At 61.0% G+C, this 223177-nt stretch carries 232 protein-coding genes, 8 pseudogenes and 1 riboswitch (2 of these 241 only partly in view); of the genes and pseudogenes, 99 read left to right on the forward strand and 141 right to left on the reverse strand.

What is annotated here, in order from left to right:
- The 3 genes from J2J99_RS12680 to J2J99_RS12690 form a co-directional block, all read right to left on the reverse strand.
- Positions 1–229, reverse strand: the 5' portion of a protein-coding gene (locus J2J99_RS12680; RefSeq protein WP_168294147.1) for an SRPBCC family protein. The gene continues 182 nt to the left of window position 1, outside the view; the window shows 229 of its 411 coding nt (coding positions 1–229); its start codon is at positions 227–229; the stop codon falls past the left edge of the window.
- Positions 226–549 (reverse strand): ArsR/SmtB family transcription factor, encoded by a 324-nt coding sequence (locus J2J99_RS12685; RefSeq protein WP_168294148.1) that lies wholly within the window; start codon positions 547–549, stop codon positions 226–228. The genes J2J99_RS12680 and J2J99_RS12685 overlap by 4 nt, the downstream gene beginning before the upstream one ends.
- Positions 550–767: 218 nt before the next feature.
- The gene (locus J2J99_RS12690; protein ID WP_168294149.1) at positions 768–1142 is read right to left on the reverse strand and encodes a hypothetical protein; all 375 of its coding nucleotides are present in this window, start codon (positions 1140–1142) and stop codon (positions 768–770) included.
- A gap of 162 nt (positions 1143–1304) precedes the next feature.
- Between J2J99_RS12690 and J2J99_RS12695 the strand changes: the two genes are divergently transcribed.
- Entirely contained in the window at positions 1305–2174 is an 870-nt protein-coding gene (locus tag J2J99_RS12695) for an NAD(P)-dependent oxidoreductase (RefSeq protein WP_168294150.1), read from the forward strand.
- Positions 2171–2854: a DNA alkylation repair protein gene (locus J2J99_RS12700; RefSeq protein ID WP_168294151.1), complete on the forward strand. Its 684-nt coding sequence runs from the start codon at positions 2171–2173 to the stop codon at positions 2852–2854. Before J2J99_RS12695 ends, J2J99_RS12700 begins: the two co-directional genes overlap by 4 nt.
- A 77-nt stretch (positions 2855–2931) precedes the next feature.
- On the opposite strand, the pseudogene J2J99_RS12705 reads toward J2J99_RS12700, so the two are convergent.
- From J2J99_RS12705 to J2J99_RS12725, 5 genes and pseudogenes are all read right to left on the reverse strand, one after another.
- Positions 2932–3233 (reverse strand): annotated as a pseudogene (locus J2J99_RS12705) (LysR substrate-binding domain-containing protein); the annotation flags it as partial.
- Positions 3234–3448: 215 nt separating this feature from the next.
- Entirely contained in the window at positions 3449–4477 is a 1029-nt protein-coding gene (locus J2J99_RS12710; protein WP_207600923.1) for a porin, read from the reverse strand.
- Positions 4478–5204: 727 nt separating this feature from the next.
- On the reverse strand, positions 5205–5693 hold the full coding sequence (locus J2J99_RS12715; RefSeq protein ID WP_004678404.1) for an Lrp/AsnC family transcriptional regulator: 489 nt from the start codon (positions 5691–5693) through the stop codon (positions 5205–5207).
- Between the two features lie 69 nt (positions 5694–5762).
- Positions 5763–6395 (reverse strand): uracil-DNA glycosylase family protein, encoded by a 633-nt coding sequence (locus tag J2J99_RS12720; RefSeq protein ID WP_168294483.1) that lies wholly within the window; start codon positions 6393–6395, stop codon positions 5763–5765.
- 4 nt (positions 6396–6399) lie between these two features.
- On the reverse strand, positions 6400–6957 hold the full coding sequence (locus J2J99_RS12725; protein WP_168294482.1) for a thermonuclease family protein: 558 nt from the start codon (positions 6955–6957) through the stop codon (positions 6400–6402).
- A 106-nt stretch (positions 6958–7063) separates the two neighbouring features.
- On the opposite strand from J2J99_RS12725, the gene J2J99_RS12730 reads away from it, so the two are divergent.
- The gene (locus tag J2J99_RS12730) at positions 7064–8599 is read left to right on the forward strand and encodes a sensor histidine kinase (RefSeq protein ID WP_168294698.1); all 1536 of its coding nucleotides are present in this window, start codon (positions 7064–7066) and stop codon (positions 8597–8599) included.
- Position 8600: 1 nt separating this feature from the next.
- Here J2J99_RS12730 and J2J99_RS12735 read toward each other — a convergent pair whose 3' ends face one another.
- Positions 8601–8984 carry a diacylglycerol kinase gene (locus tag J2J99_RS12735; RefSeq protein ID WP_168294481.1) on the reverse strand — a complete coding sequence of 128 codons (384 nt, stop codon included), beginning with the start codon at positions 8982–8984 and terminating at the stop codon, positions 8601–8603.
- A 142-nt stretch (positions 8985–9126) separates the two neighbouring features.
- Positions 9127–10143, reverse strand: a complete 1017-nt coding sequence (gene cobT, locus J2J99_RS12740) for a nicotinate-nucleotide--dimethylbenzimidazole phosphoribosyltransferase (protein ID WP_004678415.1) — start codon at positions 10141–10143, stop codon at positions 9127–9129.
- 153 nt (positions 10144–10296) lie between these two features.
- Between cobT and J2J99_RS12745 the strand changes: the two genes are divergently transcribed.
- Genes J2J99_RS12745 through J2J99_RS12755 form a run of 3 tightly spaced genes read left to right on the forward strand, consistent with a single transcriptional unit; the run spans position 10297 to position 12011 of the window.
- Positions 10297–11079 carry an adenosylcobinamide-GDP ribazoletransferase gene (locus J2J99_RS12745; protein WP_168294480.1) on the forward strand — a complete coding sequence of 261 codons (783 nt, stop codon included), beginning with the start codon at positions 10297–10299 and terminating at the stop codon, positions 11077–11079.
- A gap of 18 nt (positions 11080–11097) precedes the next feature.
- Positions 11098–11310, forward strand: coding sequence for a DUF1289 domain-containing protein (locus J2J99_RS12750; protein ID WP_168294479.1), 213 nt, complete (start codon positions 11098–11100; stop codon positions 11308–11310).
- Complete coding sequence (locus J2J99_RS12755; protein ID WP_168294478.1) at positions 11310–12011, forward strand: TIGR02281 family clan AA aspartic protease; 702 nt, start codon at positions 11310–11312, stop codon at positions 12009–12011. Before J2J99_RS12750 ends, J2J99_RS12755 begins: the two co-directional genes overlap by 1 nt.
- A gap of 49 nt (positions 12012–12060) precedes the next feature.
- Here J2J99_RS12755 and J2J99_RS12760 read toward each other — a convergent pair.
- Positions 12061–13058 (reverse strand): annotated as a pseudogene (locus tag J2J99_RS12760) (MFS transporter); the annotation flags it as partial.
- A 97-nt stretch (positions 13059–13155) separates the two neighbouring features.
- Here J2J99_RS12760 and J2J99_RS12765 point away from each other — a divergent pair.
- A complete protein-coding gene (locus J2J99_RS12765) occupies positions 13156–13590 on the forward strand; it encodes an EamA family transporter (RefSeq protein ID WP_168294477.1) in 435 nt (144 codons plus the stop codon).
- 476 nt (positions 13591–14066) lie between these two features.
- Entirely contained in the window at positions 14067–15002 is a 936-nt protein-coding gene (locus tag J2J99_RS12770; RefSeq protein WP_168294476.1) for a LysR family transcriptional regulator, read from the forward strand.
- On the opposite strand, the gene J2J99_RS12775 is transcribed toward J2J99_RS12770, so the two are convergent.
- The 12 genes from J2J99_RS12775 to J2J99_RS12830 form a co-directional block, all read right to left on the reverse strand.
- Entirely contained in the window at positions 14953–15690 is a 738-nt protein-coding gene (locus tag J2J99_RS12775) for an SDR family oxidoreductase (protein WP_168294475.1), read from the reverse strand. The two genes, J2J99_RS12770 and J2J99_RS12775, sit on opposite strands and share 50 nt — an antisense overlap.
- 106 nt (positions 15691–15796) lie before the next feature.
- On the reverse strand, positions 15797–16558 hold the full coding sequence (locus J2J99_RS12780; RefSeq protein WP_168294474.1) for an ABC transporter permease: 762 nt from the start codon (positions 16556–16558) through the stop codon (positions 15797–15799).
- On the reverse strand, positions 16555–17481 hold the full coding sequence (locus J2J99_RS12785; RefSeq protein WP_168294473.1) for an ABC transporter ATP-binding protein: 927 nt from the start codon (positions 17479–17481) through the stop codon (positions 16555–16557). Before J2J99_RS12785 ends, J2J99_RS12780 begins: the two co-directional genes overlap by 4 nt.
- 628 nt (positions 17482–18109) lie before the next feature.
- Positions 18110–19723, reverse strand: coding sequence for a glycoside hydrolase family 43 protein (locus J2J99_RS12790; RefSeq protein WP_168294472.1), 1614 nt, complete (start codon positions 19721–19723; stop codon positions 18110–18112).
- 233 nt (positions 19724–19956) lie between these two features.
- Positions 19957–20988 (reverse strand): L-glyceraldehyde 3-phosphate reductase, encoded by a 1032-nt coding sequence (gene mgrA, locus J2J99_RS12795; protein ID WP_168294471.1) that lies wholly within the window; start codon positions 20986–20988, stop codon positions 19957–19959.
- A gap of 266 nt (positions 20989–21254) precedes the next feature.
- Complete coding sequence (locus J2J99_RS12800; RefSeq protein WP_168294470.1) at positions 21255–22388, reverse strand: Gfo/Idh/MocA family protein; 1134 nt, start codon at positions 22386–22388, stop codon at positions 21255–21257.
- 8 nt (positions 22389–22396) lie between these two features.
- Entirely contained in the window at positions 22397–23161 is a 765-nt protein-coding gene (locus J2J99_RS12805) for a sugar phosphate isomerase/epimerase family protein (RefSeq protein WP_168294697.1), read from the reverse strand.
- A gap of 39 nt (positions 23162–23200) precedes the next feature.
- Positions 23201–25660 carry a beta-mannosidase gene (locus tag J2J99_RS12810; RefSeq protein WP_168294469.1) on the reverse strand — a complete coding sequence of 820 codons (2460 nt, stop codon included), beginning with the start codon at positions 25658–25660 and terminating at the stop codon, positions 23201–23203.
- A 385-nt stretch (positions 25661–26045) separates the two neighbouring features.
- A complete protein-coding gene (locus tag J2J99_RS12815) occupies positions 26046–27152 on the reverse strand; it encodes an ABC transporter ATP-binding protein (RefSeq protein ID WP_168294468.1) in 1107 nt (368 codons plus the stop codon).
- A gap of 4 nt (positions 27153–27156) precedes the next feature.
- Positions 27157–28101, reverse strand: a complete 945-nt coding sequence (locus tag J2J99_RS12820; RefSeq protein ID WP_168294467.1) for a carbohydrate ABC transporter permease — start codon at positions 28099–28101, stop codon at positions 27157–27159.
- Complete coding sequence (locus J2J99_RS12825; protein ID WP_011425716.1) at positions 28094–28999, reverse strand: carbohydrate ABC transporter permease; 906 nt, start codon at positions 28997–28999, stop codon at positions 28094–28096. The genes J2J99_RS12820 and J2J99_RS12825 overlap by 8 nt, the downstream gene beginning before the upstream one ends.
- A 146-nt stretch (positions 29000–29145) precedes the next feature.
- Positions 29146–30378 (reverse strand): ABC transporter substrate-binding protein, encoded by a 1233-nt coding sequence (locus J2J99_RS12830; protein WP_168294466.1) that lies wholly within the window; start codon positions 30376–30378, stop codon positions 29146–29148.
- Between the two features lie 453 nt (positions 30379–30831).
- Here J2J99_RS12830 and J2J99_RS12835 point away from each other — a divergent pair, with 453 nt between their 5' ends.
- From J2J99_RS12835 to J2J99_RS12845, 3 genes are all read left to right on the forward strand, one after another.
- Positions 30832–31875, forward strand: a complete 1044-nt coding sequence (locus J2J99_RS12835; protein ID WP_168294465.1) for a LacI family transcriptional regulator — start codon at positions 30832–30834, stop codon at positions 31873–31875.
- A 306-nt stretch (positions 31876–32181) separates the two neighbouring features.
- Entirely contained in the window at positions 32182–32796 is a 615-nt protein-coding gene (locus tag J2J99_RS12840) for a hypothetical protein (protein ID WP_168294696.1), read from the forward strand.
- A gap of 34 nt (positions 32797–32830) precedes the next feature.
- A complete protein-coding gene (locus tag J2J99_RS12845) occupies positions 32831–33907 on the forward strand; it encodes a D-alanine--D-alanine ligase family protein (RefSeq protein ID WP_168294464.1) in 1077 nt (358 codons plus the stop codon).
- A gap of 11 nt (positions 33908–33918) precedes the next feature.
- Here the strand turns inward: J2J99_RS12845 and J2J99_RS12850 are convergent, their stop codons facing one another.
- Positions 33919–34536 carry a class I SAM-dependent methyltransferase gene (locus J2J99_RS12850; RefSeq protein ID WP_168294463.1) on the reverse strand — a complete coding sequence of 206 codons (618 nt, stop codon included), beginning with the start codon at positions 34534–34536 and terminating at the stop codon, positions 33919–33921.
- A 417-nt stretch (positions 34537–34953) separates the two neighbouring features.
- Complete coding sequence (gndA, locus tag J2J99_RS12855) at positions 34954–36405, reverse strand: NADP-dependent phosphogluconate dehydrogenase (RefSeq protein WP_205918579.1); 1452 nt, start codon at positions 36403–36405, stop codon at positions 34954–34956.
- 322 nt (positions 36406–36727) lie between these two features.
- Here gndA and J2J99_RS12860 point away from each other — a divergent pair, with 322 nt between their 5' ends.
- Genes J2J99_RS12860 through J2J99_RS12870 form a run of 3 tightly spaced genes read left to right on the forward strand, consistent with a single transcriptional unit; the run spans position 36728 to position 38346 of the window.
- A complete protein-coding gene (locus J2J99_RS12860; RefSeq protein WP_168294461.1) occupies positions 36728–37585 on the forward strand; it encodes a helix-turn-helix domain-containing protein in 858 nt (285 codons plus the stop codon).
- A gap of 2 nt (positions 37586–37587) precedes the next feature.
- The gene (locus J2J99_RS12865) at positions 37588–37986 is read left to right on the forward strand and encodes an SRPBCC family protein (RefSeq protein WP_168294460.1); all 399 of its coding nucleotides are present in this window, start codon (positions 37588–37590) and stop codon (positions 37984–37986) included.
- A complete protein-coding gene (locus tag J2J99_RS12870) occupies positions 37987–38346 on the forward strand; it encodes a VOC family protein (protein WP_168294459.1) in 360 nt (119 codons plus the stop codon).
- 10 nt (positions 38347–38356) lie between these two features.
- Here J2J99_RS12870 and J2J99_RS12875 read toward each other — a convergent pair whose 3' ends face one another.
- The 7 genes from J2J99_RS12875 to J2J99_RS12905 form a co-directional block, all read right to left on the reverse strand.
- Entirely contained in the window at positions 38357–39049 is a 693-nt protein-coding gene (locus J2J99_RS12875) for a PAS domain-containing protein (RefSeq protein WP_205918577.1), read from the reverse strand.
- Between the two features lie 182 nt (positions 39050–39231).
- Positions 39232–40164 carry a lipid A biosynthesis lauroyl acyltransferase gene (locus J2J99_RS12880; protein WP_168294457.1) on the reverse strand — a complete coding sequence of 311 codons (933 nt, stop codon included), beginning with the start codon at positions 40162–40164 and terminating at the stop codon, positions 39232–39234.
- Between the two features lie 6 nt (positions 40165–40170).
- Positions 40171–41199, reverse strand: coding sequence for a zinc-binding dehydrogenase (locus J2J99_RS12885; protein WP_168294456.1), 1029 nt, complete (start codon positions 41197–41199; stop codon positions 40171–40173).
- A gap of 151 nt (positions 41200–41350) precedes the next feature.
- Positions 41351–42637 (reverse strand): beta-ketoacyl-ACP synthase, encoded by a 1287-nt coding sequence (locus J2J99_RS12890; RefSeq protein ID WP_168294455.1) that lies wholly within the window; start codon positions 42635–42637, stop codon positions 41351–41353.
- Positions 42638–42647: 10 nt separating this feature from the next.
- Positions 42648–43853, reverse strand: a complete 1206-nt coding sequence (locus J2J99_RS12895) for a beta-ketoacyl-ACP synthase (protein WP_168294454.1) — start codon at positions 43851–43853, stop codon at positions 42648–42650.
- Positions 43850–44332 carry a 3-hydroxyacyl-ACP dehydratase FabZ family protein gene (locus tag J2J99_RS12900; protein ID WP_168294453.1) on the reverse strand — a complete coding sequence of 161 codons (483 nt, stop codon included), beginning with the start codon at positions 44330–44332 and terminating at the stop codon, positions 43850–43852. Before J2J99_RS12900 ends, J2J99_RS12895 begins: the two co-directional genes overlap by 4 nt.
- A gap of 116 nt (positions 44333–44448) precedes the next feature.
- Entirely contained in the window at positions 44449–44727 is a 279-nt protein-coding gene (locus J2J99_RS12905) for an acyl carrier protein (RefSeq protein WP_003540486.1), read from the reverse strand.
- Between the two features lie 375 nt (positions 44728–45102).
- Between J2J99_RS12905 and J2J99_RS12910 the strand changes: the two genes are divergently transcribed.
- Positions 45103–45822, forward strand: coding sequence for a Crp/Fnr family transcriptional regulator (locus J2J99_RS12910; RefSeq protein ID WP_168294452.1), 720 nt, complete (start codon positions 45103–45105; stop codon positions 45820–45822).
- 44 nt (positions 45823–45866) lie between these two features.
- Here J2J99_RS12910 and J2J99_RS12915 read toward each other — a convergent pair whose 3' ends face one another.
- The 8 genes from J2J99_RS12915 to J2J99_RS12950 all read right to left on the reverse strand — a co-directional run bounded on the left by J2J99_RS12915 (position 45867) and on the right by J2J99_RS12950 (position 52624).
- The gene (locus J2J99_RS12915; RefSeq protein WP_168294451.1) at positions 45867–46295 is read right to left on the reverse strand and encodes a L,D-transpeptidase; all 429 of its coding nucleotides are present in this window, start codon (positions 46293–46295) and stop codon (positions 45867–45869) included.
- A 149-nt stretch (positions 46296–46444) separates the two neighbouring features.
- Positions 46445–46645 (reverse strand): ECs_2282 family putative zinc-binding protein, encoded by a 201-nt coding sequence (locus J2J99_RS12920; protein ID WP_168294450.1) that lies wholly within the window; start codon positions 46643–46645, stop codon positions 46445–46447.
- 91 nt (positions 46646–46736) lie between these two features.
- Positions 46737–47717, reverse strand: coding sequence for an adenosylcobinamide-phosphate synthase CbiB (gene cbiB, locus J2J99_RS12925; protein WP_168294449.1), 981 nt, complete (start codon positions 47715–47717; stop codon positions 46737–46739).
- On the reverse strand, positions 47714–48757 hold the full coding sequence (gene cobD / locus J2J99_RS12930) for a threonine-phosphate decarboxylase CobD (RefSeq protein ID WP_168294448.1): 1044 nt from the start codon (positions 48755–48757) through the stop codon (positions 47714–47716). Before cobD ends, cbiB begins: the two co-directional genes overlap by 4 nt.
- On the reverse strand, positions 48754–50061 hold the full coding sequence (locus J2J99_RS12935; protein ID WP_168294447.1) for a cobyrinic acid a,c-diamide synthase CobB: 1308 nt from the start codon (positions 50059–50061) through the stop codon (positions 48754–48756). The genes cobD and J2J99_RS12935 overlap by 4 nt, the downstream gene beginning before the upstream one ends.
- Positions 50058–50897 carry a uroporphyrinogen-III C-methyltransferase gene (gene cobA, locus J2J99_RS12940; protein ID WP_168294446.1) on the reverse strand — a complete coding sequence of 280 codons (840 nt, stop codon included), beginning with the start codon at positions 50895–50897 and terminating at the stop codon, positions 50058–50060. Before cobA ends, J2J99_RS12935 begins: the two co-directional genes overlap by 4 nt.
- Positions 50898–51184: 287 nt before the next feature.
- Complete coding sequence (locus J2J99_RS12945; RefSeq protein WP_168294445.1) at positions 51185–52135, reverse strand: nucleoside hydrolase; 951 nt, start codon at positions 52133–52135, stop codon at positions 51185–51187.
- Positions 52136–52204: 69 nt separating this feature from the next.
- A complete protein-coding gene (locus J2J99_RS12950) occupies positions 52205–52624 on the reverse strand; it encodes a cobalamin biosynthesis protein (protein ID WP_168294444.1) in 420 nt (139 codons plus the stop codon).
- 99 nt (positions 52625–52723) lie between these two features.
- Between J2J99_RS12950 and J2J99_RS12955 the strand changes: the two genes are divergently transcribed.
- The 3 genes from J2J99_RS12955 to J2J99_RS12965 all read left to right on the forward strand — a co-directional run bounded on the left by J2J99_RS12955 (position 52724) and on the right by J2J99_RS12965 (position 54768).
- Positions 52724–53509, forward strand: coding sequence for a TSUP family transporter (locus tag J2J99_RS12955; protein ID WP_168294443.1), 786 nt, complete (start codon positions 52724–52726; stop codon positions 53507–53509).
- A 99-nt stretch (positions 53510–53608) separates the two neighbouring features.
- Positions 53609–53974 (forward strand): nuclear transport factor 2 family protein, encoded by a 366-nt coding sequence (locus tag J2J99_RS12960; RefSeq protein WP_168294442.1) that lies wholly within the window; start codon positions 53609–53611, stop codon positions 53972–53974.
- A complete protein-coding gene (locus tag J2J99_RS12965; protein ID WP_168294441.1) occupies positions 53974–54768 on the forward strand; it encodes a helix-turn-helix domain-containing protein in 795 nt (264 codons plus the stop codon). The genes J2J99_RS12960 and J2J99_RS12965 overlap by 1 nt, the downstream gene beginning before the upstream one ends.
- Before the next feature lie 31 nt (positions 54769–54799).
- Here the strand turns inward: J2J99_RS12965 and cobO are convergent, their stop codons facing one another.
- The 4 genes from cobO to cobU are packed head-to-tail and all read right to left on the reverse strand — an operon-like array spanning position 54800 to position 60832.
- Complete coding sequence (gene cobO, locus J2J99_RS12970) at positions 54800–55432, reverse strand: cob(I)yrinic acid a,c-diamide adenosyltransferase (protein ID WP_168294440.1); 633 nt, start codon at positions 55430–55432, stop codon at positions 54800–54802.
- Positions 55429–59247, reverse strand: a complete 3819-nt coding sequence (gene cobN, locus J2J99_RS12975; RefSeq protein ID WP_207600924.1) for a cobaltochelatase subunit CobN — start codon at positions 59245–59247, stop codon at positions 55429–55431. The genes cobO and cobN overlap by 4 nt, the downstream gene beginning before the upstream one ends.
- Positions 59248–59251: 4 nt before the next feature.
- Positions 59252–60301 carry a cobalamin biosynthesis protein CobW gene (cobW, locus tag J2J99_RS12980; protein WP_168299727.1) on the reverse strand — a complete coding sequence of 350 codons (1050 nt, stop codon included), beginning with the start codon at positions 60299–60301 and terminating at the stop codon, positions 59252–59254.
- Between the two features lie 6 nt (positions 60302–60307).
- Complete coding sequence (gene cobU, locus J2J99_RS12985) at positions 60308–60832, reverse strand: bifunctional adenosylcobinamide kinase/adenosylcobinamide-phosphate guanylyltransferase (RefSeq protein WP_168299713.1); 525 nt, start codon at positions 60830–60832, stop codon at positions 60308–60310.
- A 198-nt stretch (positions 60833–61030) separates the two neighbouring features.
- Positions 61031–61427: riboswitch (cobalamin riboswitch) on the reverse strand.
- 255 nt (positions 61428–61682) lie between these two features.
- Here cobU and J2J99_RS12990 point away from each other — a divergent pair.
- Positions 61683–63473, forward strand: coding sequence for a chloride channel protein (locus tag J2J99_RS12990; protein ID WP_168299711.1), 1791 nt, complete (start codon positions 61683–61685; stop codon positions 63471–63473).
- 5 nt (positions 63474–63478) lie between these two features.
- Here the strand turns inward: J2J99_RS12990 and J2J99_RS12995 are convergent, their stop codons facing one another.
- Together J2J99_RS12995 and J2J99_RS13005 are read right to left on the reverse strand one after the other, a co-directional pair.
- Positions 63479–64567, reverse strand: coding sequence for an adenylate/guanylate cyclase domain-containing protein (locus tag J2J99_RS12995; protein ID WP_168299740.1), 1089 nt, complete (start codon positions 64565–64567; stop codon positions 63479–63481).
- 447 nt (positions 64568–65014) lie between these two features.
- Positions 65015–66514, reverse strand: a complete 1500-nt coding sequence (locus J2J99_RS13005) for a cobyric acid synthase (protein ID WP_168299703.1) — start codon at positions 66512–66514, stop codon at positions 65015–65017.
- A 639-nt stretch (positions 66515–67153) separates the two neighbouring features.
- Between J2J99_RS13005 and J2J99_RS13010 the strand changes: the two genes are divergently transcribed.
- Both J2J99_RS13010 and J2J99_RS13015 read left to right on the forward strand, forming a co-directional pair.
- The gene (locus J2J99_RS13010; RefSeq protein WP_205919062.1) at positions 67154–68158 is read left to right on the forward strand and encodes a glycine betaine ABC transporter substrate-binding protein; all 1005 of its coding nucleotides are present in this window, start codon (positions 67154–67156) and stop codon (positions 68156–68158) included.
- A gap of 32 nt (positions 68159–68190) precedes the next feature.
- Complete coding sequence (locus tag J2J99_RS13015) at positions 68191–68538, forward strand: hypothetical protein (RefSeq protein ID WP_168299685.1); 348 nt, start codon at positions 68191–68193, stop codon at positions 68536–68538.
- A gap of 117 nt (positions 68539–68655) precedes the next feature.
- On the opposite strand, the gene J2J99_RS13020 is transcribed toward J2J99_RS13015, so the two are convergent.
- The gene (locus tag J2J99_RS13020) at positions 68656–68811 is read right to left on the reverse strand and encodes an entericidin domain-containing protein (protein WP_010034675.1); all 156 of its coding nucleotides are present in this window, start codon (positions 68809–68811) and stop codon (positions 68656–68658) included.
- A gap of 99 nt (positions 68812–68910) precedes the next feature.
- A complete protein-coding gene (locus J2J99_RS13025; protein ID WP_205919060.1) occupies positions 68911–69852 on the reverse strand; it encodes a LysR family transcriptional regulator in 942 nt (313 codons plus the stop codon).
- Between the two features lie 71 nt (positions 69853–69923).
- Here J2J99_RS13025 and J2J99_RS13030 point away from each other — a divergent pair, with 71 nt between their 5' ends.
- Both J2J99_RS13030 and J2J99_RS13035 read left to right on the forward strand, forming a co-directional pair.
- The gene (locus J2J99_RS13030; RefSeq protein ID WP_168299675.1) at positions 69924–70142 is read left to right on the forward strand and encodes a hypothetical protein; all 219 of its coding nucleotides are present in this window, start codon (positions 69924–69926) and stop codon (positions 70140–70142) included.
- A gap of 115 nt (positions 70143–70257) precedes the next feature.
- Positions 70258–71197: pseudogene (locus tag J2J99_RS13035) on the forward strand (LysR family transcriptional regulator); the annotation flags it as partial.
- 19 nt (positions 71198–71216) lie between these two features.
- On the opposite strand, the gene J2J99_RS13040 reads toward J2J99_RS13035, so the two are convergent.
- On the reverse strand, positions 71217–71825 hold the full coding sequence (locus J2J99_RS13040) for a LysE/ArgO family amino acid transporter (RefSeq protein ID WP_168299670.1): 609 nt from the start codon (positions 71823–71825) through the stop codon (positions 71217–71219).
- A 100-nt stretch (positions 71826–71925) separates the two neighbouring features.
- Between J2J99_RS13040 and J2J99_RS13045 the strand changes: the two genes are divergently transcribed.
- Complete coding sequence (locus J2J99_RS13045; protein WP_168299667.1) at positions 71926–72855, forward strand: LysR family transcriptional regulator ArgP; 930 nt, start codon at positions 71926–71928, stop codon at positions 72853–72855.
- Positions 72856–72863: 8 nt separating this feature from the next.
- Here the strand turns inward: J2J99_RS13045 and J2J99_RS13050 are convergent, their stop codons facing one another.
- The gene (locus tag J2J99_RS13050; RefSeq protein WP_168299661.1) at positions 72864–73211 is read right to left on the reverse strand and encodes a hypothetical protein; all 348 of its coding nucleotides are present in this window, start codon (positions 73209–73211) and stop codon (positions 72864–72866) included.
- 95 nt (positions 73212–73306) lie between these two features.
- Positions 73307–73789, reverse strand: a complete 483-nt coding sequence (gene greA, locus J2J99_RS13055; protein WP_168299656.1) for a transcription elongation factor GreA — start codon at positions 73787–73789, stop codon at positions 73307–73309.
- 245 nt (positions 73790–74034) lie between these two features.
- Between greA and J2J99_RS13060 the strand changes: the two genes are divergently transcribed.
- Positions 74035–74751, forward strand: coding sequence for an MgtC/SapB family protein (locus J2J99_RS13060; RefSeq protein ID WP_168299648.1), 717 nt, complete (start codon positions 74035–74037; stop codon positions 74749–74751).
- Between the two features lie 17 nt (positions 74752–74768).
- Here J2J99_RS13060 and J2J99_RS13065 read toward each other — a convergent pair whose 3' ends face one another.
- The 4 genes from J2J99_RS13065 to J2J99_RS13080 all read right to left on the reverse strand — a co-directional run bounded on the left by J2J99_RS13065 (position 74769) and on the right by J2J99_RS13080 (position 76666).
- Positions 74769–74954, reverse strand: a complete 186-nt coding sequence (locus tag J2J99_RS13065; RefSeq protein WP_168299646.1) for a DUF3008 family protein — start codon at positions 74952–74954, stop codon at positions 74769–74771.
- 28 nt (positions 74955–74982) lie between these two features.
- Entirely contained in the window at positions 74983–75192 is a 210-nt protein-coding gene (locus J2J99_RS13070) for a hypervirulence associated TUDOR domain-containing protein (protein ID WP_168299643.1), read from the reverse strand.
- A 51-nt stretch (positions 75193–75243) separates the two neighbouring features.
- The gene (locus tag J2J99_RS13075) at positions 75244–75477 is read right to left on the reverse strand and encodes a DUF2171 domain-containing protein (RefSeq protein WP_039620287.1); all 234 of its coding nucleotides are present in this window, start codon (positions 75475–75477) and stop codon (positions 75244–75246) included.
- Between the two features lie 508 nt (positions 75478–75985).
- Positions 75986–76666 carry a peroxiredoxin-like family protein gene (locus J2J99_RS13080; RefSeq protein ID WP_168299632.1) on the reverse strand — a complete coding sequence of 227 codons (681 nt, stop codon included), beginning with the start codon at positions 76664–76666 and terminating at the stop codon, positions 75986–75988.
- Between the two features lie 368 nt (positions 76667–77034).
- Between J2J99_RS13080 and J2J99_RS33990 the strand changes: the two genes are divergently transcribed.
- The 3 genes from J2J99_RS33990 (at position 77035) to J2J99_RS13095 (ending at position 79541) form a co-directional block, all read left to right on the forward strand.
- Positions 77035–77325, forward strand: coding sequence for a nitrilase-related carbon-nitrogen hydrolase (locus J2J99_RS33990; protein ID WP_246735405.1), 291 nt, complete (start codon positions 77035–77037; stop codon positions 77323–77325).
- 699 nt (positions 77326–78024) lie between these two features.
- Positions 78025–78225, forward strand: coding sequence for a hypothetical protein (locus tag J2J99_RS13090; protein WP_168299629.1), 201 nt, complete (start codon positions 78025–78027; stop codon positions 78223–78225).
- A 296-nt stretch (positions 78226–78521) separates the two neighbouring features.
- Positions 78522–79541, forward strand: coding sequence for a GlxA family transcriptional regulator (locus J2J99_RS13095; protein WP_003579912.1), 1020 nt, complete (start codon positions 78522–78524; stop codon positions 79539–79541).
- 141 nt (positions 79542–79682) lie between these two features.
- Here J2J99_RS13095 and J2J99_RS13100 read toward each other — a convergent pair whose 3' ends face one another.
- Both J2J99_RS13100 and J2J99_RS13105 read right to left on the reverse strand, forming a co-directional pair.
- Positions 79683–81014 carry a diguanylate cyclase gene (locus J2J99_RS13100; RefSeq protein WP_168299627.1) on the reverse strand — a complete coding sequence of 444 codons (1332 nt, stop codon included), beginning with the start codon at positions 81012–81014 and terminating at the stop codon, positions 79683–79685.
- A gap of 186 nt (positions 81015–81200) precedes the next feature.
- On the reverse strand, positions 81201–82031 hold the full coding sequence (locus J2J99_RS13105; RefSeq protein ID WP_168299600.1) for a response regulator: 831 nt from the start codon (positions 82029–82031) through the stop codon (positions 81201–81203).
- A 448-nt stretch (positions 82032–82479) separates the two neighbouring features.
- On the opposite strand from J2J99_RS13105, the gene J2J99_RS13110 reads away from it, so the two are divergent.
- Positions 82480–83463, forward strand: coding sequence for a squalene cyclase (locus tag J2J99_RS13110; protein ID WP_168299597.1), 984 nt, complete (start codon positions 82480–82482; stop codon positions 83461–83463).
- A gap of 28 nt (positions 83464–83491) precedes the next feature.
- On the opposite strand, the gene J2J99_RS13115 is transcribed toward J2J99_RS13110, so the two are convergent.
- Positions 83492–84016 (reverse strand): DUF6428 family protein, encoded by a 525-nt coding sequence (locus J2J99_RS13115; protein ID WP_168299581.1) that lies wholly within the window; start codon positions 84014–84016, stop codon positions 83492–83494.
- A 42-nt stretch (positions 84017–84058) separates the two neighbouring features.
- On the opposite strand from J2J99_RS13115, the gene J2J99_RS13120 reads away from it, so the two are divergent.
- From J2J99_RS13120 to arsC, 4 genes are read left to right on the forward strand one after another with little or no spacing between them, the layout of a single operon-like run.
- Positions 84059–84415 carry an ArsR/SmtB family transcription factor gene (locus J2J99_RS13120; protein ID WP_168299579.1) on the forward strand — a complete coding sequence of 119 codons (357 nt, stop codon included), beginning with the start codon at positions 84059–84061 and terminating at the stop codon, positions 84413–84415.
- The gene (locus J2J99_RS13125) at positions 84412–84942 is read left to right on the forward strand and encodes an arsenate reductase ArsC (RefSeq protein WP_168299577.1); all 531 of its coding nucleotides are present in this window, start codon (positions 84412–84414) and stop codon (positions 84940–84942) included. Before J2J99_RS13120 ends, J2J99_RS13125 begins: the two co-directional genes overlap by 4 nt.
- A complete protein-coding gene (locus tag J2J99_RS13130; protein WP_168299557.1) occupies positions 84942–85640 on the forward strand; it encodes an MIP/aquaporin family protein in 699 nt (232 codons plus the stop codon). The genes J2J99_RS13125 and J2J99_RS13130 overlap by 1 nt, the downstream gene beginning before the upstream one ends.
- Positions 85637–86059 carry an arsenate reductase (glutaredoxin) gene (gene arsC / locus J2J99_RS13135; RefSeq protein ID WP_168299541.1) on the forward strand — a complete coding sequence of 141 codons (423 nt, stop codon included), beginning with the start codon at positions 85637–85639 and terminating at the stop codon, positions 86057–86059. Before J2J99_RS13130 ends, arsC begins: the two co-directional genes overlap by 4 nt.
- Before the next feature lie 6 nt (positions 86060–86065).
- Here the strand turns inward: arsC and J2J99_RS13140 are convergent, their stop codons facing one another.
- From J2J99_RS13140 to J2J99_RS13160, 5 genes are all read right to left on the reverse strand, one after another.
- Positions 86066–86332 (reverse strand): hypothetical protein, encoded by a 267-nt coding sequence (locus J2J99_RS13140; protein WP_085742704.1) that lies wholly within the window; start codon positions 86330–86332, stop codon positions 86066–86068.
- A 112-nt stretch (positions 86333–86444) separates the two neighbouring features.
- Complete coding sequence (locus tag J2J99_RS13145) at positions 86445–88970, reverse strand: mechanosensitive ion channel family protein (protein WP_168299533.1); 2526 nt, start codon at positions 88968–88970, stop codon at positions 86445–86447.
- Positions 88971–89093: 123 nt separating this feature from the next.
- Complete coding sequence (locus J2J99_RS13150; protein ID WP_168299530.1) at positions 89094–89645, reverse strand: DUF924 family protein; 552 nt, start codon at positions 89643–89645, stop codon at positions 89094–89096.
- Between the two features lie 84 nt (positions 89646–89729).
- On the reverse strand, positions 89730–90794 hold the full coding sequence (locus tag J2J99_RS13155) for a sensor histidine kinase (protein WP_168299527.1): 1065 nt from the start codon (positions 90792–90794) through the stop codon (positions 89730–89732).
- A gap of 152 nt (positions 90795–90946) precedes the next feature.
- Positions 90947–92392, reverse strand: coding sequence for an MFS transporter (locus tag J2J99_RS13160; protein ID WP_168299525.1), 1446 nt, complete (start codon positions 92390–92392; stop codon positions 90947–90949).
- A 537-nt stretch (positions 92393–92929) separates the two neighbouring features.
- Between J2J99_RS13160 and J2J99_RS13165 the strand changes: the two genes are divergently transcribed.
- The 13 genes from J2J99_RS13165 (at position 92930) to J2J99_RS13225 (ending at position 104753) form a co-directional block, all read left to right on the forward strand.
- Entirely contained in the window at positions 92930–94255 is a 1326-nt protein-coding gene (locus tag J2J99_RS13165) for an ABC transporter substrate-binding protein (RefSeq protein WP_168299520.1), read from the forward strand.
- Positions 94256–94374: 119 nt separating this feature from the next.
- A complete protein-coding gene (locus tag J2J99_RS13170) occupies positions 94375–95343 on the forward strand; it encodes a carbohydrate ABC transporter permease (RefSeq protein ID WP_168299518.1) in 969 nt (322 codons plus the stop codon).
- Positions 95340–96293 (forward strand): carbohydrate ABC transporter permease, encoded by a 954-nt coding sequence (locus J2J99_RS13175; RefSeq protein WP_168299499.1) that lies wholly within the window; start codon positions 95340–95342, stop codon positions 96291–96293. Before J2J99_RS13170 ends, J2J99_RS13175 begins: the two co-directional genes overlap by 4 nt.
- Positions 96290–96502 (forward strand): hypothetical protein, encoded by a 213-nt coding sequence (locus J2J99_RS13180; RefSeq protein WP_168299497.1) that lies wholly within the window; start codon positions 96290–96292, stop codon positions 96500–96502. Before J2J99_RS13175 ends, J2J99_RS13180 begins: the two co-directional genes overlap by 4 nt.
- Positions 96503–96505: 3 nt before the next feature.
- Positions 96506–97603: an ABC transporter ATP-binding protein gene (locus J2J99_RS13185; protein ID WP_168299495.1), complete on the forward strand. Its 1098-nt coding sequence runs from the start codon at positions 96506–96508 to the stop codon at positions 97601–97603.
- The gene (locus tag J2J99_RS13190) at positions 97596–98603 is read left to right on the forward strand and encodes an ABC transporter ATP-binding protein (protein WP_168299484.1); all 1008 of its coding nucleotides are present in this window, start codon (positions 97596–97598) and stop codon (positions 98601–98603) included. Before J2J99_RS13185 ends, J2J99_RS13190 begins: the two co-directional genes overlap by 8 nt.
- Before the next feature lie 53 nt (positions 98604–98656).
- On the forward strand, positions 98657–100297 hold the full coding sequence (locus J2J99_RS13195) for a dihydroxyacetone kinase subunit DhaK (protein ID WP_168299482.1): 1641 nt from the start codon (positions 98657–98659) through the stop codon (positions 100295–100297).
- 47 nt (positions 100298–100344) lie between these two features.
- Positions 100345–100965, forward strand: a complete 621-nt coding sequence (gene dhaL / locus J2J99_RS13200; RefSeq protein WP_168299480.1) for a dihydroxyacetone kinase subunit DhaL — start codon at positions 100345–100347, stop codon at positions 100963–100965.
- Positions 100966–100979: 14 nt separating this feature from the next.
- Positions 100980–101378 carry a dihydroxyacetone kinase phosphoryl donor subunit DhaM gene (dhaM, locus tag J2J99_RS13205; RefSeq protein ID WP_168299476.1) on the forward strand — a complete coding sequence of 133 codons (399 nt, stop codon included), beginning with the start codon at positions 100980–100982 and terminating at the stop codon, positions 101376–101378.
- Positions 101378–101722 carry an HPr family phosphocarrier protein gene (locus tag J2J99_RS13210; RefSeq protein ID WP_168299460.1) on the forward strand — a complete coding sequence of 115 codons (345 nt, stop codon included), beginning with the start codon at positions 101378–101380 and terminating at the stop codon, positions 101720–101722. The genes dhaM and J2J99_RS13210 overlap by 1 nt, the downstream gene beginning before the upstream one ends.
- Positions 101706–103310 carry a putative PEP-binding protein gene (locus tag J2J99_RS13215; RefSeq protein WP_168299450.1) on the forward strand — a complete coding sequence of 535 codons (1605 nt, stop codon included), beginning with the start codon at positions 101706–101708 and terminating at the stop codon, positions 103308–103310. Before J2J99_RS13210 ends, J2J99_RS13215 begins: the two co-directional genes overlap by 17 nt.
- A gap of 1 nt (position 103311) precedes the next feature.
- Positions 103312–103725 carry a hypothetical protein gene (locus tag J2J99_RS13220; RefSeq protein ID WP_168299445.1) on the forward strand — a complete coding sequence of 138 codons (414 nt, stop codon included), beginning with the start codon at positions 103312–103314 and terminating at the stop codon, positions 103723–103725.
- A 38-nt stretch (positions 103726–103763) separates the two neighbouring features.
- A complete protein-coding gene (locus J2J99_RS13225) occupies positions 103764–104753 on the forward strand; it encodes a dihydroxyacetone kinase subunit DhaK (RefSeq protein ID WP_168299443.1) in 990 nt (329 codons plus the stop codon).
- An 18-nt stretch (positions 104754–104771) separates the two neighbouring features.
- Here J2J99_RS13225 and J2J99_RS13230 read toward each other — a convergent pair whose 3' ends face one another.
- The 4 genes from J2J99_RS13230 to J2J99_RS13245 all read right to left on the reverse strand — a co-directional run bounded on the left by J2J99_RS13230 (position 104772) and on the right by J2J99_RS13245 (position 108146).
- Positions 104772–105500 carry an esterase family protein gene (locus tag J2J99_RS13230; RefSeq protein WP_168299438.1) on the reverse strand — a complete coding sequence of 243 codons (729 nt, stop codon included), beginning with the start codon at positions 105498–105500 and terminating at the stop codon, positions 104772–104774.
- Positions 105497–106456 (reverse strand): acetylxylan esterase, encoded by a 960-nt coding sequence (locus tag J2J99_RS13235; RefSeq protein WP_168299431.1) that lies wholly within the window; start codon positions 106454–106456, stop codon positions 105497–105499. Before J2J99_RS13235 ends, J2J99_RS13230 begins: the two co-directional genes overlap by 4 nt.
- Positions 106457–106811: 355 nt before the next feature.
- Positions 106812–107582, reverse strand: a complete 771-nt coding sequence (locus J2J99_RS13240; protein WP_168299425.1) for an alpha/beta fold hydrolase — start codon at positions 107580–107582, stop codon at positions 106812–106814.
- Between the two features lie 51 nt (positions 107583–107633).
- Complete coding sequence (locus J2J99_RS13245) at positions 107634–108146, reverse strand: DUF4405 domain-containing protein (RefSeq protein WP_168299420.1); 513 nt, start codon at positions 108144–108146, stop codon at positions 107634–107636.
- 258 nt (positions 108147–108404) lie between these two features.
- Between J2J99_RS13245 and J2J99_RS13250 the strand changes: the two genes are divergently transcribed.
- The 3 genes from J2J99_RS13250 (at position 108405) to J2J99_RS13260 (ending at position 110258) form a co-directional block, all read left to right on the forward strand.
- On the forward strand, positions 108405–109175 hold the full coding sequence (locus J2J99_RS13250; RefSeq protein WP_168299417.1) for a siderophore-interacting protein: 771 nt from the start codon (positions 108405–108407) through the stop codon (positions 109173–109175).
- A 141-nt stretch (positions 109176–109316) separates the two neighbouring features.
- Entirely contained in the window at positions 109317–109814 is a 498-nt protein-coding gene (locus J2J99_RS13255; protein ID WP_168299411.1) for a MarR family winged helix-turn-helix transcriptional regulator, read from the forward strand.
- A gap of 27 nt (positions 109815–109841) precedes the next feature.
- Positions 109842–110258 (forward strand): NUDIX hydrolase, encoded by a 417-nt coding sequence (locus J2J99_RS13260; protein ID WP_168299408.1) that lies wholly within the window; start codon positions 109842–109844, stop codon positions 110256–110258.
- Positions 110259–110282: 24 nt separating this feature from the next.
- Here J2J99_RS13260 and J2J99_RS13265 read toward each other — a convergent pair whose 3' ends face one another.
- Together J2J99_RS13265 and J2J99_RS13270 are read right to left on the reverse strand one after the other, a co-directional pair.
- Entirely contained in the window at positions 110283–111320 is a 1038-nt protein-coding gene (locus J2J99_RS13265) for a DUF3095 family protein (RefSeq protein WP_168299403.1), read from the reverse strand.
- Between the two features lie 106 nt (positions 111321–111426).
- The gene (locus tag J2J99_RS13270; RefSeq protein WP_168299400.1) at positions 111427–111822 is read right to left on the reverse strand and encodes an Ohr family peroxiredoxin; all 396 of its coding nucleotides are present in this window, start codon (positions 111820–111822) and stop codon (positions 111427–111429) included.
- Between the two features lie 250 nt (positions 111823–112072).
- Here J2J99_RS13270 and J2J99_RS13275 point away from each other — a divergent pair, with 250 nt between their 5' ends.
- Positions 112073–112870, forward strand: a complete 798-nt coding sequence (locus tag J2J99_RS13275; RefSeq protein ID WP_168299394.1) for a class I SAM-dependent methyltransferase — start codon at positions 112073–112075, stop codon at positions 112868–112870.
- Positions 112871–112919: 49 nt separating this feature from the next.
- On the opposite strand, the gene J2J99_RS13280 is transcribed toward J2J99_RS13275, so the two are convergent.
- From J2J99_RS13280 to J2J99_RS13290, 3 genes are all read right to left on the reverse strand, one after another.
- Entirely contained in the window at positions 112920–113267 is a 348-nt protein-coding gene (locus J2J99_RS13280) for a CAP-Gly domain protein (RefSeq protein WP_168299382.1), read from the reverse strand.
- Positions 113268–113404: 137 nt separating this feature from the next.
- Complete coding sequence (locus tag J2J99_RS13285; protein WP_168299378.1) at positions 113405–114715, reverse strand: extensin-like domain-containing protein; 1311 nt, start codon at positions 114713–114715, stop codon at positions 113405–113407.
- A gap of 151 nt (positions 114716–114866) precedes the next feature.
- Positions 114867–116684, reverse strand: a complete 1818-nt coding sequence (locus tag J2J99_RS13290) for a methyl-accepting chemotaxis protein (protein WP_168299367.1) — start codon at positions 116682–116684, stop codon at positions 114867–114869.
- A 270-nt stretch (positions 116685–116954) separates the two neighbouring features.
- On the opposite strand from J2J99_RS13290, the gene J2J99_RS13295 reads away from it, so the two are divergent.
- The gene (locus tag J2J99_RS13295; protein WP_168299354.1) at positions 116955–117341 is read left to right on the forward strand and encodes an acyl-CoA thioesterase; all 387 of its coding nucleotides are present in this window, start codon (positions 116955–116957) and stop codon (positions 117339–117341) included.
- A gap of 25 nt (positions 117342–117366) precedes the next feature.
- A pseudogene (locus J2J99_RS13300) lies at positions 117367–117933 on the forward strand (hypothetical protein).
- A gap of 232 nt (positions 117934–118165) precedes the next feature.
- On the opposite strand, the gene J2J99_RS13305 reads toward J2J99_RS13300, so the two are convergent.
- From J2J99_RS13305 to J2J99_RS13320, 4 genes are all read right to left on the reverse strand, one after another.
- Positions 118166–119350, reverse strand: coding sequence for a DUF1501 domain-containing protein (locus J2J99_RS13305; RefSeq protein WP_168299352.1), 1185 nt, complete (start codon positions 119348–119350; stop codon positions 118166–118168).
- 111 nt (positions 119351–119461) lie between these two features.
- Complete coding sequence (locus tag J2J99_RS13310; protein WP_168299340.1) at positions 119462–120973, reverse strand: DUF1800 domain-containing protein; 1512 nt, start codon at positions 120971–120973, stop codon at positions 119462–119464.
- Between the two features lie 121 nt (positions 120974–121094).
- Positions 121095–121442: a DMT family protein gene (locus tag J2J99_RS13315; protein ID WP_168299330.1), complete on the reverse strand. Its 348-nt coding sequence runs from the start codon at positions 121440–121442 to the stop codon at positions 121095–121097.
- 371 nt (positions 121443–121813) lie between these two features.
- Entirely contained in the window at positions 121814–122620 is an 807-nt protein-coding gene (locus tag J2J99_RS13320) for a class I SAM-dependent methyltransferase (protein WP_168299323.1), read from the reverse strand.
- 170 nt (positions 122621–122790) lie between these two features.
- Between J2J99_RS13320 and J2J99_RS13325 the strand changes: the two are divergent.
- Positions 122791–123093, forward strand: a pseudogene (locus J2J99_RS13325) (LysR substrate-binding domain-containing protein); the annotation flags it as partial.
- Positions 123094–123240: 147 nt separating this feature from the next.
- Here J2J99_RS13325 and J2J99_RS13330 read toward each other — a convergent pair.
- From J2J99_RS13330 to J2J99_RS13340, 3 genes are all read right to left on the reverse strand, one after another.
- Complete coding sequence (locus J2J99_RS13330; protein ID WP_168299320.1) at positions 123241–123495, reverse strand: hypothetical protein; 255 nt, start codon at positions 123493–123495, stop codon at positions 123241–123243.
- Between the two features lie 54 nt (positions 123496–123549).
- Positions 123550–123927, reverse strand: a complete 378-nt coding sequence (locus J2J99_RS13335) for a response regulator (protein ID WP_168299317.1) — start codon at positions 123925–123927, stop codon at positions 123550–123552.
- Positions 123928–124296: 369 nt separating this feature from the next.
- Positions 124297–125085, reverse strand: a complete 789-nt coding sequence (locus J2J99_RS13340) for a DUF899 domain-containing protein (RefSeq protein WP_168299309.1) — start codon at positions 125083–125085, stop codon at positions 124297–124299.
- Between the two features lie 278 nt (positions 125086–125363).
- Here J2J99_RS13340 and J2J99_RS13345 point away from each other — a divergent pair, with 278 nt between their 5' ends.
- Both J2J99_RS13345 and J2J99_RS13350 read left to right on the forward strand, forming a co-directional pair.
- Positions 125364–126131, forward strand: a complete 768-nt coding sequence (locus tag J2J99_RS13345; protein ID WP_168299736.1) for an adenylate/guanylate cyclase domain-containing protein — start codon at positions 125364–125366, stop codon at positions 126129–126131.
- 161 nt (positions 126132–126292) lie between these two features.
- A complete protein-coding gene (locus tag J2J99_RS13350) occupies positions 126293–126748 on the forward strand; it encodes a DUF805 domain-containing protein (RefSeq protein WP_168299282.1) in 456 nt (151 codons plus the stop codon).
- 161 nt (positions 126749–126909) lie between these two features.
- On the opposite strand, the gene J2J99_RS13355 is transcribed toward J2J99_RS13350, so the two are convergent.
- On the reverse strand, positions 126910–127251 hold the full coding sequence (locus J2J99_RS13355; protein WP_168299237.1) for a hypothetical protein: 342 nt from the start codon (positions 127249–127251) through the stop codon (positions 126910–126912).
- 312 nt (positions 127252–127563) lie between these two features.
- On the reverse strand, positions 127564–127881 hold the full coding sequence (locus tag J2J99_RS13365) for a DUF982 domain-containing protein (RefSeq protein ID WP_311043893.1): 318 nt from the start codon (positions 127879–127881) through the stop codon (positions 127564–127566).
- Positions 127882–128123: 242 nt separating this feature from the next.
- Between J2J99_RS13365 and uvrB the strand changes: the two genes are divergently transcribed.
- Complete coding sequence (uvrB, locus tag J2J99_RS13370; RefSeq protein ID WP_168299232.1) at positions 128124–131150, forward strand: excinuclease ABC subunit UvrB; 3027 nt, start codon at positions 128124–128126, stop codon at positions 131148–131150.
- 3 nt (positions 131151–131153) lie between these two features.
- Here uvrB and J2J99_RS13375 read toward each other — a convergent pair whose 3' ends face one another.
- The gene (locus J2J99_RS13375; protein WP_168299219.1) at positions 131154–131309 is read right to left on the reverse strand and encodes a hypothetical protein; all 156 of its coding nucleotides are present in this window, start codon (positions 131307–131309) and stop codon (positions 131154–131156) included.
- A gap of 249 nt (positions 131310–131558) precedes the next feature.
- On the opposite strand from J2J99_RS13375, the gene J2J99_RS13380 reads away from it, so the two are divergent.
- Entirely contained in the window at positions 131559–131945 is a 387-nt protein-coding gene (locus J2J99_RS13380) for a GNAT family N-acetyltransferase (protein ID WP_168299215.1), read from the forward strand.
- Here J2J99_RS13380 and J2J99_RS13385 read toward each other — a convergent pair.
- Both J2J99_RS13385 and J2J99_RS13390 read right to left on the reverse strand, forming a co-directional pair.
- A complete protein-coding gene (locus J2J99_RS13385; protein ID WP_168299199.1) occupies positions 131932–132651 on the reverse strand; it encodes a hypothetical protein in 720 nt (239 codons plus the stop codon). The two genes, J2J99_RS13380 and J2J99_RS13385, sit on opposite strands and share 14 nt — an antisense overlap.
- Positions 132652–132771: 120 nt before the next feature.
- Positions 132772–133494 (reverse strand): SOS response-associated peptidase, encoded by a 723-nt coding sequence (locus J2J99_RS13390; RefSeq protein WP_168299195.1) that lies wholly within the window; start codon positions 133492–133494, stop codon positions 132772–132774.
- A gap of 442 nt (positions 133495–133936) precedes the next feature.
- Here J2J99_RS13390 and J2J99_RS13395 point away from each other — a divergent pair, with 442 nt between their 5' ends.
- The 5 genes from J2J99_RS13395 (at position 133937) to J2J99_RS13415 (ending at position 142682) form a co-directional block, all read left to right on the forward strand.
- Positions 133937–136723, forward strand: coding sequence for a metal-binding protein (locus J2J99_RS13395; protein ID WP_168299192.1), 2787 nt, complete (start codon positions 133937–133939; stop codon positions 136721–136723).
- Positions 136724–136954: 231 nt separating this feature from the next.
- On the forward strand, positions 136955–139792 hold the full coding sequence (locus J2J99_RS13400; RefSeq protein ID WP_168299184.1) for a metal-binding protein: 2838 nt from the start codon (positions 136955–136957) through the stop codon (positions 139790–139792).
- A gap of 220 nt (positions 139793–140012) precedes the next feature.
- Positions 140013–140480, forward strand: coding sequence for a DUF3828 domain-containing protein (locus J2J99_RS13405; protein WP_168299168.1), 468 nt, complete (start codon positions 140013–140015; stop codon positions 140478–140480).
- Between the two features lie 501 nt (positions 140481–140981).
- The gene (locus J2J99_RS13410) at positions 140982–141194 is read left to right on the forward strand and encodes a cold-shock protein (RefSeq protein ID WP_003540801.1); all 213 of its coding nucleotides are present in this window, start codon (positions 140982–140984) and stop codon (positions 141192–141194) included.
- A gap of 636 nt (positions 141195–141830) precedes the next feature.
- A complete protein-coding gene (locus J2J99_RS13415) occupies positions 141831–142682 on the forward strand; it encodes a hypothetical protein (RefSeq protein WP_168299162.1) in 852 nt (283 codons plus the stop codon).
- A 416-nt stretch (positions 142683–143098) separates the two neighbouring features.
- On the opposite strand, the gene J2J99_RS13420 is transcribed toward J2J99_RS13415, so the two are convergent.
- The 3 genes from J2J99_RS13420 to J2J99_RS13430 form a co-directional block, all read right to left on the reverse strand.
- A complete protein-coding gene (locus J2J99_RS13420; protein WP_168299158.1) occupies positions 143099–143440 on the reverse strand; it encodes a hypothetical protein in 342 nt (113 codons plus the stop codon).
- Between the two features lie 166 nt (positions 143441–143606).
- Positions 143607–143912: an HNH endonuclease gene (locus J2J99_RS13425; protein ID WP_168299156.1), complete on the reverse strand. Its 306-nt coding sequence runs from the start codon at positions 143910–143912 to the stop codon at positions 143607–143609.
- A gap of 3 nt (positions 143913–143915) precedes the next feature.
- The gene (locus J2J99_RS13430) at positions 143916–144182 is read right to left on the reverse strand and encodes a hypothetical protein (protein ID WP_168299150.1); all 267 of its coding nucleotides are present in this window, start codon (positions 144180–144182) and stop codon (positions 143916–143918) included.
- Between the two features lie 178 nt (positions 144183–144360).
- Here J2J99_RS13430 and J2J99_RS13435 point away from each other — a divergent pair, with 178 nt between their 5' ends.
- The 6 genes from J2J99_RS13435 (at position 144361) to J2J99_RS13460 (ending at position 147662) form a co-directional block, all read left to right on the forward strand.
- A complete protein-coding gene (locus J2J99_RS13435; protein WP_168299148.1) occupies positions 144361–144621 on the forward strand; it encodes a helix-turn-helix domain-containing protein in 261 nt (86 codons plus the stop codon).
- Entirely contained in the window at positions 144618–145298 is a 681-nt protein-coding gene (locus tag J2J99_RS13440; RefSeq protein ID WP_168299146.1) for a hypothetical protein, read from the forward strand. Before J2J99_RS13435 ends, J2J99_RS13440 begins: the two co-directional genes overlap by 4 nt.
- A 146-nt stretch (positions 145299–145444) precedes the next feature.
- Positions 145445–145993, forward strand: coding sequence for a helix-turn-helix domain-containing protein (locus J2J99_RS13445; RefSeq protein WP_168299141.1), 549 nt, complete (start codon positions 145445–145447; stop codon positions 145991–145993).
- The gene (locus J2J99_RS13450) at positions 145990–146535 is read left to right on the forward strand and encodes a hypothetical protein (protein WP_205919056.1); all 546 of its coding nucleotides are present in this window, start codon (positions 145990–145992) and stop codon (positions 146533–146535) included. The genes J2J99_RS13445 and J2J99_RS13450 overlap by 4 nt, the downstream gene beginning before the upstream one ends.
- The gene (locus J2J99_RS13455) at positions 146532–147005 is read left to right on the forward strand and encodes a helix-turn-helix transcriptional regulator (protein WP_168299137.1); all 474 of its coding nucleotides are present in this window, start codon (positions 146532–146534) and stop codon (positions 147003–147005) included. Before J2J99_RS13450 ends, J2J99_RS13455 begins: the two co-directional genes overlap by 4 nt.
- A gap of 171 nt (positions 147006–147176) precedes the next feature.
- On the forward strand, positions 147177–147662 hold the full coding sequence (locus J2J99_RS13460) for a hypothetical protein (protein WP_168299134.1): 486 nt from the start codon (positions 147177–147179) through the stop codon (positions 147660–147662).
- Positions 147663–147667: 5 nt separating this feature from the next.
- Here J2J99_RS13460 and ligD read toward each other — a convergent pair whose 3' ends face one another.
- Positions 147668–148720: a non-homologous end-joining DNA ligase gene (gene ligD / locus J2J99_RS13465; protein WP_168299131.1), complete on the reverse strand. Its 1053-nt coding sequence runs from the start codon at positions 148718–148720 to the stop codon at positions 147668–147670.
- Positions 148721–149082: 362 nt separating this feature from the next.
- Between ligD and J2J99_RS13470 the strand changes: the two genes are divergently transcribed.
- The 4 genes from J2J99_RS13470 (at position 149083) to J2J99_RS13480 (ending at position 150391) form a co-directional block, all read left to right on the forward strand.
- Positions 149083–149283 (forward strand): hypothetical protein, encoded by a 201-nt coding sequence (locus J2J99_RS13470; protein WP_168299732.1) that lies wholly within the window; start codon positions 149083–149085, stop codon positions 149281–149283.
- Position 149284: 1 nt separating this feature from the next.
- On the forward strand, positions 149285–149599 hold the full coding sequence (locus tag J2J99_RS13475) for a hypothetical protein (RefSeq protein ID WP_168299123.1): 315 nt from the start codon (positions 149285–149287) through the stop codon (positions 149597–149599).
- Positions 149596–149826, forward strand: coding sequence for a hypothetical protein (locus J2J99_RS33995; RefSeq protein WP_168299093.1), 231 nt, complete (start codon positions 149596–149598; stop codon positions 149824–149826). Before J2J99_RS13475 ends, J2J99_RS33995 begins: the two co-directional genes overlap by 4 nt.
- 109 nt (positions 149827–149935) lie before the next feature.
- Positions 149936–150391 carry a hypothetical protein gene (locus J2J99_RS13480; protein WP_168299089.1) on the forward strand — a complete coding sequence of 152 codons (456 nt, stop codon included), beginning with the start codon at positions 149936–149938 and terminating at the stop codon, positions 150389–150391.
- Positions 150392–150494: 103 nt separating this feature from the next.
- Here the strand turns inward: J2J99_RS13480 and J2J99_RS13485 are convergent, their stop codons facing one another.
- From J2J99_RS13485 to J2J99_RS13520, 8 genes are all read right to left on the reverse strand, one after another.
- Positions 150495–151340 carry a phosphoribosyltransferase gene (locus J2J99_RS13485; RefSeq protein ID WP_168299080.1) on the reverse strand — a complete coding sequence of 282 codons (846 nt, stop codon included), beginning with the start codon at positions 151338–151340 and terminating at the stop codon, positions 150495–150497.
- Between the two features lie 78 nt (positions 151341–151418).
- Positions 151419–153719, reverse strand: a complete 2301-nt coding sequence (locus J2J99_RS13490) for an FAD-dependent oxidoreductase (RefSeq protein WP_207600925.1) — start codon at positions 153717–153719, stop codon at positions 151419–151421.
- A gap of 281 nt (positions 153720–154000) precedes the next feature.
- Positions 154001–154264, reverse strand: a complete 264-nt coding sequence (locus J2J99_RS13495) for a hypothetical protein (protein WP_168302361.1) — start codon at positions 154262–154264, stop codon at positions 154001–154003.
- Positions 154265–154293: 29 nt separating this feature from the next.
- Entirely contained in the window at positions 154294–154602 is a 309-nt protein-coding gene (locus J2J99_RS13500) for a hypothetical protein (protein WP_168302362.1), read from the reverse strand.
- Positions 154599–154841: an anaerobic dehydrogenase gene (locus J2J99_RS13505; protein ID WP_246763141.1), complete on the reverse strand. Its 243-nt coding sequence runs from the start codon at positions 154839–154841 to the stop codon at positions 154599–154601. The genes J2J99_RS13500 and J2J99_RS13505 overlap by 4 nt, the downstream gene beginning before the upstream one ends.
- On the reverse strand, positions 154822–155220 hold the full coding sequence (locus J2J99_RS13510; RefSeq protein WP_168302364.1) for a hypothetical protein: 399 nt from the start codon (positions 155218–155220) through the stop codon (positions 154822–154824). The genes J2J99_RS13505 and J2J99_RS13510 overlap by 20 nt, the downstream gene beginning before the upstream one ends.
- A complete protein-coding gene (locus J2J99_RS13515; protein WP_168302365.1) occupies positions 155217–155702 on the reverse strand; it encodes a lysozyme in 486 nt (161 codons plus the stop codon). The genes J2J99_RS13510 and J2J99_RS13515 overlap by 4 nt, the downstream gene beginning before the upstream one ends.
- On the reverse strand, positions 155686–155943 hold the full coding sequence (locus tag J2J99_RS13520) for a hypothetical protein (protein ID WP_168302366.1): 258 nt from the start codon (positions 155941–155943) through the stop codon (positions 155686–155688). Before J2J99_RS13520 ends, J2J99_RS13515 begins: the two co-directional genes overlap by 17 nt.
- A gap of 243 nt (positions 155944–156186) precedes the next feature.
- Between J2J99_RS13520 and J2J99_RS13525 the strand changes: the two genes are divergently transcribed.
- Positions 156187–156552 carry a hypothetical protein gene (locus J2J99_RS13525; protein WP_168302367.1) on the forward strand — a complete coding sequence of 122 codons (366 nt, stop codon included), beginning with the start codon at positions 156187–156189 and terminating at the stop codon, positions 156550–156552.
- A gap of 43 nt (positions 156553–156595) precedes the next feature.
- The gene (locus tag J2J99_RS13530; RefSeq protein ID WP_168302368.1) at positions 156596–156781 is read left to right on the forward strand and encodes a hypothetical protein; all 186 of its coding nucleotides are present in this window, start codon (positions 156596–156598) and stop codon (positions 156779–156781) included.
- A 216-nt stretch (positions 156782–156997) separates the two neighbouring features.
- Here J2J99_RS13530 and J2J99_RS13535 read toward each other — a convergent pair whose 3' ends face one another.
- The 23 genes from J2J99_RS13535 to J2J99_RS34585 all read right to left on the reverse strand — a co-directional run bounded on the left by J2J99_RS13535 (position 156998) and on the right by J2J99_RS34585 (position 177835).
- The gene (locus J2J99_RS13535) at positions 156998–158083 is read right to left on the reverse strand and encodes a class I SAM-dependent methyltransferase (protein ID WP_207600926.1); all 1086 of its coding nucleotides are present in this window, start codon (positions 158081–158083) and stop codon (positions 156998–157000) included.
- Positions 158084–158141: 58 nt separating this feature from the next.
- Complete coding sequence (locus J2J99_RS13540; protein ID WP_168302370.1) at positions 158142–160628, reverse strand: hypothetical protein; 2487 nt, start codon at positions 160626–160628, stop codon at positions 158142–158144.
- Positions 160629–160642: 14 nt separating this feature from the next.
- On the reverse strand, positions 160643–162688 hold the full coding sequence (locus tag J2J99_RS13545) for a phage tail protein (RefSeq protein WP_168302048.1): 2046 nt from the start codon (positions 162686–162688) through the stop codon (positions 160643–160645).
- Positions 162689–162697: 9 nt separating this feature from the next.
- Complete coding sequence (locus tag J2J99_RS13550; RefSeq protein ID WP_168302047.1) at positions 162698–163096, reverse strand: hypothetical protein; 399 nt, start codon at positions 163094–163096, stop codon at positions 162698–162700.
- On the reverse strand, positions 163090–163656 hold the full coding sequence (locus J2J99_RS13555; RefSeq protein WP_205919270.1) for a hypothetical protein: 567 nt from the start codon (positions 163654–163656) through the stop codon (positions 163090–163092). The genes J2J99_RS13550 and J2J99_RS13555 overlap by 7 nt, the downstream gene beginning before the upstream one ends.
- 26 nt (positions 163657–163682) lie before the next feature.
- Entirely contained in the window at positions 163683–164393 is a 711-nt protein-coding gene (locus tag J2J99_RS13560) for a hypothetical protein (protein ID WP_168302046.1), read from the reverse strand.
- Positions 164386–166971 carry a phage tail length tape measure family protein gene (locus J2J99_RS13565; protein WP_168302045.1) on the reverse strand — a complete coding sequence of 862 codons (2586 nt, stop codon included), beginning with the start codon at positions 166969–166971 and terminating at the stop codon, positions 164386–164388. The genes J2J99_RS13560 and J2J99_RS13565 overlap by 8 nt, the downstream gene beginning before the upstream one ends.
- Positions 166972–167216: 245 nt before the next feature.
- The gene (locus tag J2J99_RS13570) at positions 167217–167552 is read right to left on the reverse strand and encodes a gene transfer agent family protein (RefSeq protein ID WP_168302044.1); all 336 of its coding nucleotides are present in this window, start codon (positions 167550–167552) and stop codon (positions 167217–167219) included.
- Entirely contained in the window at positions 167549–168241 is a 693-nt protein-coding gene (locus J2J99_RS13575) for an NUMOD3 domain-containing DNA-binding protein (RefSeq protein WP_168302043.1), read from the reverse strand. The genes J2J99_RS13570 and J2J99_RS13575 overlap by 4 nt, the downstream gene beginning before the upstream one ends.
- 119 nt (positions 168242–168360) lie before the next feature.
- Positions 168361–168807, reverse strand: a complete 447-nt coding sequence (locus J2J99_RS13580) for a phage tail tube protein (protein WP_168302042.1) — start codon at positions 168805–168807, stop codon at positions 168361–168363.
- 234 nt (positions 168808–169041) lie between these two features.
- On the reverse strand, positions 169042–169458 hold the full coding sequence (locus J2J99_RS13585; protein WP_168302040.1) for a DUF3168 domain-containing protein: 417 nt from the start codon (positions 169456–169458) through the stop codon (positions 169042–169044).
- Positions 169458–169949, reverse strand: a complete 492-nt coding sequence (locus J2J99_RS13590; RefSeq protein WP_168302039.1) for an HK97-gp10 family putative phage morphogenesis protein — start codon at positions 169947–169949, stop codon at positions 169458–169460. The genes J2J99_RS13585 and J2J99_RS13590 overlap by 1 nt, the downstream gene beginning before the upstream one ends.
- Positions 169950–169967: 18 nt before the next feature.
- Positions 169968–170303 carry a head-tail adaptor protein gene (locus tag J2J99_RS13595; protein ID WP_168302038.1) on the reverse strand — a complete coding sequence of 112 codons (336 nt, stop codon included), beginning with the start codon at positions 170301–170303 and terminating at the stop codon, positions 169968–169970.
- Complete coding sequence (locus tag J2J99_RS13600) at positions 170303–170728, reverse strand: hypothetical protein (protein ID WP_168302037.1); 426 nt, start codon at positions 170726–170728, stop codon at positions 170303–170305. The genes J2J99_RS13595 and J2J99_RS13600 overlap by 1 nt, the downstream gene beginning before the upstream one ends.
- 20 nt (positions 170729–170748) lie before the next feature.
- Positions 170749–171312 carry a head-tail connector protein gene (locus J2J99_RS13605; RefSeq protein ID WP_168302036.1) on the reverse strand — a complete coding sequence of 188 codons (564 nt, stop codon included), beginning with the start codon at positions 171310–171312 and terminating at the stop codon, positions 170749–170751.
- A gap of 1 nt (position 171313) precedes the next feature.
- The gene (locus J2J99_RS13610; RefSeq protein WP_168302035.1) at positions 171314–171529 is read right to left on the reverse strand and encodes a hypothetical protein; all 216 of its coding nucleotides are present in this window, start codon (positions 171527–171529) and stop codon (positions 171314–171316) included.
- Entirely contained in the window at positions 171529–171939 is a 411-nt protein-coding gene (locus J2J99_RS13615; RefSeq protein ID WP_168302034.1) for a hypothetical protein, read from the reverse strand. The genes J2J99_RS13610 and J2J99_RS13615 overlap by 1 nt, the downstream gene beginning before the upstream one ends.
- A gap of 56 nt (positions 171940–171995) precedes the next feature.
- Positions 171996–173285: a phage major capsid protein gene (locus J2J99_RS13620; protein WP_168302033.1), complete on the reverse strand. Its 1290-nt coding sequence runs from the start codon at positions 173283–173285 to the stop codon at positions 171996–171998.
- 48 nt (positions 173286–173333) lie between these two features.
- On the reverse strand, positions 173334–174074 hold the full coding sequence (locus J2J99_RS13625) for an HK97 family phage prohead protease (protein ID WP_168302032.1): 741 nt from the start codon (positions 174072–174074) through the stop codon (positions 173334–173336).
- The gene (locus J2J99_RS13630; RefSeq protein ID WP_168302031.1) at positions 174071–175312 is read right to left on the reverse strand and encodes a phage portal protein; all 1242 of its coding nucleotides are present in this window, start codon (positions 175310–175312) and stop codon (positions 174071–174073) included. Before J2J99_RS13630 ends, J2J99_RS13625 begins: the two co-directional genes overlap by 4 nt.
- A gap of 35 nt (positions 175313–175347) precedes the next feature.
- Entirely contained in the window at positions 175348–177045 is a 1698-nt protein-coding gene (locus J2J99_RS13635) for a terminase large subunit (protein WP_168302030.1), read from the reverse strand.
- Positions 177045–177365, reverse strand: a complete 321-nt coding sequence (locus J2J99_RS13640) for a hypothetical protein (RefSeq protein ID WP_168302029.1) — start codon at positions 177363–177365, stop codon at positions 177045–177047. The genes J2J99_RS13635 and J2J99_RS13640 overlap by 1 nt, the downstream gene beginning before the upstream one ends.
- 110 nt (positions 177366–177475) lie before the next feature.
- Complete coding sequence (locus J2J99_RS34585) at positions 177476–177835, reverse strand: HNH endonuclease (protein WP_168302028.1); 360 nt, start codon at positions 177833–177835, stop codon at positions 177476–177478.
- 113 nt (positions 177836–177948) lie between these two features.
- On the opposite strand from J2J99_RS34585, the gene J2J99_RS13650 reads away from it, so the two are divergent.
- The 3 genes from J2J99_RS13650 (at position 177949) to J2J99_RS34005 (ending at position 178763) form a co-directional block, all read left to right on the forward strand.
- Positions 177949–178134, forward strand: coding sequence for a DUF3606 domain-containing protein (locus tag J2J99_RS13650; RefSeq protein WP_168302027.1), 186 nt, complete (start codon positions 177949–177951; stop codon positions 178132–178134).
- 66 nt (positions 178135–178200) lie between these two features.
- Positions 178201–178362, forward strand: coding sequence for a hypothetical protein (locus tag J2J99_RS13655; RefSeq protein ID WP_168302026.1), 162 nt, complete (start codon positions 178201–178203; stop codon positions 178360–178362).
- Between the two features lie 221 nt (positions 178363–178583).
- Positions 178584–178763 (forward strand): hypothetical protein, encoded by a 180-nt coding sequence (locus J2J99_RS34005; RefSeq protein WP_168302025.1) that lies wholly within the window; start codon positions 178584–178586, stop codon positions 178761–178763.
- A 131-nt stretch (positions 178764–178894) separates the two neighbouring features.
- On the opposite strand, the gene J2J99_RS13660 is transcribed toward J2J99_RS34005, so the two are convergent.
- From J2J99_RS13660 to J2J99_RS13680, 5 genes are all read right to left on the reverse strand, one after another.
- Entirely contained in the window at positions 178895–180064 is a 1170-nt protein-coding gene (locus J2J99_RS13660) for a hypothetical protein (protein WP_205919268.1), read from the reverse strand.
- 585 nt (positions 180065–180649) lie between these two features.
- Complete coding sequence (locus J2J99_RS13665; RefSeq protein WP_168302024.1) at positions 180650–182764, reverse strand: bifunctional DNA primase/polymerase; 2115 nt, start codon at positions 182762–182764, stop codon at positions 180650–180652.
- Entirely contained in the window at positions 182736–183002 is a 267-nt protein-coding gene (locus J2J99_RS13670) for a hypothetical protein (protein WP_246735458.1), read from the reverse strand. Before J2J99_RS13670 ends, J2J99_RS13665 begins: the two co-directional genes overlap by 29 nt.
- A 17-nt stretch (positions 183003–183019) precedes the next feature.
- Positions 183020–183442, reverse strand: a complete 423-nt coding sequence (locus J2J99_RS13675) for a hypothetical protein (RefSeq protein WP_168302022.1) — start codon at positions 183440–183442, stop codon at positions 183020–183022.
- A 415-nt stretch (positions 183443–183857) separates the two neighbouring features.
- Positions 183858–184931: a site-specific integrase gene (locus J2J99_RS13680; RefSeq protein WP_168302021.1), complete on the reverse strand. Its 1074-nt coding sequence runs from the start codon at positions 184929–184931 to the stop codon at positions 183858–183860.
- A 171-nt stretch (positions 184932–185102) separates the two neighbouring features.
- Between J2J99_RS13680 and dusA the strand changes: the two genes are divergently transcribed.
- The gene (dusA, locus tag J2J99_RS13685) at positions 185103–186068 is read left to right on the forward strand and encodes a tRNA dihydrouridine(20/20a) synthase DusA (RefSeq protein ID WP_246735457.1); all 966 of its coding nucleotides are present in this window, start codon (positions 185103–185105) and stop codon (positions 186066–186068) included.
- Positions 186069–186134: 66 nt separating this feature from the next.
- Here dusA and J2J99_RS13690 read toward each other — a convergent pair whose 3' ends face one another.
- Entirely contained in the window at positions 186135–187091 is a 957-nt protein-coding gene (locus tag J2J99_RS13690) for a S1C family serine protease (protein WP_168302019.1), read from the reverse strand.
- Between the two features lie 562 nt (positions 187092–187653).
- Here J2J99_RS13690 and J2J99_RS13695 point away from each other — a divergent pair.
- The 3 genes from J2J99_RS13695 to J2J99_RS13705 all read left to right on the forward strand — a co-directional run bounded on the left by J2J99_RS13695 (position 187654) and on the right by J2J99_RS13705 (position 189199).
- Positions 187654–188490, forward strand: coding sequence for an alpha/beta fold hydrolase (locus tag J2J99_RS13695; protein ID WP_168302018.1), 837 nt, complete (start codon positions 187654–187656; stop codon positions 188488–188490).
- 14 nt (positions 188491–188504) lie between these two features.
- Positions 188505–188771, forward strand: a complete 267-nt coding sequence (locus J2J99_RS13700; RefSeq protein WP_168302015.1) for a hypothetical protein — start codon at positions 188505–188507, stop codon at positions 188769–188771.
- Positions 188772–188983: 212 nt separating this feature from the next.
- The gene (locus tag J2J99_RS13705) at positions 188984–189199 is read left to right on the forward strand and encodes a hypothetical protein (RefSeq protein WP_168302017.1); all 216 of its coding nucleotides are present in this window, start codon (positions 188984–188986) and stop codon (positions 189197–189199) included.
- A 105-nt stretch (positions 189200–189304) separates the two neighbouring features.
- On the opposite strand, the gene J2J99_RS13710 is transcribed toward J2J99_RS13705, so the two are convergent.
- Positions 189305–190243, reverse strand: coding sequence for a hypothetical protein (locus J2J99_RS13710; RefSeq protein ID WP_207600927.1), 939 nt, complete (start codon positions 190241–190243; stop codon positions 189305–189307).
- Positions 190244–190442: 199 nt separating this feature from the next.
- On the opposite strand from J2J99_RS13710, the gene J2J99_RS13715 reads away from it, so the two are divergent.
- Complete coding sequence (locus J2J99_RS13715) at positions 190443–190940, forward strand: BA14K family protein (protein ID WP_168302426.1); 498 nt, start codon at positions 190443–190445, stop codon at positions 190938–190940.
- Positions 190941–191339: 399 nt separating this feature from the next.
- On the opposite strand, the gene J2J99_RS13720 is transcribed toward J2J99_RS13715, so the two are convergent.
- Positions 191340–191864: a winged helix-turn-helix transcriptional regulator gene (locus J2J99_RS13720; RefSeq protein WP_168302425.1), complete on the reverse strand. Its 525-nt coding sequence runs from the start codon at positions 191862–191864 to the stop codon at positions 191340–191342.
- A gap of 89 nt (positions 191865–191953) precedes the next feature.
- Between J2J99_RS13720 and J2J99_RS13725 the strand changes: the two genes are divergently transcribed.
- Complete coding sequence (locus J2J99_RS13725; protein WP_168302424.1) at positions 191954–192595, forward strand: dihydrofolate reductase family protein; 642 nt, start codon at positions 191954–191956, stop codon at positions 192593–192595.
- A gap of 62 nt (positions 192596–192657) precedes the next feature.
- On the opposite strand, the gene J2J99_RS13730 is transcribed toward J2J99_RS13725, so the two are convergent.
- On the reverse strand, positions 192658–194109 hold the full coding sequence (locus tag J2J99_RS13730; RefSeq protein ID WP_168302423.1) for an adenylate/guanylate cyclase domain-containing protein: 1452 nt from the start codon (positions 194107–194109) through the stop codon (positions 192658–192660).
- A 220-nt stretch (positions 194110–194329) separates the two neighbouring features.
- Between J2J99_RS13730 and J2J99_RS13735 the strand changes: the two genes are divergently transcribed.
- Together J2J99_RS13735 and J2J99_RS34705 are read left to right on the forward strand one after the other, a co-directional pair.
- Complete coding sequence (locus J2J99_RS13735) at positions 194330–194563, forward strand: hypothetical protein (protein ID WP_205919370.1); 234 nt, start codon at positions 194330–194332, stop codon at positions 194561–194563.
- A 61-nt stretch (positions 194564–194624) separates the two neighbouring features.
- A pseudogene (locus J2J99_RS34705) lies at positions 194625–194779 on the forward strand (lipase); the annotation flags it as partial.
- Between the two features lie 16 nt (positions 194780–194795).
- Here J2J99_RS34705 and J2J99_RS13740 read toward each other — a convergent pair.
- The gene (locus J2J99_RS13740; protein ID WP_168302421.1) at positions 194796–195422 is read right to left on the reverse strand and encodes a TetR/AcrR family transcriptional regulator; all 627 of its coding nucleotides are present in this window, start codon (positions 195420–195422) and stop codon (positions 194796–194798) included.
- Positions 195423–195517: 95 nt separating this feature from the next.
- Between J2J99_RS13740 and J2J99_RS13745 the strand changes: the two genes are divergently transcribed.
- From J2J99_RS13745 to J2J99_RS13755, 3 genes and pseudogenes are all read left to right on the forward strand, one after another.
- Complete coding sequence (locus J2J99_RS13745; protein WP_168302420.1) at positions 195518–196171, forward strand: O-methyltransferase; 654 nt, start codon at positions 195518–195520, stop codon at positions 196169–196171.
- 347 nt (positions 196172–196518) lie between these two features.
- A pseudogene (locus tag J2J99_RS13750) lies at positions 196519–197318 on the forward strand (hypothetical protein).
- Between the two features lie 114 nt (positions 197319–197432).
- Positions 197433–198431, forward strand: coding sequence for a DUF808 domain-containing protein (locus tag J2J99_RS13755; RefSeq protein WP_168300810.1), 999 nt, complete (start codon positions 197433–197435; stop codon positions 198429–198431).
- Positions 198432–198537: 106 nt separating this feature from the next.
- Here J2J99_RS13755 and J2J99_RS13760 read toward each other — a convergent pair whose 3' ends face one another.
- Positions 198538–198822, reverse strand: coding sequence for a hypothetical protein (locus tag J2J99_RS13760; RefSeq protein WP_168300809.1), 285 nt, complete (start codon positions 198820–198822; stop codon positions 198538–198540).
- A 48-nt stretch (positions 198823–198870) separates the two neighbouring features.
- Positions 198871–199338, reverse strand: coding sequence for an Lrp/AsnC family transcriptional regulator (locus J2J99_RS13765; RefSeq protein WP_168300808.1), 468 nt, complete (start codon positions 199336–199338; stop codon positions 198871–198873).
- Between the two features lie 124 nt (positions 199339–199462).
- Between J2J99_RS13765 and J2J99_RS13770 the strand changes: the two genes are divergently transcribed.
- The 3 genes from J2J99_RS13770 to J2J99_RS13780 all read left to right on the forward strand — a co-directional run bounded on the left by J2J99_RS13770 (position 199463) and on the right by J2J99_RS13780 (position 202070).
- Positions 199463–200677: an argininosuccinate synthase gene (locus J2J99_RS13770; RefSeq protein WP_168300807.1), complete on the forward strand. Its 1215-nt coding sequence runs from the start codon at positions 199463–199465 to the stop codon at positions 200675–200677.
- Between the two features lie 209 nt (positions 200678–200886).
- Positions 200887–201060: a hypothetical protein gene (locus tag J2J99_RS13775; RefSeq protein WP_016733396.1), complete on the forward strand. Its 174-nt coding sequence runs from the start codon at positions 200887–200889 to the stop codon at positions 201058–201060.
- A 236-nt stretch (positions 201061–201296) separates the two neighbouring features.
- Entirely contained in the window at positions 201297–202070 is a 774-nt protein-coding gene (locus tag J2J99_RS13780) for a phosphodiester glycosidase family protein (protein WP_205919124.1), read from the forward strand.
- A 133-nt stretch (positions 202071–202203) separates the two neighbouring features.
- Here J2J99_RS13780 and J2J99_RS13785 read toward each other — a convergent pair whose 3' ends face one another.
- The gene (locus J2J99_RS13785) at positions 202204–204084 is read right to left on the reverse strand and encodes an ABC transporter ATP-binding protein (RefSeq protein WP_168300806.1); all 1881 of its coding nucleotides are present in this window, start codon (positions 204082–204084) and stop codon (positions 202204–202206) included.
- Between the two features lie 216 nt (positions 204085–204300).
- On the opposite strand from J2J99_RS13785, the gene J2J99_RS13790 reads away from it, so the two are divergent.
- Positions 204301–204702 carry a GFA family protein gene (locus tag J2J99_RS13790; RefSeq protein WP_168300815.1) on the forward strand — a complete coding sequence of 134 codons (402 nt, stop codon included), beginning with the start codon at positions 204301–204303 and terminating at the stop codon, positions 204700–204702.
- Positions 204703–204758: 56 nt separating this feature from the next.
- On the opposite strand, the gene J2J99_RS13795 is transcribed toward J2J99_RS13790, so the two are convergent.
- Positions 204759–205232 (reverse strand): VOC family protein, encoded by a 474-nt coding sequence (locus J2J99_RS13795; protein WP_168300805.1) that lies wholly within the window; start codon positions 205230–205232, stop codon positions 204759–204761.
- Between the two features lie 186 nt (positions 205233–205418).
- On the opposite strand from J2J99_RS13795, the gene J2J99_RS13800 reads away from it, so the two are divergent.
- The 3 genes from J2J99_RS13800 to dapB all read left to right on the forward strand — a co-directional run bounded on the left by J2J99_RS13800 (position 205419) and on the right by dapB (position 207312).
- Positions 205419–205718, forward strand: coding sequence for a nucleotidyltransferase family protein (locus J2J99_RS13800; RefSeq protein ID WP_246638836.1), 300 nt, complete (start codon positions 205419–205421; stop codon positions 205716–205718).
- Between the two features lie 218 nt (positions 205719–205936).
- Entirely contained in the window at positions 205937–206152 is a 216-nt protein-coding gene (locus J2J99_RS13805) for a hypothetical protein (RefSeq protein ID WP_168300804.1), read from the forward strand.
- Between the two features lie 389 nt (positions 206153–206541).
- Entirely contained in the window at positions 206542–207312 is a 771-nt protein-coding gene (dapB, locus tag J2J99_RS13810; RefSeq protein WP_168300803.1) for a 4-hydroxy-tetrahydrodipicolinate reductase, read from the forward strand.
- 31 nt (positions 207313–207343) lie between these two features.
- On the opposite strand, the gene J2J99_RS13815 is transcribed toward dapB, so the two are convergent.
- From J2J99_RS13815 to J2J99_RS13825, 3 genes and pseudogenes are all read right to left on the reverse strand, one after another.
- Positions 207344–208342: an ornithine cyclodeaminase family protein gene (locus J2J99_RS13815; RefSeq protein ID WP_246735424.1), complete on the reverse strand. Its 999-nt coding sequence runs from the start codon at positions 208340–208342 to the stop codon at positions 207344–207346.
- A gap of 98 nt (positions 208343–208440) precedes the next feature.
- Complete coding sequence (locus tag J2J99_RS13820; protein ID WP_168300802.1) at positions 208441–208947, reverse strand: GNAT family N-acetyltransferase; 507 nt, start codon at positions 208945–208947, stop codon at positions 208441–208443.
- Between the two features lie 690 nt (positions 208948–209637).
- Positions 209638–210458: pseudogene (locus J2J99_RS13825) on the reverse strand (helix-turn-helix transcriptional regulator).
- A gap of 94 nt (positions 210459–210552) precedes the next feature.
- Between J2J99_RS13825 and J2J99_RS13830 the strand changes: the two are divergent.
- Complete coding sequence (locus J2J99_RS13830) at positions 210553–211476, forward strand: phytanoyl-CoA dioxygenase family protein (protein WP_168300801.1); 924 nt, start codon at positions 210553–210555, stop codon at positions 211474–211476.
- 238 nt (positions 211477–211714) lie between these two features.
- The gene (locus tag J2J99_RS13835; RefSeq protein WP_168300800.1) at positions 211715–213130 is read left to right on the forward strand and encodes a pyridoxal phosphate-dependent decarboxylase family protein; all 1416 of its coding nucleotides are present in this window, start codon (positions 211715–211717) and stop codon (positions 213128–213130) included.
- A gap of 36 nt (positions 213131–213166) precedes the next feature.
- Here J2J99_RS13835 and J2J99_RS13840 read toward each other — a convergent pair whose 3' ends face one another.
- Both J2J99_RS13840 and J2J99_RS13845 read right to left on the reverse strand, forming a co-directional pair.
- Complete coding sequence (locus J2J99_RS13840) at positions 213167–213589, reverse strand: TIGR02594 family protein (protein WP_168300799.1); 423 nt, start codon at positions 213587–213589, stop codon at positions 213167–213169.
- A gap of 362 nt (positions 213590–213951) precedes the next feature.
- A complete protein-coding gene (locus J2J99_RS13845) occupies positions 213952–215535 on the reverse strand; it encodes a Na+/H+ antiporter (protein ID WP_168300798.1) in 1584 nt (527 codons plus the stop codon).
- A 215-nt stretch (positions 215536–215750) separates the two neighbouring features.
- Between J2J99_RS13845 and J2J99_RS13850 the strand changes: the two genes are divergently transcribed.
- Both J2J99_RS13850 and J2J99_RS13855 read left to right on the forward strand, forming a co-directional pair.
- A complete protein-coding gene (locus J2J99_RS13850) occupies positions 215751–217652 on the forward strand; it encodes a potassium transporter Kup (protein ID WP_168300797.1) in 1902 nt (633 codons plus the stop codon).
- A 102-nt stretch (positions 217653–217754) separates the two neighbouring features.
- On the forward strand, positions 217755–218531 hold the full coding sequence (locus tag J2J99_RS13855) for a dioxygenase family protein (RefSeq protein ID WP_168300796.1): 777 nt from the start codon (positions 217755–217757) through the stop codon (positions 218529–218531).
- 155 nt (positions 218532–218686) lie between these two features.
- On the opposite strand, the gene J2J99_RS13860 is transcribed toward J2J99_RS13855, so the two are convergent.
- The 3 genes from J2J99_RS13860 to J2J99_RS13870 all read right to left on the reverse strand — a co-directional run.
- On the reverse strand, positions 218687–220123 hold the full coding sequence (locus J2J99_RS13860) for a right-handed parallel beta-helix repeat-containing protein (RefSeq protein WP_205919115.1): 1437 nt from the start codon (positions 220121–220123) through the stop codon (positions 218687–218689).
- A 376-nt stretch (positions 220124–220499) separates the two neighbouring features.
- The gene (locus J2J99_RS13865; RefSeq protein ID WP_168300794.1) at positions 220500–221990 is read right to left on the reverse strand and encodes a right-handed parallel beta-helix repeat-containing protein; all 1491 of its coding nucleotides are present in this window, start codon (positions 221988–221990) and stop codon (positions 220500–220502) included.
- 555 nt (positions 221991–222545) lie between these two features.
- On the reverse strand, positions 222546–223177 hold the 3' portion of the coding sequence (locus J2J99_RS13870; RefSeq protein ID WP_168300793.1) for a hemerythrin domain-containing protein. Its footprint extends 76 nt past the window's final position; the window shows 632 of its 708 coding nt (coding positions 77–708); the start codon falls outside the window, past its right edge — the gene reads right to left on this strand; its stop codon occupies positions 222546–222548.

Consider the following 223177-nt stretch of genomic DNA (forward strand, 5'->3'; position numbering starts at 1 on the left):
AGCTATAAGACAGGGTCTTATTCGGCTCGACTTCCAGGACCTTGCAGTCGACAGAGCCCCAATCCGCGCTGAATCTGAAACGATGATCGATGGCGGGCTTGAAATCGCTCTTCATCAGCCACTCCTGGAGCAGGTGCGGCTGGGTGAGCGCCCGCCAGATCTTTTCCGAGGGAAAGGGCATCTCCCGCTCGATGACGACGGAGCGCGTTTCTGTCGATGTGTCGGTCATTGATCCATCCTTTTCAGCAAATCTTCGAGATCGTTAAAGCGGCTTTGCCAGAAGCCGGCCATCTCGCTCGTCCAGTCGACCAGCGGGGCCAGCGCGCCAAGCTGCGCACTGTAATGCGTCTGCCGTCCTTCATGCCGGTCGCGCACCAATCCGGCCCGCTTCAGGATCCCGAGATGTTTCGAAACAACCGGCTGCGACACGCTGGCGCGGGCCGTCAGAGCTCCGACCGTCTTCTCCCCTTCGCGGCACAGCCGCTCGAACAGAGCCCGCCGCGTCGGATCGGCCAGCGTCCTAAAAAGTACATCGCGAGCATCGGGCATCGGTGATTCATACCTCTGGAGCTATGAATTGACGTATAGCTGCCGAGGCATACGTGAGTCAACCCGAAAGCATGGTGCGCGGTTACGACAAAGCGGAGTGGAAGAGAGTCAGAGGCTTGCCGCGTATAGCGGAAGGAGATCTCATATACCTTCACGGCTATACATAGAGACTTTTCGCATAGATCGCGCACCCGTCGTTGCGAAAGGCATATTTGCTGTCACGACCTCTCCGGACGCTCGGCATCCAGCCGCTCGCGAATGAAGACAGGGCCACCGGCAAGACGCGCCGCCAGCGGGCTCGCGGGATCGACCAGACGCCAATAGGGCGTCACCGTCGAAACCGGTTCACCCTTCGCCAACGCGCCGAAGGACAGTTCTGCGATGGCCCGCAAATGCCGCTGCACGGTCACCGGGCAGCGTGCATCCTCCCCGTATTGAGCGGAGAGGCGGCGGCGGAGAGCACCGAGATCGGTGCGAACACCTTGTGGTACTGATCGGATCAGCTGCGCGACCATCTGCTGCGACGGAATGAGCATCGCTTGCATGCCGCTACGGCCCTTGCGCCGCGGCTTGATCGTCGGAGACTCGTTCATATCATGGTCCGAAGCATTTTGCCTTCCACGCAATCTAGGGTTGGAGCGAACGATGGCCAGCCTCGTCAGGTCAATCGACGGGAAGTCGCCTCTGACGGCTTTTCTGCTCCCGCCGTTTCGGTTAATCCTCGGAGCCTCGCACTTGGAACAAGGATAGGACATATGGCTAAAGTCGCATTCATCGGTCTCGGCGTCATGGGTTTTCCCATGGCCGGTCATCTGGAGACGAAGGGCGGCCACGATGTCACCGTCTACAATCGGACGGCCGAAAAAGCCGCCGACTGGACCGCGAAATTTTCCGGCAAGTCCGCCCCTACCCCGGCCGAAGCCGCCGCCGGGGCCGATTTCGTCTTCGTCTGCGTCGGCAATGACGAAGATCTCCGCTCGGTGACATCGGGAGAAAACGGGGCCCTGCACGGCATGAGGCCGGGTTCGGTGCTGATCGACAACACCACCGCCAGCGCCGAGGTCGCCCGCGAACTTTATGCCGCGGCCAAGGCGAAAGGCGTCGACTTCATCGACGCTCCGGTCTCCGGTGGCCAAGCCGGCGCCGAAAACGGTGTCCTGACCGTCATGTGTGGCGGCGACGAAGCCGTCTATGAGCGCGCCAGGACCGTCATCGAAGCTTATGCCAGGATGGTCGGGCTGATGGGGCCGGCAGGTTCCGGCCAGTTGACCAAGATGGTCAACCAGATCTGCATCGCCGGCCTCGTCCAGGGACTCGCCGAAGGGCTGCATTTCGGCAAGCGCGCCGGCCTCGATATCGAAAAGGTGGTCGAGGTGATCTCGAAGGGTGCGGCAGGCTCCTGGCAGATGGAAAACCGACACAAGACCATGAATGCCGGCAAGTATGATTTCGGTTTCGCAGTCGACTGGATGCGCAAGGATCTGGACATCGTGCTCGCCGAAGCCCGCCGCAACGGCGCCAAATTGCCGGTCACGGCCGTCGTCGATCAGTTCTATGGTGACGTGCAGGCGATGGGCGGCAATCGCTGGGACACATCCTCGCTGCTTGCCCGCCTCGAGAAATGATCAGCCCCTCCTCCGATCCCGCTGAACTGATCGCACATCTCGAAACGCTGCGCTCGGAGGAAAATGTTGCCGGGATGGCGCGCTTCGGTATCGTCACCGGACGCGCTCTCGGCATTTCCAATCCGGATATCAGGGCGGTCGCCAGAGCGGCGAAGAGGGATCACCTTAGGGCAATGCAGCTCTGGCAAAGCGATATCCGCGAAGCCCGCCTGCTAGCCCTCTTCACGGCTGATCCGAAACGGCTGACAGCGCAAGAGGCCAGACGCTGGGCCAATGATTTCAACTCCTGGGAGATCGTCGACTGCGCCGCCGATCTCTTCGTCGAGGCCCGGCTGGACGAGCTCATACCGGAATTCGCCAACGACGAGCGTCAGTTCGTTCGCCGCGCCGCCTTCGCCATGATCGCCGGCGCCGCCGTCCATCGGAAGAAGGAGCCCGACACCACCATCCTCGCCTGGCTGCCGCTGATCGAGGCGCATTCCTGCGACTCACGCAACTTCGTTCGGAAGGCCGTCAATTGGGCACTGCGCAACATCGGCAAACGCAATCGCGACTGCCATGGCCCGGCGCTGCGGCTGGCGAAGCTTCTGGCCGAAAGTTCGGATAAAACCGCCCGCTGGATCGGCAAGGATGCGGTCAGAGAGTTGAGTGGCGAAAAGCTGTTGGCACGGCTGAAATAACGCGAGCCTCATCGAAAGCGTCGCAAGCCAATCTGAAAGATTGCGGTACGCTTTAGGGCGAGGCTTTCGCCCCACCGTCAATGATGCCTGGATTCTTCGACTAGAAAGTCGATCAGCACTCTTACCACCGGGGTCGCACCCCTCGCCGTCGCGAAGACGATATAAAACCGGCTCTCCTCCGATTGCCGGTCCGGCAGCACCCGACCAGCCTGCCGGCTTGCAGATCCGCCTCGCAGGCGCTTTCGAACAGCAGCCCGAAGCCGAGTCCGGCTCGGGCCGCATCGAGAATGCCGGTCATGCTGCGGCAAGTCAGCCGCGGCTGATGCCGGATTACCCGCTTGTCGTTATTCGAATCGATGAGTTTCCAGGTATGGAATGTGCGTCGGTATGCCGACATGTTATACGCAACATGCCAGTTCGCCTCACCTAAATGGCGTTGGCCGAGACCGTCAGAAAAAGACAGGGAGCAAAAACGCTGCAAGGACGGTCCGGCAGGGAAGACCGGATCCGTCCCCGTAGCTGATCGGAGGTCACTCGGATCAGAAACCGATTTAAACGCCCCCGGTCCGAAGACCGGGAGCATCATTAGGCAGATTAGAACGAACGCTGCAGACGGAAGTAGCCCGTCGTGGAGTCGTCGCCATCATCCGGATCGAGGTACTGAACCGAAGCCTTGGCGTAGAAGTTGTCGACGATCTGGTAATCGACCGTCAGACCGACCTTCCAGGCATCGCCGAGACCGTCGAAGTCATCCGGAACAGCCTTGCTGCCACCGAAGTAGTTGCCATAGTACTGAACAGCCGGGGTGATCTTCAGCTTGTCAGTTGCCTTGATGGCGTATTCGGCAGCGACAGCCCATTCAGCCGACGAGTAGTAGGAGTTCGGGCCGGAGGAGTATACGCCAGCGAGGCCGAGCGTGCCGGGGCCGATTTCAACAGTACCCATTGCGCGGATCGCGCCGTCTTCGTTGTCGAAGTCCCAGCCGCCGGTGACCTGGTAGCTGAAGGCACCAGCCGTGCCGCCGACGCCGAAGGCAACGCCAACGTTGTTCGGCTCTTCATCGGCCTTGAAAACGCCGTCTTCCAGTTCGTCGACGCTGAGGCCAGCGTAGAAGGTGCCGCTTTCATACTGATAACGGATGGAGTTGTGCAGCGTTACAACCGAACCGATGTCGTCGGTTTCGCCGGAGAGGCCATCGTCCCACCAGCTGTAGAAGAGACCGGCGCGGAAGCCCGCGACGTCGAGATAAGCGGAGTCGAGAATAGCTTCCTGATCGGTGGCATTGTCAGCATTGAACTGCATGACGATGACGCCGGTCAGCGGACCATACTCGGTGTCGCTCTTGGCCGTGAACTGAACCTGACCGCGAGTTACTGCATCCCAATCAGAATCGTTGTCACCACCTGGCTGGTCGCCAACGTTGACCTGGAAACGGATGTAGCCTTCGATCTTGAGGCAGGTTTCGGTACCCGGGATGTAGAAGTAGCCGGTGCCGTAAGCGTCGCAGACGCGAACATATTCAACCGGTTCCGGCTCAGCAGCAACGATAGCGTCAGCTGCAAGAACCGGCGTCGATGCAGCAAACGCTGCTGCTGATGCGAGCAAAACCATTCTGATGTTCATTTACCAATCCATTCCTTTGTCGATCGGGGCTAGCTTCCAATCGGGTAGTCGATTTGAAGCCGGCCCAGTTTGAACAGCCATCTCGGCGTGCGGATCGATCGAACCGCCAAATCGTCATCCCATACCGGGCGCTATCAAGCAATTCTCGATATAGGCGGGAGGAGTCCGATCGGGCCACTTTCCCCGAAAGCGTGATTTTTATACAACAATTTCAAGCGGTTGCAGCAGAAAAACGCACAAAATGGCCCGGCGACGGAAGCCTCCATCGCAAGCCGCAAACGCTATATTCTTTCATCGAAATCCTCACCGTCGCCCGATCTTCGTCGGACATAATGGTGAAGCTCATAATACTCTACCGCCGGCCAATGAACACAAACAAGGTGGCGGCTTAGAACATAGTGTCCTGAATTCGATAGCAATGTGTCAAAACGATGACATGTTGCCCACTGGTTGCACGCACCATAGCCGCTTAATCGTTACCAGGCTATATATTTTTTCAGGATTTCGCCGCGATTCAAGCGCTTTTCCGCTATTTTTGAGACTTTTCCGCAGTCAGAACCCTCTCCCAGCCCTGCTGGCGGCCTCATTGCGGACATTCTCAGGAATAATGAGAATGCCGCTCGAAGCCCACTTCTTGAGGATGATACCCCTTGCGGTAGCAGACCATGCCTCGATATTTCGACTATTAACCGCAGTTTGCAGGGGGTCGCAGAGCGCACCCTCGGACTCAGTCTTCGTTGGACTTGGCGTTCTCGAGAATCATGTAGTCCAGCGGCAGCTGCGTCGAATACTTGATCTGCTCCATCGCAAAGGCGGAGGAGACGTCGCGAATCTCGATCTTTGCGATCATTCGCTTATAAAATGCGTCATAGGCGGCGATATCGGGGACGACGACTCGTAGGAGATAATCGACATCACCGCTCATCCGGTAGAATTCGACCACTTCGGGGAATTCGGCGACCACCTCGGAAAAGCGGCGCAACCACTCGATCGAATGGGTAGCCGTGCGAATCGACACGAAAACGGTGACTTTGGTGTTGACCTTCTCGGGATCAAGGATGGCAACCCGGCGCTTGATGACGCCGTCTTCTTCCATTTTCTGGATGCGGCGCCAGCATGGCGTCGTCGACAGCCCCACTTTCTTGGCGAGGTCGGCAACGGCAAGGGTCGAATCTTCTTGCAGCAGACGCAGTATTTTTCGGTCGAGGCGGTCCATGCGCACGTCAGTCCTTTCGAATTATTTTCTTTGTATAACTTGATTCCGCGCGACGAAAAGAATTTTGTTTCAAGAAAGCAGCATTTTCGTCCGCGCCCGCAAGACCGGAAGCAATTCTTCCTCGAACCAGGAATTGCGTTTCAGCCAGCCGCTGTTGCGCCAACTTGGGTGCGGCAGCGGCAGCACCGCCGGCGATCGCCCGGACATGAGGCTGTCGCGCCAGCCCCGCACCGTCTCGGTCATACCACCCCGCCCTCCGCCGGCCATATGCCAGGCCTGTGCATATTGACCGATGACCAGCACCAGTTCGATCTGCGGCATCGCCGAGAGTACTCTTTGCCGCCAGAACAGCGCACATTCTCGACGCGGCGGCAGATCCGCGCCTTCGTCGTCGTAGCCAGGAAAGCAGAACCCCATCGGCACGATGGCGAATCGGTCGCGGTCGTAAAAGCTTGCCCTGTCGACGCCGAGCCAGGATCGCAGCCGATCACCCGAGGCATCGTCGAATGGCAGGCCGCTCTCATGCACGCGAAGTCCGGGCGCTTGACCAGCGATGAGGATACGTGCGTTCGAAGAGATCACGGCCACCGGCCGCGGCTCGTGCGGCAACCGGTGCGCGGGCCCCTTTGCCGGCGCGTCGCGACAGATGCGGCAGGCGGCGATTTCACGCCGCAAGGTTTCCAGCTTGGTTTCGTCGGTCATCGCTTTACTCCCACCCGATGATCCGCCCGATGAAGCGCAGCGCCTGGTCGAAACCGGAATTCTGGCGAGCATGGTCGCGCACATCGCGCGGCCGCTCGAAACGACCAGCCCACATCCCCGCTTTCGCATCCCTCGCTTCGGCCTCCTCCTTGCCGTAGCCGCCATAGGAGATGGCCATACCCCGCCGCACCATGGCGGCGTTTATGTCTCCGCCTGCCCCATTGCGGCAGACGACGAGCAACCTGTCATAGCGGTCGCGCTGGCTGCCCTGGCAAAGCGTTCCCGATGCCAGCACCATCTCCTGCAGCGCCTGGCGCGCGGCGCGCCCGCAAGCCCAGACCGTTCCCGCCCGCTCGCAGCTCTGATTGAGCTCCGGTGCATCGATGCCTTCGAGGCGGAAGCGCTCCCGCCCCAAAGACAAACTGTCGCCATCGGCGGCAAGAAAGGCGCCCGCATGCTTGATGGCTGCAGTATCGTTGACCTTGGCGGCGATCAGCGCCAGGAGCGCCAGCAGGGCAAAAGCGGTGACGCCGTCACGAATCAGGCGCAGGCCCCGTGTCACGCTTTCGCCTCCTTAAAAAACAAATCCTTGGCAAAGATGGCAAACATCTTCTTAAGAATTGCCGGTTAAGCTCTTATCCACCCTGGGATGAAGTTTCAACGTGCACATGAGTACCGGCGCAAGCACATCGACCGACAAGATTATCGTCGACAGGTCGCGCAGCCACCGCAACAAGGCCGTCTCCAAGGCCGTGCGGCAGACGCGCGAACGTCTTCAGTCCGGCCACGCGTCCAATTCCTCCTTCGACCGTGACATACTCAAGATGTACATAGCATCGATGCTGCAGGGCGCGACGATCATGCCGCTCTTTGTCGTCATCATCACCGCCCTCGGCGTCTACTTCACCCAAGATACGCGCTTGCTCTTCTGGGCGCTGCTGACGCTCACCTGCCAAACCGGCAATATTCTGCTCGTGCGGCGCGCGCGCCACCAGGAAATCACCTCCGAGAGCGCCCGCAAATGGCGCCGTCTGCTGCTGCTCGGCCAATTCCTGGTTGGCTGCTGCTGGGCCGTCTTCGCACTGCAGGGCTGCGACACCTGCGAGCCGTCGAGCTTCATTCTATATAAGGGCGCAACATTGCTGATCGCGCTCTCCGTCACGGCGATGTCGAATTTCATGCTGACGCCTGCCGTGCTGGTCGCCTTCGCACCGGCGGTCCTGGCGCTTGGCGCCAAGAGCGGCCTGTCGCGCGATCTCCTCGAAATCAGCCTGACCGGGCTGTTCACGACCACCTTGGTCTTCTTCAACTATATCAGCGACCGGCTGTTCAAATCGAACCTCAGGATCCTCTCCTATCAGTCGGAAAAAGACGACCTGATCGCCGAGCTGGAAGTGGCGAAATCGATGTCTGACGAGGCGCGTCGCCGCGCCGAAGAGGCGAACCTCGCCAAGTCCCGTTTCCTTGCCTCCATGTCGCATGAGCTCAGGACGCCGCTCAACGCCATCCTCGGCTTCTCCGAAGTGATGTCGGCCGAAGTCATGGGACCGCTCGCCAATCCGACCTACAAGGAATATGCCGGCGATATACATCGCTCGGGTCAGCATCTGCTCGATCTCATCAACGAAATCCTCGACCTGTCGCGCATCGAGGCCGGCAAATACGAGCTGAGCGAAGAGGCGATCTCTCTTCTTGATATCACCGAGGATTGCATCGGCATGGTCCAGCTGCGCGCCAGGGCCAAGAATATTGCCATTTCGGATCAGTTCGAGCGGCAGTTGCCGGCCATCTGGGCTGACGAGAAGTCGATGCGCCAGGTGGTGCTCAATCTCCTCTCCAATGCCGTCAAATTCACACCGCAGGGCGGCGAGATCCACGTCAAGGTCGGCTGGACGGCCGGCGGCGGCCAATACATCTCGATCAAGGACAATGGTCCTGGCATTCCCGAAGAAGAGATTCCCGTCGTCCTTTCGGCTTTCGGCCAAGGCTCGATCGCCATCAAAAGCGCCGAACAGGGCACCGGCCTCGGCCTGCCGATCGTCCAAGCGATCCTTGCCAAGCACGACGGACAGTTCCTCTTGAAATCGAAGCTGCGCGAGGGCACCGAGGTCATCGCCATCCTGCCCGCCAAGCGCGTGCTCCAGAGCCTGCCGGCTGTCGAAGAGGCTCAGGCCGTCGCCCGCAAGCGCAAGAGCTTTGCCTGATTCAACCAAAAAACAGGTGTTTGCCGAGAACGAAGCCGAGATAGAGACAGCAAGCGGCGATCATGCAGGTCACCGCAAAGGAACCGAGATCCTTGGCATGTTTGCCGACGATCGAAATCTCCGGCGAGATTCGGTCGATCACCTCTTCGACGGCGGTATTCATCGCCTCCATCGAAAAGAGCCCGAGAAACAGCAGAACGGCGACGACGATCTCGCCGGCCGTCGCGCCCACCAGCGCCAGCGCCGCGATCGAAAGGACGAAGAAACCAAGTTCCTGGCGGAAGGCCGCCTCTTTCAGCACACGCATAAAGCCCGCCCAGGAATAGCTGGCGGCGGCGATGAAATGCCGAAATCCGGTCTCTTTCGTCACCGCAGGCTTCGTCACGACGCCCTCTCCTCTTCCCGTTGCGCCACGGACCCGGGAAAGGTTTCGCCATCTCCCCTTTGGTGAGCCAATAGGCAAATAGCGAATCCGCCTGAGCGGCGCAAGCGAACCGGAGCCCGCATCGCCGATGCCGGCCGCGGCCTCAATGTTTGCCGCTTACACCCGCCTGCGCAAAGGTTGCCATGCCGGAATGGCAGGCGGCAGCCGCCTTGACGATGCCGGCGGCCAGCGCCGCCCCGGTGCCTTCGCCGAGCCGCATGCCGAGCGCCAGAAGCGGCGTCTTGCCAAGCATCTCGATCGACCGCAGATGCCCCGGTTCGGCAGAGACATGGCCGATCAGGCAATGATCGAGGGCGGTAGGATTTGCGGCTTTCAGGATCGCAGCCGCGGCGGTCGCGACATAACCGTCGATCAGCACCGGAATGCGCTCCATGCGGGCGGCAAGAATGGCGCCGGCCATCGCCGCAATCTCGCGCCCGCCGAGCCGCCGCATGATCTCGAGCGGATCGTCGAGATGGTCGCTATGCAGCGCCACTGCCTTTTCTACCGCCGCGATCTTGCGCTCCAGCATATCGCCTTCGGAGCCGGTGCCGGGCCCCACCCAGTCGCGCGCCGAACCGCCATAGAGGGCATAGTTGATCGCAGCCGCAATCGTCGTATTGCCGATGCCCATCTCGCCGATGCAGAGCAGATCGGTGCCGCCGGCGATCGCCTCCATGCCGAAAGCCATGGTCGCGGCGCAGTCGCGCTCGGAAAGCGCCGCTTCCTCGGTGATATCGCCTGTGGGATAATCGAGCGCCAGATCGAAGACTTTCAGCCCGAGATCGTGGGCGACGCAAATCTGGTTGATCGCCGCACCGCCGGCTGCGAAATTCTCGACCATCTGCTGCGTTACGGCTGGCGGAAAAGGTGTGATCCCGTGTCTGGTGACGCCGTGATTGCCGGCGAAGATCGCCACCAGCGGCCGGTTGACGGCGGGTGGGCGGCCCGTCCAGGCCGCGAGCCAGAAGGCGATTTCTTCGAGCCGTCCGAGCGCACCCGGCGGCTTGGTCAGCTGCGCGTCGCGTTCGCGTGCGGCCACCAGCGCGCGGGCATCCGGCCCCGGCAGGTCGCGGAGCAGGGTACGGAAATCGTCGAACGGCAGGCCTGAAACGCTCATCTGTGCGGTGTTCCTATGAATCGGCTATTCTTGTATTTTCCACGCAAATCAGCTTCTTTGCGGTGGCTCTCTCTTAAAGCCGGCGAACGAAGCGAACAACACCAAAAGCGCCGCCGCGACCATAAGTCGGGACCTCCGGCAGAACGAAACAGAATGAAGATCAAGGACTATGCGGTCGATACCGCCCGCGCCGTCGCCTTCCTCAGCCGCCTTCCCATGCCGCCAGCGCTGTTCAACGGCTATGACGGCAGGCTCGGCCGCCTGGTGCGCGCCTTTCCCTTTGCCGGCCTTCTCATCGGCTTTGTCCCAGCCCTCGCCCTCCTCCTTGTTCTCGGCCTACGCGCCGATCCATTGGTCGCCGCACTGATCGCACTTGCCGTCCAGGCTCTTGTCACCGGCGCGCTGCACGAAGATGGTTTGGCCGATACGGCCGACGGCATCGGCGGCGGCAAGAGCCGCGAGCAGAGCCTCATCATCATGAAGGACAGCCGGATCGGCACCTATGGCGCCATCGCACTCATTTTCTCCTTCGCGATCCGCGCAGCAGCGCTTGCCGCCATTGTCCGCCATTCCCCGCCCCTCGCAGCAGTCCTTGCCATTCCCGCCGTCGCGGCGCTGAGCCGCGGCGCGATCGCCTGGCATTGGCAGCGGCTGCCGCCGGCAAAGGCCGATGGCGTGGCCGCCTCGACCGGTCAGCCGGATGAGGCGACGATGCATTTTGCGCTCGTCGCAGCCGGTCTCCTCGCAGCACTTCTGCTCTGGCCGGCCTTCGGCCTGTGGCCGCTCGTCGCCAGCCTCCTCGCCGCTGGCGGCGCAGGATTTGCCTGCACCGCCTTCATCCGCCGCCGGCTTGCCGGCCACACCGGCGACACGCTGGGGGCGACACAGCAGATTTGCGAAATCGCCACTTTATGCGCCCTTGCCACTGCTCTTTGAAATTCCGATATATCCTCCATGCAAACACCCTGCATTCACGTCTGCTCCATGGTTTCAGCCACCGGTTTCTGCGCCGGATGCGGCCGCACTCTTGAGGAAATCGGTGGCTGGATGAACTATACCGAGGCCGAGCGCGGCGGGATCATGGCGCTGCTGCCGGCGAGGCTCGCAGCCGCTGCCACGGGGAGCCACATGGAAACAAGCCTCGCCGCGCAGCCGGAGCGGCCCTGATGCTCCGTTTGACTGTCTTCCTTGTCATAATCGGCATCGGCCTTGCCGTGCTGATCCTCAACAATGACAGCAGCCGCATCTTCGGTCTGCAAAGCGACGATTTCGTCCGCGTCGTCTACCTGCTGCCGATCGCACTGATGCTGTCGGCCGGCATCTGGGGAAGCCGGCGCGGCGTCGGTGAAGCCATGCGCCAGATGATGATCTGGCTGGTGATCATCCTGGCGCTCGTCACCGTCTATCTCTATCGCCAGGAAGCGCTCGGCGTCGGAAACCGCGTGCTCGCCGGCCTCGTTCCCGGCCGCGCCGTCGTCGTCACGACGAGCGAGGGTGGCGAGGAAATCATCCTGCACAAGCTGTTGAACGGCCATTTCGAAGCCGACGTCAATGTCAATGGCCGACCGGTCGAGATGCTCGTGGACACCGGCTCCAGTATGGTCGCGCTCTCGCACGAGGATGCCGAACGCATCGGCATCGATCTCACAGGCCTCACCTACTCGATGACGGTCATGACCGCCAACGGCCGCAGCCGCGCAGCCCCAATCACGCTCGATCAGGTGGCTATCGGTCCGATCGTCCGCGACAACGTCGCAGCCAGCGTCGCCGAAGACGGCCGGCTCGACCAGAGCCTGCTCGGCATGAGCTTCCTGGAAACGCTGGGCTCCATGCAGATGCAGACCGACGAACTGCGCCTGCGGGATTGAACCCTGGCGTCGCAGCGCCCATCATTCTGCCGCCCTCCGATAGCGAACTTCACCCGCCCCGTCGGGTTTCGGCAGGCTCTCCATGCGGAGCACCCCGAGTAGTTCGCCCGTCGACGAACGCCGCCGAAAGCGCGGCCAAGAGGGCGAGCGATGCCGAGGTCAGCAACATCGCGAACAGTGTCGGAATCGCGCCGGCCTCCCGGAGAAATAGTCCGGCGATCGAAGCGATCAGCGCTCCGCCGGCGATCGACATGGCAGCGGCAAGGCCGGCGGCGGTGCCGGCGAGATTGGCGCGAACAGACATGACCCCCAGATTGGCGGCAGGAAACGTCAAGCCGTTGCCAATGCCGATGAACATGCAGGGTCCGAAAAACGCCAGGATATGCGTGACACCTGACATCGACAGGGTCAGCCCAAGCAGCAGACCCATGCAGGTTGACACGCGCGCAATGACGAGCGTGATGCTGAGCGATCTCCGAGTCGATCGGGCAGCCAGATAACTGCCCAGAATGAACCCTGTGGGAACCATCGCCATGAACAAACCCAGTTTCACGCTCGATCCGCCAAGCAGTGAACCGGCGGCCAAAGATGCGCCTCCGAGAAAGATATAAAGAGTGCCGGTGGAGCAGGCCATGCACAGCGTATACGCCCAGAACCCCGACGAACTCAGGAGCTGACGATAGGAGGAAAGGTAATTGCCTCTCGGTCTCGACGCATGCCCGGCCGTTTCCTTCAGCTCGCGCATGGAAATCGCAAGGATGGCTAGGCCAAGCAGAGCGAGAGCAACGAAGATCGCCCGCCATCCAAACGCTTCGTCCAGGATGCCGCCGAAACTCGGACCGAGCATCGGAGCGATTGCCCAACCCCTGGCGGCGTACCCGATCCTGTTGGCAGCCTGGCCTTGCCCGCGGTCTCCTTGATGACGACAAGAGCGACGCAGAAACAGGCGGCGATCGACGCCTGCATCACGCGAAACAACAGGAAAATGCCGATGTTGGGAGCGAGAGCGTAGCCGATCGACGCCACGATGAAAATCGAAACGGCGAGAGCAAGAAGAAACTCCTAGTCCGGTGGCACCCCGCATGTTCGATCGGCCATCGCTTCGGGCGATGGCTTTGACCTATGGGTGCGACAGAGTTTCGCGATGAATTCACTCTGGCCGATCATCGTCGGCGGCGTCCTGCCCGCCATTTTCTGGGGCATCACCGCTATCTTCCAGAAACAGAGCGCCACCGCCACCGGCTCCGCCGTCTATCTGATCGCCTTCGGCACCGCCTGTGCTTTCACCGGCCTGATCGCGGCGCTGGTCTGGCGTCCCGCTCCCTGGAGCATCGAGGGCCTTGGTTTTGCCGCGACCGCAGGTGCCTGCTTCGCCCTCGGTACCGGCCTGATCAGCTTTGCGCTCTTCGCTTACGGCGTTCCCGTCTCGAGACTCGCGCCGATCTGGAGCTGTAACGTGCTGGTGACGCTGGCAATCGGCGCCCTTTGCCTCGGCGAAGCCTCGGAGATCAACACAGTCAAGCTCGCCGCGGGTACCCTCCTCATTCTCTTAGGCGCTCTCCTCGTCAGCAGCGCCTGAGGGGAATGCGCAAGACAAGACAATCAATAGGAGACAAGGACTTCGCCGATTATAGGTCGCTGCCTTACAACCAGCGGAACCGCAATACCGAATCGAGGCCTCGCCTAAAAAGGATATCGGCCGCAGCTCGCCGGCTGGAAAATCGATATGCGATCGCGAACCCTTGAAGGAACAGGAATCAGACTAGCAATAAATGTGCATTTCACCCCTTTAAGCCCGATTACACCGTAATCGCGAGACGGACGGCGGCATCGGCATGGTCGACAAGGTCGCAAGCAAAATCCGGGACGCATGATACCTCAGCAGAGATCGGCTCTTTTTGCCCCATGACCACGGCATAAGTAAATTTGACGGGCGCTGCGGGCTCGTGCGACCGGCTCGTGTTAATGTTGCGGCGCTTCCTAGCCAAACGCGGCCTTATTGCCGCCCGGTCCTCCTTGTTGATATTCTGCGCCTGCCCAATGCCGGAACCTGCCATGACCCCACGACATCTGAAGACGTTCCTTGCGGTCATCCGCCACGGAAACCTCACGCGCGCTGCTGCCGAAGTCAACCTCGCCCAATCGAGCCTCAGCGACCAGATCCAGGCGCTGGAAGAGGAATTGGGAGCCGAGCTCTTTGTCCGATCCCGGCAAGGCGTCGTCCCCACGCCGGCAGGAGCAGCTTTGAAGGCTTATGCGGAAGAGATCTTGGCGCTGAACGGCGAGGCAAAGGACGCCGTCCGCTCGGCTGCCGGCAATGCCGAACAATCTGTCATATTGGGCACTCTCGAAACCATCGCCGCTGAAAGGCTGGCGCCCTGGCTCTGCCTCTTCCGTCGGCAGAACCCCGGCCTCGCTCTCAAACTCAAGGTCGGCGGCAGTGGCGAATTGCATGCGCAATTGCAGCAGGGCTCGATCGACGTCGCCTTCACCTTCGATCGCGGCTATGAGGACGTGCGCTTCGCGACGCGCCGTCTCTGCAGCGAACCACTGGTGTTGATCGCAGGCCGCAACGCGCAGCCATCCTCATTCGATAGCCTGGTGGCGCTGAGCGCTGCCCACTTCATTGCGACCGAAGCCGGCTGCGTCTATCGCCATCTGTTCGATACTGCCTTTGCGGAGGCGGGCGTGACGCTGCCGCCCATCGCGACGGAAACGGACAGTATTGCGACGATCATTCGCCTCGTTGCCTCCGGCACCGGCTATGGGCTTGTCCCGCGCCTCGCCATCGGCCTGTCTCCGGCGCGTAACGATATCGTCGAATTGTCGTGGCCGGGCAAACCGCCAGTCGCTTCGCTGGTGATGACGTGGCGGCGCCGGCGCGTTCAGCCGCCGGCGCTCGCCCTCATCCTGCAGTCAGCAAGCGAAAATCTCTCGCCGGTCAAACCAGCCGATGTCCACCCTCGACATGCAGGATCGTGCCTGTGGTGAAGCCGTTGCCGATGAGAAAACGGATTGCGTCCGCAATATCCTCCGGCTGCCCGACCCGACCTGCCGGCAGACGCTCCGCCATCGCGTCCAGTGTCGCTTGTTTGGCATCGCCGGCGACAAAGCTCCAGATCGGCGTATCGACCCATCCGGGCGATACGGCATTGATGCGGATCGGAGCCAATTCGACGGCAAGTGCTCTCACCAGGCCTTCGAGCGCCGCGTTGACGGCTGCGACCACCGATCCGCGCGCCCCCGGTCGATAGGCGGCGACCCCTGATGTATAGGTGATGGATCCCGCCGGCGGCAGATGGCCGGCGCCATATTTGGCCAGCAGCAGCGGCCCGTAGAACTTGCTTTCGACCACCCGCTGCGCCGCCGCAAGCTCCATAGACGGCAGGAGCTGATAGGCGCCTTCGATATCGGCCGCCGTGCTGACGATATGATCCAGCGGTTCGCCGTCCTGAAATAGCGCTGCGACCTCCGCCTCCCGGGCTATGTCGACGGCACGTGTCGCGAGTTTCGGATGGTTGCCGAGGCGGCGGTGGGCCGCCGCGAGCCTCTCCCGGCTGCGCCCCGCGATCGTCACCGACGCTCCCTCGGCAAGCAGGCGCATGGCGAGCGCCAGTCCCATGCCGGAGCTGCCGCCGACGATCAACACCTTCGCACCTTCAATCCTGATAGCAGTCATCTCGCATCTCCATTGGAATGAGAGAGCAAATGCCCCGGACCATAGCGGAAGAAAAACGGAAGAAATCGATAGCGTCATCGGAATTTCCGATGACGCGCGGTCAGCGTCAGTTGCGCAGCCGGTAACCGGTCTTGAAGATCCAGCCGAGCGTGCCGAGACAGATCGCCAAGAACACCGTGATCATCGCCAGGCTAGTCGCCGGATTGACATCGGCGATCCCGTAGAAGCTCCAGCGGAATCCGCTGACGAGATAGAGAACCGGATTGAAGTGGCTGACTGCCTGCCAGAAGGGCGGCAGCATGTTGATCGAGTAGAAGCTGCCGCCGAGGAAGGTCAGGGGCGGCACCACCAGCATGGGAATAAGATTAAGCTGCTCGAAATTGCCGGCCCAGATGCCGATCATGAAGCCGAACAGGCTGAAGGTAACGGCCGTCAGCAGGAAGAATAGGATCATCATCAAGGGATGCTCGATCCTGACGTCGACAAAAAGATTGGCGGTCAGCAGGATAATGAAACCGATGATCATCCCCTTGGTCGCCGCCGCCCCGACATAACCGAGCAGGATTTCCGTCATCGCCACCGGCGCCGACAGCACCTCGTAGATGGTGCCGGTGAATTTCGGAAAATAGATGCCGAAGGATCCGTTGCTGATGCACTGGCCGAGCAGCGTCAGCATGATCAGGCCGGGTGTGATGAAGGCGCCGTAGGATACACCCTCCACTTCCTGGATGCGCGAGCCGATCGCCGCGCCGAAGACGATGAAATAGAGCGAGGTCGAAATCACCGGCGAGATGACGCTCTGCAGCAGGGTCCGGCGCGTGCGCGCCATCTCGAAGAAATAGATCGATTTGATTGCCTCGACGTTCATTTTGCCGCTCCCACCAGGGCCACGAAGATGTCTTCGAGCGAACTTTGCCGCGTCGAGAGATCCTTGAAATGGATATTGTTCTCGCCCAGCCGGGTGAGCAGGGTCGCGATGCTCTCCTGCTCATTGTCGGCGTCGAAATCATAGGTCAGCCGGCAGCCATCGGCTTCCAGCGTCAATCCGTTGCCGGCAAAACAGTCCGGCAGCCGCTCGAGCGGTTCGATGAGATCGAGGATGAGTTGCTTGCGGCCAAGCTTGGCCATCAGCGCCACCTTGTCCTCGACGAGCAGCAATTGCCCGCCATTGATGACCCCGACCCGGTCGGCGATCTCCTCCGCCTCTTCGATGTAATGTGTTGTCAGGATGATGGTAACACCAGAAGCCCGCAGCTGCTCGACGACATTCCACATGTCCTTGCGCAGCGTCACGTCGACGCCGGCGGTCGGCTCGTCGAGGAAAAGGATCTCCGGCTCATGGGAGAGCGCCTTGGCAATCAGCACGCGACGTTTCATGCCGCCGGAGAGCTGGCGCAGCATATTGTCCTTCTTGTCCCAGAGCGAGAGCGCCCGCAGCACCTTCTCGATATGGGCAGGGTTGGCCTTCTTGCCGTGCAGCCCACGGGAAAAGCTTACCGTATTGAACACTGTCTCGAACTGATCGGTGGTCAGTTCCTGCGGCACAAGCCCGATCATCGAACGCGTGGCTCGGAAATCCTTGACGACGTCGTGACCGGCGACCAGCACCTGGCCGCCGCTCGGGTTGGCAATGCCGCAGATGATCGAAATCAGCGTCGTCTTGCCGGCGCCGTTCGGTCCGAGCAGCGCCAGAATCTCGCCTTTCTCCACGTCGAGGTTGATGCCCTTCAGGGCCTCGAACCCATTGGCATAGGTCTTGGTCAGGTTCTGAACGGAAATAATGGGGGCCATGCGGTACTCTTGAGGATTCCTGAAGTATTTCGGCCCGCTATATAGTCCCTCTGTGACGGTTTGACATCCTTCGGGAACGTGAACACTGCATTCACGCAGCACCAACACCCTCGCTGCCGACGACGGCGTCACCCACTGGCGACATGACCGAGATGCCGGCTTTTAGGCTATCATGGCAACGCCAAGCTGGTGAAAAGAACTGGAACGGTGGGATTGGAATGTCATCATCCGGTGATCTTCCTACCCGATAAGCGAGCCGAGGCAAGCACCGGCATCCGCCCCGCCGCCCATCCCTTTGCGGAGCCGTCCTTCGGCGTTCTCGTTGCGCCATTTTCGCTGCCTCGGCATGTAGTGAAAGTTATTATTCAATCACAAAGTGCTTGGAACCGGCCAGTATCCCCTGTCCAGCCGCGTTCGTCTCAGCCGGCCTCGCGCCGGCTTTCTTTTTTCGGGGACTAACGCAGTGACCGCCTTCGTCCTTCGAGGCTCCTGCGGGCGCCTATGGATGAGGTCGGAGAGAGGCGGCGTACCGATCAATTCGCCAAACGCAAGGCACGCCGATCAGCCCTCATCCTGAGGCGCGCAGGCCAAAGGCCGGAGCCTCGAAGGACGAGAGCGGGAAGCTCGCTCACAACTCGTCGTAATTGAACCAATCAAAATCGGCGATCTTCCCACGTCCCGACGTATCGAAGGCGAACACGCCCGTGAAGGCGCCGGTGAAGGAGCCGTGTTCGCCCCGCCCGCCTTCGTCCGAAATCACCCCCGCGTCGAGAACTGGGCCGATCGGCTGCCAGGCGCCGTTGCCTTCCGTTTGCCAGAAGAATTGCAGATCATTCTCGCGGATTTCCATGGCGAGCTGGACGCGGCCTTCGGAGGGAATGGCGACACCGCTTTCGGCAGGAAAGCTGAGGCGTCCGTTCGGATAATCCCCGTTGCAGGACAGGATGGTGACGCAACGGCCGAGCGTCTCGTGAAGCGTCACCGCGAGCGCGTGGAACTTGTGGCGGTTGTAATAATGCGTCAGTCCGGCCACCTGCTGATAGGTATCAGGTGAGAATTCAAGCACCGTCTCGGCGCGGAAGCTGTGGTGCTCCTGCCGGCGGGCTACCAGCGATTGCTCGAACCAGGAACCGATGCTTTCACGTCCGATCAAGCGGAGATGGCCGGGACGGTCCGTCAGGTTGAAGATACGCGTTGGCTCGGGCGTGCGAAGCCACTGGAAATCTGCAGGAAGCTTACCTCCGTCGAAACTGTATTCGGTGCGCATCGGCATTTCTACCGGCACCGCGCCGAACAGGCCCGGCACATCGACGTCGGGTACCGTGGTGCCGTTTTCCAGATAGAGCCAATCGTCGTCGCGCCAGACGCATTTCTGCAGGCTCGTCTCGCGCCCCAGCGTGCAGCGCCGTTTCGGCGGCAGCGGCCGGCCGCAGAGATGCGTGTGATAGGCCTCACCGTCAGGCGTCTCGACATATTGTCCATGCCCCGCCCGCTGCAGCACCGCGCCTGGATGATCCTTGGAGGTGATGAGATGCATGTTCGGGTGCATCTCATAGGCTCCGTCGATGCGGCGCGAGCGCGCCATGGTGACGGCGTGGTCGTAACCGGTGCCGCCTTCGGCAGTCGTCAGATAGTACCAGCCGTTCTTCTTGAAGAGATGCGGACCCTCGACCAGCCCCAGCGGGCTGCCGGCGAAGATATTGCGGATCGGGCCTTTCAGCGCCTTCGTCACCGGGTCCCACTCCTGCAGCAGGATGCCGTCGAAGGCCGGCGATTTCGGCGAGCCGCCGAAACTCTCAGTACGGTGGTTCCACTGCATGTTGACGAACCACTTGCGGCCGTCATCGTCGTGAAAGAGCGATGGATCGAAGCCGGAGGAGTTGACATAGACGGGGTCGGACCATTCGGCCTCGATGGATGGCGAGGTGACGATGTAATTATGCGCATCCTTGAAATTGCCGTCGAAGCGTTTGACGTCGGTATAAACGAGCCAGAATTGCCCGTCGGCATAGGAAAGGCACGGCGCCCAGATGCCGCAACTGTCAGGGTTCCCCCGCATGTCGAGCTGCGAGGCGCGCTCCAGCGGCCGGCGCACCAGCGTCCAGTTCACCAAGTCCCGCGAATGGTGGATCTGCACGCCGGGATACCATTCGAAGGTGGAGGTCGCGATGTAAAAATCGTCGCCGACGCGGCAGATCGACGGATCGGGATTGAACCCCGGCAGGATGGGATTGCGGATCATGATGAGGCCTCCTCCTAGACTATTGTTGGGGTACGTACGTCAGATACGAGCGGATACGTCACCAGTTCCTCCACTCTCATGTGCTCGTCACAGAGATCCAGCCAGCCCAAGTCCTTGGGCTGAAGGAGCCTTTTTCGCCGCGCAGACGCGCGGCGGCTGGTTTCCTGTGACATCCCTTGGGCGAAGCCCTGAGGGCACAGGAATGAGGGAGCAACAAAATGTGCTCCCTGCCTTCATTCCCGCTCCGCCGACTTCGCCCAGAGATTGATATCCGCCTCACGGGCATACACATCGATCTCCGAAAGCTCTTCCAGGCTGAATTCGAGATTATCCAGCGCCTTGACGCAATCGACGATCTGCGACGAGCGGCTGGCACCGATCAGCGCCGAGGTCACGCGTCCGCCGCGCAGCACCCAGGCGATCGCCATCTGCGCCAGCGTCTGACCGCGCCTCTCGGCGATCTCGTTGAGCTTCCTGATATTGTCGATGATCGAGGGACGGATGAACTCGCGCTTCAGGAAATGGTTCTGGGAGGCGCGGCTATCAGCCGGAATGCCGCCGAGATATTTCGTGGTCAGCATGCCCTGTGCGAGTGGCGAGAACACGATAGAACCCATGCCGACCTCATCGAGCGTATCGAGCAGCCTGTCGTCCTCGACCCAGCGATTGAGCATCGAATAGCTCGGCTGGTGGATCAGGCACGGCGTGCCGAGGTCCTTGAGGATTGCGGCCGCCTCGCGGGTGCGCTGCGAATTGTACGAGGAGATGCCGACATAGAGCGCCCGGCCGGAGCGGACGATATGGTCGAGCGCGCCGCAGGTCTCTTCCAGCGGCGTGTCCGGATCGAAGCGGTGCGAATAGAAGATGTCGACATAGTCGAGGCCCATGCGCTTCAGGCTCTGGTCGCAGGAGGCGATCAAGTATTTGCGACTGCCCCATTCGCCGTAGGGGCCTGGCCACATGTCGTAGCCGGCTTTCGACGAGATGATCAACTCGTCGCGAAGCCCGGAAAATTCCGTCCGCAGGATCTCGCCGAAGGCCGACTCGGCGCTGCCGGGAGGCGGGCCATAATTGTTGGCGAGATCGAAATGGGTGATGCCGAGATCGAAGGCCGTGCGGCACATGTCGATCTTACGGTCATGCGACGTGTCGCCGCCGAAATTGTGCCAGAGGCCAAGGGAAACGGCCGGAAGCTTCAGGCCGGACCGGCCCGTGCGGTTATATTTCATCTTCGAATAGCGGTCTGCGGCTGGTTGCCAGCTCATGAGACTCTCCTTGCTAAAATATCTCTACAGTTGCCCAGCAGGGCCTGACCCAGGAGTCTGCCCCTAATCCGGCTGCCGCCACCGACCGGGGTCGAGCCACGGATCTCGACCCGTCCTTCGCCCCCCGTAAATGGGGCGAAGGACAGGCCGCACTCACGCGCTTAAATCTCAACCCTGCGTTTGGCACGTCCCCTCTCCCCGTTCTTTGCGGGGAGAGGGTTAGGGTGAGGGGCAATCTTCAGCACAACGATTCTAACGCTACCCTATCACTTCAACAGCGCCTGCGCCTCTTCGATGCCGAGCGCCGCCGGCTGTGTGCAGGTCGTGGTGAGGTCGATGAAACGGCCCTCCTCGCCCGACTTCAGGATCGAGGTCATGACGTCAACACCGTGCAGCGTGCGATCGAGCGAGCAGCGTGCGTCGCGGCCTTCGATCAGCGACATCGCCATGTCGGCAAGGCCAGCCGTGCGGTAGTTGGCCCGCGAGCCGCTGGGGCTTTCCTGGTTGATCTTGCCGAACGGATGCTCCCAGGCTTCGAGCGGCTTGATGTCCTTGTCGCGGCCGCTTGCCTCGACGGTGCCGCCGAAAAAATTCGGATCCGGGACGTAGAGCGAGCCGTCGGTACCGTAGAGTTCCATATTGGCATGGCGGTGCGACCACACATCCCAGCTCGCCGTCAGCGTCACAGTGGCGCCGTTGACGAATTCGAGCAGCGCCTGGATCGTCGTCGGCGTCTTGACCGGGATGATCTCGCCGTGGCGCGGCTGGCTGGTGATGGTGCGGGTTTCAGATGCCATCGACGTCATGGCGCCGACGCGCTTCACCGGGCCGATCAGATTGATCAGATTGGCGATGTAGTAGGGGCCGAGATCGAGGATCGGGCCGCCGCCCGGCAGGAAGAAGAAATCCGGGTTCGGATGCCACATCTCCATGCCGGGGCTCATCACGTAGCAGGCGCCCGAGGTCACCCGGCCGATGCCGCCGTCGTCGATGAACTTGCGGGCGAGCTGGTGCGCGCCGCCGAGGAAGGTGTCCGGTGCGCAGCCGACGGCAAGGTTTTTCGCTTTGGCGATACGGCGAAGCTCCTCGCCCTGCTCCAGCGTAAGCACCAGCGGCTTTTCCGAATAGACGTGCTTTCCGGCTTCGAGAATCGCCTTCGACACAGGAAAATGCGCATCCGGTATGGTCAGATTGACGACGACGTCGATCTCGTCATTGGCGAGCAACGCGTCGATCGTCTGTGCTTTCACGCCATATTCCTTGGCGCGGGCCTCTGCGGCCTGCACGTTGATATCGGCGCAGGCCAGCACCTTCAGCCCCTTGAAGAGCGGTGCGAGCGAGAAATAAGTGGTGGAGATGTTGCCGCATCCGATGATGCCGACGCCAAGTTCCTTGGTCATGGTCTGCCTCAGTAGGTCTTGATGGAAGCGATCGAGCGCGTGATGTTGCGGTCGATATCGTTCGGATTGTCGTGCTCGACGACAAAATGCTTGGCTTTGGTCTTCGCCTTGACGACCGGAAGCAGCTTGGCCCAGCCGATCGTGCCATGGCCGACGTCGGCCCAGCCGCCTTCATCCGTGGCTTCGCCTGCCGGCGCAATGTCCTTAACGTGCACCGCGGTGATGCGGTCCCCGAGATTCTCGACCCAGGCATAGGGGTCGGCGCCGCCGCGAACGACCCAGGCAATATCGGCTTCCCAGGTGATGGCGGGCGCGCCTTCGAAGATGCGCTCGATCGGCAGCGAACCGTCGGCGAGCTTCACGAATTCGAAATCGTGATTGTGCCAGCCAAATTCGAGGCCTGCATCCTTGTAAGGCTTGCTCATTTCCTGCAGGCGCTTGCCGAAGGCGAGCCAGCCCGCGGCATCCGTCGGGCGCTGGTCGGGCATCAGGTGCGGCGCATAGATGGAATCCATGCCGAGGATTTTGGCGATCTGCAGCGACTTCTCGACATTGCCGTCGAGGAAGTCGGGGCTGAAATGGCCGGTCGCCATGACAAGGCCGTTCTTGTCGAGATCGGCGCGCAGGCTCTTCAGGCCGGCTTCATCAAGTTCGGCATAGATGCCGCCAAAACCTTCGACTTCGCCGTAGCCAGCCTTGCCGAGCTTCTCAAAGATCGCCGACAAGGGCGGGAAATTGCGCGCGCTATAGAGCTGGTAGCTGAGTTTCGTCATCATGTTCTCCTTGGGCCTCGTGCCCATTTCTTGGAAGGATCAATCCGCCGATTGGCAGGAATGCAGGTCGTAGAAACGGAATTCCGGCAGCTTGCCGCGTTCTAGCTGTTGTGCCGGAGTGAAGGTGATGCGGCGGCTCTCGCCTGCCGCAAGATCGAAGGCGTTGTCGGAATATTTGCCATCCGTCTCGCTTTCGATCATCACGAAGAGCGCAAGTCCCCTGGCGGTGACGTTGATGTCGACCGCGCCGCTCGCCTCGACATACTCGTGAGTGACGGTCAGGCCGGACGGCTCCAACTCCAGCGCCTTATAGGTGCCGTTGACATAGTGCCCCTCGCCGCCCATGCCGTTCGACGCGGTGAAATGCCAGGCAAGCAGCGTTCCCTCGGCAATGTCCGACACATCGATCGTTGCGGCCGTCACCGCAGCATCCGGCGAGCAGACCGCCTGCACGTCTTTCAGGTGCTTCCGCTCGCCCTTCATCGTCAGGAGCGAGATCGAAAGATCGACGCGGACATCTGAAAGCGTGTCATTGACAAGCGAGAAGCGGATGGTCTTGCCGTCTTCGGCGGGAATGGCGGCGATCGCCACCGGCTGGAAGAAGCGCTTGACGAGATAATGCATCGCCTTCCAGCGGCCGCCATAGTCGAGGCTCGACCAGGAAGCGACCGGCCAGGTGTCGTTGAGCTGCCAGTAGATCGTGCCCATGCAATGGGGTTTCAGCGACCGCCAGTATTCCACAGCGGTCTTGATCGCCAGCCCCTGTTGGATCTGGCTGAGATAGACGAAGTTCGGGAAATCCTTGGGGAAGCGGAAATAGCGGAACATCGTACCGGCAATGCGCTCGTTGCCGCCGGCATTCTTCTGGTGCAGCTCCATGACAGGGGAAGCAACGTTCATGTCCTTCGCCTCGGCATAGGTCTTGATCACGGGCAGCGACGTATAGGACTGGAAGCCGAATTCCGAACAGAAGCGCGGACGCACCGAACGGTAATTGTCGAACGACTTGTTCTCATGCCAGACCGACCAGTAATGCATGTCGCCGGAGCCGTCGGCATGCCAGGCATCGCCGAAATCGAGATAGCCGGAAGCCGGGCTCGAAGGCCACCAGAGCGCGCCGGGCAGCGCCTTCTTCACCGCCTGCTCAATCGTCCGGTTGAGACGGTCGTAGGAAACGAGGTAGCGGTCGCGGTTCTTCCTCGATTCCTCGAACCAGGTCAGGGCGCCCACAAGTTCGTTGTCGCCGCACCAGAGCGCGATCGAGGGATGCGAGGAGAGCCGGCGCACCTGGTAATCCACCTCAATCGCCACATTGTCGAGGAAGTCCTCGGTCGAGGGATAGAGGTTGCAGGCGAACATGAAATCCTGCCAGACCAGGAGGCCCAGCCGGTCGCAGAGATCGTAGAAATGATCCTGCTCGTAGAAACCACCGCCCCAGACACGGATCATGTTCATGTTTGCGGCTTTCGCCGATTGCAGCAGGTCTTCAGTCTTCTCAGGCGAGGAGAGCGAGAACAACGCATCGGCAGGAATCCAGTTGGCGCCGCGGCAGAAGACCTCACGGCCGTTGACCTTGAAGGCGAAGCGGCTGCCGGATGCATCCGGCGTGGTGATCAGCTCGATGGTGCGAAGGCCGATCTGCTTGATCACTTCATCCGTCGGGGTTTCGACTGAAAGCCTGTAGAGCGCCTGCTCGCCGCTGCCGGAAGGCCACCAGAGACGCGGATTGTCGATATGGAAGAGGTGGTGGACATCCGTCTCGCCCTTGACGCCGACATCGAGACGCACGCGCTCGCCGTCGAGATCGAAATAGACCTGGACGATGCCGGCATGTTTGGCAAACAGGCTTGCCGTCACCAGGAGATCGACCGAGCCGTCGCTATTATGGGTCTGGCGGACGACGACATGTTCGATGCGCGCCGTCTCAAGCTGCTTCAGCGCGATCGTGCCGTAAAGGCCGAACGGCGCGATGGCGATGTTCCAGTCCCAGCCAAAATGGCACTGCGGCTTGCGCAGCATGTTGCCGTCCGGGATCGGCGAGTTGCCGGTGCTGTAGGGGATATAGAATGGCTGCTGCTTCTGCCGCTCGGCGCCGACGGCCGGGTTGGAGGCGAAGACGATGCAGATCGAGTTGTCGCCTGCTTTCAGCATGCTCGACACGTCGGGCCGGTAGCGGCGGAAGCTGTTGTCGGCCTCAAGCGCCAGGAAACCGTTGACATGAACGGTGGCGACCGTGTCGAGATAATCGATATCGAGATACCACTCGCCTTCGACTTCCTGCAGCGTGAAGCTGCGCTCGACCGCCCATTCGCGCTCAGCGACCCACTGCACCTTCTCCTCGTTGCGGCCGAAATAGGGATCGGGGATCAACCCTGCCCGGTGCAATGCGGTGTGCACGTCGCCGGGCAGATTGATCGCGGTGCGGATTTCGCCGCCGACGGAGGTGAGCTGCCACGAACCGGAAAGGTCGATATTGGAGGGTGTCGATTGTTGCGTCACGATGTCATTTCCGAATTTGCAGTTTTTGAAGAGGACGGCTCATGATCGCCGTCCGGTAGCTGTCGTTCGTCAGGGGCCGGCTTGGCTCCCTCTTCTCCCCAGCGGGGAGAAGGCGGCCCGAAGGGTCGGATGAGGGGCCGCACGGGATGCCCTTATTACCCTTCGCTTCCGCTCAGTTCCTTGGCTCCTTCCGTCCGCCCGCCCTCCGTCATGCTCGGGCTTGACCCGAGCATCCACACAGCATCCACCAGCAGCAGCGGGCATGGATCCTCGGGTCAAGCCCGAGGATGACGGAGAGTGGGGTTGGGCTTCTCGCCAAACCCGCGCTGGCCTTCGGCCTCACGTCAGCGGGCACCATCTCCGGCCCCGCCTGCGAAAAAATTCCCTAAAGACGTAGCTCACTCTCGGCATCGAACACCGAAGCCAGCGTCATATCGAAGGCGAGCTTTACCTTGGCTCCGACGTTGAAGCGGCGTGCGCCGTTGACGCGGACCGACATGGTGTGACCGGCATGTTTCAGCCACAGAAGATTGTCGGCACCCATTGGCTCCTCGATGTCGACGGTGGCGTCATGTTCTTCGCCGCCGGCATTCTCGTTGACCTTGATGTGTTCGGGACGGACGCCGAGCACCACCTTGCGGCCGGGCTGCAGCGTCTCGTTGGCGTCGTAGGCAGCGAGCGAAAAGTTGACGCCGTTGGCGGTAAAGGCGATGCCGTCGCCTGATTTGACCAGTTCACCGCGCAGGAAATTCATGGACGGCGAGCCGATGAAGCCGGCGACGAAAAGGTTGCGCGGTCGGTTGTAGATCGTCGTCGGATCGTCGAGCTGCTGGATGATGCCACTCTTCATGATGGCGATCCGGTCGGCGAGCGTCAGCGCCTCGATCTGGTCGTGCGTGACGTAGATCATCGTATTCTGCAGCGACTGGTGCAGGCGCTTGATCTCGACGCGCAACTCCGAGCGCAGCTTGGCATCGAGGTTGGACAGCGGCTCGTCGAACAGGAAGACGTCGACATCACGCACCAGCGCCCGGCCGATCGCCACGCGCTGGCGCTGGCCGCCCGAAAGTTCGGCCGGCTTGCGCTTCAACAACGGCTGGATCTGCAGGATCTCGGCGGCGCGCGCCACACGCTTGTCGATCTCAGCCTGCGGCACCTTGGCGACGCGAAGGCCGAAGGAGAGGTTCTTCTCGACGGTCATCTGCGGATAGAGCGCGTAGGACTGGAAGACCATGCCGATGCCGCGGTCCTTCGGCTCCTCCCAAGTGACGTTCTTGCCCTTGATGAAGATCTGGCCTTCGGAAGCGTCGAGCAGGCCGGCAATGCAGTTCAGCAAGGTCGATTTGCCGCAGCCGGACGAGCCGAGCAGCACCAGGAACTCGCCGTCGTTGATGTCGAGGTTCAGATCCTTCAGCACGCTGACCGCGCCGAAGTTCAGCGACAGATCCTTGATGGAAACACTTGAATTGGAGACACTCGAATTCATGTTCATGAGATCAACCCTTCACTGCGCCGGCGGCGATGCCACGGACGAAAAGCCGTCCCGACACGAAATAGACGATCAGCGGCACGAGACCCGTCAGGATCGTTGCCGCCATGTTGACGTTGTATTCCTTCACGCCCTGGACGGAATTGACGATGTTGTTGAGCTGCACGGTCATCGGATAGGTATCTGGCCGGGTAAAGACCACGCCGAACAGGAAGTCGTTCCAGATGCCGGTCACCTGCAGGATCATCGCGACGACGAAGATCGGCAGCGACATCGGCAGCATGATCTTCAGGAAAATCTGCCAGAAACCCGCACCATCGACGCGCGCCGCCTTGAATAGTTCTTCCGGCAGCGAGACGAAGTAGTTGCGGAAAAGCAGTGTCAGGATCGGCATGCCGAAGATCGAATGCACGACGACGAGACCGGTCAGTGTGCCGTAGATGCCGATTTCGCGCAGGATGATGACGATCGGATAGATCATCACCTGATAGGGAATGAACGCCCCGATGATGAGGATCGAGAAGAAAAGCTCGGATCCCTTGAAGCGCCAGTTTGCCAGCGCGTAGCCGTTCACCGAAGCGATGGCGATCGAGATGATGACCGACGGCACCGTGATGCGCACCGAATTCCAGAAACCGCGCGACAGGCCATCGCAGTTCAGGCCCGTGCAGGCCTCTGCCCACGCCTTCACCCAGGGCTCGAAGGTGATTTCCATCGGCGGCGAGAAGATATTGCCGAGGCGGATTTCCGGCATGCCCTTCAGCGACGTCACGACCATCACATAGAGCGGCAGCAGATAATAGAGCGCCGCGACGGTCAGGGTGCCATAGAGCATGATGTTGCGTGCCGATAATGCCGGGCGCGGCTTCGGGCCGCTCGGGCCATCGCCGAGCTTCTGCGAGACGGCATCGATACCAGCCGCGGTGGTGTTGAGAGTTCCGATATTAGCCACGCTTGCGCCCTCCTCCGAATTCCAGATAGGCCCACGGAACGATGATGATCGCGACCGTGACCAGCATCATCGTCGAGGCGGCAAAGCCCTGACCCAGGTTCTGCGCCTGGAACATGTAGTCGTAGACGTATTTCGCCGGTACTTCCGACGAGATGCCAGGCCCCCCCGACGTTTGCGCCACGACCAGGTCGTAGACCTTGACGATGCCGGAGGCGATGATGACGATCGTGGTGATGAATACGGGCCGCATCATCGGAATGACGACGAGCAGGTAGGTCTTCCACATCGGGATGCCGTCGACGCGGGCCGCTTTCCAGATATCCTCGTCTATGCCGCGCAGACCGGCAAGCATCAGGCACATGACGAGGCCCGTTCCCTGCCAAAGCGCCGCGATCAGAATCCCGTAGATGACGATTTCGGGCGTATAGAGCGGATTGAAGGTGAAGCTTGTCCAGCCGAGCGAACGCACTACCGACTGGACGCCGAAATCCGGGTTTAGAACCCACTGCCAGACGAGACCGGTCACGATGAAGGACAGCGCGAAGGGGTAGAGAAAGATGGTGCGAAAAGTGTTTTCGAAGCGGATCTTCTGATCCATGAGTGCGGCGAGCACAAATCCGATGACCAGGCTGAAGATTAGCGAGAGGACGCCGTAGAGCGCCAGATTTTCGATTGCAGTAACCCAGCGGGGTGCCGCCCAGAGACGGTGATACTGGTCAAAGCCGACGAAGCTCAACCGCGGGAGGAGCTTGGAATTGGTGAAGGAATAAAAGACCGTCCAGAACGTGCCGCCGACAAAGATCACCAGCGCTGTCAGGATCATCGGGATGGAAGCAATCTTGGCATTCAGATTGCGCAGTAGCTTGATTGGCCGGCCTGCTTGCGCTTGACCCGTCATGAAACTTCTCCTCATCGCAGCTGCGGCCGGTAACGGCCGCTCTATCCCCGCCCGCGGGATCCGCCGGAAGGGCCGGCAAGACCATCCAAACTTGCGGGAGGATCCGGCTCCGGGGAGCCGGATCGCAAGGGCAGTGAACCTGTCGATCAGTCAGCCGAAGCGATGATCTCGGCGAAACGCTTCTGAGCGTCTTCCGGCGTCATCGACGGGTTGGCGAAGAATTCGGAGAAGAGATCTTCCTTCTGCTTCTGGCTGTCGGCCGAAAGCAGCTGGTCGGTGCCCTGAATCACATTGCCCTTCGCCAGGATGTCGAGACCCTTCTTCATGCAGTCGTTGGCGGCGGCAAGATCGACGTCGCCGCGAACCGGCAGCGAGCCCTTCTTCAGGTTGAAGGCAACCTGGGTCTTGGGATCGAGCAGGGTTTTTGCGAGCACGGCCTGTGCCTTGGACTTTTCCTCATCCTTCAGCAGCGGGAAATAGAAGGCGTCACCGCCCGTCGAGATGATCTCGTTGACGCCGAGACCTGGCAGGCAGGTATAGTCGGTGCCGGCCTTCTGACCGGCGAGCGCGAATTCGCCCTGCGCCCAGTCTCCCATGATCTGACCGCCGGCCTTGCCCGTGATGACGAGGTTGGTCGCCTGGTTCCAATCCTGGACGTTGCTGCCCTTGGACATGCGGCGGGCGTCATCGGCAGCCTTGAAGACCTTGGCGATCTCGGGTCCAGCGGCGACCTCCGCATCCTTGTCCTTGAAGACCTTGTTGAACACGTCTTTGCCAGCGACCGCGACCATCAGCACGTCGAAGGCGCCTGTCGCCTGCCATGGCTGACCGCCGACGGCGAGCGGAATGATGCCGGCCTTTTCGAGAGCCGGAGCGGCAGCGACGAATTCGTCCCAATTCTTCGGAACTTCGACGCCGGCCTTCTTGAAGGCGGCGTTCGAAAGCCACAACCACTGCCAGGAGTGGATGTTGACCGGAGCGCAGTAGATCTTGCCATCGATCGTGCAGGAATCGAGCAGGCTTGACGGACGAATAATGTCCTTCCAATGCTCCGCGGTCGCGACATCGGTCAGGTCGCGCATCAGGCCAGCCTGAACCAGTTCCTCGGCCTGGCGGCCATGGTTGAACTGGGTGGCGCCCATCGGGTCGCCGCCGGTGATACGGCTGATCATGATCGGGCGCGCCGTGCCGCCAGAACCAGCAATGGCACCGTCGACCCAGTGGTTGCCGGTGGCGTCAAACGCTTTTGCCAGCTCGGCGACAGCAGCGGACTCACCGCCGGACGTCCACCAATGGGTGACTTCGAGATCTGTGGCGCCGGCGCTGATCGGAAGCGCAGCGGAAGCGGCAAGCATGGCCGCCATCATACGAATTTTCATGAGTTCTCCTCCCTCACTGAAACGTTGCCGGAAAAACTTAGATCAATCGATTTGCCCACGCAACTGCCCGCCCGTAAATTTTTCTTTAAAGATCCAGATTGCTACTTCTGACTGTTTCAGAAGACCTCCACACACTCGCTGAATCGGCAGCCAGGCCGACTTCTTCGCGTGCGCGGCTTCCGATTACCATATTAAAACATCACGATAATTTTCAAATTCGAGTTTCGAGCCGCGCACTAGCTTTTTCGCAGCTGCAGAAAAATTCTGGAAGAATGACCGATTCAACCTATGCGAATAATGTTGCGACGCACACAAGAAAAATCACTCGACATTTCTACTGTATCGTTACAGATTGAACTCCTCAAGGAGGCGCGATTTTGGCAGGCGGCGGGCTTACGGCGCCTGAAAAAGCCTCTATAAGCGAGACCAATTCGCGCAAGGCGGCCTATAGGGATGGAAAACAAGGGAAATTTCGGACAGGCGACATCGACGGCGGTGACGCGGGAGCGCCCGACATTGAAGACGATCGCTTTCATGACCGGTCTCGGCGTGACGACGGTATCGCGTGCGCTGAAGGATGCGCCCGATATCGGTGCCGAAACCAAGGAGCGGGTGCGCATGGTCGCCCGCCAGCTCGGTTACCAGCCGAACCGGGCGGGCGTGCGCCTGCGCACCGGCAAGACCAACGTCATCGCTCTCGTTCTCAGCATTGATGAAGAGATCATGGGCTTCTCGAGCCAGATGGTCTTCGGCATATCGGAAGTGCTGTCCGGCACGCCCTATCATATCGTCGTGACACCGCATTCCCATAGCAAGGACCCGATGCTGCCGGTGCGCTATATCCTCGAGACCGGCTCGGCCGACGGCGTCATCATCTCCCGCATCGAACCGGACGATCCGCGCGTGCGGCTCTTGTCCGAGCGCGGCATGCCCTTTGCGACACACGGGCGCACCGATGCAGGTCTCATCCACCCCTTCCACGATTTCGACAACGAGGCCTTTGCCCATCAGGCGGTGGAACGGCTTGTCAAACGAGGCCGGCGCCGCATCGCCCTGCTGCAGCCGCCGAGCAAGCTCACCTATTACGCCCATATCCGCATCGGCTTTCAGACCGGCCTGCACGACTACGGCGCCGAGGAGGTGCCGTTGCGCGTCAATACCGACGCACCGCTTGCCGATATCCGCGACATCGTCGAGGTGATGATGCGCTCGGCCAATGCACCTGACGGCATCGTCTGCTCGGCCGGCAGCGCCGCGATCGCCGTCAATGCCGGCATCGAGGCCGCCGGCAAGGCACTCGGCCGCGATCTCGACATGGTTTCCAAGCAGTCGGTGCCGATCCTCAACTGGATCCGCCCCGAAATCATCACCGCCCAGGAGGACGTGCGCCAGGCCGGCCGCGAAATGGCCAAGGCCGTCATCGCCCGCATCGACGGCGTCGAACCGGAACTGCTGCAGAGCATCAGCCAGCCGATCTGGCCGGAAAGCGGCAGATAGACGGGTCAGTCGGGGAAGATACGCAGCGCTCCCCCTTACATGGATCGAGCACTGGCGGCCCGCCGTCTCCTCCTTTGGTTTCGTCGGGAGCACTAGCCTCTCTCCATCATTGGCAAAACTCACGCCATCGCCTCGGGCCGAGAGTGCGAAATCGGAAGGAATTCAGGGTCCGTATCAGGAAGATCGATCAGCCACCGATCTCCTGATGGAAAAATGAACCCTAATCCGGGGATTGGCTGCGGGCATCGGCTCGAAAAAGCCAATATCTCCCGTCATTTCACGGCAAGTGACGGGGATTTCGACAGGATGCAGCAGAGCGGCGTGCCCTATTTCAGCCAATGGGAAACACCCGGCATGACGCTGCCGGTGCTTGCCGAGGGCTCGCAAGCCCTGCTCAGCGATCCGCTCTGGCACCATTCGGGAGCCTCGACCATTGAGGAATATGCGCGCTGGGCGGTGAATGTCTGCGGCATGGCCTGCCTGAAGATGATCCTCGCTGCGCGCGGTGAGATCCACCCCACCCTCGAACTCGCCCGCGCCTGCACGGTTTACGGCGGCTATGTCGTCAACGAGATCGACGCTCCGATCAAGGGGCTGATCTACGCGCCCTTCGTCCGCTTTGTGAGCGAATGTTTCGGGCTCGGCGCCGAAACGATGACCAACGTCGAGACGTCAGCCATTCCGGAACTTCTGTCGAAACGCCGCTTCTTCATCGCCTCGGTGCATTCCGCCATCCGCTGGCCGGAGCGCGAGCCGCCGGCAAAGGGCGGCCATCTCGTGCTGGTGACATCAGCCTCGCATGAGACGATCCGCTTCCACAATCCGTCCGGCCATGACGCGGCAAGCCAGGCCGATGTCAGGCTGCCGCTTGCCGTCTTCGACCGCTTTTTCGCCAATCGCGGCATATCGGTCGAGGCTTGACCCTTTTCAACACCAGATCACTCCGGAGGCTTTCATGACCCCTTTCTCAAACAGGCTGCGCATCGCCGTGCTCTTCGGCGGCCGCTCGGCCGAACATGAGGTTTCCATCCTTTCGGCGACCAATGTCATGGGCGCGCTGGCGCCCGACAAATACGACGCCATTCCCATTTTCATCACCCGCGAGGGACAGTGGCTGCTCAGCAGCTTCGTGGACGGCGCCTTGGCGACACCATCATCCGGCACGGAAATCTGCCTCATGCCGGGCGGACGGGGACGGCTGATGGCGATCCCTGCCCATGGGACGCCGTATGATTTTCCAGGAATCGACATCCTGTTCCCCGTGCTGCACGGCCCGCACGGCGAGGACGGATCGGTGCAGGGTCTGGCGGAGGTCGCCCGCGTGCCGCTCGCCGGCTGCGGCATCCTCGGCTCGGCCGCCGCACTCGACAAGGATATCGCCAAGCGCCTGCTGCGGGCAGCAGGCCTGCCGGTGGCGCGCGCCGTGACCATCCATGAGTGGGCTTCCCCTTCGCTTTCCGAGCTCGAAGGCGAACTCGGCCTGCCGCTCTTCATCAAGCCGGCGCGACAGGGATCGTCGGTCGGCGTCGCCAAGGTCCATGCCAGCCAGGAATTCGCCGCAGCGCTCGAGCAGGCCTTCCGCCATGACCGCACCCTGCTTGCCGAGGAATTCGTTGCCGGCCGCGAGATCGAATTCAGCGTGCTGGAGGATGCGGCAGGAGAACTCTTCGTCTCCAGGCCGGGCGAGATCGTGCCGGCGGAAAGCCATGGCTTCTACAATTACAACGCCAAATATATCGACGAGAACGGCGCCGCGCTGAAAGTCCCGGCCGACCTGCCGGCGGAGATCGAGGCCGCCATGCGCGAAATGGCCGCAAGGGCCTTCCGGGCCGTCGGCTGCGACGGCATGGCACGTGTCGATTTCTTCCTGACATCGGACATGCGCTTCGTCATCAACGAGCTCAACACCATTCCCGGCTTCACTGATATCAGCATGTACTCCAAGGCAATGGCGGCAAGCGGCGTCAGCTATGCCGAGATCATCGACCGCCTGGTGGCACACGGCATGGCGCGCGCCCGCCGCACGGCCTGAGGGCGGAGCGTTCAGCGCTTCCTGAAGATACACCACTGGAAAGACTGCCGGCTGCCGCCAGGCGTCCTATGCTCCTCACGCCAGTCGCGCTCCAACGTGAAGGCGGGCGAGAAATCCGCGGCAAGCGCGGCCGCGTCGTAACGCTGGACCGGCAGGCCGCTGCACCGTTCCGGCCCGTCCGGCGCGAAAGTCGCGATGATCACGACGCTGCCCGCCGCCGTGCCGGCTTCGAGCGCGTGGCAATAGGCGAGCCGCTGCTCCGGCTCGGTGAGGAAGTGAAAGACGGCGCGGTCATGCCACACATCGTACCGGCGCTCAGGTCGCCACACGGTGACATCGTCGATCACCCAGGCGATGTGGGCGGCCTCATCCCCGAGCCGTGCCTTGGCGATATCAAGCGCTGGCGCGGCGATGTCGAGAACGGTGAGATCGGACCACCCGCGTTCGACAAGACGGTCGACAAGGCTCGATGCGCCACCGCCGACATCGATCAGCGAGGTCGTGACTGCCAACTGCAGCGCGTGGAGCGCTCGCAGGGAAGGCTCAGGCGTCGGCTGATACCAGCTGACGCTGTCGGCAGCTTTGGTGCGATAGACTGCTTCCCAATGTTCGCGCTTCGCGTCCGTCATCCGATATCCCCGCCTCTTGCAGCGCCCGATCCTCATCGATCAATATAAGGATAGCGACGTCTGCCACCAACCGGCACTTTCTCATTACCTGGCAGCAAGAGATTCGGTGCATCCGCCTCTCATTGTCTTGGAAGTTGCGAGACAGTTAACCTCATCGACCTGTCTAATGAAGACGACAATCGGCGCGTTGCGACGGTGGAAGCAGGTCTGACGCTCGAGGAATTCGACAGCGCCTCGCAAACCCAATGAACGTGTTTTGCTTGAACCAGAACATCAGACCGACAGCGGTCGACGAATTCGAATGAGTTCACACACCGCCCGGACTGGCAAAAGCTGAAGTCGTTCGAAAGCGGACATTGTCCTCACGAAAAAGCCCGGCGCGACGGCCGGGCTTCCTCCATGTCTTGTTCGCAAACCTCAGAAGGTCGCCGCACCGCTACCCCAGGGGCCGTGGTGGAAATCCTTGCCGTCCAGGCGGTCGAAGCCGTGGGCGCCGAAGAAGTCGCGCTGGGCCTGAATGAGGTTGGCGGTGCCCCGGCCCTGGCGGTAGGCGTCGAAATAGGTAAGCGCCGAGGTCAGCGCCGGCACCGGCAAGCCGGCGGAAATGGCTGCAGCGACGACACGGCGCAGCGCCGGAATCGATTCCTTGACCATATCCGAGAAGGCGGGCGTGACGATCAGGTTCGCAGCATCGGGAGCCTTGGTGAAAGCCGAGGTGATCTCATCGAGGAACTGCGAGCGGATGATGCAGCCGGCACGCCAGATCCTGGCAATGGTCGGCATCGGCAGCGACCAGTTGAACTCGCGCGAGGCTTCTGCCATCACGGCGAAGCCCTGCGCATAGGCGCCGATCTTGGCGGCAAATAGCGCCAGCTCCAGATCCTTGTTGAGCTCGGGACCGTAAGCGATCGGCAAGGAAACCGCCTGCGTGCCGAAAATCTTTTCCGCGGCTTCGCGCTGCGACTTCATCGAGGAAAGGCTGCGCGCGGCAACCGCGGCTTCGATTGCCGTTGCCGGAATGCCCATGTTCTGCGCCTCGATGGCCGACCATTTGCCGGTACCCTTCTGGCCGGCCTTGTCGAGGATCATATCGACCATCGGGCCGCCGGAAACCGGATCGGTCGCGGCAAGCACCTTCTCGGAAATCTCGATCAGATAGGAGTTCAGCCGGCCCTTGTTCCACTCGCCGAAGATGCTGGAGATGTCGGAGGCACTCTTGCCGAGACCGTCGCGCAGGATTCCGTAGATTTCGGCGATCATCTGCATGTCGGCATATTCGATGCCGTTGTGGATGGTCTTGACGAAATGGCCGGCGCCGTCATTGCCGAGCCAGGCGACGCAGGGCTCGTCATTGTAGCGGGCGGCAATCGAGGTCAGCACCTTCTCGACGCGCTTCCAGGACTCTTCGGTGCCGCCGACCATGATCGACGGGCCGTGACGCGCCCCTTCCTCGCCGCCGGAAACACCCATGCCGATGAAGGTGAGATCGGTATCCTTGAGGCGGTCGAAGCGGGCGACGGTGTCGCGGAAATTGGCGTTGCCGGCATCGATCATGATATCGCCCTTCGACAGATGCGGGCGTAGCGCCTCCATCTGCTGATCGACGGCATCGCCCGCCTTGATCATGATGATGATCGGCCGCGGCGGCCGGATCGCATCGACGAACTCTTCGATGGTCTTGCAGGGAATGATCTGCTTTTTCAGGTCGCCGGCGCTTTCGTAGAATTCGTCGGTTTTCTCAGGCGTGCGGTTGAACACCGCAATTTTATTGCCTTTCTCCGCGATGTTGAGCGCCAGGTTGGAGCCCATGACCGCAAGGCCGATCAGTCCGATTTCTGCCTTTTCCACGACAAACCTCCGATGTGTCATTTGGACCGGTGTTGTGGCACTGTCTTAGTCAAACGGCAAGTCTGCCAAGGGTCTAATCGGTTCGCAAAAGCCAATGAAATGAAGCTCCCGATGCCGGCTTGTCCGACAAGCTGCCATCTGATCGGCAAGCAGCGATGTGGTGTGACCGGCCCTTGGAACAGGATGATTTTAGGCCGGCTCGGCCTAAAATCTGAATCCTGTTCTAAATTAAAGAGTTAGAGCATGATGTCGCCCGAAAACCGCTCACACTTTTCGGCATCATGCTCTCGCTCATCTGTAATACCCCATCTCATGTTATCATGCGTCGTTCGGGAGATATCGCGTGGCATCGGAAAAACGAAAAGGTGGAATTCTCCTGGCGGCTCGCGCCGGCCGCTATCGCGAATATGCACCGCAGCCGGCGTTGCGGCGCCATTTCGGCCTGCTCTGGTCGCACTCGGTTGACGACGGACCGCCGGCAACTGTGGCGATCGTTCCGGACGGCTATTGCGATTTGCTCTGGATCGGCGGCCGGCTGGTCGTTGCCGGGCCCGACAGGACGGCGGCCTTTCCCCTTATCCAACCTGGTACGACCGTCATTGGTGCGCGGTTTGCACCGGGCGCGGCCGCACCCTGGTTGAGAACGTCGCTCTCGTCGCTGATTGGCCGCTCGGTTCGGATCAGCGACATCGGGCGGAAGGATACGGCCGATTTTGAGGCGCGGCTGCAGGATTGTCCCGACGTTGCGGATGCGATGGCATTGTTCGCCCGACTGCTCGAAGAGGCCGCGCGCGAGGAGGAGGAGCCCTCCGCCGACGCCGCGGTGATCTTTGCCGCCGCCGACGGCGGCTGCCCCGCATCCTGCCTGCGCCACCGTTTCGATATCAGCGAAAGACAGCTGCGCCGCCGCTGCCACCAGCATTTCGGCTACGGCGCCAAGACGCTGGAACGCATCCGCCGGTTCCAGCGTTTCCTCGATCTCTGCCGCAGATCGCACGTGATGCCGCTAGTCCACATTGCGCTTGAAGCGGGCTTTGCCGATCAGGCCCACATGACGCGCGAGGTCGGCGAACTCTCATGCCTGACGCCCGCCGCCATTCTTGGTCAGCTCAACGCGCGGGAAATGCCGGACGACCGTTTTGTTCAAGACGCCTCGGGTCGGTCTGTTACCCTTGCTCGACCAATATTAAGGACCTGCTAGCCATGTCGACCATGCCCGCCAAAATCATCCATCGATCGATCGAGCGTGACTGGCGCGATGTCTACGACTTCGCCCGCAAGCCGGAGAACATGCCGCTCTGGGCCACCGGCCTTGCGACCGGTCTCGAGCCCAATGGCGCCGACTGGATCGCCCATGGCCCTCTCGGCACCATCAAGGTCAGCTTCGTGCCCACCAATGAATTCGGCGTGATCGACCATACGGTGACGATCGAATCCGGTCTTAGGGTCTATAATGCGTTGCGCATCGTGCCGAACGGCGATGGTTGCGAGGTCATGTTTACGCTGCTGCGCCTGCCCGGCATGACGGACGCGCAGTTTTCCGCCGATGCCGCCCATGTCGAGAAGGACCTCGCCATGCTGAAAGCCCTGATGGAGAGATAGATGGCCGATAAGTCAGAAAACCACGATCGCCGCATCGATTATGTCGAGTTCAATGTCGCCGACATCGCTGCCGCAAAGGCCTTTTATGGCTCGGCCTTCGGCTGGCGTTTCACCGATTACGGGCCGAACTACTGCGAATTCGACGATGGCCGTTTGAAGGGCGGCTTTACCGATTTCGGACCCGTGCGGCCGGGAGGGCCGCTTGTTGTCGTCTACGCCAATGATCTGGAGGAGGTGTTGACGTCCGTCGAAAGGGCCGGTGGCACGATCTGCCGGCCGATCACCGATTTTCCCGGCGGCCGCCGCTTCCATTTCCTCGATCGCGACGGTTATGAGCTCGCCGTCTGGGCGAGTGCATAAGTTGGACAAGCTAACGATCCATCACGATCAGAGCACCGATCACCGTGCCGCCGGCATCGCGCAACGGCGACATGCGACAGCGCACCTGCCGCGATGCGCCGCCGCCGGTCGCCCGCTCATAGGTGTAGTCGATCTGCTCGCCGGCAAAGCAGGCATCCAGTTTATGCCTGGCGCATCCGGCAAAGCGTTCTTCGCCAATGAATTCAGCAATATGGCGGCCGATGAGATCCATCGGCTTTCTGTCGAGATGAGCGCTGTTGGCCGCATTGGAATAGAGATAGCGATAGTCCCTGGTCAGCACCGCTACCCGATCCGGCAAGCTTTCGAGGATCGCCGCATTGAGAAAGTGGCCGTTGTCGGTGTCGGGCACGTAGGCTGCCGGCGGCTCGATGCGCACATCCTGCGGCGACGGCATCCGCCAATCCGGCCCATGAGTGCCGAAATAGCGGTCGAGCAGGTAGGAAAGCACCGTCGTATGTTCTCGGACGCTGGCGCTGTCGTCGGCATCCCGGGCGACGAGATGGCTCACGAACTGCAGCTGCATATACACTTCCAGCAGATTGGCCGCCCGGCATGCCAGGATCGCCTCGACCAGCGGCTCGACATGCCGGTCGAGCGACATGACGCGCTGATCGTCGCCGAGGCGTATGGCTTCCTCGATCTGCGCGCAACGCAAGGAAAAGGCTCGAAAAAGCTGCAGCAAGACGCCTCCCACTCCCATTGTAAGCGCCTGTCCCGATAACCGGTATGGCTGCATTTGCGATAATGCGCCTTACGGTAGATTTTACTCGCGCTTTGGTGGTGACGGGTAACATGAAGTGTACTCGGTTTCAATCCGAGAGCACCTGCCTCTTTTTACCGCTGATAAATGGGGGGTGGACCGTCCTACGCGAGCGTCTTCTTGATCTGCCAGCGGTCGTGATACCAGAGCCACTGTTCCGGATATTCCCGCACCCAGCTCTCCACCTTGTCGTTGAGGAGCTGTGCCGCCGCCGGCAGGTCGAGATTGCCTCTTTCGTCGCGCGGCATATCGAGTCGCGGTTCGATTTCCAGGCGGTAGCGGTTTCCGGGTAACCGAATGCAGCGCGCCGGATAGACCTCGCAGTCGAACTGGCGCACCAGCTTCGGCAGCAGCGGATTGGTCTTCACCTCGCGCCCGAAGAAGGTGCCCTTCAGCCCCTTGCCGAATTTCTGGTCGACGAGCACGCCCACCCCCTGGCCGGCTTCCAGCTGACGGGCGAGCGCGAAGGAAGAACCGGCATGCGAGGGCACCAGCTTGCCCATGCGGGCGCTGCGGAAGTCGAATACCTTCTTGGCCACGTAAGGGTTGTTCGGCGGCCGGAAGAGTACGGTCACCGTCAGCCCGAAGGCAGCACCCGCCACCGGCAACAGTTCGAAATTGGCGGTATGGCCGGTGAACACGATGAAGGGGCGCGGATTATCGCGCAGGTCGAGGAAGATCGGAATGCCCGAGACCTCCACCCTGCCCGGCTCCGATTTTTCAGGATCATAGTCGAACAGCTGATCGAGAAAGACATATTCGGCCGCGAGCCTTCCCATATTGCCCCAGCTGGCGAGCGCGATCTTCTCGATCTCGGCCTCGCTCTTCTCGGGAAAGGCGTTGCGCAGATTGGTCAGCATCAGCCTGTGGCGGCGGGTGCGCCGGCCCAGGCGGCGCATCACCCTGTCGGCAAAGCGGATCGCGCCATCGGCCGGAAACAGCTTCAGCAGGTTCAGGAAGCCGAACATCGCCTGCGCCACCAGCCACTGCTGGAAATTCCTGAGCGCCAGGACAATCCGGGTGACGATCAGCTTCACGTGCGCTCAATCCATCTTCAGGATGATCTTACCGAAGATCTGGCGCGATTCCATCCGCTCCAGAGCCCGGTCGATATCGTCGAAGCCGACTTCAGTGTCGATGACGGGATGAACGAGGCCGCGGCCCATCTTCTGCATGGCATCGGCCATGTTCACCATGCGGCAGCCGAAGGAGCCGAGAAGCTTCAATTGCTGCTGGAACAGCATCATCAGGTTCATCTCGGTCGAAACGCCGGAGGTCGAGCCGCAGGTGACGAGGCGCCCGCCGCGCTTCATGCAGAGCATCGAACCCGCCCAGGTATCCTTGCCGACATGTTCGAAAACGACGTCGACGCCCTTCTTCTTGGTGAGCTTGCGCACCACGCCTTCGAAGCGATCGGTGCGGTAGTTGATGACGTGATCGGCGCCCAGTGCCTTGGCCTTCTCGATCTTGTCGTCGGAGCCGACCGTGGTGATGACGGTGCAGCCGATTTTTTTGGCAAGCTGGATCGCCGCCGTACCGATGCCGGAGCCGCCGGCATGGACCAGGATCGTTTCGCCGGGCTCGAGCTTGGCATTGTCGAACAGCATGTGCTCGACCGTGCCGAAGGTGACGGGCGCCAGTGCCGCACCGATCGCATCGACGCCGGGAGGGGCCGGAACCAGCAGGCGCGCCGGCAGATTAACCTTCTCCTGTGCGAAACCATCGAGATGGAAGCCGTGCACGCCGGAAACATGTTCGCAGAGATTATCGCGGCCTTCGCGGCAGGGGCGGCAGAGACCGCAGGTGCGCGCGCCATAGATCGACACCAACTGACCCGGCAGCACGTTGGCGACGCCCGGCCCGATCGCCTCGACGACGCCGGAGGCTTCAGCGCCGATGACCAGCGGCATCTTGCGCTTGGCAAATGCCATGCCGCGCCAGCCCCAGACGTCGATATGGTTGAGCGCCACCGCCTTGACACGCAGCGTCACCTCGCCGGCCGCGGGCGCCTCCGGTTCCGGCAGAACGGTGATCCCAAGCTTGCGGTCGTCGATCAGTTGCAGCGCGCGCATGATGTATAGCTCTTTCTTCTACGTGAATCGTCGCCATGCTCGGGCTTGTCCCGAGCATCTGCCAGCGGTCATTGAGTGACGCAAGTAGATCCTCGGGAGAAGCCCGAGGATGACGTCAAAAACCACTTCGTCCCAAAATCAAGGAGGGTCTCTAAGCCGGTTCGAGCGCCATGACAAGGCTGGCATTCTGCCCGCCGAAGCCGAAGGAGTTGGAAAGCACGGCCGAAACCTGCGCTTCCCGCTTCTTGTTCGGCACGACATCGAGCACGATCGACGGATCGGGATTGTTGTAGTTGATCGTCGGCGGCAGCGTGCCCGTCAGCATCGTCTGCAGCGAGAACACCGCCTCGACGGCGCCCGCCGCCGTTAGCGTATGGCCGATCATCGACTTGTTTGATGACACCGGAATGCCAACCAGCTTCTCACCGAAGACGGCGGACATCGAGCCATATTCCATCTTGTCGTTTTCAGGCGTCGAGGTGCCGTGCGCGTTGATGTAGCCGATGCCGCTCTCGTCGATACCGGCATCGGCAAGGGCCGCGCGGATCGTCGCGATCGCCGGGCCGCCGTCGGGCGAAGACCGGGTCCGGTGGAAGCTGTCGGCCTTGTCGCCGGCGCCCTTCATGATGCCAAGCACCTTGGCGCCGCGAGCGACCGCCGATTCCAGCGATTCCAGCACCAGCGTCGCAGCACCCTCAGCGATGACGAAGCCGTCGCGATCCTTGCTGAATGGCTTGGAGGCCTTGGTCGGCGGATCGTTCTGGGTCGAAAGGGCCGACAGCAGCGAGAAGCGGATCAGCGCTTCGGCGCTCAGCGATCCATCTGTGGCGACGGTCAGGGCACGGTCGGCGCGGCCCTGGCGGATCGCCTCGATACCGAGCTGGATCGCGGTGACGCCAGAGGCGCAGGCCGTCGACAAGGTCACGGGCAGCCCGCGCGTGCCGAACCGGTCGGCAAGACGCTCGGAAATCGCACCGAACAGGGCCGCCTCGTGAAAGGCCGGGTCCGGCCGCTGACGCAGCGCCGTCAAAAAGCGCTCATAGGCGTCACCAGGATGGTCGGCAGCCGGCGAACGGTCGGCGAGTTCGAAACGGGCGCTCCATTCGGGCTCGATCGGCGGCGCGGCGAGGAACAGCGGGCCATTGAAATCGCCTGAAATGCCGGCATCGGCCAGTGCCTCGATGGTCGTCTCGCGCGCGAAAGCATAGGAACGCTCGACGGCGTTCGGCACGGGAATCTCGATGAAATCGACGGTGCCTGCGATGCGGGTCGACAGGCCTTCGGTCGGAAAGCGATTGATCGCGTGGATACCCGAGGTGCCGGAAGAAAGGGCCTCCCAGTTGTCCTGCAAGCCTTGGCCGAGCGAGGTGATGATGCCCATGCCGGTCACTGCGACGATCGGCCGGCCGAGGTGATCCTTGTAAGCGGAATCTGTCATATCTCTCTCCTCAGGCCTCAGCCGAAAGAATGGCGACGCCCTCGCCGCGCTGGTGACCGACTGTCGTTACGACAGCGGCCTTGGTGCCCGCCTTCATCGGCGCTTCGTGGGCGGCGTCGAACGGCGGGACCTTGGCATTGGCATCGACGGCAAGGGCTGCGAGCGCCAGCCCCAGCGGGAACTGCGCCTCGATCGTGTGACCGGACACGCCGCCGAAGCCGCGGATTGCAGCGCCGGGAAGCTGATGCTCCAGCACCGCCCTTTCGCGGGCGGCGATTTCATGCATGCCGGTCGAGCCGGAAAAGATCGCCGTGCTCTCCGGCGCCAGGTCGGCGGCAGGCTTCAGCAGCCGCTCCATGCGCACCTCGAAGTTGCCGGCGCCGCGGTTGCCGCGATCGCCTTCGACGGCACTGATCGTCGCATAGATATGCGCGCCGCGCTCTTCCGCATGCTTGCGCGATTCCAGCACCAGGAAGGCACCGGCCGAACCGGTGATCATCCCGCCGCCCTCGAGGCCGGAGCGCGACCAGAGCGGCGCCCATTCGCCACGCGTATGCGCGCCGATCGCCTCAGTGAGCAGGATCATGTCGGGGCGCTCGGCAGCAAAGGCACCGCCGACAAGCGCATGGGTGGATTCGCCGGAGCGGATGCGCCAGAAGGCGGTCTCGACCGCGGAAACGCCGGAGGCTTCCTCGCCCATGAAGGTGCGCGACGAGCCGGTGACCTTGTGAACGATGGAGATGTTGCCGGCGAGCAGGTTGGAAAGCTGCGCCAGGAACAGCGTCGGCCTCAGCTCCGTCGTCAGCTTCTCGTTCAGCAGCAGCTCACGGTCGTTGCGTTTCAGGCCCTCGTCGACGATCAGCGTATCGACGTTGATGTCGCGCTCGCCACCGCCGGCCGCCACGATCATGTCCATCGTGCCGCAAGCCTCGATATTGTCCTTCAAGCCGGCATCGTCGAGCGCGAGCCCTGCGGCGAAGACGCCGATGCGCTGCCAGTTCTCCATCTGGCGCTGGTCGCCACGCTTGGCGATCTGCTGCGACCAGTCGATCTCGGGCAGCGGATGCACCGGATAGGGTTTGAATTTCTCGGTCTCGACGATCGCCTTCGGCGTGCTTTCGGCCGAAAGCAGCGCGATATGCGCCTCCTTGCCGACGCCTTGACAGGTGACGATGCCGACGCCCGAAATGACGACGTCGTTTGCGGCCTTACTCATCCAATCACTCCCTGCGCTGCGATCGCTTCGAGAAGCCCGACCTCGCCGGCGCGTTTTTTCACGATATCGCCGAGCGGAACCTCGCTGAAGGGCATGGTGCGCAGTTTCAGCTGCGCGTCGCAGACCTTCTTGCCGCCGCTGGTGATCTTGGCCTTGGTGACTGCGAAACCCGAACCGTCGTGCTCCAGCACCGCCTCGATATCGAGCACGGCTTCCGGCTCGACGAAGGTGCGCATCTTGGCGCCGTCGACCGACATCAGGAAGGGCATGGCGGCAAAATCGGTAGCGGCAAGCACCAGCATACCGGAGGCCTGCGCCATGGTCTCGATCAGGAGCACACCGGGAACGAGCGGCATGCCGGGAAAATGGCCCTCGAAAACGGGGCTCTGGGCCGGCACGACGGATCGCGCCGCAAGCGTGCCCTTCTTCAGGTCCACCGCTTCGACGCGGTCAATCATCTGGAAATATTCCAGGAGCATTCGGATCCTCCGGCCCGACGGGCAAGATCCGCCCGCCGGTGACGCCTAGTTAGGAACGAAACCGCCCGGCCGCCATAGTCAGGCGGCAGGGCGTTCAAAAAAGACGGTTAGATCTCTCAGGCCTTGGCTGCTTTGAGCTCGTCGATCTTGGCACACAGGTTCTTCAGCACGAAATACTCTTCGGTGGAAACCTTGCCCTCATTGACTTCCTGTGTCCACTTTTCGAGCGGAATCTTGATGCCGAATTCCTTGTCGATCGCAAAGACAATGTCGAGGAAATCAAGGCTGTCGATACCGAGGTCGTCGATCGTATGGCTCTCCGGCGTGATCGTGGCACGATCGATCTCGCTGGTTTCTGCAATAATGTCGGCAACTTTATCGAATGTAGCGGTCACGCGCTGTACCTCATGAAATGACGATTTAAATCCCCTCATAGGCAAATCCATCTCAAAAGCCAATGCTTTCGTCCGGGCGTTAAGGCAATTTGGCGATCAGGTGTTGCCTAAACAGCAATGGAGTGCCGGGCGTTGCGGAGTGTTGCGCGCGCGCCCTAAACGCGACGCAAGGCCCGTCTCGGCGCGAGATGGACGGCTGCCCGAATCAAATAGGGACCAGCTGGATGCGAGCGTGCCCAACATCCGCATCTGAGTTTGATCTGAATCAAATTGCGACACCGGTCATTTGATAATCATCAAACCGCGCTGGAAGAAATCGGGGATCGTGGTCCGGGCATGTCTTGGGATAGGCCGGACTTTCGAAGGGATCAGGACATGGACATCGCACGCAGTGAGGTTTTCGAGGCCGGCACGCCCACCGCATGCCGCTCCTGCCAGGCGCGGCATGGCGTCGTTTGCGGCGCCTTGTCGAACGCCCAGTTGAAGGAGCTCAACCGCCACTCCCTGCGCCGCAAGGTCGAAGCCGGCTCGGAGATCATTGCTCAAGGGTCGGAGAGCTCATTCTATTCGAACATCATGCGCGGCGTGGTCAAGCTCTGCAAGATGATGCCGGACGGTCGCCAGCAGATCGTCGGCCTGCAGTTCGCTCCCGATTTCGTCGGCAGACCCTTCGTGCGCGAAAGCACGCTGTCGGCCGAGGCCGCCACGGATGCCGAAATTTGTGTTTTCCCCCGCAACCTCCTCGACCGCATGATAGCTGAGACGCCGGAGCTGCAGCGCAGCCTGCACGATCAGGCGCTCAACGAGCTGGATGCGGCGCGCGAGTGGATGCTGACGCTCGGCCGCCGCACGGCGGAGGAAAAGGTCGCAAGCCTGCTCCACCTCATCGCCACCCATGCCGAGCCGCAGACCGCCATCAGCACCGCTTTCGACCTGCCGCTGTCGCGCGCCGAAATCGCCGATTTTCTCGGACTGACGATCGAAACCGTGAGCCGGCAGATGACCAGACTGCGCAAGCGGGGAGTCATCCTGATCGAGAACTCCAGACATATCGTCGTCCCCGATATGGACGAGTTGGAGAAGGTCAGCGCGTAACCAAAAATCAGACGCCAAATTCAAGTTTACGCGCTGATCCTGGATCAGCGCGTGATGACCACCCGGGTATTGGCGAGACCTGCCTGCCGCGCCAGCGAAAAGAACTCCGCCGCGTTGTCGGGATGCAGGCGAACGCAGCCATGCGACGCCGGCCTGCCGAGACGTTTCAGATCAAAGGTGGCGTGAACGGCGTAACCGCCGTTGAAAAATACCGCGTAAGGCATCGGCGCGTTGTCGTACTTGCGGGAGCGGTGATCGCGCGACAGCCACTTGGCGCTCCAGGAACCGGTCGGAGTGACATAACCATTGCGCGCGGTGGAAACCTTCCAGCGATACTTGACGAAGCCGTTCTCGGTGACGGTCATCGTCTGCCTGCCGATGCTGATATTGGCAACCAGCGTTGCCGCCTCAGCCGCAACGGGAGAAAACTGCAGCAATAAACTTGCGGCCGCGGCCGCAAAAATCGTCTTCATGATAACCCCTCTTCGCACCCGCGCAGTTTGATTGCGCCTCACGACAGAGAGACTACGACGATACCTATTATATAGCTTTAACCCGAATGGTAATCACAATTCTAACGAGCGAAAGCGTAATCGTGACGCCACAAGACGGCAGCGCTTGTTCACTGAAGCTTACGCGCCACCGATTGCCGCTTGAGCTGCTGGTAGGCCTTGTTCATCTTTTCACGAATCGAGGCCATCGTCCCGAGATTATGGCCGCAAGCCGCGCAGGTGATGATGTCGGTCTCGCGGATCTCGGCCCGCTCGAACTTCATCTTGGTGCTCTTGCACTTGGGGCACGGGAGTTCAACCTGAACTGTCATCGCTATCTTCCGGTCTGATCGATATGAGGCGCTTCGCATAAACCTTTGCGGCAAAACTGTCCACCGGCGTGTGCAAGCGGTGCGAGGCATCCTAAAGAAAACACAGAAACAGCCCGAAGATCAGACCAGTGAGCACCATGCAGCTGGCATAAAACACCGACACACCGTCCTCGATATCGCCGGCGGTGGCAACGTCCCGGCCGGCGTTGTTGATCATCGGCTCAGTCACGATGACACCGCCGTAGATGCGTGGGCCGGCGAGCTGGACGTTGAGTGCACCGGCCATTGCCGCCTCCGGTCGGCCGGAATTCGGCGAGCGGTGCAGGCCGCCGTCGCGCATCGCCACCCGGATCGCCTCGCGACAGGGGCTCATGCCGCGCCGGATCCAGGCGCCGGCTGCAATCAAAAGAATGGAGAGCCGGGCGGCCGGCCAGTTGGCGATATCGTCCAACCGAGCCGCGGCCCAACCGAAATCGATGTATTTTTCCGATCTGTGGCCAATCATCGAATCCGCCGTGTTCAGCATCTTGTAGGCCAGCAGGCCCGGCAGGCCGAAGACGGCATACCAGAGGGCCGGCGCCACGACGCCGTCGGAGAAATTTTCCGCAAGGCTTTCGATCGCCGCGCGACAGACGGCCGGCTCATCGAGAGTCTCGGGATCGCGCCCGACGATACGGGAGACGGCGTTCCGTCCGCCGGCAAGCCCCTCGCCGCGCAAGGCCGTAGCGACGGCCGCGACATGATCGGCGAGGCTCTTTTGCGCCAAGAAGATCGCCACCAAACCGGCCTCCAGCACGAGTCCGACAAGGCCGAAGAGCGCGAAAAACCGGTCGAACACGAAGCCTGCAGCAATCGACAGCACCAGCAGCGCCAGGATTGCCGCGACGCCGTTCATTCGGCGCTGCGAGCCCGTAAGGCTCGAGGGATTGAGCTGCTGGTCGGCGTAGGAAATCGCCGCACCGAACATGACGACGGGATGCGGTACCCGCGACCACAGCCATTGCGGATCGCCAGCGATCCGGTCGAGCAGCAGCGCCAGGAGCAGCACGAGGAGGTTTTCGTCGATCGTCATCGCTCAAATCCTTGAAGGGCTGCGCTAAGCCGGTTGTCCGCTGCCGGATCGGGCGTCAACCCGAAACGCAGCCAATCCGGCGCATAATCGAACTTGCGGACGAGAATATGATGCCGACAAAGATGCGTGTAAATGTCGCTCGCCCTGATATCGGCGACAAGAGTGAACAACGCCGTTCCGCCCTTGATTCGCAACCCGGCAGCGCTCAGCGCCGCCTGCAGGGCGGCGCTGCGGTCATCGAGACAGCGGCGGATCGCAGCCACGTCCGAACGAAGCAGCGAGGCGGCAAGTGACAGCGCCGGGCCGGAGACCGCCCAAGGACCGAGCCAGTCCTCGAAACGCGCGAGGATATCCTCGGGCGCGATTGCAAAACCGAGCCGCAGGCCGGCAAGCCCAAAGAACTTGCCGAAGGAACGGAAGATTATCAGATTGGGAAGCTCTTGCGCGCGGGCTGCGAGGCTGAGCGCCGGATCCGTATCCCCGAAAGCCTCATCGACAACAAGCAGGCCGTTTGCCGATTTCATCCTGTCGTGCAGCGCTGCCAACGCTTCGGCCGGCCATACCCGCCCGTCGGGATTGTTCGGATTGACGACGACGGCAAGCCTATGCTGGCCGCCGATCGCAGCGATATCGTCCACCGCATCGACGGCAAAACCGGCCGAGGCGAAGGCGCGCGCATATTCGCCATAAGTCGGCGACACCACGGCGACTTTGTCGTCCGTCACGGCGACTTTGTCGTCCGTCATGGCAAACTGGCTTCTTTGTCGAAGCAGCCGCGGCAGAAGCTGAATAACTGATTGCGTGCCTGCCACCGGCAGCGGCAGTATCTCGCCGCTGTCATAATAATCCCGCGCCGCCCGCCTTGCCGCATCGACCAGATAGCTGTCCGGCAGGCGGTGCCAGGCTCTTGTCGGGATCTCCGGCAGGGCGACTGGGCATGGATTGATGCCGGTGGAAAGGTCGAGCCAGTTCTTCGGCCTGCCGCCAAAAGCGGCGGCTGCGGCGGTGACGCCGCCGCCATGGTCGATCGGAGCGCTCATCCGGCGGCTCTCGCAAGGTCGATCAGATGCATGTAGGAACCGGCAACCTGGCCGCGCCGGAGCCCGACGGCACCGAGGTCAGTGCCGAGCGCATCTTGCGCTGTAAACAGCCGCTTTCCCTCCCCTTCGGAGACGACTGTTGAATAGTGGAATTCATGCGCCGTCATCGTCCGCGCAAAGAAAGCGCCGTCAAGCGGCGTTAAGCGGCGATAGCCGAGATGGCGCCTGCGCTCGGCATAACTGGTGACAACAGGCAGCAGGCCGAGCATTTCGTGGCGCCTGCCCTCAGCATCGATCAGCCCATCGCCCAGTACCATGTAGCCGCCGCACTCACCGTATATCCGGATGCCGCGCGCCGCCGCATCGAGCATGCCGGCGCGGAAATTCTGCGCTTGGGAAAGCCGCCCGGCATGCAGCTCGGGATAACCGCCCGGCAGATAGACCGCATCGGCATCACCGGCCGGCGCCTCGTCGGCAAGCGGCGAGAAGAAGGAGATATCAGCCCCGCGCCGCCGCCAGCCGAGCAGCATGTGCTCGTAGCAAAAGGCAAAGGCGACATCGCGCGCCACGGCGATGCGGGCGCCGATCGGCATCAGCCGGTCGATATTGGCGGCCGACGGCCGGTTGAGGCCCTGCCTTGCGATGCGCAACAGGAATTCGAAATTGCACGTCTCGGAAACGGCGTCCGCCGCCTGGTCGATGAAATTCTCGAGGGTGGCATGTTCGACGGCCTGAACGAGGCCGAGATGGCGTTCCGGCAAGGCAAGCGCCTTGTCGCTGCCAATCACGGCGATAACCGGCATGCGGATCGCTTCGAGCGCCTGACGCAGCATCGCCTCGTGCCGCTCGCTGCCGACCTTGTTGAGGATGACGCCGGCAACGCGGACATTGGCGCGGAAGCCGGCAAAACCGGATACCAGCGGCGCAACAGACTGCGACATGCGCGAGGCATCGACCACGAGCACCACGGAGAGGCCGAGCTGGGTGGAAAGATCGGCCGCCGTCCCCTTCCCGTCAGCCGCTCCGTCGAACAGTCCCATCATCGCCTCGATGACCAGGATGCGGTCGCCGGAGCGGTGAAGAGCGGCATTGGCCGAGATCAGTTCCGGGCGCATCGCCCATGGATCGAAGTTCAGGCAGGGCGTGCCACTCGCCGCCGCATGGAAGGCGGGATCGATATAATCGGGACCGGCCTTGCCGGGCGCAATCGCCACGCCGCGCCGGCGAAGCGCTCTCAGCAGCCCGAGTGTCACCGTCGTCTTGCCGGCGCCGGAGGAAGGGGCTGCGATCAGGAGGCCGCTCATATCAGCACCTTGCCGGACCGGCGAAAAGGATTGGGTTGCAGCCGCCTGCCTGCCAGCGCGCCGAGCCAGTCGAGCGATGCCCGCAACCGCACCACCTCGCCGACCACGACGATCGCCGGCGGCTCGAGCCCGGAGGCGGCAGCCGCATCGGTCGCTTCGCCGAGTGTCGTCTCCAGCACCTGCTGCGCGCCGGTCGCCGCATTGCAGACGAAAGCAACCGGTTCGGATGCCGGGCGGCCCGACGCCATCAGGTTGGCGCTGATCTGGGCGATATGCTTCATCGCCATATACATCACGATGACGGGAGAACCCGTGCCGATCGCTTCCCAATTGATCGCATCGGGCACGATCCCGGAGGAATCATGGCCGGTGAGAAAGGTCACGGCGTGGTTGATCTCGCGATGCGTGATCGGAATGCCGGCATAGGCGAGACCGCCGATGCCGGCCGTAATGCCCGGCACGATGCGGAAGGGAATGTTGTGCTCGACCAGCGTCAGCGCCTCTTCCCCGCCCCGCCCGAAGACGAAGGGATCGCCGCCTTTCAGCCGCAGCACCCGCTTGCCGGTGCGCGCCAGCTCCACCAGCCGAAGCGAAATATCCCGCTGCTTGGCGGAGGGCTTGCCACCGCGTTTTCCGGCATATTCCAGTTCCGCGCCGGGCTGTGCGAGCTTCAGACAGTCCTCGTCGACCAGCGCGTCGTGCACGACCACATCCGCCTCCGCCAATCCCTTGGCGGCAAGCAGCGTCAACAGCCCGGGATCCCCGGGACCGGCGCCAACGAGCCAGACGCTGCCCGGCTCCAGTGCCGGCAAATGTGAGAATGGGCTGTTCATCATTGTGTTGATCTAGGCCCAGCGAGAAGCAAGGTCAACGCCGCCTGCGCCACCTCACCTGAAGTTGCCGAGACAACGATGACTCACTTTGCGAGGAGGCAGATTCGAATTCTCGGAAAAGCCGGGCAAGCCTATGAATGTTATAATGAATACCGTTCACCTCCCGCGCGTCGGCGTCCTCGGCCTTTTGCCGAGGATCTGCTGCCCTATCGAACGCAAGTAGATGCTGGGGGCACAAGCCCGAGCATGACGAAAGAGGCGTTGCAGCCTGTGGCCAACCTTCAGGCCGGTCAGGCCCGAAGCATCGTATCGCGGATGAGGTCGATCACCCTTTGCGACTCGATTCCCGTGGCGACGATCTGGCTCGGCAGACCGTCCCAGTCGCCCGGTGGGAAGCGGCGGCCGTCCGGCTTGATGACCGTCTGGCCATCGGCAATGCCGCCGCAGACGACGCGCACCGCGCCGGTGATTGTGGTGAAAAGCGCAGGCGCCACGACGTAAACGGCGGCGCAGCTGTCATGCACCATCATGCCGTCTTCGACGGCATGGCTGTAAAAATCGATGTAATGCTGCGACAGCCCGTCGAGCAGCTTCACCGCCGCGTCGCCCCTGGCCGCCATTGCGCCGAGATAGCTGCGGCTCATCGTGGTGATCGAGGTGACGTCGAGGCCGATGACGACCACTTTCCACGGCGCCGTCATGACGATGTCTGCCGCTTCCGGATCACCGTGGATATTGGCTTCGGCGACCGGAGAGACATTGCCCGGCACATAGAAATTGCCGCCCATGACGACGACATCCTTGACGAGGCCGGCAATCTGGGGATCTTCCTTCAGCGCCATCGCCAGATTGGTCATCCGGCCAACGGCCACCAGCCTGACTTCGCCGGGGTTGGCCCGTACGGTATCGATGATGAAGCGGTGCGCCGGCCTTGGATCGAGCGGCAGGTCGATTGTGTGTGGTACCTCGATATTGCCGAGGCCATTGTCTCCATGCACCATGGCCGGCCATTCCCGCTCGGCGCGCGCCGCATCGATGGTGACACTCGCGCCCTTGGCGACGGGGGCCGGAATTTCCCATTCCCGCTTGAGGAAGAGCGCATTGCGCGTCGTCGTCTCGACCGAGGCATTGCCGAAAACGGTGGTGATGCCGATCAGATCGATCTCGGGATGGCGGTGCAGGAAAAGAAGCGCCATGGCGTCATCGACGCCGGGATCCGTGTCATAAATGACCTTGTGCATGATTGTCCTCTAGATATGAATCGCTGAATTGCCGGTCGGCGCCGCGAATTGCCGCCAACATAACGACCGTCAGGCTTTCTGCAACCCGATGCGGGCAATCGCCGCTGTCGCATGCGCGGATTTGATCTTGCCGAGCACCAGTTCGCCATCCGCCCCGATCGCCGCAAGCGCTGCCGATTCCGCCACACCATGGCAGCCGACGCGGGCAAATACGATGGCGGAGGGATTTTTGAGCCGCGGCGTTTCCTGCTCCAGCCGCGGCGCATCGAAAAAAACGGCAGGCACGGTAAAATGCGCCGCAATGCCAAGGATCGCCGTTTCTTGTGCGCGGCTGTCGATGGAAGCGAGGGCAGCGAGCTCCTCTCCGCCGATTCCGGCCGCCTTCAACGCCGCGACGGCAAGCCCCAGCACTTCCGCGGGCGGCGTCCCGCGCTCGCAGCCGAGCCCGAGCACATAACGCCTCGTCCGATCGAAAGAAATATCACTCATGGAAGCCGTCGAATGCGCCCTCGCTGTGTCCTCGCAGCCATTGCAGCTTGGAGGGGGAAATGCAACAAGACCGGCTGAAAACCCTTCTGGAATAGCATCTTGTCTGACATCGCCCTCCATCTGCTCCTGCTGCTATGCGCCGCTGCCTTCTTTGCTGGTTTCGTCGATGCCATTGCCGGCGGCGGCGGCCTGATTACCGTTCCCGCCATGCTGATCGCCGGCATTCCGCCACTCCAGACGCTCGGCACCAACAAAGTGCAGTCGATCTTCGGCGCCGCTTCGGCAACGCTCGCTTACGCCCGCAAGGGCCATGTGCAGCTGCACGAACAGCTGCCGATGGCGCTGATGGCCGTGATGGGCGGGGCGATCGGCGCTGCCCTTGCAACGATCGTACCCGGACAAGTGCTACAGGCCATCATGCCGGTGCTGCTCCTGGCGATTGCGATCTTCTTTGCGGTCAAGCCGAACCTCAACGACCTCGACAAACACCGGATCATCACGCATTTCGTCTTCGGCCTGACCTTGGTGCCGGCCATCGGCTTTTATGACGGCGTCTTCGGTCCCGGCACCGGTTCCTTCTTCATGCTCGCCTTCGTCACGCTGGCCGGCTTCGGCGTGCTAAAGGCCACCGCCCATACCAAACTTCTCAATTTCGGCTCGAATTTCGGCGCGCTGATCGTCTTCGCAAGCTTCGGCGCGATCCTCTGGAAGATCGGCCTGCTGATGGGCATCTGCCAGTTCCTCGGCGCCCAGCTCGGCTCACGGCTCGCCATGCGCATCGGCGCAAAGCTGATCAAGCCGCTGCTCGTCATCGTCTGCGTCGCTCTCGCGGTAAAGCTGCTTGCCGATCCCACCAACCCGCTGCGCGTCTGGCTTGGGATCTAGAGCACCTTCCATTACCTCCAGCGTAATTGATAGGGTGCACCACCTTCGCCCATGATCGCGCTGCCTGGGATGGCCGGGCGATCAAAAGGAGATAACCCGATGAACGACGCAAAGACCAACGCCGAACGCTATCTCGCGATCTGGAACGAGACGGATGCAACGCGCCGCCGCGTGCTCATCGCCGACAGCTGGACGGAAGCGGCAACCTACGTCGATCCGCTGATGCGTGGGCAAGGCCATGAACAGATCAATTCGTTGGTCGAAGCTGTACAGAGCCGCTTTCCAGGCTTCCGCTTCGCCCTGATCGGCACCGCCGACGGCTTCGGCGATCACCTGCGCTTTTCCTGGGGCCTCGGGCCGGAAAATGGCGAAGCGCTGATCAAGGGCACGGATTTTGCCGAACTCGAGGACGGCAAGCTCAAAGCGGTGCGCGGCTTCATCGATCAATTGCCGGAAGCCGCCTGATGGCTCCGACCACCCGTTGTCTCGGAGATCACCTGCGCGAATGGCGCCAGCGCCGCCGCATGAGCCAGCTGGACCTCGCGCTGGAAGCCGAAATCTCGCAACGGCACCTGAGTTTCATCGAGAGCGGGCGCTCGACGCCGAGCCGCGAAATGCTGCTGCATCTGGCCGAACGTCTTGGCGTGCCGCTACGCGACCGAAACCCGCTGCTGCTCGCAGCGGGTTTCGCCCCCGTCTTTGCCGAACGCAGGCTCGATGACCCCGCCCTGGAGCCGGCGCGGCGCACCGTCGACATGGTGCTGAAGGGCCACGAGCCCTTCCCCGCCATCGCCATAGACCGCCACTGGACACTGGTTGCCGCCAACGCCGCCATAGCACCGCTGCTCGAGGCGGTGGCCGATCGAACTTTGCTGGAGCCGCCTGTCAACGTGCTTCGCCTCAGCCTGCATCCGCAGGGGCTTGCGGCCGATATCACCAACCTCTCCGAATGGCGCACCCATCTCCTGGATCGACTGCGCCAGCAGATTTCGGTCTCGGGCGATCCCATGCTGGAAAAGCTGTTGGGCGAGCTGCTTGCCTATCCCTCCGGCGAAGCTTCCGGCGAGCGCCATGCCGACCTTGCCGGCATCGCCGTTCCACTGAAGCTTTCGACGAAAGCCGGCCTGCTCTCATTCATTTCGACAACGACCGTCTTCGGCACGCCCGTCGATATCACTCTGTCGGAACTGGCAATCGAAACACTCTTTCCGGCCGATGAGGAAACCGCCGCCATCCTGCGCGGCCATCCGGCGAATTAATCGCTTTTCCGCGCAATTCCGCCGCACGCTTTTAAAATTCCACGCCCGGCTGCCCCTTGATGCCCGAGCGGAATGGATGTTTGACGAGCTCCATCTCGGTCACGAGATCGGCGATCTCGATCAGCTCCTCCTTGGCGTTTCGCCCGGTCAGCACGACATGCGTCATGAGGGGCTTCTCGTTTTTGAGGAATGTCACGACGTCGTTGATGTCGAGATAGTCATAGCGCAACGCAATATTGATCTCGTCGAGCAACACCATGGAATTGCGCTCGTCGCGGATGAGCTCCTTCGCCTTTTCCCAGGCCGCACCGGCCGCTGCCACGTCGCGAGCCCGGTCCTGCGTCTCCCAGGTAAAACCCTCGCCCATCGTGTGGAACTGGCAGATGTCGGAGAAATGCTTCTCGATCAGATCGCGCTCGCCTGTCCACATTGCGCCCTTGATGAACTGCACGACGGCGGAAGGCTTGCCATGGGCGATATGGCGGAAGATCATGCCGAAAGCAGCGGATGATTTGCCCTTGCCCTTGCCGGTATGGACGATGATCAGCCCCTTCTCATCCGTCTTTGTCGCCATGATCTTATCGCGCGCGGCCTTCTTCTTCGCCATCTTTTCTGAATGGCGGGCATCGTCCTTTTCGGCGGGTACGACTGGCTCTTCGTTCATGGCTGGCTGCCTGCTCTTTTCCTGGTTTCATTGATGTCTGCGAGGTTGAATTGCGCCGAGTTGCTTCGCGGCGTCCAGAGCTGCCGCTCGATCGCCTCCAGCAGCCGCTCCTTCATCTCGGCTAGGGCGGCCGGGTTCTTCTCGGCCATGAAGTCGCGCACTTTGGGGTCGGCCACGAAGGCCTGATAGACCGCCTCGAAATGATGGCTACCGACAGCGCCCGTCGTCGCCGCAAAGGCAAAGAGATAATCGACCGTCGCTGATATCTCGAATGCGCCCTTGTAGCCGTGGCGCATGACGCCCTCGATCCATTTAGGATTGACGACGCGGCCGCGCACCACCCGCCCGATCTCTTCTTCCAGTGAGCGGATGACAGGCTTTTCCGGCCGCGAATGATCGTTGTGGTAGATCGCCGGCCGCTCGCCGGAAAGCGCTTCCGCCGCCGCCGCCATGCCGCCTTCGAATTGGTAGTAGTCATCACTGTCGAGCAGATCGTGCTCGCGATTGTCCTGGTTTTGCACGACCGCCTGGATGGAACGCAGCCGCTCCTCGAACAGCCCGCGCTCGGCACGGCCATCCGCGCCCGCGCCATAGGCATAGCCGCCCCAGACAAGATAGGCCTCGGCAAGATCGGCCCGCCGCTCCCAGCCCTTCTCGTCGATCAGCGCCTGCAGACCCGCGCCATAAGCGCCGGGCTTGGACCCGAAGATGCGATACCCCGCCCGCTTCGCCGCCGCGTTCTCATCAAGCCCGGCAGCCGTGAGCCGCGCCGTCTCGCCGCGCATGCGCCCGGCGATCGGATTGTCGGCCGCATCCTCATCCAGCGCGCCGATGGCGCGGATTGCCTTGTCGAATAGGGCAATCTGTTCCGGAAAAGCATCTCGGAAGAAGCCGGATATGCGTAGTGTCACATCCACGCGCGGCCGCCGCAGCATGGCCGGCGGGATGATCTCGTAGCCGGTGACCCGCCGCGAGGCCATGTCCCACATCGGCTTGACACCGATCAGCGCCAAGGCCTGCGCGATATCATCGCCGCCGGTACGCATGTTGGACGTGCCCCAGGCCGTCAGCCCGAAGGAAATAGGCCATTCGCCATGATCCTGCACATAGCGCCGGATCAGCAGTTCAGCAGACCTTTTCCCAAGCTCATAAGCGGCCGGTGTGGGCACCGCGCGGCTGTCGACCGAATAGAAATTCCGCCCCGTCGGCAAAACATCCGGCCGCCCCCGCGTCGGCGCACCGGAGGGGCCGGGCGGCACAAAACGACCGTCGAGGCCACGCAGCAGACTGGCGATCTCGGCCGGACCGCAGGCGAGGGTCGAGGGCTTGAGGCAGGATTCTATTTGGTCGAGCACAGCTCTGGTCTGGGACCAGAGGGGTGGGCAAGTGAACTCACCGGCAACGAGCTTGGCCGCGAGCAGCTCGATACGCTCGACCGTGTCGCCATTGGTGCGCCAAGGGGCGTCGAGGAGGTCGGCCAGGATTGGTGAACGGGGGCCCGTCCAGGGGGCGGCCATGTCGCAGTCGAGGGGATCGAATGTGGATGCGACGGACACAACACCTAAAGCCAAATCTCCCGCAATCGCCCGCTGCAAACTCGCATCCCCACCCTCGCCGAGCCCGCGCGGCACCCGCGCCAGCGCCACGGTGAGATCCGTCAGCAACCGCCCTTCCGGCGAAAGCCCGAACACATGCAATCCATCCCGGATCTGCATTTCCTTGAGGTCGCAGAGATAGGCATCAAGTTTCTTCAGCGCCTCGCCTTCGCTCTCCCCCTTCGCAATCCCCGCATCCCGATCCAGCCCGATATCGGCAACAAGGTCCAAGATCTGCCGGGAAAGCAGCCGGATGCGCCTGGGATCCCCACCCGACGCCTCGTAATATTCATCGACCAGCGCCTCCAGATCCTTGAGAGGCCCATAGCTTTCCGCTCGCGTCAGCGGCGGCGTCAGGTGGTCGATGATGACGGCACCGGTGCGGCGCTTCGCCTGCGTGCCCTCGCCGGGATCATTGACGATGAAGGGATAGAGATGCGGCAACGGCCCGAGGATGGCCTCCGGGTAGCAGCTTTCCGATAGCGCCAGCGCCTTGCCCGGCAGCCATTCCAGATTGCCGTGCTTGCCCATGTGAATGACGACATCGGCGCCGAACTCCTGGCGCAGGAAGGCATAGAAGGCGAAATAGCCATGCGGCGGCACCAGATCCGGCGAGTGGTAGCTCTCCTTGGGATCGATATTGTAACCACGCGCCGGCTGGATGCCGACGAGCAAGCCACCAAACCGGGCGAACGGCAGGGCGAAAGCGCCCTCGCGCAGATAGGGATCGGCTTCGGGATTGCCCCAGCGCGCCGTCACCTCATGCTGAATCTGTTTGGGAAGAGAGGTGAAGAAGCTCTTGTATCGACTCACGGAAAGCGTCTCGCGCACCATCTTACCGTCGAAGCCTGAATTGGTCGGCCCTTGAATCAGATGCCGCATAAGCGCATCGCCATCGGCTGGGATGCCGGCAACGGGATAACCGGCCTTATCCATCGCCCGCATAACCTCGATCGTGCCGGCGGGGGTATCGAGACCGACGCCATTGCCGAGCCGCCCGTCACGATTGGGATAATTCGCCATGACCAGCACAACGCGCCGCTCCGCAGTCCCCTTCCGCCGCAGCCGCGCCCAGTTGCCGGCAAGTGTGGCGACATAGGCCATGCGCCCGGCATCCGGTTCGCTGGAAACGATGTTGGCCTCGACGGCGGCGTCATAGCGGGCAGCCGCCTTGAAGGCGACGGCGCGCGACAGCACACGTCCATCCACCTCCGGCAAGGTGACGTTCATGCCGAGATCGCGGGCCGATAGCCCTTGCGAAGAGGCCACCCAGGCCTCCCACGACGAAGCCGAGAAAATCGCCTGCAGCACGATCGCGTCATTCGCCTCCAGCACCGTCGGCTCGCGATCGCCGCCGGGGGCAGAGACTGCGAAGCCCGTGGTGTTGATGACGACATCGGGTTTCACGTCGGCAAAGATGGTTTGAAGGATACCCTTGGAGACGGGGTCCTTAAGGCTATAGGCAAAGACCGGTAGCGGGGCCAGTCCTTGCGCCCCCAGCGCTTCGATCAGGGCCTCGACGGGCCGGATTTCGCCGCTTTGGACGAGAGCGCGGTAGAAGGCGATGGCGACGACAGCGCGATCCGCAGGTTTAAAACCCACCTCTTCAACCGATTGTGCTGCACCCCCCTCACCTGAGACGAGCCCCCGCCACTCCTCAACGCCAACCAGCCCCCGCCCCGGCCACCATATCCCCGCTTTCATCAGCGGCGCGGCCGGCGCCGGCTTCTCCTCTCCCGAGAGCATCGCCGAGGCATAGGCGAGAAAGCCCCGCGCATTGGCATCACCACCCTCGATCAGATACCCCCACAATGCATTGAGATCCTCCGGCGCCACATTGGAAAACGGCGTCAGCCCCGCATCCGGCTTCGCATCGCCCGGCAGCACCGCAATCAGCGCTCCGCTGCGGGCCGCCCCGGCATGCAGCGCCTCCAGCGCATAGTGGAAATAGCTCGCCCCTCCCAGGGCTCGCACGATAATCAGCTTCGCATGCCGCGCCGTGCGCTCGACATAGGTATCGACCGACATCGGGTGCTTTAGGCTCATCAGGCTCGCAAGCCGCAGCGAATGCCCAGTCGCCCCGCCGGCATGGACCGCGGCGATCGCCGCAAGCTCGGTGTCGGCGGCCGACAGGAACAGGATATCGCCCGGCGACTGGCCGAGGTCGATGGCTTCGTCGCCGTCGCTGATCGTTCCCTGCTGGGCCAGAAGCAGATGCATGGATTTACGTCAGCGCCTCGATCGCCGCCCTGACCGCATCTTGATCCATGTCGTAAAGGCCGATGACGACGAGGCGCGTGGCCCGCGCTTCGCCCGGCGTCCAGGCGCGGTCGAAATACTGGTCGATGCGGGCGCCGACGGCCTGCAACTGCAGGCGCATTGGCTTGCCCGCAACGTCGATGAAGCCCTTCAGGCGCAGCACGTCATGCTCCGCGATGATCTCCTTCAGCTTCTCGATAAAGCCGGTGATGTCCGAGATAGCGCCAAGCTCGGCGACGAAACTGTCGAATTCGTCGTGGTCATGCGGCTCGCCAGCCTCGTGTTCCAGCTCGTGATGAGACTTGCGGTTGACGATATCGCCCTCCGTGCCGATGCCGAGGCCGAGCAGCACGCTGGCCGGCACCTCGCCGTTCCTGGCTTCGATCATCACGGGCTTGCGGGCGATGCGTGAGGCGACTTCGCTCTTCACGCGGCCGAGGCCGTCAGTGTCGATCAGGTCGGTCTTGTTGAGCACGATCAGGTCGGCACAGGTCAGTTGATCCTCGAAAAGCTCCTCGATGGGGCTCTCGTGATCGAGCGATTCATCCTCGACGCGGCGGGCATCGACGGCATCGTGATCGTCGGCGAACCGCCCGGCGGCAACGGCTGCGCTATCGACCACGGTGATGACGCCGTCGACAGTGACTTCACTGCGAATATCCGGCCAGTTGAAGGCGGCGACCAGCGGTTGCGGCAGCGCAAGACCCGAAGTTTCGATGACGATATGGTCTGGACGCTGGTCTCGCTCCAGGAGTTTGGTCATGGTCGGAATGAAATCGTCGGCCACCGTGCAGCAGATGCAGCCGTTGGTGAGCTCGATGATATCGTCCTCGGTGCAATTCTCCGCGCCGCAGCCCTTCAGCACGTCGCCGTCGACGCCGAGATCGCCAAACTCATTGATGATCAGCGCGATCTTCCTGCCGCCCGCATTGGTAAGCAGGTTGCGGATCATCGTCGTCTTGCCCGCACCCAGGAAGCCGGTGATGACGGTTGCGGGAATCTTCTGGTGGTTCATGGAACTTCAACCCTTCATTTTCAGCGGCAGCCCTGCCGCGATGAAATAAACTTCGCCGGCTTTCGCCGCGATCATCTGGTGCAGCCGGCCGGCATGGTCGCGGAACTCCCGCGCCATGCGGTTCTCGGGCACGATGCCGAGGCCGACTTCATTGGAAACGATGACAAGGCGCGCCTTTGCCTGCGGCAGCCACGCCGCAAGCGCGGCAGCCTGTAGCGCGGTATCGCGACCTTCCATCATCAGATTGGTCAGCCACAACGTCAGGCAATCGATGAGGATCGCCCTGCCCGCGCCATCGATGGCCGCAAGCCGCTCGGCAAGCGCCAATGGCTCCTCGTGCGTAGTCCAGGAGGAGCCGCGATCGGCCTTGTGCTGATCGATCCGCGCCTGCATCTCCTCGTCCCATGCCCGGCCAGTCGCGATATAATGGCGCTCGAGGCCGCTCGCTGTGACGAGGTTTTCGGCGAAGCGGGATTTACCGGAGCGCGCGCCGCCGAGAACGAGGGTGGAATTGGGAAGGCAATCGGTCATGCCGAGGCGCTCCTGCTGGGGAGGTCGGTGCCTCGATTTGCTCCGCAGATACCACAGCTGGCGGTCGAGCGGGGCGCCACGTTCTCGACGCAGGAGACTGAAAGCCTCTCATCTGCCACACAAGGCAGAGCCGAATTCATTCGTTCAGCCAAAACAACCTCCGTGCTGGCAGCGGGCTCTTTGCCCTGGATTGGGCTTTTCGCCCGGCACGGGATGGCAGGTCTCCTGGCTCGCGGGTATCGGCCACGATCGGGGCGGACCGGAAACCGGTCGCCCCTGATCGTGCCGGCGGACCCGCCTCACCTTCCCGGCTGCTTCGGTGAAGAGGTGGACGATTCGTAGAAATAGAGGCGTCCGACCCCGGTTGTTCACCATGCATTTCCAGTGGCTTTTCCGGCATCTCGTCCTTTCCGCCCGCCCGCACCATTGCTGGCTGCCGGCGAAAAGCGCTGAATGCCGGATGGAAGACCCTAACCGCTCTACAGTCGCGGGGTCGGCTGTGATGAAGGCGCCCGGCTTGGGTCCGCCCCGTCACATTCCCTTTTCATCCGGAAGAGCGCAACGCCGATCCGGAACCATCCGTTATGTCGGGATGGTCAGGCGACCATCCTTATAGCAAAGATGGTTAGGCAAGCCGGCGATTGAAGTCAACGACCTTCGCGGCCGCCTCGCACCGGATTAGCCACGGAGCTATAGGCCAATACGACTGAGTCTACCGGAAAAATCGTCTTTTATCAGAGTCTTACGTCGTGAATATTTGATCGGCGCGCCGGCTTTTCGCCGCAATTGCGTTGCAAGCGGACTGCGCCGTCGCCCTTGAACGGGTCTCTCCCCGCCTAGTTGTTTAGCCATGCTCATGAAATTGGATCGGCGCCGCTTGCGGGCGCTGCGTGTTTTCTTCGATCCGGGACGGTTGCGTGCACTGACCCGCCGCAGCGAGGTCGGCCTGTCGCTGGCAGGCGCCGTCGTCGGCATCGCCTCCGGGCTGGCCGTCACCGGCATGAGTCTCGTTTCCAAGGAACTGCATCAACTTGTCTTCGGCATCGCCGACGAGCAAAGGCTGAGTTCGTCGCTGATCGAAGACAAGCTGCTGCTGCTCACCGCCCCCGTCATGGGTGGCGTCCTGCTCGGCCTATTGCTTTACATTCTGGCCAAGCGGCGCAAAAAGCCGATGGTCGACCCGATCGAGGCCAATGCGCTGCATGGCGGCCGCCTGTCGCTTACCGACAGCATCATCGTCGCCGCGCAGAACCTCATCTCCAACGGTTTCGGCGCCTCCGTCGGCCTGGAGGCCGGTTACACCCAGCTCGCCGCTGGCCTCGCCTCGAAATTCGGTCTGAAGCTGCAGCTTCGCCGATCCGACCTGCGCACCCTCGTCGGCTGCGGCGCGGCAGGCGCCATCGCCGCCGCCTTCAATGCGCCGCTGACCGGCGCCTTCTACGCCTTCGAGCTGATCATCGGCACCTATACCATCGTGTCGCTGACGCCCGTCGTCGTCTCCGCCCTCGTGTCAACCCTTGTGGCGCGGCTGCTCGCCGAGGGCGATTTCACCATCGATATCGGCAGTTTCGGCTCCGTCGTGCCGGCCGACTATGTTCCGGCGCTGCTGCTCGGCGTCTTCTGCGCCGGCGTCGGCATCCTCCTCATGCAGGGCGTCGCCTTCATCGAGGAACTGGCCCGCAAGAGCTCGATCGCTCCGCCCTTCCGCCCCGCACTCGGCGGCATCATCGTCGGGCTGCTGGCGATGATCTCGCCGCAGGTGCTATCGGCCGGCCACGGCGCCCTGCATCTCAATCTCGCGCGCGAGGTGGCGATCCCGGCGCTGATCGGCCTCTTCCTCTTGAAATCCCTTGCCTCGGCGATCTCGATCGGCTCCGGCTTCAGGGGCGGCCTGTTTTTCGCCTCGCTGTTCATGGGTGCCCTGCTCGGCAAGCTCTTCGCCTATTGCGGCCCTTATTTCGCCGACACGACGCTGACGCCGGTCATCTATGCCGTGGTCGGCATGAGTTCGCTCGCCGTCGCCGTGATTGGCGGGCCGCTGACGATGACGTTCCTGGCGCTCGAAATTACCGGCGACTTTCCGATCACCGCCCTGGTGCTTGCCGCCGTCATTACCTCCTCGCTCGTCGTTCGCTCGACCTTCGGTTACTCCTTCGCCACCTGGCGTTTCCACCTGCGCGGCGAAAGCATCCGTAGCGCCCATGATGTCGGCTGGATCCGCAATCTAACAGTCGACAAGCTGATGCGCGCCGACGTCAAGACGGCAAAAGCCGGCATTGCGCTGGAAGAATTCAAGCGGGCCTTCCCGATCGGCTCGACCCAGCGCGTCATCCTCGTCGAGGAGAACGACAAATATGCGGGTCTCGTGCTGGTGCCGGAGATCTACGCCAACCCGACCGATGTCCAGGACGAAAGCCAGACGCTTGCCGATTTCGTCCGCTACCGCAACGATTTCCTGCAGCCGCAGATGAACGCCCGCCAGGCAGCGGCGATCTTCGACAAGACCGAAAGCGAAGCGCTTGCCGTTGTCAACAACCTGATCGAGCGCAAGGTGGTCGGCCAGCTCAGCGAGAGCCACACGCTGCGCCGCTACAGCGAAGAGCTCGACCGCCGACGCCGCGAGGTTTCCGGCGAGATCTGATCCTCTTACGACGCGGTGTCGGCGAGCCGGAAAACGTCGGCTCTCTTCGAAACGCCGCGCAAGTCGAAGGACCCCAGATATTCGCTGGCGGCCGTGCAGGTCTTGGCGAAACTCTCCGACATTAAAAGGTTCTCTCCGAGCGTGCCGCAGAGCTTCTCAAGCCGCGAAGCCTCGTTGACGGCCCTGCCGATCACCGTGAAGTCGAGCCTGCCCCGGGCGCCGACATTACCGTAGAATACCTCGCCGACATGAAGCACGACATCGACGCCGATATCCGGACCGCCATCCAGCGTCCGCTCGCTGTTGAGCACTTCGTTTGCTTTCAGCAGGTTCTTGGCGGAAGCCAGCGCAGCCAGACAAGCCCGTTTCGAATCCTCGGCGTCCGTTGGGAAGATCGCAAGCACACTGTCGCCCATGAACTTAAGAATCTCGCCGGAATTTTCCTCGACATGCCGGTCGATCAGATCGAAATGCTCGTTGAGAAAGCCGACGATCTCGGCGGGCTCATATGCCTCGGTCAACGCTGTGAAATCGCGAAGGTCGGCAAGCAGGATCGCGGCATTGATAGAACCGCCCATCCCCCTCCGCGTCTCTCCGGAGAGGATGCGCGCGCTCGTCTTGGCGCCGGTATAGACCGCAAGGATCTCGGTGGCGGTCTTCGACACCGCCACCCGGTAGGCGGCGAGCCCCAGCGCCGGCAAAAGCTGTTCGATGACTTCCAGTTGCCCGTCGGAAAATCCGCCCGGCGCATCACTGGTAAGAGAAAAGCCGAGCCCGCGCAGCGTCACCTCTTTGGGGAATTCGAAAATGCTGGTCACGTGGTCGGTGCCGCCGGCCTGCGCAAACTCGTTCAGCTCGCTGTACTGGAGCCCCTCGCCTTTGGCCAGGTTCCATCGCCCCCGTCTCTCGTCGCGGCTCAAAAGGTAAAAGATCGGCGTCTTCTCGAAGTTGCGCTCGGTCTCGCTGCCGTGCTCCGCATTTTCGAGAATGGTCGCGCCGCCGCGCACGAAGCTGGCGGAAACGCCGCGATACATCGGATGCAGGGACGGCATCCTGATGCTCGCCCGCCAGATCGGAAATCCATCCTGGATCAACCGCTCGCACAGACCGGAAACGAGTTCGCCGATATGCTCGCAGGTGATTCCCTGTTCGATAAGCCACTGAATATGATCGTTAATTTCTTGAATCTCCACATGAGCCGGCGCGATCTTATGACGGCAAATCGGGCAAATAGGCGGCGATGTCGAACCGGCTGCCGTCATATCGATTGATAGTCGCGCCAAGCCGATATTTCCAGCCGCAAACAACGGGAAGTTTTGATCCGACGGCGGTACGACGTAAGCGGGTATCCAATCACATCCTGACCGTCATACCGCTGTCGACGGTCAACACATGGCCGCTGACGAAGGAGGCTGCACGGCTTGCCATTCATTGCCCTTCGCTTGCGCTCAGCACTCGCGGCTTCGCCGCTCACCCCGCATCTGCTTGGAGGTATCTTCTCCCCGCTGGGGATGAGGGACAAGTGGCAGCGCTTTACCCATTCACATCCTATGCAGGTCAGAAAGACGACTCACGATCCCTCCATCCGACCCCAGCAGCCCCGCAAGCCAGCGCGGATCGAGATGTTTCTCCAGTTCTCCGGCGATCTCGTCGAGCGCCAGCTCGACGCTCTCGCGATAATTCCTCCGCTCGCCTGACAGGCCGAAGCTCTGTAGCAGTTGCGCGCGGTAGGCATCGCTACCGAACAACCCGTGTAAATAGGTGCCCATGATCCGCCCGTCCGCCGAAACCGCACCGTCGGTCATGCCGTCTACGATCGCCGAGGGGCGTTCACAATCGGGACCGCTCGTGACGCCGAGATGGATCTGGTAGCCGGCAAGCGGCGCATCATATTCTGTCGAGCGCGCCTGGCTGTTGCGCACGGTCTTCTCCGGCGCCATCTCCGTTTCGATATCGAGAAGGCCAAGCCCCGGCGTCTCGGTTGCTCCCCCCTCGATGCCGAGCGGATCGCGCACGCGCCGCCCGAGCATCTGGTAGCCGCCGCAAATGCCGATCACTCGGCCGCCGCGCCGAACATGCGCGGCAAGATCGCGGTCCCACCCCGCAGCCCTGAAGTCGGCGAGATCCGCAATCGTCGATTTCGAGCCGGGAAGGATGACCAGGCTCGCATCGGCAGGCAGCCGCTCGCCTGACCGCACGAAGACCAGCTCGACATCCGGCTCCGCTTTCAACGGGTCGAGATCGTCGAAATTGGCGATGCGCGGCAATACCGGCACGGCGACCTTCAGCGCGCCCGCCCCGCCCTTCACCAACCGCTCGAGCACGACCGAATCTTCGGCCGGCAGGCGCCCGGCAGCCGACAGCCATGGCACGACGCCGAAGCAGGGCCAGCCCGTGTGCCCTTCGATGGCGCGAATGCCGTTGTCGAACAGCGAAACGTCGCCGCGAAACTTGTTGATGATGTAACCCGAGATCATCGCCCGGTCGGCGTCTGCGAGAATTGCATGCGTGCCGACCAGCGAGGCGATGACACCGCCGCGATCGATATCGCCGACGAGCACCACCGGCACGCCTACCTGCGTTGCAAAGCCCATATTGGCGATGTCGCCGGCCCTCAGATTGATTTCGGCCGGCGACCCCGCACCCTCGACAATGACGAGATCGGCGCCCACAGCCACCTTTTCGAAGCTTTCCAGCACAGCACCAAGCAGCTCGGGCTTCAGCCGCTGATAGTCCCGCCCCTTCGCCTGGCCGAACAGCCTGCCCTGCACGATGATCTGGCTGCCATTTTCCGATTGCGGCTTGAGCAGCACCGGGTTCATGTGCACCGAGGACGGCGTACGGGCCGCGAGCGACTGCAGCCATTGCGCTCGGCCGATCTCGCCGCCGTCGTCGGCGACGGCCGCATTGTTCGACATGTTCTGCGGCTTGAACGGCCGCACCGTCAGCCCGTGATTGGCCGCCAGCCGGCAAAGCCCCGCGACCAGCACCGTCTTGCCGACATCCGAGCCGGTTCCCTGCAGCATGATCGCTCTTGCCATGGTGGCCGCCTTTCGTTCAGGCGAGGCCTACAATGGCGGCCGATCCCGGGTCAAGGCGCGATCTGCCCGGTTAAAACGCGAAAACCGCGCATGGCCGTGGCTCTGCGCGGTTTGCCGAAAACTCAGGCGTCTTCGCCCCTACACGGCGAAGCTCGCTTTCTCCGGTACGCACTACCTGAACCGGAAAAGCAGCGGTCGTTGCCGCTACGACCCCACTGATAGCGGCACATTCTTACCGGAGAGTTATTGAAGGCTTGCGCAAATGTTAATTTTGACTTTTTTTGATATTCTCGCCAAGATTTCTGCAAAGGAGCCGCCGGCGCTCGCGGACAGCGCGTATTCTCGCTGAAAGCCGCCATTTTCGGGATTGTGACGTAAATTCTTAGAATTCAATGATTTAGACATGCAACCATGAGCAGAAGAGGTTGATTTCTACGAGCGAACGCGTAGGAGTCACCAGAATGCGCCACTGTTGAATATGGCCTGCGACGAGCTGTTGGAGCCGCAAGGACGACGGCGCCCGTGAACCGGAAAGCCTGTTGCGGCATCGCCCGGCAGGCATTTTCCCTTCAGGCGCCGGAAAGACTTGCCGGCGGATTTTCAAATCCGAGAGCGCGTCCACCTGAGAAGAATTTGGGGATGACGATGAAGAGGCTTTTGGTTCCGGCCGTCTTTGCCGCGGCTCTTTTGGCCACCGCTGCGTCCGCCGAGGGTGCCGAATGCGGCAGGGTTTCGATCGCCGAGATGAAATGGGCCTCGGCAGGCATTGCGGCGAATTTCGACAAGATCATTCTGGAAAAGGGCTATGGCTGTTCCGTCACCATCGTCGACGGCGACACTCTTCCGACCTTCGCCTCGATGAACGAGAAAGGCATTCCCGACATCGCCTCGGAATACTGGATCAATTCCGTCAGGGCGCTGCTCGATCAGGCCGTCAACAGCGGTCGCCTGGTGCAGGGCGCCGAAATCCTTGCCGATGGCGCCGTCGAGGGTTGGTGGATCCCGAAGTTCATTGCCGACGCCAATCCCGATATCCGCTCGGTCGAAGACGCATTGAGACATCCCGAACTCTTCCCTGCCGAGGATGATGCATCGAAGGGCGCGGTTTACAACTGTCCCGCCGACTGGAGCTGCCAGATATCGACCACCAACCTCTTCAAGGCCCTTGCCGCCGACAAGAAGGGCTTCGAACTCGTCGAGACCGGCAGCCCCGAACGGCTCGACGCCTCGATCGCCCGAGCTTTCGACAACAAGATTGGCTGGCTCGGCTATTACTGGGCTCCGACCGCCATCCTCGGCAAATACGATATGACGCGACTGAGCTTCGGCGTCGGACACAGCAAGATCGAATGGGAGCGCTGCACGGCGGTTGCCGGCTGCGTCAGGCCCCAGCTGAACTCCTATCCGGTCTCGCGTGCCTTCACACTGATGACCAGGTCTTTCGCCCGCCGTGCCGGGCCCGTCACCGTCTATCTCAAGAGCCGCAAATGGGACAATGAGACGATCAACCAGGTGCTCGCCTGGCAGGATGAAAACCGCGAAAGCAACGAGGATGCCGCGATCTATTTCCTGCGCAATTACGAGAGCCTGTGGATGAAATGGGTGCCGGTCGATGTAGCCGAGAAAGTCAAAGCGAGCCTATAACGGCCGGTAGCACCAACGACTGGACGATTCGAATGACAGCCAACGTTCCCTTCCCCGGCCGCGATACAGTCGCGGAAAAGCTCGCCGCGCTGTCAGAGGCCGATAAGTCCTATCTGGCCCTGCTCATGGAAAACGCCGCGCAGGACGATAACCTGCTCGACGGCCTGCGACGCCATCTCGACCTTGCCACGGGATCCCGTTTCCTGAACTCGCTGAAGCTTGAAAATCTTGGATTGTGGCTCGGGACGCAGGCGCCAAATCGGCTGCAGATACGGCTGATGCAAACGGCCCGCTCGAGCCAGCATCCCGCCTACCAAGCCTTCCGGACCGGTCTCAGCCGATCCGGCGGCCTCGAAAAGGCATATCCCCCGGTCACCTGAAAGGTGATCTCCCGGCCGTCCATTAGGACGGTCTGGACCCCGGCCCGGTCCCGGCCACTCGCAAGAGTGGTTCGTTCTAAGCCTCAGGGTTATCACCCTGGCAAACCTACCGACTGATCACTTCTTCGCAGCGCGATCGACCGAGCGGCCGGCATCCTGTGTGGCGTTGACGGCGCTCGCCGTATCTTTTCCAATGCCGCGGATCGTGTTGCCGCAGGAGGAAAGCGCGAGAAGAACCATGAAAGCTGCGGCAATTTTGGCCGTTGTCGTCATTTCGAATATCCTTGTTTGAAATCAACCCCGAACGGCACCTATGCCGTTCGCGCCGATAACGCACAAGGGAACAAAAGGTTCAACGGCCGAAAGACTTCGTCAGGCGGCGACGGCCTTCGCTCTTTCGGCAAAAGCGCCGCGGATGCTGTCGGCCACCGTCTCGATCGGGCCCGACACCTGCGCGGCGGTCAGCAGCCGGATATCGAAGGAGCCGAGCTCCGGCAGTCCTTCCTGCAGGCCGAGGATCGCCATGTCCTCGCTGACATAGGAAAGCGGCAGCGGCGCGATGGCAAGATCAGAGAGCACGGCGGCGCGCTGCGCCATCGTGTGGCCGCTGAGATAGGCGACGCGATAAGGCCGTTTGTTGCGTTCGAGTTGGGCGAGCGCCTCCTGGCGCCAGATGCAGCCGTCCTCCCAGATCGAGATCGGCAGGGGATCGCGGCGATGGGCCGAACCGCAGCGGGCGCCGGCCCAGACCAGCCGCTCGCGGAACACCACTTCGCCGCCGGTCGGAAACGGCCGCGTGGCGCAGTTGATCAGCGCCAGATCGAGCCGCTGCTCCTCCATGCGCTTCTTGAGCCCGACGCTCATGTCGATCGTCACGTCGACCATGATGCCGGGATAGCTTTCGGCAAAGCTCTTTAGAATTCTCGGCAGCAGCCGCTCGCCGATATCTTCGGGCGCGCCAAGCCTGACGACGCCGGTCAGCTCCGGCATGATGAAGCGGGATACCGCCTCGTTCGACAGCGCCAGGATGTTGCGGGCGTAGGAGAGCAGCATCTCGCCATGACGCGTCAGCGTCACCGACCGGGCGTCTCGCAAAAACAGCGTCGCGCCGAGCTGTTCCTCGAGCTTCTTGATCTGCATGGAGACTGCCGACGGCGTGCGGAAAACCGCTTCGGCGGCGGTGGAAAAATTGCCCGTTTCGGCGATGGCGACGAACGTCCGCAGCACATCGTTGTCAAGCAAAGGAATGGGACGGCGAAAGGGTAGGCTCATCGTCGCATCTTTCAATTTTTCTGATCTATAACCCCATATCATTTTGTTTGATTGAATGTCAATCGCACCGCATATTCCGACCGTTGGAAACTTAGCAGCAAAGGAGTCCCGACATGGCGCAAACAAGCACCTGGAATATCGTACAGGCCCTTTCCGTATTCAAGTCACGCAGGCGCCGCGATGCCAATCATGAGCAGGCGCTGAGGGAGCTGAAGCGTTTTCCCTCGCACCTGCTGGCCGATTGTCAGCGTGAAATCGAGCTGCCCCGCCTGAGTACGGCCGTTCGACCGAAGCGGGTCCTCAGGGTGGTGGAATCACCGAGCCGCGCGTGATGCGCGGCTCGAGGCATTTCTTCGCACCGTCTGCTTAGCTCAAAAAACCGGCAGATTGGGAAACACCAATCCATCAAAAAGCTTCCGTGCCGTTCTGATCGTCCGGCACCCTTCACTCAGCCCGCGTCTGCGCATGGTCGCGACGACCTCGCAGCTGCAGGCCGTCATCGCTGTGCGCGAAGCCAAAAACTTCACGCTTGCGGCACGCAGGCTCGGTCTTGCGCAACCGACCGTTCACCGGGCGGTGACGCAAATCGAGGAGGAAGCGGCCCGCCCCTGTTTGAGCGGACTTCCTATGGTATCGTCGCCACCCGCGCCGCCGGCACGCTGGCTCAGGCAGCGCCTCGCCTTCGCCGAATTGGCGCAGGCCGAAGGCGACCTCGCAGAGACGCTTTCGGAGGAAGCAGGCAGCATCGTCGTCGGCGCCACGCCGCTCTCGCGCTCCTTCGTCTTTCCGCGAGCCATCGCCGAATTCCGCAAATTGCGCCCGAACACGCCGATCCATATCGTCGAAGGGACCTATACCGACCTGCTGGCGGGCCTGAGGCGCGGCGAGATCGATTTCCTGATCGGCGCGCTGCGCGATCCTGCACCGATCGGAGATCGTCGACCAGCGTTTCCTGTTCACCGATAGGCTTGTCATCGTTGCCGGCAGCAATTATCCGCTGACCGGGCAAATCGCGCTGTCGATCGAGGAGCTTGCAGCCTATCCCTGGATCGTCGGGCAGCGCGGCACGCCGACCCGATGGCATTTCGACGCCCTCTTCGCCGGCCTGGACAACCCGCCGAAGAGCATCGTCGAATCGAGTTCGCTGATATTCATGCGCGAGCTTTTGAACGGGACGGACCACCTCGGCTGCATTTCCTGTCTCCAGGCGCAGGCCGAACTCTCCCGCGGCCTCCTCAAGGCCTTGCCGCTCGACCTCAGCCACACCGCCCGGCCGATCGGCCTCACGCTGCGTCTCAACTGGATGCCGACCCGCGCGCAGGAACAAGTCCTGCGATTTGTGTCATCGGACGAAGACCCTGCCGCCGAGATGTCGCGATCCGGCTGATCGTTCCCTCAAATAGCGATCACATTCCGCCGATGAGCTTGAAGGCTATGATCCACATCGTCGCAGCGACCAGCGTTTCCAACATTCGCCAGGACGAGGGCTTCGAGAAGATCGGCCGCAGCCGTGTCGCGCCATATCCGAGGGAGAAGAAGAACAGGAAGGAACCGGTCACGGCGCCTGCGGCAAAGGAAGCCTGGTGCCCCGGATAACGCGTCGAGATCGTGCCGAGCAGCACGACCGTGTCGAGATACACATGCGGGTTGAGCCAGGTGAGCGCAAGGCAGGTCGCTAGCGTCTGCCTGAAGCCTGCCGTTCTGGCTTCGGCCTCCGCGAGAGCGGCGTTCGACCGCAAGGCGGAAAAGAGGCTTTTTGCTCCATACCAGGCGAGAAACGCGGCTCCTCCGTAGCGCATGACCGGGTCGAGCCAGGGCAGGAGCCTGGCGATCTGCTGCAGGCTGGTGACCCCGAGCACGATCAGCACGGCGTCGGACAGTGCGCATGCGAAGCAGACGACAAAGATATGCTCGTTGCGCAAGCCCTGGCGCAGGATGAAGGCATTCTGGGCGCCGATCGCGACAATCAGGCTGAGGCCCATCATCAGGCCGGTAAAATAGATTGAAAAATTCATCGTTTCTGCAAGCGCCTTTCGCTTTGATCAGACGTCGCTATCGCGGCGATGATAATTAGGCTAGTTAATCTACCTAACCTCAATTAACCAGCGCTAATCCATGCTCGACTACCCCGCCCTCCGTGCCGTCGCGACCGTCGTCCAGACAGGCAGCTTCGAACGCGCCGCCACCGCGCTGAACGTCACCCCCTCGGCCGTTTCGCAGCGCGTCAAGCAGCTCGAGGAGCGTCTCGGCGTTGTGCTCGTCGTTCGAGGCACTCCGTGCACGGCAACCGAAAAGGGAGAATGGTTGTGCCGCCATATGGAAAATGTCGGTATGCTCGAAGCCGAGCTCTTCGGCCATCTGCCCGCGCTCGTTGACCCCGACGAGCCACGCCAAAGGGTGACGCTCCAGATCGCCACCAATGCCGACAGTCTCGGCACCTGGTTCGTGGAAGCCATCTCGAACTTCGCCAGAAGCTCTTCCTATTTGTTGAATATCGCGGTCGACGATCAGGATCACACCGCCGAATGGCTGCAGCGCGGGCGCGTCATCGCGGCCGTCACCAGCCTGGAAAAGCCGATAAGGGGATGCCGGCGTTTCGCGCTTGGCGTTTTGCGCTATCATGCAACGGCAACACCCGATTTCGTCGCCGGTCACTTTCCGCAGGGTGTGACCGCCGAGGCGATCCGCAACGCCCCGGCTCTGACTTTCAGCCAGAAGGACAGGCTGCAGAGTACGTGGGTCCACAAAATCTTCGGACGCGATCTCGACTATCCCACCCATTGGCTCCCCTCGCCGCAAAGCTTCGTCGAGGCGAGCTTGTCAGGCATGGGATGGGGAATGAATCCGACTCAGCTGACCCGCGAGCATCTTGCATCGGGGCGACTGGTGGAGCTGGTGCCGGACACGCCGCTGGATGTGCCCCTATACTGGCAGATAAACCGCTTTGCCGCCGACCGGCTGGCGGAGTTGACACGCGAAGTTATCAACGTCGCAGGGCGCAATCTCGGAAAAGACGGGTCGAAAACCGATTCCCCAGGCATTTGATCGCACGATCAGACGTAAGCCGTACGGCTGCCGAATGCGCTGGTTTCACCGAAATTCTTCGTGCCGATGCGCTCGCTCTCGCCGGAGAATTCCCCAGGGGCTGCGGCAGCGGGGTTCGACGAGGCTGATGCCTGACCCTTGCTGCTCTCGGTCGCTTCTATCTTCGCGATCTTCGCTTTCAGGGTCTCGATCGTCGCCTTCTCCTGCTCGTCCTGCGTCTGCGACAGCGCCGCCTGCTTTTCGGCAAGCTGCGCCTTGAGAGAGGCAAGGTCATCCGACAACCTGGAAGACGAGGCTGAAGCGGCTGAGCTCAAAAGTGTGGTCCACGAACATGACTTTCGATGATGGAAGGTCATCTTCTAAGCCACGGGCGGTAAAGGCTCCATGAACCTATAGTACCAGTTTCATGATGGTCGGTTCAGCTTTCCCATGCCAGTTTCCAGCATCGTCTCTATGCGATAGCGACGATCTCCAACTCGTGGCCGTCCGCCTCCACCGCGTCCCCGGCAGCCTTGCCCATCAAAAGCCGCGCCACCGGCGAGACGTAGGAAATCGATCCGGCCTTGGGATCGGCCTCGTCCTCTCCGACTAGCCGATACGTTTGCACGCGCCCGTCGTCACGGCGGAAGGTCACGGTGCTGCCGAAGGCAACTACGTCGGCTGACGTGGGGTAAGGCATCAACTGGGCAGTGCGAAGTCTTGCCGCCAAGTAGCGGAGATCACGCAACGGATTGGCAGCATGCCGCCGCCGTTCATTCACGTCTTCAATGGTGTTCGCCGCATCATAGGCCTCGCGCGCCTGCTGGAATTGCAGTTCGAGAGCCTTCAATCCCGCTTCCGTAACGAGATTTGGGTACGGGGAAACGGGGCGGTCCGGCAATAGGGTTTCCGACGCGGTTTCGAAACTCTCTTCCTTGGTGAAGGCAACGGCCATCAAAACTCCATGTCAGGCCGCAGTGCGTGCCAATTCAATTACTGACAGGCAATTGCGCCCTATATTCGTCGAGACCATACATATACCGACTGCGCACGAACGCCAATCTCGCCCATTGGCAGCGGCCTTCCCGGTCACGACCTCGGGAACGTCCTGCCGCGCACAGCGTTTATCGCCGCGTAGCGTTGAGGAGGATCGAATGCCAGGCGAACGGCGAATGTTTGCGACAACGACTGGAGCGAAACATGCCTTCGTTCCTGACCGATAGCATGCCGCTGACGCCGAGCTGGTGGGAAATCGCCGCGCGGATCGCACTGACGGTGATCGCAGGCGGCCTTATCGGGCTCGATCGCGAGCGCGGTGGCCATGCAGCCGGCTTCAGGACGACAATCCTCGTAGCGCTCGCCGCCTGCTTGGCAATGGTCCAGGCAAATCTTCTTCTGTCGACTTACGGAAAAACCTTCAGCTACTTCACGCAGATGGACGTACTGCGCTTCCCTCTCGGTGTCCTGACGGGCGTTGGCTTCCTCGGCGGCGGGGCGATCCTCAGGCGCGGCGACATGATGACCGGCGTCACCACCGCGGCGACCCTGTGGTTCATGACGGTGGTCGGCCTCTGCTTCGGAGGCGGCCAGATTGTCACCGGAACGGTGGCGACGGCTGTCGCCTTCATCGTCCTGTCGCCGATGAAGCGGCTGGACACGTGGCTGACCTGCGAACGCAAGGCAACGCTCGTCATCCACAGCTCCGAAGCCGATGTACCCGACCTGTCGGAGGTGCTGAACCCCTTGGGATGCCGTGCCCTGTTTGTTTCATACGGGCCAACGAGCGACGGCCGGACAGGCCTGACATTCGAGCTAAGATGGATGGCAAAGGACCGCGAGGCGTCGTCCCGGGCACTTCTGGACGCGCTTTCCGTCTATGACGTTGCGGGTTTCTCGATGCAATCGACGACGACCTGAGATCCCGGACGGCCTTGCTATTTGGCGGCGTGTTCGGGCTTGCCCTTTCTCTTGGTCGAGGCGAATTCCTCCAACTGCCTTTCGCTCATGGACTCGACCATCTGCCTCGAAGCGCCCTTCAGTTCTTTTTTGGGCGTCTCGCCACGCTTGGCCGAGAGTGCTGCGCCTGCTGCCTTCTGCTGGGCCTTGGACTTGGCTGGCATATCGAAACCTCCTTATCTGGTGAGGCCCTCAAAGCTTGCTGAGTTCGTCGGGCCTGTGCGCCGCTCGTTTTCCCGATTTATCGCTTTCGACGATATATTGCGGCTCCGCCGCCGACGCCTTCACCTTGTGACCCTTGATTTTGGTCGGGCTAGTCTGCTTCCTGACCACCTTGCCGTCGGTCTTTCCCTGGCTGGTATCCCAGCTCACTTCATCGCCTTTTTTCAATTGCTTGGACATGGTCGCCCCTGCGGCGAGCAGGCTGCGGCCGAAGCCGCAGCCGATTGCCCGTCAGTTGATGGTGGCCCACTGGCTGCGGACATCCCTGGCGTTCTTCGATAGATGAACGTGAGCGTCGACATGGTCGACCCAGTCGAGCGGAATCAGATGATGCTTGCCATCTTCCGAGTCGCTCTTGGTCAGCTTGATGCGGGTGGGACCGTCGAGATGATCCACCGTCCCGACATGCGTGCCATCGGCCGTCAGCACTTCCATATGTTCGCGAATCTGATCTGCAGAAATCATCGCTTCCTCCTTTGCGCCATTGTCAGATACCTGACGGCAACGGCGTGGAGAGCACATGGTTCCAATGCGTCTTGCCGCATCCCAAAACTGAGCTTGATCGGCGCACCTGCGGGTGTCGCCAGTGTCAGCGCAGACACTTGAAATTGTTTATAAACTTCGATCCCGCCTCCCATAATCCCCAAGAGACGCCACGCTGCACCTAAATACGAAAAGCAGCAGGGCTTTGCATAGCGTTATCGAGATGCCAACTTGCTTATCCGCTTCGACAGACTACCGAGGTGCGGCTGATGAAGCCGTTATGGATCATCGGGGTCGAACTGTCGATGAGTTCGAGAATTGGCATCAAGAACATGCGGGCTAAGCAAGTGGATCGATGTCCAGCGCCCGGCAAACGCGATCAGCCCGCGCAGACGATACAGCCCCGCCCCTGCATGCCGTGACAACTACTCGCCGCACTATTGCGGCATTAATCCCCAGATTGACGCATCGATATATTCGTCGCTGCAGGTTAGCGTCCGAGGCTGCTGGCGGCGGCGATGATCTCCGCCGCGGTCGGGAAGATGCACAGGCTGTTCGGCCCGTCGAGCGCTTCGATTTGTGCCCAACTGATGGTGCCGTTCGCGTCGACCAGGAAGTGCCCGACGAGTTGGGTAGCGTGTTTTTCGAATATTGCGTTATCGGATTCATCAAGCTCGAAGCGGTCCTTGGCGTTGAGGATCGCGTTGGCTTCCATCGGGTGTAGCGGTTCCGGCAGCTCGCCCGTCGGATTGATGCGTGCCGCTTGGAATTGCGCCATCGTCGCGCCGTATGGCCATTCGGACGGTTCGCTGCTGCCATCGGGCAAGAACTCGCCATACGGCACGCCGTAGGCGCGATGTGTTCGGCAGTCTGGGTCGCACAGAAGCGTTACCGGCGTCGGCCGGTGACGGAAATACAGGCGGGCGCGTTCCACCGGCGTGTTGATAACGGCCACCGTCTCCACCCCGGCGGCGCGCAGGGTCGGCTGCACGCTGGCGAGCTGTTCTACCTGACGCCGGCAGAACGGGCAGTGCAGCCCGCGAAAGAAGCCGATCAAGAACGGGCGACCGCTCAAGTCGGCGAGCGAGACCGTTCCGTCGAGGTTGGCCGTCGCCAGCGCGAACGCGGGCGCCGAATCTCCAGGCTGCAGCGGGCGCTTCTGGTCTCCCATGGAATAATTCCTTTTTCGTATTGTCCAGGTGAACGACCGAAATTCAACTCTATCACTTGTCGCAAGAAGGCCAAGCGCTCGATGCTTGAGATGACTGGGTGCTGTTCGGCATTCGCGCTCTGACCGGTGTCAAGGCTCACCCGTTGCAGCCGCTACATAATCCCGTAAAAGTTTCATGGAACTTCAATTCGGTGAACAATGTGAGTCTGGAACTGGGGAAGAGGACTCCATGCTGAAGGTGGCTGCGGCACAGACGTTCGTTTCGGCTGATATTGCCGAGAACGGGAGGAGGATACGGAGGCTGATTTCGAGCGCGGCGGCTCAAGGCGTGCGACTTATCAATTTCTGCGAAGGCGCGCTTTCCGGATATGGAAAATTTCAGATCCTTGAGCAGGACGATTGGCAGACCTTTGATTTGGGCGGCTCAAGAGGCCGAGCTTCGCGCCATCGCCGAGCTTTGCGGGAAACTTCGCATTTTTGCGGTTGTCGGCGGAGCACATCGGCTCTCCAATGGTCATCCTCCCCACAACAGTCTCTATGTCCTCTCTGAGAGTGGCGCCCTAATCACCAGATACGACAAAAGGTTTCTGTCGAATTCGCAACTGGGCGGCTGGTATACACCTGGAACACAACCGATCATCTTCGAAGTGGACAGCTAACGATTTGGCTGTGCGATCTGCATCAAATCTCAGTTCGAGGAGGTTTTCCGCGAATACGAGCGATTGAGCGTCGATGGGGTTCTGTTCTCGTCATACGGGATTGCGCCCTACTTCCAAATCGCCTTGCGAGCCCACGCAGGCGTGAACTGCATCTGGATCATCGCAGCTACTCCCGTACAGAAAGCCCATAAGGGACCTGCCGGGGTGATTGGACCGGACGGAGTCTGGGGCGCGCGATGTGCAGCGCTGCCCGAACCAGAGTTCGCCATGGCGACGTTGGACCGAAACGATTCCGCCGACGACATCCCACTACAAAAGGCGCGGCCGTGGCGAGCCAGAGCACGGCAAGGAGACATCTATCGGGAGAAGATGGTGGACGACCCGAGGAGTCGTGACAGAAACGGGTACTGATGCGGCGATCGCTTGCCACAGAGCCCCGCCCATCGCCCCGTGGCCACCATGTCCTTCTGAGCGGCCCTGCCGCTATCCGCTGCAGTCGCGCCCATGAATACTCCGTCCATGGACCATGCATTTGGCCACGAAGCCACGCCGGGAGTGCGATACGATCATTCAATATCGTTGATGTTATCCATAAACTCTATTCGTTTGAATGATGGGTTCGCAAAGGCCATATTAGCAGCATGGACATGGACGAACCTCCCATCGCGACCATGTCTCGGCTCAAGAAAGGAACTGAAAATGACCACGCTCACCTATCGGGGTGGTGGCAAGCCCCTCACCTCCAGCGAAGGCCGCTTCGATCTGGGATATTATGCCCACAAGCTTGTTCTCGCCTGGACCCGCTGGCAGACCGCCCGCGAAATCGAAGCCATGCCGTTTGACGTTCGCAAGGATATCGGCTGGCCGAGCACCGACGACAGCAAACACCGGACCATATAATGAATGCGACATTCCTCCTGAGATGAGGGCGGCGTCTGCATCACGCAACGCCGCCTTTTTCGTATCCGCCATCCCGTTCCCGATCGTTCATCAGCCCCTCAATATCCACTGCCTGTGAGCCTCTCTTCCGGCCCGCCCGCGCCCACGACTGCGACTTGCCCGGTCAAATCACGGTCAATGTCGCATATTTGCTCTTCACGGCCGCATTTTTCCATGCCAGTGTCGCTTTCAGGACATCGGCGCGACGCATTCCGCGCAACGAATATGTCATCGCCCCTCGAGCATGGATTTTTGCAATGAACAGGATGCAGATCAAGAAGCGTTCGCTGGTCTTCTTTATGGTACCGCAATTCACCATGCTGCCTTTCTCGGCCGCCGTGGACACGTTGCGCATCGCCAACCGCATGCTCGGCTACCAGGCCTATACCTGGCGGCTTGCCTCCCTCGACGGGGAAAAAGTCTATTCTTCTTGCGGTATCGGCGTCGAGGCAAATTCCTCACTCGCAGAGGAGCGCCGCCATCTCGGTGGCGAAAATCGGCCGGGCATGGTGCTCGTCTGTTCCGGCATCGATGTCGAGCAGTTCAACAACAAATCGGTCAATGCCTGGCTGCGCGAATGCTACAATCGCGGCGTTGCCGTCGGCAGCCTCTGTACGGGCGCGCATGTGCTGGCCCAGGCCGGCCTGCTCAACGGCAAACGCTGCGCCATCCATTGGGAAAACCTGCCGGGCTTCTCCGAAGCCTTCCCGCAGGCGGAGGTCTATGCCGATCTCTACGAAATCGACGGCAACCTCTATACCTGCGCTGGCGGCACCGCCTCGCTCGACATGATGCTGAACCTCGTCGGCGAGGATTTCGGCGAAAGCCTGGTCAACCGCATCTGCGAACAGCACCTCACCGACCGCGTGCGCAACCCGCACGACCGTCAGCGCCTGCCGCTGCGGGCCCGCCTCGGCGTGCAGAATGCCAAGGTCCTGTCGATCATCGAACTGATGGAAGGCAATCTGGCCGAGCCGTTGTCGCTGATCGAGATCGCCGATGGCGCCGGCCTTTCACGGCGCCAGATCGAGCGGCTGTTCCGCCAGGAGATGGGTCGCTCGCCGGCCCGCTACTATCTGGAGATCCGCCTCGACCGCGCCCGCCACCTGCTGGTGCAGTCTTCGATGCCTGTCGTCGAGGTCGCCGTCGCCTGCGGCTTCGTTTCGGCCTCGCATTTCTCCAAGTGTTATCGCGAACTCTACCATCGCTCGCCGCAGCAGGAGCGCGCCGAGCGCAAGATGACCATGGCTACCGCGCGTCAGGCCGTTGCGGCTTGAGGTGACCGCAACACAAGAGTCTGAGCATCCCTTCGTCATGCTCGGCCTTGTACTGCCTTGTGCCGAGCATCCAACCAGGGGTTGATAGCACAGCAGCCTCGGCACAAGGCCGAGGCTGACGACCAGTGGCGACAGCCTACCCTACTGCGCCGCCTCCTCCGTCATCCTGGCGTCGGAATAGACCTGGTTGCGGCCCCGGTGTTTGGCCATGTAGAGGAACTGGTCGGCGGCGTTGAGATAGTTCTCGAAGGTTTCGTAGCCCTCGATTTCGGCGATGCCGATCGAGATGGTGACGCCGAGCTCCTCGTCGTCGGCGGTGACCTTCAACCGCGAAATATCGGAGCGGATCTCGTCGCAAAGCTTGGTCGCGGCAGCCGAATCCATCTGCGGGAAAAGGATGGCGAATTCTTCGCCGCCAAGCCGCGAGAGAAGATTGTCGCTCCCCTCGAAGATCGTAAACAGCCGGTTGGCGACCGCCTTCAGCACCTTGTCGCCGATCTCGTGACCGTAGGTATCGTTCAGACGCTTGAAATGGTCGATATCGAGGATGGCGACGGAACTCGGCACTTTCAGCCGCAGGCACTCGTTCACCAGCTTTGGGCCGTTGTCGTAAAAATAGCGGCGGTTATAGAGGCCGGTCAGATAATCGCACGCCGCCGCCGCCCTCAGCTGCCGCATCTGCGCGAGCGTCTCGGCATTGTTGGCAATGCGGCATTGCAGCTCCTCGGCGACGAAGGGCCGGTAGAGGAAATCGCTGGCGCCGGCTTTGAGAAAACTGGCGGAAAGCATGCGGTCGTTGGACGAAGACACGCCGATGACACGCAGCCTGTCGGAACCGAAGCGATGGCGGATGCGCCGCGTCAGCTCGTAGCCGCTCATATCGGGCATATGGTGATCGGTGACGACCAGTTCGATATCGCCATAGGCTTCGAGCGCGGCCAGCGCCTCAAGTCCCGAGCTTGCCTCGACGACGAGATATTGCTGTGCCTTCAGGAGGTCGACCAGAACCTGGCGCGCCGAGACGACATCGTCGACGACGAGCACCCGCGTCTTGCGGTTGGAGATCGCCCGGCGGACGGCAGCGACCAGATTGTCGAGCGCGAACTCATTGTCCTTCAGCACGTAATCGATGACATTGCGCTCCATGATCCTGTTGCGCGTGTTGAGATCGAACGTGGCGGTAAAGACGATCGCCGGAATATCGTGCTCGATCGTGCAGTCGAGCGCCTCGCCATAAGGCGAATCCGGCAGGTTGAGATCGACGACGGCCATGGTGTAGCCGTGACCGTCTTCGGCAAGTTCCCTGCGCAGCGCCTTCAGCGACGAGCAGCATTTGACGGCAAGCCCAAGCTCCGTCTGGAACCGATGACAGAGCACGGCGGAAAACATTCGGGAATCTTCAACCAGAAGTATTTTGAGCCCGCCGGAGCGCAGCCCGGTGCCATCCCGGTGAAAATCCGCTTGAAAAGCCACAGCCGCTATTCTCCCCTGCGCCCTGCGGGCTCGACTCGACCCTCCCCCCGGCGGGGCAGACGATAACCGAGAGGCCTTTGCGCGTGAAGGGGACAAATGATGCTAGTACTTGTAATTGCAAAAATTCGATGCCGGTCCCCGACCGGCATCTCCGCCTCACTGGCAATACGCATATTGGAAGGGCCGTCAGGCAACCGCCCGCTCCTTGCGCATCGACTGAATTTGCAAGAGCGTATCGAGATTCTGGTTGACGCGGCAGTAGAACTCCTCGTCGATGAAGGGGCGCAGCATGAAATCATTGCCGCCGGCTTTGAGGAACCGTGCCGAAAGCAACCGGTTCGAGGAGGAGGAAACGCCGATGATGCGCAACTCATGCGAGCCGATATTGGCGCGGATGCGCCGTGTCAGCTCGAAGCCGTCAATGTCGGGCATGTTGTAATCGGTGATCATCAGACCGATATCCCGGTTGGCTTTCAGGATCTCCAATGCCTTGCCGCCGCTGTCGGCGACGCTGACGCGGAAATTATAGCGTTTCAACCGGCTCGACAGCAGGGCGCGCGCCGTCGCGCTGTCGTCGACGATCAGCACATGGTGGCGATGATTGGTCAGGAACCGGCAGATCGATTCCGCCAGCAGATCGACAGCGAAGATATTGTCCTTGAGGATATAGTCGACAATGTCCTTGGCCATCAGCTTGTCACGCATGCTTTCGTGGAAGGTGCCGGTAAAGACGATGGTGGGAATGGAGAGATCGACCAGATATTCCAGCGCCTCACCGTTTTCGGCGCCGGGCAGGTTGATATTCGAGATCGCCAGCGTGATCGGATCGGAAGATTTGTCGTAACAAAATTGCAGGTCATCGAAGTTGCGGCAGATTTCGACATTGATGTCGAACAACTCCTTGAGGCGTTTGCTGATCATCGAGGTGAATACGTTTGAATCTTCCGCGACAATAATACGCGCGCCGGCAAACATCTCTCCGGAATATTGCATCCCCGAAATACCTAAAAACGCCATGGCAAACCTTTGATGTAAATTCTGACCCCGACTCGAACTGATACATCAATTGATTTGACTAATTATTAAACAGCGAGAAACGAGGAAGCATCCGGATGGACCCGCTCGCGATTTCTTGCAGATATGATTAAGAAATCAGGCGCGAAGCGCCGCGTTCTCAGCATCGGACGGCCTTTCGCCGACAATTGTCGCATTGCAGGTCGTGGACCTTGATCTCCAGCTTCCTGCTCTCCTTGGCGCAGTCGGGCCACGGTATGGCAAGCTCCCGCGTACGCATTGATCATGGGGCGTATCTGCATGCATGGCCGAAACGAGGTCGTCCGGCGCGGCGATAGAGCGTCGCAGCGCCGCGAGACAAGAGCGAGTTGCCTTGAGCCCGTCCGGCTGGCGGAGCCCCGCCGAAGCCGTTATAAACGCGTGATCGACCCCACTATCGGCGGATGTGCTCATGACCCAACCCGATCCGGTGATCGAATGGCTGCTCGATTCCGACCCGGCAATCCGGTGGCAGGTGATGCGCGATCTCACCGATGCCCCCGAGGCGGAGTGGATGGCGGAGCGGACCAAGGTGGAGACGGAAGGCTGGGGCGCAAGGCTGCTTGCCTGCCAGGATGAGGACGGCCAGTGGGCGGGCGGCGCCTTTCTTCCCGCCAGTTTCGACCCTCGCGAGTGGCGCGAGCGCGGTCAGCCGTGGACGGCGACAAATTTTTCGCTATCGCAGCTGCGGGAATTCGGGCTCGACCCCTCATGCCGGCCGGCGCGGCGCAGCGTCGAACTGATTGGCGCCAACTCCCGCTGGGAGGAAGCCGGGCAGCCCTATTGGGAAGGCGAAGTAGAGGAATGCATCAACGGCCGCACCGTCGCCGACGGCGCCTATTTCGGTGTCGATGTCTCCGCCATCGTCGAGAGGTTGAGCGGCGAACGCCTTGATGACGGCGGCTGGAATTGCGAACGGTGCAACGGCTCCATCCGGTCGTCCTTTGCCAGCACCCTCAACGTGCTGGAAGGGCTGCTGGAATTCGAGCGAGCGACGGGCGGCACGCCACGGTCCAGGCAGGCGCGCGGAACAGGCGAGGCATTTCTTCTCGAACGCAACCTCTTCCGCCGCCTCGGCACCGGCGAGCCGGCCGACGAGCGTTTCCTGCTCTTCTTGCATCCGAACCGCTGGCGCTACGACATTCTGCGGGCGCTCGATTATTTCCGCGCCGGCGCCATGCTGACCGGCGCCGATCCCGACCTGCGCCTTGCCGAGGCGATTCAGCATCTGCGTTCCCGACGCCTCGAGGACGGCCGCTGGCCGCTCGACTGGACCCTGCCGGGCCGCGTGTGGTTCGAGGTCGACGGCGGACCAGGCAAGCCCTCGCGATGGATCACGCTCCGCGCCATGCGGGTGCTCCGATGGTGGGATGAGCGGCCGTCAATCCGAGCCTGACGGCAAGCCCAGCGAACGTGTCACCTCTCTATGCGCAACAGGCGCTTCCCGCCACTGACGGACCGCAGCAAGCCGCAGCCTTTCTGCTCTCCTCGGCGAGCCAGCGGTCGCGCGGCTTGCAGCTTGCCGGCCGCGGCGAAAGGGCGACATGCACCGCCCCGCCGCGCAGAACCGGCATTGCCGCGGAATAGAGCTGCATCGGCCGCACGCCATCGCTCACTTCGAATGTGAGTTTTGCGGAAGCATCGAGCTGCGCATGCTCAGACACCTTCAAGACGATCGCATGGAATTTGCCGGCCGGCATGTGCGTGCGCCCGCCCTCCTCGATGTCCCAGAGCTGGCTGAAGATCTCATTCCAGGCCTCGGGATTGGCGCCGCAATCAAGCGCCGAGAATTGGCCCGCCTTCACCTCGGTGATGTGATAGCCGGGCTTCACCGGCCGGCCTTCATAATGGAAAACCAGCGGCGCGTCCTTGTTGCCGGAGAGCGCATCCAGTAGCAGGCCGAGACTCATCTCCTCCGCCTGCATATTGTTGTTGTCGACGGCATTCATCTGCGCTAATCCTCGTTTCAACGATTCAAGGATTATTGAAATATGGATCAACGTCAAGCCCTCGCCGCATTCGGTGCGCTGTCGCAAGAAACGCGCCTTCACATCATCCGCATGCTCGTCGTCGCGGGTCCTGACGGAATGGCGGCTGGCTCCATTGCCGAAAAAGCAGAGGTTTCCCCGTCCAACGTCTCCTTCCATCTGAAGGAGCTGGAAAGAGCCGGGCTGATCACTCAGCAACGTGAATCTCGCTCGATCATCTACACGGCCAATTACGAGGCGCTCGGCGGCCTGATCCGCTTCTTGATGGAGGATTGCTGCGGCGGGAATGCCGAGATCTGCGCGCCTGCCGCCGCCGTTGCCGCATGCTGTACACCTGCAAACCAGAAGGAACTGCAATGACCACAGATCGCGTGTACAATGTGCTCTTTCTCTGCACCGCCAATTCATCCCGCTCCATCATTGCGGAATCCATCCTCGAGACCGAGGGGAAGGGCCGGTTCAAAGCCTATTCCGCAGGCAGCCAGCCGAAAGGGCAGGTCAATCCCCTGGCGCTGAACGAGTTGCAGGCATTGGGTTATCCGGCCACCGGCTTCCGCTCGAAGAGCTGGGACGAGTTCGCCAAACCCGATGCACCCGAAATGGATTTCATCTTCACCGTCTGCGACACCGCCCATGGCGAAGCCTGCCCGGTCTGGCTCGGCCATCCGATGACCGCCCACTGGGGCGTCGAGGATCCGGCCGCCGTCGAGGGCAGCGAAGTCGAGAAGGGCTGCGCCTTCGCGCAGGCCGCCCGTTTCCTGAAAAACCGGATCATGGCCTTCCTCAGCCTGCCTCTGGCCTCGATCGACAAGCTGGCGCTGGAACAGCACCTGCGCCAGATCGGCGCCATGGAAGGCACGACTGCAAAACCGGTGAAGGCGGACTAATGGCTTCCTTCGATCTGCCGCGCCGCCTGGTCGCCGAAGTCCTCGGCACCGCCATATTGGTCGCAACTGTCGTCGGGTCCGGAATCATGGCGACATCGCTCACGGGGGATACCGGACTTGCCCTGCTCGGCAACACACTTGCGACCGGCGCTATCCTGGTGGTGCTGATCACCATCCTCGGCCCGATCTCCGGCGCCCACTTCAATCCGGCGGTCTCGCTAATCTTCGCAATGTCCCGCTCTCTGCCGAAATGCGAACTTGGCAGCTACGTACTCGCGCAGTTTGCCGGCGGCGCGGTGGGAACCGTTACAGCCCATCTGATGTTCAATCTTCCGCTCGTTGAGCTGTCGAGCAAGGTCCGCACCGGCGGCGCGCAATGGTTTTCCGAGGGCGTCGCCACTTTCGGCCTCGTCGCGGTCATCCTCGCCGGCATCCGCTTCGAGCGGAAAGCGATTCCATGGCTGGCGGGGCTCTACATCACCGCCGGCTATTGGTTCACCGCCTCGACCTCCTTTGCCAATCCGGCCGTCGCGTTCGCCCGCGCCCTGACCGACACCTTTTCCGGCATCCGTCCGGTCGATCTTCCCGGTTTCTGGCTCGCCGAAATCGCCGGCGCGGTCGCAGCTCTCCTCCTCTTCACCTGGCTGCTACAGCCGGCCAAGACATCGTCAACACTTTCCTCCGAGGCGAAGCTATGAACGTCACCATCTATCATAATCCCGCCTGCGGCACGTCGCGTAACACATTGGCGATGATCCGCAATGCCGGCATCGAGCCGACTGTTATCGAATATGTCAACAAGCCGCCATCACGGGCGGAGCTGGTCAAAATGATCGCAGATGCCGGCCTCACCGTGCGCCAGGCCCTGCGCGAGAAGGATACGCCTTACGCCGAACTCGGCCTCGGCAATCCCGATCTGAGCGACGACCAGTTGCTCGACGCCATGCTCGCCCAGCCGATCCTGATCAACCGACCCTTCGTCATCACGCCACTCGGCACGCGTCTGTCGCGACCCTCCGAGCTGGTTCTAGAAATCCTGCCAGAGACGCATAAAGGTGCCTTCGCCAAGGAAGACGGCGAGAAAGTGCTTGATGCGGAGGGCAAGCGGATCGTCTGATCCCTCTTATTTGACGACGGCCGAGCCCTTGATGATGTCGATCGTCTCGCCGCCGTCAAGGCCGATGCGGTCGCCGTCGGGCGTCGTCATGAAACAGCCGGAGGGGCAGAGATTTTCCGAAGCCCCGGCATCGACCACGACCTCGACACGCTGTCCCCCTTCCGTGATGACGAGCACCACGGCGGCAGGATCGGTGTTGGTGACGGATGCCGCATGGACCGCCGGCGCGGCAAGCAGCGGGACAAGCAGAACGGCGGCAAATCTTGCCATCATGTGCGGCGGCGCGGGCGCGCCCTCCCCTCGAACGATCGGTGCTGCCCTCGGCAGCGATCCCGATTGCGGAGATCATGCACATAGACCTGTGAACGATGGCTGAATGAGCCGTTCAGCTCTTCCGACTGACCTCGGCGGTGCGGCCGCGCAGCTGTCGCACCCGATGTTCCTCCTCGCCGGCAGCCCCGTCCGCGGAACTGGGCCTGACGTCGCGAGCTTCGTTCGCGATGGCGGCGGGCGCTTCGCGATGGATGGTAAGATCGCTCTGCGGCAGCGGAATCTCGATCCCCTCGTCCTTGAACCGCCGGAGGATCTCGATCCTGAGATTGTTGCGCACCGTCATGCCGTCACCCATGTCGGCGAGAAAGAAGCGCAACTCGAAATCCAGCGAATACGCGCCGAAGCGCAGGAATTCGACATGCGGCTCGGGATTGCGCATGACAAGCGGAATCTTCGCCGTCAGCTCCAGCAGGATATCCATCACCTTCTGCGGATCTGCATCGTAGCTGACCGAAACCGCGATTTCCGAGCGGCCGATCCTGTTGCGGTGCGTCCAGTTACCGACGAGTCCGTTGATCAGATCCGAATTCGGCACGATGATCGACTGTTTGCGGAAGGTCTCGATCTCGGTGGCGCGCACCGAGATGCGCTTGACGATGCCTTCGGCGGTGCCTGACACCACATGGTCGCCGACCTTAAACGGCCGCTCCACCAGCAGGATCAGACCGGAGACGAAGTTGGAGACGATGTTCTGCAGGCCGAAACCGATACCGACCGAAAGCGCGGAAGCGACGAGCGCCAGACTCGACAGATCGATGCCGGCCGACGAAACGCCAATGATCGCCGCCATGCCGACGCCGAGATAGCCGATGCCCGTCTTGACCGAATTGCGCACGCCGAGATCGACATGGCTGCGCGCCATCACATTGCTGTCGAGCCAGCGCTGCAGCCAACGCGACAGCAGATAGACGCCGGCAAACAGCAGGATGCCGGTGCAGATGCCGAGCAGCGAGATGCTGATGCCGCCGAGCTTGACCTCGGTGAACAGCCGGTAGGCGATCAGTTGCAGGTCCTGCACATGGAAGCCCCAGAGCAGCAGGATCAGCGGCACGCCGACGACGAGCGCCACCGCATAGATGGCAAGGCCGACGAGCAGGCCGACCTGGTCGATCGCCACCGGCCCGAGATTGAAGCGGCGCGTCAGGAAACGCGCGAAGAAGGTATCGCCGAAGCTCTCCTGCCGCGAGATCGCCTTGCCGGAGAGCAGGCCGACATACATCGTGGCAACCACTGCGCCGGTGATGATGAGTTGCGTCGCGACGAAGCGCGCCAGTCCGACATAGCCTGCGAGCGCAGTGACGATGAGACCGGCGCCGACGACTCGCAAAATGATTGCCATGCCGCGCGGCCAATGCCGGCCCGGCGCGTCCGGATCGCCGCTTCTTGCCAGCATCGGCTTGCCGAAGGAGGCAGCGATCAGGATCACGCCGATGATGAGCGCGGCGATCAGGCTTCTGACCACGGTCAGCACCAGCGGCGAGCCCATCGCCTCGCTGACAGAGCCGAACAGATAGTCGAGCCCGTTGACGATCGCCATCGCCAGCAGGCAATAACCGATTGAGCGGGCGCCGAGATTGGAAAGCTTCACCAGCCGCCAATGCGGTTCATGCGGTGCGAAGATGGCGTTGACGAACCGGCCGACGAAATAGACGAGCCCGATCGTGCCGAACAGCGCGCCGACGACGGGTGCGATATCGGGCCTGAGCACGTTGAAACTGTTGAGGAAGAAGAACGACGTGACCAGCAGCACCGCAAGCGCCAGGGTGCGGATCAACGTCGACCAGAAGGCGATCGACAGCCGGCCGATATAGGACGGGTTCTCGACCGCCTCATCGCGGCGCAGATACGCGCCGAACAGCCGGTAGCTGCCGGAGAGCAGAATGAGCGCCGAGGCGAGCGACAGGAAGATTGCAGCAAACAACGGGAAGCGCTTGAACTTCCAGACGAAGGCGGCCCAGCTTGACAGGGCCTGCGAGAATTCGCTGACCTCGTGCACAAAAGCGCCGGCGGCATCGTCGAGCACCGAGACGGAGATTTCGGTGCGTCTGAAAAGCGTGTCGGCAAAAAGCCGCCGTCGCATCTCGATGATCTCGTTGACAAGCTTCGTTACCGCGATCGACAGGTTTTCAGCGTCGCCTGTCACCGCATTGATCTGCGCACGCTCGGCGGCAAGCGCATTGCGTTCCTGAGTGACGATCTCAGCCTCGGGCGGCTGTCCATCCTTCGGCGGATCGCCGATCTCGCCAAGGCGGTTCTTGATCTGATCGAAACGCGGCCTGAGATTGACCGAGATAGCGATGACGGCGCGGCTGAGTTCGTCGGCCTTGGTCGCAATCCCGACCAGCGCATCGTCATTGTCGGCGTTCTGCTTGACGCTGTCCTGGAGTGAACCAAGCTGGACCTTCGCCTTTTCGATTTCCTTCGCCGCCTGATTGGATGGCGTATCGGCAAGCGGCGTCTCTGCTGCCACCTGTGTCTGCGGCTCCTGCGCCAAGGCTGCTGCACTCTCGAAATGCGCCCCGGCAAACGCCAACGTCATCAGAATAATTGTGCGAAGCAGGATCGTTCTCAGCCGCAATAGCGCCTCCGGGAAGGTTGTCGTCGGGATAGAATGTCAGCTTTTCATTGAAAACAAAGGCGACAGAAAGGCGGCAGATGCCTAAAGCGCCTGGCAGCGAAATCGTACCAATGCATGAAATACTCAGAAACCGGCGTCGGGCCGGGAGAGATAACCAAGCTCCACCGCCGTCGACTCCCGGCCGATTATGGCATTGCGATGCGGAAAACGGCCGTAGGCGGCGATCACATCGTGGTGGCGGACCGCATAATCGAGGTATTCCTCGTCGCCGAGGGCCGTGAACAAGGCCACTGAACGTTCCTGCTCTTCGAGACTTTCGGCATGTTCGAACGGCAGGTAGAAGAAGGTCCGGCACGCGGGCTCCACCGCCTGATCGGCGCCGGCTGCAAGAGCGAGCTTCGCTTCCCGAAGCGCGAGCAGGTCAGTGGCGAAGGCGAGTGGCGTGCCGCGATAGATGTTGCGGGGGAACTGATCGAGCACGATGACGGCAGCGAGCCGGCATATCGCATCGGCGCGCCATTCGTCACCGACACCTGCGGCAATCGCCAGATGGGTATCGCGGAAGGCCTCGCGGATCTCCACGTCGAGTTCCGGCGGCGGCTGGAACCACAGTTCCCGGCCGCATCGGACGAACCAGAAATCATAGACTTCACGCGGCGTGCGGATCGTCGTCATCTCTGTCCTCCCCTTGCGTTAGGTATAATGATACGATGTCAGTAAGATATTGCGGAAAAACGATAATAACGTGCCGCGAGGTCCCTACTTCCCTTCGCCCAACGAAAACACCAGCGTCGCCCTCGTCCCATTATGAGCGGGATCATAGGCGAAATCGCATTTCAGGCTCGCGGCCATCCCCGCCAAAATACGCGTACCGAGCCCCGTTCCCCTTGCCGCGCTCTCAGGATCAAACCCCGCGCCGTCATCCTCGACGAGGACCTTCAACATCTCTTCGCTCTGTTCGACGCTGACGCGGATCTCGCCCGTCACACCGTCCGGATAGGCATATTTGAAGGCATTGGTGACGAGCTCGCTGACGATCAGCCCGAGCGTGATGACCTTGTCGGTTGCCAGGTTGACCGGTGCGGCAGTCAGCATGATACGGTGCGGCCGCCTGTCGTCACGCATCGACGCTTCGAGTTCGGTCAGCAGGCTGTTCAGATATTCATCGAGTTGCACCGATCCGACCTGCCGGTTCGTGTAGAGCCGGCGGTGCACGCTGGCGATGGCATTGATGCGCATCTGCGTTTCGTGCAGCGCGTCGATCGCCACCTGGTCCTTGGTCATCGAGGATTGCATGCGGATCAACGCGCCGACCAGCCCAAGGCTGTTGGCAATGCGGTGATTGACCTCGGCAAGCAGCATCTCGGCAAGATCGCGCTGCTGGCGGATCACCTCCTGCGCATGCGCCGTCTCGCGCCGAAAACGCGCCCGTTCCAACGCCTGTTCGAGGGCAGCGGCGAGCAGATCGAAATAATCGGCAGAAATCCCTTTCAGCATATAGTCGTCGGCGCCCGCCTTCAGCGCCGCGACCGCGATGCTGGTGTCGTCGGAACCCGTCGCATAGACGACCGGCGGGTGATCCGCCATCGCCGTGATACAGGGCAGAATGTCGAGGCCGGTCTCGTCGCCCAGAACGTGATCGAGGACGACGGCATCGATTCCGCCTTCGCCGAGCCTTGCAAGACCGGCAGCGCCATTTTTAGCCCACTCGACCGAAAAGCCACGCCGGCCGAGGTTTTTCTGCATCAGCAGGGCCAGCCCCTCGTCGTCGTCGACATAGAGGATGTGGATCAGGCCGTCCGCATCGACGTTAGTATCGCTCATTCCGTCTCCCGGCGTTCTCTCTGAGCGACGACCGCTCGCAGGCGTCCGAGTCGTCCGCATGGCAATGTGGTATTGCATTGACTGCCCGAGGTAAACTGCGCTTCTTCCGCGCGCTCACTGCCGGCGCCGCCCGATTGGTTTGGCGGGCGAGGCTAATTTTGGCGGAATTTCCGGTGGCCGGAAACTTCGGCGCCCGCCGCCGCCGGCAGTTGCAGGAAGCGCAGCGACGAGGCGACGCCGATTGCGCCGACCACGACGAAAGCCCAGCGGAAATCGGCAAGAACGGGATTGCCAGCACCCCTCAGGGCCGAGGAAATATTGAGAACGGCCGCCGCCACCGCGACGCCGAGCAGCATCGACACTTGCTGAAGCATGCTCGACAGCGTCGAGGCCGAGCTTCGCTGCGCCGGGCCGATATCGGCAAAAGCGAGCGTATTGAGCGCCGTGAACTCCATCGACCGCGACAAGCCAGCGGCAAAAAGCAGCGCATGGATGAAAAACCGCGGCGTGTCAGGTGAAAGGAAGCCGCAGGCGAGGATCGAAAACGCCGCGATCAATCCGTTCAGCACGAGCACCGTGCGGAAGCCGAAAAGGCGCAGGAGCGGCGTCGTTACCGTCTTCATGCCGAGATTGCCGAGGAAATAGACGAGCAGATAGGTGCCGGCGGCGATCGAACTCAGCCCGAAGCCGAGCTGGAACAGGAGGGGCAGCAGGAACGGCGTCGCATTGATTGCCGTCCGGCAGGCCGTGCCCGCCGATAGCGTCGACATCGAGAAACTCTGGACGCGGAAGGCCGAGAGATCGAGCAGCGGATTGTCGACTGCAAGGAAATGCCGCGTCGCCAGGAACGACAGCACGATCCCCGCCGCCAGCATCGCCATAACCGGCAAGAGCCCGCCGTCCCATTTGACCGAGAATTCCAGGGCGGCAAGCAGGAAGGTCAGCCCTGCCGCACTCAGGATGAAACCGAGGATATCCAGCCGGCCGGGATCGGACTCGCGCTGCTCGGGCACAAAGCGCAGCACCAGCCCCATACCAATGACGCCGATGGGGATGTTGATCAGGAAGTTCCAGTGCCAGCTGGCATAGGTGGTGATGAAGCTGCCGAGCACTGGGCCGATGACGGGCGCCGTCAACGCCGGCCATGTGATCAGCGCGATCGCCTGGACGAGTTCGGACTTGCGGGCGCTCTTCAGCACGATGATGCGCCCGACAGGTGTCATTAGCGCGCTGCCCGCCCCCTGGACGGCGCGCCAGAGCACGAATTCCGTGAGGCTGCCGGAGAACGCGCAAAACAACGACGCAGCCGTGAAGACGCCGATCGACGTCAGGAAGACCCGCCGCGCGCCGAACCGGTCGCCGAGCCAGCCCGACAGCGGAATGAAGGCGGCCATCGTTAGCATGTAGACGGTGATGCCAATGCTCATCGACACCGGCTGAACGCCGAAACTCGCCGCCATCTGCGGGAGCGAAGTGGCGACGATCGTGCCGTCGAGGATCTGCATGAAGAAGGAAACGGCGACGACCAGCGCCACGATCTTCGCCTGGCGGCCGCCTGCCGCCTCCTGCCGGTTCTCGCTCGTCTCTGCCGTGGTCATCGATCTGCCAATGAAAGTCTGGATGCCGCGGCAGGAAAACGGGGAGGAAGCCGATTGGAGATCTGCCGCGCGGGAGAACGCGGAAACAGGCCGCGCACCGGGTCCATACGCCGGTTGCGCACCGCCGGAAAGGCTAAATCTCGCACTGCGCCGGAATATTCCCGACGCCGCCGGCCGCGCGATTCAAGAAAAAGGCCCCGCCGGAGCGAGGCCAAGTTTGAACCGCTCCCGGGAAAACAGAAGCGGCGTCGAGGTGCTTATCCTGGGAACCGTTCCACAGCGAGGCCAGACTTCGCCGTATCGGTACGCTTGCGGACGAATTTTCCGAGAAGCGATGAGATTGATCCGCGAAGTCCTCGCCCGCTTGGCGAGTTACCTGTGCAGTGCAACACCGATTGGCGCTTGCAATGTTTATATAAACTGCTATCACTAAACATATTGCTAAACATGATCGGTGAGGAGTTCATGTGAGCATTCTCTAAAATGGGTGAACATGCGACGCCGGCGGGGAGCCGGCACTGGTTCTGGGAGGAACTTATGCAGAAAACATCGAAAGCCCTTTTGGGGCTGGCCGCGGCATTCGTCATGTCGTCGGCACTGCCCAATCTCGCCAAAGCCGATGAACTGACGCTGTGCTGGGCCGCCTGGGACCCCGCCAATGCGCTGGTCGAGCTGTCAAAGGACTTCACCGCCAAGACCGGCACGCAGATGAAGTTCGAATTCGTTCCCTGGACGAGTTATGCCGACCGCTTCCTCAACGAGCTGAATTCCCATGGCAAGCTCTGCGACCTCATTATTGGCGACAGCCAGTGGATCGGCGGCTCGGCCGAGAACGGCCACTACGTCAAGCTCAACGACTTCTTCGACAAGGAAGGCATCAAGATGGATGACTTCGTGCCGGCGACGGTCGTCGGCTACTCGGAATGGCCGAAGAACACGCCGAACTACTGGGCGCTGCCGGCCATGGGCGATGTCGTCGGCTGGACCTATCGCAAGGACTGGTTCGAGAAGCCGGAACTGCAGAAGGAATTCAAATCCAAATACGGCCACGATCTGGCAGCCCCGAAGACCTATGACGAGCTGAAGCAGATCGCCGAGTTCTTCCAGAAGCGCCAGATCGACGGCAAGACCGTCTATGGCGCCTCGATCTACACCGAGCGCGGCTCCGAAGGCATCACCATGGGCGTGACCAACGTCCTCTACGACTGGGGCTTCCAGTACGACAATCCGAAGAAGCCTTACGACATGGAAGGCTTCGTCAACTCGGCCGACGCGGTCAAGGGCCTCGAATTCTACAAGTCGCTCTATGATTGCTGCACCCCGCCCGGCAGCTCCAACGTCTACATGGTCGAATCCGCCGACGCCTTCAAATCCGGCCAGGTCGCCATGCAGATGAACTTCGCCTTCACCTGGCCCGGTCTCTACAAGGACGAGAAGGTCGGCGGCGACAGGATCGGCTTCTTCCCCAATCCGGCTGAAAAGGCGCATTTCGCCCAGCTCGGCGGCCAGGGCATCTCGGTGGTCTCCTATTCCGACAAGCGCGATGCCGCCCTGCAATATATCAAATGGTTCGCACAGCCCGAGGTGCAGGCCAAGTGGTGGGAACTTGGCGGGTTCTCCTGCCTGAATTCGGTCGTCAACGCGCCTGATTTCGCCAAGAGCCAGCCCTATGCCCAGGCCTTCCTGGACTCGATGGCGATCGTCAAGGACTTCTGGGCCGAGCCGAGCTATGCTTCGCTGCTGCAGGCCATGCAGAAGCGCGTCCATAACTACGTGGTCGCCGGCAACGGCACCGCCAAGGAAGCGCTCGACGGCCTGGTGAAGGACTGGAGTGACGTCTTCAAGGACGACGGCAAAATCTAGTGCCGGACGACGGGACAGGCGGCATCCCTCTGCGCGCCATCCTCGCCAGGATGGCGGCCCGGATCGGCAAACGAGCCGGGCCGCCGGATCTCTCATATCCTAAAAGACCGGGTGAAGACTTGACCATTTCCCATTCTTCCATCATGGAGAAGGCAGCCGACGCGACAGCAAAGGCAACGCCGCTCTCGGTCGCCCGGCGTGTCCGCGGCCTCTCGGACAGGGCGATCGCCTGGCTGTTCATTGCGCCAGCCATCAGCCTGCTCTTGGCGATCAACATCTTCCCGCTGCTATGGGCGATCTATCTCTCCTTCACCAATTATCGCGCCAATCGGCCGAATGCGCCGGTACAGGGCGTCGGCCTTGGGAATTACGAGCGCGTCCTCAACGATCCCGATATCTGGCAGGCGATGCAGACCACCGCACATTTCGTCTTCTGGACGATCCTGCTGCAGACGGTGATCGGCTTCACGCTCGCCTACCTGATCGACCGCAAGTTTCGCGGCCATGCCTTCTGGACGACGATCATCCTGATCCCGATGATGCTGTCGCCCGCCGTGGTCGGCAATTTCTGGCGCTTTCTCTACGAGCCGCAGATCGGGCTCTTCGCCTATGCCGTGTCGCTGGTGTCAGGCATTCCGACTTCCGATATCCAGATGCTCGGCAACGTCTCTCTGGCGCCCTGGGCGATCGTCATCGTCGATACCTGGATGTGGACACCCTATGTGATGCTGATCTGCCTCGCCGGCCTGCGCTCGATCCCCGACTATATCTACGAGGCGGCCGAGGTCGACCGTGCCTCGCCATGGCGCCAATTCTGGTCGATCACCGTGCCGATGGCCCTGCCCTTCATCATGCTCGCCGTGCTCTTCCGCGGCATCGAGAATTTCAAGATGTTCGACATGGTGACGCTACTCACCGGCGGCGGGCCGGGTTCGGTCACCGAAGTCGCCTCGATCACCCTTAAACGCGCCGCCTTCGAAAGCTGGGCGACCGGCCGGGCCTCGGCCTTCGCCATCATCCTCTTCGTCGCGGTGTTCGGCCTCGCCAACATCTACGTCAAGGCATTGAACAAGGTGAAGCAACGATGAGTGCCGCCAACTCCGCCCATTCGGTCGTCGAACCGAGCGCATCCAACAAGCGCGTCGCCGGCACCATCGTCGTGCTTTACGCGCTGATCACCCTCATCCCGCTCGTCTGGATCTTCCTGACCAGCATCAAGTCGCCGCCGGATTCGATCAGCTATCCACCCAAGATCGTCTTTACCCCGTCGCTCGAGGGCTATTGCAACCTGTTCACGACGCGCACCCGGCAGACGCCGGATTATATCGCCTCGCTGCCGGCGCCGGTCGGCACCTGCGATGAGGTGACGCGCAAGCGGAACATGGTGATAGCAGGCCCGTCGAATTTCGTGCCGCGCTTCGTCAATTCGCTTGTCATCGCCTTCGGCTCCACCTTCCTCGCGGTCTTCCTCGGCACGCTCGCCGCCTATGGCTTTTCCCGCTTCAAGGTGCCGCTCGCCGACGACCTGCTGTTCTTCATCCTGTCGACGCGCATGATGCCCCCGATCGCCGTCGCCATCCCGATCTACCTGATGTATCGCGAGCTCGGCCTGTCGGACACGGCACTCGGCATGATCCTGCTCTACACCGCGGTCAATGTCTCGCTCGCCGTCTGGCTGCTCAAGGGCTTCATCGACGAGATCCCGCGCGAATACGAGGAAGCGGCGATGATCGACGGCTATACGCGGCTGCAGGCCTTCCGCAAGGTCGTGCTGCCGCAGGCAACGACCGGCATCGCCGCCACCGCGATCTTTTGCCTGATCTTCGCCTGGAACGAATATGCGTTTGCCGCCCTGCTGACCTCAGGCGAGGCCCAGACCGCGCCGCCCTTCATCCCGACGATCATCGGCGAAGGAGGACAGGACTGGCCGGCCGTCGCCGCCGGCACGACGATCTTCCTGATCCCGATCCTCGTCTTCACCATCCTTCTGCGCAAGCAGCTGCTGCGCGGCATCACCTTCGGAGCCGTCCGCAAATGAACCATCTGATCGAAACACGCACCCCTGCCCGTCCGAAACGGCCGTTCTTCTTGCGGCGCGGCCCGATGGAGGCCATCGCCACCGTGCTGATCGGGCTCGGCTTCCTGATGCTGTTCCAGCCCTTCCTGTTGGTGCTCTACACCTATTCGCTGGTCACCCTGCTTGCAGGCACCGTCATGTTCATCATCGTTTCGAAATTCGCGGAGTGAACCATGGCGGACATCCGGATTGAGAATCTCCGCAAGGAATTCGGCAGCTTCGTTGCCGTTCAGGATTCGAGCTTCACCGTCCATGACGGCGAGTTCCTGGCGCTGCTCGGTCCATCAGGCTGCGGCAAGACGACGACGCTTCGGATGATCGCCGGCCTCGAGCTGCCCTCGAGCGGCAAGATCTATCTCGACGGCGAGGACGTCACCTTCAACCGCGCCAGCGCCCGCGACATAGCCTTCGTCTTCCAGCTCTTCGCGCTCTACCCGCATATGAATGTACGCAAGAATATCGGCTTCCCCTTGCTGTCGCAGGGCATGCCCAAGGCCGAAATCCGTCAGCGCGTCGAAGAGACCGCGCGGCTGCTGCAGATCGATCATATTCTCAACCGCTCGGTCTCCGGACTTGCCGGCGGCGACCGGCAGCGTGTGGCGCTCGGCCGCGCCATCGTCCGGCGCCCAAAATGCTTCCTGATGGACGAGCCGCTCGGCACGCTCGACGCCGAGTTCCGCGAGGTCATGGTCCACGAGCTGCGCGAACTGCACAACCGCATCCATGCCACCACCGTGTACGTCACCCATGACCAGCACGAGGCAATGGCGATGGCCGACAAGATCGCCGTCATGAACCATGGCGTCATCGAGCAGTTCGGCACGCCGCAGGAGATCTATGCCAAGCCCGCGACCATGTATGTCGCCGATTTCATCGGCTCGCCGCCGATGAACTTCATCCGCTTCACCTCGGGCCTGAAAAGCGGCGACACGTCCATCCTGCTCGATGGCGTCGATGTCGCTGTTCCCGAAATCCATCAGGACATGGCCGAGAGCGAGCTGGCGCTCGGCGTGCGGCCGGAGCATATCCGCTTCAGCGATGCGTCGCCCCTTCGCGGCGCCGTCTACGGCAGCGAATATCTCGGCACCAATCAGGTCGTGGCCGTTGAAACTCGGGGCAGCCTGATAAAGGCCCGCGTCCCCGCCAATCGCACCTTCCGGATCGGCGAGACCGTCGGCCTGGAATTCAACCCGGCGAAACTCACGCTCTTCGACCGCACGTCGGGCCGCGCGGTGGCATCCCAGCTCTATCAGGAGGCCCGGAATGGCTGATGTCGTCCTTAGGAACCTCGCCAAGCGCTTCGGCGATACTCAGGCTTTGGCCGATCTCGATCTGTCGATCCGCGACGGCGAATTCGTCGTGCTGCTCGGTCCCACAGGCGCCGGCAAGACCACGACGCTGCGGCTGATCGCCGGCTTGGAAAAGCCGGACAGCGGTCACATCGAAATCGGCGGCCGCAATGTCGCCACTGAGGCGCCAGCCGAACGCGACGTCGCCTTCGTCTTCCAGCAATATTCTCTCTATCCGCACATGACGGTTTACGAGAACCTCGCCTTCCCGCTGAAGGCGCCTGTGCGCAAGCTGAGCGTCGAGATGATCGACCGCCGCGTGCGCGAGGTCGCGCGCATGGTCCGGATCGAACATAAACTCGCGAACCGCTCGACCAGGCTTTCCGGCGGCGAGATGCAGCGTGTCGCGATCGGCCGGGCACTGGTGCGCCGGCCGGCCATCTATCTGATGGACGAGCCCCTGTCCTCGCTCGACGCCAAGCTGCGCGCCGAACTCCGCCTGGAACTGAAGCGGATCCAGAAGGAGTTGGGCTCGACGCTGCTCTATGTCACCCACGACCAGGTGGAAGCCATGACCATGGCCGACCGTATCGGCATCGTTGCCGAGGGCCGGCTGATGCAGGTGGGAACGCCGCGCGAAATCTACGGCAATCCCGCCAACCTGCATGTCGCCGCCCGCCTCGGCCAGCCGCATATCAACCTTCTGCCGGCGGACCTGCTTCCCGGGGGCCGGCCGCCGGCTGGCACAAAAACAGTCGGCGCCCGCACCGAACATCTCGATATCATTGTCGGCAAGGACGCCAATGCCGAGATCGACTGGATCGAGCATCTCGGCGACCAGAACCATCTCCATATTAGAGCTGGCAATCACAAGCTCGTCACACTTGCAGATCCATATCTCGCGATCGCGCCGGGCGACCGGATCAGCCTGACGCTGCGCGATCCGCTTTATTTCGATGCGGCTGGACAGCGCCTATCCTGACCGGCAAACACACATGACGACGGCATGAAAAACAAACAGACGGGTCTCAATCGATGAAACACTTTTTCAACCGCAGGGAAACCATCGTTACCGAAGCTCTGGACGGTCTGCTTCTGACGAGCGGCAACGGTCGTCTCGCCCGCCTCGACAGTTTTCCCGACATCAAGGTGATCCTGCGCGCGGACTGGGACAAGTCGAAGGTGGCAATTATCTCCGGCGGCGGCGCCGGCCATGAGCCTTCGCATGCTGGCTTCGTCGGCAAGGGCATGCTGACGGCAGCCGTCTCCGGTGAAATCTTCGCGTCCCCGAGCGTCGATGCCGTGCTGACGGCGATTCGCGCCGTGACGGGTCCGAAGGGCGCCCTGCTGATCGTCAAGAACTACACCGGCGACCGCTTGAATTTCGGCCTCGCCGCCGAAAAGGCGCGCGCCGAAGGCTTTGACGTCGAGATGGTGATCGTCGCCGACGACATCGCCATCCCCGGCATCAACCAGCCGCGCGGCGTCGCCGGCACGCTTTTCGTGCATAAGATCGTTGGCTATCACGCCGAAAGGGGCGAGGACCTGAAGACTGTCGCAGCCCACGCCGCGGCAGCCGCCGGCGACATCGTCTCGCTCGGCATGTCTCTCTCAACCTGCAGCGTGCCCGGCCAGGCGCATGAAGACCGTCTCGGCGCTGATGAAGGCGAACTCGGGCTCGGCATTCATGGCGAGCCCGGCCTTGAGCGCATCGCGTTGCAGCCAATTGCCGATATCGTCGCCACCATGGTGGCGCGCCTGTCGCCTGCGCTGCGTGAGGGGGCAAATCACGCCCTCCTCATCAACAATCTCGGCGCCGTGCCGCCGCTCGAAATGAACGTTATCGCCAATGCCGTGCTGTCCTCATCGCTTGGCCGCCGCATCCGGCTGATCATCGGCCCGGCGCCGATGATGACTGCGCTCAACATGAATGGTTTCTCGCTGTCGCTGATCCGGCTGGATGCCGCGCGTGAAGCGGCGCTGACGGCTACGGTCGAGCCGCATGCCTGGATGCCGGCCGTCGAGCTCCACGAGATCCAGATCATCGCCGCGCCGAAAACATCAGCCGGATTGAACGGCGCGGCACTGGCCGGGGAGGACAGCCGCAACCGTCGCCTGATCACGGCGCTCTGTGAGCATCTGATTTCGCAGGAAAGCGAACTCAACAGGCTGGACGGCCGCGTCGGCGACGGCGATACCGGCTCGACGGTAGCGACGGGCGCCCGCAGCGTGCTTGCGCGCCTGGACATGCTGCCGCTCGACCGGCCGGCGGCAACGCTCGCCTCGCTCGGCGATATCCTCGGCACCAGCATGGGCGGATCGAGCGGCGTGCTGCTGTCGATCTTCTTCACTGCGGCGGCAAAGGCGATGGCCGACAAGGCCGATATATCTTCCGCCCTTCTTGCCGGGCTCGACAGGATGACGTTCTATGGCGGAGCCTCAGTCGGCGACCGGACAATGGTTGATGCGCTCTCACCTGCCCTGCAGGCGCTCGCATCCGGCGATGTCGCCGCAGCCGCAAGGGCGGCCGCAGCGGGTGCGGAGTCGACCAAGACGATGACGAAGGCTAGAGCCGGACGCGCCTCCTATGTCGGCGAAAGGGATCTGGCGGGCGTTGCCGATCCCGGTGCGGTCGCCATTGCCGGCGCGTTCGGCGTGGTGGCAAGCCTCGCCTGAGCGGCGTAAAGTTAGAGAGCCGCGCGGGAGATGTGGCGACAGGGAGGATGGCAGTGCAGGCGGAACCGATGCTGGTGGCAGGATTGATTGAGGTGTGCCGCGCGACGATCGCGGAGAATACCGATCACCTCTGCGCGCTCGATCGCGCCATCGGCGATGGCGATCATGGAACCAATATGCGGCGCGGCTGCGAGGCGGTGAGCGCCGAGGGCGAGAGCCTGTCCAGCCTGCCCTTCCCCGACGCGGTGGAAAAGATCGGCCTGGCGCTGGTGATGAATGTCGGCGGTGCGGCGGGCCCGCTTTACGGCACGTTGCTGATGGAGATCGGCCGCGAGCTTCGCAAAAGTGAGGAAGTGGCTGATTTTCCGCAGGTGCTGAAACAGGCGATCGACGCGGTGGCAAGGCGCGGACGCGCCCATACGGGCGACAAGACCTTACTCGACGTGCTCTATCCCGTGCATGCGGCACTGGCGAAGCGTTCACCACTCGGCGACATCGCCCGCAAGGCAGAACGCTCCGCCAATAGGACCGCCGCGATGAAGGCGTTGCGCGGGCGTGCGGCTTATCTCGGCGACCGTTCGATCGGCCACGTCGATCCCGGCGCGTGGAGCTGCGCGCTGCTGACCACTGCGATCTGCCGCTATCTCGGGGAGCATCGGCCCCAATGAATGCAAGGACCGACATGACTGCCAGGACCACAAACGTGGGTATCGTGATCGTCTCCCACTCGCCGCTGGTGGCGCGGGGTATAGCCGACATGGTGCGCCAGATGGTCGGCGACTGCGTGCCGCTCGCCTGGTCGGGCGGCAACGTCCACGGCGAACTCGGCACCGATGCCGGCGGCATCCTGAGGGCGATCGAAGCCGCCTGGTCCGATGCCGGCGTCGCGGTCTTCGTCGATCTCGGCGGCGCCGAAACCAACAGCGAGATGGCGATCGAAATGCTGGGGCTTCCCCGTTCGGCGCTCGTCTCCATCTGCAACGCGCCTTTGGTCGAAGGCGCAGTCATCGCTGCTGCCGAAGCATCGGGGGGCGCATCGCTGGCCAAGGTCGTCGCTACAGCCGAGGAGCTGTCCCCCTGATGGCGAACGGATTGCGTATTGAAAAACAGGAGCCTGGTCCATTGCACGTGAACTGCCAGACGGAGGTGGAAGTCAAGCACGGTGTCGGGCTGCATGCCCGCCCCTCCGTCACCTTCACGCGGCTTGCCAAGTCCTTCCCTTGTTCGATCGAGGTCGCAGTCAACGGCAGCGACGTTTGGCTGAACGGCAAGAGCATCATCAAGATCATGAACGCGAGAATCCGCAAAGGGTCTATCCTCCGGATCCGCGCCGACGGCATTCTCGCCGATGAGGCGATCCGCGCGCTGAAGGAACTCATCGAGCGCAACTTCGATGAGGAAAAGAAACATGGCCGAACCGCTTAGGCTGAAGGCAAAGAGCGCATCCCCGGGCATCGCATCCGGCCCGGCCTTTCTCGCGGAGGAGCCGAAAGCTCCTTCCGCTGCCGAGCGGCCGGACGCCGGTCTCGCGCCTCAAACCGCCGGCGGATTCGGCGCGCTGGAAAAGGCGATCGATATCTCGATCGGCGAACTCGAGCGCCTTGCCGAGGGCGCCGATGCCGAAAGCCGCGATATCATCGATTTTCAGATCGAGGTGCTGCGAGATCCAACAATCGCGGAAGCGACCGGCGCGCGCATGGAAAAGGACCAGAACGTCGTCTTCGCCTGGGTCGCCACGCTCGACGCCTATGTCAGCGAACTCGAAGCGGCCGACGAGGAACAGATGCGGGCGCGTGCCGTCGATATTCTCGACATCAAGAACCGCGTGCTCGGGGCGCTCGCCGGCACCCCGATGACCGATTTCCCATCCGGTTCGATCTTTATCGGCAAGGACATGGAGCCCAGCCGCTTTCTCGCCCACGACTGGTCGAAAGGCGGCGGCATCGCGCTGTTTGCAGGCAGCACCGCCGGCCATGTCGCCATGCTCGCCCGGGCGAAATCGGTGCCGATGGTTGTCGCCACCGGGCGCTTTTCAGTCGCAGACGGTGATCCAGTCAGTGTGGATGGCGACGCCGGTGCGGTCATCCTGCAGGCGGGCGGCATGCTGACCCCGCCGCCGGCGCCCACTCAAGTGCCTGCCGGCGACACGCAAAGCGTAAGCGGCGAGCTCCGCACGGCGGACAGCGTGCCGATCCTCATCTCCATCAACATCAACGATCCCGCCGAGATCGACGCGCTCGATCCGGCAACGGCGGGCGTCGGCCTTATGCGCTCGGAGTTTTCGGTCACCTCGCTCGCCGATGCCGCCAACGAGGAACGGCAACTGGCGATCTATCGCCGCGTGCTGCAACAGGCAGGCGAAAAGCCGGTGATCATAAGAATGCTCGATATCGGCGGCGACAAGCCACTCACCGGCCTCGAAGACATGCCGGCTCTCGACCCGGGCCTGCGCGGCATCCGGCTGCTGCTTGCCCGGCCGGAAATCGCCCGTGTGCAGGCCCGCGCCCTGCTGCGCGCCGCCGTCTACGGCAGGCTCTCGGTGATGCTGCCGATGGTGACTTTTCCCGACGAAATCGACAGGATGCGCGAGATATTCCGGGAAGAAGCCGAAAGGCTCGGCCGCCGTTCCCTGCCACACCGGATGCCGCCGATCGGCATGATGGTGGAGGTACCATCGGCCGCATTGATGCTCGACACCTTCGGGTCGGCGGCGTTCTTCTCGTTCGGAACCAACGATCTCACACAATATCTTGCCGCATCCACCCGTGACGACATCAATGCCGATGCCGGCAAGGCCGCACCCGCCGTGCTCCGGCTTATTGCCCAGGCGGTGAAGCTTGCCGCCGGCAAGCCCGTCAGCATCTGCGGCGACATGGCCGGCGATCCCCGCTATCTCTCGGGGCTACTCGCCGCTGGCCTCCGGCATTTTTCCGTGGCGCCGGCCCGGCGTCCCGCGATAAGCTCGGCAATCATCGGTCTCAATGCCGATGGTACAAAGGCAGCCGGAGAATAGAATGGCGCGCGAAGACCCCGAAGACGCCATTATCGCCTACAAGTCCATTCTGGCGCAGATCATCGACAACAGGCCCTCCGGCACGCGCCAGCGCCTGGCGACGGCGCTTGGCAAACATCGCAGCTTCGTGACCCAGATCACCAGTCCGACCTATGCGACCCCGCTGCCGGCGCGCCATCTGGCAACCATCGTCCGTGTCTGCCATTTCAGCGCCGCTGAAGAGGAGCGCTTTCTCGAAGCCTATCAGGCCGCCCATCCCGGCAAGCTGCCGGATCTCGGCCATTCTGAGAAATTGCGGCACCTGTCGCTGATGGTGCCTGATTTCGGTGATGACCGGAAAAACCGCCTGCTCGAAGAGGCGATCTCCGATCTTGTGCAGAAGATCGTCGCGATTTCAGGGGCGAGTGAGCAGTGAACTGACGTAAGGTAATGCTTGGCTTTGGGAGGGGCTTGATGAAGAAGTTCATGAACACTGCGGAAACCATGGTCGCCGAAAGCGTCGAAGGCTTCGTGCGCGCCCATGAGGCGTTCGTGGTGTTCGGGGCCGAGCGCAAATGCATCCGCCGCCGCCACCTCACGTCGGGCAAGGTGGCGCTCATCTCAGGCGGCGGCGCCGGCCATGAACCGATGCACATCGGCTTCATCGGCCAGGGCATGCTGGATGCCGCATGTGTCGGCCATATCTTCACCTCGCCGACACCGAGCCAGATCATTGCCGCCATTGAGGAGGCAGACACCGGCGCCGGCTGCCTGCTCGTGGTCAAGAATTACGACGGCGACCTGATGAATTTCGAAATGGCGATCGAGATGGCCTGCGGCCGCCACAGCCTCGACATGGTCGTCGTCAGTGATGATATCGAAACGTCGAGAACAGGCGAGAGTCGCGGCCGGCGCGGCGTCGCCGGAACGCTGATCGTCGAAAAGATCCTGGGAGCTGCGGCCGAACGTGGCATGCCGCTCGACGAGCTGAAGCAGCTCGGCGAAGGGTTGAACACGCGCATCCGCTCGATGGGGGTGGCGCTGAACGGCGTGACGGTGCCGCAGACCGAGCGCACGACGTTTGTGCTCGGACCGGGGGAGATGGAAATGGGCGTCGGCATCCATGGCGAACCCGGCCATGCCAGGCAGCCCTTCGCTGCCTCCGACGCCATTATCGGCCATCTCTGCGAGGCCATCTTTGGCGACATCTCTGTGACACGGGGCAGCAGAGCACTGCTGTTCGTTAATGGCCTCGGCGGCACGCCGCCTGCCGAACTCTACCTCGCCTATAATGGCGCCCGCCGTTTTATCGAGGAGAAAGCCATGCCGATCGAGCGCTCACTGGTCGGAACCTACGTCACCTCGCTAGACATGCAGGGACTATCGATCACCCTGGCTTTGCTCACCGACGAGGAGATCGCGCTCTGGGACGCGCCGGTGGCGACTGCAGCGCTGCATTGGTAAAAGGGTGTACCACGGACGTCAGACGTAAAGCGGCGCCATTTTCTGCCAGGCGCCGGCGCGATGGGCGCGGCCATCCCAGACATGCAGTTGATGGCGAATGTTCTTTTCGCCGAGCAGCCGGCTGAGATAGCGGTTGTTGTCGAGGAAGGGATCGGCATCGCCGATGGTCAGCACGATGTCGATCTCGCGCAGCCGGTCGAGCCGCCAGTCGCCGCTGAGACCAGGCAGGAAATGCGTCGGCGTGTGGAAGTAGACGCTGTCATCATAATAGCCGTCGAACAGATCGCCGAAGGACTCGACCTTCATCGTCAGGTCGTAGCGGCCTGAAAAGGCGACCAGCTTGCGGAAGAGATGCGGGTGACGGAAGACGAGGCTCGCCGCTTGAAAGGCGCCGAGGCTGCATCCATGCACGATGGTGCAGTCATGCCCATTCTTCGCAGCCATCAGCGGCAGCACCTCGTGGAGGATGTAATCCTCCAGCGCTGCATGCCGGCGGATGCGTTCGGCCGGATGGTGGTGGAAGCCGTAGAGGCTGTCCGCGGCCAGCCCCTCGATGCAATAGAGCTGGAGGTGGCCGGCCTGCAGCTTGTCGGCAAGGCTGGCGACCAGGCCGAGCTGCTCATATTCGAAGAAACGACCTTCCCGCGTCGGAAAGACCAGCACCTTGGCGCCGGCATGGCCGAACACCAGCATCTCCATGTCCCGATGCAGACGCTGACTGTACCAGCGCAGATATTCGCGGTTCATGACACCCTGAAGAACTGTCCGATCTTGTCGCGGAGACCCGCCTCTTGCTCAGCGCTTCCAGGGTAATCGAAATGACCGGCGTCCAGGATGAAGATTTCATTAAATTTCGGTATCGCATTTGCGACAGCGAACTGGCAGGGCGGCGCGACGGCGGGATCGAAAAGCGCCACCGCCGTCAGCATCGGCACCTTGATCCGCCGCGCCGCTGTCGCCGCATCGTAGAAACTGAGCGTCGAGAGCACGTCTTCGTGTTTCGCCAGATACTCCTGCACCCCCTCGGCACTGCCGACGCTCGGCAGCTTGAGCCGCAGCGGCTGATGCCCGAAGCTCGGCAGCGCCAGATGGCCGCGATCGATGCGCGGGTCGTAGGGGATCGCCATTGCGCCCACGCCGCCGCCGAAGCTGATGCCGCTGTAGCCGATATGGCCCGAAAGCCAGGGATAGAGTGCCACGAGCGTCGAGACGGCAAGCCAGATATCCTCGACGCAGCCGCCGATGATGTAAGAGTCCCGCTTGTCGATATCGTGCAGCACATGCCAGGATGGATTCTGCGAAATCGCGGGATCGGCGCTAAGCGACAGCCCGCGGCAGCAGGGAAAGATGAGCGCCGTCTCCTCGACCGGCAGATCGAAATCCGGCCGGTCCCGCCCGCCGTAACCATGCCCGACAACGAGGCCGCGCCGCACCTGCCCCTTCTGCGGCAGCAGCAGCCAGCCGCCGATCCTGAACGCACCGGTCGAGAGATAGACGAGGTCGAGAACATGCCAGTCCGGATGGCTGAACTCGCTGCGGGAAAACTCCGGCCGCGGATCCACCGCCAGCGCCTTCCGATACCGCGCCTCCCAGAACGCGTCGAAACCCTCCGGCTCCTCCGGCGGCTCGACGGCCAGGAGCTCCTCAAGCGTCGTGCCGTAGGTGGGATCGAAAGCGAAGGGATGTGTCGTGGGGATGCTCATCCGGGCTTTGTCCCGCGAAACAGCCGGCCGCGCAAGGCTACCTGGCGGGGACTTAGGGCGAGCGGCTATACACTGCCGCAGTATGACATTGTGGAAAGAGAGATCAGTGGCCACCCTCACCCTTCGAGGCCCCTGCGGGGCACCTCAGGATGAGGGTGGAGAGACACATCGCGCCTTCTCGACGCATCCATAGTCCACTTTGCCTGGCAGGACACGGTTCGGTCCACCTGCCACACGGCACAGTGATCACCCCTCATCCTGAGGTGCGCAGGCCAAAGGCCGGAGCCTCGAAGGACGGGGGCGGGTTATGAGCAGTAGGATGAGCCACTGCACGGTTAACCGTTCCGCAAATGCCCTACCCCGCAGCCTCGAGGATCAGCCGGCTGATTTCGTCGGGATGGGAGATCAGCGACAGATGGCTGGCCTTTACCTCGATGGTCCTTGCCCCCATGCGCTCGGCCATGAAGCGTTCGAGATCGGGATTGATCGTCCGGTCTTCGGTGGAGACGGCGTACCAGCTCGGCTTGGAGCGCCAGGCGGCCTCGGTCGTCTTGCCGGTGAGCAACGCCTTCTGGAACGGCTGCTGCACGGCATAGAGCACCTTGGCCCTGGCTTCCGGCAGGTCGCCGGCGAAATCCCTGAGGAAAGCGGCTTCGCTCAAGCGGCCCTCGTCACCGTCGAAGACGATGCCGGCCGAAGCCGGCGGCGTCGGATAGGTCTTGGCAAGGGCAGCATAATCCTCGCCGGCATCGGGCGCCCGGGCCGCTACATAGACCAGCGCCGAGACGTTCTCATGCACACCGGTCTCGCAGACGAGCATGCCGGCGAAGGAATGGCCGACCAGCACAGTCGGGCCGTCCTGCCGGTCGAGCACTCGTTTTACGGCAGCGGCGGCTTCGGGAAGTGTCGTCAGCGGGTTCTGCACTGCCGTCGCATTCAGCCCGGCCACCTGCAGCCGTGCGATCACCTCGGTCCAGCGGGAGCCGTCGGCAAACAGCCCGTGTGCCAGCACGACATTGCGCGCTTTGACGGGAGCAGCCATCGCGGCCATGCCGCGGCTGGAAAGAAGAGTGGCAGCGGCGCCGGCAACGAGGGCGGCCGAAAAAGCTCGTCTGTTCATCATCATGATCTGGTTTCCTCAGATGTTGGGACTGTTGCGCTCATCCTGAAAAAAGCCTCATTGCTGCGGCCGCGTCGCGCCCGCCAGCACCGCCATCAGAGCCTGTTCGTCCTTGGCAGACCGGCTGGCGATCTCGGCCAATGACAGGTCGACGCTCGCTGCCGTAAATCCAGAATCGACGAGCCGTGCGACCAGTTGCTCGGCTTGCATGCCGAGAGCCGGTGCCACCTGAGCTGGAGAGCTTTTGGCAAGCGCCCTTGCAACGACGATTTGCGGCGGGCCTCCGCCGCGACCGCCCTGGTCTTGTCCTGTAGCGAAAGGCAGCGCAAGCGCGACGGATGCGACCAGCGCAATCGCCATCGGCGCCCCGCTCAAATAGGCAAACAACGGCTTCCAGTTTTTCCAGAGGTGGAGCACGAAAGGCAGGATGAGCACCATGCTCAACCATTCATGCATGCCGTGAAAGGTGGCGTTGCCGACGTGGAAAAACAGCGCGACACCCGAAACCAGCGAAACAAGAAAGAGACCGGCAATGAAGGGAGTCGCATATTTGAGCAGGAGCGCTTTCATCGGTACCTCATCTTTTGCTAATCCAACACTACGCGACTCAGGCGGTTCCTAAAGTTAAACTTCGGCAATGATCGGCCTTGGTGGCTCGCAAGCCGTTGCGCATCTCGCCGTCGTCGGCTACATCAAGCCCGTCAATGGCTGGGCAATCCCGGCCACGTAAGCGTTAACGTCACTCAACGCGTATGATCGAACGGCTTTGCGGCTTCGATCTGCGCGACTGTGTCCTGCGGATCGAGCCTTGAAAGCTCCTGAGGACACATGGACACCAAACCCTTCAACGAACAGTCTTCATCGGCTCCCGGCATCGAGCGGGTCCGCCACGAAACGCGCCGTCGCTCGCTGACCGTCGAAAGCATCACCGACATCACCCCCGGCATGCGCCGCATCATCTTTACCGGCGAAGAGCTCGGCGATTTCATCAGCCTGGCGCCCGATGATCACGTCAAGATCTTCATTCCCACAGCCGAGGGCGAAGAGCGCCGAGATTACACGCCGCGCCGCTATGACAATACCGAACGTAGGCTCACCATCGATTTTGCCCTGCACGAGGCAGGTCCCGTGACGCAATGGGCGCTCGGCGCCCGCCCCGGCGACAGGCTCGAGATCGGCGGACCGCGCGGCTCGGTCGTCGTTTCCGCGAGCGTCAAACGCTGGCTGCTGATCGGCGACGAAACGGCGCTGCCGGCGATCGGCCGCCGGATCGAGGAAAGTGACGCCGGAACCATCATCACGACGATCGCCGCCGTCGCCGGCCAGTTGGAAGAGCAGGCTTTCGAGACCCGCGCCGACCTGCATGTGCACTGGGCGCACCGGCCGCTCTCGCAGGCGACCGATGCCGCGGCACTGCTGCGGCTCCTGGCCACGGTCGATATCACGCCGGAAACCTTCGTCTGGATCGCGGCGGAAGCCACAGTGACACGAGATATCCGCGCCTATCTGCTCACGGAACGAGCCTATCCCCTGAGTTGGATGAAGGCCTCCGGCTACTGGGTGTTCGGCAAAGCCGATGCGATGGAGAAATTCGCTTAAACCCTGAGGCCGGACGGCACCGGCCGCCGCTTCCGAAGACGGAGCGACGGCCGGCCGGTGGTTCGAAATGCCATCGAAACTATTGCGATTTAATCGGATGCGATATATACAGATCCTATTCAAAATCCGGACAGGATAGCCATGACCACGTCTAAAACCGCAGAAAAGCCCGATACGGCTGCGCCCGCCTCCAAGGAGGCCGGCAGCAGGAAGCTTTCGACCTTCCTGTGCTTCGCGGTCTATTCGGCCAATCTCGCCTTCGGCCGCGCCTACAAGCCGATTCTCGACGCACTCGGCCTGACCTATACCCAGTATATCGCCATGGTGGCCCTCTCCGAGGAGGACGACCAGACGGTCAGCATGTTGGGAGAAAAGCTGTTCCTCGAATCCAACACGCTGACGCCCATTCTGAAGAAGCTGGAGTCGGCCGGCTTTATCACCCGCCATCGCGATCCCGCCGACGAACGACAGGTGCGTGTCAGCCTGACGCCAGCGGGGCGCGATCTTCTCGAAACCGATCCCGGCTCTGCCCTGATCGACGCCGTCGGCCTCGGCGACGATTTCCCCGTCGTGCAGAAATCGGTGACACGGCTGCGAGACAACCTGCTACGGGCGCAGGCGGAACCGCAAAAATTTTGATCGCGGCACATGTCGGCACCCGGTGACATGTCCGAGATCGCAATCGGCGCATTGATTGGGAATGCGAGAGTTCTTCTCGCCAGGCGAAGTTCGGAGCGCAGGACGCACCCGGATCGGTGGAGCCTGCCGGGCGGTCACGTCGAAGACGGCGAAGACGCCGAGACGGCAATGCGCCGGGAATTGCTGGAAGAAATCGGCGTGACGCCGCAGCACTGGCTGTTGGCCGGAGAGTTCGTTTCGGAAAGTCCGCCCGGGGCATCCGCCACCTTCCACGTCTATCACGTCGACCGATGGCAGGATTCTCCGCGACTTATCGGCGATGAACACACGGCGCTCAGATGGTTTACCGCCGCGGAGATAGAATGCGAAGCCGAACTGGCGCCGCCTCAGCTTTGCGAAATGCTCTTAAACCTGCTCAGACCGGAAACGAACAACCAGGCATGATGACGCGGAGAAGCAGCGCCACGCCTACAGCGCACGCTGCAGAACCTCCGCAAGCGCGCCCTGCTCCATCATCTCGGCCGCTTTCGCGTAACCGCCGCCCATTCCATCGAGGAAATGCAGATGCGAATCCGGCCGCCCCGATGGCACGAGGCAGGTCATCAGCGCGTGAGACTGGCGGTGCAGCCCGAAATCGATCTCACCGCGCGTTCGCGCTGCAATGAGCATGGCTTCGACGCTGTCGATCTGCTCCGGCGCGCAGTCCAGCGTCAGGCGCAGGCCGTCGTCGAACTTGCGGAAATCCGAATTGGAGGCGACCTCCGACCAGCGTTTCGCACTGACCTGCTTCTCCCGTGCCACAGCCGTCCTATCGGAAAGCGGATGGGACCGGCGCGGCGCGGCATCGAAAGCCGCGAGCACGCGTTTCGCCAGCGCCGCAAAGACCTCCGGGCGCGTGTGGTCGCGCGGCTCGACCAACAATGACAGGATCTCGCCGCGCTGGCTCGGGAACGGCGCCCAGTCGCAGCTCAAGCCCGTCAGGTCAGGCTTAATTGCATAACGGCCCGGCTTGACCAGAAAGCGGCCGTTCTTGATCTGCTGCTCCGCCCATTTGAGCCCCCCTCCGGCAAACATCGCATAGGTCGCGCTCTCGGAAGCGGCGTAGCGCGCGATCCTGACGTCGCGCCGGTTGGCACGGATTTCGCCGACGGTGACGAGCCCGACACGCAGGTCGAGATGAAGATCCGTTTCGGCGAAACCCGCCACATCACGCAAGGCCGATGTCGCCGCCATAATGCCGTTCGCCGGCAAGGCGAAGGCTGCTCCGTCTCCACGAAACACAAAGGGAAAATCGAACGAACCCCAGGCATTGCCGAGGGCGGCGATGATCGATACGCCGGCATAATTGACGTCTTCATAGCGTCCCGATCGGATTGCCGCGGTCGAGCTGACGACATCGGTGATACCGATCAGCCAATCGTCAGGCAACGGCTCGTAGACATCGGGATCGAGCACCAGCGAAAACTCGTCATAGGCTTGGTGCGGCTCCGCGTTGGTGTTGATCATGGCGTGTTCTCCGGATCGGCAGGTTTGGCTTTGGCTCGGAAACGGGTCTGCCGCCGATCGGCAGACCCCCGCTTGAAAGTGACGGCGCGAGGCCGGCCCTTGCCGTTCAGACGAGCCTGGTTTCGATGTCGATATTGCCGTGGACCGCCTTGGAATAGGGGCAGATGCCGTGGGCCGCCTCGATCAGTTCCTGTGCGATTTCGCGGTCGATGTCTGCCAGGCTGACATTGAGCCGTGCGCGCAGGAAGTACGAGCCGTTATCGCCGTTGAGCGTAATCTCGGCATCGACCTCGGGACCGGCTGGCAAGATGATCTTCCGCTGCGCGGCGGCGAGTTCGATGGCACCGATATAGCAGGCTGACCAGGCGGCCCCGAACAGGTTTTCGGCCGCCGGATGCGGCTGCGGCAGCTTGATGTCGAGCGTGCCGTCGCTGCTGCGTGCATAGCCGTTGCGGCCGCCGGCGATATGGGTCTTGCCGGCGAAAAGAAGCTTCCCAGTCATTGTCGTATCCTTCCGGTTCGATATTTTTAGCGCGTCCGATTTAATCGGATGCGTTCTAATATGCCGAACCGATTTCGCTGTCAACACTCTTCCGATTTAATCGGATGCGATTTAGTTTCACCAGCACAGGGCTTGGGCCGGCCGCGCAGGCAGGCTCAAGTGGCACATAACCGCGTCTTGTCCGGGAACGAAGCCCTCTATAGGCTCTGCCTCGAGGCCCGGGGCTTCACGAGGAAGGCGGAGAACTGAGATGTCCTCCATAGCCGAAGGCAATGCGGTGCAGTATGGCGACAGCCGCAAGCTAGCCGCCCGCGCTAGGCTTCATACCGAATATACCATCGCCAAAACCGGTTGGTTTCCTTGGGTTGCCGCGCAACTGCCCCTGAAACCGGCAGATCGCGTCCTCGACGTCGGCTGCGGGCCGGCATGGTTCTGGGCGGCAACGGCAAGTCTGCTGCCGGAGGATCTGCATCTGACGCTGACCGACCTTTCGTCAGGCATGGTCGATGAGGCAGTGGCGCGATGCAGAGCGCTTCCCCTAGGTTCCGTTCGAGGCTGCCGGGCCGATGCCGCCGCACTTCCCTTCGAAGACGGCGCTTTCGATCTCGTGATCGCCATGCACATGCTCTACCACCTGCCCGACCCCGCCGCCGGCATCGCGGAGATGCGGAGGGTGCTGAAACCGGGTGGCGTTCTCGCCGCCACCACCAACGGCATCGGCAATATGCGCGAGATTTATCGCCTGACGACCGTCTTCGGCAGCGCGCCGACCGATCCGGCCGCCGTAGCCTTTGGATATGACATCGCCGAGCAAATGATGCGGACGCAATTCGGAAACGTCGCCATGTCAAAGTATCCGGCAAGCATGCGTATCACCGAGGCGGAGGATGTCTTCCTGACCCTGACCTCCTATCCGCCCGGCGAAGGCGCCGACGAGCCTCAACTCACCCGCTTCCGCCAAGCGATCGCCGATGCCTTCAGGCAAGGCAGCGGGGCGCTCGATGTCAGCAGGGAGACCGGGCTGTTCCTGAGCAGGAAGCCAGTCTGAGCGGGTCACCGCCGTTCAAGATGGCGACAGGCCGGAACAGGAGCGGCCCTCAGACCTTCTCCTTTCTCCTGACCTTTTCCTTTGGCTCCACCGGTGAATCCGGCGTCGGGGCCAAAAGCTTGCGCAGCGATGCGATCTTGTCCTTCACCAGCGGCCGGAAGCGCGTCGCACGATAGGGCATGTCGGCGGCGCCGTAGCCTTCCGGCCCATCGTCATTGCCGCGATGGATTTCCGCGAGCTTCACCCCGATGAACGTGCCGTCGACATAATGGGTATATTCGCCCATCCAGCGGATCGTATAGATCTCGCCCTTGCGGATCAGCTGGTCGATGCTGACATGCTTGAAGGTGTCGTTGATGCAGACCACCTTCTGGCCGACATGAAATTCATAGCTCATGGATCAAACTCTCAAACGGCAATCCGCCCCGCCAACCTATAGCGCGCCCGGCGACTGGGATGAACCATTTTCTGCCAACAGGCCTATTTGCCGCGACCACAGCCGCACGCGCGCCGCACGATTCAAGGGGACAGATATTAGTCGCAATAGACCTTGCCGCTCTTGCGGGAGCGCAGATCGAAGTGGAAGTGGTTCCAGTGTTCCGGGTTGCTGCCGGGGCCGAGCACCGTGTTGAAATAGCGGCAGCTGTCAGTGCGCACCGCCTTCAAGAGCCGGCCCTCGCGCAGCGAGAACAGGCCCTTTTTGCGCACGTCGATCTCATGGCCGTTCTTCAGCACGAACTTGCCGACGTCGATGGCATTGCCGCGGGCGTGTTCCGACATCGGATTGTATCGCTGTCGGCTGTTGTTCATGCGCCGGCAGGAATAGCCGCCGAGCGGCTGGATCGTTCTGATGCCGCTCCAGTAGCGGTAGCGGGCCGATGGCGCCAGCTCGTTCTTCACCCATTTGGCGAAGGCGAGTGTCACCTGGCAGTTCAGCGTGACGGCGGGCTGCACGCCGATATTGCCGGAAAGTCCCTTCAGCGATACCGGATAAGGCACCTGGCAGGCAGGCCCTTGCGAGATCGGCGGCCTATCGTCGAAGAGCACGCCCATGCGCTTCAGTTCGCGCCGGCAGGCAAGCTCGGAAGCCGGCATGACGCTCGGGTCGACCGGCGCGGCGGGCTCGCTCATCATCGGGTTGTTCGGCCGCAGCATCGCCACTTCTTCGCTCTCGTCCTCTTCGGGAACGCGGGACGGCGCTGTGACCGGACTGCCGTCGCTCCAAGTGGGCGCACGGCTCATCTGCGACTGCGCTGCCGGCTGCGGCATTGCCTGTGGCGCGGGCTGGCGTATCGGTTGGTTGACCTGCAGCGGATTGTCGGTGCCGATGCCGTCGACGACCGGCTCGGTGGCGTTGCCCTCTGCGATTTGTTGTTGCTGCTCCTGCGCCAGCCCGACGACGGGCTCTGCTCCGAGTTCATCATCCATGTTGACGCCGCCGGAAGGGATCGCAAGGTTTTGCGTGCCACCCCAGTTGCCGTTCGGTTGACCGGCCGCCATCGCCTCGTCACTGTCGATCATCGGCAGTTTTCGCCCCTGCGCCCCCGGCGCATGAGCCGCATGGCCGGCACCGGCAAGGTTCGGCGTATTGAGATAGTCGACCGAATCTTGCGTATTGCCGATCGGGGCGCTGGAAACCGGATAGGACGCCTGGCTTTCCACGGGCGCCATGCGCACGGCCGGCGCCATGCGCGCAGCACCCCGAGACGGCGAAATCGAACTGACCCTGGTGCCGTTGTCGACATTAGCCGGCGGCACCAGCCCTTCGCTGATCGAGCACGTCGTCAGCGCCGCCGAGAGCAGCACGGGCAGGAAGGCTCGCCGAGGAAAGGAAACAAACGCCATACTCTTATCGCTTCCGTAGGCCGGCCGCAGAGTGACCGAAAAAACTCGGTCCAATTTTAATTAAAAACGGTGAATGAAAACTTACCGGCACAATCTGGACGCGACGGAAATGAAAAAGGCGGCTTTCGCCGCCTTTCAACTGCTGCCGAACTCACGCTGCCCGTGTGTAACGGGCGTCCCGCTGCTCCGCTCCGCGCAGGCGGAAATTCGCAAGCAGCGTCTTCAACTGAGTGCTTTCGTCGGCGAGCGTGCGGCTTGCCGCCGTCGTCTCCTCGACCATCGCCGCGTTCTGCTGCGTCATCTGGTCCATGTGGTTGACGGAGCTGTTGATCTCGTTGAGCCCCGTCGACTGCTCGCGCGCCGCCGTCGCGATCGAGGCGACGTGATCGTTGACCTGATTGACCAAGGCTTCGATTTCCAGGAGCGCATCGCCCGTCGAGCGCACCAGCGCCACCCCGCCCTCGACTTCCGTCGCCGACCGGCTGATCAGTTCCTTGATCTCCTTGGCGGCATTGGCTGACCGCTGCGCAAGCTCGCGCACTTCCTGGGCAACGACGGCAAAGCCGCGGCCCGCCTCGCCGGCCCGCGCAGCCTCGACGCCGGCATTGAGCGCCAGAAGGTTCGTCTGGAAGGCGATCTCGTCGATGACCGAGATGATCTGGTTGATGCGGCTGGAGGATTCCTCGATCCGGCCCATCGCCGTCACCGCATTGCGGACGATCTCGCCGGAGCGCCCGGCGCTCGCCTTGGTCTCGGCCACCATCTCGCGCGCCTCGTTCGCCCGCTCCGAGGCCGTCTTGACCGTGGCGGTGATCTCGTCGAGGGCTGCCGCCGTCTCTTCAAGGGCCGCCGCCTGCTGCTCCGTCCGCTTCGACAGATTGCCGGTCGCTTCGCTGATGTCGGAGGCGCTGTCGTTGACGACGCGGCCCGATTCGGCGATCGCGTGGATGACGCCGTTCAGCGCATCGACAGCCGCGTTGAAATCATTCCTGAGCTTGGCATAATCCTCGCCGATATCGCCGATCGCCACCGTGAGGTCGCCGCCCGCAAGCTTCTCCAGGCCGGCGCCGAGCGCCTGCATGGCGCGGGTCTGCCGCTCCGAAGCCGAACGCAGGCTCGCCTCGTTGCCGCGACGTTCGTCCTCGATCTGCCGCTGCCTTTCGTCTTCACGCCCGCGCAGCGCGCTGCGCTCGTCGACGGAGTCGCGCAACACCAGCAGCGCCTTGGCCATCTGGCCGATCTCGTCGCGGCGATCGCTGCCGGCGATCTCGACCGATGCTTCTTCGGATGCGATCGCATTCATGGCCATCTTCAGCCGGGCGATCGGCGCTGTCACGCTGCGCACGATCGCATAGGCGATGGCAACCGTGGCGGCCGCGCCGACCAGGCAGAGTACTGCCGCCCAGATCGCATTCTGGCGATAGAGCGCAGCAAGGTCGTCGGCGTAAACGCCGGTACCGACGATCCAGCCCCAGGGCTCGAAACCGGCGACATAGGAATATTTCAGCACCGGCTCGTCGGCGCCCGGCTTCGGCCAGTAATAATCGACGAAGCCCTTGCCGTCCTTCTTCACCTTGTTGACGAACTCGACGAACAGGAACTTGCCGGTCGGATCCTTCATCTGGGAGATATCGGTGCCGTTCAGCGCCGGCTTGATCGGGTGCATCACCATCTTCGGATGCATGTCGTTGATCCAGAAATAGCCGTCGGCGCCGTAGCGCATCGCGCCGATCACGTCCTTGGCGGCTGCCTGCGCCTGCTCGCGGGTCATCGTGCCCGCCTGCTCCATCTTGTAATATTTGTCGAAGATGCCGAGCGCCGTCGTCTCCATCTTCTCCAGCCCCGCCTTCCGCTCCGCCTGCAGCTCGGAGTAGGAATAGTTCAGAAAGAAGACCATCGTTGCCGCAAGCACAGCAAGGGTGAAGCCGACGAGGCAGTAAAGGCGGGTGGAAATCTTGACGTTGCGCATGAGGTTCCCGGCGATTCTAAAACATTTGCAATTCGTCACATACTGGAACAGCTGAATTACCGGACGGTAAAGTTGGATTAGTGAGTTCTCACATAACGTGAGGTAAGGCCACAGTTGTAAAATTCAACCGGCTGAAATCCCACGGAATTTAAATCGTCGCGACCTGCCATATTTGGTCCGCAGCCGACCCTCTCACCGAAAAGCATTGGTGCGGGCACCCGAGTTCGCCTAACCTTGGCTGCAGAATCGCGAATATTGAGGGAACTTTCCATGACCGATGCCGCCAAGCCGAGAGGCGAACTGACGCTGCGTACGCTCGCCATGCCTGGCGACGCCAATCCGGCCGGCGATATTTTCGGTGGCTGGGTCATGGCACAGATGGACCTTGCATCCGGTATTCGCGCCGCCGAGCGCGCAAAAGGCCGCGTCGTCACCGCCGCCGTCAAGGAGATGGCCTTCGAGCTGCCGGTCAAGATCGGCGATACGCTGTCGGTCTATACCGATGTCGAGCGGGTCGGCCGCACCTCGATCACATTGATCGTCGAAGCCTGGGCGCATCGCTCGCGCTACGCCAAGATGGAAAAAGTCACCGCCGCCACCTTCATCATGGTGGCGCTCGATGAAGAGGGCAAGCCGAAAGCTGTCCCCGCGGAGTGACACAATCGAAACCCGAGGGATAGGGATGGAAACGGTCAGCTCGCCGGAAGTTTTCCTTCATATCAAGGTGGTGATGGGCATGGTCATCAGCCTCTCGCTTGCGAGGCTGCTCACCGGCGTTGCCGGCATCGTCCAGCATCCCGCCAGGGCGAAGGTCTATCCCATCCATCTCGGCTGGGCGCTGTCGCTATTCCTCTTCATCATCCACATCTGGTGGTGGGAATACCGCCTGCAAGCCGTATCCGCCATCGGCTTCGGCATCTATCTCTTCCTCGTCTGTTTCTGCGGCCTGTTCTTTCCTGCTCTGCGCCCTTCTCGTCCCGGCAAGTCTCGACAAATATGGCGGCTACGAGGAATATTTCATATCGCGGCGCAAATGGTTCTTCGGCATCCTCGGCCTGATCTATGCCGTTGACATCCTCGACACGGCGATCACGGGACCGGAACGCATCCTCGCCCTCGGCTGGAATACCCCGCCCGCAACATCGCCTACATCCTCCTCTGCGGCCGCCGTTTCCACGCCGTCTTCGCCCTTGCCAACCTGCTCTACCAATTGAGCTTCATCTTCAGGCTCAATGATGTATTGGAGTGAGGCCAGGTCCCGCGGCTTGCTCCCTCTTCTCCCCAGCGGGGGTCCGAAGGACGGGGCGACACCGTTGGTTCGACCCCGGTCGATGTCCGTCAGGGCAAATGAGGGGGTGAGCGGCAAAGCCGCGAATGCACGGAGCGGAACCGAAGGGCGATGAATGGCCTGCCGTGTGGCCTGCCTCATCCGACCCTTCGGGCCACCTTCTCCCCGCCGGGGAGAAGGGGAAGCGGCCCGCTCACACCTTCAAAAACTGCGACCCCTTGTCAAACGCCAACCCCGGAAAGATCTGCGCTGTCAGATCATCCACCCCGACATCGAACTGCCGGTAGAGCATCGCCGCCGCCACCTCGCGCACGTCGGCCGTCGGCATCAGATCGCGGTCGTCGAGCAGTTGGCCGTCATTTAGCCCAGGCCACTTGCCGAGGATGCCGCCGCCGTTGATGGCGCCGCCTGATAGCAGGGCGCAGCCGCCGGTGCCGTGGTCGGTGCCGGCCGATCCGTTCTGGCGGACGGTGCGGCCGAATTCGGTCATCGCCAGCACCACCGTCTTTGCCCAGATTTCCGGCCCGAGGGTCGCCTTCAGCGTATTGATCGCCTGCGCCAGATCCTGGGCCGGCCGCTTGAACTGGCCGGCCTGGCCGATATGCGTGTCCCAACCAGTGATCGAGAAGCTGGCAATGCGGTAATCGGCCTTCAGCATGTTGGCGGCGAGTGCCGCCACTTCGGCGGTCTTTTCGCCGCGCTGGCCGTCCGGCCCGGTCATCATCGAGGCGGTATCGGCCCGCGTCGCCTCGGCAAGTGCTGCGGCAAAAGGCGGATCGCCGGCATAAAGCCGCGTCAGGAACTGCATCTCGTCACGCGCCGGCGCCAGGTTGGAATCCGACGCCCAGACATCGACCTCGTTCGGCCCGGAGAGGATCAGTTCCGTCGAGGTGTTGACGTCGATCGCCTTGCGCGCATCGGAACGCGGAATGACGGCAAGAGCGCGGTTCAGCCAGCCGGTCCTTTCCTCGGCGACATGTTCGCCGCCGCATTCCAGCATGTCCTGCCCGTCGAAATGGCTGCGCTGGTCACGATAGGGCGTGGAGACGGCGTGCACGAAGGCAAGCTCCCGGCTCTTCCACAGCGGCATCAGATCCGCGGCGGCCGGGTGAAGCCCGAAATGCCCGTCGAGGTCGAGAAGCCCGGTCTCGGGCGTCAGCGCCAGCGTCGGCCGGAGCGCGGCAAAACCGGCATCGCCATAAGGCTGCACCAGATCCAGCCCATCCATCGCGCCGCGCAGCACGATGGTGACGAAGCGGTTGTCACCAGGCATCGCCGCGAAGGTAACGGGTGTGAAGACGGGCGCGGCGGCAAGACAGCAGGCGGACGTCAGAAAGCCGCGGCGGGAAAGCGAGATCCTGTTCATCGATAGCGTCATGGGCGGGGTCTCCTGAGCAAATTCCGGAAAATGTCCAGCGGTTTTCCGGTCAGAACCTGCTACAAACAAATGAGCCAAGCAGACGAAGCGTTGGCTTGCCAACGAGTCTGCTTAGCGGCGATTGAATTCGGGCGATGCCAGCACGAGCGTCAGCCCGCTGATCTTGTTCGGCGCCTGCGACACCACGCGGATCGTCTCGTCCCGCGCCGCATCGGCAAGCGTCGATTTCAGGAATTCGCGCGGGTCTTCGTCGCGGCCGAACTGCGCCGCGGCCCGCCTTGCCCAGGCCAGCCGCTCGGCGAGCTGGCTGCCGGTGATCCAGGCGGAAAAACCTTCCTCGAAGCCGGCCGGGCTCGGCGGCAGCCAAGTCGGCTGGCCCATGCGCTTCAGCGCCCCCTGCCCCAGCGCCCGCGCCGTCCGGAAGGCCTTGAGCCGCTTGTCCCTCGCCTCGCCGGCGGGACCCGACGGCACTGGCGATCCCGCCATTCCAGGCGTATTCGCCGCCATGTCGCCGTCATCCGTGCCTTGCTGATTGGCGGCTAGGAAGCTGCCGACGACACCGTTGACCGGGCCTGCATTCAGCGCCCGGAGACCGGCGACGACATAATCGAAGGGCTGACGCGCCTTGGCGCCTTCATTCTGCCAGGCGGCGGGATGGTCGAGCATGGCTGTATAGACGGCGCTGAGATCGCCATCCGTCTTCTTCCAGGCCGCAGCCATGTCGGAGACCATGCCCTCGTCGGGCTGATCGGAAACGAAGTGAACCGCGAGCTTGCGGCTGATATGCGCGGCCGTCTTCGGATGAACGGCGAGGTCATCGAGCATGTCGAGATAATCGTCACGCGAGCGTTTGCGCCCGCCATAGCTGACGCCGAGCACCTCATGCGCGCCGGGCTCGGAAATATTCGGCCGGAAGGCGATGTCCATCTCCTTGCGGTCGATGGTGAGCCCCGTCAGCACCTTGGCCGCAGCGGCGACGTCCGCCTGGGTATAGCCGCTGCCGGCGCCGAGCGTGTGCAGTTCCAGAAGTTCGCGGCCGAGATTTTCGTTCAGTCCCTTGTTGCGCTTCATGCCGCCGGGCGAATCCGGCCCGAGCGAATCCGCCTGGTCGAGATAGATCAGCATGGCCGGATGCGCCGTGGCGCTGCGCAGCAGGTCGCCGAAACTGCCGGATATGAACGGCCGGATCGCCTCGGCCTCATAGAGCGGCACGATAAGGCGCATCGGCAGGCTTTTGTTGGCACTGGTGGAGAAATGATCGGTCCAGAAGGTCGAAAGCCGCTCGTGGAAGCCGTAGGGCGACAGCACCGCCTGCATCAGCCGCAGGTTCGCGTCGTGCTGGAATTGCTGCTGCGCCTGGCGCTGCACGCCCTGGCGCATAGCGCGCTGCGCCGGATCGTCTCCCGTCGTCTTCGCCTCCTGGCGGATCTGTTTCAACTGCTCCTGCAGGCTGAGGATTGCGCGGTGACGCATGTCGGGGCCGCCAAGCGGAAAATCGGGCGTGGCCGCCGCCCCGATGGAGAGCTGTCCGATCAGCTCATCCTTGCTTTGCGGCGGCGCCTCGCCCGGCCGGAATCCATAGCCGAACCGGATCGCCGCCATCGTCGGAAAAGAGAGGCTCATGGCCGATCACCTCCAGATCAATGAATTGTGACAGGCTGCCAGCCGATTGCGACGGCAATCTGTAGGAAATGCGGCGATATCGAGACATGGACAATTTGTAATCTGTTGAAAAAACTAGAATTTAGCCACGGAAGATGAAGGATGCTCCGATTGCAATGAGCGCGAAGCCGATGGCGTGGTTCCAGGTCAGGCTCTCGCCGAGCCAGAAGATCGAGAAGCCGGAAAACACGATCAGCGTGATCACCTCCTGCATGGTCTTCAGCTGCGCCGTCGTATAGACCGCCGAGCCGATGCGGTTCGCCGGCACCGCCAGACAATATTCGAAGAAGGCGATTGCCCAGCTGACCACAATAGCGAGGAAGATGGCGCTGCTCTTGTGCTTGAGATGCCCGTACCAGGCAAATGTCATGAAGATGTTCGAGGCAAACAGCATGACGACGGGCCAGACGGCGGCAGGAGAAAATAACATGGAATAACTCGGGAGCTGTGGAGGGAATATCGATCCGACGGGAGACGCCGACGGCGCCTAACTACCATGCCGCCGCTTGATGGCAAGCCCCGCAAGCTCGAGCCGATTGTCTCAGGTCACACCGCCCGGGCGCAAAATCGTAGCCGAAGCCGGCGAACAGGGCTCTCTATCTGGAGTGCGACATCCACCAACTTCCCTCATGCTGAGGTGCGCAGCCCGGGAGGGCGGAGCCCCGAAGCACGCCATAAGGCTGCTTCTTGCATCCCTTCGCCGCCATTGCACCCGTCCCCATCTCTCGCTGCTGAGCACCTGAGAATAACGCCTTACGCGCGCTAGCGCGCTCGCTAACTCGGGTCGTTAAACCGCTACACCTAGCCAGTCGCCACCCTGCCCCGGCATGCCCACGCCACCGATGCGAACGACCGTGGCCCATCCGGCTCCCCAGCTTCATAGGCCGCCCTCAATGCAGCATCGACCGCCTCCCGCTTGCCTGCCTCCAGCCCGGCCACATACTTCCCGAGAGGTCCCTCGCCGGCGGCGATCGGCTGCCAATAGTCGTCGAAAGAAAGATAATCCATCCGGATCAAGAGCGAGGTCTCCTCGACGTTGACGAGGCCCCGCGCGACGAAGCTTTCTCTCATTTCGCCAGGGCGCATCATCGGCTGGAAGCAGTATTTGCGGCGCAGAGGCAACGCGTTCTCGTCGAGCATGACTACCGTTTCCCACATCATCCGCATGCCCGACATGCCGCCATAATGATCCCAGACGGCGGCCGCGACCACGCCGCCGGGGCGCACCACGCGGGCCATCTCGGATACCGCCTTGCCCGCCTCGGGCACGAAATGCAGCACCAGCAGGGATATCGCCCTGTCGAAGTGGTTATCCTCGAACGGCAGCGCGCAGGCATCGGCTTGCCGAATGGTAATGCGCGGATCGGTATTTCGCCGTATTGCCGCCTCGACGAAAACTGGCGAATAATCAATGGCGGCGATTTCTTGCAGGCCTGGCTTTTCCGCCAGCGTAAATGTCAGGCTGCCGGTGCCGCAGCCGACGTCGAGCACGCGCTCGCCATCCGCAACCTCGGCAAAATCGATCAGCATCGGCGCCAGCCTCTTGCTCCAGCGCCCCATCAGCCTTTCATAACCATCCGCACTTTCGACATTGAAATTCGACGGCATCGAAGCCTCCCTCTTCAAGGACGATGATCTGTCGCCGCAGAGCCGAGCGATCCGTCGCCTTGCGCGAGGCGGGTCTGACTCTCCGTCGTCCCCGGTTCAGGCCGGGATGACGGAGAGTGTATCAAGCGGATGCCCTGCCGAGAACTCTCCAGTCGAAGCCGCGCGCCTGCCCGCACGGACAGGAAACGATCCCGGTCTTGGGGGCGCTTCGCCGCCAATGAAATGCAGGCCGTCATGGCCGCGGCGATCGCCAGTTACGGCTTCGCCCGACTGCCCCATGGGGGCGCCAATGCCCGCATCAGGGATGGGCGCCTGTGCCACGTTCTCGACGGCTACACGACCCCGGTCGGCGGCCTGCAAGCCGTCTATCCGAGCAGCCGGCACCTGCCGCCTCTGGTCAAGACCCTTATCGAACTCGCCGCCAGACGGTTGAACGCGGGAGCCGACGGCAGCGCGACTTCGCCATCATATAGCGGTAGCCCCCGTTACAGTCCCTTCAGCACCACCTTGCCGTCGAGGCTTTCGATCAAGGTGGCGCTGGCTTCATTGAGGCCCTCGACTTCCACGGCGATGCCGCGTGCCCGCGCGACATTCAGAATATGCGTAGGAGACGCCGTGAATTACTGCCAAAGAAAATCCGGCCCCGTGCTCTGCGATGTCAGCTTGAGCGTGCCATTCGGCTGGACGACATAGGTCTCGAACACGCGGTAGCCGAACTTGCCGAGAAAAGTGTTCTTGACCACCGTTCCCGGCCGATAGGGGGAATGGACGACCTTGCCGCCATAGGTAAGGCTGCCGGGAAGAGGCTCGGGACCGCCAGCCGCGCTGGCGCAAGCCGTCAGCGCGAAGAAAATGGCAATGACCGCATGTTTCATCCGGCATTCTCCCGCATGCATTGGCAGCCGGACACCTCGCTCGACGCCCGCGCGTCACATTATAGCATTGCTGCCATCGAAGTCCCTGCGCAGAGCTTGCGCCCGCGAGAGCGCGCCGGCAATCCTGTCATCGGTGAAAGGCTTGGAAATGACGTCGAGTGCGCCTTCAATGCCGTTTCCGACGCTCTCCGGGCTGCCGGTCACAAAGATGACGTCGACGCCATAGCGGTCGATCAGCCGGCGGGCGAGCTGGGCGCCGCTACGGCCGTCGGAGAGGCTGAGGTCGACGAGGGCGATGTCGCTTTTCGGCGCATAGGCCAGCGCCTGCTCAACCGTCGAAACCGGCCCGACCGTTTGATGCCCGGCATCCTGTGCGATGCGTTCGAGTTCCAGGGCGATTAAACCCTCATCTTCAACGATCATCACTTTCATGGAACATTTCCTCCCGTGGCAAAGCGCGCCGGCGGACACAGCCCCGGCCATCTGCCTAACGCAACGCCCGCTCGAAAGTTTCCGTCTCACGAGACATGCCCGTCGAAAATGGTAACCAAATCCGCAACACCATCGCCGGCTGCCGCTCGATGCTGTGCAGCATGTCATCCAGCAATGCTTCGCCCGCAGGGGACGCTTGGGAATGCGGATATCGCTGGTAGCGACCGCGTCGTCACGGATCCTTGTCGAGGAACCAGCCGAGGGGGCGCAATCACCGCGTCGCCTCCACCATACTTGGCCTGCCGGCTGGGCGACCGCCTTGCCGGCTCGTTCTCGGGTGAAATCCGTAGCTGTCGCAGCGGATCTCGCTCAGGGCTTCTCGTTGGCGCTCTCGGTCCGGAACGCCGCTTCGCCGGCGTCGGAGACCTCGACCCATTTCTTGTCGGGCGTCGCATCCGGAACATAGCTGTCGTGCCAGTTCCACCATTTGTAGGTCGGCGTCTGCGGATACCCGTCAGGCGAATCCTCCCACACCTCCTGCCGTCCGAGCGGCGTGATGTCGAGATAGTTCCAGGTGCCGCCCATCTGCTCGTCGCCGCGGTTATTGACGAAATAGGTGCGGAAGATGCGATCGCCGTCGCGGTAGAACACATTGGTGCCGTGCCATTCGTCGACGCCGAAATCCTTGTCGAAGCTGTCGGTGATCGTCACCCATGGCATGCTCCAGCCCATCTTCGCCTTCAGCCGCGCGATCTCGGCCTGCGGCGCGCGCGAGGCGAAGACCAGGCTCGTGTCGCGGGCGTTGAGGTGGGCGACATGCGCAACCTGGTCGGCCACCATCGAACAGCCGCGGCAGGCGTGGTCAGGCCAGCCGAACACGCCGGGCTCGTAAAAGGCGCGGTAGACGATCAACTGATGCCTGCCCTCGAACAGGTCGAGCAGGCTGACCTTGCCGTCAGGTCCTTCAAAAACATATTTCTTCTCGACGGCCATCCACGGCATGCGCCGACGTTCGGCGGCCAGCGCATCACGGGCACGAGTTTGCGCCTTTTCTTTCACCAGCAGTTGCTTGCGGGCCGCCTCCCACGCTTCCGGCGATACCACCGCGGGTTTCTGCATGGATTGTCCGCCCGTTCCATTCTCGGCTGTTGCAGTCATCGCTTCGATCTCCTCATTGGGGCGAATTTCCGCGCCTCTTCATCGAACCGCGTATCTTCGCGCATTGGTCGGACATAGTTTCGCAGCCGAATTCGAACGGTGGGAGTAACAAGTGTGACCGCATTTCCACCGCCACCCGCTGTAGCAACACCCCGGCGGGAGTTCGGGCAAAGACTCGGGCGCGACGAATCTGACCCCGCGCTAAATGGATGAGTTGCCAAAAGCCGCGGACTGACGGAAGCTTGATGCCGAACATTGTGGACGGATTGCGTGAGATGATGACAGAATCCACTTCCTCGGAACCGGCCAGCCACGGTAGCGCCAGGATCTGCCGCGGCTGTTGGGACCAGATGCACATGCCGATCCCGATCGGCGGCCCCCTCGCGCTTCCCTTCCGCGCCTTCGGCATCACCCGCAGCAAGATGAATCCCGATATCTGTACGATCTGCGAACGCTCCTTTCAGTACGTCAAGAAGCAGCGCCAGATCACCGTCGACGCCACCATCCTGTTTGCCGATATCAGGGGATTCACGGACCTGTCGGAGCGCATCGAGGCGGTGCTGCTGAGCGAGATCGTCAGCCGGTTCCAGGATCGCTGCGCCCAGGCGATCTGGGCACATAACGGCATCGTCAACAAGCAGATGGGCGACGGCCTGATGGCGATCTTCAACTTCCCGATCGTCAGCAAAGATCACGCCGCCGCCGCAATCCTGGCCGCCCAGGAAATCCAGCGAAACTGCGCCGCGGCGCTGAGCGGGCTGGCGCTCGACGCCCTGTCCGGCCGCACCTTGGGCGTCGGCGTCGGCATCCATTCCGGCGAGGTCCAGATCGGCGAATTCTCGAGCTTCCGCAGCGATTTCACTGCGATCGGCGGCGTCGTCAACCAGGCCGCAAGGCTCGAATCCCAGGCCGCCGCCGGCGAGATCCTGATCTCGGCCGAAACGGCCGCGAAGGCTCCCGAACTCGTGACAGGCGCCGAAACGCGCATGCTGGCGCTGAAGGGCATCGAGCAGCCGGTGCAGGCACGCGTGCTGGTCAAGCGCTGAACGACGGCGATTGCGGCCTTCTCAAAGCATCAAACCGCCGCTAACATGGCAGCTGCAGTTTCTCACGCTGTGATTGCGAAACACATCGGATCACAAGCAAGTTAATCCTCCGGAAACAAACATCTCTTATCTCTGAGCTGTTTTAACAGCTGGGGTATCTCATGGGCAGTTTTTCTCTGTTTCACTGGTTGATCGTCTTGATCCTGATCGGCGTACCATTGATCTTCGTCTTCAAAAAACCGCTGGTCGGGCCAAACCGCTTCGGCGGCCGGCCGCCGGCCATGGATTTCGGCCAAGCGATTGCAAGCTTTTTCAAGAACTATGTGAACTTTAGCGGCAGAGCGAGCCGATCGGAATTCTGGTACTCGTTTCTCTTCGCCTTTCTCGTCTCCATCGTTTTGTACTTCGTGGATCGGAGCGAAACCTTGAGGCTGATCTGGTCGCTGGCTACGTTTCTTCCCTGGATCGCCATGGCCGCCCGACGCCTTCACGACATCAACCGAAGCGGATGGTGGCAGCTTCTCGGACTGTTATTTCCCATTGGATCGGTCATTCTGCTCGTATGGTACTGCAGGGCGTCGACAATGGATGATTCCAGGGAAGCCGTCTTTGCTTGAGCAAGGTGTGAGGATGGTCCTCGCGGGTTAGGTGTTGCCTTCGCTGGCACGGCCTATCCGCTGCGCGGACTGCGGGATGCGCAGTCCGCTTCCATCGCAGGTATCACCTGACCGTAAACCGGTGCCCTGCCTCGATCTAAGTGGTTCTGGCGAATCCACGATCAGCCGGGCAGCTTGCAGCCCTTGCTCATGCCGGCGGACTGCATAGCCGAGACCTTGCCTTTGGACGCTGCAATTTCGCCTTCCTTGTCTCCGCCAGCGACACTGCCGATCGGAACGCCGACGAGGAAGACACCGAAAGCATCGCCGTTCGCCGCGCTGATCTGCTGCTTGGACAGGTCATCGAGCTTCGCTTTCTCTTTCTTGAGTTCAGTGGCGAGCGCCTCACAACTGAGGTTCGTATAGGCCGCCATCGGAATATCGACCTGAACGATGGCGTCAGGACGTTTGGCGCAGCTGGCCAGTGCCGCGGCCGTCGCGAATGCAATGATGATCTTTTTCATGAATAGTCCCCAATTCCCGCAGGAGCTGTAGCATCGCCACGCGCACTGCGGGAGGCGGCGAGCCCTTCAACCACAGACTTTTATTTGTCAGGCATGCATTCAGTTGCCGCAGGAGATGGAGCTGCCGCGCGCCCTGCGCCTTAAAGAAGGACGGGCCGCCGCCGCGCCGCCGGAACTCGTCGCCGACCCACCGATCGACCGTTCGATGGCCTGGACACGTTCGACGACTTCCCTTCCGATGGCCGCTGCTGGAGGGATCTCAGGTGCCACGTTCCGTCGTGCGCGTGCAACAGGCGTGAACGCTTACTCCATCTACGCCGGACGATCTGAAGAGGAATTTGTATCCCCTTCCCCATCATCATCGATCGCCACCCCTGCCTCCAGCGCCGCCAGAATAAACGCCTGCCGCACCGTTTCCGCCGGCATGCGCCCGGCAAGCCAGGCACGGCAGAAATCGATCGCCCTCTGCTGATGGACGCCGCCATTGATCGGCCAGTCGGAGACGAGTGCGTAAAGCGCATCCTGCGGTGAGCGGAGAACCAGCCGTTCGCCGGTATCAAGATCGATCGAGATCGGTTTTTTCCAGAAGGCGGAATGGTCGCTAATGGCAGTCGCACCCGAAGCTGAAATGACAGGAGACTAACTGCCGAGGGCCGATCCCGGTTCCAGTGCGGGCGAGAGGATGGCAACGGTGCCCCGCCCAACAGAGCCTCATCCTGGTGCGCCCCGCCGGGGCGTCGAAAGACGAGGCGGATGCCACGCCGATGAGCCGTAAGCTGGACAATTGTTAAGCCAATCCGAACGATTCATTCGTTTCCCTTTTGTACTCTTTGCCTCTTCCCTTTCGCGCTGACTCTCTCCATATTCGCGCCATGGCCAAAGCTCCGAAAAAATCTCCGACCTCGAATGGTTTCGAGGAAGCCCCGCAATCGTCCTTTGAAGGCGCCCCCCTCTCCGGCTCCGTCGCCGATTGGGTGAAGCAGCTGGAGGCCGATGCCGAAGCCTCCGGCGTCGAAAGCCAGCGCGAGATTGCTTCGAAAGCGGGCAAGCATCGCAAGGCGGTGGAAAACCAGGCGCGCAAGCATTCGGAAGCCGTCAACGTCAACAAGAAGGCGACGGCGAGCAAGACCGCGCGCGGTGTCTCGATCGGCGGTTCCACTGACCCGAAGACCCGCGCCGCCGCCGGCCTCAACCCCGTCGCCGGTCTCGACATTTCGCTCGAGGATGCCGGCAGCATCTCGCCCGGCGGCGTCACGGCCACTGTCGAGGCGCTGTCGAAGCTGATCGAGAGCGGCAACCCGCTGCACAAGAACGGCAAGATCTGGACCCCGCATCGCCCTGCCCGGCCGGACAAGTCCGAAGGTGGCATCACCATCCGCATGGACTCCGAATATAAGCCCGCCGGCGACCAGCCGACTGCGATCCGCGATCTCGTCGAGGGCCTGCAGAGCGGCGAGCGCAGCCAGGTGCTGCTCGGCGTCACCGGCTCGGGCAAGACCTTCACCATGGCGAAGGTGATCGAGGAAACGCAGCGCCCGGCCGTCATCCTGGCGCCGAACAAGACGCTGGCCGCCCAGCTCTATTCCGAATTCAAGAATTTCTTCCCCGACAATGCGGTGGAATATTTCGTTTCCTACTACGATTATTACCAGCCGGAAGCCTATGTGCCGCGCTCCGACACCTATATCGAGAAGGAATCCTCCATCAACGAACAGATCGACCGGATGCGCCACTCGGCGACGCGCTCGCTGCTCGAACGCGACGATTGCATCATCGTCGCCTCGGTCTCCTGCATCTATGGTATCGGCTCGGTCGAGACCTATACGGCCATGACCTTCCAGATGAATGTCGGCGACCGGCTGGACCAGCGCCAGCTGCTGGCCGACCTCGTCGCCCAGCAATACAAGCGCCGCGACATGGACTTCACCCGCGGCAGTTTTCGCGTGCGCGGTGACACGATTGAGATCTTCCCTGCCCACTTGGAAGACGCGGCCTGGCGCATAAGCATGTTCGGCGATGAGATCGACGCCATCACCGAATTCGATCCGCTGACCGGCCAGAAGGTCGGCGACCTGAAATCGGTCAAGATTTACGCCAATTCGCACTATGTCACGCCGCGCCCGACGCTGAACGGCGCCATCAAATCGATCAAAGAAGAGCTCCGCCTTCGTCTCGCCGAACTGGAAAAGGCCGGCCGCCTGCTCGAGGCCCAGCGCCTGGAGCAGCGCACCCGCTACGACATCGAGATGCTGGAAGCGACTGGTTCCTGCCAGGGCATCGAGAACTATTCGCGCTATCTCACCGGCCGCGATCCCGGCGATCCGCCGCCAACGCTGTTCGAATATATCCCCGACAACGCCATCGTCTTCATCGACGAAAGCCATGTCACCGTGCCGCAGATCGGCGGCATGTATCGCGGCGACTTCCGACGCAAGGCGACGCTGGCCGAATATGGCTTCCGCCTGCCCTCCTGCATGGACAACCGGCCGCTGCGCTTCGAGGAATGGGACGCCATGCGCCCCGACACCATCGCGGTTTCGGCCACACCAGGCAGCTGGGAGATGGAACAGTCCGGCGGCGTCTTCGCCGAACAGGTGATCCGCCCGACCGGCCTCATCGATCCGCCGGTCGAGGTCCGTTCCGCCCGCACCCAGGTCGACGACGTGCTCGGCGAAATCCGCGAGACCGCGGCCAAGGGCTACCGCACGCTCTGCACCGTGCTGACCAAGCGCATGGCCGAGGATCTGACCGAATATCTGCACGAACAGGGCGTGCGTGTGCGCTACATGCACTCCGACATCGACACACTGGAGCGCATCGAGATCATCCGCGACCTGCGCCTCGGCGCCTTCGACGTGCTCGTCGGCATCAACCTGCTGCGTGAGGGCCTCGACATTCCCGAATGCGGCTTCGTCGCCATTCTCGACGCCGACAAGGAAGGTTTTTTGCGTTCGGAAACCTCGCTGATCCAGACGATTGGGCGCGCCGCCCGTAACGTCGACGGCAAGGTCATCCTCTATGCCGATCAGGTCACCGGCTCGATGCAGCGCGCCATGGACGAAACCGCCCGCCGCCGCGAAAAGCAGATGGCCTATAACCTCGAAAACGGTATCACGCCGGAATCGGTCAAGGCCAAGATCTCCGACATCCTCGACTCTGTTTACGAACGCGACCACGTCCGCGCCGACATCTCAGGCGTCTCGGGCAAAGGCTTCGCCGATGGCGGCAACCTGGTCGGCAACAACCTGCAGGCCCATCTCAACGCGCTCGAAAAAAGCATGCGCGACGCCGCCGCCGACCTCGACTTCGAAAAAGCCGCCCGCCTCCGCGACGAGATCAAACGCCTCAAAGCCGCCGAACTGGCGGTCATGGACGATCCGATGGCGCGCGAAGAGTCGAAGGCGATGGAAGGCAAAGGCGGCCGTCCCAATGGTAAGAATAGAACCCCGAGCTCCAGTGGTAGCCCTCATGGTGATGAGGCCCAGAGGGCCGTTTTGAACGACGAGGGCGGGCGCGGAATCTCCTACTTCTCCAAGCCCTCCCTCGACGACATGGGCCCGGGCACCGACACGACCACGCCCCTCTTCCGCAAGCCCCATCTCGATGAAATGGGCCGCGACCCCACCACCCCCGCCGGCAAGAGCCTCTTCCGCAAGAACGACCTCGACGAGATGACGGTCGGCCGCACGGAGAAGCCTGTGACCGGCCGCGTGCCGGAAAAGCCGGATGCATTAAAGAGCACGAGGCGCTTTTCGCCGCTGCTGGAGGGACAGCCGGAACACGATGACGGCGTACGGCCGGTGGTGCGCGGCCGCGTGGGCGCCGGGAGCTACGAGGAGCCAGCTGAGCAGAAGCGCAAGGGGCGGACGAAGGGGAAGACCGGACGGCCCGGGCGATGAACTTCAACGTTGAAAGCGCACCGCGAGGCCAGTTCCGGGCTTTACCGCTTCCCTTACGCTTCTGGCCCCTTCGACCGCCGTCAGCGATCCGTCATAGGGTTTCGGGTCGAACAGGCTTGCAGAAAGACCGGCCACGCCTTCCTCGGTCTCCGGGCCCACTCTCCTCCGTCAGTGCGCCCAAGTTCTTGCCGCGGGAAACCTCTTTTCAATAAGAGAGTCATTCACGGCGCAGACGCGCCGTGGCTGGATTCCCGTGACAGGCACAGGAATGACGGAGAAGGAGCTGGCGGCCCCGGTGCGAGGCTGAGACCGGTTTAGCCGCTTCAGCAAGCAATTCCATTGTGAAGCGACCGCAATCGGCGGTAAACAGCCCCGCTAGCGCCGCGGCTAACAAACCGGTCCCCACCCATGCCCGAACTCCGCATCGACCCCTTCCCCTCGCCCGCCGACCTCAACACCCTCTGGTGCGCCGCCTGGAACACACCCCAGGCACCCGACTTCTCCTGCATCCTCCCGCGCAGCCTCACCCACCTCGGCGCCTATCACGACGGCAGGCTCGTCGGCTTCGTCAACGTAGCCTGGGACGGCGGCATTCATGCCTTCCTTCTCGACACCTGCGTTCACCCCGACATGCGCCGGCGAGGAATCGCCACGCAGCTGGTCAGGGAAGCCACACGGGTTGCCCGCGAGCGCGGCGCCGAGTGGCTGCATGTCGATTTCGAGCCGCACCTGACCTCCTTCTATCGTGCCTGCGGTTTCCGGACGAGCGAAGCCGGCCTCATCAAGCTGGCCTAGCTTCCCCCTCACCCAAAACCATCCGCTCCTCACCCTTCGCCAGCGCAAAATAAATCCGCTCCACTCGACAGGCTGCACTCCTTGCGCTCGCTTCATATCCCGCTGCCGGCCAGCCGCGCCGGGGGCTTCCATCGGCCGCGATCAGCCAATACCAGCGCTCACTTGAATCCATCAGGTCGATCTTGAAGATCCGTCCCATGCACACATCGCCGTAGAAGCCGATGAAATCGTCGCCGGGCTTTTCCTTCCAGGCGTGGCGCCATTTGCCCTTCGGCTTCTCGCCGCTGATGATCAGCTCCCAGCTCTTCCAGCCATTATAGTCCGATTGCGCCGTCAGGGAGCCGTCATAGTGCCTGTGGTCGATCTGCAGGCAGCCTTCCAGAAACTCCGCCACAGAATGGCAGAGGGTCGTCCACGCCTCGTCGCTGTGCCGGGTCAGCTTGAAGGCAAGCTCGTCGGAGACATTCCTCAAGGCCGCGGCGACGGCGGATGCGACGCCTTCTTTGCTCGCCGGTTCGCCGCGCAGGCTGATGCAGAGATAGGTGCAGAGAAATTCCGCCGTATCCCGCGCGATCGGCTCGATGACATGCAGGTTGCGGCGCTTGCCGACCTGATAGCCGCCGAAATCCCGAATGCGGCGCTGAGACTGTTTGCGAAGGGCATTGTTGAGGAACGACCGCAGGAGCGTTCCGATATCGTCTCGCATGCGTGGTCCTCTCTTCGTGAGGATGTGTTTGCCGCATGGTTTCGTAAAAGGCTCCCGCCCGAGCCGGTAAGTCAGAGCAATTCCGGGCGCAAGGCCGCCACGGTTCTTGCCGGAACCGCGCTAGATCAGCGTCGGTTCAGAATCGTCCTCGACCTCTTCGATGATCTCCGGCCTGTCGTTCTTCGGCGAGCCGACATCCCGGCCGATCTTCCACATCGTCATCACTTCCGCCGGGAAAGGTTTCATCAGATCGTTCGGGTCCGGTTCGGGAGACAGCCACCGCTCATAATCCTCGCGATCCAGGATAACAGGCATGCGATCGTGGATCTCCGCCATCATCTCGTTCGGCGCGCAGGTGACGATGGCGAAATTGCGGATAGGCACGCCCTTCTCGTCCTTCCAGGTCTCCCAGATGCCGGCGAGCGCGAAGGCGGAGCCGTCCTTCATGGCGATGGCATAGGGCTGCTTGTTCTTGCCGGTGCCGTGAATGTCCTTCCATTCGAAGAAGCCGTTGATCGGCACCAGGCAGCGGCGCGAGCGGTATGCGGCACGGGACATACCGTTGGAGCTGATCCCCTCGCAGCGGATATTGACCGGGGGCGGCCGGCCGCCAGGCTTGGCCCAGGCCGGCATCAATCCCCAGCGCGCGGTCACGAACATAGGGCCTGACGTATCGGGTTCGCGCACAATGTCCCGGATGATAACAGGATAATCCTGCGACGGCGCGCCGTTCCAGCGGGGGAAGCGATTTCCAAGCCCATCAATATCTCCGCCCTTCACGGCAAAGGGAAAATTGCTGATCAGTTCTTCAAGCGATGTCTTGACAAAAATGCGTCCGCACATGGGCCCTCGCTGCCGACAAAAGATTTTATGTTCTTATTATGTTCCGGAACAAGGCCCCGTCAACAAAGCGTCAGTTGTGTCTTCGCCGGAATGCCTTCCCGCCAAAATGCCGGAGCGGCAGGCCGATCACCAATCTTACCAAACCAAAGCACGCCGGAAAATAGCTCCGCACCTACAGCGAGAATTATATGCGTCAGGAAGGTGTATAAATTAAAAGACTAAAATACGAATTTTGGTTTGCAAATTCAAAGTTATCCTCCAGTAATTCAGCCTTAGTTTTTCGTTAAAAAGCCAAGATAAAATCACAATTTTTCATTGAAAACATCACTGATGATTGGCATAGATCCCCGTGGGGTTGTCTTCCGCCGAACCACTATGCCAGCTCTTTCGCGGATTTCTGATTTTTCAAAGTACAACGCATCTATTGGGGGTAATTTTAAATATGGCCTTGAATATACTGGATACCAACGGCGCCACAGTCACCAAGACCGGCGCCGAGTTCGAAGCCTACGACGTCATCCGCGACTCCGCTGCCAACCCTTCCACACCTGTCACCCTCGTCGTCTCCGATTCCGCCGTGGCAGATCTCGCCGACGAATTGGGCTCGGTTTCCGCGAACGTGACCGGCTCGAGCGCCGACAACACGATCGCGACCGGTGCCGGCAACGACACCATCTCAGGCGGCGACGGCGCGGACACGCTGAGCGGCGGCGCCGGCGACGACACAATCATTGGCAATGCCGGCAACGACAAATTGCTCGGCGGCGACGGCAACGACAGGATCACCGACGGCGGTTTTAACTTTGGACCGGACGGCTTGCTGCCGGAAATCCTCGACATTGACGCCGGCAACGGCGACGACGTCATAACCATAGACAGCATCGCCGCATTTACATCGGGAACGATTGATGGCGGTGCGGGCATCGATGCGTTGCGCACCTGGTCGCTCCGTGGCCTGACGCTCAACAATGTGGAAAATCTTGAAACGGCAGAATTTCAGATCAGCGGTTCGAGCGCAGAGTTCGAGAGCTTTGATAGGATCGTCAGGTCGACCGACCCCTTCTTCAGTTTTGACCCCTCGCTCGTCGTGACCGACAGCGCCCATCTCGATCTTTCCGACGAATTAGAAGATCTCGGGACCCTTGTCCGCGGCTTCTCCGGCATTGACGTTAAAACCGGCGATGGCAACGATGAGTTTGCGGGCAGCGACGTCAACGACATTTTCGACGGCAGCGGCGGCAGCGACCTCATCAACGGCAACGGCGGCGATGACAAATTGACCGGCGGTGCCGGCAACGACACCATCAATGGCGGCGCCGGCATCGACACGGCGGCATTCGCTGGCAATTTTGCGGATTATTCCTTCGCGGTCGACAATGGCAGCCGCGTTGTGACGAGCGTGCTGGAAGGCATGGATAGACTGACAGACGTCGAATTCGCGCGCTTTGCCGATGGTGTGTACAATTTCGTGACTGAAACCTTCACGGTCAACAGCACCGGGCCGGGGACGCCGCTGAATATCCTGGACACCAACGGTGCCACAATTACCAAGACCGGCGCGGAGTTCGAAGCCTTCGACGTCATCCGCGACTCCGAAATCAATCCTCTCGTGCCGGTCAACCTGATCATCTCGGATTCCGGCGCAGTAGATCTCGCCGACGAACTTGGCTCAGGTTCCGCGAACGTGACCGGCTCAAGCGGCAACGATGTGATCACGACGGGCGCAGGCAACGACACCATCACCGGCGGCGACGGCGCAGACATGCTGAACGGTGGCGCAGGAAACGACAGCCTCAATGGCGGAGTTGGCAATGACACGCTGAATGGCGGTGACGGCAATGACCATATCTCCGGCGACGTCGGGAACGACGTGATTAGGGGCGGTGCAGGCAACGATACGATCGACGATGGCGAGCTTTTCGGCCTAAGCCCGGAAGTCGTTGACATCAATGCGGGCGACGGCGACGACTCCATAAGCGTAGCAACATCGGCTCCGCTGAATTCCGGAACGATTGATGGCGGCGATGGGGTCGATACGCTGCAAGCCGCGTCGCTCCGGGGACTGACGATCGAGAACATCGAAGTCCTTCAGACTGCAGGATGGTCGGTCGCCGGATCGAGCGCGCAGTTCGAAAGCTTCGATAAAATCGTCTGGTCGACCGATCCGTTTGGCGATTTTCGCGCCTCGGTGACAATCACGGACAGCGCCCACCTCGATCTAGCCGACGAATTGGGGGATCTGGGAGCGTTCGTCGCCGGCGATGCCTCAGGCATCGACGTCAAGACCGGCGGCGGTGACGACGAATTTAACGGCACCGACGGCGACGACATTTTCGACGGCAGTGGCGGCAACGACATCCTCCACGGCAATGCCGGCGATGACAAATTGACCGGCGGCGCCGGTGACGACGCCATCAATGGCGGCGCCGGCATCGACACGGCGCTGTTCGCCGGCAATTTCGCCGATTATTCCTTTGCGTTGAACAATGGCGATCACATCCTGACAAGTGTTGCGGAAGGGACGGATACGCTGACAGACGTCGAATTCGCCCGCTTTACCGATGGCGTCTATGACTTCGCCACGGAAATCTTCACGAGCACCAACAACGCGCCGACCAATATCCAGCTCTCGAAAACCTCCCTCTCCGAGGATACGCCGCTCTGGACGACGGTCGGCCTGCTCAGCGCCAGGGACGCCGATGGTGACGCCCTCACCTACACGCTGATCGACGGCGCCGGCGATCACTTCCGCCTGAAGGGCAATCGTATCGTCACCTCGAAGGCGCTCGACTACGAGACGGCCAAGTCCCACACGATCAAGGTGGCCGTCTCCGACGGCAAGGTCACGGTCGAGAAGGACATCACGATCAACGTCCTCGACGTCAACGAGGCCCCGGCCAACCAGGCGCCGATCAAGCTCGCCTTTTCGCGCAGCTCGATCTCCGAGAACGTCGCGATCGGCACCTCGGTCGGCCTGCTCTCCGCCGTCGATCCGGAAGGCGGCGCGGTCAAGTGGCGCCTGACCGATGATGCCGACGGCATCTTCAAGCTCGTCGGCAACAAGATCCAGACGAAGGCGGCGATCGACTACGAAAGCACCCACAGCCTGACCTTCACCGCCGAAGCCTATGACGCGGCCGGCAACGCCGCCAGCCATGACTTCACGCTGGCCGTGAAGGACGTCTTCGAGCTGCCGTCTTCGAGCCTGCTGCACGACGCTTTGGTTTAGCCCGCGATACCGCCATTGCGGGCACGCAGACCTGTGTCCTCTCGGACGCGCAAACACGCGTGAATGGCTCGATGAAATCAGCGGCGCCGGCAAAATGCGCCGGCGGGCGCGCAAAAACCAGCACCGCTCCGTGCTGGGAGTTTCCAACCCACGGCTGCCGAATCTACGAATGAGGCCACCGTCACGTCATCCGTTCTTGCAGAGTGCAACGCATCTATTGGAAAGTTAAATATGGCCTTGAATATTCTGAATACGAACGGCGCACCAATTACCAAAACCGGCGCCGAGTTCGAAACATATGACGTCATCCGCTATTCCGAAGCTAATCCTCTTGCCGCGGTCACCCTTCAAGTTTCGGGTTCTGGCGCGGCAGACCTCGCCGATGAACTGGGATCGGTTTCCACAGCGGTGACGGGCTCAAGCAGCGCCAATGTCATCACAACGGGCGCAGGTAACGACACCATTTTGGGTGGCGGCGGCGCAGATACGCTGAATGGCGGAATCGGCAACGATTTGATCAATGGCGGAACCGGCAATGACACACTCTATGGGGGCGAGGGAAATGACAGTCTCTATGGTGACGTTGGAAACGATATTATTCGCGGTGGCGCAGGCGACGATACGATTGGCGATGGCGACTTTTTCTCGGCCGTTGCCGAGGTCTACAACATCGATGCAGGCACCGGCAACGACACGGTGAGTCTGTCGAACGATGTCAGCACCAAGGTATCTGGGACAGTCGACGGCGGCGCTGGCACCGACACACTGCAGGCTAGCGATATAACGGGCCTGACGATCAAGAACTTCGAAATCCTCGAGGCCGGGCCACTTGGTGTAGTCGCATCGACCGCCCAGCTCGAAGGCTTTGATAGGATCAAAGCCCAGTATTACAATATGGACGTCACCTTGAGCTTGACAGACGGCTCCCACGTTGACCTCTCCGACGAGCTGACAACCGGCCAAGTCTATATCTATGGCAGAGTCTCCGGTATCGACGTCACGACCGGAGGTAGCGAGGACCGATTCAGGGGCACCGACGGCAATGATATTTTCAACGCGGGCGCGGGAAATGACACCGTAGACGGCAAAGATGGGAATGACCTCCTGATCGGTGGCGACGGCAACGATTATATCTACGGCGGCGCCGGAGATGACGTCATCAGGGGCGGAACCGGCGACGACATTATCGTCGACGGCGATGTCTTCACTATCCCGGACTCTGGAGTCTTCGATATTGATGCGGGAGACGGCAATGATAGCATTGACTTGGAGTCTTACGCTGCCACGTATTCTGGAGTGATCGATGGCGGCGCCGGTACTGACAAGCTGCAAACCCTCAGGCTTACCGGCCTGACGATCAAGAACGTCGAAATTCTCGAAACGGGCATGTATAGAGTCGATGGTTCGGCTGCGCAGTTCGAAAGCTTCGACAAGATCGTCTACTCGAACAGCCCGGGTGATCAGGATGCGATCGCCTTGGCATTGACGGACAGCGTCCATCTTGATCTCTCCGACGAACTGGCAGGCCGTAAGGCCCAGATTTTCGGCAGTGCCTCCGGCATTGACGTCAAGACCGGCGGCGGAAATGACTATCTAGAAGGAACTGCCGGCAACGACATTTTTGACGGCAGCGGCGGCAACGACACGATGAATGGCAATGCCGGCGATGACAAACTGACCGGCGGCGATGGCAACGACCAGATCTCCGGCGGCGTCGGAAATGATATCATCACGGGTGGAGCAGGCGACGACAAGATCACCGACGGCGATAATTTCTCCACCGTTCCTGAAACCTTCGATATCAACGCCGGCGATGGCAATGATGCCATCAACCTGCAGTCACACTCTTCCGCGCTTTCCGGAACGATCGATGGCGGAGCCGGCACGGACACGTTGCGCGTCATCGAGCCGACCCTGGATCCGGGCATGGAATTCATCGGTCTTGCCGGCCTGACGATCAAGAATGTTGAAATTCTCGAAACGGCGGGAGCCGAGGTTCTCGCTTCGGCCGCCCAGTTCGAAAGCTTCGACAAGATCGTGAAATACGAGAAGCCGGGTTACGAGAACGATGTGCTTGCACTGACGCTGACGGACAGCGCCCATGCCGATCTCTCCGACGAGCTGGCAAACCGCCACGTCGACATCTTCGGCACCGCCTTCGGCATCGATGTCAAGACTGGCGGGGGCGACGACTATTTTTTCGGAACCAATGGCAACGACAGGTTCGAAGGCGGCGCCGGCAACGACGCACTGTTTGGCGGCGCGGGCACCGACACCGCAGTCTTCTCCGGTAATTTCGTCAATTATACTTTCGCGATGAACAATGGCGATCACATCGTGAGCAGCGCCAAGGAGGGTACCGACACGCTGCGTGACATCGAAATCGCGCGGTTTGCCGATGGTGTTTACGACTTCAGCAAGAGCACTTTCACGCCCGACGCAAACAGCGCACCGACCAATATCCAGCTGTCGAAAACAGCGCTTTTCGAGAGCACCCCGCTCTGGACGACGGTCGGCCTGCTCAGCGCCAGGGACGCCGATGGTGACGCCCTCACCTACACGCTGATCGACGGCGCCGGCGATCACTTCCGCCTGAAGGGCAATCGTATCGTCACCTCGAAGGCGCTGGACTACGAGACGGCCAAGTCCCACACGATCAAGGTGGCCGTCTCCGACGGCAAGGTCACGGTCGAGAAGGACATCACGATCAACGTCCTCGACGTCAACGAGGCCCCGGCCAACCAGGCGCCGATCAAGCTCGCCTTTTCGCGCAGCTCGATCTCCGAGAACGTCGCGATCGGCACCTCGGTCGGCCTGCTCTCCGCCGTCGATCCGGAAGGCGGCGCGGTCAAGTGGCGCCTGACCGATGATGCCGACGGCATCTTCAAGCTCGTCGGCAACAAGATCCAGACGAAGGCGGCGATCGACTACGAAAGCACCCACAGCCTGACCTTCACCGCCGAAGCCTATGACGTGGCCGGCAACGCCACCAGCCATGACTTCACGCTGGCCGTGAAGGACGTCTTCGAGCTGTCGTCTTCGAGCCTCGCACATGAGGCGCTGATCTAACACAGCAGTTTGCCGCCGACACAGAGATCCGTCGCAGGCGGCTTTCAACATCGGTGGGGCTTGCAGTCTTGCAAGCCCCACCGATGAGACTCTCCGGCGGTCGTTGCGGGCGCCACCCGTAAACGGTGAGGCCGGCGGCCATCCGGGCACCCTCCGAAAATGCCGCTCCACGCCGGCGCCCGTTTCGGCTATGATTCTCCACCCACCCGAGGAGAGCCGCATGCGTCTGCCCACATTCATCCTCGCCCTCGCCGCCTTGGCCTTTGCGGCCCTGCCCGCCTTGGCGGAGACCTACAAGACGCCGAAAGCGCTGCTCAAGGCGCTCTACAGCTATGACAGCGACAGAAGCGACGCGGAGGCGCCCTCGCCATATTCGATCTTCTTTTCCGATCATCTGAACAGGCTTCTCCAGGCCGATCTCGACAACACGCCGGAGGGCGATGTCGGCGCGGTCGATTTCGATCCTGTCATTGCAGGCCAGGACGGCGAAGCGAGCAACGTCCGGATCGGCCAGCCAATCCTGCTGGGCGACAAGGCTGAGGTGGAAGTGCAGTTCAAAAACGGCGAAGAGGTGACGCTGTTCTACACCCTGGTGCGCGAACACGGCGGCTGGAAGGTTGACGACATCGCCAATCAGAAAGGCGATGCTCCCTGGAGCCTGGCAGCACTGTTGGGGGATGCACAGTAGGCGGCAGCAGACCTACGCGCGCTGCCCCTCTTCTGCTCGTCAGAGAAGCGTGCCGGCATGTCAGCAATGAGAGAGCGCGTGCACTGATCGCGAGCAACGAGCAATGCAGGGTTGTTGCGCACCGCCTCGTGCCGCTTCGGCACGCCGATCCCGCTATGGCACAGCCATTCAAGCATCTGCTAACTTTTCGTCAAGTATCTGAATCTTCGGCATTTCCTGTCGTGATAAGCGGTATGCCACAATAATGGCGCTTGCCTTTTGACCGAAATGATGGCACCAATCCACCTACTCGGGCATTAGCATGCCGGTGACTGGACTGATGTGGTAATTCCTTCCGTTAGGAAGGAGGCGCGGGAATACCCGCCTGCGTAGACGTTCTTTCCCCGTACGTGACTTCTCCGACTGACCCTTCGTCCCATCGATTCGGGGCGAAAGCTAAAGCCGTCCGCTTCCTCTCGGGGGCGCGGATACTACACAGACTAAGGGAAAAGGACGATCCCAATGGCCACCAAAGGCACCGTAAAATTCTTCAACCAGGACAAGGGTTTTGGTTTCATCACGCCGGACGGCGGCGCAAAGGACGTTTTCGTCCACATCTCCGCGCTGCAGGCTTCGGGCATCCAGTCGCTGCGCGAAGGCCAGCAGGTTACCTTCGACACCGAGCCGGACCGCATGGGCAAGGGCCCGAAGGCTGTCAACATCTCGGCTTCGTAAGTCGGATTTCCGCTTTCTGCGGCATGGACGGCGCTCCGCAAGGGGCGCCGTTTTCGTTTGCGCTTGCGAATTTGTGGATCGCAACGGCAAGTGTTATATGCGCCTTTCATCCGATGACCGCCCCGTGCGGCAGCAGTGCGCTGAAGGGCAGCCTGCGAACACAGGAACAATGAAACGCCGATGATGCAGAAGAGGCCGATTTTTGCGGTCGCCCCGATGATTGACTGGACGGATCGACCCATAATTCAAGGCGGCTAAAGTGTCTGTCGTACTTCTCGTCGTACTCTGTTCCGGAACCCGACCCTCGTCCAGGGTAGGCATTTGGTTGCACTGTCCATTCGCTCTCCACAACTAAAGCACCCCCAAAGCAATTGGCTAATTCAACGATCGCTATTAGCTTGGGCTTGCCCACGTCGAATCATCTGGAGTCGTTGATGGATGGCCAGGAAAATAATGCAGCTATTGAAGTCGGGCACTGTTCTCAGTGTGGCAGGCCGCCGGAAGGGCGAAGACCGGGAATGATTTCAGCAGCTCTTTCTGCCTTGGATTCCACCGCAAAAGCAACAGCATCGTTGTCGGCCATCTGGAATAGCATCCGCCCAATCCTCCGGCACTTCTTCGGAATGAGCTAAGCAAATGACCGATCAGCCAGAAGGACAAAGATTTTCGCAGGTTTATATGCGGCGCGCCGACTTGCTGCCGGACAGCGCGCGAATGCGAAACCGCATCGCGAAGATCATTGGCGCACTTGGCGATCACGACGATCTCCGAAGCTTCGGACAATTTATTGAACGCGAGCAAGGCATACTCGTCGGCCAGACAGTCTACAGCTACCAATGGCCACCGATTTTACAAAAAATGGAGCTTCGCGACGTTCTCGATACAATTACGACCATCTACAGCGCAATATCGAGCTACGACCAAGGAAGGGAAGCGCAGAAACGCAAGACATTCCTCGACAACTGCCGCCGGGTTTTTGCGGAAGAGCAAGTTCGTTATAGAATCGATGATCGAGGCGGCGTTCACTTGGCGGTTGACGAAGAGTTCGAAGCTGCGCGCATCTCCACCATTTCAGGCTTAGGTGCTCCACGCTACAACGGCGTCCGTTCGCTCTACGATGACGCCTTCATTGCACTTGATAGAACCCCACCCGATGGGAAGGCTGCGCTCAGGTCCGCATTCTTCGCCACGGAAAGCCTTTTCAGGCTCATATTCCCATCTGCTCATCAATTGAGTTCGAGTGAAATACAGAAACATTTGGAGCCACTCGTCAGCAGACTCTATGCTAATCAAAAGCCAGCCATCAATCTGGCGCAAAAGCTCGTGGCCTCGCTGAAAGATTGGATTGACGGTGCACACTTCTACAGACACGAGCCTGGCGCCGAGGAACCGGCTCAGCCGCCGCTGGAGCTGGCAATCTATATGGTGAGCGAGGCGGGAGGTCATTTGCGCTGGCTTGCAAAGCTCGACGCTATGGCTTCGAACTAGAGCAGCAGCCCTCCGGCGGATCCAGGACAAACAGACCCGCCCGAAGGAGAGGCAATATTAGCTATTGCCTGTACGGCCGATCCCTGTCCGAAACCTTAACCTCCGCGCAGCGAAGCTCGTCAGATCCAGACAGGTAGCGGCGCAGATTGCCCCACTGCATGTTTTTATGACGCGGGCAGTTGCCGTTCGTTTTATGGGGCTTACAGAGGCCGCACGAAGCTTTGCGCGGGCGCTTTCTTTTGTGGTGCATGTCGATCTCCGAACGAAGTCGGTGCGCCCCGATGGCGCACGCGTATCTTTCGGAGAAGGATGGAGGTGCTGTTCATCTGTCCTCTTTACTACAGCAACGAGAAACGGAAAAGCCGCCGGTGGCGGTGGGCCGGCGGCGCGCTTGTTGGGCACCCTGGTATTGGCGACTAAAAATCGAAATACACGCTCACGCCTGACCGGCGATGATACGGGTAATGGCGATAGCCGTAGTCGCGATATGGGTAATAATCGCGATAACCGTAGTCGCGATACGGATAATAGTCCCGATAGCCGTAGTAGTCGCGGTGGCCGTAATACCGCGGACGGTAGCATGAGCCGTAATACCGGCAGTCGCGATAAGCGTACCAGTGGCGACGGTAATGGACCAGATCGACGTCGGCGGCGGACAATGCTATCGATTTCGGCACGACGATCGGCGTGGCGCTTAGCGGCAGGGCGAAAGATGCAGACAAGACCATTGCTGCAAGTAAGGAAGAAAGCATCTTCATCGGCGCATCCTTTCAGGCTGCGATTCTAGGTTAACAAGCATTAACCTCTGATGAATGGCTTGGAGGAAGACCGGCCGGCGCGCCGCTGGTGTGGTCGCGGGTGGTGATCGCGCCGGCCTATGGTGTTCATCCTGCCCGACGACGGGCAGCAGCCGGCCGCCACCGGCTATCTACGCGGCGCGCTCGGCACCGCAGCTTCAATTAATTCCCAAAGTTCCCCGCGGCGGTACGTCGTGTATAAGAGCCAATCCATGGCGCCGCGCTCCTCATTGCAGCGCTTGCATGCCAAGGCGATGTTGTCCCGATTGTTGCGCCCGCCGTCGGCCCGCCGGCGCAAGTGCTCCAGCGTCTCGGCATTCGGCGGCTGCTTCCACGGTGGCCGATCACTCAGAACCATCGGCTGGAGGCAGTAACAGCAGCAGCCGCCCTGCTTCTCGCGCATCTTGATGCGGTTCTGGATGTGGCGGGTCATGGCTCAGCCCGTGACAGGCTCAAGGGCTTGGCCGAAGACTGTCCGTCGCGGCCTGCCGTATGCGGCGCTTAACATCTCAATGTCGTAAAGTTCGCGGCCCATGAGGCTTGCGGTGCGGTCCGCAACGATCGCCGGCCTGCCATCAAATGAAACACGGTCGCCAACGGCGAAGCGGAAGTCGACCGGCACCTGTGGCGGAAGTGTTGCTGGCGATTGCCAAGCACCGCTTGCGACGTTCGCGGGCGTGGCGGGGATGGAGACGTTCATCATCTCGACCTCCCCTATCTTCTGGCGAAGTTTGCGTTGGCGGATCTCTTGATCAATGCGCGTGGCAGCAAGGTTCTGTCGGTGGATGAGATGTTGGGCATCGGCTTCCTCATTGATTAATTTCGCTCACGGTGATAACTAATACCATCAACAGAGGGCGCGTCAAGCGAAAATAATCACAATGAGCGATTTTAATCACATCACCGGCCGGCAGCTAGCCGCCGCTCGTGCGCTCCTTGGGATCGGTCAGGTGGAACTCGCGCAGCGGGCCAACGTCTCAGCCCCTACCCTTCGGCGAATGGAGGACAGCGAAGGCGCAGCCAAAGGAATGAAAAACAACGTCGCATCTGTCGTGGCGGCGCTCGAAACAGCTGGCATTATTTTCATCGACTCGAACGGTAACGGCCCAGGCGTCCGGCTGCGAGATCCAAGCCAGCTATGAAGAAAGAGGCCCCTAATACTGACGAGCTGCCCGTCACGATCGAGGAGGTGCAGCGGATGGAGCCGCAGTTGCATGCGTGGTCAGAGATGGCCGCCCGGGCATATGGATTCTATTCTGGCATCAACGAAGCGATTAAAAAGTCCGCAGACAAGTGGCCTACCGCTGCTCACCACGCATCGGACTATCGGCAGGAGATGGCGATGATGGCGATCATTCGCCTGTTCGCGACTATGGATAGAGGATCAAGAATATCGTTTCAGTCCGTCTATAAATACCTGCAAACTAATGCAGCTACAGATGAGGTAAGCAAGCTGTTCGCGACCGCTGAGCCGCCGAGCTCGATAGAAGCTGCGCGCGGAGCGGTGACGGCGTCAATGGCGCGTTTTTTCGAGGCGTATCGGACGATCGACTTTAAAGCGTTCGGGAGGATCCAGTCGTTTCGGAACGGCCAAGTAGCCCACATCTCTTGGCCGGAAATCAAAGCCGCAAAAGTAACGTACTCTGACTTGGAAACCCTTCTCCGAAGCGTTTGTGTCCTGGCAGGTGAGCTCAAGCTTATGTTGACCGGCTGCAACGATTGGCCCTCCGATGAGTTTGATGGAAGCCATCGGCAAGCATATCAGTTTTGGCTCAAAGCGATCGAGGCCGAGGCTGCTGGACGCACGGCGACCCCTTGACCGACTCGTCGACCTTCAATAGCGCTTAACCGCGGCCCACCAATCCGCGAAGGCCATCCCGCCTATCCACCACATGAAGAGGATCAAGATGCTTTCGGCGTCCGCGCCGGCGGCTACCTGTTTGTTCTTTTCATGGAGGTGTGCTCTTGGAGCCAACCATTCCACTCGATACCATCTACACGGCTGACGAAGCCGCTGAACGGCTCAGGCTGACCAATCGTGGTGTGATCAAGCTCGGCAAAGCATACGGTTTGTGCTCACGGCGAGGCCGCGACTACCTCTTTTCAGAGGCAGACATCCTCGCCTTGTGGGAGGTGATGCGCGAGCCTGCCAAGCAGCCCAAGCCCCCAACTGTGAAGGTTGCGCCGGCTCGCGACTTTTGGAAGGAAAACTTCTGGCTTTTCGACCCTTCCGTCGCGGTCGATCGGCGCGAGATGGCAGTCCTGCGATTCCTCAGCAGTCAGAGGGCGCCGCGCTCGCGCAATCAGATCAAGCGGGCTGGCCCCCGCACGGTTGAATCATTCCTCAAACAGGGCTTCGTCGTCGAGCGCGCTCGCGACTCGAAAGGCGATCCTATGATCGTCATCACAGACGAAGGACGCGAGCAAATCGCCAAAGTAGATCGCTGGATAAAGGAGAGGGCCAAGCACGGAAAGGGCGCAGGTGGCTGGGATAGGAAAGTGGGTGGCGCATGACGTTTCCACCGAGCCCGTTCGATCGTCTCCCGCTCTTCGCAACGGACGATGAGATTGCCGTCGCTGTTGTCGGCAAAGCCAGGGCGTCTGCCTGGAAGCGCAACGGCCTGCGTATTCTCGAATCCAAAGGCTTTCCCAAGGTCGACGTACTACACGGGGGCAGACCTGTGCCGCTAATTCGGAAATGGTATGAAATGCATATGGGCCTCGACAAGAATTATATTCTGGCGACGCTGGAGGACGGAAAGGAAAATCCTCAAGCATGGAGACCAAAGCGAGAGCAGCGCGCCGACAGAAAGCCGCGATTGAATCTCGATACTCGATGCCAGACAGTGCTGCGCCAGATGATCGAGAACCCCGATTGCCGCACTCAACGAGATATGCGGGGTGTAGGAGAATTGACCTTAGAGAAGCTTCAGGCACACGGCGTGATAATGTCGTCAGGCAATGCCGATACCAACCGCATCTGGTCGGTGACCGACTTAGGCCGCGAAGAGATAAAGCGCATCGACTATTGGTATTTCGGAAAGACAGCGCCATGACAGAGCCCCGCCTCATCGGTCGCAAAGAAGCGGCTGAGTATTGCGGAATTTCGCCGTCATGCTTTTCGATGTGGGTTGCACGCGGCATCATGCCCCCGACCTTACCTGGCACCAGAAGATGGGATCGCCGCGCTATCGATGCGATGATGAGCGCTCTTGGCGGAATCGATGAACCCAACGCGATCGATGACCGTAGCGCGATTAGGAAATGGAGAGATCGGAAAGAAAGTTATGACCGCCCGCGCTTCGGCCTGGATGCCAAGAGCGAAAACATCTTGGTGGCGATGTCCTACAACACCGAACTCAACACATTGGACGTCTTGCCGGGCGCCGGGCCGGTTTTGATGAGTCGACTGGTCGGAAAAGGGCTTGTGAAATGCCAGACATCAGAAGGACAAGTGCGCTACATCATCACCGATGAGGGGCATGCCGAGGCATGCAGAATTTTTGAGAAGTGGAAACGACGCTGACCTAAACAGAGGTCAGAGATGGCGTCTTCAAAAAGCGCATTACAGTGCATAGTCGCGTCAGTTGATTCGTGGTGAAGCGACGGCGAGGCTAACTGCCCTCGGCCCCCAATTCGCCCACTATGCGACGAAGAGGTCATCGTAAAAGTGGAATTCAAGTAAGGATAAATATAGATGGGTGAGCTGCTAGATCGCACCTTTCAACACCGCATTTTGACCGCTCTGGCCGAGACCTATCCACGGCAGGCGAGGCTTCAAGAAATATTCCCCGACGAACCGGACAACAGGCTTGTCGTAAATGTGCATTACCTGCACGAGCACGAGCTTCTGAGCGCTCAGTTCGCAAAATCCATGTCAGGGCACGTTGCGCTCGGTTACGCCACGATCACAGCCAAGGGGCTTGATTTCCTCCAAGATGACGGAGGATTATCGGCCATTCTAGGGATCGTGACGATCAAAATTCATGAAGACACGGTAAAACAACTGGTCATTGACCAGGTAGAGAAATCGCCAGCCGATTCGGGCGTTAAGAAAAAGCTTATCGATCAAATAAGAGGATTGCCAGCTGAGGGGGTTAAGGTGATGACCGTCGAAGCAATCAAATTGGGCTTGGGAAAAGCCCCTGACCTAATCGCATGGCTATCAAAGACCATAACGTAGGCGTGCTACCTTACACGACAAACGCTTGCCTCATCAGCCGCATCCCGCAATCCCTTATATGACGGGTGACGCAGCTTCCCGTCATGCGTCCAATTTCGATATTCGATCTCGGCGACGAGCTTCGGCTTGATCCAGATCACATTCTTGCGCCGGCCGGTATACCTCACCACGGGCGCGGCCGCCTTAAGCTTATCCATCGAAGCGCGAAGCTCCATTGCCTGGCTTGCCTTGAAGCCAGTCCCGACCGATCCGACATAGACCAACTGGCCCTCCTTTCGCGCCGCAAGCAGCAGGGCGTGGATATTCCCGAACGCCGAGCTGGACCTCTGGTAGCCGACGATGGCGAAGCCGCCGCTCTGGATGCATTTGATCTTCTGCCATTCGCCGCCGCGGCCGCTGCGATAGGTGCTGTTCCGATCTTTCGCAATGATGCCCTCGAGCCCATGCTCGCACGCGATGCGAAAGAGCTTGTCACCATCCGCTTCGATCTCTTCCGATAACCGGATAGCCTCCTCCCCGCCGGCCGGGACTATCCCCTCGAGGAGATGGCGCCGGGCGGTGAACTCGGTCTCGGTGAGGTCATGACCATCGAGATAGAGGAGGTCGAAGACCATCAATACCGATTCCCATGATATCCGCTTGCCGCCCTTGCCGCCGAGCGACTGCTGAAGCTTGCCGAAGTCAGACCGGCCGTGCTCGTCGAAAACGACAGCCTCGCCGTCCAATATTGCTGTCGAAACGGGGAGGCGTTTCGCCTGGGCCACTATCGCAGGGAAACGGTCGGTCCAGTCATGGCCGCCACGGGTCAGGATCTTGACGCCCTTGGGCTCGATATGAACCGCCAGGCGGTACCCATCCCATTTCACCTCGAACGCCCACTGACGCCCCTTCGGCGGCCGCGGCTTCAGCAGCGCCAGACACGGATCGATACGCTCCGGCATTGGGTCGAGGGTGAGCTGATGCTGAGCCGGGTCACGCTTCTTTCGCGCGCGGCTGCGGATCGGCGCTTCATTCTCACGGAGGAGCGGCTTGGAAGCCTTGCGGGGCGACTTTGTCATGCCCGCAGTTCAGCAGCAACGTCATAAAAAGCAATTGACCAGGAATAGGTATTAATTCGTCGTCGCGCAATAAACTCTATTGACAACGTAGTGGAACATAGCTCAACGCTACTTCGTTAATCGTAGGAAAGCACGGGTGTTCCTCTGTGCGATCCGTGTTGTGTAACTTGCCCCGCTTCGGCGGGGCATTTTTTATGATCGAATGTAGTATTAATTGATTTTGGCATTTGCCGGGCACGCATCCAGGACACATAAGCCCCTAAAAAGCGACAGAGCATTATTGACTCCGTCGCTGACGTGAACATAATGGGAACATCGGCGTGGCGGCCGCCAATCTGAAAACTGAAAGTATGGAGACGGATATGCGCGAGCAGCCGATTGGCGAAGCCATGGTTGATGATGAGATTGGAGAGGTGCTTGCTTATCACAAAGGCGATGTGCAAGCGGCGATAGGAACCCTCCTCGCCGACATCCGTCACCTTCGCTGGCAGCTGGTATTGACCGAAGGCGCGATGGGCCGAGGCATGACTCGCGGGTGGCGCCCGAGCTACGAGCGAGACTGATATGCTTGACCGTCCCCAACCAAAAAACGTTACCTTCGATGTGGCATTTAACGACTGGTGGCGGTCGCAGCCGGGCTCTTTCCGAGATAGCGTGAGCCCGTCGACTGCGCGCGCCTGCTTTCGCGCAGGATATACCGCCGGCAAGCACGCCTCCGAGCGCCGTTTCGTCTTCAGAGTTGGCCGCATGCGGATTACGGTCTGGGCGACCGGCGCCATGGAAGCCAAGAGAAAAGCGGAAACTGAAGCTGATTTTCGCGCGGCTAAGAACGGATGGCCGAAGCCGAAAGCGGGCTGGCAAGTCCAGGAGGTCAAATGAGCGACATCGACAGGTCTCCGAGGGCCCCAGACCTCTACGTCCATTATTGCGAGCACCAAGGCTGCGATAATTGGGGAAGCTGGGGAAACAGCCCCTCGCCTGCGGTCCCGACTCGATGGTGGTGCTGGGAGCACTTTCCCCATAAGACTTATGAACAGGAACAGGCGCTGAGACGAAAGCTTGAGGCTGCCGTGCCTGGGGAGGCCCTCACAGTCGCATTGGACTAATCGCACCCGCACCGACTTAGTCGCACAGTTAGTCGATTGCTCACCCTACCACTTGAAGGACTTGTAGCGGCCACTTACCTCTTGCCGCGCACCCACGGGAGGTATTTTTATGAGTGGAAGTGATCTTGACCGGGCTCTCGAACGAGCTGCCCAAGCAAATGAGAAAATGAAGGCGGAAAAAGAAGCAGCTAAGGCCGATCTACAGGCGTATCAAAATAAGCAGGCTACCGAAGCCGCGAATTTTGAAACATTCGTTCATAAGTTGGCGAAATATCTTGCAGAAGTTGCCGGGAAACTCACTCACGCAGGTGTGCCGCGTATCGAATTAGATCGCCCGCGCCGCGTGGGTCCTCCACAAGCGAACCTTATAATGAAGAATGCTATCGGCTCCACATCAATCGTGGGAAAGCTGACGATTTCTGGCGATCAACTCAAGCTTAAGATTGATCTCGACCGCCATCCGCGGAAACTGGACTTACCTGAGATCAAATACCCGGTCGCAACATTGGATTCTGAGCAGTTGGTGACAGCAATGCTCGATGCATACGCGAAAGCTGCCAGCTAAAAGGTTCACCCCTGGCAGCCGCCATATGGAACTAAAACAAAAAGCCGCCTCCCCAGCTAGGGAGAGGCGGCTTTTATATCCTATTGATCAAACGTTGAACTTCTTAGGCCGATCGCGCAACTTGTTTCTTGCTTCGCGATGCATTGCCCTCGTCACGGCCTCGCACGATTTTCTTTCTGAGATCGACATAACCCGAACAACCGAGTACTCGGGTTGCTTCGGGACCTGTGAACCCCCGGTAATGAAAGCTGAGAAGCTCGTCGCAAAATTTTGCAAGATCGCTGCCATATTGTTTCTCCAGCTTTGCTTCCTGATCGGCATTAAGTCGGATTTGAACATCAGTTCCCTCCTTAGAGGCAATTGTGCTCATACCAATAACACGCCCACCTTTACCGAGGATGAACGACCTGAGGTCGGCCAATGTTCCACCCAGAGTAATCACGTCGTCCACTATGACATAAGGGGTCTTCTTGTCAATTTCCCCGTAGAACGTACTTCGGTGCGCTATTCTGACCCACGCATCGAGTCTGTCTCTTGAGAAGTCTTTCATCTGATAAACGGATTCGTCAACTTCCCAATCCAATTGATGTCCAAGCCAATTGGCGTATCCGACTGCCAAAGCATTATTGGTTTCATCGATTTGGGCTGCGGGAGCAATCAGCTTGGGTTTCACGCCCGCCTTCAGCTCCAGTTCCCTGAGCTTCCTAAGAGTGCCCTCAACCACCAAATCATCCAAGAGATCGAGCGCCGCGTCCATGTCCCGCTGACCTTTTGCAGCGCTATACAAGGCGTGCTCTTTCAAGCAGACGCCTTTAGGGTCTGGTGACTTCCACTTGCAGTTTACAAATACATCAGGGAAGTCACCTTCCCACGCCACTCTTTCCATTGCACGAATCGCCGCAACCCAACTGAATCGATATATCACCCGCAGATTGAAATACTCAAGCATCGGTGAACATCTACTAATAGAAATCAGAGGATTGCGAAGCGGCCAGCGCCTCACCGGTTAAGGCGAGGCGGCTGGAGTTTAGGTAGTCTGTGCGAGTACCGGCACAGTCTCATTGCTGAGTGCGAAGGCATTCGCCAGCAGCGCCGTGCGTGCGGCCGGATAGTTCGCCGCATCCTGGAATGTGCGATTGTTCTTGATCGCTTCCGCAGCCACTTGGCCAAGGCTTTGGCCGGCCTGCCATGCGGTCGGTTCCATTCGGCAGGCTGCGAACGCGATATGGGTGGTCGAGAAGCCGAAGCCCACGAAGCCGTTGGTGCACTCCGAGGCAACAGGCGTCGCGATTTCCAACGGAAGCGGGAACATGCCGTCTGCGCCGCCCAATGAACCTTCCGGCTCGCCGAACCCGCCTTCGCCGGCCACGATCCAGTTTCCGGCCGTCTTTTCGTAGGCGATGTACTGGATAGCGTGACTGTCCATGAAATACGAGATCATGGAAATCGTGTTGGTCGAGATCGATGGCACACCACCGTCGCCGCGCTTCAGCTCGTCGCCCGTCATAGTGGCGACACCGATTAGACGGCGCGCCTCGCGAACGTACATCTGCGGGTTCATACCGACCGTGTCGTTCTCGTGCGGCGAGTGGTAATGATCGGCGCAGAGACCCCAATTCAGGCAATTGGTCTTGAGGGTGGCAGGGATGCGCGGATCGGTGCCATACTGTATCAGATACAGCATGCCCATGATCCAGTACCAATGCGCTTTCCACATGACTTCACGGGTCGCATAGGGAGCGAGCGAATAGCCCCAGTTCTTGCCGATGAAGTCAGTCGACGGCGCCGCAGGCCCGGCGCGGTTGTTCACGTCGAACTTGCTTTCGCCGCTGGCAGTGAAGACGGCATCCGCCTTGAAGTAGTCGGTGAAACTCGTCTTGGTTGGGTTTGCCGCCATGAAGCGCAGCAGGATTTCGTAATCCGCGATGTCGAACCCGGGCGGCGGCGAGCTTGGCAGCGGCCGGCGCCATTTGGGCGAATTGGTCATCGTCAGACGGAAGTTGAAAGCCTGCTCTTTGTCATGAGCTGTGCCCGCCGCAGGCAAAGTGTTGAGGGCGGGCGTAAAGGTCGACTTGACCGCCTGAATCATGTTGATCAGACCGCTACTCGTATCCCCCGGCGTCTTCCACGGATCGACGCCCGCGTACTCGTTGTAGGTGGCGCGAATGCCGTTGTACTGCTCTCCTGCACCGCCCGTTGCAGCTTCTCGTCCGATCCGATACGAGCAACCAGCCGCAGCGGCTAAGTCCTTCTCATACGAGCCATCGTACCAGCCCTTAATGTTGAAGGTTCGCCCGTCCACTGTGGTGACTGAGGTGACAGCCTTGGTGGCTGGATCTTTGGTGACGGACAGGACGCCATTCGTCTGATAAATGGGGATGTTATACCCGCCATTCTTCTCGAACGTGAGCAGCTCGCGTAGCGCCCATTGCATCCATCTGGGCTCAAAATAGTATTGAGGACTCGCCTGGTTGCCAATCGCCTGGATGCGCTTAATGAGCCAGTTGACCAGACCCCCAAACGCGGCGGTATTAAGGATGTCGCCGAAGCCAAGACCGCCTGACGACATGCCGCCGAAGTTGAAGCGATCACGCCAACCGCCAACCATGGCAACGGTCAACCCGTTTCGAGCGGCCTGGAGGCAGGCGAGGACCGTTTGAGCCTCGAAGCCGTAGCCGATGAAGTCCACGGTGATCGACTGGGTGCCAACCCCCACTTCCTCGACGTATGCATGCCCGTAACCAGCTGCCGCCAGATACTCGGCGCAGATGGAATTAAGTTCGATCTCTTGGGAGTTGGTCAGGCCTCGGCCCACGTACCAGAATGCGAGGCGGCGTGGCGAGAAACTCGAGACTGAACCGTTTGCGTTGTGAGCAAGCAAGTAGATCGGGATCGAAGGCAGGGCGACAGAGGCAGCGGCGACCGTGTTCTTGGCAACCCCGAGGTGGGATCCCGTTATGTTTGCCGCATCGAAACGGCTCGCGCCCGTAAGACCGGCGCCGTCAGTATCGCCATCCGCCGCGATGGTAGTGATCGCAGCCGACGCCAGACGTATCGTCTGGTTGTCGTTTGTCGCTCGACGGGCGCAAATGTTGATACCTTGAGACGAGGCGTTGATAGCGCCCATGTCGCTGTTGCTGCTGCCGGTAACCGCATTGGTGCAATAGACGTAAGCACCCAGGTCGGTCGGGGCGGTGCCGCCTGCGCCGTTCAGATCGCTGGCTAACAAGCCGGTATTGAGGGCCTGGCCGTTCGCCGTCGCTGTCCAGCCAAAACCGGTATTGAAGGCCAGGAGTGCTGATCTTCGTACAGGTGCGAGATGGGTCATTCCACCAGCGCAGGGCAGTCGCCTCATCAGGGCCAACGAGGAAGCCCATCCCCACAGCCCTGGACCAGATGCCTGCCGCCTTGAGACGCTTGATGGCGCGGTTCATCGACCGCTTGGCATTGGTCGTTGGCGCGGTAATGGCCGCGGCGAGAGCGTTGGTCTCCGCCTCGAATGTATATGGCGCCAGAGACGGCAAGCCGCCTCCGCCACCGCCAGGAATTCGGCCAGCGACGCTATACCTTCCAAATGGCGAGAGCGGCGAACTTAGAAACGTACTGCTATCAAGCACTGAAGACACCACACATTTCGCCAGCGACGCGGCTGAAGCGGTAGGTGCCTGGCGCGGTGATCGCGATCGCGGGGCGGAAAGGCGTCAGTTCACCAACGTCGGTATAGCCGCCCGCGTCATCCTTGACAGTAATGCGCACGCGCGCCTGCGCGGTGGTGGCGCCCTTTATGCCGATAAGGACGGTGGAGCCGGAGGCTACAACGAGATCAGCAGAATTGGCCGCGGTGGAGCCCACCGCGAGAAGTTCGGTTGCCATGATGATATCCAGGAGAATTGGGAGAGGAATTAGCCGCGCGTGGTGGTGCGTCTGGGCTGGTTTTCGACGATGCGATCAACGCGCAGCGTCATATTATCGACGGCGGCTTTCACGCCGCTGATGGCTTCCATAATCTGATCTGTAGTCTCACGCAGTCCGGCTTTGGAAACGTAGGACTCCGCGACATGAAGCCGATGTTGGGCCAATTCTTCGGCAACCTTTTCGGTGTCGCGCCGCTGGATCATCAACTTGCTGTCGAGGTATTTCCATATGGCGAAGATTGTGCCGAAGACAGCCAGGCCGAAGCCAACAACGGCCATGATTTCTGGTCCGGTCATGGCTTGCGCTCCAGACCGCCGTCGCGGTCGGCATAGAAATCGCGCAGCGCCAAGTGGCGCCGGATGCATGTCAGAAGCCGCTCTCGATCGGTGATCCAGAGTTTTTCCAGTTGCGCTTGCGTCAGCGCTTTGTCGCCGAGATCGACCGGCCCAAGGCATCGAGCCGTCAGCGCGCTGTCCGGTCGCACCAGTTTCGGCGGCGGAGGCGGCACGACGAGTTTAGCGGACCTTGTTGACACGGCGCACGCTGGGAGCGCCAAGCACAGGCACATCAGCGCTAGGATCTTCATCAGCCTCACGCTGCAGCTCCTGAATTTGAAATTGTAGATTTTCGTTTTCGGCCTGCATCTCGGCGATGCGGGCGGCTTCGCGTGCCTTGGCGGCGTTTTGCACCGAAGCCTGCCGCTCAACTTCCTTGTTGAGAGCATCCGACGCGGCCTGCTTGAGCTCGGCGATCTCTGCGTTCTTCACCCTGACTGCCGCGTCATAACCGCTATCGTAGATGTGGTTGTAGACCGCCAGGCCGGCCCAGAAGAGCCCGCCTGCAATGGCCACGACAGCGACAACGCTGACCAGCCATTTGTCCACGCCGATGAGTTTTGCGAGCGCTCCGATCATGCGACGCCCTGCAGGCAGAGCCCCCGTTCGGCGACGCGGCGTTTCGTCAGGCCGGCAATCTTGCGCCCCTTCGCCTTGTCCCACATGAGAAAGGCGTCGCAGGCGCCGCGGATGTCTCCGGCATTCAGCTTGCGCGCCACGGTCGAGCCGCAGAAGCCGCCAGGACCGATATTATAGGTCAGCGAGACGCCGGCGATATATGTCTGGATTGGCAAGGCGTCAGGCGCCTTGAGGCATCCGCGCATCCCAGCCTCGTGCTCGACCAGGCTGTCGATCAGCAGGTTGTCGCAATCGGCTTTGGAGAACTTCATGCCGGGCTTTATGCCCTTGGTCTCGCCGTAACAGGCGGTCCAGATGCCCACCACATCGCGGTAGGCATAGAGTTTCAGCCCTTCGAATCCGCCGACTGTCTGCACCGCAAGCGCGCCTGCGAGCGTAATGGCAGCGAGACCGCCGCCAGTTTTTCTAAGCCTTGTCGCCATCGGCAGGCTCCTTTTCAGGCTGGATGAGGTGGCGCGCAATCCATGCGCCGACGAGCAGCGCGAGCGTCAGCCACCACGGCAGGTAATCGGAGACGACTGGCACGAGGTTGAGGATGATGTCTGCCAGCGCCGCCAGCTCGATGAGCCGTAGCGACCAGGCGCGCTTGAATATGCTGGCCGCATCGGGGATGAGCACGCGCGCGACAGCGTCACGCGCGCCTGTGAAAAGCGTGCGAAGCAATGGGTTGGCTCCGGTTTTTGTGGTGGGTTAGGCCCGCCTAAGGGATCGGCCTAAACTTCATTGACAGAGGTGAAGAGTGGACGCCTGAGCGGGAGCGAAAGGGCTGACGCCGGGCTACAATGAAGATCCAACGAAAAGCAGATGCGAGAGCACGGCGACGATCAGGACGGGACGGCGCGCCGTTACGCCTTGACCCCACACCACCATTCGTGCAGATTACGCGCGTGGGTTGAGGGACTTTCTATGAAATCTAACATTCTTGTTGTCGCCGCTGTCGCGGCGTGTTTGTCGTCGTGCGGCTTCACCGTGCCAGTCGCTGTCATTTCGAGTAACGGCGAGGTGATGCGAGGAACCGCAACCGCCGCAGTGTCCGGTGGATCATTCACGGTGGCCGGCAAGCTGAAGGGCAAAGAGACAAAGTGCGCCGGCACATACAATGCATTGGACCAGTCTATCACGATCTCTATGCCGGTTCAGTGCTCCGATGGCCGCAAAGGCTTTGTAATCGCCACCCGTGAGGCAAATAAAGTTGATGGCTCTGGTCGAGTCCGCCTTAATGATGGAACGGAAGCTGACTTCGTGTTTGGCAAGGCTGCGGCTGCGTTTTAGACGCAACGCGGCCTACCGTGTCCGGAGCGATGGAGACGAATTCATGATCGAGATCCCGCGCTTTGGCGCCCGCAAAGAAACGGACCAGACATGGACAATTTTCGATTGGCGCACCGGCGAGGTTACTGAGCGCTCCGGTCTCATTCTGGCGGGTCTCAACGCCAACGCAGTCCTGGGACTTATTCAGATCCTGGAACAGATCGAGGACGCGCCGAAGCGATGTCATTGAGGCTGCATGGATAGCTGTATTTGGGTAACGACATACCGATTTGCCGCGATTGGGATGGTTTGCGCATGCATTATTGCGGCTGTCATGGCCTCCGCAACCGATCCAGGAAAACCGACGAGATGGCCAGAAATTCGGGCCAACAAAACTGATCGAATACCTCAGACACGATAGCAACCGGTACGGCGAGCTAGCCTCGCGGCCCGCCAAGTCCCTTGTCTATTTCCAGATCGAAAAATAGAAGTCCTTATGGTTCTCGGTGTGGATGATCTCGTAGGACGAGAATCCATGCTCTTTCACTGCCTTTTCCAGCAGGATTGCGAGATTGTGTTTGTCGTAGAAGTGAACGTGGATTGAGCTGTTCTTCTCCATCATTTCGTTCGCTGACTGTGGCATGCCGCGGAGGCTGAAATATCGCTCGTAGTGAGCCAGTGTCGGGCGCCAGATCCCGGCGTTGAATTCGATCTCAATCTCTTCGATCGTCGACGGCTTTCCGGTCGCGTCCTTTGTCGAGTGCATCTCCGGGATCACCGCCAAGATAACGCCGCCAGCGGCCAGCTTGTCCCGCCATCTGACCAGATGCCCGAGAGGATTGGCGAGATGTTCAAACACATGACTACTGAAGATGAAGTCAAGTGAGTTATCGTCAGCCGGCAGGTTGTCAGCGGTTCCGATAACATATTTCGAAAAGTCGGCCTGCGGCGTCCCGTATTTTCCCGTTGGATCATAGAGTTCCGCCCATTTGTCTATAGGCATTTCCTCAACATATCGAACCGACGTCGCGGCGCTTTGGTGTACTTGAGGTCTTGGCCCTGGGCCGATCTCGATTCCGTTGCCGGTGGCTCGTTTTAAGAGGTCTGCGCGATCGAGCGCCTTATGCGCAAGAAGCTCAACGGAATAGCCCTTGGGGGCTTTGAATGACAGATGCAATTCAGCGCCGTCGGGTATCGATCCCAGCTTTTTCGTCCACGGCATAGGTACCGCAACCGCCGATAAGCCGAACCTCAACCGTTGGGCCGCAAAACGCTTCCCATTCTTCCAGAGGGCTATCTCCACCCGCGCTCGCCGCGAAAACAAATTAACCGGCAACTTGGCAATATTTCGAAGCCGAACAAACCAACCAATTGCTCCCGGGAGAGACGCGAGCCTGTAGACCTTGTCGATGCCGCTTATGGTGCATGAAGCCCCGTCAGAGAATTCGGCGCCGCGCCACACAGCGCCGTTGTAGCTAACCTTGATCTGCCGCCAATTTCCATTCAGCGTCAGGCGCTGATCTTTACGATTTATCAGGTCAATGAGATTCATAAACGCCCTCCGGTCGATCACGGACCGTTCTTCATTTAGAATCCCAAGTCAAGAAGCGTCAGTTGTTCGGCATCGACCTCGTCACCGAAAGCTGCACGTTGCTCGCGTTCAGCGCGCCGCCTGAATTTTGGTACAGACTTAGCTTGAAGCTGCCGGTGACGTCGCTGACGTAGACCATGCCGCTGACCCGAACCGTCGTATCGTTCGCCGAGCTCCCGCCTTGCGCATCCGCGATGCGAGTCAAATTTATGCCTCCGAAGCTGACGATGGCACTACGCAAGCCAGTCCCGTTCTGAGCGAAAGTGGCCTGACCCTCGACCCGATACCATCCGGGCTCTTGGACAAATATTGCATCGGTGTTCGACACGAGGCTATGCATCGCCGAGCCGTCGAAGTCCTCGGCGTTGAATGATACGATCGTCGAGGAGTTGTTCGGTATCGAGACCGCGGCGCTATTGTAGGCACGACATGCTGGATACGGGAACAAAGCCACATGCTGGCCGCCGGCTGCGTATCCGCCTGACTTACAGTTGATCACTTCGTTCAACGGCGCGCCGCCGAAAGTCGTTTCGCACCTGAAGCCGTGATACTGAGTTTTGGTTGTTTGGTTGTCATAGGCGGTGCAGCCGATCATTCGGTAACCGCGCGGGAAGTCCTGGTATGACGGCGCCGCGCCGGGAGTGATCAAGAAGCCCGCTGGCTGCGACGTCCCACGGCCGGTGTTACCGTTGCCGGTGTCCCAGGCGCCGCAACTGGTGAAGGTCACATGCCGCGGCAAGCTGTCTGGCACAGGCGTATCAGGATCCACGTCCACGGTCGGCCCAGAGCCGACAAAACCGGCAGAGCCTGCGCGATGGACGTTGCAGCCAATCACCTCGCCAAAGCGATTGTAGTTCGCCAGCTTGATTCCCCAGGTCTCGACGTCGCGCACGGTTACGCCCATAAGGGCAAAGTTGACGTTGCCCTTCGACCCTGTCAGATCAATGCCGACGTCGCCATCGTAAAGCTCCCCACCAATGACGCGGAAGTAAGAGCACCCAAGGCCGATCGGCATCATGCGGCCGAACGCGCGCCGGAACGAGCCGCCGACGATGCCACCTATGTGATGGATCTTCGGCTCGATAACAGAGAAATCCGAGCAGCTGCTAAGCCACAAACCCTGAGCCTGGTCATCAGAAGGTAGAGATGCCGACACGTAAAGGATGTCGTGCACATGCGGCCTAACAATCTGGAAATCTGTCGCGCTGCTGACCACGATGCCGGTGCCGATATCCGACCCGAACACTTCGACGTCTTCGAGATAATGGCCCGAGCCGCCGCTGATGGAGATGCCGGCTGCGCCGCCAAGCGAGCCACCGGTGCCGTCTCCGTTACGATCGACCTTGACGCGCTTTAAAGTCACGTTGCTGACTGCCGCCGAGCCGATTGTTACGACACTGGTGGTGGCATGCGGCGCCAGCTGCTTCGCGGAGATGTCCTCGAGCCAAGTGCTGGCCGCGAGCGTGATCTTGCCATTTATGCCGTAGATGTGCTCGGGGTCGCCTTTGACACGATGCGCCGTTGCGATAGCCGCAGTGAAAGCGGCCAGGACGTTGGTCGTGCTGTTGACGTAACCGGCCTGAATGAACTGCTCGATGTTCACATAACCGTTGAACGGCAGCGCATAAAGTTTCACCCCGCCTGCCGTGATAATGTGATAATCGCTCGCGCCGGAAGCGGCGACGATATAGCTCCACCCCTTCGACGAGACCTGCACGACGGTTGAGCCTGCGACAACCGGGAACGAGCCAGAATAACTCAAAACGGTGTCTGCGGTCAGATCGCCAAAAACCTTGAAGACGATCGGGATATTGGTGATCGATGCCGCGGCGGCAACCGCCGTGGCCGCGGCGCTCGTGGCGGTCGATGCTGAGGAGGCAGCCGACGCAGCTGCTGCTTCAGCCGCAGCCACGATCGCGGCCGAGACCTGGTCACTGACCAGCCGGAATTCGGTGCCGGAAATGACGCCTAGCACCCGCATGTTGGCCGTCAGGCCGCCGGCCGAGATGTCATTCCCACTGTTGCTCTTGACGGTGAGCGTCGATCCACCATTGAACGAGACCGTTACCGGCGATCCGGTATTGGCCTCGAAGATGTTCATAACGATGAGCGCCGATTCGGAGACCGGAACCGTCGTTGTCGCCTGAATCGCGTTCGGCGTGCCAGCACCGACGTCTAGTGCGGTGATGAAGCTGTATGGAAGGTCCGCAACCCGCGTCCAGGATCCGGTTCCTGACGCGCCGCTCTTCCGGTATATGCCATTGTAGGCGACAGTCGTGTCACCGATTACCCACGCCATCGAGTTTGCGGCATGAGCCAGGTCGGCGAACAGGGCTGCGCGGGTGGTGAAGACAGAGCCGCTATTCGCGCCGATGGCCGATATGAACGATTCCAGCCACAGGCCCCAGGAGCGGATCTCCAATTTGTCTGGATTGTGATTGCCGGAAGACGGCACGCCGTCGGTTACGAAATCGCGCCATGCGATGGCTGCTGTAGGTGCGGGCATATGCACTCCAGATATTAGGTAACGGTGAATGAGCCGGTTGCTTGCGGAGTCGCAGCAATGCCAGATGCATTGATGGCTTCAATGAAGCCGTATTTGATGCCAGCCGATAGGCCGGTGACAATGCGACTGTCAGCTGAGCTGGGAGGCCCATATTCGGTCGCAACGAGCGTCGAACCGGAAAAACTATTGACCGTGTTAGTATAGATCCGCGCGGCTGCGTAGTTAGCGCTGTTAGGCGCCGTCCAGTTGAACGTGGCCTGTCCAGCACCGCCCGTTGCTGATGCGCCAGTGACGACGCCAGGCGGTGTCGAGTCCGCCGTTGCTGTTCGTATCTCGTAGGCAGTCCAACTTGAACTCGCGCCGCCCGCCCAAGTCCGCAGACGGAACTTGTATTGCGTGCCGTCCGCCAAATAGCTTGAGCGCACCTGCGTCTCGCCAGCGGTTGAGATCACTGATTGCGGTCCTGTTGAGCCAGTTACCTTTTCCCACTCAAGCTCGTATGTCAGGGATGCTGAAGCGAAGTCCCAAGTGGCCAGGGCATAGGCCGCAGAAGATCCTCCAGAAACGATCTCCGTCTGGATGACAACGTCGAAGTTGACCGGAACCGGAGCGCTGCTGGGTGGAATGATGACGATCGACGATCCCGGCTCACCCTCTTCAGTTGCCGCATTGAAATCATACAGCCCAGACGGAACGACGATCCCGCTGAAGGTAACGGTCATATCTCTGAGAGAGATTGTCACCTTTGATGTAATCTCGATCACGGCATCCGAAAGCTTCGGAGAATACTGGACGCGAATGAACCGATGATAGGCAACGTCATTGTCTGGATCATAATGAGCCGTGATGCTGACCCTGGCGCCGTTGCGCCGGATATATGCCAGCTTCTGCAGGCGCTGTATGTGGTTGTGCGATTGCACTGCCACGTTGTCGACAGTCAGCGTCCGCTCTGTGTCCTCGCCGATGTATGGATTGCCATAGATGGCGGCGTCATTGGTGTTGTAAAGATCACTCGGATCGGTGAAGCGCCCACGGACTGCGAGAACGGTAGTGGCTGGATCGACGTTCGCATTGAGGCCGAACGAGAAGATCTCGTTTCGGGTGAGTGTAATTGTCGGCTCGACATATTCGCCGGCATGAACGCCGATCAGGCCATCGGCACGCTCATAGACAACGAGCTCAGCCGCTTGATCCAGTGTGCGGCCAACCTCGATTGGGTCGCTGTTCGCCCTGAACCACATTCCGCCGTCATAGCGGTTTTCAGTGCCGCCGCTTCGATTGGTGACGTTCTGGCCACAGACATTGGCTGCGTTTATCCAGTCAGGCAGGTACATGTCGCTCAATGACAGCTTGCCGCCGTATGGGCTGGTCAAATGCCACAATCGCATGATTGCCAAATTATTGGTAAAGGCTGTCGTGCCGGTGCGTGGATCGTAGAGCGGCATCCCATCAATGACCGCCGAATGCTCCGGCATCTGGTTAGGATAAATCTTCAGATAGTCCTTCGACGGTGCCGTGAAGCAATGCATTTCGACTGATGCAAGGCCATCACCGCGATGATTGTTCGACCATATCGTTGGGAATGCGCCGACAACCGAAGAGTATGCAGTCTCGCCGGACTGTCCAATCCTAGATTCTATGTGGATGTAGGCATTGCCGTCATCATTGAAGTGCGCTGGCGACACGACAGTGCCGGAGCCGTCAATGGTTACCTCTTCGTCGTGAAGATAGTGCTTAACGTAACCTTGGATCCGATGGCCTGCGTGGACGATGATGTGGTATGCGACACCATTCTTTTCTTCAAGAAAGACGTAGTCGCCGGCTTTCTTAACGCGGCCGAGCACGATCGGCAGCGAAGGCACGGACTGCTTTAGATTGTATGTTCCGTCCTCTGGCTTCGGAACCGAAGGCTTTGGCATAAGCGCCCTGGATACAAAACCGAGACCTGCCGCCAAGCCGCCATAAAGGAGCGCGGCCGTGCCGAGATAGAGTGCGTTCGCCGCTGCAACCGTCGTTGCCGCTGACGATACGATCAGCGGGATAAGCTCAAGACCAGTCATGGAAAATTCCTAAATGGACCAGATGGCCAAAGGGCGCGCGGCCATACTCCCGATGCGATTGGTGAAGCGCACCAGCCAGCGGCGGCCGTCGAAGATTGCGCCAAACTGCCTATCGAAATTGGTATGCGACCCGATGACGCCCACGGCGCCGCACACAGGGACCATCAGACGCCGCGCATTGATGCGCTCAGCCGCCTTCTCCATCAGCGGCACGCAACCGCCGGCCGCCCTGACAATGGCCAGGTATTCATTCTCGCTGGCGAACGCGCCACGCCAGTTCTCGACTGGGTCGCGATGGCCAAGCCAGATTGCCCACGCGGCCGGAAAAAGCATGCAGTTCAGAGTCGCCGCATCCCAGGCTTTGCGCTCTTGCGCTGCCAGGAAGGCGAAAAGCGTCTGCTCTACCACTGCGGCCACCTGATCGTCCGATCCTTCAAGCCAGGGATGCGTTCGCAGAATTTGTCGTCCGCGGCTGAGGGATTTAAAATCTTCGCTCGAGCGCGCTGGTCGACGTCTGACAAAACGGCGCCGTTGGTCACCGAGCGCAGCGTAAAGCGGTTGGCGATATCCACCTGAATCGTGGAGTTGATGCCGGTATTGCTGGCGCTATCGACGAAATTCAAATTGGCTATGGTGCCAGTGAATTTAACAATGGGTGAGCCGGTCGGCTGATCGTAATCGTCGCACTTCTGAAGCAGAATCCGAAACTTGGATCCGACGATGGTGCCGGCCTGATAGTCGGCCCAGATCGCGTTGCTCTCCGCCTCTCTGATGCCAGAAAGCACCAGCGATAGCGTGAATGCCTCTGCGTTGATTGCCGCCTCTATCTGCGCCAGCGCGTCCTCTGTGAGGGTGCAAGCGCGATAGACTTCGCCATCGGCGCCGATGAGCGGGCCACCTGACCCATCCCAAAAACGAAGAGTGCCAGACGGAAGCTCCACCTGGCACAAAACACGAAGACTGGCCAAACCGTCCTCCAATCAATGTCGCCGGCCTAAACCAGCGAATTCCAGTAATCTGTCGCCTCGACGAAGCTGACATTCGGCCGTGTGGCCTTGTTGATGGCATCCTGCGAGATGTCCATGCCGCGATCTTCAGCGAGATGGCAGAGGCAGGTCGGGCGATCGAAATTCAAATCGGCGCCATCAGGAATGAGCTCGCGCACGCTCGGCGATATCGACACCGTCCATGTGTCGCCATCGATTTCGGAGACCGGGCCGGTTTCATAGAGCGCGTTGTTGTAGGAGAAGCGCACGCCAACCAAATCGGCCTGGGCTTTGATAATGCGGAGCTTGATTGACGTGGCGGCCAGAGGCGTGACGCCGACGGACACGACCGAAATGGCATTCTGCTCGTATTCAGTGCCATCGCCGAACGTCGTATCGTCGCTATGCGTCGCCTCGGTCGTCGACTCGAACCGGCCAGACGCATAGGGTGCCGAGAGCGACGATGGAACGCGCACCGCAATCAGGCCGTAGCGGCCGCCAAGCTTCTGCCTGATGGCCTGCCATGTTCGCCACTGGTCGCGATAGCGGTTCTGAACAACGACACCGGTGTAATCGATGGCCCAATAGCCAAGATCTGTGCGGATAACCGGCTCGACGCCACCCAGGGATTTGCCGCCGCTTCTCGTGAAAGCGACGACATTGGCCTGCACCTGTTGCGGCGTTAGCAAGCAGATCGGCCATTCGATGATGTCAGCCATTCCTGTAATCTCCGCCAGCGGTGTCGTTCTGGTATTTCGCCATGGTCGGAACCACCTGCTGGTTGGCGGCGCTCAAGATGCGGGGGCTTGCCGCGGTCACTGTGTCCTGGCTGACGCTCTTCACGTAGGCCCGCAGGCCGCCGGTGTCGTCGACGGAGACGCCTACCTGGATCTGCGTCTTCCCGCCGCCGCTTGCTTTCGTGCCGCGCGGCAGAACAACCTCACCTCGCTGCAGAATGGCCGGCACTTCGCCAGGCTGCAGGCCCGCGACACCGCCGGTGTGGTATCGCTTCGCGCCAGCGAACGTCTTTGGCGAAACAGCGCGGCCGTGGCCGTAACCATCCGAACCAGCGACGCCGCCGGAGTGCAAGATGCCGGGGATAAGGAATCCGCCGAGGAGACCGCCTGCGCCACCGCCGCCACCAAACAGGCCGCCGCCGCCAGCCCCGCCAAAGATGGCATTGAGCGAAACATCGATCAGCTTGTCGACGACCTTGTCGAGTGCGCCGGCAAGTGCCTCGGCTGCTGACTTGCCGCTTCGGAGATCGCTGATAAAACCACCGACAACGTCACGGCCAAGATCGCGGAACTCTTCGGCCGACTTCTTCAGCCGCTCCTGCGAAACCTTCAGACCCTCACTGGCCGAGGACGCCTTGGCATAGTTCGTCGACAGCGTGTCGATGCTTGCGGCAAGTTCTGGTGTGATCGTGACGCCAGCCTGCTGCGCCTCGGAGAGGAGTTGCTGCTGGATTTTCGCTTTCTCGACCGCGAAACCGTAGTCGTTGATCAGCGGGTTAAGCTTCGCCTGCGCCGCATATTCGGCGTTCAGAACGTCGATGCGCTTCTGGATGTCGTCGACGTTGCCCTGGAATATCTTATCCGGCGTCTTCTTGCTGCCGAGACCGGCATCGTTCATCGAGATGCCAGTTCCGGAGAGATAGGCTTCCGCCTCCTCTTTGCGCCGGCCAGGATTCGAACTCAGGGCCGCAATGGCCTTTGCCACCTTCTCAGGCCCGCCGCCATCTTGGATCGCCTTAACGACCGCATCCGGCAGCGACCCATAGTTATAGGCGATCGACGTCAGCGCCGCCTGCTGAGCCTCAGAGAGGCTTTTCCAGGTGTCGATGCCAATCGCCTTCTGGATACCGTCCTGGAACTCCATGATGCGGCGAGACAGATCTCTCTGCGCATCATCGAGTGTGACGACGGTATCCTTGGTGACCTCCTCAATCTGGCCGTTGGCGCGTGTCGCCGTATCTGAGCCGAAGCCGACACGATAATGGTTCGTGTCCCATTTCGCGTTGGTGATGAACCCCTCGAAAGAGCGGATCATGCGCGCTGCGGCAGACTTTCCGACCTCGTCCAGCTGCGACTCGTCAATGTCGAACTGGCGCGCCTCTTCGCGGTTCATAAACCGGCCGCCGCCAGAATACACCGGGGGGATCGTGCCGAGCGGGCTCTTGTTTACCTGGTTCTGGAGCGTCTGATAGTTCTTGGCGTATTCCAGAACCTGGTTCGTAGCTTCAGCCATCGCCGGGATCAAGTCTGTCTTGATCTTGCCAGCAATCGTCGAAATGGCGTCGCCACCTTGAGTGCCAAGGCCGAGTGCCTGGGCGGTAAGTGCGGCGAAAGCCTCTTTGGCCTGTTCGCCGGTGAGGTGAAGCGTCTTCAGTCTCTTCTGGATCTCCTCGATTGCGTCCTGCAGAGGCAGGGATTCGTTGGCTGACAGCCGGAGTTGCTTGGCCAACTCCCTGATATTCTCAGGGATGCCATTCATGCCCTCGATGCGCTCCATTTCCAGCGAGAATTCGCGAAAATCCGGAACGTCCTTCTGGAGTAGCGCCAGCGCCTTCTGGAAGTCGCGCACGGTCTGTGTCGCGCCATGGAAGTCGTCGATCGGAACGCTGAGAAGATCGCCGGCGAGATCTTTGCCGGTCGCCTCAATTGCTTTTTGCAGGCTGCCGAATTCATCCTTGAGCTTCTGCAGCTCAATCTTCTGCACAGACGCGGAATAGCCTTCGACACTGGCCTTTGCGACGCCCCACGCCTTATCGAAGGACTGGATGAGCTCGGCATGGGCCTTGAGCAGTTTCTCGGCGTCCGGAACGTCAGACTTCAGCGTCGAGAAATACTGCACTGCCGCGCCGGCGAGGCCGATAAGCGCGAACGAAGCCAGAGAGATCGGGCTGACCATTGCAGAGAATGCGCCGCCGAGCGTCTTAACGATGCTGCCAAGGCCGCCTCCGGTAGACGATAGCGCCTGCGACACTTGGCTTCCTTGCTGCATCATCACCTGGAAAGGTGACGCTCCGCCGGCAAGCGACGTCGCAATGTCGTTCAACTGGAAGGACAGGTTCTGCACTGCGGCGCGCTGGGCGCCAAGCGATGCCTCGACCCTCTTGCCAGATCCAACGAAGCTATTTGCCGCGTTGTCGTTGGCCCTCTTGAATTTTGTCTCGATTTCGTTTGCGGTCTGGCCAGCTCGCTTTGCGATCGCCGCAAGTTGCTTCTCAGATTGCTTCTGCGTAAATTCGATGGAGACGAGCAGCCGCGCCAGATCTTCAGTGGTTGCCGCCATCCATCAAAATCCTTCAATTCCAAGATTTGCCAGCTGCTCATCGCCCATAGCGGGAGGTGGCGTGTCTTCGGTCTGGTGAGCCTTGCGATAGCCTTCAGTGCAGGCAGCAAACTCCCAGAGCGTACAGTCGTCGACATCGCGCGGGGTGAAGCCGATGACGGCGCCGGCAGCATAATACGACGACCACTTGGTTTTTCCGTTCGGTAGCGGGTTAGGGTCGGTCTTGCCGTCACCTGCCCCGCTTCCTACTCCCCCGGCTCACCGCCTGGCTGATCATCCGTTTCCCACATGATGAAGCGGCGCAGAATGTCTGCTGCCGTCACGGCAAGTGAATAGAGACTGGCGACATCAAGTGCCTTGTCGAGGGCCGTCTGCGCTTCGCGCTCCGGCATGCCGCCGCCGATTAGCCCCAACCGGATCGGCTGGATGACATCGTCAATTTTCCACTGCTGGCCAAGCAACCGCATCAGCACAACGGCGCAACCGGCGTCGCTGCGCTGCTCGATGGCGCGCAGCTCGCCGATGCCAAGGCGGAAAGAATGCTCTCCGCCCGGCCAAACGATGGATTCAGAGCCTCTCATGCGGACTTCCTTGTCTCGAAATCTTCCGGAAAATTCAGGTAGCAGTCAAAGCCCCATGCCTCGAATGCGGCCTTGTCGTATGCGCGAGCTGCATCTTCTGGGACGCTGTGGCATCGAAGATATTTCGTCTCTCCGTCAACCCTTATGCGGGCCATCCATTTGTTTGCCTCAGTGCTGAAAACCACGCCCTTAAAGCCATCTTTTGGACCCATCATGCGACGCGATAAGCTGATCCTATCACGCGTCTCACTTGGACGATGACGACCAGTCAGCGCCGCGCTTATCTTGGATTTATGCTCTTCTGTGTGCTTTTTTCCGCGAGTGGCCTCGATTAGCCTAGCGCGCGTCTCGCTGGGAATTCCCCTTGCCTTGGCGGCGGCACTGATCTTCGCTCGCGCCTCGTCATTAAGCTTGCGTCCGCTTGTTCCTTCACCACCGTCAGTCATGTTGACAAGTGTGCCGCCGAAAGGTCGACGCCCGTACAACTCAATCAATTCAACTTCGTGAGCATGCGCCTGCGATTCGTGAATAAACAAATCCAGGATCTCTACCGAGCACCCGCCCTTGGCATAAATCTCTTTGAAATCAACCGATCGACGAGTGGTGTTGTGCGCACGCTTGCCCTTGCCCTTTCCAACATAGAAAGGCACGCCAGCCGCATCACGCCAAACGTACGTGTAATATTCCATCGCAAGTATCCCTCTCGCTATCCAGATGTAGCGTTCGGCAGGCGGCTGGATGACCGCTTTTCGGGAGCTACCCTAGCCGAACAACACGGCATATAGGCGGCGAGCCGCCTATATGCAATTTATGGCTTCATCGTCCGAGTCGGGATGCCGTCGAATTCGATCGAAAGCTCAGCTGTGACCTTGGTGCCGCGCTCGGCTTGGTTATTGATCGAGACGAGGTATGCATTTCCTGTTTCGTACTCGGTGTCACCGACGGCTGCATTCACGTGGTGAATACGGATGCTCTTTGTCTGACCAGATTCCCACCAGTCGAGGAGCAACTCGTGGCTCTGCGCGGCCCAAACGCCTGATGCCGAAATGGTCGCTTCGGACGACTGAACGGCGCGCTCGACGGCGGCCGGCATAGATTCGTCGTCACAGTCTGGAACCTCAGACGTCGACATATTGTGCTGGCGGTTAATGCCGCGCGAAGTCAGGCCGCAGATGCGGGAATAAACTCCACTGCCTGCGGCGGTTTCCACTTCCAGGACAAGTTGATGAAAGTTGGCAGTCGTAGCCCTTGTCATTGAATTCTCCAATAAAAAGCCGCCGCGGTGGGCGGCCGGTCATGGGCTACGCGCCCACCTTTGGTTTCTCTTGCCGCTTAGGCGGTCTTGTCTTCGTCGCCCGGCCGATCGAGACGGCATAATCGACGAAGTCATGCGGGAAGTTTTGAGGCTCGGGCTTTGCCCTTGCATGAAAGCCGAAACGGCTATCCGGCCGGCTCCAGTGGACCTCTTCGTGGAATACGGCCCAGGCCATCAATCCGGCTCCTGAATGCTCGCCGTGACACTCACAATGCCGTGGGTCGTGAGACCATCGGAATCGGTGAAGACGCGGCTGAATTCGACCATGATCTCGGCAAGCGCATTATCCGTGAGCAGGAGATCCTGCAGGTGCAGCGCCTTGGTCACGAAATGGATGAGCCGCTTGGCTTCTACCTGCCCGACGGCCTTGCTCCAGATGTCGATCTGTAACGTATGCAGGCCGCTAGTGACGCAGTCGGCGCCATCCTCAACGGTATCGGAAGGACCGAAGCTGATGTATGCCGTTCTGGTCTTGAAAGGGTCAGCCGGCACATTGTCGTAGACGCCGCCGACCAGGCCGGAGATGTCGGAATTCAGGCGAAGCGTGTCATAGACAAGCTTCTGCAGTTCTGTCTGCGGCGCCTCAGCCATCAATCAGCCTCCGCCGCGATAGGCGGCCCTTGCAATCTCATGGCGGCGCGTGTCTGCCGCTTGATGCGGTCCTGAATGCGCTTTCGCAGCGACCGGTATGATGGGAAAAAGAACGGTTGCGCGTGCGCACCAGGATGGCCTGTTGCGTCGCCGCTGAAGCTCTTGTTGCCGCCGCCCTTGGCCACGTTATGCGGCGCCGTCCCGAACTCAACCCAGGCAGCATAGAAAGCTTTCTGGCTACCGGCATAGACCGTGATGCGCAGGCCGCGCTCATTCGGGTCGCTTTGTGCGATAACCTTTGAGCCGGCCGGAGCGTTGCCCCAGGTCCAACCGATGCTATCGCGCAGATCGCCGGTATCTTTCGGAACCAGCCGCTTCATCATCGCGACCAATTCATCGGCGCCCTTCTCCATGGCGCCGCGAGCAGCGAGCTCGATGCGCTTGGGTATCTGGGCAACCCTCTTATTCAGGTCGCTTATGCCCTGCACCATTCGTCGCTCCGGCCTTCGCTACGCGACAACGCCGCGCTCGCAAAGGAAGTCGATCCATTTGTTGTCGGTGGAGCGCGTCACGTCATGGATCGCGTACTCGGCGCGCGTCCGCGCGTCCGTGATGCGCCAGTCGGCTGTTACACGTCTCGTGGCAGTGTTTGCCCTGACACGGATGACCTGCGGATGTCTGTTCTCCAAGCGCGCGGAAATAACCGCCTCGCCGCCCCGCATATGGATGAACTCAGCAGCCTCTTGAAACTGCTCAATCCAGTCGGCCACGGTGTTGCCGTAGCCGTCATCCTGCTCATTGCGCACCGCAAAGGAGACGCGCTCTTTCAGAGCGCCTGCTGGCATTACGGGCTCGCAACGCCGCTATACTGGAAATCGACATTGAGAACAGTCGTCGAAGCCGCAAGGCCGACAAGCGTGTAATAGTCGCCACCAGTGATGTCAGCTACCGGGCAAAGCTTGCCTGGCGTGTCGGAGAGGTAATAGGCTATGCCGGCCGTCAGAACGGCGCCGAGCGTTACTGGGCCTTCTGTCTGAACGACGATCGGCTGATTTGCGGCCGCGCTGTTGAGCGCAATACCGATATTACCGGTCTGGCCGCGTGCTTCCGCGGTTGCCGCATCACTGTCGGCAAGTTGCCATTTGCCGGTCGTCGCGGTGTCTAGATAGACGATGTCGCCGGCGGCAATTGCTGCGCCCGCGACGCCTGTCTTTGTCGGCACACCGGTGCCAGCCACGACGTTCGCGGCTGTGATTACGAGATCTGCCATGGGAAAGTCTCCTGCGGCCCTTAAGCGGGCCAGTTCCTGTAGGGCATTAGGAGCGCATCAACCGCCATGGGGATGTCGCTCAGCTTCGCCTCTGTCGCAGCCTCTCGGTTTTCGTACCAATGGCCGATCAAAAGGAGTGCCGCGTGTTTGATTGATGCCGGCAGAGCCGCATATCCGGCCGTGAATTCTATTCGAACCGATTCGGGTTCGCCGTCAGTTTCTGGCCACTCAGCGTTTTTGGCTGGGAGAATGTATCCATTGCCGCCCTCGCCTATCGTTCGGAAAACAGTAATTTCCTGCTCTGAACCTCCATCCGGAGGCGTATAGAAGACCCCACTCACTGACACGAGTGGAGGCTTAGGAATGTCCAGCTTTCCAGACGGGAACTCGCACAGCGTATACTCCCATTCTGATGATGTGGCAGACCTGCCAAGCCAACTGTTTTCACCAAAGAGCCAGTCGCCCGCCGCGGCGATTAGGCCGTCGATGTAAGCGTCATCATCGCTGTGCAGCACACGAAGGTGCGCCTTTGCGTCAGCCGTGCTGATAATCGGCGCGACCGCCGTAATAAGGCGCAAACCCATTTCACTTCACCCTGCGATTTCGAGGTTCCGGCTTTGTCGCGACGGGCTCAGCGTCGGCTTTTCCAGCTTCGTCAGCGACGTCGACTACCTCAACCCATCCTTCGGCAACGAGGCCGTCGGCCATCAAGCCAAAATCACGCTCGTCGCCCACATTCAGGTCAACGAGCGTGAAGCCATTCTCAGAAAATGGGAACGGCTTCACGACCCGATGAATCATTAAGCCACCGGCCTATTGCGAGCGTTGCCCTTGATGGCGGTGGCGCCGAGGGTGCCGCCCGTCGTGACGCCGGTAGAAACGATGTTCAGGCGAATATAACGCTTGCCGCCTTTGTAGCCGATTTTCTTGGCGACGTTGTCGTCAGTGGCGGCGAAAGTGGCGCTGGCCGCCGTGCCGAGCAGGTCAGCTGCTGCGGTGGCTGAGCCGTCGGAGAGGTTTGCCTGGTCGCCCTCGGTGATCGTCGGCGCATACGAGCCGTCGGTGAGTGTGCCAGACTGAATAACGAATTCGACGGACTCGAAACCCTGGGTGTCGATGATTGCGCCGTTCGTGGTGGTGTTGCTGGAAATCGCGCCAATGTTGAGCGCGACAGCTACACCGAGATTATTATGAAGATCTCTGGAAGCCATCAGGCTATCTCCTTCTCAGTTGGAAATGGGCGGCGCTAAGGCCGCCCGCTGTTGGCTTAGACCGAGCAGGTCAGCTTGCGGATAGCTTCAGCCAGGACAACCTGACCGCCAAGACGGCGGCGGAAGATGAAGCGAACGTTGCCGCTCGTCGCCTGAGTGTAAGGATCGCGCAGCATTTCCATCTGGATCCGATCGACCAGCGTATAACCGCGGGCGAAATCGCCGTAAGCAACAGGCGTAGTGCCGGCGCCTTCGTTTGGCATGTCCGGAACTTCGACATAGGGGTCGCCATCGATCGTGTTCGGGCGGCCGAGAGCGATGCCGGGCATCCAGATGTAGTTTTTCTGTCCGTCCTTCAGGCGGCGCACAGAGCCCAGCGTGGTGCGGTTCAGAGCCCACGATGCGTTGCGCGTGTAGGCGGTCTTGAGGCCGTACTTCAGCTTGAGCAGGCCGTCTGCCTGGCCGTCAGCATCAGCGATCGTGGTAGCCGAACCGGAGTTGCTGCCTGAAACGCCAGAAGCAATGAGGAAGCCCTCGGGCTTGCCGACGCCATTGCCGGAAACGAAAGCGGCACCCTCTGCGACGGCGAACTGTTCCGTCGCCTCGAAATTGATTTCCGCTTCCATGTTGAATGCGGAATCTTCCAAGTTCTGGTTGGAGATATCGATCAGAGCGTACATCTCATGGGTCGGGATTTCCCACATGCCGTAACGCAGGCCGTCGGTCTCAGACCTCGTGCCCTGCTCAGCAACCCACTGTGCGGCGAATTGGCCGGTGCGCTTCGGTATCTGAATCGCCTTGGACGCAGTTTGGCGAACGCGAGCGAGTGAGCGAACTGGCGAGACGTCGGTCACGCTTTTGATGATCTCGCGGATGTATTCAACCGGCGCAAGGTAGCCACCGGTCGTGTCATTCGAGATGCCGAGGGCCTTGTATTCTGCATCAACATCGGCAAGAGCCTTCTGCTGGTCAGTGTTGATGCTGTGCCGGCCAATGACAGATGCATCGAAGACAGCTCGAGCCCATGTATTCGCCTTGGACTTGATTTCGCCTCGGCGGAAATTGTCATTTGCACCGACAAGCGCCATTCGGTTGAGCTTTTCCTCGAGCTCGTCGACGTGCTTCCTTTCGTCGTCGAGGGCCTTCTTGGTCTCGAGCAGTTCGGCGGTCGCCTTCTTGTTGGCGTCTTCGAACTTGTCCATGGCCGCATTGATGCGCCCAACCTTCTCGGTCAGAACGACGTCGGCGACGCCCTTCTTCTCGATTTCCTTGATGCGATTGTCGTTGGCCGCTTTGAATTCCTCGAATGCAGACATGACCTGCTCAATAGCAGACTTTTCAGCCATATTTGATCTCCTGATGATGTGGTGGTGTGGTTAAAGAGCGTGCCGCCGTTAGGCGATCAGCGCCTTGATGCGCTCCGCCAGCTCGGTCAGCTGGGCGTCGCTCTTGATTGCCGCTTCCTCTTCATCACGAAGATCCGTATCCGGCTCTGCTTCATCGCGAAGCAGCATGCTTTTGAAGACCGCAACAGCTTTCACGCTGTCAGCCCGCGACAGGCCTGCATCTCGCAGGCTGTCTTCGATTTCTCGCGGATTAAACTCGGATTTCACGCTCAGAACGCGCGCCTTGCCGTTCATTGGGAACGTCACAAGGCTACATTCCAGCAAATCAACCGCTTTCAGCGTCCGGCGCGGCTCGGTCGGCGTGCTGCGGAGCGTCCATTCCTTGGCTCGGTAGCCTATTGACAGGCCGGAGATAGCAGGCCTCGGCTTCATCTTCAGAAGCTCGTAGACCTCGCGACCACGCTCGGTATTCGCCAACTTTCCCTCGACATAGAGGCCGATATCGTCCTCTTTCATCTCGGTCCAGACCCCGATCGGGGTCATTTGGCTGCCGTAAACGCCATGCTGAGACAGCATTGCTGGCCAAATTCCGGTCGATTTCGCCGATTTGATCGTTTCGGCGAAGGCGCCTTTCAAGATAAGGTCATCGCCAGCATCGACGTTGTTGAACACGGCGCCATATCCGGAAAACGTCATTTCGCCGTCTGAAGCGGCAATGTCAGCGACTTTTAGCTCGCCAAGACCAAAACTGCGGTGCTCAATGACACCGACACCTTTGTTTGTCGTCATGTTTTGGGATCCTGCTTGCCGTCTTCCGGCTTTGGCGGCATTGCACCGGCAACATTCGTGGGTTTTGGCAATTCGTCGCCGCCTGCGATCGGATTCATGTCCTCAAGCGCGCGAATTTCATTCGGCGTCATCCAGGCAGGCGACCCGCCCGAGCCCAGCGCCTTCGAATAGAACTCGCTGCGGTCCTTTGCCGCTCCCTTGAGAAGGCCATTCGCGTTGAATTTCGCGCAAAAACCTTCATCCTCCTCGCCGTCAAGCAGATTTGCGTCGATCGACTCCTCGATCCTGCGCCACCACGGACCCAAAGTGTGGACCACGTGCGCAAGAAACACCTGCTCGGCGCTGGCAAACGTCATTGCCTGCCCTGCGTGGCCAATCATCTGCGGAAAAACGCCGAATGACTGACAAACCTGCTCAGTCTGGAATTTTCGCGTCTCGAGATGCTGGGCGTCGACGCCAGTCATCGATTGCGGCGTCCAAGTCAGGCCGGAATCGATCACAAATGGCTTGTGCTTGTTGGCTCCGCCGATTTGTGCTGCGATCCATTTCTGGATCTCGATGTACTTTTCCGGCCCCAACTTCTCTGTCGTGGAAAAAACACCGGAAGTCTGCAGCCCGTTGGCGTGCATCTCGGCTTGCGTGTTTTCCGTCGCGATTGTAAGCCCGATTGCTTCCCTGGCCTGCCGAACGGCATCCAGGCCGCGCCAGGTGTCCCATGACGGGCCTTTGACGTGCCAAATCATCGACTGCGGAAAGTCCATCGAGCGGCCATCGAGGCCGCTAACACGGTACGTCAACGAATAATCGTTGTTCCGCGTGATGGAAACGGAGCCAGGATCGATCGGAATTAACTCCTTGACCTTGCCGCGGACCATGTTTTTGTAAAAGAACGCGTTGCCTGTCAGGGCAACATGGAAAATCATGGTCTCAAGGAGCTCAAAGGCCGTCATCCACTGGTTTGGGCGACGATTCAAGACCTTGTAAAGAGGGTGATCAGGCGCCGGGACAGTGCCCTTGCCGTCTGGCAACTCCTTCATGACCTGCAACGGCACTTGCGAAACGCCATTAGCGATAACGCGAAGGCAGGCGAATACCGTCGAAACGTCGAGAGCGCGCTCCCAACTGACCGCTACGCCGGCTTTTGACTGGCGAGAGCCGAACCAATTCAGCCAGACTGGGTCAAACGACACACCCTTCTCCTCGACCTTACGGCCGAGCAGCCTATCAATGATACCCATGGGCATTCCTTGTTATTGAAATTGCCCGGTGGGCATCAGGCGGCTTGCGAGTAGTCGACGTTAGGATCAAGCATCTCCCAGAACGACACGCCATTGCGCGCTTCCGGGTTGCGGGTCATCAAAATTGCCGCGTTGAACACGGCCACCAGCGGGTCGATCTTCGCTCGGCCCGCCGTTTGCTTGGTGATTAACACCGCGCCACCGCGAACCTCAGTCTTTGCGTTACCCACGCACCAATTCATGAGGCGCGAGCCGGAATGCCAGAACGTTTTGTTCTTGAGCTTGATCTCAAGGCCCCATGAGGCCGGCGACAGGGCCGCGCCCTGCCGAATTGCGGTCAAGACGTCGCCCTCAATCCCCCTTAACGACAATTCATCGATAAGTGCACCCACGCCGTAGGGGTCGAGACCGACGCCATATGCATCCGGCAGAAGCCCGCTAGCCTTTACCTGCTCGACGATGGTGGCTGCGTCGGTGATCGGCTGCAGTGCGTCGCCACAAATCACCAGATCGCCGTCTTTCGCAAAGTCCATCAGTGCCGAGGCGATATCCTTACGTCTCGTCAAGACGTCATCATGCGCCCACGCCTTCGACCAGCAGAGCCAGTCGCGGGTTGACTTATCTCGCCCGATGACCGCCAAGCCAAAAAGGTCGTCCAGGCCACCGCCATCGATGCCGACTGTGACGACTTCAGACCTTTCAAGCAAAGTTTCCAGCGAAAGCTGCGATGCGCCGCCCAGCCAGTAATCTGCACCAGGCCAACGGTCGGCCCTAAGATTGAGGCCAATCTCAACATTGAGATGCTTTGAAAGAAATGTTTGCTTGGAATCGCCCTCGCCGGTCAAAACCTTCTGAAGTTCGTCGGCGATCCATTCCTTGCTCACCGAGCGCCCGATATTGGGGTTGGTGATGTAAAAATTCTCGGGATCCAGATACTCTTCCCGCTCAATCATGGAGGGCGGGAATTCATAAAGGGCGCCAAGGCTCTTGTTGTCCTTGATCTCGCCGTCGCGTACCGAGCGATAATAGTTTAGCTTCGCCTTGAAGACGCCGGCCGGAGGCTCGTCTGACTGCGTCGACAGGTAGATGACGAAACCTTCTGGCCGCGAGACCAGGCCGCCCGTCGCTTCGCGCAACATGGCGTCTGCCTTCTCCTTCTTTCCGAAGAGCCATAGCTCATCGACGAGGACGAATGACGCCTTTTTGCCAGATACCGTATCGCTGTCCGCCGCCACCACCTTTAGCGTGGCCTTGGTGGTGCGGTGCGTGATCAGTCGATAGTGATCCTGCGGATGCATGATGCGGCTCAACTCTTCGTCGGCTCTGATCATGTCTGAGGCAGGCTTGTAGGCGTTGTCAGCGACTTCCTTTGTGGGCGCCAGAATCAGAAGTTCAGCGGACTGACGCCAATTTCGAACCAGCGCCGTGACCATGATGCCTGCCGCGAGGGTCGACTTCGAATTTTTCTTGCTGATGAGCAAGAAGAACTCTCGAATGAGCCGCTGTCCGGTTTTGGTGTCGTAGGCGCCAAAAATCGCAGAGACGAAGTCAAAAACCCATTGCTCGCACGCCTCGCCGAAAGTTGGCTGGCCTGGGGCATCAACGATCTTGAGCGACTTGAAGACAGCCAGAGCCTCCGCGGCCTCATCCTTAAACAGCGGAAGCGGCACCAGAGACTTGCGCGCCCTGATTCTATCCTCCCAATCAGGGCAAGCCGTCGACCATTGCATCATCACCCCTTCGGCGGTGCCGGAACTGCAAACTTGCCGTCGCCAGCTAGTCGCTCGGCTTCTGTTTGCGCCTGCTCCTTCTTGCCGCCAACCGCATCCGACGCCTTCGCGTGGACGTATGGCGCGGCGGCGATCGCCATCCTGTCTCGGCGCTCGCTGTCCACTTCGTTGTTGTTCATGACGGTAAGCATGTAATCCAGAGGAGACATGCCAGACTGGCGCGCCGCTTTTTTTATGTCTGGCGCCACCTTGATTGGCTTTGCCTTAGGGGCTTTCGCGCCTTTTGGGCGCCCGGCCCCAGCACGAAATCCACCGCTGGCCATTGGCTACTTTCCAGTGACAAAAAAATCAAAAATCGGAATTTTAGTTTTACGTGAGGGGGACGCGGGTTCGGCGAACCGAGAGGTTGTGAACATTTGACCCCCGGGTGGGGTCACCACCACACGCCAGGAGGGGCTGACTGCTCCTCCTTCTGCTTCTCTGTCGAGTGACAAGCTTCACATAAACACCACAGATTGTTTCGATCCCAGAATAGCGCTGGATCACCCCGATGTGGCTTGCGATGGTCGGCTACCAGCTTAGATGTATCGCCCTCTACGCGAGCACACATCTGACATTGGAATGCAGCCTCGACCAGAACATCCCACCGCATGTCTCGCCAGCGCTTCAGACCATACCACCTGCGCCATGGTGCGCGCTGTGCACGCTCCTGCTCTCTGGTGATTGGCTCGGCCCTGGTGACTGTATGTGGCGCTGATGATAGGCGAGGCTTAAGCGTTGATAGCCTACCCATTCATCTCACCACAAAACGAAAAGCGGCCGCTCAAAACCGCAATCGCAGTTGAGCAGCCGCAGGAACCGTCGAACTGCTCAAGCGTTCGAACTCCTCAACTGGAGGAAACAGCAATGGCTGATGATAAGTCCAAACGAGGCGCCGCAGACCGCCGGAGGATATCCGCGAGTGAACCTTACGAAGTCAGTTATTTCGCCCGCAAACACGGCATAAGTCGCGACGAAGCTGAGAAGATCGTAAAGCGTCATGGATCCGACCGCAATAAGGCCAACAGGGCCGCCGAGCGTCTCAAGAAATAGGGAGAGAAATGTCGACATGGGGCGCTAGACGCGCAGATGCCCTGTCGATCTCCGAGGAGAAATACGATGACCAACCAGAAAGGCGCCTCCGCGCCAGCTCAAACAAATGACGTCAAGATCCTGGCAAAGAAACATCGCATCAGCCTGGAAGACGCCCGGCAGATCATTGAGCAATACGGATCAGACCGAAAGGCATGCGACAAAGCCGCTCGACGCGTTGCTGTCTGAAATGAAAGCGCCGAGCTCAAACCCGAAGGGAGCCCGGCGCATGATTGCCCGTCGCCGAGAGGAGGCAGCGCCAGGCAATGGGTAAACGTAAGTCAGCGAAATCCGCTAGACGCTGCGGCGCGTGTCCGGGAGCGCACTAATCCGGCCGGCATGTCTTATTTTATATCTTTCTAATTTAGTAATGCGTATATCACCTCCTGCCAGTAGGAGGATGAGTAAGCATGCAGCGGATTGAATCTCTCGAGAATGTCGAAATCAAACCCGTGTGGTCGGTAAAGGATTTCGCGAAGCGCCGCCATCTCACCGAGATGGCGGAAGCCAGGCTGCTGCAGCTATTCGGCCCCTTCGCTACAGCATCCGAACTTCTTCATAACGTCCAGCGAGCGCCTCGGTGGCGGTAGTTACGCCCGACTCATCGCTGGCCGAGCGTCCGTCGCAACAGTTTGTGCGCCCGGAAAGGTGTGGGGAACGCAACCAAGTTGCGCAACCCCTTCACCTCTACAGGGTGATGAACTGCAGGAAACTTCCCTACTCATCCTTCCGCCGCATACTCGGCCAGCTTCATCGCCTCGTTGAAGTTGTCGTTTGCTGCTCGCAAAAGTCGCCGTCCGGCATCAATCGCATGACGGCCTCGGTATCCACGCGCCTCGCCGAGTTCGCCGAGACTTTTCGCCGACATAGCTTCCGTTAGAATTCGAACGTGCGCGTCTTGCATGGCATCGAGGCCACGGTTGAACGTCTCTCGGTTTTCGCGCTCTGTGAAGATATCCTGCCAGGCTTGGCTTCCCGATTCACCTTTCTTCCCTTTTCGACCGCCGATGAAGAGCTGCCGAAGATTAGTTGGTCCACAGGGGAAGCCATCTGGATATCGCTTCACTTCCGGCAGAACCGGTGTGTTGGCATACGCTTCAGCGAGCATCCTCCGCGCATCCTCCTTGGAGATCTCAACGCGCTCTTCCTTCTTTGGATGAAGCTTCGGGGGCTGCGCGACGCGACCCTTTACGATCCAACGATAATGAAAATTGCTTCCCGACGGGTCGGCATCACCACCCTTGTCGCGCTTTGACTTTTCGCGGCAGCGGAGCATGGCGCCAACGGGCATCGGCATATCGGCTTCGACGACTTTTCCATCGATCGAGAGCTTTTGACCTTTTTCGGTTTGGCTGCCGTCACTGAAGCGGAGCCGGCCAATGCGGGTAATGACCTTATGCCGGGTGAGTACCTTCTCACCATCAATCACCCTCTCAAGCACATGGATGCCGTACTCGATGTCGCCACCGGTTGGGATGGATTGCACTTCCTTTTCCATGCGACCGCCCCATGACAGGCCATGCAAGATCATCGGCTCCGCACGATGGCGAACCGGTAGATGTTCGATCTCAGCCTCAACAAGATCGAGACTAGGATCGTATTCAACGGCGCGTTCTGTGCCGAAACCATCCGCCTCCTCTGGAGGCTGGTTATCATTTGCGGGAACGATGCGCCAGTTGGTAGAGATTGTTGGAATTTCAGCAGGATCCGAATCCTCAAGCACGCCCGTCGGTCTGCCCCGCATGGCAAGAAGCGCGGATAACTCGGAAAGGTCACGGTGGCGTGGCTTTTCCGTCTTCAGCTTGCGTCCGAAGATTTCATGGTCATTCCCGGGAGCCGTGGCGCGCCAGGCTTCGACAGCGGCGCGGTGTTCTGCGGTGGTGCGTTCCATGTTACTGGCCCCTTTTCCCATTCCAGTATTGAAGAGCTGCGATGCCCTTCGGCGACAACGGCCGATGGTAAGTTCCGTCGGGGTTCTTTTTCCACGGACCGAACATTCGTCTGCTCTCCAGGATAATCTCAGTTCGGTCTTGAACTCGGCCATGGACACTGCTTTGGCCGGTCTTCAGGAAATCCGCTTGGGGTTTGGTGAGCCTCAGCTCCTTGCTGGTCCATGGCGTCGCTTTCACGGTCGATGGTAGGTTGTCATTCGCGGCCACTAAGCTGCCAGCATCAGTCAAGTGCGGGCGCATCGCTGCAGCGTCGTTGAGCCTTTCGAATGCTGCTCGCTCCCCGCGGGGGAGGATTTTGTTATGCGACATGGTTGGAGCGGCTCCCCTGCCTGGGAATGGGCCGCCTATGTTCTGGACCTTGCTGCGGATCATCATATTTTCCTTTCAGAGCGTGGGAGCGCTGCGGTGGTTTCCACCACCGCGAGGTGCTTCCACCTCGCCGGGGGTTATAGGGGGAGAGGTGGAAGGGTCGGTGGAACGCGGTGGAAGGGTGGTGGAAGGCCGGTGGAAGGGTCGGTGGAAATTCACTCTTCGTCCCTTTTTCGTGAAAAATAATCATCCGCGGTGACGATTAGCCTCTGTCTTTGTTTCGAGGCCGGGCCTTCCCAAACCAGTTTGATTGTCCCATCCTCCAGGAGCCGCTGCATTGCAGCTTCGAGTGATTTCTTTGAGACGCCCACGGCGCTTGGATGCTTCGCCATTTTCGCCGGTGCGAAGTTTGTCCCTGGCGACGCCCCCACATGCTGGCCGGTTCTCGAGAAGGTGCGAAGAAGATCAATGAAGGTTCTCTCTGCCTGCCGCTTAAGCAGTCCGATTGCCGGTGAGGATCCAGCAACCTCGGGAACGAAACATCCGCTTTCCCATCGGAGCCGGATTTCGTTACCGACGCCGGCATAATTGATCTTTTTGTTCGCCAGGAACCGAAGATCTGTGTCCGCCTCCTTGTCATCGGACCGGCTGAAATAGAGCATGGAGCGTGAGCTATTTTTCCATCCCGTGCTGCCCGACGATCCCGTGCCGGATCGAATACCCTCTTGCGATGGATGCGCCAGGAGCATGATCGAGCAGTCCAGCTCAATGGCCAACTTCCGAAGCATGCCAATAAATTGCCGCGCCTGCCCACGTTTGATCTCATCTCCGCCGAAGAGATCCGCGACAGTATCGAGAACGATGAAACGCGGCTCGAAGCTTCGAGCTAGCTCGCAGAATTTCGTCCAGACCTTCGTCGGCTGCAGCACCCCCTTAGCGTCAGGAACAGCCAACAGGGCGTCCAAATCGGCCATCGGCACCAGCCGGAAATCGCTTAGGTCGGAGAGATGTCGCCCATGTCCGCGGACGATATCGGCAAGCCGTCGATGGAACTCATCCTCTTCGTCCTCAGCGCCGAGATACAGAACCTTGCCTGGCTTGGGCGAAAGGCCTGCGGTGTCTACCGCGAGCGCCGACGCGGCGCCGAACTGAAGCGCAAGCAGAGATTTACCCACGCCACCATCGCCGGATAGGATTGTCACCTGTCGGTGAGGTATCCAATCTGCAATGAACCACTCGCGAGGAGGCACTTCCTTACCTTGCCAGTCAGCAGGGTTGACCACCGGCAGCTCGGTGATAGTGGGTGCTGACGGGACGTTGTCATTAGCCGCTTCTAGCTTTTGAGCAGCTGATTTCTCTCTCGCTCGCTCGACCATCCGCGAGTGATCCATCGGGGGTGTGTTGTCAGCAACTTCTCGTTCCGGGATGTGCTTCGGTTTCAGCATGCCCGCGTCTAACCCGCGCCGGATCTTGGCCCACGTCTCGCGCTCGCCATCCTTCTGCGCCACACCATTAGCTTGCGCTGCAGCAAAGAGACCGGCCTCGGCTTCGGAGCGGCTCAAGAGGTTGGCGCCGACGAAACGGCCAAGATTATAAGCCGATGCGTTGACCTGGTGGCCACGGCCGCCTTGCGCTGTCGACGCGAGGATGCGTAGCTCGTCGTCGACGCTTGCTTCCACGTAGCGATCGGTAGCGCGGGTACGATAGTCGAAGGCTTGACCTGGCGTCGGCGCCGACTGCTGCGGTGTCGCCAGCTCTATCAGCCACAATGGCGCCTCAGCGATGTCGAAGTCGTTGTCCCAGGCATAACGTCGGCCGTCGGCCATGACGCTGCCGGCAGCAATGACGTAGCCGCCCTCGCCTCGCAGATCGGCGCCAGGACCGATCGACGCTCGGTTCTTCACGTCGGAGCTATATTTCCAGAAATAGTGCCGGCCGCCGCTGGCCGTTGTGGCCGTGCGCGTGGGAGGAAGCTTACCGTGCCTTGCCTCCATCTCGGCGAGCCAAAGGCGGCCGTCGGCATGCCCGGGCGGGACGTCGATGTCGAGAACCCACGCGCCGATCTTCTTTCCTGTGGGGATGCCTATCATGGCGTCGGGGAAACGCGCCCACCACCTTCCGATAAGTGGCGCATTGAGGGAGGCGCCGTTTAAGCCATTGGATATCAGCGGTGTCTTAGCGCCACGCGTCTCAATCTCACCGGTCTGCAGGTCGGCAACATCCTCAGGGGCGTGGCGGCAGGGAAAGACTGGCCACTGGAGGCGGTTATATCCGAGCGCGATTTCGAGAGGGGATGGTACTTCAGGCTGCTGCAGTGCTGCTGCGGTCATTGGCGGTAACTTGCTCCTGGAAATAACTGGCGGCTGTTCTGGTGATTGCGGCGGCTGTTTCGGGCGAAAATGTCACCGACCGGCGACCGCCCAGCGCCGTGGGCGCATAGGTCAGGAGTCGACCATCGGGCGCCATCAGCAGACGCATTCCGCAGATCCTGATGTCATCGGTGATTTGCAGGTCGAAATTTGCGACGTGCTTCATCGCCCCGCCGCCCGGATCGGCGGCAGGCGTCATGTTGGCGACTATCATGGTCAGCCGACCAGCGCGTTGGTCAGCGGTCCGAAGTCTCTGGCGCCTCGGCCGCGATTCTTGGTTGCGAAGAAGCGGCCCTTGATTTCTCGGGTGTCATCTATGCGCTCCGATACGCCGCAAGCTGCGAGAAAAGCATCGAGCCGCGCTGATCGACGCTTGCCATCTCGGTCGGTCAGGAACGTAAATTTCGCCTCTTCCCGGTATCCGGCGCCGACTGGTTGGGCGGAGATGGTTAGGCGCACCAGTTCGTCAGCGTCATCGACGACGTCGACGTCGACAACCTGCCAGCCGTACCAGCCGCGAATTGCCGCCATTCGATCCGACGCCTGACGCTCAACGATCGCGACGTCTTCGGGCTTCTCAATCATGGTGAATGCGATGACTTCGGTAAGGGACGGACCTTGAATGTCAGAAATGCGCAATGTCTCTCCTCCTCGCCGGCGCCTGGCCGGTCGGCAACTGGTGGTGATGTGGTGGCGGAAGCTATGTCGGCAGAGCTGGCTGAATTGTCCAGAAATCAGGCGGCGCTCTCAGGCAACGCGAAGAGCTGCTCGGTTGTTATCGTTATTGAAGTCGTAAACGGCCGTTCGACGCTGCGACGAAAGGAAAGCGTCCAGATCTGATAGAAGATAAATGACAGATCCACCGACCTTCAAATATACGGGTCCCGATCCGTTAAGACGAGATTTGTTCAGCCAGGATGGAGACTTAAGGATGTACTTCGCAGCCTCGGCCGTATTCATTTTCTCAGTTGACATGTATTCGACGCACTCCTTCATTGCTGATGCCGATGAAGAAAGCCTGATGTAAACATACAAAAATGTCAAACGCTGTCAGCTACGAGCAGATGCTGTCTAACCATTTCCAATTTTCGAATTTGTCACCCACCTCGCGGAGGTGGCTATACCGCTGCAGGCTGCTCCACGACTTGTGCCCGCTCACGCTGGCCGCCAGCGGAATTGTCCGCCCCGTCTCAAACAAACGCGACACGCCTTCATGGCGGAGATCATGGAATCGCAGGTCGTCGATCTGCAACGTGTGGCAAGCGCGCGTAAAGGCGGCGCTGATAGCATCTGTCCCGCAGGGAAAAATTCGGTCCTTCTTCTTCGGCATTGTTTCGATGATCCGCAAAGCCTCTGGCGGAAGCTCGACCCATACGTCATTTCCCTTTTTCTGTCCGGGATGCTTCATGTCGCGGACGAGGACGCGCCCGTGAGCTTTGTCGAGATCCGCCCAGGCAATACGCGTGATCTCCTCCTGCCGACGAGTTGAGAATATCGCGAATGCGATGATTTTGTGCATCGGCGCAGACTGTGGCGCCCTTGTCTGCCTTTCGACAAAGAACTCCATGAGGAGGTCGAGCTCGGCCAACGTCGGGCGCCTGTCTCGCTTGTCTGACTTCGAAGTCGTTCCCAGATCGCGCAGTACGACTTGAGCGTCGCGCATCGCGGATTGGTCCAACTGCATCCCCCAAGCCGGCTTTGCGATGCGGAAGATCGCGGCCAGGTGCGAAATGTAATTGCCGACCGTTTGCGGTTTGCGACCACCGCTCAAGAGCTCTTGGGCGAACGCCACGATGTCGCCGCTACGGATGCTGCTGCAATCCATCCCGGCAATGGCGAAATCCTTGATGGTCTCCAGCACTTGGGCCTTCGTGCGCCCGATCTCGCTCTTTTCATTATTATATCGATCAATAGCGTCAGCGAGGGTTGACGTCTTGGCAGTGACCTTGTCCAGCCCACCTGGCCGGTCGAGCTCGGACTCGCGGAAGCGGATCCACGCCTTGGCTTCCCGCTCCCGGTCGAAAGTCTTGGCCTCTCGCCAGACAATCGCCCCGCCTTTCTTTCGCAGGATCTGCGCTGTATAAGCTGTGCTACCGTCTTTACGCTTGCGGGCGTTGATGGTTCCCATCAGGTACGACTTTCTGAGCTATAGGTACGATTTTGTTGTACCAAACACTGAAAAATCGTGCAAGAGATGGAAAACGACTGACAAAACTGGAAAGGTCAAAGCGGGGTTACTCGATTGAATTTCTATGAAAAATCCCGGAAAGTAGGGGCTCCAGTATTTGCGGTCGCCCCGATGATTGACTGGACTGACCGGCATTGCCGTTATTTCCACCGCCAGATCAGCCGGCAGGCGCTGCTCTATACCGAGATGGTGGTCGCTGACGCGATTATCCACGGCCCGCGCGAGCGGCTGCTCGGCCATGACGCCGAAGAACATCCGCTGGCGCTGCAGCTCGGCGGATCGGACCTGGCCAAGCTTGCCGAGGCGGTGAGGATCGCCCAACCCTATGGCTATGACGAGATCAACCTCAATGTCGGCTGCCCTTCCGACCGCGTGCAATCGGGCACCTTCGGCGCCTGCCTGATGCTGACGCCGGAGACGGTGGCCGGATGCGTCGCGGCGATGAAGGCGGTTTCGACCGTGCCGGTCACGGTGAAATGCCGCATTGGCGTGGACGAGCAGGAGCCTGAACAGGCGCTGCCCGCGCTTATCACGCGCGTTCTCGACGCCGGCGCCGACGCGATCTGGATCCATGCGCGCAAAGCCTGGCTGAAAGGCCTGAGCCCGAAGGAGAACCGCGAGATCCCACCGCTCGACTACGAGATCGTTTACCGGATGAAACAGCGCTGGCCAGATGTGTTCATCGGCATCAACGGCGGCATCCGCACGCTCGACGAGGCAGCCGATCACCTCCGCCACGTCGACGGCGTGATGCTCGGCCGGGCGGCCTACCAGAACGCGGCGGTGCTTGCCGACGTCGACCACCGCTTCTTCGGCGCGCCGGCGGCAGAACCCGACTGGCCGGCGCTATGTGAGCGGATGATGACCTATGCCGAGCGCCATATCGCCGGCGGCGGCCGGCTGCAGCACGTAGCCCGCCACATGGTCGGCCTCTTCACCGGTCTGCCCGGCGCCCGCCGCTACCGCCAGATCCTCTCCACCGACGCGGCAAAAAGCGGCGCCGGACCCGAAGTGCTGGCGGCGGCCTTCGCGGCCGTCGATTTTACCGGGGCAGAGCAGGAAGCGGTCAGCGCCTGACGTAGCGTTATGTCTTCGTCGCCACGTCCGCATGTGCTTGCCGTGTCTTACGAACTCTGCCACGGCTCATGACCGCACCATCGGCAGCAAGGTCTTCTTCTCGATCCGTCTGGCCACGGAGAACACCAGGATCTCCGTTTCTCTGCCGATCCTGTTGCCATCCATCAGCCGGACAATATCGTCGACGCCGCCGACCGGGCTGGCGTCGATGGCGAGAATATAATCACCCTCCTGCAGCCCGCCCTTTGCGGCCGGCCCTTCCGGCTCGACGCGCCGGATGCGAACGGAGGTCGTCTGCACAATGCCCGCTGCGAGCGCAACCCGGCGCGGCAGCACGATCGTATCGCCTGAAATACCGATGAAGGCGCGCCGCACCTGGCCGTAGCGGAGGATTTCCGAAACGACGAAATTGGCCGTATTCGATGCCACGGCAAAGGCAATGCTCTGCGCGCCCTGGATCACGGCTGTGTTGACGCCGATGACCTCGCCGCGCGACGACACCAGCGGTCCGCCGGAGTTGCCGGGATTAAGCGCCGCGTCGGTCTGGATGACATCCTCCATCAGCCGGCCGCTTGCCGCCCGCATCGAGCGGCCGAGCGCCGAGACGATGCCGGCAGTGACGGTCCATTCGAAGCCCAGCGGGTTTCCGATCGCGATCGCGATGTGCCCCCGGCGCAAACGCTGGGAGTCGCCGAGCCTCGCCCAGGCCCCGGTGCTCGCATTGGCTCGAACAAGGGCAATATCGGTATCGATATCGCGGCCGAGCACACGCCCCTCTGTGATGAATCCGTCCGGCGTCGTGATGCGTACGAGCTTGGCGTCGTCGACGACATGGCTGTTGGTGATGATCAGGCCATCGGGCGAAACGGCAAAGCCCGACCCGTGCCCCTGCCGGCCCCCCACTCGCTCGATCCGGCTGACCGCCGGGCCAACCGTGTCGACTGCGGCTGCGATCGACTGCGAATAGGCATCGATGAGCGCCCCGTCATCCCCGGGCGCGATGTCCTTGTCCATGAAACCCATGATCCGATCCCCTGGCGGCAACAACGGCCGTCCCGCCGCCGGCAAAAGCAATCGCGATTACGATCGTTCGCCATGGCGCTGTTTGTGAGGATTAGATGGTTGGGCGTCGATCCGCGTTCAAGTGAGCGCCAACGGAGCCTGCAATCCCGGCGCAATGGGAGCAAAGGCGAACCTGGCCGGACAGATATATCGAGCTACCGCGACAGATATATTGAATGAATGGAAATAAAATGGCTCATTGCTCAGATCAGCCGGCATTTCGGCCGCTTTCAGCAACCGAGCTGCGGGGGATCAAAGGAATTTCACAGCGAAGCAGCCGGGCAAGGCGCGCCATGTCCCCTAGCGCCAGGAAGGCTTGGCATCACACATGAAAACACGCCTATCATACCTCCATCATATCAATGGAATAGAATCATGCGTTCAATAAGCACATCATATGTCTTCAGTCGCTTTTGATCCCCGCAGGCACGGTTCTCTGGCCCTGGTGTAACGCCCCCTGGCCTTGCCGATCCCGCCTGCAACGTCTGTTTTAGTCCAATCCAACCAATCAAGGAGTGATGACATGAGCACAGTCACAACGAAGGACGGCGTCGAGATTTTCTACAAGGATTGGGGGCCGAAGACCGCTCAACCGATCATGTTCCACCACGGCTGGCCGCTGAGCGCCGACGACTGGGATACTCAGATGCTGTTCTTCCTCGAGAAGGGCTACCGTGTCGTCGCCCATGATCGGCGCGGCCACGGCCGCTCCACCCAGATAGGCGACGGCCACGACATGGATCATTACGCCGCCGATGCCTCAGCCGTCGTCGAGCATCTCGATCTCAGGAACACCATCCATGTCGGCCATTCCACCGGCGGCGGCGAAGCGACCCATTATGTCGCCCGCTATGGCCAGCCGCAGGGCCGCGTTGCCAAGCTCGTCATCATCGGCGCCGTGCCGCCGCTCATGGTCAAGACGGATGCCAACCCCGGCGGTCTGCCGATCGAAGTTTTCGACGGCCTGCGCCAGCAGCTCGCCGCCAATCGCTCGCGGTTCTACCAGGACCTGCCGGCCGGCCCGTTCTACGGCTTCAACCGGCCAGGCGCGAAAGTGTCCGAGCCGATCATCAACAATTGGTGGCGCCAGGGCATGATGGGTGGCGCCAAGGCGCATTACGACGGCATCAAGGTGTTCTCGGAAACAGACTTCACCGAGGACCTGAAGATCATCACCGTGCCGACCCTCGTCATGCATGGCGATGACGACCAGATCGTGCCGATCGCCGATTCCGCGCTGCTCTCGTCCAAGCTGCTGCAGAACGCCACGCTCAAGGTTTACGAGACACTCCCGCACGGCATGTGCACCACCCATGCTGACATAATCAACCCCGACATCCTCGCCTTCATCAAGGGCTGACGCCCAGCCGGCGGGTGCTGATAAGGCGCCCGCCGGCCAGGCCGTTTTACGGCAAAAAACCGCTTTCGCATGAAACCGTTTTCGCCGATTTGCGTTTAGCGGCCATGAAAAGAGAACGCGAACCCTCATCAAAGGCTTACCGGCAGGATCGTTTTGAAAATACCGAGCGAGCCGCCAAGGAAACCATCGAGGCGGAGCAGCGGGCTCGCCGGGAAAAGACTAAGCGGCTAAGAGAACTGCGCTTGTCGCAGCACGGCGGCAAGGACCCGGCAACGAGCTAGCTGCTCTGACGCCGTCAGTTTGCGCCTCTCCATGGCTTCGCCCGCGTCTTCGCCCGCCCGTTTTTTTCAGACGCGCAAAGAGGGCGCTGCAACATCTTGAAACATTGCGCTGGCTTTACATTTCAGACATTCGCCCATCTTGCAGAGCAACGTCTGCGAAATTATCTTTTTTCGCAATAGCGATTCACGGCATCGGAAGAAGGCAGATCGCGATGTCAGACAAGCTGTTCAGCACGCGTGACGAACCGCTCGCCTCGCAGGACCTCGCTGTCTGCAGGCGCGTCCACGAAGCCCTTTGCAGCGGGCTCGATCTCGACAGGTCAAGCGAGCAAGCCGATCGTCTCGGCGCCCTCATCATCGAGCTATATCGGCAGGGGGTGCATGACGAGACCCAGCTTCGCGTGCTTGCCGGCGGGAAGCGAGGCTGACCGGGCACGTCATTTCATCCCGGGCGTCCCCTTCCGCGCCGCCGACCTTCCTCTTCACGATCGAGATAGGGACGGACGTTTTTCGGCGACGCCTGCTTGGCGCGATCAGAGGCCGGTGGTCTCCGTGCTCGTCGGCGCCGAGGTTTCAGTCGGATCGATAGCCGGCGGGGATTCGGTCGTTCCCGATACCTCTTCCGAGGTGCCCGTGTCGGCTTCGGGCGTTTCCGCACTCACGGCAGGATCTGTCGACTCGCTGCCCTCCACCGCATCGCTGGTCTCGGTTTCGGTTCCCTCTGCAGCGGGTTCCGCCGCGGGGGCCTGTGCCGCCATGGTCTCCCGCATCTGGTCAATCGTGCCGACCGCCGTGCCGACGCCAAGCGTATCCTTTGCCCAGCTCAGGGCCTCAGAGCTGACCGTGCCGGTCTTAGTGGCGGAAGCGAGCGCGGCCGCCAGCGCGGCGTCGCCAAGAGCGGGATCGTCGGCCGCCGGGGCAGCCCCGTTGGCCAGTTCGTACTGCGCATAGGCGATGGCGAATGCCGAGATCGCCGCCATGCGTGGATCCGCCGTATTCATCAGGGCGTGGAAGTTGCGTTTGAGCGAATTGAGGTCGGCGAGCTCGGCCGCAGGCCTCTTCGCGGGCTTTGCCGCAGGGGCAGAGGCAATGGTGGTCTTCTTGGCTGAGCCCTTGGTGCTAACGGTCTGCCTGGCCGACTTCGCCTTGCCGGCCTTGCCGGTCTGGACCGCTTTGCCGGCGCCCTTGACGCTACGGCCGTTTTCGCTCTTGCTGCTGGAGTGGGTGCTGCTCCTTCCGCCGCCGCCGTTGCTGTTACCGCCACCATGGCTGCCGCCGCTGCCACCTCCGCCGCCGTGGCTGCCGCCGCCACCGCCGTTGCCGCCACCGCCTCCTCCTCCGCCGTTACCGCCGCCGCCTCCATTGCCGCCCTTCGCGAATGCAGGCGAGAGATCGGTAGATAGAATGGTAAGAGGTGAAAGCGCCACTGTCGTTGAGAGACAGAGAACGCCGAGAAGTCTGGAGAGCCGCATGATGATCCTTCCGCACTCGATTGCCGTTGCAACAGGATTGAACCAGCAAGCTCATAAAGATCGAATTGAACAACTGCTTTCAATTTGAACTTCCTGCCGAATTTTTCGGCGAGAAATGCCTCCATCATTCCCAGAATGAAACTAAATCCCTTCCCTTGCGTTATCCCCTCGATACATTGGTTTACCCAAGGTGAACGAAATGAACAAATTCGCCATCATTGCCCTGTCGATAGCGACGGCCTTCTCCGGAATGCCGGCATCGGCGGGCCCCGTCTTTGTGCCGAGCCCGGCGCAACGGGCGGCCGCGCAGCCAGTCCCCGGAGGTGGCGAGGCCAGGATCATGACGGTCGGCTGCAATAACTTCACGAACTGCCCTGGTCAGTTCGGCAACGACGACTACTGGTACCGCAAACGCCACCACTACCGCGACCGCAGCTACTATCGCAATCGCGACGACGATCATCACGATCACTATCGCTATGGCCGACGATATCACCATCATGACAATACCGGGGCCATCATCGGCGGCTTGGCTGCCGGCGCCCTGATCGGCGGCATCATCGCCTCGCAACCCCGGGCCTATAGTTCGAGTGGCTATAGCTCGCATGCCGAATATTGCTACGCCCGCTATCGGTCGTACCGCGCCTACGACAACACCTACCAGCCGAACTACGGCCCACGCCGCCAGTGCCGGTAGTCCAGTCAGCCGGCCGGGCAGCAAGCCTCGCATAACCATGCGGGGCTTTTTGCGTGCCGGAAAGCCTCTCTGCCCTTCCCATTGCCGGTCGGCCGTGCTTCCCCGATCGAGCCTCTCGACCGGCCGCACTGCGCAGGTGAGCAATGACCCCAGGAGATCCAGCAAACCCGCCGGCGCGCAATGGCCATGCGGCAGCCGCACTCAGGCTACTGCTCGCATTCGCTGCGAGGCAGGGCCTCGCCCGTCTGGTGATATCTGCAACGAAGCTGGCCGCCTTTGCTCCGTCCGCCCCGTCACTCCCGGTTCACCCGGAACGAGTCGTACCCGGAGTGACGGCAGCACTCCCTCGGGGTCAGGGCTGAGCACTCGGTTGCCTTGCGCTATCGCCCATGGACTGCATCAAGATGCCTGCGCCGCAGCCGCCCGGCCCCGCACCTCTAGAAACGCCGCCGTCAGCCGCGTCAGCACCGGCGAGGTCACCGTCCCATTCGCGCCGCCGATCGGGTCGACGATGTGGATCTGCCTGAGATCCTCCATGAACTCATCCCACAGCGGCTGCCCGCCCTCCTCCAAAAGCTCGGCGCGGATGCTCAGATCCTCGCTCACCGGCAGGTGACGTCGCCCCCAGGCGCCGATCATGGCGAAGAGCGGCACGAGCTGGATCGCCGGCTCCGTCAGGCTGTAGATCGCTTTCTGGCTGTGGCTCGGATCCTCCCGCCGGCTGATGAAGCCGAGGGAGTGCAGCCGCTTCAGGCGTGCGGCAAGGATGTTGGAGGCGATCCCCTCTTCGGAATGAGTGAGCAAATCGCGAAAGTGGCGGCGGTTGCCGAACATGATGTCCCGTATGATGATGAGGCTCCAACGGTCGCCGAGCACTTCCATCGTCAGATTGATCGGGCAGCCAGACCGCAATTCGATATCCACGATACATCTCCGGAAAAAACTAGTTGCATTATAGGACCACTTATGCAAGCTTACAACTAGTTTCATATTGCAATCAGATGGAGGAAATCATGTCCAAAGTGCGTGTCGCAGGTTTTTCCGTTTCCGTGGATGGTTTTGGCGCCGGTCCGGAGCAGAGCCTCAATGATCCCTTGGGAAAGCGGGGGCCGGAAATGTTCCAATGGTTTTTCCATACCCGCACCTTCCGCGCCATGATGGGCAAGGATGATGGTTCCGAAGGCATCGACCAGGATTATGCCGCCCGCACCATGGCCGGTTTCGGCGCCTTCATCCTCGGCCGCAACATGTTCGGCCCAATCCGCGGCGAGTGGCCGGACGATGCCTGGAAAGGCTGGTGGGGTCCGAACCCGCCCTACCACGCGCCGACCTATATCCTCACCCATTACCCGCGCGAGCCGATCGTCATGGAAGGCGGCACGACCTTTCACTTTATCACCTCAGGCATCGAGGAAGCGCTCGACAAGGCGAAGGCTGCCGCGGGCGACAAGGACGTGAAGATCGGCGGCGGCGTCGCGACCGTGCGCCAGTATCTGGAGGCGGGCCTCGTCGACGAGCTGCATTTCGCCGTCGCCCCCGTCGTGCTCGGCAAGGGCGAAGCGATGTTTTCAGGCATCGACCTCCCCGCGCTCGGCTTCCGCGTCACCGAGCATGTCGCCAGCGAACACGCCACCCATATCGTGCTGGCGAAATAGCCGCTTCAAGCTGGCGTCAGGCAAGGCGGCCATCGCGGCCGCCTTCTTCCTTGTGATGACCCTCACATCTGGCCAGGCGTCACCCGATACACGCAGGCCGTTCCCTCGACACCCCGAAGCGGAGCCTCGAAGGCGGCCAGCCGGTGGCCGGAAAGCAGCCCGCCAACATCGGGCGCCGAAAACAACGCTTCGGAAATGCAGATCTCTCCGGCATCGGCCAGCGACTGCACCCGGGCGGCGACATTGACGGTCTGCCCGAAGTAATCAAGGTTGTCGTTCAAGGTGACGGCGATCGACGGGCCGCAATGGGCGCCGATTTTCAGGATGATGCTGGGATCGCCATGTTCGCTGTTGAAGCGCTCGATCTCCCCAAGCATATGCAGCGCTGCCGAAACCGCGTCGGTCGGGCGGGAGAAAGCGGCCATCACGGCATCGCCGATCGTCTTGACGATTGCACCCGCATGCGCCTGCACCGTGTCTTCGAGCAAGGCGAAATGCTCGCGCACCAGCGCATAAGCGTTTAGATCGCCGAGCCGTTCGTACATCGCGGTCGAGCCCTTGAGATCGGTGAACAGAAGCGTCACCTGGCGGATGCCGAGCCCTTCCCTCTCGTCGACGCGTTCGGAGCGGAACAGGCGCCGGAAGGTCTGGCGCGCGAGCAGCATGCCGCCCGACATATAGGGATCGAAGTCGAGGACCGGCTTGGCGGTCTGCGCCAGGATCTCGGGCGGCCAATTGATCAGCAGCAGCGAGCCGCGCAGGGCGGCCGAATTCTCAATTTCGACGATGACAGGGCCGGGCTGGACGGCGGGCAGCGAAGCGGAAAACCGCTGCCCGTCATATCGGACGCGCAGGAGCGTCGGCGCCACGGCGGGCGCGCCTGCCACCGGCACCGCAAAGCTCGCCTGGGACTGCACATTGATGCCAGCGAGCGCCCCGGGGCCGAGCTCGGTCCTCATTGTCGTGACCGACCCCGGCGCCAGGAAGGTCAGGCCGCGCACCATCCCCTTGAGGACGTCGAGAAAGCGGGCCTGCTGGCCGGGCAGCCGCGCATCGCTCAGAAACCGCGCCTTCCAGTGAAAATCCTCGACCGAAAGCGAAGCGGGATCGTGAAACGGCAGCCGGCGCAGCTGCGGCGACACCGTGAAAGTCACCTCGATGAAGTCATCGAGGTCCGTTTCGCCGGAGACGTCGCACAGGCCGCAAACATAGTGGGTCTTCAGCGTCCGCAGCGCGCCGAAACTGTCGAGCACCATGCCGGATTGGGGACATACGACGTCCCAGCTCATCTCGAACAGGCCGCTACGCGTCGCATGGAGAAAGAGATCGATGCTTTCGGCCTCGGAGATTGCATGGTCGCGCGCGAAGGCCAGCGGGTTGATGCGGTAGAGCGAGAAATCGTCGCCGCTGCGGATCAGGCTTTCGAATTTGGAGATGACGCGCGGGCTCCAGGACCGGGCAAGCTCCATCTCGGTCATCTTGTTGTCGAGGAGTCGTTCCTGAACATCGCTCATCTCACACCTGCGCCTCGATTGGCCAGGCCATGGGATCCACGGCGGCTCCAACAATTATAGCAGAAAACGGGCCGTGCGTCCGCCTTCGGCAGCCTGCACCCTGCAACGACAAGCCCGTCCGGCTGCGGCCGAACCGTGCCCAAATAGCGATAGCTTTGCTTCGGAATAAGCGTAGACTCGCTGCGACGGCCCATCGGCGAGACCGCTTGAGAGACCATATATGCTCTTGCCGCTTCATGGGGGAACGGCTGTGCCCTTATGCCAAATCCCGCTCGACGATTGCGAGATTACAACCGTCACCGACGCCGTCCGGCAATGGTGTGAAGAGAGGAAGGTCGACATCGACAGCATCGAAGGCCGCCGTGCTATGACGCTTGCCGTCGATCTCATCCAGACCAACCCCCGCCACGACCAGCTTCTTGCTGAACTGTCGAAACAGATGGCCCGGCAGTAGCGGCGGCCACCGACGCAAGACACTGCGCTGCGGGAAACGACAGGTGATCCTGCGCGTTGCCTTGTATCGCAAGACCTTCGGGCCGGCCTTGTTCGGCATATTCGGCCCGGTCGATTTCGAGCTCGGCATCTTCGCCGGCAACTGGAGCATCCATCCGCTGCCCTCCCTGGTCATCGGATATCGCACCCCAACGACGGCAAGGTCAGCGTCGAAAGCGCCTGCCGTCTCTGCCTCACCCATGCCTTTGCAGATAGGCGCAGAACATGTCGGCCATCGCGTCGGCATAGGCCTCGATCTCCGCCGAGCTGCGTGGAACCTCCGAAAACTGCTTTCCCACCGTGCCGAGTGTCGTGCCGATCAGATCACCGGCCAGCGCTCGGGTCGCCTCCGGCGCCGATGGCAGCGCCTCGCGCATGAAAAGCTCGATGATGCGGTCGCCCGACGCCCTCGCCGTCTGCGCCTCGGGCGCATCGCGATAGAGCGGTGCAGCGTCATGCAGCGCCACCCGCATTGCCGCCTCCTCGCATTCGGAGCGCAGGAAGGCATGGACGAGGCTGCGCAGCCGCTCGAGCGGCGGCCTCTGCCCATTCTCCAGGATCGTCGCGAGAAGGCCGGTCGTCTCGCGCCACTCGTCGCTCTGCAGCCGGAATAGGATCGCCGCCTTGTTCGGGAAATACTGGTAGAGCGAACCGATGCTGACGCCCGCCCTCTCGGCCACCCGCGCCGTGGTGAAACGCTGGGCGCCCTCCTTCGCCAAAACCTGAGCAGCGGCATCGAGGATCGCCGCCACGAGCTCGCTGGAGCGGGCCTGTTTCGGCTGTTTTCGTGAAGAAATCCGGGCACTTGGCCGGCCTGTCATGGCGGCACCCCGCAACGCGATTAGCAGATGCGACGAATTATTCGTATTTTTTCACGCGAGGCAACACCCTCCCAAATCCAAACGGAGTTTCACCCATGACCACACTGACGACCGCGCCGCTGGCGCCCCTGCTCGACAGCCTGTTCGCGGAAGCCGCCGCGGCGACGAGCCCTGTAATGTCGGGGCTCACAGGCGAGGAACGCGTGCGCCTCATCGAGAGCAAGACCGAATATCTCGATCTCTACGGCCGCCTGAAGGATCTCTGGCTTCCCGTCTCGCGTGAAGCCGGCGCCCTGCTCTATATGCTGGCCCGCGGCAGCCGCGCCCGCACCATCGTCGAGTTCGGCACCTCCTTCGGCATCTCGACCCTCCATCTCGCCGCAGCCCTGCGTGACAATGGCGGCGGTCGGCTGATCACCAGTGAGTTCGAGCCCTCGAAGCTCACGCGGGCGCGCGAAAACCTGACGGCCGGCGGCTTGATCGACCTCGTCGACATAAGAGAGGGCGACGCCCTGCAAACGCTGGGCGTCGACCTGCCCGAAACGATCGACCTGCTCTTCCTCGACGGCGCCAAGGCGCTCTATCGCGATATCCTGGAACTGGTGGAAGACCGTCTGAGACCGGGCGCCCTCATCATCGCCGACAACGCCGATGTCAGCCCGGACTATCTCGCCCGCGTCCGCACCCCCGCTGCCGGCTACCTCTCGACGCCGTTCGCCGACGATATCGAGCTGTCGATGCGGGTTTAAGATCGGTAGCGACGGCATGAAGAGTGATTGCCTTCGCTCGCGCCCAGAGCACTAGCTCCTCCGTCGCTCGCCCATCCGCCTGCCGGCACCTTCTCTCCGCTGGAGAGGCAAGCCGCTTTGCCGCCATTCTTTCCCGAGGCATCGAAGAGGCGAGACGTTGCTACGGTTCCGCTTCTCCCCCTCGGGGAGACGATGCCGGCAGGCAGATGAGGGGGCCACACGGCATATACCCATTGCCTTGGGCAAATCGAACACCCACCGCCCCCACACACCACCCATCTTGCACATCCCCACTGCCTCACCTAAGGCAATGCAACCTCCCTTCCGCAAGGCCACCCGGTGCTCCGATCCTCCACGCCCTCGCGTCCTCATCCTGACGCTGCTCACCCAACTCGGCGGTATAGTCTATCTCATCGCCCTCGCCGCGGCGCACGCCTTCGGGCTCAGGCGATTTTCCGCCAAGCTCACGCTCTTAGTTTTGTGCTACGCCGCGGCGATCGTCGCCACACAGTTTGCCGCACCGGACTTCGGCCGCGTCCCACTCTCATGCATGGCAGGCGCCGAAGACAGGCTCATGGTCCGCTCGCCGATCTACTGCGCGCTGAATCGCAACTACGTCACGCCGGAAGTCCGCGATCTCGCTGAGGCGCTAGCTGCCCACATGGACGCGCAATTCCCCGGCACCACGACCGTCGCGCTTGACGCAAATTTTCCCTTCGTCAACGGCTTTCCGCTGCTGCCGCACCTCCCACATGCCGACGGCAAGAAGCTCGACTTCGCCTATTACTACAAGGATGCAAACGACACCTTCCTGAACGGCGCCACCCGCTCACCGATCGGTTATTTAGCTTTCGAGGAGCCTGGCCCGGGCGACGAACTACCCTGCGCGGGTCGCCATGACTGGCTCACCACCCGCTGGAATTTCGATGCGCTCCAGCCGTTGTTCCCGGCCTACCGGATCGAGGAGCAGCGCACCGCAGCGGCAGTCGCCTGGCTGACGACGGAAGGGGTGGCGCGCTTTGGCCTGCAGAAGATCTTCATCGAACCGCATCTGAAGAACGCGCTCGGCATCACCGACGCCCATGTCCGCTTCCAGGGCTGCCGCGCCGCCCGCCACGACGACCACATCCATATCCAGATCGAGTGATCCGCCTGCAATTTCGATCGAGCACGCGCCGCAACCATCCGTGGCGGCGCCTCTTTCCAGCTGCCGCCCGATTGACTATTTTCGCTGTCCATTCTCTAGACGAGAGGTTTGCTTGTGAGTGTCGGCCTGATTGCCCTGTTTGATGATGTTGCCGCGCTGGCAAAGGCGGCCGCTGCTTCCCTGGACGATGTCGCCGCTCAGGCGGGTAGAGCCGGCGCCAAAGCCGCCGGCGTCGTGATCGACGACGCTGCCGTCACGCCGCGTTATGTGACCGGCCTGTCGGCGGCGCGCGAACTGCCGATCATTGCTAAGATCGCCGTCGGCTCCCTCAAGAACAAGCTACTGTTCCTCCTGCCGGCAGCACTCGCCCTCAGCCTTCTCCTGCCGCAGGCTGTGACGCCGCTGCTCATGCTCGGCGGGCTCTACCTCTGTTACGAAGGCGCCGAAAAGGTCTACGAACTCGTCGTGCCGCATGCCGCCCATGTCCACGAGACGGAGCTCGAGACGATCAGCGTCGATGCCAAAACATTCGAGGACGAAAAGGTCGCGAGCGCCGTCAGGACCGATTTCATTTTGTCGGCCGAGATCATGGCGATCACGCTCGGCTCCCTGTCCGAGTCGGGGCTGGCGATGCAGGCGCTGGTTCTCGCCATGGTCGGGACCATGATCACGGCCGCCGTTTACGGCGTCGTCGCTATGATCGTGAAGGCTGATGATTTCGGCCTCTGGCTTGCCCAGCGCTCCTCCCCGTCTCAAGCCGGCGCATTCCTGCGCATGTTCGGGCGCGGCCTCGTGCAGGGCATGCCCTATCTTCTCAAGGTGCTCGGCCTGATCGGGACGGCGGCGATGATCTGGGTCGGCGGGGGCATCATCGTGCACGGCGCCGAAACCTTCGGCTTCGGCTGGCTGAGCCATCTCCTCCACGATGCCGGTGAAGGCGCTGCACAGGCAGTGCCCGCCCTCGGCGGCGTGCTTTCCTGGCTGGTTCAGGCTGCCGCCTCAGGCCTCGTCGGCATTCTGATCGGGCTCGCAGCCATCCCGGCCGTCGGTTATGTTGTTGCGCCGACATGGCAATGGTGCGCGGCCCGCTTGCGGGGGATAAGGACCGCCTGAGCGAGAGGCATCAGGGCAGCGCCAAGGCTGGCGCCGGCCGAGGCTGAAATCGAAGGCCACTGACCCCAGGAGCAATAGTCTCCCGAACGGCACAGCTCGATCAGCCTCAGCCGATCCGAAGACCGCTTATCTTGACGCCGCCGGATCGACAAACGCTCCAGAGCCAAGATCCTAGCCGAAGCAGAGCGCGGAATGCGTAGAAGACCACAAGGATCAGCAGGGGTGCGACGACCAGCAGAAGGGGGATTTCGCTATCCAACGCCCAGATCCCATCAACAATAGCTTCCAATACCGACTGAAAAATATCAAAAAATCCCCGATTGCTCGCCTTCTGCTCTCGATTGTCCATGGCCGCTCCGTTGCCCGTTTCATCGACACGTGGTGATGCCATGAACCGGTTGCAACCGGCCACCCACGCGGCTGAAGAAATGAGCAACACCTACCGCAGCGGCAGCTCATAGCTCCGCTTCAGCGTTTCCATCGGCACATCCGTCTTGACGCTGAGCACGCTCGGGATGCGGGTCAGGTGATCGGCCTGGAAGCGCCAGTAGCTGTGCAGGTCGGCGGTGACGATGCGCAGCACGGCATCGCATTCGCCCGTCGTCAGGTAGCATTCCATGACTTCGGGAAACCGTCTCACCGCCTCGGCAAACCGCAGGGTCACCTCGGCGTCCTGCGTCTTGAACCAGACGCGGGCGAACACCGTCAGCCCCGCACCGACCTTTGCCGGGTCGAGCACGGCGACATAGCGATCAATGACGCCTGCCTCTTCCAGCAGCCGCACTCGGCGCAGGCAGGGCGAAGGCGACAGCCCCACCTCCCTTGCCAGCTCGACATTCGAAATGCGCCCGTCGCGCTGGAGCACGCGCAGGATATGCCGATCGATCGCATCCAAGATTACTGGCATTTTATAGCTCGCTGAGATTAGTTAGTGGCATATAATGCCAAATCTTCGCAATTTCAGGGATGCTTCGCAAGCTCATTGCGTGGGTTTTGGCCTATCGTTCCACGCATCGATGTGGAGACAGCTGATGGCAAGAAAGATAGGAAAAATCGTGCTCGCCTATTCCGGCGGGCTGGATACCTCGATCATCCTCAAATGGCTGCAGGAGACCTATGGGTGCGAGGTCGTCACCTTCACCGCCGATCTCGGCCAGGGCGAGGAGCTCGAGCCGGCGCGGGCGAAGGCTGCGATGCTTGGCATCAAGGACATTCGCATCGTCGATCTCAGGGAGGAGTTCGTCCGCGACTTCGTCTTTCCGATGCTGCGGGCGAACGCGCTCTACGAGGGGCAGTATCTCCTCGGCAGTTCCATCGCCCGACCGTTGATCGCCAAGCATCTCGTCGCCGTCGCCCGTGAAGTCGGCGCCGATGCCGTCGCCCACGGCTCGACCGGCAAGGGCAACGACCAGATCCGCTTCGAACTCGCCGTCAATGCACTCGACCCGTCACTTGCGGTCATCGCCCCCTGGCGCCAATGGGATATCCGCTCTCGCACCCAGTTGCTGGAATATGCCGCGAGGAATCAAATCCCCGTGCCGAAGGACAAGCGCGGCGATGCCCCCTTCTCGATCGACGCCAACCTGCTGCACACCTCGACAGAGGGAAAGCTCCTTGAAAACCCGGCGGAGATCGCACCCGATTACATCTATCAGCGCACGGTCGATCCCGTCGCCGCTCCAGATCGGCCCGAGACTGTCGCGATCGGTTTCGAAAGCGGCGACCCGGTTTCGGTGGACGGCAGGCCGGTGACGCCGGCCGCATTGCTCACCGAGCTCAACGAGCGCGGCGGGCGACACGGCGTCGGGCGGCTCGATCTGGTGGAAAACCGCTTCATCGGCATCAAGTCGAGGGGTGTTTACGAGACGCCGGGAGGCACGATCCTGCTTGCAGCCCATCGCGGCATCGAATCGATCACCCTCGATCGCGCCGCCGCGCATCTGAAGGATGAGCTCATGCCCCGCTACGCCGAGTTGATCTATGACGGCTTCTGGTTTTCCCCCGAACGGGACATGCTGCAAGCCCTGATCGACCGAAGCCAGGGCTTCGTCAGCGGCGAAGTCACGCTCAGGCTCTACAAGGGAAACGCCTCGGTCATATCCCGAGCCTCGCCGTCGTCGCTCTATTCCGCCGATCTCGTCACTTTCGAGGAAGGAGGGGTCGCCTATAACAACCATGACGCCGAAGGCTTCATCAGGCTCAACGGATTGCGCCTGAAAAACTGGGCCGCCCGTAACGGAAGATAACGCGCCTGCGCAGCGGCCAACCTGATTAACCGCCGCCTCCCGCCGATCAGCCCGATCGGTCATCGCCCCAACATTTCAAACGATCTTAAAAAATCCCACTGAATAATTAATCGATTTTAATTTTGTTGTTAAAATTTTCTTGTTGCAGTGCAAAAGAAACTCGGCATTAGCTCTTAGCAGATGCTCAGTTTGTCGTTTGGAGGACTCGCATGACCGTCACATTTCCACTCACCGAGAAGCGCGACGCAGAAGCGTTGCTCAAGCATTTGACGCTGCACAAGCTCACCTATCCCGGAAACTGCGTCGTGTCGCTCAAGGCGCACGTCGCCCAGGTTTCATCCTCGCACACAACAGCCCTCGGCACGGCCCGGACCGCCTGGTAGAACTGGTTTCAAACGTTCTTCGCCGCGCCCACCCTCATCTGCTTGCCGGCGGCCAGGTGAGGGTGACGGAATTCGGCGCACCCGGCACCCACCGGATAGCGGCCAGCAGGCATCGTTGGCTGCCAGCCACAGAAAAGCGATCATTGCGGTATGTCCGGAGCTCCCACTCCCCGCGATGCCGCCGGAGCGGAAACCGGCTTCCAGCTCGGCGGCGGCAAATCGGATTCGTGACCCAATTGACCTACCTGAAACATGGCCTGCTCGCTCTGGCATTAATGCTCGCAGCCTTGTTGCCCCTGCGCCAAGCCCAGGCCGAACAATGCGGACAGGAGACTTTCGATGAGGCGAAATACGTCGTCTGCACATTGGAAGTGGGAAAAGTCGACCTGCGTCTGTTCTGGAAGGGCGCCGACGGCGAGCCATACCGCGCTTTTTCAAGCCTTGCCGAAGCCGTTCGCGCCGAAGGGCGAAAACTGACCTTCGCGGTCAATGCCGGCATGTACCGGGCCGACTTTTCGCCGATGGGACTGTATGTCGAGAACGGCAGGGAACTGAAACCCGCCAATATGGCGGCTGCCGAACGCGCCGCCGGTCAGGTGCCGAATTTCTACAAGAAGCCGAACGGAGTGTTCTTTCTGGGCGAAACCGGCGCCGGCATCCTTCCGACAGAGGCGTTCGTCAAGCTCGCCCCCAAGGCCCGCTTCGCCACCCAGTCCGGCCCGTTGCTCGTCATCGCCAACAAGCTCAATCCGATCTTCATCATCGGTTCGATGGACCGGACCCGCAGAAGCGGTGTCGGTGTCTGCGAGAACGGGACCGTTCGCTTCGCGATCAGCGAAGACACTGTCAATTTCCACGATTTCGCGCGGCTCTTCCGCGATCGCCTGCAATGTGCCGACGCCTTGTTTCTCGATGGTGGACGCGGCGTCGGACTTTACAATCCGGCGATGGGACGCAACGACTGGTCCTGGCACGGCGGCTATGGCCCGATCTTCGGGCTGGTGGAATAGCGCGAGGGGAAATTACATCGAGCCCCGCATTCCCCCGCCGGCCCTTGCATTCGGGCGAACGTCGATATCGGCCATGACGGCGAAAAACGGATGCCCGCTATGACAGGCGAGCTTTCATCACCGTCGCGCGCGATCAAGTCGCGAGTGGGGCCGGCCAAGAATCGTGGACGTCTACAGGAATAAAACCGCCGGTCTGGCGTTTCCACAGGCGGGCAAACAGGCCATCCCGTTCGACCAGTTCGTCCGGCCTGCCCTCTTCCACGATCCGCCCGTGATCGAGCACGACGATCCGGTCCATCCTGGCGATGGTCGAGAGGCGGTGCGCGATGGCGATCACAGTCTTGCCCTCCATGACGAGGTTGAATCTTTCCTGGATTGCCGCTTCGGATTCGCTGTCGAGGGCAGAGGTCGCTTCGTCAAGCACCAGGATCGGCGCGTCCTTCAGCAGCACGCGGGCGATAGCGACACGCTGCCGCTGGCCTCCTGACAGCTTGATGCCGCGGTCGCCGACGAAGGCGTCATAGCCCTTGCGGCCCTCGCTGTCGGCAAGATCGGCGATGAAGGCATCGGCGCTCGCCATCTTCGTCACCCTTTCGATCTCTTCCTGAGTCGCCCCCGGCCGGCCGTAACGGATGTTGTCGCCGACCGAACGGTGCAGCAGCGCGACATCCTGGGCGATGACGCCGATGGCACGGCGAAGGCTTGTCTGGGTGACCGCGCGGATATCCTGTCCATCGATCAGGATCGCGCCCTCCCTGATGTCGTAGAAACGCAGGAGCAGGTTTGTGAGCGTGGTCTTGCCGGCCCCTGAGAGACCGACGAGCCCCACCTTCTCGCCGGGCTGCACCGTCAGCGACAGGGCGTCGATGACTGCTTTGCCCGATTTATAGGCGAAGCAGACATTCTCAAACCGGATCTCGCCCCGTTGCACGGCGAGTTCGCTCGCATCCGGCCGGTCGCGGATCGTCGGCGGCGTCGTCATGACCGGCATGGCATCCCTGATCGTGCCGATCGCCTGGAAGATCTGCTGGCCCATCTGCAGGAAGACGAAGATCTGCGACGACAGCCGGTTGAGGATGTAGATCGCGCCGACGAACTCGCCGACGGTAAGGAAGCCTTTGACGAGACCGGAAAATCCGATCGACAGCATGGCTAGCCACAGCAGCGTGTTGAGAACGACGACGGTCACTTCCGACGAACGATAGATACGCTGTTCGCTGTGCTGCGTTTGCACGGCCTTCTGAATGATGCGGCGGATGGCGCCTGCCTCACTGTCTTCGGCCGCAAACTGTTTGATCATCTGCATGTTGGTATAAAGATCGGTGATGGCGCCGGCCACCATGCTGCGCTGCTTGGCGGTGCGGCGCGAGCGTTCGACGAAAACAGGCACGATCCTGACGGTGAATGCGACGTTGAGGGCGATCCAGACGACGACCGGCAGGGCAAGCTGCCAGGCCAGGGCGCTGAGCAGGATAACGGAGCCGACCAGCTGCATCAGGAAACGCGGGATGGACTGGAAGCCGGCAAGGATCTGCTGCTGGACGGCCGAAGAGACCTGCTGCAGCCGCGAGGAAACCTGGCCGGCATAAAGATCGTGGAAGAAGGCAAGGTCCTGCCGCTCCACCGCCTTGTGGCCCTGCCACTGAATGGCAGCCGGCATGGCAATGCCCAATGTGTGCGAGCTCAGCGTGTTGAGCGTGAACGAAACGATCGGCATCACGGGAAAGATCAGGAAGCCGAAGACAGCAAGCAGCAGCCATTCCGCCTCCAGGAAGGCGGCGGCGCCCTGCTGCGTCACGCCATCGACGATGACCGACAGCCCCCAGACGATCGTCAGGTTGATCATCTCGAACACCATGGAGCAAAGCGCCAGCGCGATCAGCACGGCGCGAAACATCGAAATGAAGTGCAGAAGCACGGCTACCGGACCCTTGGACGGCAGCGGCCGATAGGCAATATCCAGCGGCCGGATCCAGGTTTCGAAAGGACGATAGATCGCATCTGAGATCGACATTGGCCACCCGATGAATGGGGAAGAGACGTGGACTCAACTACGCCAGGTCGCATGGGATCATCTTCCAGCCTCAACCTCAACTAGAATTTCAAAATGACCGAATGGCGTCATCGCGACGGCTCGAGCCCGGAAGCAACGTCGCATTGTCCAATTGCGGTCGCTATCCGATTGAGGCAGGATGCGGCGCGTGAAGAGGCGCAGGGATTGAACGCGCGCATGCTGACGGGCTCATGTCATTGCGGCAAGACGAGTTGGACGCTCGAGGGCGATCCCGGCTCGATTACCGCGTGCAACTGCACCCTCTGCCGACGCTACGGCGTTCTGTGGGCCTATGACTATGAGGGGGAGCGTATCACTCTGACCGGGGAGACAGCTTCCTATACCCGCGCCGGCAGGGAGAACTCATCTCTCGAAATCCTGTTCTGCCCCTCCTGCGCCTGCGTCTTGAGCTGGCGCGGCCTGCGGCTTCAAAAGGATGGCCGTCGCCGCATGGCCGTCAATATTCGGCTTGCGCCTCCGGATCGCGTCGCCGACTTGCCCATCGATCATTTCGATGGGCTTGAGACGTTCGAAGACCTTCCGTCCCAAGGGCGCTGCGTGCGCGATATCTGGTTTTAAAACCCGCCGTGCACCTGCCGCAGCAGGCGGGCCACAGATCGTCCGCGCAGGCCGGTTCAGCCGCGCCGGGCGGCCTCGATCGCGGCAACGTCGATCTTGCGCATGGTCATCATTGCATCAAAGGCCCGCTTTGCCTGATCACCACCAGCTGAGAGCGCCTCGGTCAACACCCGCGGCGTAATCTGCCATGATACGCCCCATTTATCTTTACACCAGCCGCACTCGCTTTCCTGGCCGCCATTGCCGACTATGGCATTCCAATAGCGGTCGGTCTCTTGCTGATCCTCGGTTGCGATCTGAAATGAAAAAGCTTCGCTGTGTTTGAACGTAGGACCGCCGTTCAGGCCAATGCAAGGAATACCCGCGACGGTGAATTCAACAACCAACACGTCTCCCTGCTTACCCTCGGGATAATCTCCCGGCGCACGAATAACCGCACCCACGGCGCTGTCCGGAAAAGTCGCGGCATAAAAGCGGGCGGCAGCCTCAGCCTCCTTGTCGTACCATACGCAAATCGTATTCTTTGCCATCACGGGGCCTTTCGCTTTTCGTTTCCTGCTCCTCTCTCAAGTAAGAGCCGGACAGTCTTTCTCCAGCCCATGCGAAGTATTTCTTGCAACCGATGATGATCGATTTGCCACATGGTTGCAGGGTTCCGGCGAGAGAAGGTCGACCTCGCCGGCTGCCGCCGATAGGCAGGCGTCAAGAATCGCTTATTGAACCAGGCTCGTGTCCATCTTTGGTATGGCGCAAAGTTCGGCAAGGACTTCCCGGCCTTCAAACGCATTGAAGACGGCATCGATCATTATCTCATTTCCTGTACCCGGCTAGGAGTGGAAGTTTCGGGCGGCGGTCTTTACGCGCCCGACAACCTCGACGACATGTGGCATGGCAGGCTCAGGATGAACCCGCTGAACGTGCAACCGATATTGTTCGATCGGAAGTGCGAACAATATCGGCAGCGCTGGCCATCGCTGCGCGTTGAGCCGGAGGCTTCAATCGACGCGCCTGGTTGAATTTTTGGGATGACCTGCGCGGCGGCGATGTCACTCGGGCGACGACGACGGGCTTCACGACAGGCCCGAGACCGAAAAGCCGCAGAAGTTCGAGCGGCATCGAAATAGGGCCCGAAGCCATCACATGAATCCAAATCCATGCGGCGCAGTTTTTGTGTCCTCAACACGAAACTCGTGTCAGACTGCCATGCCTGCGCCACCATCGAGAGGCCGAAGCCATGCAGAAGTACACCGTATCGATTACCCGCCAGATCGAGGCCGATACCGCCGAAGAGGCCGCTCTGCTCCTGTATCAGGAACTATCAAGAGGGCCGGTTCCTGACGGCTACTCGGTCACCGACGAGGCGAAGGTGACGACCGAGGTCAAGCTGGACCGGGATAAAGCTGACGAGTTTGCCAGCATCGATCACACCGCCGATCCCGGCAACTGGTAGATGCCAGCCCGCGCCGGCGCTGGCGCGCATGCGATAAATAGCAACCTCTGAGAAACCTGATGGAGGACAATCCACACTACCCGACAATCCTGCCGGAATTCCTGCGCTTTCATTTGTCTTGGTTTCGAACGTCCTAATCCCGGTTTCGGCTATTTTCATCGCCCGAATGCTCACGACATAGATTAGGCCGCAGGCATCGGCATTTCCATGGGTGGCTTTCCGACGATGGCGCCCGGAGACAGGGCCGGGCCCGGCGACGGCATCATACTCATTCCCGTCTTTGCGGAAATACCGATCGTGTTCGTTGTCTACACCATCGCTCTGCTTTATTTGCGTCCCTCGACAAAACCCCTCCGCCTCGCGCTCACCGTCCTGAGTTAGGAAATAACGTGACCACACCAATCAAAGTAGCCGTCGCCGGCGCGAACGGCCGAATGGGTCGAGCCATCTTGTCGCGGCTGGCAGCCGATCCGGATTTTGCCTTCGTCGGTGGCATCGGCCGTGACGGCACCGCGGGCGCCGGGTCGATCGATCGTTCGGCCGCGATGGCGGCCGCCGACGTGATCCTGGATTTCACGACGGGAGCTGCTGCCGCCGAACTTGCCGGCTTATGCGCCGCTGCGGGCAGACCGGCTCTGGTGATCGGCGCCACAGGGTTCGAGCCGGACGAGCTCGAGCGGATCGCCGAGGCGGCTCGCACCATTCCGATCCTGCGCTCCGGTAATTTCTCGATCGGCGTCAACATGCTGCTCAGCCTCGTCACCCAGGCCGCGCGCGCCCTTCCCGCCCATGGTTGGGATATCGAAATCCTGGAAGCGCATCACAATAAAAAGATCGATGCGCCATCCGGCACGGCGCTGATGCTCGGCGAAGCGGCCGCCGAGGGACGCGGCGTTTCCCTCGCATCCGTCGAGCGGCGCGGGCGCGACGGCATCACCGGCGAGCGGCCGCCCGGCGAGATCGGCTTCGCCGTGCTGCGGGCCGGCGGGCTGGTCGGAGAACACAAGGTGCTGTTTGCCGCCGCCGAGGAAGTTGTCACGCTTTCGCATTCGGCTCTCGATCGCGGCATGTTCGCCCGCGGCGCGCTTGCCGCTTCCCGCTGGATCGCAGGGCGCGCGCCCGGCGAATACAATATGCGGGACGTCCTGGGCCTGACGTGAGACAGGCGAGCAGACCCTGCGCGGTGCACGATCAGACTTCATCCTGCGGTGCGCGAAGGGGCCTCGAAGGATCATCCTGAGGTGCCCCGAAGGAGCCTCGACGGACGAGGGCGGGTGATCGGAGTATCGCCGAGGCGACGACGACTTCCGTTCCGGCGAGGCCCACCGAGCAGAACAGCGTCATCTCCTCGGACGATCGTCGGCCGGCCGCTTTCCCGGCAATGATGTCGGCAAGATCGACCATGCGATCATCGGCGCCGGAGCCGGCGAGGAAAAACTGCGAAGCATAGGCACGTGCCTGTTCGGGAGAATCCGTTGCGATCACGGCCGCGGCATCGGCGACATCCAACCCGAGTTCATATCCTTGAAGCGTCTTCGGGCCGACAGTGGTGACATGCACGCCGAGCTTCAAATCCGGGGAATGGATGACAGGTGTTTGGCTCGTGGTCGCACAGATGACGATGTCGGCGTCATCAACGGCTTTCGAGACGCTGTCGACCGGCTCCACATCAAGCCCCAGGGCGTGCTGCATCTCGCTTGCGAAGGCTGCGCGATTTATCTCGTCGCGGCTATAGACGCGAACACGGCCGAGGTTGCGAACGGCCGCCGCCGCGGCAAGCTGGGTTCGCGCCTGCGCCCCACTGCCGATGATCCCGACATTCCTGGCATCAGGCCCGCTGAGATGGCGGACGGCGAGCCCTCCGATCGCACCGGTCCTGAGGCTGCCGAGGCGCTCGCCGAGAATGACGCCCTCAAGCCTGGCGTCGTCGGCCGACCACACGGCGACGATCTGCGTATGCTCCGCCCCTTTGAATGTGTCGTAGACGCGAAAACCCGCGATCGGCGTCTCACCCATGAGGCCACCAACAGTGAAAACGAGATCGCCTCGATCGGGAAACGAAACATGATGCCGAGGCGGCGAGATCAGGCGATTGCCGGCTCTCGCGAGAAAGGCGGCCTCGAGCGCGTCGATAGCGATGGACATCAACACGCCGCCGGCCAGATCCTCGTCTCTCAGAATCTTTGTCATCGCGCACCTCCCGCTCGTTGCCACATCCTGCGACCCAAACCGCGGTTGAGGTCAAGAGTTGAAATAAACCACTACGCGAAGAAAAATCCGAGCAATGGCTATTCGACGATGCGGCGCGCCATCATCACGTCGTCGATCTCCCTGCCCTCCTCCAGCACCCCGCCGGGAATTCTGCCGATCTCCGAGAAACCCTGACGTTGGTAGAACCGAATTGCCGCTGGGTTCTCCGCGCTGACGAACAGTTCCAGCTGCCGGACACCGATATCAAGCGCGTGCTCCGAGATTGCCTCCAGCAGCTTTCCGGCAAGGCCCGTTCCACGCAGCTCCGCGCGAACATAGACCATGACGATGGTGGCGCGATGGATCATCTTGCTCGACCGCTGCCGAAGCAGGCCCATAATACCGACCGGTTCGCCATTCTGAAACGCGACAAAAACCGGGTCACTCAACCGATCGCGCCACTCCTCGATGGAAAGAGCCTCCCAGTCTTCGTAGCGGCTTGCAAAAAGGGACGGTTCGGCGTGTAGCGCTTCCAGACGGACGCGCCTGAAAGACTCCACCTCGTCTGCCGTGATCTTCCTGATCGTTATGCCGTCCGCGTCCATCGAGATCTCCTGCGATATGGAGGAGACCGTCATTGCAGAGGGACAGGGACGATGCAAGCGGTGGCGATGACTGAGGCTCGCGCTTCCGATACCCTGTCACGCGCGCGAAGAGCGGCGCTCCGCTGGCGACACTACGGTGGCGTTCCCACCCGGCCGCCCTTCCGGACGCCCGATTGATCAGGCTGCCCTACCTCAGGTGCGTTCGTTGGCCGGAGGTCCCATTGATCGGGCGGTCGGACGGCGGGATGGTCCGGTGCCGGTTCGGGTGTCGACCGGACGACCAGATCATCTGGCTGGCCGGCTGGCGCGGTCGCCGCCTCGTCGGCGGACCAACCGGTCGTTTGATTGCTTGGCTGGCCGATCTTGGACGGCGCGATCTCATGGATGACGACGAGAAGGATTACCCCGACCGCGGAGCACACGAGTGCATAGAGAACGAAATATTTCAGTGCATATCCCTCGCCATTGACGGAACGACATCGACATGACCGCGAATGATATTTCGCGTATATTTGATGGATACTCACAAAAAGGCAATAGATTTTAAGATTTCTCGAAATCTAAGCAGCGAGTAGCGCGAAACTATTCACCATACAAAGAAAACATCTCGCGCGAAGCTCGATTTTATCTTGGAGATCGCGGTAAAGGCGAAATGCCCACCCAAGGCTGAATATTGCCGGTGGCGCCCGCTCAGCTCCTCCGATATCGCGCCCTGAACTGGCTGGGACTGCAGCTCTCGCGCTCATGAAACAGACGCGAGAAATAGAAAGCGTCGTCGATGCCGACCTTGGCGGCGATGGTTTCGATCTTTTCGTCCGTGGTGACAAGCAACTGCTTGGCATGGTCCATGCGCGACCGAAGCTGGAAAGCCTTGGGTGGCAGGCCGGTTTCGGCCAGGAATCTGCGCCGGAGCGTGGCGGCAGACATGCCGTGTTCGGCGGCGAAGTCCGCAAGGTCGAGCGGCTGCAGCGCCCTGCCCCGCAGCGTCTCGACGATATCGCCAGTCATCGCCTCGCCTTCGCGGCGCGGAGCAGCCCTGGTCTGCCGCGCGGCAGCAATCACGATGCGATGCAGCGTCAATGCCGCCAGGCCCGCCCGAGATGGCTATCGTCCATGAGATCGGCATGCAACTGCCCGAAGAGCCGCGCCACCTCTTCGGGATGGCGCAGCGCCACGAGCGGATGGCGTTCGGCAATCAGCCGCATCCGCACGAGATCGCGGATGAACGAGCCCTCAAACAGCGCCCAGCGCTCCTCCCAACCGTTTTCATCAGGCCCATAGGAGTGGAAGCGGTTTGGAAACAACCAAAAGAGCGCCGGCCCGCCCACGCTCTGGCGCCCACCGGCGGCGGTATCGAGAAAACCCCACCCGCGCTCCACCAGCACGACGGCGAAACTCGGCAGTTTTCTGTGCGCTACCGCATGGCGCGCATGCTGCCTGCCGCTGCCGGTGACGGCAAGCCCGCCTGCCGCGGCGAGCGGAGATCGATAGACCGCTTGAGTTTCTCTCATGAGCGAAAAGTCCAGTTGCAGTTTTCATCCATGGCGATTGGCCGCGCGCCAGCAACAAATTGAACGCATATGAAGTCAGGCCAGGATAAATGAAATGTCAATTGCCGCGAACGCCGCCGGGATGAGAACGATGCGAGCGCCCCTCACGGCGCAAGACAGGACGATCCCGGCGGAAAGGCTTGGTCTGCTTCAGCCGACCGACCCGGCCATCGGTATCGAGGCCATCCGCCGCCGCTATGAGGAGGACGGTTATGTCTGGCTGAAAGGCCTTTTGCCGCGCGCCGAAGTGATCGATTTTCGACGCTGGGTCTTCTCCCATCTTGCCGAAACCGGCCTGCTGGCAACAGGCCATGATTTTGCTCTCGGCATTGCCGCTGCCGAAGGCGTCGACTGGAGTCTGGCCGACCGGCGCCTGATGTCGATCGTCCGCGCGGCGGCTTATGAAGGCTTCTGCGCCCAGCCGCCGCTCGTGCGCTTCATGGACGCCTTTCTGCAAGGCATTTCCTATCTCCATAAGCGCAAGCTGATGCGCTATACCAGGCCCGGCACGGCAACGGCCACCCCAGCCCATTACGATCTCGTCTATCTCCGCGGCGGCACCAGCCGGCTGGTGACTGCCTGGATTCCGATCGGCGACGTCCCCGTCGAAATGGGCGGCCTCGTCTATCTCGAAGGCTCGCACGCCATCGGGCGGGGGATGGAGGCCGAATTCCGGCGCCGCAGCGGCGATCTACCGCCGGAGGATCAGATCAGCGCCTATAACAGCCATATGGCCGAAGGCGGCTGGATCTCGAAAGATCTGCCCGATATGGCCGAACGCTTCGATACCCGCTGGCTCGCCACCGATTACGAAGCAGGTGACGTGGTTCTGCATTCGCCCTACATGATCCACGCCGCCACCACCAATCGGGATCCCGCCGGATGTCTTCGCCTCTCCACCGACATCCGCTTCCAGAATGTCGATGACGAAATCGACGCCCGCTGGAACAATCACTGGAGCCTCGGAGACATGCTGTAGCGCCATGCGGGCAACGAAAAGACCCTGCGCCTATCCGATCGCCCCGAAGACCTCAGCCGCCACGCGTTTTTTGATTTCCGGCTGAATGCATCACGAAGCCATGCCCGCGTGTCGTCGTGGCCGCCTGTTCATAGGAGCGGCAAGACAGCATCGGCAATATCGGCTAGACTGCCTGCGTCAACGGCTTGCATTGTGGAGGTCCTGTCGGGGGCCGGCGGCCGTTGGCGCGGGGGATCCAATGTCGGCAATCGCAATTCTGTTTCAGGAGGCCGCCCGGCTTGCTGCCGGGTTTCGGGAAACGGCCTTTGCCCGCCATGTCCCAAGCAGCGATTACGCCGCCTCCCTTGCCGTCTTCGACGAGCCGCTTTCGGCGGCCGGCTCCGATATGCTCGATGTCATCCGGCAGCTCTCCGACGGTGCCGAACCCGGGCTACATGCAACCACTGGCCCACGCTTTTTCGGCTGGGTCATCGGCGGCTCCCATCCGGTCGGCGTCGCAGCCGATTTCCTCACCGGCGCCTGGGGCCAGAATGCCGGAAACCATGTCGCCGCTCCGGCCGCGGCTGCGGTGGAAACCATAGCGACGCGATGGCTTCTCGATCTCCTAAAACTGCCGGCCGAAAGCTCTGTCGGCTTCGTGACCGGCGCCACAGTGGCAAATTTCACCTGCCTCGCCGCTGCCCGCGGCGAGGTACTGCGCAAGGTCGGCTGGAATGCCGATGCCGACGGCCTGTTCGACGCGCCGGCAATCACCGTGCTGATCGGCGACGACGCCCATACGACCGTCTTCTCCGCGCTTCAGTTCCTCGGTCTTGGGCATGACCGTGTGCTGCGCCTGCCCACCGACGCCATGGGCCGGATCGACCCGGCCGCACTTCCCGGTGCCCTTGACGAGGCCACCGGTCCTTTGATCGCCATTCTCCAGGCCGGTCAGATCAATACCGGCGCTTTCGACGATTTTGACAGGCTCATCCCGCCGCTGAAGGCGAAGGGCGCCTGGGTGCATGTCGACGGCGCATTTGGACTGTGGGCGCAGGCATCTGCGAAGGTGAGCCATCTCAGCCGCGGCATCGAAGGGGCCGACAGCTGGGCGACCGACGGCCATAAATGGCTGCAGACGCCCTATGATTGCGGCTATACGATCGTCCGCGACGAACTCGCCCATCGCCGCGCCATGACGATCGCCGCAAGCTACCTGCCGCTCGCCGACGAAGGTGAACGTGACCCCTCCCATTACGTGCCGGAGCTTTCGCGACGGGCACGCGGTTTTGCCACCTGGGCGATGCTGAAACATTTCGGCCGCAACGGCGTTGAAGCCCTCATCGACCAATGTTGCGCCTCGGCCCGCCTGATGGCAGACCGGCTCGCAAGCGAACCCGGCATCACCATTCTGAACGAGGTCACGCTGAATCAGCTCATCGTCCGTTTCGGAGCCGATCGCCCGGACGACGAAAGCAACGCGCTGACGCGAAAGGCGATCGAAAAGATCCAGGCGGACGGCATCCTCTTCGCCGGCGGCGCCAAATGGCGCGGCCGCGACGTCCTGCGCCTCTCCGTCAGCAATTACCAGACGACATCGGATCAGGCGGAACTGGCGGCGGAGAGCATCATCGCTGCCTTCAGGAACGTCAGCAGTGATGCTTTCCGGCGCTAAACTGGCGGTGCGTCTGGAGGGCGGCCACCCTCGCCATCATCGTCGAACGGCGACGACAGAGCTTGCGCGGTAACGCGACAGCTGAACCCGGTTGGATTGGTTGCCGCCGAACAGATAGACGTACTGTCGCCGCTGATCGAAATGATCGAACAGGCTGACATGGAACCGCCTGCCGCTTCGGATCACCACCACATCTCCCCGTCTGGCGAAGTAGAAGAAGACCGGCTGGCCGAAGTTTTTCCAGGACACTGCCATATTTGGATTTGCCGGCGGCTGTCGCGAGGATCGTTTAGCGATGAAGGCGAGGAAGGCGCCGCACCACGACGTTCTGCGGGGATTGATGTCGAGGAAAGAGATGGAGCGTTCGTGCATGCGGTTGTATTTGGAAGCCGTACCCAACATATCGGCCTCACAGGGGATGGCAAAAAGCGTGAGGGCCATGACGAGAATAACTTTCATTGTTTCTCACCATTGTTTGGACAATTTGGAATATCAGAAATGTGGCGAAGAAAAAATCGCGGCCGGGAACGTATATTTGAATCGTGGCAGAATTAGAAACAATCTGTCGGGGAAATTTTCTAAATTGCGCAGACAATTCCCGAGGGATTCAAGAGCAATACTATCGCGAAGAAGTCATCTCAAAATGTTCGGCTCACCGCAGAAGAAACCTGAATTCCGCGGCAGAATGGGCCATCGTCGACAAGCCGCGTTGGGTGACCTCGCATAGCGCCGCCATCACCCGCGCGACTTATAGTTCCAAGAACACGGATAATACTTTCGGCGCAGACGGCAATACGTCGTCGGTTTTGAGACGTGTGAGATCAGGCCTTGGCGGAGATCGCACTCAGTTCCTCAAGATCGAGATCCCGCTCCAGCTCGTGCAACGTCTCGTCATCAATCTCGCCGGCGCGATGGAGCCGGATGAGTTCCCGGCGTCCCGTTGCAACCGCCTCGAGGACAACATCGAAATGCGCATGAAGCGCGGGCATGTAATGCTCCGTTCTCGCGGCGTAGTCGACGATCGCTGTCGCCCGGCGCTGATATCGCTCCAGCAATTGAGGATGGATGAGCTTGCCGTCTGCGTCATAGGCCAGGTTTTGGACGATTCCGAGCTGCGCCTGCGCCAAGGCCGCTTCGGCCTGGCTCATCGTCAGGCGCGCTCTTTCCGACTGGGGTTCCGCCAGCCGCGCCCAGGCAATCACCCGTCCCAATGTCGTGCCCTGGACGAGCACCGTTCCTAGAATGACGGCGAACGACGTGACGAGGATGAAGTCGCGGCCCGGGAATGTCTCGGGCAGGCTGAGGGACAGGGCAAGTGTCACCACGCCGCGTACACCCGCCCAGCCCAGCACGGCAGAGCCGCCGGCGCCGATTGGATGTGCGTGTTTCAAGCCGAAGGCAGCACAGAGCCTGATGACCAGATCAGAGCCGAAGACCCAGGCAAAACGCGCGATCACGAGCGTGACGAGGATCGCCAGCATCGGCAGCCCCATCGTCGCAATCACAGTGGCGAAGCCGCCGCCGCGTTCGACCACGTCGCGGAGCGACAGCCCGATCAGTGTGAAGACTGCTGCTTCCATCAGGAAGATCATCACGGTCCAGAACGACGTGCCGCGCATCCTCATGGCCGCTGAAAAGACGGTATGCTGGTGCCAGGAGGCGATCAGTCCGGTGGTGACGGTGGCGATGACCCCGGAAACATGCAAAAGCTCGCCGAGCAGATAGGATATCCAGGCAAGCAGCACCGTGGCGGCGATGATGAGATATTCGTCGCCGAGGCGCCGGACAAGCTTGGCCCATGTCGCGCCCACCGCCAAGCCGACAATGGCGCCGCCCAGCGCCAGCACGAAGAAATCGCCGACCGCCTCCATCGCGCTGAACGTTCCGGTCGCGGCGGCGGCAACGGCGAAACGGAAGAGAACCAGACCGCTTGCATCATTGAGCAAGCTCTCGCCCTCGAGCAGGATCTGAAGTCGCCGGGGCAGCCTGACACGCTCCAGCACGGCGCGGGCTGAAACCGCGTCCGGCGGCGAAACGATGGCGCCGAGCGCCGCGCAGGCGGCCCAGGGAAGTGATGGAAAGAGGAGATGGGTCGCCACCGCCACGACGGCGCAGGTGAACAACACCGCGCCGACGGCGAGCGAGGCTATACCGATCATATGGCGCCGCAAGCGCGCCAGCGCGATGGCCCAGGCGCCATCCATCAATAGCGGCGGCAGGAAGATGACGAGCACCAGCCCGGGATCGACGGTGATCGCCGGCAGTCCGGGTACGAAGGCGAGCAAAGAGCCGCCGGCCAGCAGCGCGACGGATGGCGGCAGTCCGAGCCTGTGGGCGGCATAGTGCAGCGCGATGATCGCTAGAAACATCGCGATGACAAGCTCGAACAATTGGGTTGGTTCCATCTGCCTCGCCCCCGGCTCGGAAACTGAATTCGAATGCCTACAACAAAATTTCCGGGATCGAAATCGATTCATCCTGGCGGTATTCCGGGCCATCATGTGAGCCTGCATCTGGCGCCCAGCCGTCACGAAGGGGGGTGCATCGGCGCCAATTTACTTGCCGTTCTACAATGCGGCATATGTTTCTGCCTGTAGGCACGCGTCAAGAGCGGGGAACCATGACTTCAACACATGCAGGCAAGACCGTTGATGCAGGCAGCCGGAGCGGCTTTGTCGGATTGGTTATCGGCGCTGTCGGCGTCGTCTATGGCGATATAGGCACCAGCCCGCTCTATGCCTTTCGCGAGGCATTGAGACCCTTCACGGCCGACGGTGTGCATGAAGCCGAGGTCATCGGCCTCATCTCGCTAATGATCTGGACGCTGACCATCATCGTGACCTTCAAATATGTGCTGTTTCTTCTGCGGGCCGACAATGACGGCGAAGGCGGCACACTTTCGCTGCTCGCTCTGTTGATGAAGAAGATGGGACGCAACGTGCCCGTGCTTCTTTTCGCTGGTCTGATCGGCTCCGCGCTCTTCATTGGCGACGCGATGATCACGCCTGCCTTGTCCGTCATGTCGGCGCTCGAAGGTCTGAAGCTGGTAACTCCAACCTTTGCCGAATATGTCCCGCCGCTGTCAGCGGCAATCATGATCGTTCTCTTTGCCGCCCAGTCGAGGGGAACCGCCGCGGTCTCAGCGCTTTTCGGGCCGATAACGGTCTTGTGGTTTTTGGCCATGGCAGCCGGCGGCCTGATCCATATCGGTGACGACTGGAGAATTCTGACCGCGATCAATCCGCTCAACGCGTTCCTGTTCCTGAGCCATGCCGGCAGTGTCGGCCTCATCGTCCTTGGCGCCGTCTTTCTGACGGTGACGGGTGCGGAGGCGCTTTACGCCGATCTCGGACACTTCGGACGCCGGCCGATCCAGATGGCGTGGTTCACGCTCGTCTTTCCTGCATTGCTCCTGAATTACCTCGGACAAGGCGCTCTCGTTCTCAGGCAACCCCAAGCGGTCACTGATCCCTTCTTCCTGATGTATCCCGATTGGGCCTTGCTGCCGGTGGTTCTCCTGGCGACGATGGCAACGATCATTGCCAGTCAGGCGGTCATCACAGGCGCGTTTTCGCTCGCCCGTCAGGCGGTGCACCTGGGCTTTCTGCCGAGGCTGCGGATTAAGTTCACCTCGGAAACCAACACCGGCCAGATCTATGTGCCGACCGTCAATTTGCTTCTCCTGGTCGGGGTGTTGATACTGATCTTTTCCTTCCGAGATTCGGAGTCTCTTGCCACTGCCTATGGTATCTCGGTGACCGGAGCGATGGTGATCACGACCATGCTGGTTTTCCAGTTTCTACGGGCGGCCTGGGGATATTCGCTTGCGCTTGCCGCCGTCGTGCTGCTGCCGCTCTTCCTCATCGAGGTCGTATTTCTGGCAGCTAACTTGTTGAAGATTTATGATGGCGGCTGGGTTCCGGTCGCACTTGCGCTGGCGATCATGATTTTGATGTGGACCTGGACCCGCGGGCAGGCCTACCTGAAGCGACTGCGCGCCAACAATGAAATCCCACTCGATTCCTTCATCCGGTCGATCGAACGAAAATCCGACCATGCACCGGTCACCGTTCCGGGAACGGCGGTGTTTCTGACTAGCGTCCCCGATCGGACGCCGAATGTTCTGCTCCACAACCTCAAGCACAATCATGTGCTCCACGAACAGAACGTCATCCTGACCGTTTGGACCGAAGACGAACCTTACGTCCCCGATAGCAGACGCATCAAGATCAGCCAGCTTTCGCCGCGATTTGTCCGTCTGGACCTCACCTTCGGCTTCATGGACGATCCGGATGTCACCAGGGCATTGGCTCTCTGCCGGGAGGGGGGCTTCAAGTTCGAGATCATGAAGACCTCCTTCTATCTCGGCCGCCGCAACCTCGTCAGGACGCCGAATACCGGGCTGCCCGGCTGGCAGGAACGAATCTTCATGGCGCTGGAAGGCTTTGCGATCGACCCGTCCGACTATTTCAACCTGCCTTCAAATCGCGTCGTCGAGCTCGGCGAACAGGTCGCCATCTGAGGCGTGAGGATCGTCTTGCTGAGGTCGATTATTGCCGGGATTTAACTCGAAATCCCGATCTACTCGCTTTACACGCTCTTCTGCGGCAAAGGAGGACAACAGATGAAGAGGCGGACCCTTGTGCTTGGCGGTGCGACCATTGTTGCATCATCGGTCGCTGCGGCCGCATTCTGGCCGCGGCGACATATCGTCGTGGCCGCCAGGACATTCGACTGGAAGGGCACTGATTTCCTCAGTGGCGGCACACGGTCTGTCGCCCTGGAAAAGCTGCCCGCGCCGCTCTTCCGGACGCGCCCGAATTGCGTCGCGACCGTCGCCCAGACCCTTGGCCCCTGCCATGTCAACGACATCCCGGCCCGCCAGGACGTCACCGAGGGAAAGCCGGGGCTGCCCTTGCGGCTGGCCGTCCGCATTGTCCATGCAGCCGATTGCCGACCGGTCGAAAACGCAGATATCGAAATCTGGCATACCGATCACCGCGGCATCTACTCGGGCCGAGAAGCTGCGAACATGTGCACGCTCGATGATGCGGAGGCGATAAGCGGGCTTGCCTTTCGCGGCCGCCAGTTGACGGATGCGGTCGGGCAAGCAAGCTTTCTGACGATCTATCCCGGATGGTACAAGGGCCGCACGCCGCATGTTCACTGCCGCATCCTTGTCGAAGGCAAGGAACTTCTCGTCAGCCAGATCTATTTCGACGATGCGCTGAGCGATATCGTCTATGGGGGCCATCCCGATTATCGCCAACGCCCTCCCCGCGATACGCGCAACGACGAGGACGGCCTCATCCCGCAGGACGCCGTCGATCACTTCTTCGATTTCGAAAAGCTCGACGGCGGCGCGCTTTCCGCCACGATTGCGATCGGTCTCTCCTCCTGAGCCGATCGGAGCGACAACCTTTCCTGCATCAGCCATGAACCAGCCCCAGGATTTCTGCGTACAAGCTCTCGACTGCAGAACCCCTGAACCGGATGATTGCCCGGTCGGCCTAAAATCCTCCTGCTCTAGCCATGCGACGATGCCCCCGGCTACCCTCAGTACAACAGGTCGTCTTGAAGGATGGAGACGATCGGCCCATCCGCGTGTGAATGATGCAACGGTTGAGGTTCGATCTCATGATGGGAAAGTCCGCTGCCGTTTTCCGGGCCGGCGAGATCTGCAACTTCGGTCGTATGATCGCCGTTGCCAAGGGGCAGCCCGTGCTTTTCGAAGGCCGCCTTGGCGAAATGACGCAGCAGCAAGGTTCCATCCGACACGCCGTTTTCCCCGACAGGATCGTCGTGATGGACGGCGCTCTTGTCCGATGCGGTTTTGTCAAAATTGAGTGTCGAGCCGTCATGGGATGTAAGCCCGGCATCCGCGGCGACCAGACTGTCGGCGCTTGCAAGCGTGGCTCCTTCTTCGACAATCGTATTGTCGCTGACCGGAAAGGTGCCTGCGGCGATGATCGAGGGAGAGATGCTGTAAGGCGTGACATCGCTCGCAATGAAATTGTCGTGGAAGGATCCGGATGCCGGCCGGTCGACCTTCAGCGCCGCCTGCGTCAGGTCGTCGAAAAAGTTGCCGTAAATATCGATGTCCTCACGGATATAGGTCGTCGTGCCGGCTGCACTGACTGATACGCCCCACGCGCCGTCGTGGATATAATTGCCGGAAATATCGTAGTTGCGCGTATCGCCCTGGTCACCCAGGCCGACGGCGTAAGACCAACTGTAGCCGCCATAGCCGGAGATATCATTGTCATGGATGGCGACATTGGTGCCGGCCTGCGCGCTGATCCCGAAGCCGCCGCCGATAATCGTATTTCCCTCGATCACCGCATCCACGGGCCGTACCAGCGTCAGCACCCCCTTTGGCGTCACCGCCCCCGTCTGATCGAGATGATTGCCGCTGATGACGATGTTGCTGCTGTCGTTTAGCTGGACAGCATCCGCCGCGGTGCCGTGGGCGTTGGTGACGGTATTGTTGAGCAAAGTGACGCCGGTGATCTTCTCGATCCAAATGCCATCGCCGTTGACGTCGTTGATCGTGCTGTTTTCGATGGTGATGTTCGAGCCGGTCCGGAAGGTGATCGAACCGGACTTGGACAATCCGGTGTGATCGACCTCGACATTGCGCACGGTCCAATTTGAGACATAGCCGGCATAGATCGCCGCGCCTGCTGTGTCGGAAATGGTGATGTCCTCTATGACGATGTTCGACGCATAGAGGCTGTGAATGCCATCATTGGGGCTATGGATGACGGGGGCATCGCCGACGCCATAACTGCCGATGGTGATCGGGGCATCGACCGTTCCGGAATATTTCAGGTCGAGCTGGTCGTTGAACACGCTCCCGGCTGCGAGCAGTACACTGTCGCCGGGCTGCAGCTTCAGGCTTTCCACCGCCGAGAACGACGCAAAGGGTGCGTCCTCAGTCGTTCCAGCGTTCGTGTTCGCGCCCGTCACCGAATTCACATAATAAATTGTCATATCGCCTTGTTCTCGCATTGTCGCTCAGCCGTCTGAGACGGCTGCAGCGCGTGGATTGGATGCGGTTCGGGGGCTGAGGCCATCCAGAATGGCGTTCGATTGTCGTATACGGCGACTGCAGGCCGAGGGCCTGCCTCGCTCCCGAGAAGCGCCTGGCGGTGGTTACATCGTCAATAATACAACTTTGAAGAAAATGTTCCAGAAAACAACGACCGGAAGGTGAACGAACGGTAACGTGGCATCAGGCAATTCACGTAAGGCGGTGAGCGCGCGGCGGCCGACAGCGGAGACGGCTGGGGACCGCAAAATATATCGAGGCGCCTTCCAGGCGCCTCTGCGTCAAGTCGGAGAGAAACGGGGCTGCATTGCCCGCCCCTCAGGTCAGCAAGCCATCCATATGGATGAAGACAGTCAGAGTATCCCCGTCGCTGTGCTGCGAGGTTCCATCGTTGATCCCGTAGTGGAAGGTTTCGCTCACATGTCCGTCATGAGTAGCAGGGAGCTTCGTCTCATCGAGAGTATAGGCATAGCTGCCGTCCCGGTCGACGTGGATGACGCCATACTCCCCGGTCAGCGTCAGGCCATGCTTCCCGACGCTTTCGTCCCCGAAGCGGCGAAGCGACAGAGTGCCGTTGTCTGAGCTGTCGTTTTCCAGGAGGTTGCCGCGATGGGCGTCGCCTGTATCCGTGAAGATCTTCAAATTGTCATGAACCGCGACAACCGCCGGATCCGCGACGGCGTCCGTCGTTGCCGCCTTGGTGGCGGTGGTTGTTAGCGCCGTTTCGACATTGGTGACCGTATGGTTGTTGCTGATGGAAAAGGTATGCGCGTCGACGATGGCGGGCGATATGCTGGTGGCGTTGACGCCGCTCTCGATGGTATTGTTGTAGAAAGAGCCGGATGCCGGCCGATCGACTTTCAGCGCCGACTGCGTGAGGTCGTCGAAGACGTTGTCGTGAACCTTGATGTTCGTGCGGTCATAGCTGGTGCCGCCGACGGGAGCGGTGATAACCACGCCCCACGCGCCGTCGTGGATATGGTTGCCTGAGATATTGTAATCTCGCGTATCGCCCTGATCGCCGAGACCGACGGCGAACGACCAATCGTAACCGTGAAAGCCCGATATATCATTGTCGCGGATGGCGACATTCTTGCCCGCGGGGGCGCTGATACCGAAGCCGCCGCCGGTCAGCGTATTGTCCTCAATTACGGCATTGGCGGCCCGCACCAGCGCTATCACGCCTTTCGGACTATCGGCGTGCGTCTGATCGAGATGATTGCCCTGGATCAGAATATTGCTGCTGTCGTTCACCTGGACGGCATCGGCCGTAGCCCCATGGCTGTTCGTGACCGTGTTGTTGAGAAGTTTGACGCCATCGACCTTTTCGATCCAGATGCCGTCACCTTTGACACCGGCTATCTTGCTGTCTGCGATCGTGATGTTCTTGCTGTTGCGAAACTTCACCGAACCCGCTTCTGCCGACGATCCCGCCTTGTCGACCTCGACGTGTCGGACCGTCCAGTTCGAGACATTGCCGCCATAAATGGCCGCGCCGCCGCTATTGGATATTTTGAGATTCTCGATGACGATGTTCGAGGCGTAAAGGCTGTGAATGCCGTCACCGCCGCTATGGATGACGGGAGCGGCACCCGTGCCGTAACTGCCGATCTTGATCGGCGCGCTCTCGGTGCCGGAATATTTGATATCGAACTGCTCGTTGAAGACGCTTCCCTTGGCGAGCAGCACGCTGTCGCCCGGTTTCAGCGTCAAGGATTCCACTTTGGACAAAGTCGCAAAAGCCGAGTTCTGGCCCGTTCCGCTGTTGCGGTCGGAGCCAGTCGCTGAGTTCACATAGTAGATTGTCATATCGCCAATGTTGCCCTGTTCGTCGGATCGCTACATCGCCACTGGAATCGACCGGGACCGGCCGTCCGAATGCGGCGGGGGCAAACCTCCATGGCAAAAAGGCGAGAAGATGGTGTCAATGCGGCAGCGGGCCGGTTTGCGGGTTTTCGTCCACAGACGACGGGGAGGCCTCGGCTCAGCCGCCAGAAAGCTGCAACCCCGCTTCGAAAACCAGCGACTTCACCGCGAATAAATCCAGGTTGTACCTTTCGTACATTCCCTCTTCGGCCTGCGCGGCAGCTGATTCGCCGCTCGTCGGCCTCGAAAAGTGATTCACACACCTCGTCTCATTAATGGAGACCCGGGGGGCCGAGCGCCTGGGCGCGTTTCGCCGCCGGATCGGGAGCAGGGCGGCGATCCTCCGGTTCGCCATCCTGGACAATGAACCCGGGACAGCCGCGACAGTCGCCGCGGCGCGGACACTCGGCTGGAATGCCGGCCTCGCCTCTTGGTTTGCACATGGTTCTTCTCCGAAAATTCAAGGAGGCGTTCGCTCCTCCGCCCGCACCCGTCTTCTCAGGCCGCCAGCTTCAGTGCGTCGGCAAGCTTGGCGAAATCGCTGGCCGAAAGCCCTGGGCGGACGGCGAAATCGATGACGGCCTGGAAGATTTCCGGCGGCGCATTCCTCTTCATGGCGCCGAGCATCGCCGCGCGCTCCGCCGGATTGATCGCCGGGATCATGATGCGCATGAAGGCCATGCTTTTCTCCGGCGGCAGGGAGCCGATGATGCGCATCTCGATGCCGAGCATTTCATCGTCGGTGAAGTTGCGCCACAGGACAGGGCCGGTCACCGCCTCTTCCTCATGCATATGCGCGAAGTCGTCGGCGATATAGGCGGCAAAGGCGAGATAAAGCTTACGGCCGCAGACTGCCTTGTGCAGCGGCCAGGCGTTTTCCCAGGCGACAATCAATTCCTCCAGCTCGCGGAAGGCGCTGCGGTGGTCGTCGTGCTGCTCGTCCAGCGTGACGGTCGACACGCCCTTTTCGGCAAGCGCCACATGGATGTTGTCGTCCTCGTGCATCACGTGAGAGGCCGCAAGCATCAGGTAGTGGCGCAGGTCGCCGATCAGGAAGATCGTCTCCTCGACATTTTGGAAATCGGCAGTGCCGAGGCGTCCGAGCAGGTCGCAGCCGGCCTTACGCAGGC

It is taken from the genome of Rhizobium binae (assembly GCF_017357225.1).
GTDB classification, from domain to species: domain Bacteria; phylum Pseudomonadota; class Alphaproteobacteria; order Rhizobiales; family Rhizobiaceae; genus Rhizobium; species Rhizobium binae.

Bases quoted from the DNA above. Each gene is read 5' to 3' on its own strand.
- J2J99_RS12685 (WP_168294148.1), bottom strand. From the start codon at position 549: ATGCCCGATGCTCGCGATGTACTTTTTAGGACGCTGGCCGATCCGACG.
- J2J99_RS12690 (WP_168294149.1), bottom strand. From the start codon at position 1,142: ATGAACGAGTCTCCGACGATCAAGCCGCGGCGCAAGGGCCGTAGCGGC.
- J2J99_RS12695 (WP_168294150.1), top strand. From the start codon at position 1,305: ATGGCTAAAGTCGCATTCATCGGTCTCGGCGTCATGGGTTTTCCCATG.
- J2J99_RS12700 (WP_168294151.1), top strand. From the start codon at position 2,171: ATGATCAGCCCCTCCTCCGATCCCGCTGAACTGATCGCACATCTCGAA.
- J2J99_RS12710 (WP_207600923.1), bottom strand. From the start codon at position 4,477: ATGAACATCAGAATGGTTTTGCTCGCATCAGCAGCAGCGTTTGCTGCA.
- J2J99_RS12715 (WP_004678404.1), bottom strand. From the start codon at position 5,693: ATGGACCGCCTCGACCGAAAAATACTGCGTCTGCTGCAAGAAGATTCG.
- J2J99_RS12720 (WP_168294483.1), bottom strand. From the start codon at position 6,395: ATGACCGACGAAACCAAGCTGGAAACCTTGCGGCGTGAAATCGCCGCC.
- J2J99_RS12730 (WP_168294698.1), top strand. From the start codon at position 7,064: ATGAGTACCGGCGCAAGCACATCGACCGACAAGATTATCGTCGACAGG.
- cobT (WP_004678415.1), bottom strand. From the start codon at position 10,143: ATGAGCGTTTCAGGCCTGCCGTTCGACGATTTCCGTACCCTGCTCCGC.
- J2J99_RS12745 (WP_168294480.1), top strand. From the start codon at position 10,297: ATGAAGATCAAGGACTATGCGGTCGATACCGCCCGCGCCGTCGCCTTC.
- J2J99_RS12750 (WP_168294479.1), top strand. From the start codon at position 11,098: ATGCAAACACCCTGCATTCACGTCTGCTCCATGGTTTCAGCCACCGGT.
- J2J99_RS12755 (WP_168294478.1), top strand. From the start codon at position 11,310: ATGCTCCGTTTGACTGTCTTCCTTGTCATAATCGGCATCGGCCTTGCC.
- J2J99_RS12765 (WP_168294477.1), top strand. From the start codon at position 13,156: ATGAATTCACTCTGGCCGATCATCGTCGGCGGCGTCCTGCCCGCCATT.
- J2J99_RS12770 (WP_168294476.1), top strand. From the start codon at position 14,067: ATGACCCCACGACATCTGAAGACGTTCCTTGCGGTCATCCGCCACGGA.
- J2J99_RS12775 (WP_168294475.1), bottom strand. From the start codon at position 15,690: ATGACTGCTATCAGGATTGAAGGTGCGAAGGTGTTGATCGTCGGCGGC.
- J2J99_RS12780 (WP_168294474.1), bottom strand. From the start codon at position 16,558: ATGAACGTCGAGGCAATCAAATCGATCTATTTCTTCGAGATGGCGCGC.
- J2J99_RS12785 (WP_168294473.1), bottom strand. From the start codon at position 17,481: ATGGCCCCCATTATTTCCGTTCAGAACCTGACCAAGACCTATGCCAAT.
- J2J99_RS12790 (WP_168294472.1), bottom strand. From the start codon at position 19,723: ATGATCCGCAATCCCATCCTGCCGGGGTTCAATCCCGATCCGTCGATC.
- mgrA (WP_168294471.1), bottom strand. From the start codon at position 20,988: ATGAGCTGGCAACCAGCCGCAGACCGCTATTCGAAGATGAAATATAAC.
- J2J99_RS12800 (WP_168294470.1), bottom strand. From the start codon at position 22,388: ATGACCAAGGAACTTGGCGTCGGCATCATCGGATGCGGCAACATCTCC.
- J2J99_RS12805 (WP_168294697.1), bottom strand. From the start codon at position 23,161: ATGACGAAACTCAGCTACCAGCTCTATAGCGCGCGCAATTTCCCGCCC.
- J2J99_RS12815 (WP_168294468.1), bottom strand. From the start codon at position 27,152: ATGAACATGAATTCGAGTGTCTCCAATTCAAGTGTTTCCATCAAGGAT.
- J2J99_RS12825 (WP_011425716.1), bottom strand. From the start codon at position 28,999: ATGACGGGTCAAGCGCAAGCAGGCCGGCCAATCAAGCTACTGCGCAAT.
- J2J99_RS12830 (WP_168294466.1), bottom strand. From the start codon at position 30,378: ATGAAAATTCGTATGATGGCGGCCATGCTTGCCGCTTCCGCTGCGCTT.
- J2J99_RS12835 (WP_168294465.1), top strand. From the start codon at position 30,832: ATGGAAAACAAGGGAAATTTCGGACAGGCGACATCGACGGCGGTGACG.
- J2J99_RS12840 (WP_168294696.1), top strand. From the start codon at position 32,182: ATGCAGCAGAGCGGCGTGCCCTATTTCAGCCAATGGGAAACACCCGGC.
- J2J99_RS12845 (WP_168294464.1), top strand. From the start codon at position 32,831: ATGACCCCTTTCTCAAACAGGCTGCGCATCGCCGTGCTCTTCGGCGGC.
- J2J99_RS12850 (WP_168294463.1), bottom strand. From the start codon at position 34,536: ATGACGGACGCGAAGCGCGAACATTGGGAAGCAGTCTATCGCACCAAA.
- gndA (WP_205918579.1), bottom strand. From the start codon at position 36,405: ATGACACATCGGAGGTTTGTCGTGGAAAAGGCAGAAATCGGACTGATC.
- J2J99_RS12865 (WP_168294460.1), top strand. From the start codon at position 37,588: ATGTCGACCATGCCCGCCAAAATCATCCATCGATCGATCGAGCGTGAC.
- J2J99_RS12870 (WP_168294459.1), top strand. From the start codon at position 37,987: ATGGCCGATAAGTCAGAAAACCACGATCGCCGCATCGATTATGTCGAG.
- J2J99_RS12885 (WP_168294456.1), bottom strand. From the start codon at position 41,199: ATGCGCGCGCTGCAACTGATCGACGACCGCAAGCTTGGGATCACCGTT.
- J2J99_RS12890 (WP_168294455.1), bottom strand. From the start codon at position 42,637: ATGACAGATTCCGCTTACAAGGATCACCTCGGCCGGCCGATCGTCGCA.
- J2J99_RS12895 (WP_168294454.1), bottom strand. From the start codon at position 43,853: ATGAGTAAGGCCGCAAACGACGTCGTCATTTCGGGCGTCGGCATCGTC.
- J2J99_RS12900 (WP_168294453.1), bottom strand. From the start codon at position 44,332: ATGCTCCTGGAATATTTCCAGATGATTGACCGCGTCGAAGCGGTGGAC.
- J2J99_RS12910 (WP_168294452.1), top strand. From the start codon at position 45,103: ATGGACATCGCACGCAGTGAGGTTTTCGAGGCCGGCACGCCCACCGCA.
- J2J99_RS12915 (WP_168294451.1), bottom strand. From the start codon at position 46,295: ATGAAGACGATTTTTGCGGCCGCGGCCGCAAGTTTATTGCTGCAGTTT.
- J2J99_RS12920 (WP_168294450.1), bottom strand. From the start codon at position 46,645: ATGACAGTTCAGGTTGAACTCCCGTGCCCCAAGTGCAAGAGCACCAAG.
- cbiB (WP_168294449.1), bottom strand. From the start codon at position 47,717: ATGACGATCGACGAAAACCTCCTCGTGCTGCTCCTGGCGCTGCTGCTC.
- cobD (WP_168294448.1), bottom strand. From the start codon at position 48,757: ATGAGCGCTCCGATCGACCATGGCGGCGGCGTCACCGCCGCAGCCGCC.
- J2J99_RS12935 (WP_168294447.1), bottom strand. From the start codon at position 50,061: ATGAGCGGCCTCCTGATCGCAGCCCCTTCCTCCGGCGCCGGCAAGACG.
- cobA (WP_168294446.1), bottom strand. From the start codon at position 50,897: ATGATGAACAGCCCATTCTCACATTTGCCGGCACTGGAGCCGGGCAGC.
- J2J99_RS12945 (WP_168294445.1), bottom strand. From the start codon at position 52,135: ATGCACAAGGTCATTTATGACACGGATCCCGGCGTCGATGACGCCATG.
- J2J99_RS12950 (WP_168294444.1), bottom strand. From the start codon at position 52,624: ATGAGTGATATTTCTTTCGATCGGACGAGGCGTTATGTGCTCGGGCTC.
- J2J99_RS12960 (WP_168294442.1), top strand. From the start codon at position 53,609: ATGAACGACGCAAAGACCAACGCCGAACGCTATCTCGCGATCTGGAAC.
- J2J99_RS12965 (WP_168294441.1), top strand. From the start codon at position 53,974: ATGGCTCCGACCACCCGTTGTCTCGGAGATCACCTGCGCGAATGGCGC.
- cobO (WP_168294440.1), bottom strand. From the start codon at position 55,432: ATGAACGAAGAGCCAGTCGTACCCGCCGAAAAGGACGATGCCCGCCAT.
- cobN (WP_207600924.1), bottom strand. From the start codon at position 59,247: ATGCATCTGCTTCTGGCCCAGCAGGGAACGATCAGCGACGGCGACGAA.
- cobW (WP_168299727.1), bottom strand. From the start codon at position 60,301: ATGAACCACCAGAAGATTCCCGCAACCGTCATCACCGGCTTCCTGGGT.
- cobU (WP_168299713.1), bottom strand. From the start codon at position 60,832: ATGACCGATTGCCTTCCCAATTCCACCCTCGTTCTCGGCGGCGCGCGC.
- J2J99_RS12990 (WP_168299711.1), top strand. From the start codon at position 61,683: ATGCTCATGAAATTGGATCGGCGCCGCTTGCGGGCGCTGCGTGTTTTC.
- J2J99_RS13005 (WP_168299703.1), bottom strand. From the start codon at position 66,514: ATGGCAAGAGCGATCATGCTGCAGGGAACCGGCTCGGATGTCGGCAAG.
- J2J99_RS13010 (WP_205919062.1), top strand. From the start codon at position 67,154: ATGACGATGAAGAGGCTTTTGGTTCCGGCCGTCTTTGCCGCGGCTCTT.
- J2J99_RS13015 (WP_168299685.1), top strand. From the start codon at position 68,191: ATGACAGCCAACGTTCCCTTCCCCGGCCGCGATACAGTCGCGGAAAAG.
- J2J99_RS13020 (WP_010034675.1), bottom strand. From the start codon at position 68,811: ATGACGACAACGGCCAAAATTGCCGCAGCTTTCATGGTTCTTCTCGCG.
- J2J99_RS13025 (WP_205919060.1), bottom strand. From the start codon at position 69,852: ATGATATGGGGTTATAGATCAGAAAAATTGAAAGATGCGACGATGAGC.
- J2J99_RS13030 (WP_168299675.1), top strand. From the start codon at position 69,924: ATGGCGCAAACAAGCACCTGGAATATCGTACAGGCCCTTTCCGTATTC.
- J2J99_RS13040 (WP_168299670.1), bottom strand. From the start codon at position 71,825: ATGAATTTTTCAATCTATTTTACCGGCCTGATGATGGGCCTCAGCCTG.
- J2J99_RS13045 (WP_168299667.1), top strand. From the start codon at position 71,926: ATGCTCGACTACCCCGCCCTCCGTGCCGTCGCGACCGTCGTCCAGACA.
- J2J99_RS13050 (WP_168299661.1), bottom strand. From the start codon at position 73,211: ATGACCTTCCATCATCGAAAGTCATGTTCGTGGACCACACTTTTGAGC.
- greA (WP_168299656.1), bottom strand. From the start codon at position 73,789: ATGGCCGTTGCCTTCACCAAGGAAGAGAGTTTCGAAACCGCGTCGGAA.
- J2J99_RS13060 (WP_168299648.1), top strand. From the start codon at position 74,035: ATGCCTTCGTTCCTGACCGATAGCATGCCGCTGACGCCGAGCTGGTGG.
- J2J99_RS13065 (WP_168299646.1), bottom strand. From the start codon at position 74,954: ATGCCAGCCAAGTCCAAGGCCCAGCAGAAGGCAGCAGGCGCAGCACTC.
- J2J99_RS13070 (WP_168299643.1), bottom strand. From the start codon at position 75,192: ATGTCCAAGCAATTGAAAAAAGGCGATGAAGTGAGCTGGGATACCAGC.
- J2J99_RS13075 (WP_039620287.1), bottom strand. From the start codon at position 75,477: ATGATTTCTGCAGATCAGATTCGCGAACATATGGAAGTGCTGACGGCC.
- J2J99_RS13080 (WP_168299632.1), bottom strand. From the start codon at position 76,666: ATGGGAGACCAGAAGCGCCCGCTGCAGCCTGGAGATTCGGCGCCCGCG.
- J2J99_RS33990 (WP_246735405.1), top strand. From the start codon at position 77,035: ATGGAAAATTTCAGATCCTTGAGCAGGACGATTGGCAGACCTTTGATT.
- J2J99_RS13090 (WP_168299629.1), top strand. From the start codon at position 78,025: ATGACCACGCTCACCTATCGGGGTGGTGGCAAGCCCCTCACCTCCAGC.
- J2J99_RS13095 (WP_003579912.1), top strand. From the start codon at position 78,522: ATGAACAGGATGCAGATCAAGAAGCGTTCGCTGGTCTTCTTTATGGTA.
- J2J99_RS13105 (WP_168299600.1), bottom strand. From the start codon at position 82,031: ATGGCGTTTTTAGGTATTTCGGGGATGCAATATTCCGGAGAGATGTTT.
- J2J99_RS13110 (WP_168299597.1), top strand. From the start codon at position 82,480: ATGACCCAACCCGATCCGGTGATCGAATGGCTGCTCGATTCCGACCCG.
- J2J99_RS13115 (WP_168299581.1), bottom strand. From the start codon at position 84,016: ATGAATGCCGTCGACAACAACAATATGCAGGCGGAGGAGATGAGTCTC.
- J2J99_RS13120 (WP_168299579.1), top strand. From the start codon at position 84,059: ATGGATCAACGTCAAGCCCTCGCCGCATTCGGTGCGCTGTCGCAAGAA.
- J2J99_RS13125 (WP_168299577.1), top strand. From the start codon at position 84,412: ATGACCACAGATCGCGTGTACAATGTGCTCTTTCTCTGCACCGCCAAT.
- J2J99_RS13130 (WP_168299557.1), top strand. From the start codon at position 84,942: ATGGCTTCCTTCGATCTGCCGCGCCGCCTGGTCGCCGAAGTCCTCGGC.
- arsC (WP_168299541.1), top strand. From the start codon at position 85,637: ATGAACGTCACCATCTATCATAATCCCGCCTGCGGCACGTCGCGTAAC.
- J2J99_RS13140 (WP_085742704.1), bottom strand. From the start codon at position 86,332: ATGATGGCAAGATTTGCCGCCGTTCTGCTTGTCCCGCTGCTTGCCGCG.
- J2J99_RS13150 (WP_168299530.1), bottom strand. From the start codon at position 89,645: ATGACGACGATCCGCACGCCGCGTGAAGTCTATGATTTCTGGTTCGTC.
- J2J99_RS13155 (WP_168299527.1), bottom strand. From the start codon at position 90,794: ATGAGCGATACTAACGTCGATGCGGACGGCCTGATCCACATCCTCTAT.
- J2J99_RS13160 (WP_168299525.1), bottom strand. From the start codon at position 92,392: ATGACCACGGCAGAGACGAGCGAGAACCGGCAGGAGGCGGCAGGCGGC.
- J2J99_RS13165 (WP_168299520.1), top strand. From the start codon at position 92,930: ATGCAGAAAACATCGAAAGCCCTTTTGGGGCTGGCCGCGGCATTCGTC.
- J2J99_RS13175 (WP_168299499.1), top strand. From the start codon at position 95,340: ATGAGTGCCGCCAACTCCGCCCATTCGGTCGTCGAACCGAGCGCATCC.
- J2J99_RS13180 (WP_168299497.1), top strand. From the start codon at position 96,290: ATGAACCATCTGATCGAAACACGCACCCCTGCCCGTCCGAAACGGCCG.
- J2J99_RS13185 (WP_168299495.1), top strand. From the start codon at position 96,506: ATGGCGGACATCCGGATTGAGAATCTCCGCAAGGAATTCGGCAGCTTC.
- J2J99_RS13190 (WP_168299484.1), top strand. From the start codon at position 97,596: ATGGCTGATGTCGTCCTTAGGAACCTCGCCAAGCGCTTCGGCGATACT.
- J2J99_RS13195 (WP_168299482.1), top strand. From the start codon at position 98,657: ATGAAACACTTTTTCAACCGCAGGGAAACCATCGTTACCGAAGCTCTG.
- dhaL (WP_168299480.1), top strand. From the start codon at position 100,345: ATGGCAGTGCAGGCGGAACCGATGCTGGTGGCAGGATTGATTGAGGTG.
- dhaM (WP_168299476.1), top strand. From the start codon at position 100,980: ATGACTGCCAGGACCACAAACGTGGGTATCGTGATCGTCTCCCACTCG.
- J2J99_RS13210 (WP_168299460.1), top strand. From the start codon at position 101,378: ATGGCGAACGGATTGCGTATTGAAAAACAGGAGCCTGGTCCATTGCAC.
- J2J99_RS13215 (WP_168299450.1), top strand. From the start codon at position 101,706: ATGGCCGAACCGCTTAGGCTGAAGGCAAAGAGCGCATCCCCGGGCATC.
- J2J99_RS13220 (WP_168299445.1), top strand. From the start codon at position 103,312: ATGGCGCGCGAAGACCCCGAAGACGCCATTATCGCCTACAAGTCCATT.
- J2J99_RS13225 (WP_168299443.1), top strand. From the start codon at position 103,764: ATGAAGAAGTTCATGAACACTGCGGAAACCATGGTCGCCGAAAGCGTC.
- J2J99_RS13230 (WP_168299438.1), bottom strand. From the start codon at position 105,500: ATGAACCGCGAATATCTGCGCTGGTACAGTCAGCGTCTGCATCGGGAC.
- J2J99_RS13235 (WP_168299431.1), bottom strand. From the start codon at position 106,456: ATGAGCATCCCCACGACACATCCCTTCGCTTTCGATCCCACCTACGGC.
- J2J99_RS13240 (WP_168299425.1), bottom strand. From the start codon at position 107,582: ATGATGATGAACAGACGAGCTTTTTCGGCCGCCCTCGTTGCCGGCGCC.
- J2J99_RS13245 (WP_168299420.1), bottom strand. From the start codon at position 108,146: ATGAAAGCGCTCCTGCTCAAATATGCGACTCCCTTCATTGCCGGTCTC.
- J2J99_RS13250 (WP_168299417.1), top strand. From the start codon at position 108,405: ATGGACACCAAACCCTTCAACGAACAGTCTTCATCGGCTCCCGGCATC.
- J2J99_RS13255 (WP_168299411.1), top strand. From the start codon at position 109,317: ATGACCACGTCTAAAACCGCAGAAAAGCCCGATACGGCTGCGCCCGCC.
- J2J99_RS13260 (WP_168299408.1), top strand. From the start codon at position 109,842: ATGTCCGAGATCGCAATCGGCGCATTGATTGGGAATGCGAGAGTTCTT.
- J2J99_RS13265 (WP_168299403.1), bottom strand. From the start codon at position 111,320: ATGATCAACACCAACGCGGAGCCGCACCAAGCCTATGACGAGTTTTCG.
- J2J99_RS13270 (WP_168299400.1), bottom strand. From the start codon at position 111,822: ATGACTGGGAAGCTTCTTTTCGCCGGCAAGACCCATATCGCCGGCGGC.
- J2J99_RS13275 (WP_168299394.1), top strand. From the start codon at position 112,073: ATGTCCTCCATAGCCGAAGGCAATGCGGTGCAGTATGGCGACAGCCGC.
- J2J99_RS13280 (WP_168299382.1), bottom strand. From the start codon at position 113,267: ATGAGCTATGAATTTCATGTCGGCCAGAAGGTGGTCTGCATCAACGAC.
- J2J99_RS13285 (WP_168299378.1), bottom strand. From the start codon at position 114,715: ATGGCGTTTGTTTCCTTTCCTCGGCGAGCCTTCCTGCCCGTGCTGCTC.
- J2J99_RS13290 (WP_168299367.1), bottom strand. From the start codon at position 116,684: ATGCGCAACGTCAAGATTTCCACCCGCCTTTACTGCCTCGTCGGCTTC.
- J2J99_RS13295 (WP_168299354.1), top strand. From the start codon at position 116,955: ATGACCGATGCCGCCAAGCCGAGAGGCGAACTGACGCTGCGTACGCTC.
- J2J99_RS13305 (WP_168299352.1), bottom strand. From the start codon at position 119,350: ATGACGCTATCGATGAACAGGATCTCGCTTTCCCGCCGCGGCTTTCTG.
- J2J99_RS13310 (WP_168299340.1), bottom strand. From the start codon at position 120,973: ATGAGCCTCTCTTTTCCGACGATGGCGGCGATCCGGTTCGGCTATGGA.
- J2J99_RS13315 (WP_168299330.1), bottom strand. From the start codon at position 121,442: ATGTTATTTTCTCCTGCCGCCGTCTGGCCCGTCGTCATGCTGTTTGCC.
- J2J99_RS13320 (WP_168299323.1), bottom strand. From the start codon at position 122,620: ATGCCGTCGAATTTCAATGTCGAAAGTGCGGATGGTTATGAAAGGCTG.
- J2J99_RS13330 (WP_168299320.1), bottom strand. From the start codon at position 123,495: ATGAAACATGCGGTCATTGCCATTTTCTTCGCGCTGACGGCTTGCGCC.
- J2J99_RS13335 (WP_168299317.1), bottom strand. From the start codon at position 123,927: ATGAAAGTGATGATCGTTGAAGATGAGGGTTTAATCGCCCTGGAACTC.
- J2J99_RS13340 (WP_168299309.1), bottom strand. From the start codon at position 125,085: ATGACTGCAACAGCCGAGAATGGAACGGGCGGACAATCCATGCAGAAA.
- J2J99_RS13345 (WP_168299736.1), top strand. From the start codon at position 125,364: ATGACAGAATCCACTTCCTCGGAACCGGCCAGCCACGGTAGCGCCAGG.
- J2J99_RS13350 (WP_168299282.1), top strand. From the start codon at position 126,293: ATGGGCAGTTTTTCTCTGTTTCACTGGTTGATCGTCTTGATCCTGATC.
- J2J99_RS13355 (WP_168299237.1), bottom strand. From the start codon at position 127,251: ATGAAAAAGATCATCATTGCATTCGCGACGGCCGCGGCACTGGCCAGC.
- uvrB (WP_168299232.1), top strand. From the start codon at position 128,124: ATGGCCAAAGCTCCGAAAAAATCTCCGACCTCGAATGGTTTCGAGGAA.
- J2J99_RS13380 (WP_168299215.1), top strand. From the start codon at position 131,559: ATGCCCGAACTCCGCATCGACCCCTTCCCCTCGCCCGCCGACCTCAAC.
- J2J99_RS13385 (WP_168299199.1), bottom strand. From the start codon at position 132,651: ATGCGAGACGATATCGGAACGCTCCTGCGGTCGTTCCTCAACAATGCC.
- J2J99_RS13390 (WP_168299195.1), bottom strand. From the start codon at position 133,494: ATGTGCGGACGCATTTTTGTCAAGACATCGCTTGAAGAACTGATCAGC.
- J2J99_RS13395 (WP_168299192.1), top strand. From the start codon at position 133,937: ATGGCCTTGAATATACTGGATACCAACGGCGCCACAGTCACCAAGACC.
- J2J99_RS13400 (WP_168299184.1), top strand. From the start codon at position 136,955: ATGGCCTTGAATATTCTGAATACGAACGGCGCACCAATTACCAAAACC.
- J2J99_RS13405 (WP_168299168.1), top strand. From the start codon at position 140,013: ATGCGTCTGCCCACATTCATCCTCGCCCTCGCCGCCTTGGCCTTTGCG.
- J2J99_RS13410 (WP_003540801.1), top strand. From the start codon at position 140,982: ATGGCCACCAAAGGCACCGTAAAATTCTTCAACCAGGACAAGGGTTTT.
- J2J99_RS13415 (WP_168299162.1), top strand. From the start codon at position 141,831: ATGACCGATCAGCCAGAAGGACAAAGATTTTCGCAGGTTTATATGCGG.
- J2J99_RS13420 (WP_168299158.1), bottom strand. From the start codon at position 143,440: ATGAAGATGCTTTCTTCCTTACTTGCAGCAATGGTCTTGTCTGCATCT.
- J2J99_RS13425 (WP_168299156.1), bottom strand. From the start codon at position 143,912: ATGACCCGCCACATCCAGAACCGCATCAAGATGCGCGAGAAGCAGGGC.
- J2J99_RS13430 (WP_168299150.1), bottom strand. From the start codon at position 144,182: ATGATGAACGTCTCCATCCCCGCCACGCCCGCGAACGTCGCAAGCGGT.
- J2J99_RS13435 (WP_168299148.1), top strand. From the start codon at position 144,361: ATGAGCGATTTTAATCACATCACCGGCCGGCAGCTAGCCGCCGCTCGT.
- J2J99_RS13440 (WP_168299146.1), top strand. From the start codon at position 144,618: ATGAAGAAAGAGGCCCCTAATACTGACGAGCTGCCCGTCACGATCGAG.
- J2J99_RS13450 (WP_205919056.1), top strand. From the start codon at position 145,990: ATGACGTTTCCACCGAGCCCGTTCGATCGTCTCCCGCTCTTCGCAACG.
- J2J99_RS13455 (WP_168299137.1), top strand. From the start codon at position 146,532: ATGACAGAGCCCCGCCTCATCGGTCGCAAAGAAGCGGCTGAGTATTGC.
- J2J99_RS13460 (WP_168299134.1), top strand. From the start codon at position 147,177: ATGGGTGAGCTGCTAGATCGCACCTTTCAACACCGCATTTTGACCGCT.
- ligD (WP_168299131.1), bottom strand. From the start codon at position 148,720: ATGACAAAGTCGCCCCGCAAGGCTTCCAAGCCGCTCCTCCGTGAGAAT.
- J2J99_RS13470 (WP_168299732.1), top strand. From the start codon at position 149,083: ATGCGCGAGCAGCCGATTGGCGAAGCCATGGTTGATGATGAGATTGGA.
- J2J99_RS13475 (WP_168299123.1), top strand. From the start codon at position 149,285: ATGCTTGACCGTCCCCAACCAAAAAACGTTACCTTCGATGTGGCATTT.
- J2J99_RS33995 (WP_168299093.1), top strand. From the start codon at position 149,596: ATGAGCGACATCGACAGGTCTCCGAGGGCCCCAGACCTCTACGTCCAT.
- J2J99_RS13480 (WP_168299089.1), top strand. From the start codon at position 149,936: ATGAGTGGAAGTGATCTTGACCGGGCTCTCGAACGAGCTGCCCAAGCA.
- J2J99_RS13485 (WP_168299080.1), bottom strand. From the start codon at position 151,340: ATGCTTGAGTATTTCAATCTGCGGGTGATATATCGATTCAGTTGGGTT.
- J2J99_RS13490 (WP_207600925.1), bottom strand. From the start codon at position 153,719: ATGACCCATCTCGCACCTGTACGAAGATCAGCACTCCTGGCCTTCAAT.
- J2J99_RS13495 (WP_168302361.1), bottom strand. From the start codon at position 154,264: ATGGCAACCGAACTTCTCGCGGTGGGCTCCACCGCGGCCAATTCTGCT.
- J2J99_RS13500 (WP_168302362.1), bottom strand. From the start codon at position 154,602: ATGACCGGACCAGAAATCATGGCCGTTGTTGGCTTCGGCCTGGCTGTC.
- J2J99_RS13510 (WP_168302364.1), bottom strand. From the start codon at position 155,220: ATGATCGGAGCGCTCGCAAAACTCATCGGCGTGGACAAATGGCTGGTC.
- J2J99_RS13515 (WP_168302365.1), bottom strand. From the start codon at position 155,702: ATGGCGACAAGGCTTAGAAAAACTGGCGGCGGTCTCGCTGCCATTACG.
- J2J99_RS13525 (WP_168302367.1), top strand. From the start codon at position 156,187: ATGAAATCTAACATTCTTGTTGTCGCCGCTGTCGCGGCGTGTTTGTCG.
- J2J99_RS13530 (WP_168302368.1), top strand. From the start codon at position 156,596: ATGATCGAGATCCCGCGCTTTGGCGCCCGCAAAGAAACGGACCAGACA.
- J2J99_RS13535 (WP_207600926.1), bottom strand. From the start codon at position 158,083: ATGAATCTCATTGACCTGATAAATCGTAAAGATCAGCGCCTGACGCTG.
- J2J99_RS13540 (WP_168302370.1), bottom strand. From the start codon at position 160,628: ATGCCCGCACCTACAGCAGCCATCGCATGGCGCGATTTCGTAACCGAC.
- J2J99_RS13545 (WP_168302048.1), bottom strand. From the start codon at position 162,688: ATGACTGGTCTTGAGCTTATCCCGCTGATCGTATCGTCAGCGGCAACG.
- J2J99_RS13560 (WP_168302046.1), bottom strand. From the start codon at position 164,393: ATGGCTGACATCATCGAATGGCCGATCTGCTTGCTAACGCCGCAACAG.
- J2J99_RS13565 (WP_168302045.1), bottom strand. From the start codon at position 166,971: ATGGCGGCAACCACTGAAGATCTGGCGCGGCTGCTCGTCTCCATCGAA.
- J2J99_RS13570 (WP_168302044.1), bottom strand. From the start codon at position 167,552: ATGAGAGGCTCTGAATCCATCGTTTGGCCGGGCGGAGAGCATTCTTTC.
- J2J99_RS13575 (WP_168302043.1), bottom strand. From the start codon at position 168,241: ATGGAATATTACACGTACGTTTGGCGTGATGCGGCTGGCGTGCCTTTC.
- J2J99_RS13580 (WP_168302042.1), bottom strand. From the start codon at position 168,807: ATGACAAGGGCTACGACTGCCAACTTTCATCAACTTGTCCTGGAAGTG.
- J2J99_RS13585 (WP_168302040.1), bottom strand. From the start codon at position 169,458: ATGGCTGAGGCGCCGCAGACAGAACTGCAGAAGCTTGTCTATGACACG.
- J2J99_RS13590 (WP_168302039.1), bottom strand. From the start codon at position 169,949: ATGGTGCAGGGCATAAGCGACCTGAATAAGAGGGTTGCCCAGATACCC.
- J2J99_RS13595 (WP_168302038.1), bottom strand. From the start codon at position 170,303: ATGCCAGCAGGCGCTCTGAAAGAGCGCGTCTCCTTTGCGGTGCGCAAT.
- J2J99_RS13600 (WP_168302037.1), bottom strand. From the start codon at position 170,728: ATGGCAGATCTCGTAATCACAGCCGCGAACGTCGTGGCTGGCACCGGT.
- J2J99_RS13605 (WP_168302036.1), bottom strand. From the start codon at position 171,312: ATGGGTTTGCGCCTTATTACGGCGGTCGCGCCGATTATCAGCACGGCT.
- J2J99_RS13610 (WP_168302035.1), bottom strand. From the start codon at position 171,529: ATGATTCATCGGGTCGTGAAGCCGTTCCCATTTTCTGAGAATGGCTTC.
- J2J99_RS13615 (WP_168302034.1), bottom strand. From the start codon at position 171,939: ATGGCTTCCAGAGATCTTCATAATAATCTCGGTGTAGCTGTCGCGCTC.
- J2J99_RS13620 (WP_168302033.1), bottom strand. From the start codon at position 173,285: ATGGCTGAAAAGTCTGCTATTGAGCAGGTCATGTCTGCATTCGAGGAA.
- J2J99_RS13625 (WP_168302032.1), bottom strand. From the start codon at position 174,074: ATGACGACAAACAAAGGTGTCGGTGTCATTGAGCACCGCAGTTTTGGT.
- J2J99_RS13630 (WP_168302031.1), bottom strand. From the start codon at position 175,312: ATGGGTATCATTGATAGGCTGCTCGGCCGTAAGGTCGAGGAGAAGGGT.
- J2J99_RS13635 (WP_168302030.1), bottom strand. From the start codon at position 177,045: ATGATGCAATGGTCGACGGCTTGCCCTGATTGGGAGGATAGAATCAGG.
- J2J99_RS13640 (WP_168302029.1), bottom strand. From the start codon at position 177,365: ATGGCCAGCGGTGGATTTCGTGCTGGGGCCGGGCGCCCAAAAGGCGCG.
- J2J99_RS34585 (WP_168302028.1), bottom strand. From the start codon at position 177,835: ATGGGTAGGCTATCAACGCTTAAGCCTCGCCTATCATCAGCGCCACAT.
- J2J99_RS13650 (WP_168302027.1), top strand. From the start codon at position 177,949: ATGGCTGATGATAAGTCCAAACGAGGCGCCGCAGACCGCCGGAGGATA.
- J2J99_RS13655 (WP_168302026.1), top strand. From the start codon at position 178,201: ATGACCAACCAGAAAGGCGCCTCCGCGCCAGCTCAAACAAATGACGTC.
- J2J99_RS34005 (WP_168302025.1), top strand. From the start codon at position 178,584: ATGCAGCGGATTGAATCTCTCGAGAATGTCGAAATCAAACCCGTGTGG.
- J2J99_RS13660 (WP_205919268.1), bottom strand. From the start codon at position 180,064: ATGGAACGCACCACCGCAGAACACCGCGCCGCTGTCGAAGCCTGGCGC.
- J2J99_RS13665 (WP_168302024.1), bottom strand. From the start codon at position 182,764: ATGACCGCAGCAGCACTGCAGCAGCCTGAAGTACCATCCCCTCTCGAA.
- J2J99_RS13670 (WP_246735458.1), bottom strand. From the start codon at position 183,002: ATGACGCCTGCCGCCGATCCGGGCGGCGGGGCGATGAAGCACGTCGCA.
- J2J99_RS13680 (WP_168302021.1), bottom strand. From the start codon at position 184,931: ATGGGAACCATCAACGCCCGCAAGCGTAAAGACGGTAGCACAGCTTAT.
- dusA (WP_246735457.1), top strand. From the start codon at position 185,103: ATGATTGACTGGACTGACCGGCATTGCCGTTATTTCCACCGCCAGATC.
- J2J99_RS13690 (WP_168302019.1), bottom strand. From the start codon at position 187,091: ATGGGTTTCATGGACAAGGACATCGCGCCCGGGGATGACGGGGCGCTC.
- J2J99_RS13695 (WP_168302018.1), top strand. From the start codon at position 187,654: ATGAGCACAGTCACAACGAAGGACGGCGTCGAGATTTTCTACAAGGAT.
- J2J99_RS13705 (WP_168302017.1), top strand. From the start codon at position 188,984: ATGTCAGACAAGCTGTTCAGCACGCGTGACGAACCGCTCGCCTCGCAG.
- J2J99_RS13710 (WP_207600927.1), bottom strand. From the start codon at position 190,243: ATGCGGCTCTCCAGACTTCTCGGCGTTCTCTGTCTCTCAACGACAGTG.
- J2J99_RS13715 (WP_168302426.1), top strand. From the start codon at position 190,443: ATGAACAAATTCGCCATCATTGCCCTGTCGATAGCGACGGCCTTCTCC.
- J2J99_RS13725 (WP_168302424.1), top strand. From the start codon at position 191,954: ATGTCCAAAGTGCGTGTCGCAGGTTTTTCCGTTTCCGTGGATGGTTTT.
- J2J99_RS13730 (WP_168302423.1), bottom strand. From the start codon at position 194,109: ATGAGCGATGTTCAGGAACGACTCCTCGACAACAAGATGACCGAGATG.
- J2J99_RS13735 (WP_205919370.1), top strand. From the start codon at position 194,330: ATGCTCTTGCCGCTTCATGGGGGAACGGCTGTGCCCTTATGCCAAATC.
- J2J99_RS13740 (WP_168302421.1), bottom strand. From the start codon at position 195,422: ATGACAGGCCGGCCAAGTGCCCGGATTTCTTCACGAAAACAGCCGAAA.
- J2J99_RS13745 (WP_168302420.1), top strand. From the start codon at position 195,518: ATGACCACACTGACGACCGCGCCGCTGGCGCCCCTGCTCGACAGCCTG.
- J2J99_RS13760 (WP_168300809.1), bottom strand. From the start codon at position 198,822: ATGGCATCACCACGTGTCGATGAAACGGGCAACGGAGCGGCCATGGAC.
- J2J99_RS13765 (WP_168300808.1), bottom strand. From the start codon at position 199,338: ATGCCAGTAATCTTGGATGCGATCGATCGGCATATCCTGCGCGTGCTC.
- J2J99_RS13770 (WP_168300807.1), top strand. From the start codon at position 199,463: ATGGCAAGAAAGATAGGAAAAATCGTGCTCGCCTATTCCGGCGGGCTG.
- J2J99_RS13775 (WP_016733396.1), top strand. From the start codon at position 200,887: ATGACCGTCACATTTCCACTCACCGAGAAGCGCGACGCAGAAGCGTTG.
- J2J99_RS13785 (WP_168300806.1), bottom strand. From the start codon at position 204,084: ATGTCGATCTCAGATGCGATCTATCGTCCTTTCGAAACCTGGATCCGG.
- J2J99_RS13790 (WP_168300815.1), top strand. From the start codon at position 204,301: ATGCTGACGGGCTCATGTCATTGCGGCAAGACGAGTTGGACGCTCGAG.
- J2J99_RS13795 (WP_168300805.1), bottom strand. From the start codon at position 205,232: ATGGCAAAGAATACGATTTGCGTATGGTACGACAAGGAGGCTGAGGCT.
- J2J99_RS13805 (WP_168300804.1), top strand. From the start codon at position 205,937: ATGCAGAAGTACACCGTATCGATTACCCGCCAGATCGAGGCCGATACC.
- J2J99_RS13815 (WP_246735424.1), bottom strand. From the start codon at position 208,342: ATGACAAAGATTCTGAGAGACGAGGATCTGGCCGGCGGCGTGTTGATG.
- J2J99_RS13820 (WP_168300802.1), bottom strand. From the start codon at position 208,947: ATGGACGCGGACGGCATAACGATCAGGAAGATCACGGCAGACGAGGTG.
- J2J99_RS13830 (WP_168300801.1), top strand. From the start codon at position 210,553: ATGTCAATTGCCGCGAACGCCGCCGGGATGAGAACGATGCGAGCGCCC.
- J2J99_RS13835 (WP_168300800.1), top strand. From the start codon at position 211,715: ATGTCGGCAATCGCAATTCTGTTTCAGGAGGCCGCCCGGCTTGCTGCC.
- J2J99_RS13840 (WP_168300799.1), bottom strand. From the start codon at position 213,589: ATGAAAGTTATTCTCGTCATGGCCCTCACGCTTTTTGCCATCCCCTGT.
- J2J99_RS13845 (WP_168300798.1), bottom strand. From the start codon at position 215,535: ATGGAACCAACCCAATTGTTCGAGCTTGTCATCGCGATGTTTCTAGCG.
- J2J99_RS13850 (WP_168300797.1), top strand. From the start codon at position 215,751: ATGACTTCAACACATGCAGGCAAGACCGTTGATGCAGGCAGCCGGAGC.
- J2J99_RS13855 (WP_168300796.1), top strand. From the start codon at position 217,755: ATGAAGAGGCGGACCCTTGTGCTTGGCGGTGCGACCATTGTTGCATCA.
- J2J99_RS13860 (WP_205919115.1), bottom strand. From the start codon at position 220,123: ATGACAATTTATTATGTGAATTCGGTGACGGGCGCGAACACGAACGCT.
- J2J99_RS13865 (WP_168300794.1), bottom strand. From the start codon at position 221,990: ATGACAATCTACTATGTGAACTCAGCGACTGGCTCCGACCGCAACAGC.